Annotated in this window: 166 protein-coding genes and 5 tRNA genes; 118 read left to right on the forward strand and 53 right to left on the reverse strand. The window is 37.8% G+C overall.

The features are described from left to right. On the forward strand, nucleotides 1-1,730 hold a 1,730-nt coding region (locus tag RE431_RS13690), incomplete at its 5' end, for a T9SS type A sorting domain-containing protein (protein ID WP_309562556.1). 67 nt (nucleotides 1,731-1,797) lie between these two features. Here RE431_RS13690 and RE431_RS13695 read toward each other — a convergent pair. Beyond that, complete coding sequence (locus RE431_RS13695) at nucleotides 1,798-2,940, reverse strand: acyl-CoA dehydrogenase (RefSeq protein ID WP_309562557.1); 1,143 nt, start codon at nucleotides 2,938-2,940, stop codon at nucleotides 1,798-1,800. 92 nt (nucleotides 2,941-3,032) lie between these two features. Here RE431_RS13695 and RE431_RS13700 point away from each other — a divergent pair, with 92 nt between their 5' ends. The 10 genes from RE431_RS13700 (at nucleotide 3,033) to RE431_RS13745 (ending at nucleotide 9,843) form a co-directional block, all read left to right on the forward strand. Beyond that, complete coding sequence (locus tag RE431_RS13700; RefSeq protein ID WP_309562558.1) at nucleotides 3,033-4,094, forward strand: anhydro-N-acetylmuramic acid kinase; 1,062 nt, start codon at nucleotides 3,033-3,035, stop codon at nucleotides 4,092-4,094. Nucleotides 4,095-4,159: 65 nt separating this feature from the next. After that, nucleotides 4,160-5,386 carry a Glu/Leu/Phe/Val dehydrogenase dimerization domain-containing protein gene (locus RE431_RS13705; RefSeq protein WP_309562559.1) on the forward strand — a complete coding sequence of 409 codons (1,227 nt, stop codon included), beginning with the start codon at nucleotides 4,160-4,162 and terminating at the stop codon, nucleotides 5,384-5,386. Nucleotides 5,387-5,499: 113 nt separating this feature from the next. Beyond that, nucleotides 5,500-6,201, forward strand: a complete 702-nt coding sequence (locus RE431_RS13710) for a MotA/TolQ/ExbB proton channel family protein (protein WP_309562560.1) — start codon at nucleotides 5,500-5,502, stop codon at nucleotides 6,199-6,201. Between the two features lies 1 nt (nucleotide 6,202). Next, the gene (locus RE431_RS13715) at nucleotides 6,203-6,595 is read left to right on the forward strand and encodes an ExbD/TolR family protein (RefSeq protein ID WP_011710754.1); all 393 of its coding nucleotides are present in this window, start codon (nucleotides 6,203-6,205) and stop codon (nucleotides 6,593-6,595) included. A gap of 1 nt (nucleotide 6,596) precedes the next feature. Further along, nucleotides 6,597-7,421, forward strand: a complete 825-nt coding sequence (locus RE431_RS13720) for an energy transducer TonB (RefSeq protein ID WP_309562561.1) — start codon at nucleotides 6,597-6,599, stop codon at nucleotides 7,419-7,421. Further along, nucleotides 7,422-8,642: a bifunctional folylpolyglutamate synthase/dihydrofolate synthase gene (locus tag RE431_RS13725; protein ID WP_309562562.1), complete on the forward strand. Its 1,221-nt coding sequence runs from the start codon at nucleotides 7,422-7,424 to the stop codon at nucleotides 8,640-8,642. Between the two features lie 194 nt (nucleotides 8,643-8,836). Further along, nucleotides 8,837-8,911, forward strand: a tRNA-Val gene (locus RE431_RS13730). Between the two features lie 122 nt (nucleotides 8,912-9,033). Continuing rightward, nucleotides 9,034-9,108: transfer RNA gene (locus tag RE431_RS13735), tRNA-Val, on the forward strand. Nucleotides 9,109-9,231: 123 nt separating this feature from the next. Then, a tRNA-Val gene (locus RE431_RS13740) sits at nucleotides 9,232-9,306 on the forward strand. Nucleotides 9,307-9,387: 81 nt separating this feature from the next. After that, nucleotides 9,388-9,843, forward strand: coding sequence for a nuclear transport factor 2 family protein (locus RE431_RS13745; RefSeq protein WP_309562563.1), 456 nt, complete (start codon nucleotides 9,388-9,390; stop codon nucleotides 9,841-9,843). Here RE431_RS13745 and RE431_RS13750 read toward each other — a convergent pair whose 3' ends face one another. Next, nucleotides 9,844-11,136: a UDP-N-acetylmuramoyl-tripeptide--D-alanyl-D-alanine ligase gene (locus tag RE431_RS13750; RefSeq protein ID WP_309562564.1), complete on the reverse strand. Its 1,293-nt coding sequence runs from the start codon at nucleotides 11,134-11,136 to the stop codon at nucleotides 9,844-9,846. A gap of 67 nt (nucleotides 11,137-11,203) precedes the next feature. Then, nucleotides 11,204-12,898, reverse strand: a complete 1,695-nt coding sequence (gene gldJ / locus RE431_RS13755) for a gliding motility lipoprotein GldJ (protein WP_309562565.1) — start codon at nucleotides 12,896-12,898, stop codon at nucleotides 11,204-11,206. A 419-nt stretch (nucleotides 12,899-13,317) separates the two neighbouring features. Here gldJ and porV point away from each other — a divergent pair, with 419 nt between their 5' ends. The 9 genes from porV (at nucleotide 13,318) to RE431_RS13800 (ending at nucleotide 22,693) form a co-directional block, all read left to right on the forward strand. Next, complete coding sequence (gene porV, locus RE431_RS13760; RefSeq protein WP_309562566.1) at nucleotides 13,318-14,472, forward strand: type IX secretion system outer membrane channel protein PorV; 1,155 nt, start codon at nucleotides 13,318-13,320, stop codon at nucleotides 14,470-14,472. An 80-nt stretch (nucleotides 14,473-14,552) separates the two neighbouring features. After that, nucleotides 14,553-15,035, forward strand: a complete 483-nt coding sequence (gene cdd / locus RE431_RS13765; RefSeq protein WP_309562567.1) for a cytidine deaminase — start codon at nucleotides 14,553-14,555, stop codon at nucleotides 15,033-15,035. A 108-nt stretch (nucleotides 15,036-15,143) separates the two neighbouring features. Continuing rightward, nucleotides 15,144-16,145 carry a pyruvate dehydrogenase (acetyl-transferring) E1 component subunit alpha gene (pdhA, locus tag RE431_RS13770; RefSeq protein WP_309562568.1) on the forward strand — a complete coding sequence of 334 codons (1,002 nt, stop codon included), beginning with the start codon at nucleotides 15,144-15,146 and terminating at the stop codon, nucleotides 16,143-16,145. A 3-nt stretch (nucleotides 16,146-16,148) separates the two neighbouring features. Then, nucleotides 16,149-17,828, forward strand: coding sequence for a pyruvate dehydrogenase complex dihydrolipoamide acetyltransferase (locus RE431_RS13775; RefSeq protein WP_309562569.1), 1,680 nt, complete (start codon nucleotides 16,149-16,151; stop codon nucleotides 17,826-17,828). A gap of 63 nt (nucleotides 17,829-17,891) precedes the next feature. Next, complete coding sequence (locus RE431_RS13780) at nucleotides 17,892-18,875, forward strand: M20/M25/M40 family metallo-hydrolase (protein WP_309562570.1); 984 nt, start codon at nucleotides 17,892-17,894, stop codon at nucleotides 18,873-18,875. Continuing rightward, nucleotides 18,875-19,558 carry an SDR family NAD(P)-dependent oxidoreductase gene (locus tag RE431_RS13785; RefSeq protein WP_309562571.1) on the forward strand — a complete coding sequence of 228 codons (684 nt, stop codon included), beginning with the start codon at nucleotides 18,875-18,877 and terminating at the stop codon, nucleotides 19,556-19,558. The genes RE431_RS13780 and RE431_RS13785 overlap by 1 nt, the downstream gene beginning before the upstream one ends. A gap of 3 nt (nucleotides 19,559-19,561) precedes the next feature. Then, on the forward strand, nucleotides 19,562-20,161 hold the full coding sequence (locus RE431_RS13790) for a SprT-like domain-containing protein (protein WP_309562572.1): 600 nt from the start codon (nucleotides 19,562-19,564) through the stop codon (nucleotides 20,159-20,161). A 4-nt stretch (nucleotides 20,162-20,165) separates the two neighbouring features. Further along, nucleotides 20,166-21,257, forward strand: coding sequence for a mannose-1-phosphate guanylyltransferase (locus RE431_RS13795; protein WP_309562573.1), 1,092 nt, complete (start codon nucleotides 20,166-20,168; stop codon nucleotides 21,255-21,257). Nucleotides 21,258-21,259: 2 nt separating this feature from the next. Beyond that, nucleotides 21,260-22,693 (forward strand): DUF389 domain-containing protein, encoded by a 1,434-nt coding sequence (locus RE431_RS13800; RefSeq protein ID WP_309562574.1) that lies wholly within the window; start codon nucleotides 21,260-21,262, stop codon nucleotides 22,691-22,693. Between the two features lies 1 nt (nucleotide 22,694). Here RE431_RS13800 and RE431_RS13805 read toward each other — a convergent pair whose 3' ends face one another. Next, nucleotides 22,695-23,459, reverse strand: a complete 765-nt coding sequence (locus RE431_RS13805; protein WP_309562575.1) for an ABC transporter ATP-binding protein — start codon at nucleotides 23,457-23,459, stop codon at nucleotides 22,695-22,697. A 3-nt stretch (nucleotides 23,460-23,462) separates the two neighbouring features. Continuing rightward, nucleotides 23,463-24,200: an MlaE family ABC transporter permease gene (locus RE431_RS13810; RefSeq protein ID WP_309562576.1), complete on the reverse strand. Its 738-nt coding sequence runs from the start codon at nucleotides 24,198-24,200 to the stop codon at nucleotides 23,463-23,465. 116 nt (nucleotides 24,201-24,316) lie between these two features. Between RE431_RS13810 and pafA the strand changes: the two genes are divergently transcribed. Continuing rightward, nucleotides 24,317-25,948 carry an alkaline phosphatase PafA gene (pafA, locus tag RE431_RS13815; RefSeq protein WP_309562577.1) on the forward strand — a complete coding sequence of 544 codons (1,632 nt, stop codon included), beginning with the start codon at nucleotides 24,317-24,319 and terminating at the stop codon, nucleotides 25,946-25,948. On the opposite strand, the gene RE431_RS13820 is transcribed toward pafA, so the two are convergent. The 4 genes from RE431_RS13820 to gcvP form a co-directional block, all read right to left on the reverse strand. Further along, on the reverse strand, nucleotides 25,945-26,793 hold the full coding sequence (locus tag RE431_RS13820; RefSeq protein ID WP_309562578.1) for a glycosyltransferase family 2 protein: 849 nt from the start codon (nucleotides 26,791-26,793) through the stop codon (nucleotides 25,945-25,947). The two genes, pafA and RE431_RS13820, sit on opposite strands and share 4 nt — an antisense overlap. Before the next feature lie 49 nt (nucleotides 26,794-26,842). Next, complete coding sequence (locus RE431_RS13825) at nucleotides 26,843-27,364, reverse strand: methyltransferase domain-containing protein (RefSeq protein WP_309562700.1); 522 nt, start codon at nucleotides 27,362-27,364, stop codon at nucleotides 26,843-26,845. Between the two features lies 1 nt (nucleotide 27,365). Continuing rightward, nucleotides 27,366-28,424, reverse strand: a complete 1,059-nt coding sequence (locus RE431_RS13830) for a 3-oxoacyl-ACP synthase III family protein (RefSeq protein ID WP_309562579.1) — start codon at nucleotides 28,422-28,424, stop codon at nucleotides 27,366-27,368. A gap of 129 nt (nucleotides 28,425-28,553) precedes the next feature. Further along, nucleotides 28,554-31,403, reverse strand: coding sequence for an aminomethyl-transferring glycine dehydrogenase (gene gcvP / locus RE431_RS13835; RefSeq protein WP_309562580.1), 2,850 nt, complete (start codon nucleotides 31,401-31,403; stop codon nucleotides 28,554-28,556). A 135-nt stretch (nucleotides 31,404-31,538) separates the two neighbouring features. On the opposite strand from gcvP, the gene RE431_RS13840 reads away from it, so the two are divergent. After that, nucleotides 31,539-32,378, forward strand: coding sequence for a UbiA prenyltransferase family protein (locus tag RE431_RS13840; protein WP_309562581.1), 840 nt, complete (start codon nucleotides 31,539-31,541; stop codon nucleotides 32,376-32,378). Here RE431_RS13840 and RE431_RS13845 read toward each other — a convergent pair. The 5 genes from RE431_RS13845 to RE431_RS13865 all read right to left on the reverse strand — a co-directional run bounded on the left by RE431_RS13845 (nucleotide 32,347) and on the right by RE431_RS13865 (nucleotide 37,158). Then, nucleotides 32,347-32,613, reverse strand: a complete 267-nt coding sequence (locus RE431_RS13845) for a hypothetical protein (RefSeq protein WP_309562582.1) — start codon at nucleotides 32,611-32,613, stop codon at nucleotides 32,347-32,349. The genes RE431_RS13840 and RE431_RS13845 overlap by 32 nt on opposite strands. Before the next feature lie 2 nt (nucleotides 32,614-32,615). Next, on the reverse strand, nucleotides 32,616-33,167 hold the full coding sequence (locus RE431_RS13850) for a sigma-70 family RNA polymerase sigma factor (protein WP_309562583.1): 552 nt from the start codon (nucleotides 33,165-33,167) through the stop codon (nucleotides 32,616-32,618). Nucleotides 33,168-33,264: 97 nt separating this feature from the next. Next, nucleotides 33,265-35,295 (reverse strand): M3 family metallopeptidase, encoded by a 2,031-nt coding sequence (locus RE431_RS13855; RefSeq protein WP_309562584.1) that lies wholly within the window; start codon nucleotides 35,293-35,295, stop codon nucleotides 33,265-33,267. A gap of 216 nt (nucleotides 35,296-35,511) precedes the next feature. Further along, nucleotides 35,512-35,997, reverse strand: coding sequence for a 5-(carboxyamino)imidazole ribonucleotide mutase (purE, locus tag RE431_RS13860; RefSeq protein WP_309562585.1), 486 nt, complete (start codon nucleotides 35,995-35,997; stop codon nucleotides 35,512-35,514). A gap of 3 nt (nucleotides 35,998-36,000) precedes the next feature. Next, entirely contained in the window at nucleotides 36,001-37,158 is a 1,158-nt protein-coding gene (locus RE431_RS13865) for a 5-(carboxyamino)imidazole ribonucleotide synthase (protein ID WP_309562586.1), read from the reverse strand. Between the two features lie 123 nt (nucleotides 37,159-37,281). Between RE431_RS13865 and hpt the strand changes: the two genes are divergently transcribed. Genes hpt through RE431_RS13885 form a run of 4 tightly spaced genes read left to right on the forward strand, consistent with a single transcriptional unit; the run spans nucleotide 37,282 to nucleotide 39,989 of the window. Next, nucleotides 37,282-37,809, forward strand: coding sequence for a hypoxanthine phosphoribosyltransferase (gene hpt, locus RE431_RS13870; protein WP_309562587.1), 528 nt, complete (start codon nucleotides 37,282-37,284; stop codon nucleotides 37,807-37,809). Between the two features lie 5 nt (nucleotides 37,810-37,814). Beyond that, a complete protein-coding gene (locus tag RE431_RS13875; protein WP_309562588.1) occupies nucleotides 37,815-38,393 on the forward strand; it encodes an adenylate kinase in 579 nt (192 codons plus the stop codon). A gap of 6 nt (nucleotides 38,394-38,399) precedes the next feature. Continuing rightward, nucleotides 38,400-39,407, forward strand: coding sequence for a GTPase ObgE (gene obgE / locus RE431_RS13880; RefSeq protein ID WP_309562589.1), 1,008 nt, complete (start codon nucleotides 38,400-38,402; stop codon nucleotides 39,405-39,407). Nucleotides 39,408-39,467: 60 nt separating this feature from the next. Further along, nucleotides 39,468-39,989: a DUF4136 domain-containing protein gene (locus RE431_RS13885; protein WP_309562590.1), complete on the forward strand. Its 522-nt coding sequence runs from the start codon at nucleotides 39,468-39,470 to the stop codon at nucleotides 39,987-39,989. An 86-nt stretch (nucleotides 39,990-40,075) separates the two neighbouring features. Here the strand turns inward: RE431_RS13885 and RE431_RS13890 are convergent, their stop codons facing one another. Genes RE431_RS13890 through RE431_RS13900 form a run of 3 tightly spaced genes read right to left on the reverse strand, consistent with a single transcriptional unit; the run spans nucleotide 40,076 to nucleotide 47,795 of the window. Beyond that, on the reverse strand, nucleotides 40,076-41,770 hold the full coding sequence (locus tag RE431_RS13890; protein WP_309562591.1) for an OmpA family protein: 1,695 nt from the start codon (nucleotides 41,768-41,770) through the stop codon (nucleotides 40,076-40,078). Between the two features lie 12 nt (nucleotides 41,771-41,782). Then, a complete protein-coding gene (locus RE431_RS13895) occupies nucleotides 41,783-42,715 on the reverse strand; it encodes a PorP/SprF family type IX secretion system membrane protein (RefSeq protein ID WP_309562592.1) in 933 nt (310 codons plus the stop codon). A 22-nt stretch (nucleotides 42,716-42,737) separates the two neighbouring features. Beyond that, a complete protein-coding gene (locus tag RE431_RS13900; protein WP_309562593.1) occupies nucleotides 42,738-47,795 on the reverse strand; it encodes a T9SS type B sorting domain-containing protein in 5,058 nt (1,685 codons plus the stop codon). Nucleotides 47,796-48,034: 239 nt separating this feature from the next. Here RE431_RS13900 and RE431_RS13905 point away from each other — a divergent pair, with 239 nt between their 5' ends. Genes RE431_RS13905 through RE431_RS13940 form a run of 8 tightly spaced genes read left to right on the forward strand, consistent with a single transcriptional unit; the run spans nucleotide 48,035 to nucleotide 55,881 of the window. Further along, nucleotides 48,035-48,856 carry a tetratricopeptide repeat protein gene (locus tag RE431_RS13905; RefSeq protein ID WP_309562594.1) on the forward strand — a complete coding sequence of 274 codons (822 nt, stop codon included), beginning with the start codon at nucleotides 48,035-48,037 and terminating at the stop codon, nucleotides 48,854-48,856. A gap of 48 nt (nucleotides 48,857-48,904) precedes the next feature. After that, on the forward strand, nucleotides 48,905-50,257 hold the full coding sequence (locus RE431_RS13910) for a UDP-N-acetylmuramate--L-alanine ligase (protein ID WP_309562595.1): 1,353 nt from the start codon (nucleotides 48,905-48,907) through the stop codon (nucleotides 50,255-50,257). Nucleotides 50,258-50,316: 59 nt separating this feature from the next. Beyond that, entirely contained in the window at nucleotides 50,317-51,015 is a 699-nt protein-coding gene (radC, locus tag RE431_RS13915) for a RadC family protein (RefSeq protein WP_309562596.1), read from the forward strand. A gap of 11 nt (nucleotides 51,016-51,026) precedes the next feature. Further along, on the forward strand, nucleotides 51,027-52,316 hold the full coding sequence (locus tag RE431_RS13920; RefSeq protein ID WP_309562597.1) for a polysaccharide deacetylase family protein: 1,290 nt from the start codon (nucleotides 51,027-51,029) through the stop codon (nucleotides 52,314-52,316). Next, nucleotides 52,303-52,992, forward strand: a complete 690-nt coding sequence (locus tag RE431_RS13925; protein ID WP_309562598.1) for a YjjG family noncanonical pyrimidine nucleotidase — start codon at nucleotides 52,303-52,305, stop codon at nucleotides 52,990-52,992. The genes RE431_RS13920 and RE431_RS13925 overlap by 14 nt, the downstream gene beginning before the upstream one ends. Before the next feature lie 42 nt (nucleotides 52,993-53,034). Further along, nucleotides 53,035-53,586: a hypothetical protein gene (locus RE431_RS13930; protein ID WP_309562599.1), complete on the forward strand. Its 552-nt coding sequence runs from the start codon at nucleotides 53,035-53,037 to the stop codon at nucleotides 53,584-53,586. 1 nt (nucleotide 53,587) lies between these two features. After that, complete coding sequence (locus RE431_RS13935; RefSeq protein ID WP_309562600.1) at nucleotides 53,588-54,997, forward strand: DUF5723 family protein; 1,410 nt, start codon at nucleotides 53,588-53,590, stop codon at nucleotides 54,995-54,997. After that, a complete protein-coding gene (locus RE431_RS13940) occupies nucleotides 54,994-55,881 on the forward strand; it encodes a hypothetical protein (protein WP_309562601.1) in 888 nt (295 codons plus the stop codon). Before RE431_RS13935 ends, RE431_RS13940 begins: the two co-directional genes overlap by 4 nt. On the opposite strand, the gene RE431_RS13945 is transcribed toward RE431_RS13940, so the two are convergent. Beyond that, on the reverse strand, nucleotides 55,878-57,152 hold the full coding sequence (locus RE431_RS13945) for a replication-associated recombination protein A (RefSeq protein ID WP_309562602.1): 1,275 nt from the start codon (nucleotides 57,150-57,152) through the stop codon (nucleotides 55,878-55,880). The genes RE431_RS13940 and RE431_RS13945 overlap by 4 nt on opposite strands. A gap of 78 nt (nucleotides 57,153-57,230) precedes the next feature. Here RE431_RS13945 and RE431_RS13950 point away from each other — a divergent pair, with 78 nt between their 5' ends. Next, nucleotides 57,231-57,959 carry a rhomboid family intramembrane serine protease gene (locus RE431_RS13950; RefSeq protein WP_309562603.1) on the forward strand — a complete coding sequence of 243 codons (729 nt, stop codon included), beginning with the start codon at nucleotides 57,231-57,233 and terminating at the stop codon, nucleotides 57,957-57,959. On the opposite strand, the gene rlmB is transcribed toward RE431_RS13950, so the two are convergent. The 3 genes from rlmB to RE431_RS13965 all read right to left on the reverse strand — a co-directional run bounded on the left by rlmB (nucleotide 57,956) and on the right by RE431_RS13965 (nucleotide 63,465). Next, nucleotides 57,956-58,690, reverse strand: a complete 735-nt coding sequence (gene rlmB / locus RE431_RS13955; protein WP_309562604.1) for a 23S rRNA (guanosine(2251)-2'-O)-methyltransferase RlmB — start codon at nucleotides 58,688-58,690, stop codon at nucleotides 57,956-57,958. The genes RE431_RS13950 and rlmB overlap by 4 nt on opposite strands. Before the next feature lie 102 nt (nucleotides 58,691-58,792). After that, nucleotides 58,793-60,229, reverse strand: a complete 1,437-nt coding sequence (locus tag RE431_RS13960) for a SusD/RagB family nutrient-binding outer membrane lipoprotein (RefSeq protein WP_309562605.1) — start codon at nucleotides 60,227-60,229, stop codon at nucleotides 58,793-58,795. A gap of 14 nt (nucleotides 60,230-60,243) precedes the next feature. Next, complete coding sequence (locus tag RE431_RS13965; protein ID WP_309562606.1) at nucleotides 60,244-63,465, reverse strand: SusC/RagA family TonB-linked outer membrane protein; 3,222 nt, start codon at nucleotides 63,463-63,465, stop codon at nucleotides 60,244-60,246. Between the two features lie 334 nt (nucleotides 63,466-63,799). Between RE431_RS13965 and rpsL the strand changes: the two genes are divergently transcribed. The 40 genes from rpsL (at nucleotide 63,800) to ctlX (ending at nucleotide 90,890) form a co-directional block, all read left to right on the forward strand. Next, nucleotides 63,800-64,174: a 30S ribosomal protein S12 gene (gene rpsL, locus RE431_RS13970; protein WP_010230128.1), complete on the forward strand. Its 375-nt coding sequence runs from the start codon at nucleotides 63,800-63,802 to the stop codon at nucleotides 64,172-64,174. Nucleotides 64,175-64,197: 23 nt separating this feature from the next. Further along, nucleotides 64,198-64,674 (forward strand): 30S ribosomal protein S7, encoded by a 477-nt coding sequence (rpsG, locus tag RE431_RS13975; RefSeq protein ID WP_108172297.1) that lies wholly within the window; start codon nucleotides 64,198-64,200, stop codon nucleotides 64,672-64,674. Between the two features lie 6 nt (nucleotides 64,675-64,680). Further along, entirely contained in the window at nucleotides 64,681-66,792 is a 2,112-nt protein-coding gene (gene fusA / locus RE431_RS13980; protein WP_309562607.1) for an elongation factor G, read from the forward strand. Between the two features lie 10 nt (nucleotides 66,793-66,802). Then, on the forward strand, nucleotides 66,803-67,108 hold the full coding sequence (rpsJ, locus tag RE431_RS13985; RefSeq protein WP_010519396.1) for a 30S ribosomal protein S10: 306 nt from the start codon (nucleotides 66,803-66,805) through the stop codon (nucleotides 67,106-67,108). Nucleotides 67,109-67,255: 147 nt separating this feature from the next. Then, nucleotides 67,256-67,867, forward strand: coding sequence for a 50S ribosomal protein L3 (gene rplC / locus RE431_RS13990; protein WP_298248029.1), 612 nt, complete (start codon nucleotides 67,256-67,258; stop codon nucleotides 67,865-67,867). After that, nucleotides 67,867-68,493, forward strand: coding sequence for a 50S ribosomal protein L4 (gene rplD / locus RE431_RS13995; RefSeq protein WP_309562608.1), 627 nt, complete (start codon nucleotides 67,867-67,869; stop codon nucleotides 68,491-68,493). Before rplC ends, rplD begins: the two co-directional genes overlap by 1 nt. Nucleotides 68,494-68,502: 9 nt before the next feature. Then, a complete protein-coding gene (gene rplW / locus RE431_RS14000) occupies nucleotides 68,503-68,793 on the forward strand; it encodes a 50S ribosomal protein L23 (protein WP_309562609.1) in 291 nt (96 codons plus the stop codon). 9 nt (nucleotides 68,794-68,802) lie between these two features. Further along, nucleotides 68,803-69,639 (forward strand): 50S ribosomal protein L2, encoded by an 837-nt coding sequence (rplB, locus tag RE431_RS14005; RefSeq protein ID WP_309562610.1) that lies wholly within the window; start codon nucleotides 68,803-68,805, stop codon nucleotides 69,637-69,639. Nucleotides 69,640-69,645: 6 nt separating this feature from the next. Further along, nucleotides 69,646-69,924, forward strand: coding sequence for a 30S ribosomal protein S19 (rpsS, locus tag RE431_RS14010; protein ID WP_011710692.1), 279 nt, complete (start codon nucleotides 69,646-69,648; stop codon nucleotides 69,922-69,924). Nucleotides 69,925-69,932: 8 nt separating this feature from the next. Further along, entirely contained in the window at nucleotides 69,933-70,340 is a 408-nt protein-coding gene (gene rplV, locus RE431_RS14015) for a 50S ribosomal protein L22 (protein ID WP_309562611.1), read from the forward strand. An 8-nt stretch (nucleotides 70,341-70,348) separates the two neighbouring features. After that, the gene (gene rpsC / locus RE431_RS14020) at nucleotides 70,349-71,068 is read left to right on the forward strand and encodes a 30S ribosomal protein S3 (RefSeq protein ID WP_011710690.1); all 720 of its coding nucleotides are present in this window, start codon (nucleotides 70,349-70,351) and stop codon (nucleotides 71,066-71,068) included. Nucleotides 71,069-71,088: 20 nt separating this feature from the next. After that, complete coding sequence (gene rplP, locus RE431_RS14025; RefSeq protein WP_309562612.1) at nucleotides 71,089-71,508, forward strand: 50S ribosomal protein L16; 420 nt, start codon at nucleotides 71,089-71,091, stop codon at nucleotides 71,506-71,508. A gap of 10 nt (nucleotides 71,509-71,518) precedes the next feature. Continuing rightward, a complete protein-coding gene (gene rpmC, locus RE431_RS14030; protein WP_011710688.1) occupies nucleotides 71,519-71,710 on the forward strand; it encodes a 50S ribosomal protein L29 in 192 nt (63 codons plus the stop codon). 18 nt (nucleotides 71,711-71,728) lie between these two features. After that, nucleotides 71,729-71,986, forward strand: a complete 258-nt coding sequence (rpsQ, locus tag RE431_RS14035) for a 30S ribosomal protein S17 (RefSeq protein WP_026915154.1) — start codon at nucleotides 71,729-71,731, stop codon at nucleotides 71,984-71,986. A gap of 2 nt (nucleotides 71,987-71,988) precedes the next feature. Beyond that, nucleotides 71,989-72,357 (forward strand): 50S ribosomal protein L14, encoded by a 369-nt coding sequence (gene rplN / locus RE431_RS14040; RefSeq protein WP_026933550.1) that lies wholly within the window; start codon nucleotides 71,989-71,991, stop codon nucleotides 72,355-72,357. Nucleotides 72,358-72,369: 12 nt separating this feature from the next. Further along, on the forward strand, nucleotides 72,370-72,681 hold the full coding sequence (gene rplX / locus RE431_RS14045; RefSeq protein WP_026933551.1) for a 50S ribosomal protein L24: 312 nt from the start codon (nucleotides 72,370-72,372) through the stop codon (nucleotides 72,679-72,681). Nucleotides 72,682-72,683: 2 nt separating this feature from the next. After that, the gene (rplE, locus tag RE431_RS14050; RefSeq protein ID WP_309562613.1) at nucleotides 72,684-73,235 is read left to right on the forward strand and encodes a 50S ribosomal protein L5; all 552 of its coding nucleotides are present in this window, start codon (nucleotides 72,684-72,686) and stop codon (nucleotides 73,233-73,235) included. Between the two features lie 2 nt (nucleotides 73,236-73,237). After that, nucleotides 73,238-73,507, forward strand: coding sequence for a 30S ribosomal protein S14 (gene rpsN / locus RE431_RS14055; RefSeq protein ID WP_240095282.1), 270 nt, complete (start codon nucleotides 73,238-73,240; stop codon nucleotides 73,505-73,507). 59 nt (nucleotides 73,508-73,566) lie between these two features. Continuing rightward, the gene (rpsH, locus tag RE431_RS14060; protein WP_309562614.1) at nucleotides 73,567-73,965 is read left to right on the forward strand and encodes a 30S ribosomal protein S8; all 399 of its coding nucleotides are present in this window, start codon (nucleotides 73,567-73,569) and stop codon (nucleotides 73,963-73,965) included. A gap of 19 nt (nucleotides 73,966-73,984) precedes the next feature. Further along, nucleotides 73,985-74,527: a 50S ribosomal protein L6 gene (gene rplF, locus RE431_RS14065; RefSeq protein WP_309562615.1), complete on the forward strand. Its 543-nt coding sequence runs from the start codon at nucleotides 73,985-73,987 to the stop codon at nucleotides 74,525-74,527. Between the two features lie 12 nt (nucleotides 74,528-74,539). Further along, nucleotides 74,540-74,896, forward strand: a complete 357-nt coding sequence (rplR, locus tag RE431_RS14070; RefSeq protein ID WP_309562616.1) for a 50S ribosomal protein L18 — start codon at nucleotides 74,540-74,542, stop codon at nucleotides 74,894-74,896. A 5-nt stretch (nucleotides 74,897-74,901) separates the two neighbouring features. Then, nucleotides 74,902-75,426 (forward strand): 30S ribosomal protein S5, encoded by a 525-nt coding sequence (gene rpsE / locus RE431_RS14075; protein ID WP_011710679.1) that lies wholly within the window; start codon nucleotides 74,902-74,904, stop codon nucleotides 75,424-75,426. 13 nt (nucleotides 75,427-75,439) lie between these two features. After that, nucleotides 75,440-75,622 (forward strand): 50S ribosomal protein L30, encoded by a 183-nt coding sequence (gene rpmD, locus RE431_RS14080; RefSeq protein WP_026933557.1) that lies wholly within the window; start codon nucleotides 75,440-75,442, stop codon nucleotides 75,620-75,622. A gap of 9 nt (nucleotides 75,623-75,631) precedes the next feature. Further along, a complete protein-coding gene (rplO, locus tag RE431_RS14085) occupies nucleotides 75,632-76,084 on the forward strand; it encodes a 50S ribosomal protein L15 (RefSeq protein WP_011710677.1) in 453 nt (150 codons plus the stop codon). An 11-nt stretch (nucleotides 76,085-76,095) separates the two neighbouring features. Continuing rightward, on the forward strand, nucleotides 76,096-77,433 hold the full coding sequence (gene secY / locus RE431_RS14090) for a preprotein translocase subunit SecY (RefSeq protein ID WP_309562617.1): 1,338 nt from the start codon (nucleotides 76,096-76,098) through the stop codon (nucleotides 77,431-77,433). A gap of 2 nt (nucleotides 77,434-77,435) precedes the next feature. After that, nucleotides 77,436-77,651: a translation initiation factor IF-1 gene (gene infA, locus RE431_RS14095; protein WP_072553873.1), complete on the forward strand. Its 216-nt coding sequence runs from the start codon at nucleotides 77,436-77,438 to the stop codon at nucleotides 77,649-77,651. 116 nt (nucleotides 77,652-77,767) lie between these two features. Next, nucleotides 77,768-77,884, forward strand: a complete 117-nt coding sequence (gene ykgO, locus RE431_RS14100; RefSeq protein WP_010519235.1) for a type B 50S ribosomal protein L36 — start codon at nucleotides 77,768-77,770, stop codon at nucleotides 77,882-77,884. Between the two features lie 2 nt (nucleotides 77,885-77,886). Next, on the forward strand, nucleotides 77,887-78,261 hold the full coding sequence (rpsM, locus tag RE431_RS14105; protein ID WP_309562618.1) for a 30S ribosomal protein S13: 375 nt from the start codon (nucleotides 77,887-77,889) through the stop codon (nucleotides 78,259-78,261). A gap of 8 nt (nucleotides 78,262-78,269) precedes the next feature. Continuing rightward, nucleotides 78,270-78,671: a 30S ribosomal protein S11 gene (rpsK, locus tag RE431_RS14110; protein ID WP_300434111.1), complete on the forward strand. Its 402-nt coding sequence runs from the start codon at nucleotides 78,270-78,272 to the stop codon at nucleotides 78,669-78,671. Between the two features lie 83 nt (nucleotides 78,672-78,754). Next, nucleotides 78,755-79,360 (forward strand): 30S ribosomal protein S4, encoded by a 606-nt coding sequence (gene rpsD, locus RE431_RS14115; protein ID WP_309562619.1) that lies wholly within the window; start codon nucleotides 78,755-78,757, stop codon nucleotides 79,358-79,360. A 22-nt stretch (nucleotides 79,361-79,382) separates the two neighbouring features. Continuing rightward, nucleotides 79,383-80,375, forward strand: a complete 993-nt coding sequence (locus RE431_RS14120; RefSeq protein ID WP_309562620.1) for a DNA-directed RNA polymerase subunit alpha — start codon at nucleotides 79,383-79,385, stop codon at nucleotides 80,373-80,375. Nucleotides 80,376-80,474: 99 nt separating this feature from the next. Beyond that, nucleotides 80,475-81,017 (forward strand): 50S ribosomal protein L17, encoded by a 543-nt coding sequence (gene rplQ / locus RE431_RS14125; RefSeq protein WP_309562621.1) that lies wholly within the window; start codon nucleotides 80,475-80,477, stop codon nucleotides 81,015-81,017. A gap of 115 nt (nucleotides 81,018-81,132) precedes the next feature. Continuing rightward, on the forward strand, nucleotides 81,133-82,245 hold the full coding sequence (carA, locus tag RE431_RS14130) for a glutamine-hydrolyzing carbamoyl-phosphate synthase small subunit (RefSeq protein WP_309562622.1): 1,113 nt from the start codon (nucleotides 81,133-81,135) through the stop codon (nucleotides 82,243-82,245). Nucleotides 82,246-82,372: 127 nt separating this feature from the next. Further along, nucleotides 82,373-83,590 carry a hypothetical protein gene (locus RE431_RS14135; protein WP_309562623.1) on the forward strand — a complete coding sequence of 406 codons (1,218 nt, stop codon included), beginning with the start codon at nucleotides 82,373-82,375 and terminating at the stop codon, nucleotides 83,588-83,590. A 76-nt stretch (nucleotides 83,591-83,666) separates the two neighbouring features. After that, complete coding sequence (locus RE431_RS14140) at nucleotides 83,667-84,194, forward strand: hypothetical protein (protein WP_309562624.1); 528 nt, start codon at nucleotides 83,667-83,669, stop codon at nucleotides 84,192-84,194. 229 nt (nucleotides 84,195-84,423) lie between these two features. Continuing rightward, nucleotides 84,424-85,713: a phosphopyruvate hydratase gene (gene eno / locus RE431_RS14145; protein WP_309562625.1), complete on the forward strand. Its 1,290-nt coding sequence runs from the start codon at nucleotides 84,424-84,426 to the stop codon at nucleotides 85,711-85,713. 155 nt (nucleotides 85,714-85,868) lie between these two features. Then, nucleotides 85,869-87,413, forward strand: a complete 1,545-nt coding sequence (locus tag RE431_RS14150) for a glycogen synthase (RefSeq protein WP_309562626.1) — start codon at nucleotides 85,869-85,871, stop codon at nucleotides 87,411-87,413. Nucleotides 87,414-87,673: 260 nt separating this feature from the next. Further along, nucleotides 87,674-88,957, forward strand: coding sequence for a citrate synthase (locus tag RE431_RS14155; RefSeq protein ID WP_309562627.1), 1,284 nt, complete (start codon nucleotides 87,674-87,676; stop codon nucleotides 88,955-88,957). A gap of 84 nt (nucleotides 88,958-89,041) precedes the next feature. Next, the gene (locus tag RE431_RS14160) at nucleotides 89,042-89,953 is read left to right on the forward strand and encodes a dimethylarginine dimethylaminohydrolase family protein (protein ID WP_309562628.1); all 912 of its coding nucleotides are present in this window, start codon (nucleotides 89,042-89,044) and stop codon (nucleotides 89,951-89,953) included. Nucleotides 89,954-89,963: 10 nt separating this feature from the next. After that, nucleotides 89,964-90,890: a citrulline utilization hydrolase CtlX gene (gene ctlX / locus RE431_RS14165; RefSeq protein ID WP_309562701.1), complete on the forward strand. Its 927-nt coding sequence runs from the start codon at nucleotides 89,964-89,966 to the stop codon at nucleotides 90,888-90,890. Here ctlX and RE431_RS14170 read toward each other — a convergent pair. Next, nucleotides 90,887-92,389 carry a BCCT family transporter gene (locus tag RE431_RS14170; RefSeq protein WP_309562629.1) on the reverse strand — a complete coding sequence of 501 codons (1,503 nt, stop codon included), beginning with the start codon at nucleotides 92,387-92,389 and terminating at the stop codon, nucleotides 90,887-90,889. The genes ctlX and RE431_RS14170 overlap by 4 nt on opposite strands. Nucleotides 92,390-92,413: 24 nt before the next feature. Beyond that, the gene (locus tag RE431_RS14175; RefSeq protein ID WP_309562630.1) at nucleotides 92,414-93,850 is read right to left on the reverse strand and encodes an SDR family oxidoreductase; all 1,437 of its coding nucleotides are present in this window, start codon (nucleotides 93,848-93,850) and stop codon (nucleotides 92,414-92,416) included. 70 nt (nucleotides 93,851-93,920) lie between these two features. Between RE431_RS14175 and RE431_RS14180 the strand changes: the two genes are divergently transcribed. Beyond that, on the forward strand, nucleotides 93,921-94,124 hold the full coding sequence (locus RE431_RS14180) for a hypothetical protein (RefSeq protein WP_309562631.1): 204 nt from the start codon (nucleotides 93,921-93,923) through the stop codon (nucleotides 94,122-94,124). A gap of 122 nt (nucleotides 94,125-94,246) precedes the next feature. Here the strand turns inward: RE431_RS14180 and RE431_RS14185 are convergent, their stop codons facing one another. Then, nucleotides 94,247-94,672, reverse strand: coding sequence for a hypothetical protein (locus tag RE431_RS14185; RefSeq protein ID WP_309562632.1), 426 nt, complete (start codon nucleotides 94,670-94,672; stop codon nucleotides 94,247-94,249). 111 nt (nucleotides 94,673-94,783) lie between these two features. Between RE431_RS14185 and argS the strand changes: the two genes are divergently transcribed. From argS to RE431_RS14200, 3 genes are all read left to right on the forward strand, one after another. Continuing rightward, nucleotides 94,784-96,562 (forward strand): arginine--tRNA ligase, encoded by a 1,779-nt coding sequence (gene argS, locus RE431_RS14190; RefSeq protein WP_309562633.1) that lies wholly within the window; start codon nucleotides 94,784-94,786, stop codon nucleotides 96,560-96,562. 115 nt (nucleotides 96,563-96,677) lie between these two features. Then, complete coding sequence (gene ffh / locus RE431_RS14195) at nucleotides 96,678-98,006, forward strand: signal recognition particle protein (RefSeq protein WP_309562634.1); 1,329 nt, start codon at nucleotides 96,678-96,680, stop codon at nucleotides 98,004-98,006. 46 nt (nucleotides 98,007-98,052) lie between these two features. Continuing rightward, entirely contained in the window at nucleotides 98,053-98,955 is a 903-nt protein-coding gene (locus tag RE431_RS14200; RefSeq protein ID WP_309562635.1) for a bifunctional 5,10-methylenetetrahydrofolate dehydrogenase/5,10-methenyltetrahydrofolate cyclohydrolase, read from the forward strand. A gap of 32 nt (nucleotides 98,956-98,987) precedes the next feature. On the opposite strand, the gene RE431_RS14205 is transcribed toward RE431_RS14200, so the two are convergent. The 4 genes from RE431_RS14205 to rluF form a co-directional block, all read right to left on the reverse strand. Continuing rightward, entirely contained in the window at nucleotides 98,988-99,398 is a 411-nt protein-coding gene (locus RE431_RS14205) for a YkvA family protein (RefSeq protein WP_309562636.1), read from the reverse strand. 19 nt (nucleotides 99,399-99,417) lie between these two features. Continuing rightward, the gene (locus RE431_RS14210; RefSeq protein ID WP_309562637.1) at nucleotides 99,418-100,437 is read right to left on the reverse strand and encodes an AI-2E family transporter; all 1,020 of its coding nucleotides are present in this window, start codon (nucleotides 100,435-100,437) and stop codon (nucleotides 99,418-99,420) included. A gap of 27 nt (nucleotides 100,438-100,464) precedes the next feature. After that, nucleotides 100,465-100,887, reverse strand: coding sequence for a VOC family protein (locus RE431_RS14215; protein ID WP_309562638.1), 423 nt, complete (start codon nucleotides 100,885-100,887; stop codon nucleotides 100,465-100,467). Nucleotides 100,888-100,999: 112 nt separating this feature from the next. Continuing rightward, on the reverse strand, nucleotides 101,000-101,800 hold the full coding sequence (gene rluF, locus RE431_RS14220; protein WP_309562639.1) for a 23S rRNA pseudouridine(2604) synthase RluF: 801 nt from the start codon (nucleotides 101,798-101,800) through the stop codon (nucleotides 101,000-101,002). 133 nt (nucleotides 101,801-101,933) lie between these two features. On the opposite strand from rluF, the gene RE431_RS14225 reads away from it, so the two are divergent. The 4 genes from RE431_RS14225 to dnaG all read left to right on the forward strand — a co-directional run bounded on the left by RE431_RS14225 (nucleotide 101,934) and on the right by dnaG (nucleotide 106,379). Beyond that, nucleotides 101,934-102,497 carry an RNA polymerase sigma factor gene (locus RE431_RS14225; protein WP_309562702.1) on the forward strand — a complete coding sequence of 188 codons (564 nt, stop codon included), beginning with the start codon at nucleotides 101,934-101,936 and terminating at the stop codon, nucleotides 102,495-102,497. Continuing rightward, a complete protein-coding gene (locus RE431_RS14230) occupies nucleotides 102,484-103,257 on the forward strand; it encodes a hypothetical protein (RefSeq protein WP_309562640.1) in 774 nt (257 codons plus the stop codon). The genes RE431_RS14225 and RE431_RS14230 overlap by 14 nt, the downstream gene beginning before the upstream one ends. 52 nt (nucleotides 103,258-103,309) lie before the next feature. Then, complete coding sequence (locus RE431_RS14235) at nucleotides 103,310-104,338, forward strand: hypothetical protein (protein WP_309562641.1); 1,029 nt, start codon at nucleotides 103,310-103,312, stop codon at nucleotides 104,336-104,338. A gap of 85 nt (nucleotides 104,339-104,423) precedes the next feature. Further along, complete coding sequence (gene dnaG, locus RE431_RS14240) at nucleotides 104,424-106,379, forward strand: DNA primase (protein ID WP_309562642.1); 1,956 nt, start codon at nucleotides 104,424-104,426, stop codon at nucleotides 106,377-106,379. Here dnaG and RE431_RS14245 read toward each other — a convergent pair. Together RE431_RS14245 and nadE are read right to left on the reverse strand one after the other, a co-directional pair. Then, nucleotides 106,372-107,010 (reverse strand): response regulator transcription factor, encoded by a 639-nt coding sequence (locus RE431_RS14245; protein ID WP_309562643.1) that lies wholly within the window; start codon nucleotides 107,008-107,010, stop codon nucleotides 106,372-106,374. The two genes, dnaG and RE431_RS14245, sit on opposite strands and share 8 nt — an antisense overlap. Nucleotides 107,011-107,124: 114 nt before the next feature. Further along, a complete protein-coding gene (nadE, locus tag RE431_RS14250) occupies nucleotides 107,125-107,916 on the reverse strand; it encodes an NAD(+) synthase (RefSeq protein WP_309562644.1) in 792 nt (263 codons plus the stop codon). Nucleotides 107,917-108,022: 106 nt separating this feature from the next. On the opposite strand from nadE, the gene gldB reads away from it, so the two are divergent. Genes gldB through RE431_RS14265 form a run of 3 tightly spaced genes read left to right on the forward strand, consistent with a single transcriptional unit; the run spans nucleotide 108,023 to nucleotide 109,680 of the window. Further along, nucleotides 108,023-108,982, forward strand: coding sequence for a gliding motility lipoprotein GldB (gene gldB, locus RE431_RS14255; RefSeq protein ID WP_309562645.1), 960 nt, complete (start codon nucleotides 108,023-108,025; stop codon nucleotides 108,980-108,982). Further along, a complete protein-coding gene (gldC, locus tag RE431_RS14260; protein WP_309562646.1) occupies nucleotides 108,982-109,320 on the forward strand; it encodes a gliding motility protein GldC in 339 nt (112 codons plus the stop codon). The genes gldB and gldC overlap by 1 nt, the downstream gene beginning before the upstream one ends. Then, on the forward strand, nucleotides 109,321-109,680 hold the full coding sequence (locus RE431_RS14265) for a GTPase (RefSeq protein WP_309562647.1): 360 nt from the start codon (nucleotides 109,321-109,323) through the stop codon (nucleotides 109,678-109,680). Here the strand turns inward: RE431_RS14265 and RE431_RS14270 are convergent. Genes RE431_RS14270 through RE431_RS14280 form a run of 3 tightly spaced genes read right to left on the reverse strand, consistent with a single transcriptional unit; the run spans nucleotide 109,677 to nucleotide 111,765 of the window. Continuing rightward, nucleotides 109,677-110,372: a hypothetical protein gene (locus tag RE431_RS14270; protein WP_309562648.1), complete on the reverse strand. Its 696-nt coding sequence runs from the start codon at nucleotides 110,370-110,372 to the stop codon at nucleotides 109,677-109,679. The genes RE431_RS14265 and RE431_RS14270 overlap by 4 nt on opposite strands. Nucleotides 110,373-110,387: 15 nt before the next feature. Continuing rightward, nucleotides 110,388-110,990 carry a ribosome biogenesis GTP-binding protein YihA/YsxC gene (yihA, locus tag RE431_RS14275; RefSeq protein ID WP_309562649.1) on the reverse strand — a complete coding sequence of 201 codons (603 nt, stop codon included), beginning with the start codon at nucleotides 110,988-110,990 and terminating at the stop codon, nucleotides 110,388-110,390. A 10-nt stretch (nucleotides 110,991-111,000) separates the two neighbouring features. Beyond that, nucleotides 111,001-111,765, reverse strand: coding sequence for an alpha/beta fold hydrolase (locus tag RE431_RS14280; RefSeq protein ID WP_309562650.1), 765 nt, complete (start codon nucleotides 111,763-111,765; stop codon nucleotides 111,001-111,003). Nucleotides 111,766-112,055: 290 nt separating this feature from the next. Between RE431_RS14280 and mraZ the strand changes: the two genes are divergently transcribed. The 13 genes from mraZ to ftsZ all read left to right on the forward strand — a co-directional run bounded on the left by mraZ (nucleotide 112,056) and on the right by ftsZ (nucleotide 127,604). Beyond that, nucleotides 112,056-112,523, forward strand: a complete 468-nt coding sequence (gene mraZ, locus RE431_RS14285) for a division/cell wall cluster transcriptional repressor MraZ (RefSeq protein WP_309562651.1) — start codon at nucleotides 112,056-112,058, stop codon at nucleotides 112,521-112,523. After that, the gene (rsmH, locus tag RE431_RS14290) at nucleotides 112,510-113,406 is read left to right on the forward strand and encodes a 16S rRNA (cytosine(1402)-N(4))-methyltransferase RsmH (RefSeq protein ID WP_309562652.1); all 897 of its coding nucleotides are present in this window, start codon (nucleotides 112,510-112,512) and stop codon (nucleotides 113,404-113,406) included. The genes mraZ and rsmH overlap by 14 nt, the downstream gene beginning before the upstream one ends. Before the next feature lie 6 nt (nucleotides 113,407-113,412). Beyond that, nucleotides 113,413-113,730: an FtsL-like putative cell division protein gene (locus RE431_RS14295; RefSeq protein WP_309562653.1), complete on the forward strand. Its 318-nt coding sequence runs from the start codon at nucleotides 113,413-113,415 to the stop codon at nucleotides 113,728-113,730. A gap of 6 nt (nucleotides 113,731-113,736) precedes the next feature. Further along, nucleotides 113,737-115,728 (forward strand): penicillin-binding protein, encoded by a 1,992-nt coding sequence (locus tag RE431_RS14300; protein ID WP_309562654.1) that lies wholly within the window; start codon nucleotides 113,737-113,739, stop codon nucleotides 115,726-115,728. Beyond that, complete coding sequence (locus RE431_RS14305; protein WP_309562655.1) at nucleotides 115,728-117,194, forward strand: UDP-N-acetylmuramoyl-L-alanyl-D-glutamate--2,6-diaminopimelate ligase; 1,467 nt, start codon at nucleotides 115,728-115,730, stop codon at nucleotides 117,192-117,194. The genes RE431_RS14300 and RE431_RS14305 overlap by 1 nt, the downstream gene beginning before the upstream one ends. Continuing rightward, a complete protein-coding gene (gene mraY, locus RE431_RS14310) occupies nucleotides 117,194-118,426 on the forward strand; it encodes a phospho-N-acetylmuramoyl-pentapeptide-transferase (protein WP_309562656.1) in 1,233 nt (410 codons plus the stop codon). Before RE431_RS14305 ends, mraY begins: the two co-directional genes overlap by 1 nt. Before the next feature lie 10 nt (nucleotides 118,427-118,436). Next, a complete protein-coding gene (gene murD, locus RE431_RS14315; protein ID WP_309562657.1) occupies nucleotides 118,437-119,774 on the forward strand; it encodes a UDP-N-acetylmuramoyl-L-alanine--D-glutamate ligase in 1,338 nt (445 codons plus the stop codon). Nucleotides 119,775-119,866: 92 nt separating this feature from the next. After that, nucleotides 119,867-121,075 carry an FtsW/RodA/SpoVE family cell cycle protein gene (locus RE431_RS14320; protein WP_309562658.1) on the forward strand — a complete coding sequence of 403 codons (1,209 nt, stop codon included), beginning with the start codon at nucleotides 119,867-119,869 and terminating at the stop codon, nucleotides 121,073-121,075. Continuing rightward, entirely contained in the window at nucleotides 121,072-122,175 is a 1,104-nt protein-coding gene (murG, locus tag RE431_RS14325) for an undecaprenyldiphospho-muramoylpentapeptide beta-N-acetylglucosaminyltransferase (RefSeq protein ID WP_309562659.1), read from the forward strand. Before RE431_RS14320 ends, murG begins: the two co-directional genes overlap by 4 nt. Continuing rightward, nucleotides 122,176-123,534, forward strand: coding sequence for a UDP-N-acetylmuramate--L-alanine ligase (gene murC / locus RE431_RS14330; RefSeq protein ID WP_309562660.1), 1,359 nt, complete (start codon nucleotides 122,176-122,178; stop codon nucleotides 123,532-123,534). Then, nucleotides 123,524-124,240 carry a cell division protein FtsQ/DivIB gene (locus RE431_RS14335; protein WP_309562661.1) on the forward strand — a complete coding sequence of 239 codons (717 nt, stop codon included), beginning with the start codon at nucleotides 123,524-123,526 and terminating at the stop codon, nucleotides 124,238-124,240. The genes murC and RE431_RS14335 overlap by 11 nt, the downstream gene beginning before the upstream one ends. 3 nt (nucleotides 124,241-124,243) lie before the next feature. Beyond that, the gene (gene ftsA, locus RE431_RS14340; protein ID WP_309562662.1) at nucleotides 124,244-125,593 is read left to right on the forward strand and encodes a cell division protein FtsA; all 1,350 of its coding nucleotides are present in this window, start codon (nucleotides 124,244-124,246) and stop codon (nucleotides 125,591-125,593) included. A 28-nt stretch (nucleotides 125,594-125,621) separates the two neighbouring features. Beyond that, nucleotides 125,622-127,604, forward strand: coding sequence for a cell division protein FtsZ (ftsZ, locus tag RE431_RS14345; protein ID WP_309562663.1), 1,983 nt, complete (start codon nucleotides 125,622-125,624; stop codon nucleotides 127,602-127,604). A 67-nt stretch (nucleotides 127,605-127,671) separates the two neighbouring features. On the opposite strand, the gene RE431_RS14350 is transcribed toward ftsZ, so the two are convergent. The 6 genes from RE431_RS14350 to RE431_RS14375 form a co-directional block, all read right to left on the reverse strand. Next, complete coding sequence (locus RE431_RS14350; RefSeq protein ID WP_309562664.1) at nucleotides 127,672-127,875, reverse strand: hypothetical protein; 204 nt, start codon at nucleotides 127,873-127,875, stop codon at nucleotides 127,672-127,674. A 68-nt stretch (nucleotides 127,876-127,943) separates the two neighbouring features. Continuing rightward, nucleotides 127,944-128,540, reverse strand: coding sequence for an inorganic diphosphatase (locus RE431_RS14355; protein ID WP_309562665.1), 597 nt, complete (start codon nucleotides 128,538-128,540; stop codon nucleotides 127,944-127,946). 2 nt (nucleotides 128,541-128,542) lie between these two features. After that, complete coding sequence (locus tag RE431_RS14360) at nucleotides 128,543-129,100, reverse strand: hypothetical protein (protein WP_309562666.1); 558 nt, start codon at nucleotides 129,098-129,100, stop codon at nucleotides 128,543-128,545. A gap of 18 nt (nucleotides 129,101-129,118) precedes the next feature. Next, complete coding sequence (locus RE431_RS14365; RefSeq protein ID WP_309562667.1) at nucleotides 129,119-130,639, reverse strand: helicase HerA-like domain-containing protein; 1,521 nt, start codon at nucleotides 130,637-130,639, stop codon at nucleotides 129,119-129,121. A gap of 7 nt (nucleotides 130,640-130,646) precedes the next feature. Further along, nucleotides 130,647-131,696, reverse strand: a complete 1,050-nt coding sequence (locus RE431_RS14370) for a S66 peptidase family protein (RefSeq protein WP_309562668.1) — start codon at nucleotides 131,694-131,696, stop codon at nucleotides 130,647-130,649. Nucleotides 131,697-131,747: 51 nt separating this feature from the next. Then, nucleotides 131,748-133,025 (reverse strand): D-alanyl-D-alanine carboxypeptidase/D-alanyl-D-alanine-endopeptidase, encoded by a 1,278-nt coding sequence (locus tag RE431_RS14375; RefSeq protein WP_309562669.1) that lies wholly within the window; start codon nucleotides 133,023-133,025, stop codon nucleotides 131,748-131,750. A gap of 124 nt (nucleotides 133,026-133,149) precedes the next feature. On the opposite strand from RE431_RS14375, the gene RE431_RS14380 reads away from it, so the two are divergent. Further along, on the forward strand, nucleotides 133,150-133,782 hold the full coding sequence (locus RE431_RS14380; protein ID WP_309562670.1) for a 7-carboxy-7-deazaguanine synthase QueE: 633 nt from the start codon (nucleotides 133,150-133,152) through the stop codon (nucleotides 133,780-133,782). 52 nt (nucleotides 133,783-133,834) lie between these two features. On the opposite strand, the gene RE431_RS14385 is transcribed toward RE431_RS14380, so the two are convergent. Then, complete coding sequence (locus RE431_RS14385) at nucleotides 133,835-134,413, reverse strand: DUF2911 domain-containing protein (RefSeq protein WP_309562671.1); 579 nt, start codon at nucleotides 134,411-134,413, stop codon at nucleotides 133,835-133,837. A 256-nt stretch (nucleotides 134,414-134,669) separates the two neighbouring features. Here RE431_RS14385 and asnB point away from each other — a divergent pair, with 256 nt between their 5' ends. The 5 genes from asnB (at nucleotide 134,670) to secDF (ending at nucleotide 143,700) form a co-directional block, all read left to right on the forward strand. Next, entirely contained in the window at nucleotides 134,670-136,280 is a 1,611-nt protein-coding gene (gene asnB / locus RE431_RS14390) for an asparagine synthase B (protein WP_309562672.1), read from the forward strand. 178 nt (nucleotides 136,281-136,458) lie between these two features. Continuing rightward, nucleotides 136,459-138,399, forward strand: coding sequence for a DNA topoisomerase (ATP-hydrolyzing) subunit B (gene gyrB / locus RE431_RS14395; RefSeq protein ID WP_309562673.1), 1,941 nt, complete (start codon nucleotides 136,459-136,461; stop codon nucleotides 138,397-138,399). 118 nt (nucleotides 138,400-138,517) lie between these two features. Further along, nucleotides 138,518-139,507, forward strand: a complete 990-nt coding sequence (locus tag RE431_RS14400) for a DUF6588 family protein (RefSeq protein WP_309562674.1) — start codon at nucleotides 138,518-138,520, stop codon at nucleotides 139,505-139,507. 94 nt (nucleotides 139,508-139,601) lie between these two features. Next, nucleotides 139,602-140,528, forward strand: coding sequence for a malate dehydrogenase (locus RE431_RS14405; RefSeq protein ID WP_309562675.1), 927 nt, complete (start codon nucleotides 139,602-139,604; stop codon nucleotides 140,526-140,528). A 169-nt stretch (nucleotides 140,529-140,697) separates the two neighbouring features. Beyond that, nucleotides 140,698-143,700, forward strand: a complete 3,003-nt coding sequence (secDF, locus tag RE431_RS14410; protein ID WP_309562676.1) for a protein translocase subunit SecDF — start codon at nucleotides 140,698-140,700, stop codon at nucleotides 143,698-143,700. A gap of 77 nt (nucleotides 143,701-143,777) precedes the next feature. On the opposite strand, the gene RE431_RS14415 is transcribed toward secDF, so the two are convergent. From RE431_RS14415 to folE, 5 genes are read right to left on the reverse strand one after another with little or no spacing between them, the layout of a single operon-like run. Next, the gene (locus RE431_RS14415) at nucleotides 143,778-144,278 is read right to left on the reverse strand and encodes a DUF192 domain-containing protein (protein ID WP_309562677.1); all 501 of its coding nucleotides are present in this window, start codon (nucleotides 144,276-144,278) and stop codon (nucleotides 143,778-143,780) included. Beyond that, entirely contained in the window at nucleotides 144,275-145,099 is an 825-nt protein-coding gene (lgt, locus tag RE431_RS14420) for a prolipoprotein diacylglyceryl transferase (RefSeq protein WP_309562678.1), read from the reverse strand. Before lgt ends, RE431_RS14415 begins: the two co-directional genes overlap by 4 nt. A 45-nt stretch (nucleotides 145,100-145,144) precedes the next feature. Beyond that, the gene (gene yidD, locus RE431_RS14425) at nucleotides 145,145-145,393 is read right to left on the reverse strand and encodes a membrane protein insertion efficiency factor YidD (RefSeq protein ID WP_309562679.1); all 249 of its coding nucleotides are present in this window, start codon (nucleotides 145,391-145,393) and stop codon (nucleotides 145,145-145,147) included. Between the two features lie 7 nt (nucleotides 145,394-145,400). Then, complete coding sequence (cysS, locus tag RE431_RS14430) at nucleotides 145,401-146,885, reverse strand: cysteine--tRNA ligase (protein ID WP_309562680.1); 1,485 nt, start codon at nucleotides 146,883-146,885, stop codon at nucleotides 145,401-145,403. Nucleotides 146,886-146,907: 22 nt separating this feature from the next. Then, nucleotides 146,908-147,585 (reverse strand): GTP cyclohydrolase I FolE, encoded by a 678-nt coding sequence (gene folE, locus RE431_RS14435; protein WP_309562681.1) that lies wholly within the window; start codon nucleotides 147,583-147,585, stop codon nucleotides 146,908-146,910. 147 nt (nucleotides 147,586-147,732) lie between these two features. Here folE and RE431_RS14440 point away from each other — a divergent pair, with 147 nt between their 5' ends. Further along, on the forward strand, nucleotides 147,733-149,571 hold the full coding sequence (locus RE431_RS14440) for a T9SS type B sorting domain-containing protein (protein ID WP_309562682.1): 1,839 nt from the start codon (nucleotides 147,733-147,735) through the stop codon (nucleotides 149,569-149,571). 46 nt (nucleotides 149,572-149,617) lie between these two features. Here the strand turns inward: RE431_RS14440 and RE431_RS14445 are convergent, their stop codons facing one another. Then, nucleotides 149,618-151,123, reverse strand: coding sequence for an OmpP1/FadL family transporter (locus RE431_RS14445; protein WP_309562683.1), 1,506 nt, complete (start codon nucleotides 151,121-151,123; stop codon nucleotides 149,618-149,620). A 69-nt stretch (nucleotides 151,124-151,192) separates the two neighbouring features. Further along, nucleotides 151,193-152,290, reverse strand: a complete 1,098-nt coding sequence (locus RE431_RS14450) for a hypothetical protein (RefSeq protein ID WP_309562684.1) — start codon at nucleotides 152,288-152,290, stop codon at nucleotides 151,193-151,195. A gap of 106 nt (nucleotides 152,291-152,396) precedes the next feature. Here RE431_RS14450 and proS point away from each other — a divergent pair, with 106 nt between their 5' ends. The 4 genes from proS (at nucleotide 152,397) to rpsT (ending at nucleotide 154,445) form a co-directional block, all read left to right on the forward strand. Next, nucleotides 152,397-153,875: a proline--tRNA ligase gene (gene proS, locus RE431_RS14455; RefSeq protein ID WP_309562685.1), complete on the forward strand. Its 1,479-nt coding sequence runs from the start codon at nucleotides 152,397-152,399 to the stop codon at nucleotides 153,873-153,875. A gap of 78 nt (nucleotides 153,876-153,953) precedes the next feature. Further along, nucleotides 153,954-154,025 (forward strand) — tRNA-Glu (locus RE431_RS14460). A gap of 69 nt (nucleotides 154,026-154,094) precedes the next feature. After that, nucleotides 154,095-154,166 (forward strand) — tRNA-Glu (locus RE431_RS14465). A gap of 30 nt (nucleotides 154,167-154,196) precedes the next feature. Further along, complete coding sequence (gene rpsT / locus RE431_RS14470) at nucleotides 154,197-154,445, forward strand: 30S ribosomal protein S20 (protein ID WP_309562686.1); 249 nt, start codon at nucleotides 154,197-154,199, stop codon at nucleotides 154,443-154,445. Nucleotides 154,446-154,514: 69 nt separating this feature from the next. On the opposite strand, the gene RE431_RS14475 is transcribed toward rpsT, so the two are convergent. Both RE431_RS14475 and pepE read right to left on the reverse strand, forming a co-directional pair. Next, nucleotides 154,515-155,429, reverse strand: a complete 915-nt coding sequence (locus tag RE431_RS14475; RefSeq protein WP_309562687.1) for a glutaminase — start codon at nucleotides 155,427-155,429, stop codon at nucleotides 154,515-154,517. A gap of 1 nt (nucleotide 155,430) precedes the next feature. Continuing rightward, nucleotides 155,431-156,135: a dipeptidase PepE gene (pepE, locus tag RE431_RS14480; RefSeq protein ID WP_309562688.1), complete on the reverse strand. Its 705-nt coding sequence runs from the start codon at nucleotides 156,133-156,135 to the stop codon at nucleotides 155,431-155,433. Nucleotides 156,136-156,252: 117 nt separating this feature from the next. On the opposite strand from pepE, the gene RE431_RS14485 reads away from it, so the two are divergent. From RE431_RS14485 to RE431_RS14515, 7 genes are all read left to right on the forward strand, one after another. Next, nucleotides 156,253-157,080: a carboxypeptidase-like regulatory domain-containing protein gene (locus RE431_RS14485; protein ID WP_309562689.1), complete on the forward strand. Its 828-nt coding sequence runs from the start codon at nucleotides 156,253-156,255 to the stop codon at nucleotides 157,078-157,080. Continuing rightward, nucleotides 157,061-157,831, forward strand: coding sequence for a hypothetical protein (locus tag RE431_RS14490; protein ID WP_309562690.1), 771 nt, complete (start codon nucleotides 157,061-157,063; stop codon nucleotides 157,829-157,831). The genes RE431_RS14485 and RE431_RS14490 overlap by 20 nt, the downstream gene beginning before the upstream one ends. 46 nt (nucleotides 157,832-157,877) lie before the next feature. Beyond that, complete coding sequence (locus RE431_RS14495; protein WP_309562691.1) at nucleotides 157,878-158,705, forward strand: carboxypeptidase-like regulatory domain-containing protein; 828 nt, start codon at nucleotides 157,878-157,880, stop codon at nucleotides 158,703-158,705. Nucleotides 158,706-158,810: 105 nt separating this feature from the next. Then, entirely contained in the window at nucleotides 158,811-159,311 is a 501-nt protein-coding gene (locus RE431_RS14500; protein WP_309562692.1) for a DUF6702 family protein, read from the forward strand. A gap of 63 nt (nucleotides 159,312-159,374) precedes the next feature. Then, nucleotides 159,375-161,678, forward strand: coding sequence for a M1 family metallopeptidase (locus RE431_RS14505; protein ID WP_309562693.1), 2,304 nt, complete (start codon nucleotides 159,375-159,377; stop codon nucleotides 161,676-161,678). A gap of 82 nt (nucleotides 161,679-161,760) precedes the next feature. Continuing rightward, nucleotides 161,761-162,042: a Sec-independent protein translocase subunit TatA/TatB gene (locus RE431_RS14510; RefSeq protein ID WP_309562694.1), complete on the forward strand. Its 282-nt coding sequence runs from the start codon at nucleotides 161,761-161,763 to the stop codon at nucleotides 162,040-162,042. 11 nt (nucleotides 162,043-162,053) lie between these two features. Further along, nucleotides 162,054-162,611: a phosphatase PAP2 family protein gene (locus RE431_RS14515; RefSeq protein ID WP_309562695.1), complete on the forward strand. Its 558-nt coding sequence runs from the start codon at nucleotides 162,054-162,056 to the stop codon at nucleotides 162,609-162,611. Here RE431_RS14515 and RE431_RS14520 read toward each other — a convergent pair whose 3' ends face one another. Further along, nucleotides 162,612-163,253 carry an O-methyltransferase gene (locus tag RE431_RS14520; protein WP_309562696.1) on the reverse strand — a complete coding sequence of 214 codons (642 nt, stop codon included), beginning with the start codon at nucleotides 163,251-163,253 and terminating at the stop codon, nucleotides 162,612-162,614. Nucleotides 163,254-163,346: 93 nt separating this feature from the next. Here RE431_RS14520 and kynU point away from each other — a divergent pair, with 93 nt between their 5' ends. Further along, complete coding sequence (kynU, locus tag RE431_RS14525) at nucleotides 163,347-164,633, forward strand: kynureninase (RefSeq protein WP_309562697.1); 1,287 nt, start codon at nucleotides 163,347-163,349, stop codon at nucleotides 164,631-164,633. Nucleotides 164,634-164,681: 48 nt separating this feature from the next. On the opposite strand, the gene RE431_RS14530 is transcribed toward kynU, so the two are convergent. The 3 genes from RE431_RS14530 to RE431_RS14540 form a co-directional block, all read right to left on the reverse strand. Next, on the reverse strand, nucleotides 164,682-165,353 hold the full coding sequence (locus RE431_RS14530; protein ID WP_309562698.1) for a hypothetical protein: 672 nt from the start codon (nucleotides 165,351-165,353) through the stop codon (nucleotides 164,682-164,684). 37 nt (nucleotides 165,354-165,390) lie between these two features. Continuing rightward, entirely contained in the window at nucleotides 165,391-166,149 is a 759-nt protein-coding gene (locus RE431_RS14535; protein WP_309562699.1) for an SDR family oxidoreductase, read from the reverse strand. A 78-nt stretch (nucleotides 166,150-166,227) separates the two neighbouring features. Continuing rightward, nucleotides 166,228-166,383 (reverse strand): lmo0937 family membrane protein, encoded by a 156-nt coding sequence (locus tag RE431_RS14540; protein ID WP_011710576.1) that lies wholly within the window; start codon nucleotides 166,381-166,383, stop codon nucleotides 166,228-166,230. Nucleotides 166,384-166,684: the final 301 nt, after the last annotated feature.

Genomic DNA, 166,684 nt, shown 5'->3' on the forward strand with positions numbered 1-166,684 from the left:
GCGATGATTCAGTCTTTACGGCAACACCATCTGATGGCGACAACTACTTGTTCTTTGAAGATGTAAATGATGATGGTGCGTATGATGCAGCAGATGATGGAGCAGCTTTACAGGATGGAGCTTCAGCTACTTATACTGCCGCTCATTCTGATGGTGATAAAATAGGTGTTGTAGTAACTTATAACAATACCGATGCAAACTGTAGTGATACAGCTGTGACCACGGCAGAGGTTTATGACAATCCAACGGCCACCCTCAATATTCCAACGCTTGATTGTTTTTCAGATTCTCCTGGTGTAGCTGTTTTGGAACCAGTTGATAAAACTAACTATGAATTCAGATTAGTTGTAAAAGGGCAATCAGGTAGTTTTGCAGACTATGTTGGTCCATATACTGGTTTATTAGAGGAAACTGATTATGTTATTACCATAAGAGATAAAACTACCCTTTGTGAGAAAGATTATGAATTTAAAACAGGTAAATTATTTGATGTACCACTAAATCCAGTAGTGGATGAAACTCCACCAACGTGTGATAGTTATGATGGATCAACTTATTACGGTAGTATCGAGGTAACTAACCATATTGCAGGATATAGTTATGCAGTAATTTCATTGGCAGATTTTAATAACCTTTATAGTAGTAATATTGAAAATATACCACTAAATCAGTTCACCCAATATCCTAATGCAACAGCAATTATTACGAACATTCCGGTGGGAGAATATGTAGTTGTTGGTAGAAGCTCTGATGGATGTCTGTCTGGGTTAACTCCGGCGGAGTTAATTCAGCCTGAATGTATGACCTGCGAAACAGCCTTTGCAAAAAGGAGTGATACAGATGCTGCAAATAGATCATATTGCTTTATCAATGAAACTCCAGACGACACCAATGCATCATACGATCTAGAAATTGATGCTAACCGATGGGGATGGACGAATTTTATAAGTATTTCAGAGTTTACTGATGAGAATAACAATACGTTCACGATGGAATTATGGGCAGCAGCTGGACAATGCGACATCAATAAAGGTACGTTGGTTGGTCAGGTAAAAGTTGTTTACGAAAATGGTGAAGTATCAGTTTCCTATGAAATGCTAACAGGTTACTGGCTTGGTGGAATGCATACTTACGTTGGTCAGGAGCCATATATGTGGAAACAAAAAGGTAAAAATGTAGAATATACCCTTGCGCCCGGCCAATATCCATTTAATTCTGATGGTGGTGAATACACTTATTCCACAACGATAGAACCGATAACTGTTCAAGGTGTAGAAGGTTTCTATGTGATCGCTCACGCAGATGTTTGTACAACAAATACTGAGGAGTATAATGATAGATTGTTAGCTGAGTCAGAGCCAATTAATATTACGCTCAATAAAAGAATTGGAACTATGGTCTATTCTCCAGATTCAGGAGGTGGAAAACCACAAAAGTCCACTGCTAGTACTTCATTAGCTGAAACATCAGATCCACTATTTAGTGTGGCTCCGGTACCATTCTATAACGTATTGAATATTGGTTATCTGTTTGATTACACTTCAGATGTTACCATCCAGGTGTTTGATTTGAATGGTAGATTATTAGCTACATATTATGATACGGCCGTGAATGCTGATAGTATCTCTAGCTTTAGCGTAGATTTCAGAACGAAGTCAAATCAGATCTATATTTTGAGAATGACGACCGATAGGGAAGTTTATTCCGCAAAAATAATAGCAGGAAAATAATAGAATAATTTAAAAACAGAAAGAGCAGCCAGTTGGCTGCTCTTTTACTTTATAATTATATCAAGAATTAATCCTTAAGAATACTTCTGGAAATCACGATCTTCTGAATTTCGGAGGTTCCTTCGTAGATCTGAGTGATTTTGGCATCTCTCATTAGTCTTTCTACATGATATTCCTTTACATATCCGTTACCACCATGTACCTGTACTGCTTCTACAGTCACGTCCATTGCAGTTTTAGATGCGTAAAGTTTAGCCATTGCACCTGAAAGATCATAATTCTGTCCCTGGTCTTTATCCCATGCAGCTTTCATTACTAAATGTCTTGACGCCTCAATAGAAGTGTGCATATCTGCCAATTTAAAAGCAATTGCCTGGTGATTGCAGATTTCGGTTCCAAATGCTTTTCTCTGCTTAGAGTAATCTTTTGCAAGTTCATAAGCACCGGAAGCAATTCCCAATGCCTGCGCAGCGATCCCAATTCTACCACCTGAAAGTGTTTTCATGGCAAATTTGAATCCGAATCCATCTTCTCCAATTCTATTTTCCTTAGGAACTTTTACATCATTAAAGTTCAAGGAGTGCGTATCACTTCCTCTAATTCCTAGTTTTTGCTCCTTTGGTCCAATTTCAAAACCTTCCCAGTCTTTCTCCACAATAAAAGCATTAATACCTTTATGCTTCTTCTCTTTATCTGTCTGTGCGATCACTAAATAGTAATCTGCAGAACTTCCGTTGGTGATCCAGTTCTTGGTTCCGTTAAGAATATAATGATCTCCTTTATCTATTGCAGTGGTTCTTTGAGAAGTTGCGTCGCTTCCTGCTTCTGGTTCAGATAAACAAAAAGCTCCAAGTTTTTCTCCCGTAGTAAGTTTTGATAGATATTTCTTCTTTTGCTCTTCATTTCCAAAAGTATCAAGTCCCCAACATACTAGTGAGTTGTTTACAGATACCATTACAGAAGCTGAAGCATCAACTTTTGAAAGTTCTTCCATGGCCAGAACATAAGATATAGTATCCATTCCGCCTCCACCATATTCCGGTGATGCCATCATTCCAAGAAAACCAAGATCACCCATCTTTTTAATAAGTTCCTTCGGAAATTCCTGCTTCTCATCTCTCTCGATAACCCCTGGAAGTAATTCTGTTTTCGCAAAATCACGAGCGGCATCGCGTATCATTATATGTTCTTCGGTAAGTTTAAAATCCATTTAAAAAGAAATTTATAAAAAACTGATTTTTGGAGGCCAAAGATAGCTTTTTGATACCTATTTTTCAATTGATATTAAGTATTTTTACGAATATGGAAAAAACGGATTATAGGTTGATCGGTGTGATGTCTGGCACTTCTCTTGACGGAATTGACCTGGTTTTTACCGAAATAAGCTTCAAAAACTCTGTAGATTTCTCCATAATTGCTTCTGAAACTTTTCCATATTCTGAGGATTGGCGTAATAGACTGGAAACTGCTGTAGACCTGCCACCAGAGGAATTAACCAGGTTAGATGAAGAATATACAACCTATCTGTCTAAGGTTATAAGTCAATTTATTCAGAAATATGATATAGATCTTCTGGATGCCGTTTGCAGTCACGGACATACGGTTAAGCATAGGCCAAAGCAAGGATTTACTTTTCAGATAGGGAATATGCCGCGTCTGACTAATCTTATTAAAGCTCCGGTGGTTTGTGATTTCAGGGTTCAGGATGTTAAACTTGGCGGTCAGGGAGCTCCATTGGTGCCGATTGGCGACGGACTTCTATTCAATGAATATAAATATTGCATTAACCTGGGTGGTTTTGCCAATATTTCAACTGAAACGGATTCTCAAAGAATCGCTTATGATATTTGTCCAGTAAACACTGTGCTTAATTACTTCATGCGGAAATTGAATAAGGAGTTTGACGAAGATGGAAAATTATCGAATTCGGGAAAGTTGAATGAAGAATTGCTTCAAAAATTGAATTCGCTACGTTATTATTCAAAGCAGCCACCTAAATCTTTGGGAATAGAATGGGTAAATTCTGAGATTATTCCGCTACTTGAAAATTACGATGATATACCTGAGATTTTAAAAACATTTTCGGTTCATGCGGCTACCCAGATTGCAAATTCTCTGGATAATGATCCTGATTCTAAAGTTCTTCTTACCGGAGGTGGAACTTTCAATTCTTATCTGATTCAAGAAATAAGATCTAGATCAAAATGCGATTTTGTAATTCCAGACAAGGAGCTCATCAATTTTAAAGAAGCCTTGATATTTGCTCTTCTTGGTGTTTTGAAATTGAGGGAGGAAGTGAATGTTTTAAGCTCTGTTACAGGTGCAAAAATGGACCATTCTTCAGGTCGGGTTTATGAACCCTGAAAATTTTGCCAAATTCGGAATTGAGCCTGCTTAGTTTTTTATATTTGCTTCAAAATATTTCAAAAATGAAAGAATTACTCAAAGTATACGAAAATAAAGAGCCCGAAATAGTATTTAACTGGAAAGATTCTGAAACCGAAGCTGAAGGCTGGACGGTGATCAATTCACTTCGTGGTGGAGCTGCCGGTGGAGGAACCAGGATGAGAAAAGGATTAGATCAAAACGAAGTTCTTTCTTTAGCTAAAACTATGGAGGTGAAATTTACCGTTTCTGGCCCTCCAATTGGTGGTGCAAAATCGGGTATTAACTTTGATCCTGCAGATCCTCGTAAAAAAGGAGTTTTAGAGCGTTGGTACAAAGCTGTATCTCCATTGCTTAAAAGTTATTACGGTACAGGAGGAGATCTTAACGTTGATGAGATCAATGAAGTAATTCCAATTACAGAGAATTGTGGTGTCTGGCATCCGCAGGAAGGGGTTTTTAGTGGACACTTTCAGCCGACAGAATCAGATAAGATCAATAGAATTGGTCAGCTTAGACAGGGAGTAATTAAAGTTCTAGAGAACACTAATTTTTCTCCTGATGTGAGCAGAAAATATACTGTTGCAGATATGATCACCGGTTACGGTGTTGCTGAAGCTGTTCATCATTATTACACCATTTACGGCGGTGATATTAAAGGAAAGAGAGCTATTGTGCAGGGATTCGGAAATGTTGGATCTGCTGCGGCTTACTATCTTTCTCAAATGGGAGCTAAGATTGTTGGAATTATAGACCGCGCTGGTGGATTGATCAACGAAGAAGGATTCAGTTTTGAAGAGATAAAGCAAATGTTCCTTGATAAGGACGGAAATGCTTTAAGACATAAAGATGTAATGCCATTTGAAGAGATCAATGATAAAGTATGGAAGTTAGATGCTGAGATCTTCGCGCCATGTGCTGCATCCCGTTTAATTTCAAAAGATCAGATCACTAATCTTATAGACCGTAAGCTCGAAGTTATTTCTTGCGGAGCGAATGTTCCTTTTGCAGATAAAGAAATTTTCTTCGGACCTATTATGGAATATACTGATGAAAGAGTAAGTCTAATTCCAGATTTCATTTCAAATTGTGGTATGGCCAGAGTTTTTGCTTATTTCATGGAAAGAAGAGTCCAGATGACAGATGAAGCTATTTTCAATGATACTTCCATGACCATCAAAAATGCTATTCAAAATACTTTTGATAACAATAGCAGTAAAACCAATATTAGTAAGACAGCTTTTGAAGTTGCTCTAAAACAGCTTGTTTAAAAGATTGTTTATACATTTTTAAGCTGCGGGTCAAACCCCACTGCTGATTAATTAAATTTGGTTTACAATTAAAATCATATTAGCACGTTACATTAAAAAACCCATTTATACATATGCTTAATTTTATTCAGCAGGACGAGGTGGTAGATGCTGCTCAGGCAGCAGAACCAGTCGTAGAAGAGAAGACATTATCGTTATTCGATCTTATGTTTAGCGGAGGTCTTGGTGGTCAGATCATCATTATCATTCTCTTTATTTTATTATTTGCTGCGGTTTATATCTATTTTGAAAGACTGTTTGCCGTTAAAGCAGCCAGTAGAGTAGATAAGAACTTCATGCATCAAATCAAGGACAGCGTTCAAAGTGGAAATATCGAATCTGCAAAGATTAGATGTGCACAGAGCGATTCTCCTGTTGCAAGGTTAACTGAAAAAGGTATTTCCAGAATTGGAAGTCCGTTGGAAGATATAAACACGGCTATCGAGAATGCTGGTAGGTTAGAGGTTTATAAACTGGAAAAGAACGTAAGTATTCTCGCGACAATCGCCGGTGCAGCTCCTATGATCGGTTTCCTGGGAACTGTTATTGGTATGGTGCTTGCTTTCCATGAACTGGCTACAAGTAGTGGGCAGGCTCAAATGGGTGCTCTGGCAGAAGGTATTTATACTGCCATGACTACTACGGTTGCAGGTCTTATAGTAGGTATTATCGCTTATATAGGTTATAACCACCTTGTTGTAAAGACAGATAAAGTGGTTCACCAGATGGAAGCTACCGCAGTAGATTTCCTTGACCTTTTAAACGAACCTGCTTAATATGAATTTAAGAGGAAGAAATAAAATAAGTCCGGAGTTTAGCATGAGTTCGATGACAGATGTAGTTTTTCTGCTGCTCATCTTTTTCATGCTAACCTCACCGGTGATCACTCCGGAAGCTTTAGATCTTATACTTCCGAAGGCGAAAGGAAAAACTACCAACAAGCAAACGCTTTCTGTTAGTATTACCAAAGACCTTCAGGTGTATATCAATAGTGAAAGAATTAGTAATAGTGCGTTGGAATCTACTCTGAAAAGCAAATTAGCTGGGGAAGAGAATCCAACCATTATTCTAAGAGCTGAAGAAGGAGTGCCAATTGAAAAGGCGGTAAATGTTATGGATATCGCCAATAGAAATAGTTACAAGATAGTTTTAGCGGTTAAACCTGAATAGAATGTCGATGCTGGAAACAAAACACGAGAAGAAATCCTTTACCATTACGGTAGCAATACACGTAGTGCTAATTCTTCTTTTGATATTTTTCGGCCTTACCTATTTAGACCCGCCGCCGGAAAGTGGAATTGCCATAAATTTTGGAACTTCTGAAGTTGGTTCTGGAGATAAGCAACCAACAGAACCGGTTAAATCTGCACCTAAACAATCAACTGCACAGCCTGTTAAATCTGAACCGGTTATTGAAAAGGAAGTAGTAACTCAGGATATTGAGGAAGCTCCAGTAATTGAGAAGAAAAAGAAGAAACCAACTCCGGTAGAAACCAAGCAGCCGGAGCCACCTAAGGAAGATCCAAAACCGGTTAAAAAACCGGAGCCAAAACCAGATAAATCTACTAACGATGCTTTAAGCAGTATTTTAAATGGTCCTGAAAGATCTGGAACGACGACGGGCGGCGAAGGAAACGATAATGTAGCTGGAGATAAGGGGAGTCCAGATGGAGATCCTAATGCCAGTTCATATTACGGTCAGGGAGCCGGACTTGATGGTGACGGTAATTATAGACTTGGTGGTAGAAAAGCCCTGAATAAAGAAAAATTTGTCCAGGATTGTAATGAATCTGGGATCGTTGTGGTAAAGATTGTAGTGAACCAGTCTGGTCAGGTTGTAAGTGCTCAGCCGGGAATGAAGGGAACTACCAATAGTGCTGCATGTTTAACTGGCCCTGCAAAGAGAGCTGCTCTTGCCACCAGATTCAATAGTGATTCTAATGCGCCATCAAAACAGGTGGGAACAATTATCTATAATTTTAAACTTTCCGAATAAGTGAAAACTTATCACGAAACTGTTGAGTGGATGTTTCAGCAGTTACCTATGTATCAAAGAGTAGGGAAACAGGCATTTAAAAAAGACTTATCCAATACCTTAAAGCTTGCAGAACACTTAGGGAATCCTGAAAATAAATTTAAGAGCATACATGTGGCTGGAACCAATGGAAAAGGTTCAGTGAGCCATATGATCGCTTCAGTTTTGCAATCTGCGGGATATAAAACGGGATTATATACTTCACCTCATTTAAAAGATTTCAGAGAACGTATCCGAATTAACGGAAAAGTAATACCTCAGGAAAATGTCATTGCATTTATCGAGGAGAATCAAACATTTCTTGGCTATAATCATTTGAGTTTTTTTGAAATGACTGTAGGTATGGCCTTTGATCATTTCGCAAAAGAAAAGGTTGATATCGCCATTATTGAAACTGGAATGGGAGGTAGGCTGGACTCCACAAATATCATTATTCCAGAATTATCGGTAATCACCAATATCGGTTTAGATCATACAGCTTTCCTTGGAGACAATCTTACAGCTATTGCTGGAGAAAAGGCCGGTATAATTAAGAAAGAAATTCCTTTGGTTATAGGTGAAAGGCATAAAGAAACCAAAGATGTATTTATTCAAACTGCAAAGGAGAAAGATTCCAGGATCGAGTTTGCTGAAGATCATAATTTCGAAAAATACAATACCGATCTTAAAGGAGATTATCAGAAAAAGAATATCAGGACAGTTCTTACATCATTACAGTTACTCCGGGACCAGGGATGGGAAATTTCTAAAGAATCTATCGTTAATGGTCTTAATAACGTTAAACTTCATACTGGACTTCAGGGAAGATGGGATGTGATTAGAGAGAAACCAAAAGTGATTTGCGATACTGCACACAACGCTGAAGGTCTGAAGATCGTGCTCAAGCAACTTCAAAAGTTGAAATTTGAAAATTTACACATAGTACTGGGAGTTGTGAATGATAAAGATCTTTCCAAGGTATTGCCGCTATTTCCCAAAACAGCCAAATATTATTTTTCTAAACCTAATGTCCCTCGTGGACTTGATGCAGCCATATTGCAATCTGAGGCTGTTAAATTTGATCTAGATGGACGTGCTTACGAATCGGTTCATGATGCCTTCCTGGCTGCTGAGGAGGAGGCATTGGATGAGGACCTGATATTTATTGGTGGAAGTAATTTTACGGTTGCAGAAGTATTGTAGTTCTTGAATATCTTCGCAATGTTTGGCTTAAAATGAATGCAAATTAGCTTTTACAAACAGCAATATGCTGATGCTTAACAGCTTACTTTTTGCTGGGAAATCGATAATTGGAATTATAAAAAATTATTTCATTTTTCGCTCAAATTGTTTTGTGTAATTCAAAATCTGGTCTATATTTGCATCCGCAATCGCAAGGGCGCGTAGCTCAGTTGGTTCAGAGCACTTGGTTTACACCCAAGGGGTCAGGGGTTCGAATCCCTTCGCGCCCACAGATTTTAAAAGGCTTCCAATTTTGGAAGCCTTTTTTTATGCCCTAAAAATAATTTCAATTTCTTTAAATAAATATATCGGGTATTTCTGATTTTTGATATATTTGCATCCGCAATCGCAAGGGCGCGTAGCTCAGTTGGTTCAGAGCACTTGGTTTACACCCAAGGGGTCAGGGGTTCGAATCCCTTCGCGCCCACAGAATTCAAAAGGCTTCCAATCTGGAAGCCTTTTTTTATTCGAAAATTTCTTCAATTTTTCTCTTTATAAATAATAGGTCATTGCATTTTATAATGCGCAAATTTATACATTTGACAAGCTTGGGTGATTAGCTCAGTTGGTTCAGAGCATTACCTTGACAGGGTAGGGGTCACTGGTTCGAATCCAGTATCACTCACAAATTTTCAGACCTCACATAGTGAGGTTTTTCAATTTTATTAAATACCTATCTTTAATAGTCTAATCAAAAAAATAGATCATGAAAAAATTATTATTCTCTGTACTGATATTTCTAATTTCTATTCACTTCTCATTCGGTCAGAATGCATCAGATGAAGAGCAATTAAAAGAACTTGTGCAGCTCTCATTTGATGAGGTATTTTCAGATCGAAATATGGAAATTATTCCGGAATACTTTACAGATGATTTTATTCTTTTGGAGCACGGAGAGATCTGGGACATGGATAAGTTGAAAAATGTGCTTAGCAATGGATCTATGGAAGGAGTGGAACGTCTAAATGAGTTTGAATTTACTCAATTTAAGGTTTCAGGTAGTACAGCATGGATTGCTTATCATAATAAAGCTGTTTTTATGAAAAGCGGTGAGAAAGTTGGAGAAATGAACTGGCTTGAAAGTGCTACCGCTGTTAAAACGAAAGATGGCTGGAAGATGGATATGCTGCATTCCACACGTAAGCCAAAGACTGCCGAGTAATTAAGCCTTTATGGAATCCAGAACTCTTTCTAGTGCCATACCTCTGGAACCTTTGATAAGGAAATAGCAATTTTGAAAGTCTGACTCATTCAAATGCTCTTTCAGGCTCTCCATAGACTTGAATTTGAATATGAAGTTGCTGCTGGTATCTGTATTTTTAAAGTTGTCTCCTAATAAATAGGTTTCAGTAAAATCGCTATTCTGAACGTAATTAGCGATCACCTGGTGTTCTGTAGCTGCGGAACTTCCTAATTCAAACATATCACCTAGAATCGCAATTTTCTGTTTGCTTGTTTTTAGCTGACTGAAGTTTTCCAGTGCTGCGTGCATGCTGGTTGGATTTGCATTATATGCATCCATAATAATGGTATTACTTCCTGCTTCAATTACTTGTGAGCGATTATTATCTGGACTGTAATTTTTTATAGCTTCCTGAATCTCATTGAAATCAACCTTAAAATATAACCCGATGCATAAGGCCGCGGCCATATTTTTTGCGTTATACGAACCGGTTAACTGGCTTGAGAAGTCTGTTTTATTATAATTTAATTCGGCGTTAGGAAGACCAGTCTTGTAATTAACTGAAACATCAGCATTCTTATCTTCTCCAAAGGTAAAAGTGTGGCTGTAGTTCTCGTGTCTTTTCTGAACTTCGTCATCTATGTTTAAAAAGATCAATTTATGTCTTTCCTGAATGTCTTTATATAGTTCTGTTTTGGCTTTAACAACTCCTTCCAGGCTTCCAAAACCTTCGAGGTGTGCTTTACCGAAATTGGTGATATATCCATGGTCCGGGTTTGCAATACTGCAAAGAAACTCGATCTCATGTGGATGATTGGCGCCCATTTCAACGATTCCAAATTCTGTCTGGTCGTCCATAGACAATAAAGTAAGTGGGACGCCGATATGGTTGTTCAAATTGCCTTTGGTAGCTATCGTTTTAAATCTTCTGGATAGAACTGAATTTACCAGTTCTTTAGTTGTGGTTTTCCCGTTACTACCGGTAATGGCAAGAATGGGGATGTCTAGATATTTCCTATGAAACTCTGCCAGTTTTTGTAAGGTCTGGAGAACATTTTTTACAACTATATAGTTTTCTTTATTTTTCGCGAATTTTTTATCGTCTACTACAGCATATCGTGCTCCTTTTTCCAGTGCACTCTCCGCAAATTGATTGCCATTGAATTTTTCGCCTTTCAAGGCGAAGAACATACTGTCTTTTCTAATATTACGTGTATCTGTATCAACACCTGCACAAAGCAGGAAGCGTTGGTGTAGTCGAGCTGTATTCATAAAATAAAACTATAAAAAAAGCCCTAAACAAGTTAGGGCTTTAAGTTTATTTTATGGTAGTAGCTAATTAATTGCTTCTAGCCGATTTGTTGTTGTCAAGTGATTTTGATCCTACTCTGGACATTGCATTTCTAAATCCAATATAGTCTGTAGCCATATCCTGTGGGAAGTAGCGACGTTGAGCAGGGTCTAACCAGTAAGCTCTGTCTCTCCAGCTTCCACCTTTGTAAACTCTAACTTCGTCACTAACAAGAGTAGTTCTTTTTTCTTTATCGTAACCTCTTTCAGTAATTCCACCTTCAGCGCTACTGTCTGCATAAGTGAAATTGTCATAAGTTGGAGAGTTGTACATTCTCTTAGATGGATCTTCTTCAACTTCCTGGAAAGGTTGGTAGTATCTACTTGAGCTCTTATCTCCATCTCGGTAATCTCTTTGATCACTCTCGTTGAAGTTAGTTCTCATATAGGTGTCTTCTTCTGTAACAGGCACCTGAGCAATCTCACCTGGAAGGTTTCTGGCTACAAGTTTTCCGTTACTTAAAGTATCATATACTATATCATCGGTTCCAACAACTTTTACAGTTCCGTCTTCAGTAATTTCATGTTTTGTATAAACGTTACCACGGTAATAGTTGAAATCGTTAAATTCATCATCTACGATTGGTCTGTATACATCTGCAACCCATTCTGCGACGTTACCAGCCATATCATAAAGACCGTAGTCATTTGGCTCGTAAGTTTTAACTTCAGCAGTAATATCCGCTCCGTCATCACTCCATCCGGCAATTCCACCGTAATCACCATCTCCTTGTTTAAAGTTGGCTAGCTGATCCCCCATTTTCTTAACATCACCATTTCTGGTATACTGTCCATCCCATGGATATTTCTTTCTACCACGGTAAGTGTTATAGTTTCTGATTCCAACAAGTCCTAAAGCAGCATATTCCCACTCAGCTTCGGTTGGTAGTCTATATTCAGGATAGATAAGTCCGCTTTCACGTCCTGGGTAAACTTTCTTAACAGGATTTCCTGCTTCATTAGTTTCGCTTAATCTGTCTTGAGATTCATCTCCGCCCTGGCTAATTTCGGTATTTCCACCGTAAGCCTTGCTTGGAGTGTGAATATAAGTTTCGGTATTGAAAGTTGAAGAAGCGTCTACATCAGTAAGGTGTGCACCTTCTTTAATAAAACCTTCATCTTCTAGACGGTGTTCGTTTACACGGTCTGTTCTCCATTTACTGAATTCAACAGCCTGTATCCAGCTAACTCCTACTACCGGATACTCAGCATAAGCTGGGTGACGCAGGTAGTTGGTAACCATTGTTTCGTTGTATCCTAAACGGTTTCTCCAAACTAAAGTATCTGGAAGTGCACCGTTATAAATATTCTTATAATTCTCTTCGCTTGGAGGGAAAACTCTTCTTAACCAGTCCAGATATTCTAGATACATCTTATTGGTTACTTCGGTCTCGTCCATATAAAAAGACTGTACGTGCTGTTGAGTTGGGGTGTTGTTCCAATCGTGCATCGGGTCATCCTGAACACGTCCCATAGTGTAAGTTCCTCCTTCTACAAATACCAATCCCGGAGCAGCTTCCTGCTCTTTATAATCAGTATTATACTGGAATCCGCCTTCGTCCGAATTAATATCCCATCCGGTAGCGCGTGATGTATTTTTGTAATTGTTGGATTTATTACAGCTTAGTAAGCTAACGCCACAAACTACAGCAATAACGGCTTTTAAAGCTACATTCAATTTCATAGTATTCCCTTCTTTATGATAGAAATTTAGGCTTTGCAATATACTAATTAACGATAAATGTACAAGATTATTTTGTTAATTCTAAAAGAGTCAAAATTCTCATAACTCTCTGATATGCTACAACCTAAGTTCGTTTTATATTCGGTTTATTATTAGGCTTTTATGATTTAAATCTCACGAGTGATTGTAAACGGCTAAATAACCGAAAAATTATGTCTGATTATAATTTTTATCGAATTTAATGACCTCTTGTCTGTAGAGTGCAATAAATTCCATTAATTTGAGTTATATTCAATAACCCCTAATGTAATCACTATCTTAGATTTATTGAGTTTATAATGCTTAAGAAAGCTTTTTCCTGAAGAGGTTCTTTCTTAACAGGAATATTACTATATATTTGTTTATCATTAACTACTATAATGAAAAAAATTACATTCTTTTTGATCGCGGCGGTTTTGTTTGCCGATCTTTCATTGTTTGCACAGGAAAATGATAGGGATAGGGTAATTACTACAGCTGTTCCTTTTTTATTGGTTGCTGCTGATGCACGTGCAGCCGGAATGGGAGACCAGGGTGTTGCAACTTCACCCGATGTTTTTTCTCAACAATGGAACCCGGCAAAATATGCTTTTGCCAGTAGAGAAAATGGAGTGTCGGTTTCTTATACCCCTTATTTAAGTGAAATCGTAAATGATATATTCCTGGGTAGTTTGAATTACTTCCATAAGCTTGATGATCGTAGCGCTGTTGCCGCTAGTTTGAGATACTTTAGTCTAGGTTCTATTGAAACCCGCCAGGGTTTTGAAGACCTTCCTCTATTAGTAAGTCCTAACGAACTTACATTTGATGTTTCTTATTCTTTGAAGTTAAGTGAAACTTTTTCTATGGCTGTTGCCGGTAGATATTTAAGGTCTGATCTTGGTTTGCAGGATAGTGAAGATCTAGGTGCTGCTTCTACTTTTGGAGTTGATGTCGCTGCTTATTATGAAAGCGAGCAGTTAACCCTTAGCAATTTTGATGGAAGATGGAGATTAGGTGCAGCGATTTCGAATATTGGGCCTAAGATGAAATATGATGATGCAGGACAGGAGAATTTTATTCCAACCAACCTTAAATTAGGAGCTGGTTTCGATTTTATTTTTGACGCTGATAATCGTTTGGGAACTTATGTAGAGTTTAATAAATTACTGGTTCCAACACCGCAGGATTTTGATAATGATGGAGATATAGATGCTGAAGATGACGAGGAGTATAATTCTGTTGGATCTATAGAAGGAATATTTAAATCTTTTGGTGATGCACCAGATGGTTTTTCCGAAGAATTAAAAGAGCTTACCATTGCTTTAGGAGCAGAATACTGGTATAGAGAGAAATTCGCCTTGAGAGCGGGTTACTTCAATGAAAGTGAAGATAAAGGATTTAGAAGATTCTTTTCTTTAGGTGCCGGATTCGCTTATGAAAACATCATTATAGATGCTTCCTATTTATTCTCTACATCGTCTGTGCCGAGTCCATTAGAAGGAACTCTTAGATTTGGACTTAGTTTTAACTTCGGAGAGAACTATAATAACTAAAAGCTCGAAATCTTAAAACTATCTTATTACTACTTGAAACCTTTACGGTTTCTATTACCTTGTTCTTCCAATAATAATATATGAAGCCACTTACCATTACTTCGCGTTTAGAAGTTTATGAAACTATAGAAGAAATACCTCAGGATGTTCAGGATTTAATGCATCAGGCTATAGAAGTGCGGGATAATGCCTATGCGCCTTATTCAAATTTTAAAGTAGGAGCCGCCATTCTTTTAGATAATCAAGAAGTTGTTGTTGGTAGCAATCAGGAAAACGCTTCCTATCCTTCAGGACTATGTGCTGAAAGAACAGCTGTTTATGCTGCAGGTGCGAGATTTCCAAATTCAAAAATTCTAAAAATTGCTATTTCAGCTAAATCTTTAAGACATAAAGTAGTTTCTCCAGTTCCGCCATGTGGTGCTTGTAGGCAGGCTTTAGTTGAATATGAAGTGAAACAGGAAGAAGCGATCGAACTATATTTTATGGGAGAAACAGGGAAAGTTGTGAAGGCTGAATCTATAAAGGATTTACTGCCTTTGGTATTCGATAATTCCTGCCTATAAGGTTTTCGTGATTTTTGCTAGAAAACTGTTTTCGTTTCTTATCGAAAATAGTATTTTTGTTATCCGCTTGGCAAAACCAATCTGTCTGGCCTTTAAATATAAATTTTAATGAAGAAAATTACAAAAGCCACATACTTAAAGTGGTACGAGGATATGTTGTTTTGGCGCAAATTCGAGGATAAGCTTGCGCAGGTTTATATTCAACAGAAAGTTAGAGGTTTTTTACATTTATATAATGGGCAGGAGGCTATTTTGGCCGGAGCACTTCACGCAATGGACCTGGAGAAGGATCGAATGATCACTGCATACAGGAACCATGTTCAGCCTATCGGGATGGGAGTTGATCCTAAAAAGGTAATGGCAGAACTTTATGGTAAAAAGACCGGTACCTCCATGGGACTTGGTGGATCAATGCACATTTTCGCTAAAGAACAGAGGTTTTATGGAGGTCACGGGATCGTTGGAGGACAGATTCCTCTAGGAGCCGGACTTGCATTTGCAGATAAGTATCACAAAAGAGATAATGTAACTTTAACTTTCATGGGAGATGGTGCTGTAAGACAGGGATCTCTTCATGAAACACTTAACATGGCAGTGAACTGGAATCTTCCAGTTGTTTTCTGTGTTGAGAATAATGGTTACGCAATGGGAACTTCTGTTGCTCGTACTTCTAAAGATACAGAGATCTGGAAACTTGGTAATGGTTATGAAATGCCATGTGGACCGGTTGATGCGATGGATCCTGTGAAAGTTGCAGAAGCACTTGATGAAGCGATCACCAGAGCTAGAAAAGGAAACGGACCAACTTTCCTTGAGCTTAAAACTTACCGATACAGAGGTCACTCTATGAGTGATGCTCAAAAGTATCGTACTAAAGATGAGGTAGCTGAATATCAGAAACTAGATCCTATAACGAAGGTTAAGAAAGTTATTAAGGACAAGAAATACGCTACAGAAAAAGAAATAAAAGAGATCGATAAACGCGTGAAGGAAAGAGTTTCAGAATGTGAGAAATTCGCAGACGAATCTGATTTCCCAGATACAAATATCATGTACGACGTTGTTTACGAACAGGAGAACTATCCTTTCCTGGCACATAAATTAGACTAGATTATGGCAGAAGTTATCAAAATGCCACGCTTGAGCGATACCATGGAAGAAGGTACCGTTGCGAAGTGGCTGAAACAAAAAGGAGATAAAGTAGAAGAAGGAGATATTCTTGCCGAGATCGAAACCGATAAGGCTACCATGGAATTCGAATCTTTTTATGAAGGTACTTTGCTTCATATTGGAGTAAAAGAAGGAGATGGTGCGCCGGTTGATGAATTACTTGCCATAATTGGAGAAGAAGGAGAAGATATTTCTGATCTTATCAATGGAGGAGGAAGTGATGACTCTTCAGATAAGAAAGACGAGAAAAAAGATGATAAATCTGAAGAAAAGGATTCAAATGATGAATCTGATTCTGACGAAGAAAATGATGATGACGATTCAGGTTCAGATGTGCCTGAAGGAGTAGAGATCATTAAAATGCCTCGTTTAAGTGATACCATGGAAGAAGGAACCGTGGCTGCATGGCTTAAACAGGAAGGTGATAAAGTAGAAGAAGGAGATATTCTTGCCGAGATCGAAACCGATAAAGCGACTATGGAATTCGAATCATTCTACGAAGGAACTTTATTAAAGATCGGTATTCAGGAAGGTGAGTCTGCGAAAGTAGATAGCCTTTTAGCTATTATTGGTCCTGAAGGTACAGACGTTTCTAAAATCGATACTTCCGGAGGCGCTAAGAAAAAGGCTAAAAAGTCTGAATCTAAATCTGAAGATTCTAAAGAAGAGGAAAAAGAAGAATCGAAAGATTCAAAAGAATCTAAATCTCAATCTGAAACTAAAGATGTAGGAAGAATCTTTGCTTCACCTTTAGCTAAGAAAATGGCTGAAGATAAAGGCATCGATCTTTCTAATGTCAAAGGTTCAGGTGAGAATGGAAGAATTGTAAAGAAAGATATAGAGAACTTCAAGGAATCTGACAAACCTGCTAAAGCAGAAGCTAAGAAGGAGTCTGCAGAGCAAACTACAGCTGCAGCACAGCCTTACGTTCCAGCGGGGGAAGAAAGCTTTGAAGATCGCAAGAATTCTCAAATGCGTAAAGTAATTGCTAAGCGTCTTGGGGAATCTAAATTTACTGCTCCTCACTACTATTTAACTATAGAAGTAAATATGGAGAATGCGATGAATTCCAGAAAACATATCAACGAAATGCCAGATGTGAAGGTATCATTCAATGACATGGTGATCAAAGCATCTGCGATGGCTCTAAGAAAACATCCACAGGTAAATAGCCAGTGGACAGGGGATACTACTAAAATCGCCAAGCATATTCATATGGGTGTTGCGGTTGCCGTAGATGAAGGTCTTGTAGTGCCGGTACTTAAGTTTGCAGATCAGATGTCGCTAACTCAAATTGGCGGTAATGTGAAAGATCTTGCAGGAAAGGCAAGAAATAAAAAAATACAGCCTGCTGAAATGGAAGGAAGTACTTTTACAGTTTCAAACCTTGGAATGTTTGGAATTGTTGAATTTACGAGTATCATCAACCAGCCAAATTCAGCGATCCTTTCAGTAGGAACTATCGTAGAGAAACCGGTAGTTAAAAATGGAGAGATTGTAGTTGGAAATACTATGAAACTGACCCTCGCTTGTGACCACCGTACTGTAGATGGCGCAACTGGAGCCGCTTTCCTTCAAACATTGAAAACATATCTTGAAAATCCAGTAACGATGCTGGCTTAATTTCAGATTGTAATAAATTTTAAGAATCCCGCCTAATCGCGGGATTTTTTTATCTTTAGCGGTATGAGAAAAATTAAAATATTCAATAGAATCAACGGAATGCTCCTAGTGATGTTTTCCGTTCTTGCTTGTTCCGGTCAGAACTCTAGTACTACTGAATCGGAATCAGTTAAAATAGTTGTATCAAAAGAAGAAGTTCGCGAGGACCTTACCTATCTTTCTTCAGATGAATTGATGGGTAGAAAAACAGGTACTGAAGGTATCGAAGATGCTGCGAAATTCATTGAAGAGAAATTCAAGGAATTTGGTGTGAAGCCTTATTTTGAAACTTACCGTGATAACTTCATGGTGAACGATGTCCAGGGTTTTAATATTCTTGGTGTAGTAGAAGGATCAGATCCGGAATTAAAAAATGAATATATCATTATTGGGGCTCATTACGATCATATAGGGACCGCGAAAGAAGTTGAGGGCGATACGATTGCCAACGGAGCGAATGATAATGCCGCCGGAACTGTAGGAGTAATCCATCTGGCAAAACATTTTTCAAAAAATTCAGATAATAAAAGAAGTATCATTTTTGCTCTGTTTTCAGGAGAGGAGATGGGATTGAGAGGTTCTAAACATTTAGCTGAAAAATTAAAAGCTGATGGTCTTGATCTTTATGTGATGTTTAACCTGGAGATGATTGGAGTGCCAATGAAGGCTAAGGATTATCAGGCATATTTAACCGGTTTTGAAAAATCAAACCTTGCTGAAAAGTTCAATACGTATTCCGAAGGTGATAAAGTTCTTGGATTTTTACCTCAGGCACAGCAAATGAGTCTTTTCCAGAGAAGCGATAATTATCCTTTTTTCCAGGAGTTCAATGTGCCTTCTCAAACAGTAAGTACTTTCGATTTTTCTAATTATCCATATTATCACCATGTAGATGATGAATCTCAGTTTTTGGATCCGGATTTCATGGCTTCCTTAATTGAAGACCTGATACCTGGATTGTCTAAAATGGCAAATACGGCTGAGAAAGAAATAAAAATGAAAGATTAATGAAGAGAATTGTAATTACGGGAACTAGTCGTGGAATTGGTTTTGAACTGGTGAAAACCCTTTCTAAAATGGGTCATCAGATTCTGGCACTTTCAAGGAATGAAAAGCCTGTAAAGGAATTAAAATTAGAGAACGTTCACACGTTCTCTTTTGATATAACAAGTGATGATAGTCTTAATGAGGCTGTCAATTATATTTCTGAAAACTGGGATTCTAAGGTAGATGTTCTTATTAATAATGCTGGTGCACTTTTGAATAAGCCATTTAAAGATTCAGGTTACGAGGATTTTTTAAAAGTTTACCAGGTTAACGTTTTTGGTGTTGCTGAGGTGACCAGAAAATTGCTTCCATTTATGGAAGATACATCGCATGTCCTAAATATTAGCAGTATGGGTGGAATTCAGGGAAGCATGAAGTTTCCGGGACTAGCTGCATACAGTTCAAGCAAAGGAGCTCTTTTAACTCTAACAGAGCTGCTTGCTGAAGAGTATAAGGAAAACGGGCCATCTTTTAATGCGCTTGCTCTTGGTGCTGTACAAACCGAAATGTTGGAAGAAGCATTCCCGGGATATAAAGCGCCGGTGACAGCTGAAGATATGGCGGCCTACATCGCAGATTTTAGTCTGAACGGACAGAAATTCTATAATGGTAAAATAATGCAGGTGTCTAACAGTACACCATAATTCATGAAGGAAATCCTTGCTAAATATTTGCCGGCAAATGCGGTAGAACCTGTTTCAGAACTCATCAAAATGAATAGTGTTCATTTAAAGATCGTTAATGAAAGAGTAACAAGGCATGGAGATTACAGAAGAAGGCCAAACGGAACACAGCAAATTACTATTAATGCAAACCTAAATAAATACAGGTTTTTGATAACGAGTGTTCATGAAATTGCACATTTAATCGCATTTGAAAAATATGGCAGGGAGATCAAACCTCACGGCAATGAATGGAAGCATTGTTTTAGAAGCCTGATGTTACCATTTATAAGACCTGAGATCTTTCCAAACGCATTGCTTCCGGTAATCGCCAATCATTTTAGAAATCCGAAAGCTAGTAGTGACACAGATGCAGCTTTATCTGTTGCGTTAAAAAGTTTTGATCCGGAAAATGATAAAAGCTATATTTTTGAAATTCCATCGGGAAGTATATTCAAGATCCATAACGGTAAAACTTTTAAAAAAGGTCCCAGGAAAGTGAAAAGATATGAATGCCTGGAAATGGATACAGGAAAAATTTATTTATTTCAACCAAATGCAGAAGTGCATTTAATCAAGGTTTAATATTATGACGGGGAGTAAGAAAGATAATTATTACGCTATTTTGATGGCTGGTGGAGTTGGATCAAGATTCTGGCCAGCAAGCAAAGCGTCAAATCCCAAGCAATTCATAGATATTCTTGGAGCAGGCGAAACCTTGTTTCAAACAACTTTCAAGCGTTTGTCTAAGATTATTCCTTCGGAAAATATTTACGTGCTTACCAACGCGAGATATGTAGATATGGTCAAGGAGCAGGTTCCTCAGATAAAGGAAGATCAAATAGTTCCTGAACCGGAAATGAGAAATACAGCGCCAAGTATTCTGCTTGGAGCTTTAAAGATCTATAAGAAGAATCCAAAAGCATTGACCGTGGTTGCGCCAAGTGATCACTGGATCAAGGAAGAAGATGAATTCATAAGTGCGCTTCAGCAAGCTTTTGATAGTGTTGAGAATGAAGATAGGTTAGTGACTTTAGGAATTGAACCAACGGAGCCAAATACTGGTTATGGTTATATAAAATATGATAAGGAGAATAAGGAGGACCTGAAAAAGGTTGACGCATTCACCGAAAAGCCTGGAAAGAAAAAAGCCGAGCAGTTTATTGAGGCCGGTAATTATGCCTGGAATGCAGGAATCTTTATATGGAGTGCAAAATTCATTATCGAGAATTTCAAAGAACACCTGCCAGATTCCTATAAGGTTTTGAATAAAGGAGAATCTATTTGGAATACCAAGGATGAAAAACAATTCCTTGAAGAGAACTATAAACTAGCCGCTAATATTTCCATTGACTACGGAATCATGGAAAAGTCAGATTCTGTTTATGTGATCCCGGTGAGCTTTGACTGGAGTGATCTTGGAACCTGGTCATCGGTGAAGACAGAATTACCTTCAGATGATGAAGAAAATACGGCTATTAACTGCAGGTTGCTCTCGGAAGATTCAGAAAATAATATCGTGTCTACAATTGATAAAAAGATTGTAGTTTTAAAGGGACTTTCAGATTATATCGTAGTGGAAGATAAGGATATTCTTATGATCGTTCCCAAATCTGAAGAACAGGAAATAAAACAATTACGGGAGAAGGTGATGAAGGATTTTGGAGAAGATCTAGGATAAAAATGGAAAATTCAGAAAATAAGCAACATAGCTTAAAAAATTCCGGGAAAGAAAATCTTCGGGAAGATGCAAAGGAGATACAAAAAAAGGCGAGGAACTTTCTTAGCCGACTTCTAGACATTCGCGAAGATACCGATAGAGAATCTACCGTTGAAGCAGTTCAAAAAGATATCTCATTCAAGGGGCATAATGCGTGGATCCTTATATTTTCCATTTTCGTAGCTTCTATCGGGCTTAATGTGAGTAGTACGGCTGTTGTTATTGGTGCCATGCTTATTTCTCCTCTTATGGGACCTATTGTTGGAATTGGGATGGCTGTAGCTATTAATGATGTTGATACCCTTAAGCGATCTTTCGTAAACCTGGGAATAATGGTAGGACTTAGCGTGTTAACTGCTACTATTTACTTTTTTATTTCGCCTGTTAAAAATGAAACTCCTGAACTAGTCGCCAGAACTTATCCAACAATTCTTGATGTTTTAGTTGCGATATTTGGTGGGCTTGCCCTTATTGTAGCAAAAACTAAAAAGGGAACAATTGCCAGTGTGATCCTGGGGGTTGCCATCGCCACTGCTCTTATGCCGCCATTATGTACTGTAGGTTATGGTATTGCGAATGCACGATGGGAATTTTCTCTTGGTGCTCTCTATTTATTTTCGATCAACGCTGTTTTTATTGCTCTTTCCACTTTTGTGGTTTCAAAACTTTTAGGCTTTCCATTGGTGAAATATGCCAATAGTAAAAGGAGAAAGCGTATTGCTCAAATTGCCTCAACTGTGGCAATCATTGTAATGATCCCAAGTGTGATCTTATTTGTAAAATTGCTAAGACAGCAGGTTTTTGAAAGTAAATCAGTAGAGTTTATCGAAAACACTGTGAGATACACTGGGGCTGAAACGTTAAAATCTACCAGTGATTATAAAGAGAAGAGAATAGACGTTTATATGATTGGTAATACAATTCCAATGGCTACAATTTCAACCTGGCAAGAGAGCCTTGGTGATATCGAGGCTTTAAAGGAAGCCGAATTAGTCGTACACCAGGGGAATGATCAAAGTCAGGATTTGAATCAATTATCTACTGAAGTAAGAAGTGGTATTCTGGAAGATCTGTATGTGAAAAACCAGGAAGCTTTACAGAATAAGGATAGACGAATTGAATTACTGGAAACAGAATTATCCAAATATCGTGGCGATAATTTTTCTTTCGCTAACTTGAGTAAGGAAGCGAAGATCAATTATGAGGGTATTGAAGAAATTGGCTATTCAAATCTTATAACAACCAACTTTCAAAAGACTGATACCATTCCAACTTTTACTGTGATCTGGAATGATAAGATCAGGAATAGTGAATTGACCTCGCAGCAGGAGAAATTTGCGAACTGGATGCGAGTAAGATTAGATCTTGATACGCTCGCGATAAAAAACGTTAGGTAGTTTACAGTCCTTTGAGTTGAGCTTCTCTAACTTTCTGGAATAGGTTTGAAGAATAAACAAAATCGGTTACTGTCTTTTCATCAGTTTTAAAGATCTCGTCTTTGGTTCCTTTCCAGGCTAGTTTACCATCTTTCAAGAAGGCAATTCGTTCTCCAATTTCCAGAACCGAGTTCATATCATGTGTGATCAATACTGTAGTAATATCGTTCTCGTGGGTGATCTCCTGAATTAAATTATCAATTACGGTAGCAGTTTGAGGATCCAGCCCCGAATTAGGTTCATCACAAAAAAGATATTTAGGCTTGTTCACGATCGCACGGGCGATTGCCACCCTTTTCTGCATTCCACCACTAATTTCAGAAGGCATTTTATCTTCAGAACCCTCAAGATTTACCCTTTTCAGAACCTCATGAACACGTTCAAGCATTTCCTTCCTACGCTGCTTAGTGAACATTCTTAACGGGAACATTACGTTTTCCTCGACGGTCATGGAATCAAATAATGCTCCTCCCTGGAAAAGCATCCCCATTTCGGTTCTTAGCTCTCTTTGTTCTTCATCTGAAAAACTAGAATAAGGCTTTCCGTCATATTCAATGGTACCTTTATCGGCTTTGAAAAGACCAAGCATACATTTCAAAAATACACTCTTACCAGAACCAGACTGACCAATAATTAGGTTTGTCTTTCCTCTCTCAAAAGTATAATCGATGCCTTTAAGTACTTCCTGATTATTAAATCCTTTATGTAAGTTTTTTACCTGTATCATTCGTTAGCTTAATAGAAGTTGAGTAACAAAATAGTTGGTGATAATTAGAACCACACTAGTCCACACGAAGGAAGTGGTAGATGCTTCACCAACTTCCAGGGCACCACCTTTCATGTAATAACCATGGTAGGCGGGAACCGTTGCTAATATGAATGAGAAAAGAAATGTCTTTATAAAAGCGTACGTCAAATGAAATCCATTGAAATCATCCTGAAGACCGGTTAAAAACTGGTCAGAAGTTACGAAACCACCAAAAACAGCTGCGCAATATGCTCCGGCAATTCCAAGGAACATTGAAATTGCTATCACGAAGGGATACGTAAGCATGGCAGTGATCTTCGGAAAGATCAAATAATTTTTAGAATTTATTCCCATTACTTCCAGTGCGTCAATCTGTTCAGTAACCCTCATAGAACCAATACTGGAGGTGATAAAAGATCCAACTTTACCTGCCATAATTATAGAAATAAAGGTTGGAGCGAATTCAAGGATCACAGATTGTCTCGCAGCATAGGCTACAAGCGATTTTGGAATAAGTGGATTGTTAAGGTTTAGTGCCGTTTGAATTGCAACTACCGCCCCGATGAAGAACGAAAGAAATGCAACAATTCCCAGTGAGCCCATGATAAGCTCATTAATCTCTTTAAAAATAAGATTTCTGAGAACCGAACCCTTGGTCATTCGGCCAAAAACTCCTTTAAGCATTAAAAAATATTCCCCAATGGAGTGCAGGTAGGTCATTAATTGAATTTTGAAAAGCTAAAATACTAAAATTATGCTCTAAAGTATTTAACGCTTAATTAAACTTTAGCGTTTCAAGTTTAGTATTTTTGAGGCCTATTTAAAAACTTAACTTAATGAGACGGTATTTATTAGCATTCATTATGCTACTTGGTTTGTCACCATTAAAGGCTCAGATCACTAATGAGAAGCCAAAACTGGTTGTTGGAATTGTTGTAGACCAGATGAGGTATGATTATCTAACTCGTTTCTGGGATCAGTTTGGGGAAGACGGATTCAAGAGAATGGTGAATAAAGGATATAATTTTAAAAATAACCATTTTAATTACGTTCCAACCTATACCGGTCCTGGCCATGCTTCAGTTTTTACTGGTACAACTCCGGAATATCATGGGATTATAAGCAATAGTTGGTTCGATAAGTTCGAAAACGATACGGTTTACTGTGCTTCAGATAATACAGTCACTCCTGTTGGGACCGAAGATAGGGCAGGGAAGATGTCTCCTTGGAGAATGAAATCTACCACTTTTGGAGATGAGAATCGTTTACATACTCAAATGAGAGGTAAGACCATCGGTATAGCTTTGAAAGACAGAGGAGCTATTTTACCTGCCGGACATACTGCCAATGCGGCTTACTGGTTTCATGGTAGAGATGAAGCAAAATGGATCACTAGTTCTTTCTACATGAAAGAATTACCAGAATGGGTCAAAGAATTCAATAATTCCGGGAAAGCTAAAAGTTATTTGAAAACCTGGAATACGCTAAGAGATATAAAAACTTATACTGAAAGTGGTGTAGACGAAAATGAATTTGAATTCGGATATCAGGGTAAAGAAAAAGCGACTTTTCCCTATGATTTAAAATCTCTTGCTGCTGAAAATGGAAATTTCGAGTTAATTAAAGCAACTCCCTATGGAAATGATCTCACTGCTGAATTTGCCAAGGCTGCAATTGAAGGAGAATCTTTGGGTCAGGATGAGGTAACCGATGTTTTGACGCTTAGTTTTTCAAGTACAGATTATGTTGGTCATAACTTCGGAGTTAATTCAAAGGAAGTAGAGGATACCTATATAAGGCTTGATATCGCTATTGGAGATTTTCTGAAATATCTGGATGAAACCGTTGGTGCTGGTGAATACACTGTTTTTCTTACTGCAGATCATGGTGGTGTTGATGTTCCTTCTTATTTAAAAACCAGAAAAATTCCTTCTGGATATTTCAATGATGTAGATGAAAATGAAAAGATCGAAAAGTTCGTAGCTGATGAGTTTGAAGTTGAAAACCTGATCAAGAATATATCAAATACACAGATCTTTTTCGATTATGATGTACTAAAGGAAGAAAAGCTTAATGCGCAAGAGGTGGGGCAAAAATTAGCTCATTACCTTCTTCAGCAAAAGAATATTTCAAGAGTTTATACCAGATCTCAATTGCAATCGGGAACATTTACTAAAGGAATAAGTTCACTTATTCAGAATGGTTTCAATCAGGAGCGCAGCGGAGATGTAGTATTTGTATTGGATCCCGGTTATATTATCTATCCAGATAAGGGGACAACCCACGGTTCAGGATTTATTTACGATACTCATGTACCCTTGATCTTCTTCGGAAAAGGAATAAAACATGGAAGTACTGTGGAGAAGTCTGTAATTCCTGATATCGCACCTACAATTTCTGCTATGTTAGGGAATTCTTTTCCTGACGCTTCAACAGGACGACCTCTAAAAGAAGTGCTGGAAGATTAAGCGATCTTCTTTCGAATATTCGCCCAGCGTAATTTTCTTATAAAACGACCTTCTTCTTCTGAAACGAGAAAAGGTCGTTTTTTGTTTTGTGCCTGAAAATATCCGGATACGTAATGAAGAAAGGCGAAAGGGTTCATCTTCATTGCGGCAAGCTTAGCAGAAGCGATAAGGCTCAAAAATATCCCATAACGCAGCCTGTAGAATGCTTCTCCTTGCTTCCTGCCGGAATGCTCGAAGTAATTCATTCCTGTAGGTCTTAAATGCTTTACTAGCAATGATTCATCTGTAACCACTTTCCAGCCATGAAAACGAGCCAGTAATTCATCTGCGGTATCCCAACCCATAGCGGGTTTTAGTTCTCCAATCTGTATAAAACAATGTTTTCTATAGGCTTTCAAAGCGCCTCGAATGTGATCTTTCCCGGTAAGATTTTCAGGAATCCATTTATCTTTTCGTTGGACGCTACAAAATCCGCCGGCCATTCCTGCAAGGGAATCGTTTTCGAAATGTTGAACTATTTTTTCCAGATAATTTTCAGGAAAAATAAGATCGGCATCAAATTTACAAATAACGTCAAAGCTGTCATCCAGCTCATAAAAACCTTTATAAAAGGCGTTGATCACTTTGCTTCCCGGAGCATGTTCAGTGGAAGAATTGTTCCTGATCAATTTTATAAAGGAATGCTCAACGGCGAATTTTTCAACAATCGAAGCGGTATCATCAGTAGAACTATCGTCTACAACTATGAGCTTATCAGGCTTCAGACTTTGATCTGCCAGTGATTGCAGGGTTTTGCCTATAAAGTTAGCTTCATTATGTGCGGGTATAACAATATAGATCTTCAAGGACTGGAAATTACTGTGAATTGCTAAGATAGAATTTTAGGATAGAAGCCTACTTTTTTTCAGCATAAACCGCATAATAGCGAGGAGTGAATTTTCTTAAGATAGGTCTTATTCCAATCTTTTTGACGGGATTTGTCCATTTGAGAGTTTTCTTGATCTCCCATCCACTCTTTTCAAAAATCCAGTCGAATTGCCAGTCTTCAAATTCATGATAATGCCTGTCCCATTTATCGGTTTTGCTTCTATAAGCAGGAGAAAACCATAATTTAAGAGGAACACTTGCGATGATCTTATCTGCCTTAATTTCCTTCATTATATTATAAGGAGCAAGCAGATGTTCAAAGATTTCAAATGCTGTCACCAGATCGTAATGATCATTTTTTACAGCTTCAAAATTATCGTCTAGATCTTCGCCTGTAGTATTGGTTACTTCGTATCCATTCTGGATCATGATCTCAGAAAATGGATTTTTTACTCCTAGATCCAGAACTCTGGCGGGAGGAGGAACCTGTTCTTTTAAAAATTCAAGGGTTTTTTGGTAGCGCTTTTCGGGAAAAGTATTCTCGTACATTTTAGATCTGGTAAGTGATCGCATTAATGTTCATCCCAGCGCCAACACTGGCGAAAAGAACAATATCTCCTTTTTCGAGTTTTTGATTATCAATTTTTCCTCGCTGAACCAGGTCAAAAAGAGTAGGCACGGTAGCAACACTACTATTCCCTAATTCGTGAATGGTCATTGGCATAACATCCTCTGGCGGAGTCATCCCGTGGAGCTTGTAAAATCTTTGAATGATCGCATGATCCATCTTTTCATTAGCCTGATGAATAAAAATCTTCTTCAGGTCTGTAATGGTTTTACCACTATTTTCAAGACATTCTTTCATTGCTCTAGGCACATTTACTAAGGCAAATTCGTAGATCTTTCTACCGTGCATCTTGATGTACCTTATATCTTCAGGAGCTGTATTGTGATTTGACTTTCCGAAGTAGATATAATCTGACTCCTGAAAGGAATACGTGGCAGATTCATGAGATAAAATTCCTGAATCCTCATCAGAAGCTTCGAGAATAACTGCTCCGGCACCATCTGAAAAGATCATGGAGTCACGGTCATGTTTATCAACTACCCTTGAAAGCGCTTCCGCACCAATAATAAGACATTTCTTAGCGATACCGGCATTGATAAAAGCTTTCGCCTGGATCATACCTTCTATCCATCCCGGACATCCAAAAAGAAGATCGTATCCCACACACTTAGGATTTTTAATTCTAAGATGAGATTTTACTCTGGTCGCTAAACTCGGTACCGTATCACTCTGAATGGAATTAGATTTTACATCACCATAATTATGAGCTACAATAATGTAATCCAGAGTTTCAGGATCTATGCCTGAACTTTCTATAGCTTTCTGGCTGGCAATAACAGCAATATCTGAAGTATTAAGATTTTCATCTAAATAGCGTCTTTCTTCAATTCCTGTAATAGCCTTGAATTTCCTGATGGTAGTTTCATTATCATGAGGAAATGTTGAGCCGTCAAGATTATAAAATTCATGTTGGTCAAAGTCAGCATTTTTTGTTACAACATTTGGTATATAGCTTCCCGTTCCGGTGATTTTGCAGTTCATCTGACTTTCTTATTGTTAATTTTACAATTTAAATAAATAGTATTAATACCCGCTCAAAATAGATATTTTTTTGGTCAAAAAAAACCTGCCATCAGACAGGTTTTTCTTTATAACGAAGACTTTACAGTCTTAAGCTTCAGCGTATTCTTCTGTTGGGGGACAGGTACACATCAGGTTTCTATCTCCAAAGGCTTCGTCAACTCTTCTAACGCTCGGCCAGAATTTATTATCATGAAGATGGGCCAGTGGATATGCCGCTTTCTCTCTCGAATATGGCAGTTTCCATTCATCTGATGTTAACATATGAATTGTATGCGGAGCATTTTTCAATACATTATTCGTGTCTTCAGCGGTAAGCTCATCAATTTCCTGTCTAATTGAAATCAAAGCATCGCAAAAACGGTCTAATTCCGGTTTACTTTCACTTTCTGTAGGCTCTATCATCATTGTTCCGGCTACAGGAAAAGATACCGTAGGAGCGTGGAAACCGTAATCTATCAGTCTCTTCGCAATATCTGTAACCTCGATACCCTGTTCTTTAAATGGACGGCAGTCAATGATCATTTCGTGAGCAGCTCTTCCTCTTTCCCCGGAATAAAGCGTTTTATAGTGACCGTCAAGTCTTGCCTTGACATAATTTGCGTTCAAAATAGCATATTCAGTAGCCTTTTGAAGACCTCCAGTTCCTAGCATTTTGATATATCCGTAAGAGATAAGACAAACCAAAGATGATCCCCATGGAGCAGATGAAATCGCTCCGATTGCCTGATCACCTCCTGTTTTTATTACAGGGTTGCCTGGTAAAAATGGCTTCAATTGCTTTGCAACACAAATTGGTCCAACACCTGGCCCTCCACCACCGTGCGGAATGGCAAATGTTTTATGCAGGTTGAGGTGACAAACGTCTGCGCCAATTCTTCCAGGATTAGTTAATCCTACCTGGGCATTCATATTAGCACCATCCATATAAACCTGACCTCCATTTTCATGGATAATATTTGTGATCTCCCGAATAGCAGATTCAAATACACCATGAGTAGATGGATAAGTAACCATTAAAGCAGCAAGATTGTCTTTATGCTTTAATGCTTTTTCACGTAGATCATCAACATCAATGTTTCCGTTTTCAGAAGCCTTGGTAACAACCACTTTCATTCCAGCCATCACAGCAGAAGCAGGGTTTGTTCCATGAGCAGATGAAGGTATTAGGCAAACATTTCTGTGACCTTCTTCATTTGCTTCGTGATAAGCTCTGATTACCATCAATCCAGCATATTCACCCTGTGCACCAGAGTTTGGTTGAAGAGAGGTAGCTGAAAAGCCTGTGATCTCAGTTAGCTGATCTTCCAGTTCTTTTAAAACGGTTTGATAACCTTCTGCCTGATCTACCGGTACGAATGGGTGTAAATTACCCCATTGCGGATTGCTTAGTGGTAGCATTTCTGAAGCAGCATTTAACTTCATTGTACATGATCCTAAAGAGATCATAGAATGGTTCAAGGAAAGATCCTTGCGTTCTAATTTTTTGATATAACGCATTAGTTCAGTCTCTGAATGGTAGAGATTGAAAACTTCGTGTGTTAAGAATTCTGTTTTTCTTTCAAGACTTTTAGGGATCGCAGTTCTATCGGTAAGTTCTTCGATCTCTTTATTCTCTTTTTCTGCTATTTCAGCAAAAACAGCAAGGATCGCATTAAGATCATCTAAAGTGGTAGTTTCGTTGATAGAAATACATGCACTCTCATTGTCTGGATAGAAGAAATTTATCTCATGTTTTTCAGCAATTTCCTTCAGTTTTGAAGCATCTGCTTTTACATGAATGGTGTCGAAATATGCTGAGTTCAATTGCTCAAATCCAAGCTCCTTCAGACTGTCTTCTAAAGAAACCGTTGTGGCATGTACTGTATTAGCAATATATTCAAGTCCTTTCGGTCCGTGATACACTGCATACATCCCGGCCATCACTGCCAACAATACCTGAGCGGTACAAATATTGGAAGTGGCCTTATCTCTTTTTATATGTTGCTCTCTTGTTTGAAGAGCCATTCTCAATGCGTTATTTCCGTCAAGATCTTTGGTGAGACCGATGATCCTTCCCGGAAGGTTACGCTTATATTCTTCTTTGGTCGCGAAATAAGCGGCATGAGGTCCTCCATAACCCAACGGAATTCCAAATCTTTGCGTAGTACCAACAACAACATCAACTCCTAACTCACCAGGAGCCTGTAATTTAACCAGACTAAGAATATCTGCAGCAAAAGCTGTTTTGATACCTGCATTCTGACAATTTTCAACAAATTCAGAATAGTCAAATACCTGACCGAATTTTCCTGGGTATTGAACCAAAGCTCCAAAATACTCATCAGAAAAATCAAATTCTTCGTGATCTCCAACTACCATATCAATTCCTAAGAAATTGGCTCTGGTTTCCATTAGAGAAATCGTCTGAGGTAAAGTTTGCTGAGAAACAAAGAACTTATTTACATCGTTTTTCTTTTGCTTTCTATCGCGAACAGCATGTAGCAATGCCATTGCTTCGGCTGCAGCCGTTGATTCGTCAAGCAATGATGCGTTGGCGATTTCCATCCCTGTAAGGTCGCTTACCATAGTCTGGAAATTTAATAACGCTTCTAAACGTCCCTGAGCGATCTCTGCCTGGTAAGGAGTATAGGCTGTATACCAACCCGGATTTTCCAGAATATTTCTCTGGATAACCGCTGGCAGAATAGTCTGATGATATCCTAGGCCGATGTAGGTTTTAAAAACCTTATTCTTTTCTGAAAGCTTTTTAATATGCTCTGCATATTGATTTTCACTCATCGCTTTCGGAAGGTTCAGAGGTTCACTTAACCTGATATCGTCCGGGATCGTTTCGTAGATCAATTGCTCTATAGACTCAGCGCCTATAGTGTCCAGCATTTCCTGTAGATTTTCTGCTTTAGGACCTATATGACGTAACGCGAAAGAATCTGTTCTCATTAAAATAAAATAGTTGTGTTTTTCGTGCTGCGAAAATACATAATTTCATGCTAATTTTTTAAAGTTTAGGGGTATACAGTTGTTAAGATTTTTTGTGAGGAATTATCTATTTGAATTTATATGTAATTTCGTAAAATGAAGTATTTGAAAAATGCTTTCGAACTTTACATAAATAGTAGCATCCATGTTTCTTTAGCGGTTGTTGCCTTTACCCTGATCACTATTTTTCAACACGATTTGCAATTAGAAAAGAATCTGATTTTCTTCATATTCTTTTCATCGATCACCGGGTATAATTTTGTAAAGTATGCAGGAATTGCCAAACTGCATCATTTAAGTCTGGCTCAAAACCTGAGGATCATCCAGATATTTTCAGGAATTTGTTTCCTGGCTCTTATTTATTTCTGCTTGCAATTAGAGGTTGATGTTTTAATCGCAACCGGGATACTTGGGGTTTTTACTCTTTTTTATGCGATACCCATCTTTGGAGCTGGAAAAAATCTTCGGAGTCTTCCCGGGCTTAAGATATTTATCATAGCGATCGTATGGGCCGGATCTACAGAAATATTGCCTCTTATTAATGCAGAAAAATATCTTGGAACTGAACTAATTGTCGATTTTCTCCAACGTTTAATGTTGGTAGTCGTGCTAACCTTACCCTTTGAAATAAGAGATCTTAATTTTGATAATGAAGAATTAGGTACGATCCCTCAACTCCTTGGGAGTTTTAAAACGAAGGTTTTTGGAAGTGTTTTGATCGTATTGATCTTTCTGATAGAATTATTTCAGAATTCTTTTAATTCGAATGAATTTCTAGCTTTGATAATAGTATTATTGATAAGTGGGATAATGTTGTGGAAGGCAAAAGAATTTCAAAACAAGTATTATTCTTCTTTCTGGGTAGAGGCGGTGCCGATCTTCTATCTGGGAATTTATTTAACTTTTAAGTTCGCTCTTCCGCAAATTCCTTTTTGATCTGCTCTTTCCATTGCTTTTTCTTCTCCTCGGGACAGGTCTCTAATTTAGACTCCTTCATAAGATGGGTGAGTTTAGAATTCCTGTTAGAGAATTTCCTGCAGGTTTTGCAAAAAAACAGATGAAGCATCAATTTTGCTTTTTCGAATAAATTAGCTTCTTCGTACTGAGCCTTATCGCAGCAAGTAGCCGCTTCAGAACAATCAACAAAAGAAAACTTACTTTTTTTACTCATAATTAAAACCAGTTTTTTTCTAAACAAGCAGCCAAGGCAGTTCTGGCTCTGTGAATTATAACCCAGAGGTTAGACGGCGTGATATTAAATTCATTACAAATTGCTTCTGTATCAGCACCATCTATTGTTTTTCGCTTAAAGATCTCAGCATGTTTTTCATTAATAGAATCTAGACAGTCAAGGATCGCTAGACCGAGTTCATTATTTTCCATTTCATCTTCAGCGGTCCGGTCAAACTGATCTGCTACCTGTTCTTCCAGCCATTCTCCTTCATTGTAATCATCAGAATAATTGATCTTTACTTCGGCCTTACCTTTTCGAGAATTGATTTTGCGGTAGTAATCTATAATTTTTCTTTTTAAGATCGAAATCAGCCAGGTTCTTTCACTTGCTTCACCTTTAAAATTCTTTGCTGATTTCAATGCAGCTAAAAAGGTTTCTGAAATCAGATCGTTCGCTACCTCACGATTGTTCACGCGAACGATCGTATAGTTGAAAAGGTAGTCTGAATATTTATCAACCCATTTATTTGGGTCGAGCGTGTTAGCTGACATGATCTAGATTAAATCGGTTCTAATCAAAAATAGCAAAAGAAAGGCTATCTAAAGTTATAGAAAAGATAAGATTTATAGATGCAGCAACTGTTTTCAGCTATTTCGAAATCAATCCGGCTCTTCTTAATAGAGCATCAGGTTTAGGTTCTTTCCCGCGGAAACGCTTATATAATTCCATTGGATGCTCTGTACCACCTTTAGAAAGAATATTTTCCCTGAATTTATCTGCGATATCCTTGCTGAAGATCCCATTTTCAGTAAAATATTCGAATGTATCTGCATCCAGTACTTCAGCCCATTTATATGAATAATAGCCGGCAGAATATCCTCCCTGGAAAATATGAGAGAATGCCGTGCTCATACAATTTGTTGGAACATCGGGATAGAGCTTGGTTTTTTCAAAAGCTTCTACTTCATGTTTTTTCACATCGGTTACCTTAGATGGGTCAATTGCGTGCCAGCTAAGATCAAGCATTCCGAAACTCAATTGTCTCAAAGTTGCCATTCCTTCCAGAAAGTTAGCCGATTCCTTAATTTTCTCGATGTATTGCTGAGGTATAGCTTCTCCTGTTTTATAATGCTTCGCAAACAACTGCAAAGATTCTTTCTCGTAACACCAGTTTTCTAGAACCTGACTAGGTAACTCTACAAAATCCCAATATACATTAGGACCGGATAGGCTTGGATAGGTAGTATTTGCAAGCATCCCGTGTAATGCATGTCCAAATTCGTGGAAAAGTGTGGTAACCTCATTAAAAGTCAATAGAGAAGGATCTTTTTCTGTAGGTTTTGTAAAATTACATACTATCGAGATATGCGGGCGCTCATTCTTATTATCCTGAACGTATTGATCTTTATAAATCGTCATCCATGCACCATCTCTTTTCCCTGGTCTTGGATGAAAATCTGCATAGAATAAAGCGATCTCTTCTCCAGATTCGTTGGTTACCTCGTAAGTTTTTACGTCTGGGTGATATTTGTCAATATTGGTTACTTCTTTAAATTGAAGTCCGTAAAGTTTCTGAGCTACGGTAAATACGCCATGTATTACATTTTCAAGTTTAAAATATGGCTTAAGCTTCTCATCGTCCAGATCGAATAATTTCTGTTTCAATTTTTCCCCGTAATAAGCTGAATCCCATTTTTGCAATTCGTCTATACCATCAAGTTCCTGGGCAAAATTCTCCAGTTCCTTAAATTCTCTCTCAGCAGCTGGTTTAGCTTTCTCGAGCATTTCTTCTAGAAAGGAGTCCACCTTTTCAGGAGTTTCCGCCATACGTTCTTCCAGTATGAAGTGTGCATGAGAGTCAAATCCTAAAAGTTTAGCTCGCTTATATCTTAATTTCGAAATTTTCAACACGTTTTTCTGGTTGTCCAGTTCATCGTTATGAAAAGCTCTTGAGCCAAACGCCAGGGCGAGTTCCTTACGCAATTCCCTGTCTGCAGCATATTTCATGAATGGAATATAGCTTGGGTATTCTAAAGTAAAAATCCAGCCTTCCTTATTTTTTGATTTGGCTATAGATTTAGCTTCATCTTTAAAACCTTCAGGAAGTCCACCCAATCTGGATTCATCTGTAACTAACAGCTCATACTTATTAGTTTCGGCAAGCACATTTTCGCCAAATTGCAATTTCAATTTAGATAATTCCTTATCTATGTCTCTTAGATCATTTTGTTTTTCGTCCGGCAGGTTCGCTCCGTTTCGGGTAAAAGCTTTATACTTTTTATCCAATAAGGTTTTTTGCTCAACATTAAGGTCTAGAGAGGTTCTATTATCATATACCTCTTTGACTCTTTTAAAAAGTTCTTTGTTCAGGATCACATCATTTTTAAATTCAGATAAAACTGGAGAAACTTCCTGAGCAATTTTTTGAATTTGCTCATTAGTCTCTGCTGAATTGATATTGAAAAAGATACTAGTGACCCTATCCAGTTTTTTTCCTGAAAATTCAAGAGCTTCTATGGTATTTTCAAAAGTTGGGGTTGCATCAGATTTTACAATGTCATTAATATCTTTCTTCGCAAGCTCCACCGCCTCAAGAATCGCAGGTTTATAATCTTCGGTCTTGATTTTAGAGAATGGAGCATATTCAAAATCGGTTAGTAAAATATTCTGAGTACTCATTTATATATTTATTTTGTTTAACGCTAATGCTTAAATTAATTAACGCTAATGATGATTTTTAATATTTTTTTAATATTTTAGCCGATTCATATTAGAAACGAACTAATTAAAATACAGTAGTTTACAAAGTTCTGGTTTTATATTTAGAATGGTTAATAAATAATAATTACAGATTTATAATGTTTGCTACTTAAAAGGCCGCGAAAGCGGCCTTTTCTATTTTTTTAGTGATTTTGCTCCTTCTATAACTTTCTGTTTCAAACCTTCTTTGTAAACGAGAATCTTATCCAGTACACATTTATCAGATGTTCCAATGATCTGCGCTGCAAGAATACCTGCATTTTTTGCTCCGTCTAATGCAACGGTAGCTACCGGAACACCTCCTGGCATTTGAAGAATTGAAAGAACCGAATCCCACCCATCTATAGAATTTCTTGATTTTACAGGAACTCCAATAACAGGTAGAGGAGACATTGAAGCTACCATTCCTGGTAAATGTGCAGCTCCACCAGCTCCGGCAATGATTACCTTAATACCTTTTTCATGAGCTGTTTTGCTAAATTCAAAAAGTTTTTCAGGGGTTCTGTGAGCAGAAACGATATCTACTTCTACTTCTAAATCAAAACCTTCTAAAATGTCTATAGCTTCCTGCATTACCGGCATATCGCTGGTACTGCCCATGATAATTGCTACTTTTCCCATTTCTTATTTGCTTATCACTTTAATACTATTCTTTACTTTTTCAGCCACCTTTCTGGCTTTGTCAAGATCTTTATCCACAATGGTTACATGCCCCATCTTTCTAAATGGTCTGGTCGCCTTTTTTCCGTAGATATGAGGAGTTACACCATCCATTTTCATGATCTCGTCAATATTTTTATAAACTACATCACCCTCATGATCTTTATCACCTACCAAGTTAACCATAATTCCACCTACTTTGCTATCTGTATTTCCTAAAGGAAGATCCAGTATAGCTCTTATGTGCTGTTCAAATTGGTTCGTATAAGATGCTTCAATACTGTAATGTCCACTATTGTGCGGTCTTGGAGCGACTTCATTTATCAATATTCGATCATCTTCGGTTTGAAACATTTCTACTGCAAGTAACCCAACATGTTCAAAAGCTTCTGAAACTTTTTCGGCAGTTTTCCTGGCTAGTTCAGCAACTTTTTCATCTATTCTTGCCGGACAAATCACATATTCAACCTGGTTCACAGTGGGATGAAATTCCATTTCAACTACCGGATAGGTTTTCATTTCTCCGGAAGGATTTCTGGCAACGATCACTGCCAGTTCATTTTTTAAAGGAATCAATTTTTCAGCAACACATTCGCCCTCAGGTAAGGAATTTAGATCTTCAGTTTTTTTGATTACTGAAACTCCTTTACCATCATAACCACCAGTGGCTCCTTTCCATACAAATGGAATTTCAATTTTTCCATTCTCTATAGCCTGATTCAGTTCTTTTAGCGTATCGAAAACTTCAAAATCTGCGGTTGGAATATTCTTCTCTTCGTAGAATTTTTTCTGAACTGCTTTATTCTGAATTTTCTCCAGGGTATTGGCAGATGGATATGTTTTAATTCCTTCAGATTCCAGTTTTTTCAGTGCATCGACATTTACACCTTCAATTTCAAAAGTCACCACGTCTGCCTTTCTTCCAAAGTTCAGAACAGTATCGTAATCCATCAGGTCTCCCTGTTCAAAATAATTACAAGAGATTTTACAGGGTGCTTCATTACTAGGATCAAGAACAAGCGTCTGGATGTCATATTTTCGAGTTTCATATAACATCATTTTACCCAGTTGGCCACCGCCCAGAATACCGAGTTTAAAGTCTGAAGAAAAATAATTTACCATAAATTAAAATAGGCTTTTCGCAAAAATAACCTATTCGTAATTCCTGCCATAGATATTCGGTAAGAAATCAAGGGGTAAGGCTTATTGAGATTCCTTATCTTTGCCACTTAAAATTTGACAATTTTGGTAAAACTGCATGATCTTGAATTTGAACCTTATATTTCTGAAGAAGAAATAATGCAGGTGATAGATCAGATTTCAGAAACCCTGAACAAAGATTTTGGTAATAAGAATCCGGTTTTCCTGGGAGTTTTGAATGGATCGTTCATGTTTGCTTCCGAAATAATCAAGCGGTTTAATAGTGATTGCGAGATCAGTTTTGTGAAAATGGGGTCTTATGAAGGGACTGAAACTACCGGAAATGTGAAAACCTTATTAGGTTTGAATCAGGATTTAAAAGGTAGGCAGGTAATCCTTCTTGAAGATATTGTGGATACAGGAAATACTCTTGTGGAAATTGATCAGATTTTAAAACAGGCAGAAGTTGAAGATTATAAAGTAGTGACTTTATTTTTTAAACCAGATGCTTATAAAAAAGACATTCCCGTTCAGTATAAAGGAATGGATATACCTAATGAATTTATTGTTGGTTTTGGTCTGGATTATGATGGTTTAGGCCGTAACCTTACTCAAGTATATAAACGCAAATAATCAAAATGACAAATTTAGTGCTTTTTGGCCCTCCAGGTGCCGGCAAAGGAACACAGGCAACTATTCTAAAAGATAAATATGAACTCATCCATATTTCTACAGGAGATGTTTTCAGATTTAATATTAAAAATAAAACTGAATTAGGCTTAAGCGCAAAATCTTTCATTGATAAAGGACAGTTAGTGCCAGATGAGGTAACCATCAATATGCTAAACGCTGAGGTTGAAAAAAATGAAGGTGCAAACGGATTTATTTTCGATGGTTTTCCTAGAACAGAAGCTCAGGCCCAGGCGTTGAGTAATTACCTGGAATCTAGAGGAACTGAAGTACATGCAATGATCGCTCTGGAAGTGGAAGATGAGATTCTGGTAGAGCGTTTATTAGAAAGAGGAAAAACTTCGGGAAGACCTGATGACGCAGATGAAGCGGTGATTAGAAATCGTATAAAAGTTTATTACGATGAAACTGCTATTCTGAAAAATTACTATCAGCAGCAGGATAAATATTTTGGAGTTGATGGTGTAGGAAGTATAGAAGAGATCACCGATCGCCTAAGCGTGGTGATAGACGATTTAATGAAATAGAAGAGAATGACTGAAGGGAATTTTGTTGACTATGTAAAGATCCATGTTTTTTCCGGAAAAGGAGGAAAGGGGTCTGCTCACCTGCACAGGGAGAAATATATTACCAAAGGTGGACCAGATGGAGGAGATGGTGGTCGTGGAGGACACGTAATTGTAAAAGGAAACAAAAATCTCTGGACACTTTTTCATTTGAAATTCAAGCGTCATGTGAAAGCTGAACATGGCGGTAACGGAAGCAAGCAAAGAAGTTCTGGTGCTCAGGGCGCAGATGAATATATTGAAGTTCCATTAGGAACCGTAATTAGAGATACAGATACTAACGAGATAATTAAAGAGATCACTGAAGACGGTCAGGAATTGATATTGGCTGAAGGTGGAATGGGTGGTCGTGGTAACTGGCATTTCAAAAGCTCCACGAACCAGACACCAAGATACGCACAGCCGGGAATCGATGGTCAGCAGGTTGATATTACCTTAGAATTAAAGGTTCTTGCTGATGTTGGTTTAGTTGGTTTTCCTAATGCAGGAAAATCCACCTTGCTTTCAGTAATTACAGCAGCGAAACCTAAGATTGCTGATTATGAATTCACGACATTAAAACCAAATCTTGGGATTGTTGAATATCGTGATTTTAAAACTTTTGTGATTGCTGATATTCCTGGAATAATCGAAGGTGCAGCGGAAGGAAAAGGTCTTGGGCATAGATTCCTGAGACATATTGAAAGAAATTCTACTTTGCTGTTCTTAATTCCAGCCGATGCCAAGAATATAAAGGAGCAATATGATATTCTTCTTGATGAGCTTAAACGTTATAACCCTGAATTAATGGATAAAGATCGATTGGTCGCTATTTCAAAAAGCGACTTGTTAGATCAGGAATTAAAACAGGAAATGGCAAAGGAACTCGACAAAGAATTAAAACTTCCATACATTTTTATTTCCTCAGTGGCTCAGTCTGGACTTACCGAATTGAAAGATAGGCTATGGGAAATGCTTAATAAAGAGCCTGTTTAAATCCTGTTAAACAGCTGAAGTTCCCATCTGATTTTGCTTATTTTTAGTAAAAATCAGATTATGAGACGATTAAAATATTCTTTCTTATTACTATTTATAGCTGCCTGTAATTCTCCACAGGCAGTCTATGATTATGATCAACAGGTAGATTTTAGCCAGTATAAGGTCTATTCAATTTATCCCGATCTTCAAACCGGGCTTAGTCAATTAGATGAATCTAGGTTGCTGGAAAGTCTTAACAGTAAATTGCAGGAAAAAGGTTTCTCCAATACTGGGGATGCTGGTATTTATGTAAATGTTTACACCAAAAGATTTGAGCAGGATAATCGCAGCCGGGTTGGTCTTGGTGTTGGAGGTGGCGGCGGAAACGTTGGAGTAGGGGTTTCAGGAGGGATTCCTATTGGCCAAATGGACACTTATTTTGAACTTACTTTTGACTTTATTGATGTAAAAAATGATGCACTCGTATGGCAGGCTGTAGTTGAAGCTCCCTTTGATGTAAATGCAGAGCCACAAAAGAGACAGGAGCAGTTTAATAAGATCGTTTCAAAAGCTTTGGATGGTTATCCGCCTAATAGATAATTTATTCAATTAATGAAATAAAAAAGCCCCGCAATTTGCGGGGCTTTTCACTTTTTGATTGGTTAGTTAGTATCAGTTAGAAAAATTTAGTTTTCTTCTTGATCTTTCATTTCCTGATCGTCCATTTCTGGCTCTTCCATATCAGTGTCTTCATTCATAGATCCATTTCGGTTAGATACTACGAATACACTTCTACGGTTCTTAGCATACTGCTCTTCAGAACATCCAGTTGGCTCAGTACAATCATTAGTTGGTCTGCTTTCTCCATATCCTTCAGAGATCAGTCTACCTTTATCAATACCATTTTCAACCAGGTAATTTACAGTAGAAGCTGCTCTTCTCTTAGAAAGCTCCATGTTATATTTATCAGATCCTCTTGCGTCAGCATGAGATTCTACCTTCACTTTAATGTTAGGGTATTCGTTCATATAAGTAACAACAGAGTCAAGTACGGGCTTAGATTCTGGTTTGATAGTCGCTTTGTCAAAATCGAAGTAGATCTTGCTTCCATCAACTGGAATTACATCTTGTCCACTTGTCTCATCAGTCTCTGTTGGAGCTTCGATGATCTCATTCTCTTCTCTAGTGAACTGGTAAAGATTGTCAGTTCCTCTTCTGTTAGAAGCGAAATAACCTGTTTCTTCACTTTCCTTTATGACGAATGCGAAGTCATCACTTCCACTATTGATAGATTTTCCAAGGTTTTCAACTTCAGAAAAATCTCCTTCAGCTCTGTAGATGTCAAGATTTCCAAATCCCTGGTGTCCATCAGAAGTAAAGTAAAGTACATCCTCGTCACTTATATATGGGAATTGCTCTCTTTGTGCTGTATTTACTCCAGCTCCAAGATTCTGAGGAGTTCCGTAGGTTCCATCTTCATTTACGTCTACAACGTAAATATCGAAAGATCCACTTCCACCTGGCATATCACTTGAGAAGTAAAGTTTACTTCCGTCAGCGCTCAAGCTTGGGTGTTCTACTGAATATTCTTCACTGCTAAATGGTAGTTTTTCAACATTTGTCCATTCACCATCAACATTTTCAGCACGGTAAAGACTAATATGAGCTACACGAACATCATTTTCGTTTTTCACTCTGTCTTCGTTAGTTCTATCAAAGAACATTACAGTACCATCCTGGCTGAAGGTTGCAGAACTCTCATGCTCATCAGTATTAATGGCGTCAGAGAAAAGAACGATATCGGTCATTTCACCTTCGTCACTCATTTCAGCACTATAAAGATCAAGTGTTGGAAGTTTGTTCCATGGGTAAACCGGACGCTCTTGATTTCTAGTTGAAGCAAAAGCAACACGGTCTCCGTAAAATCCAATACCAAAATCTGAAGATGAGGCATTGTTCATTACCTGATCATAGTTGAATTTGTGAGGAACCATAGTATCCAATTCGCTTGCAAATTCTTCATGATCCCAGTTTTCACCAGTTAACTCATTCATTAACTCATCAGCTTTCACATAGTTTCCAGCTGCCATTAAAGTATGAGCATATCTAAATTGATACTCAGGCTCAACTGCTCCTTCATGTCTTAGGAAAAGTAGTTCATATACTTCAGCCGCATTTTGCATTTGATTAGTATAGAAATACGAATCTCCCAGATTCTGAAGAACCTCCTGAGATTTATCATTTACGTTCTCGTAAGCATCAGCAGCATCAATATACGCTGCCTGTGCAAAAAACTTGTCTCCATCCCTTATATCAGACTTCTGTCCGAAAGCGGTGATGCTTACAAAGATTATTAAAAGTGTACTATATATATTTTTCATGTTATTCGGGTTTTAGAAGAATCTAGGTGATTTGTCATATCCTTTTTTAAGTCCGAATAGATCAAGATCAAATAATAACATGATCTCGTGTGATCCATCGTTGCTCAAATCGTAGGTTGGATAATCATATGCATATCCAATTCTTAGGCCTGGTGTCACTTTAAAGTTTACCAATCCTGTTACAGTTTCATCGAATCTGTAACCTACACCTGCTTCTAGCCTGTCGTATAATAATACGTTGGCATTTACATCAACAGATAGCGGAGCTCCTTTTACGCCTCTTACCATTGTAGAAGGCTTTAATTTGAAGTTTTCGCTAATGTCGAATACATATCCACCAGTTAAATAGTAGTGGATCTCTTCTGTACCACGGTCGCGAAGTAACTGACTTTCGTCTAAGTGATCTGCAGTTAACAGGTTAGGAGCTGAAACACCTAAATAGTGATTGTCTCCAAACCAGAATGCACCAACTCCAAAAACAGGGAAAATCTCACTGATGTTTTCGAATGCCGGATCATTAGGATCATTAACTGTCAATCCTGAAAGATTTGCATCGAAAGTTGTAAGTCCCGCTTTAGCTCCAAAAGATAAGTTAGTATTCTCACCAGTAGGAATTACATAAGCGAAATCTGCAGTAATGTTGTTCGTTTTTTCAACATTTCCAATTTCGTCATGAACTACGGTAAGACCTAATTCAACTCTTTCGCTAATAGGAGTGTGGGCGAAGAAGTTGAGGGTGCGTGGTGCACCGTCAACATCTGTCCATTGCATTCTATAGATCGCTCCCAGATCCAGCATTCCTGGATCGTCTGTCGCGTAAGCAGGATTCACCATACTCATGTTATACATGTACTGAGTGAATAGTGGATCTTGCTGGGCTAATCCTTTTATAGAGAAAAGGATAATACCTGCGAATAATAAATATTTTGTGATTATTTTTTTCATTTCGTTCTCTTGTTTATCCTAATTATCTACTTAAGTATACAGTTCCTCTTACAGGCTCGGTGCTACCATCGTTCCAATTCAGATAGTAGAAGTAAGCCCCTACAGGTAGAATGTCGCTACCGAAAGAACCTTCGGTGCTAAATCCATCCCAGTCAGGAGTATTGGCATTTCCTTTGTAAACTACGTCACCGAATCTGTTACGGATCTCCATAGTGAAATTAGGATATTTATCTCTGATGTTTCTGATCTCAAATGTGTCATTCAATCCATCTCCGTTTGGTGAGAAACCTTCTGGGATAATTATTGGACAATCATCATCGATTGATACAGTTACAGCTAATCTAACTGAACTTTCACATCCAGTATCAACATTAAATATAGTTGCGTAATATGTTACACCATCCTGTAGTGAAGTACCGCTACTTAGTGCGTTATCTCCATCTGCAGAATCATACCATGTAATTGTTCCAGCTTCGTTAATCATATCTGTAAGATCTGCTATTGTAGCATCATCAAATTCACAGAAGCTCGGGTTCATTTCAGAAATTGTTGGAGTATCTGCATCATTGATAGTTACTGAAATTTCAGCAGCTTCGGATTCGCAAGCACCATCATCATTTCTTTGAGTTACATAGTACGTACCAGATTCTAATGCATCTTCGGCAGCAACCATCATTGTTAGGTCTTCATCTGTATAAAAAGTTAGATTAGTACCTGTTGCTGAAAGGTCAGCTACAGTTGCGTCATCAGTTGCACAGAATGTGAACGGGTTTCCATCTACTGTTGGAGCATCTGGTGCTTCCTCAACAGTGATTGTGAACTCAGCAGTGTCTTCACCACAGTCATTTTCAGCAGGAACAGTGTAAATTACTGTATAAGTTCCAGCTACAAAATCTGAAGGGTTCATCATGCCGTCTGTAATAACATCACCATTATATGTGAATTCTCCGTTGTCATCAGCATCAACTGAAAGGAATGAGAATAAATCCTGAGTGTCATCATCCATACAAACACTTAAGTCCATATCCATACCCGCGAAAGCAGATTCCAGAACAGTTAATGTGAATGTAGCAGAAGCTTCTCCCTCAGTACATGGTGAATCATCTGTTAGGGTGTAGGTAATATCGAAAGTGCCTGCTCCAGACATCATTGGGCTAAATACTCCGTCTTCGTAACCTTCAAATGTTCCGTTAGGATTAGCATCTGCAGGTAAGAATGAGAATAAATCTACATCTTCCGCATTTCTACAAATTGGATCTGGATCTGCGATATCACCGATTATAGCTGGTAAAGCGTCATAAACATTTATTGTTAATTCAACGCTATCTGAACATGATCCATTATCGATAGTATATGTTGTAGTAAATTCATCCTGATCTGGATTAGAATTATAAACGTTAATTAGCTGCTGTATAGTTGGAGCGAAAGTACCTGTTCTGCTAACTCCAGAATCTAATAAATCTAAATAGAAGGCTCTAACCGAAGAATTGCTCGGGAAAAGCTCATCTACATCAACTCTACAAACATCTGCACTATTAGAATTTCCTGCATCAACAGAATCTACTATAAAAATTGTGAATGTGGTGGAATCGCTTGTGCCTTCAGTAACACAATCTGCAGAATCATCAACAGAATAAGTTATTTCATAACCGTCTTCAGTTAAATCCAATGAAGTGTCAAACATATTCCCGTCAACACCCGGTCCTGAGAAAGTACCTCCTGGAACAGTTTCGTCAGTGAAAAAGTCTGTTAAGTCAATCATTTCCCCAGTTCCACAAACTGTTTGATTTTCTATATTTCCAGCTTCAGCATCACGAAGATCATTAATAGTTATTGAAATTGTAATTAAACCATCATCACAAATTGAATCTGAAGTATCTGTATATTCAAAATTGAATGTTTCAGATTCACTTGATGGTGTATCAATAAATCCTGCAAGTCTTGCAGCTTCGGCTTCAAATCCATCATTGAAATTATCAGCATCAAAAGCATCCACGCCAGCTTCCTCAACTAAATCTTGTAAATATGCTAAGCCTGCAGCAGGATTAGAAATTATATCTCTTGCTTCTGAAATGCACAGATTTCTAGAAATTGAAGAACTAATAGGGGCGTCTACAACAGTTATATCAAAAGAAGTTGAATCACTGCCAGTTATACATGGAGTAGATTCGTCTACATTATAAGTGATAGTGTAGGTGCCAGCTCCTATTGAAGGGTCGAACATATTATCTGTAACACTTTCACCCGTAAATGTTCCGCCCATTATTGCATCAGCATCGTTATTGGTAAGTTCATTTAAGTTAATCATATCATCATCTGAACATACGTCGAAAATATCATCAAAATCACCAGCATTTGCAGGCTCTTCTTCCAATACACTAATTGTTAACTGTACAGAATCTGTGCAACTACCTGACTCTATCGTATAAGTAGTTGTGAAGTCTCCAAACCCATCTTCATCAGCTAAATAAGAATTTACGATCTGATTAATTGTTGGATTGAAAGTTCCTGTTTCTGAAACCCCTTCGCTAAGAAGGTCTAAGTAAAATGCTCTAACTGCTTCTCTATTAGGGAAGGTGTCATCGATTTCACTTTCACAAATAATTCCTGTGTTATCTTCACCAGCACCTGTTCCTTCTGCAACTGTAATAGTAAAAGAAGTTGAGTCACTTCCTGTATTACAAGAAGAAGATGAGTCATCTACAGAGTATGTTATAGTGTAAGATCCAGTTCCAATGGAAGGATCAAATATGTTATCGGAAACTCCATCTCCGGTAAATGTTCCACCTGTAGTTGCTTCAGGATCATTATTATCTAATGCTGCTAAATCGATCGAGTCTTCGAAAGAACAAACGTCTACAATATTATCAAAATTACCGGCATTTGCTGGCACTTCTTCTAGTACACTAATGGTTAATTCAGCAGAATCTGTACAACTACCTGTTCCTACTGTGTAAGTTGTTGTGAAATCTCCAAATCCATCGTCATCAGCTAAATAGTCATTTACGATCTGATTGATTGTTGGATTAAAGGTTCCAGTATCTGCAACCCCGTCACTAAGAAGGCTTAAATAGTAAGCTCTAACAGCTTCTCTGTTTGGGAATGTTTCTTCAACTTCGCTTTCACAGATAATCCCTGTGTTATCTTCACCAGCTCCTGTACCATCTGAAACTGTTATTGTAAAAGTTGTGGACTCGCTACCAGTAATACAAGATGATGACGATTCATCAACCGTATATGTTATAGTGTAAGTTCCAGGTCCTACAGATGCGTCAAATGTATTGTCAGTAACACCTTCGCCTGTAAATGTTCCACCTGATGTTGCTTCAGGATCATTATTATCAAGCGTAGTTAAATCAATTGACGCTTCATCAGAACAGATACTATCAATATCGTCAAAGCTGCCAGCATTAGCATCACTCACTTCAATAATGCTAGCCGTTAATTCTACAGAATCTTCACAATCTCCATTGCTAACTGTATAAGTCGTGGTAAAATCACCTAGTCCATCCTCATCAGCTAAATAAGAATCTACAATCTCATTAATAGTTGGATTAAATGATCCAGTTTCAGAAACCCCATCATTTAATAAGCTTAAATAAAATGCTCTAACTGCATTAATATTAGGGAAAGTTGCAGATACTTCATCTTCACAAATAATTCCTGCGTTATCATCACCTGCATCTGCACCTTCATTAATTGTAACACTGTAGGTTGCACTATCTGAACATGCGCCATTAGTTACAGTGTAAGTTGTTGAGTAAGTACCAGTAGGATTGGTAGGATCAACTGTAGCAAGAATTTCAGTAAATGTCGGGTCAAAAGTACCACCTGTATCGGCAGTAGGGTCTATGTTGTCTGCAATTAATGCTGCAAGCTCAGCAGGAGATAAGCCTACTAACTCATCAGCACAAAATTCTGCCGATGAATCTTCACCAGCATTAGGCAGTTCATCAACTGTAAGAGATATTACTACAACGTCTTCACACCCATCTTCAGTAATAAATGTTGCCGCAGTAGTGAATGTTTGATATGGGTCAATACTGTATTCACTTACTATACTAGAAATAGAAGGGTTAAATGTTACATCACTTGGAAGGTCTCTACCTTCTAATAAACTTAAAAACACTTCAGTTGGTGTCTCTGAAGCTAATCTTGATTCAAGTTCATCTTCACATATGTTCTCGGCTACATCAGGACCTGCATCAAAGTTGATGATTTCAACAACGACTCTGGTTCTTTCTGCCATCGGAGTTTCACATGGAGGGAATGGACTGTTTCTGTCATTTACAACCTGTCCGGCAAAATAATCTTCTCCATTTACAAGTTCAACATCATCAGCCAATGGCGAATTAGAAGTCTCGCTTCTATACCATCTGATAGCTTGAGTGTTTGTTTCAGTACCAGAAGCCATTAAGTCAGCTACAGTAGCACCTTCACAATAAGTTTGATTTGCTTCTGCTGTAGGCCCAGGAGTTTCTATAGGATCAAATCCTACTGCTGCTCTTGTGGATGGACATCTAGAACCTGATCCATCGTCAACCTGGCCAACAAAATAACTATCTCCCGCATTAAGAGTGAAAGTCGGATCTAAGGCCGTTTCTCCAAATTCAGTACCATATACCTCTAATTCATAACCTGCATCTGCGGTAAATAAGTCCTCAAGATCTTGGGCAGTAAAACCAGAATTATCACATGGCGAAATAGTGAAATTATCTCTACCGTTGGTAATTTCATTTTCTGGTCTTGGTCCCGCAGCTACAGTTACTGTAACAGGCACTCTCGCACAATCATCGGTAGAACTACCGATAAAATATTCCGTCCCATCAGTAAGAAGTTCATCTCGGTCAATGGGATCTGTGTCGTTCACACTGTCTCCTGTTTCAAATATTTCGGTATTTGCATCACTATCGGTAACCCCATCGTTGATAAGGTCTTGAATAGTTTCCAGATAACAGTAGTTTTGATCGGCGGCAGGTGTGCCACAATCCTGTCCATAAGAGGACAAGGTTCCGATAATTAAAAATAAGGTTAAGAGGTAAAATAGTTTCCCCTTTAACCTCAAAGTAAAATTTTGCATAGGCTAGGTGTTAAATTCAAAATTGGTATTCGGTTAAAACTCATTTAAAGTTGCACAAATATTAAAATAAATTTTAATATGCCGAGTTAAATTAAGAAACATCTTAACATTTACGAATAAGATGACTTAAGTTTGCTGTTACACAACTCTTTGGGCGCACTAAATTTATAAAAATTTTACTTATGTTAACAATTTTCAGGTACTTCATCGGACTTTTTTATCTTTTTGGCATTCAATCAATGGCTCAGAGCAACTTAAAAAGTGCTGAAATTTTACTCAGGAATGGGGAAATTGAGAAAGCAAAAAAGATTTTTCTTCAATATGATGATTCACCTAAATCTATCGAATATTTAGGGGATATAGCGAGTTTTGAAAAAGATTGGGACGAAGCTATAGATTATTACGAAGATCTTATAGAAATAGATCCGAATAAAGCTATGTATAACTTCAAGTTAGGCGGCGCCATGGGGATGAAGGCGTATTATGGTTCTAAATTTCAGGCTGCTTTAATGCTGGGTGATATCAAGGAGTACTTGCGGAAGGCTGCCGAATTAGATCCTAATCACATAGAGGCTAGAAGAGCATTAGTCGAATTATATATGCAGATTCCAAGTGTGATTGGAGGTAGTAAAACCATTGCTGAAAGCTATGCTTCAGATCTTGACAGATTAAATGAAGTTGATGCATTAATGGCTGACGCTTACATCTACAAAATTCAGGAGTATAAAGATCTGGCGAAAAATAAATACAACGAAGCTTTAAGATTGGCTCAGAAAAAGCCTGAACTAATAACCAGAAATTATCTGAAATATGAATTAGGTGAAGCTGCTGCTATATATGGAATTCAGCTCGGTGCAGGTAAAAATTTGCTAGAAGAATATATTGCATATTATGGATATAAAGACATAAAAACACCGGCATGGGCTTATTTAAGATTAGCTCAGATCGAAAGAATTCAGAAAAATCAAAAAGCTGCTTTAGGTCACATTGAGAAATCTCTGGAAATTGACCCAAATTTTGATAAGGCCTTAATTGAAAAGCAGAAAATTCAGAGACTTTAAGAGGGGTTAAAGCTTAATCAAACTCTTATATTTGCACAAAATCATTCTATGAAAATTCATTTTATCGCCATTGGTGGTAGTGCTATGCATAGCCTTGCCATTGCTCTTAAACAGAAATCTTACGAAATTTCCGGAAGTGATGACGCTATTTTTGAACCTTCAAAAACCAGGTTGCAAGAGCATGATATCTATCCTGAAAATATTGGCTGGGATGAATCTAATATCACTGAAGATCTTGATGCAGTGATTTTAGGAATGCACGCAAAAGACGATAATCCGGAACTTATCAGAGCACGAGAACTTGATTTAAAGATATATTCCTATCCTGAATTTCTATACGAGCAATCCAAGAATAAAACGAGGGTGGTAATTGGTGGTTCTCATGGCAAGACAAGTATTACTTCTATGATTCTGCATGTAATGAATTACCATGAAAAGGAAATTGATTATATGGTTGGAGCTGCTCTGGACGGTCTGGATAATCCTGTTCATTTAACTGAAGAGAATGATTTTATCGTAATTGAAGGAGACGAGTATCTTTCTTCAGCTTTGGATAGAAGGCCTAAGTTTCATCTATATCAACCAAACATTGCTTTGCTGAGCGGAATTGCATGGGATCATATTAATGTTTTTCCAACCTATGATAATTATGTAGAACAATTCAAGATTTTCATAGATTCTATCGTAAATGGAGGAATTCTGGTATACAATGAAGAAGATAAGGAAGTGAAAAGACTGGCTGAAGAAACCGAAAATCCTATTAGAAAACATCCATATTCAACTCCGGAATATCACACTGAAGGTGATCATACCATTCTGGATGTGCCAGAAGGTGAATTACCTTTAGAGATTTTCGGAAAGCATAATCTGAATAATTTAGCGGGAGCTAAGTGGATCTGTCAGCATATGGGAGTAGATGAAGATGATTTTTATGAAGCCATTGCTACATTTAAAGGTGCTTCCAAACGACTCGAGAAAATAGCTGAGTCTAATTCTTCTCTAATATTTAAGGATTTTGCCCATAGTCCCTCAAAAGTTTCAGCAACTACAGCGGCGGTAAAAGAACAATTTCCAAATAAAAAAGTTATTGCCTGCCTGGAGCTGCATACTTACAGTAGTTTGAACGCCGAGTTTCTTCAGGAATATAAAAATAGCCTTGATAAAGCAGATGAAGCTTTAGTGTTTTATTCACCAGATGCCGTAGCGATCAAAAAACTGGAAGCAGTTAGTGAGGAGCAGATCAGAGAAGCATTTCAGAAAAGTGGCTTGAAAATTTTCACCACTTCAGAAGATTTTAAGTCTGAATTAAAAAATATCGATCTAAATAACTCTGTGTTGCTTATGATGAGTAGCGGGAATTATGGCGGTTTGGATATGGAGGAGTTAAAAGGAATGATCTAACTTTTCCTACTAATAATATTTTCTTTAGATCTTAATTCATTGTTTATCTTTAACTTAAGATGAATGATGAAAAAACTAATTTTGGTATTAAGAGCTGGGCAGAAGATGATCGTCCCAGAGAAAAACTTTTACAAAAAGGAAAACTCAGTTTATCAGATTCAGAACTAATTGCTATTCTGATTGGTTCCGGAAGTAAGAATGAAACGGCTGTTGAGCTATCCAAAAGAATTCTTTCTTCTTCTAAGAATAATCTTTCCGAACTTGGTAAGCTTTCTATAAATCAGTTATGCAATTTTAAGGGAATTGGCCCGGCAAAAGCGGTTTCAATCGTAGCCGCTTTGGAACTGGGCAGAAGAAGACGGTTGGAAGAGGCCCTGGAATTGAAAAATATAGGTTCAAGTCAATCTGTATATGAGATTATGCAGCCGATTATTGGTGAGCTTCCACATGAAGAATTCTGGATCTTGTATCTTAATAATAGCAATAAGGTGATCGAGAAATTTCAAATAAGCAAAGGTGGAATTACCGGTACTTTAGTAGATGTGAGGATCACTTTAAAGAAAGCACTGGAAGTTGGAGCTGTTTCGATAATTCTGGTGCATAATCATCCTTCCGGTAATCTAAAAGCAAGTGAAGCTGATAAACAACTCACGCGTAAGCTGAAAGTAGCTTCTGAAAGTCTTGACATCAAAGTGCTGGATCATATTATTGTTACTGAAAAATCATACCTTAGCTTTGCCGACGAAGGTATGCTCTAAGACAGCTGTTAATGTTATTGATTTATACTCAGAAAGTTACTCCAAGGATCATTTATGTTTTTAAGCATATTTGTACACACTTACTTGGAATCCCTATTAAATTTACTTCCAAAATCGAAGAATTTATTGCTCACGATGGAGCAAAGCTTTCTTACGGGAGACAGGCTCTTGGGAATGAATTTTTTATTCAAAAAGTAGATCTTTTAATGGAACAGGGGTTTTCTGAGCTTGAGATCAAAGTTCAGCCCTGGGACGATACGGTCTGTTTCTTTCCGCTACCTGAAGCTAGCGACCTTCCTTTCGATATTTTCGCGGCATCATTTTATTTGCTAAGCCGTTATGAAGAATATCTGCCACATGTAAAAGATGAAGATGGAAGATTTCCTGCTGGGGAAAGCCTGGCTTACCAGGAAAGTTTTTTACATAAACCTGTTGTAGATATTTGGGCGATAAAATTCAGGGATATTCTTATAGATAGATTTCCTAATCTGGAATTTGCCGACAGAAAGTACAAAGTAGGGACGATTATTGAATCAAATCACACATTCATTTTCAAGAATAAAGGTTTTTTGAGAAGTTTCATCGGACTTTGGTTTGATCTTTTCAAATTGAATTTCGGTAAAGTTATAGACAGACTTCAGGTCTGGATCAGGGTCAAACAGGATCCTAATGATATTTTCGAAGATCTCATTAGTCTAATAAAAGAACATAAAATGTATATGCTTTTTATGTTTCAATTGAGTGATTTCTCCATACATGATCGTAATATAAGCCATAATAGAATTCCGCATCGCGCAGTAATCAAGTCAGTGGCAGATTATGCTAAAGTAGGTTTGCTTATGGGTTATTATGCGATGGAAGAGGTTAGAAGTTTGCGAAAGGAAAAGCTTAGACTCGAAGAGATAATTCATAGTCCGGTGGAACATGCCATGAATTCCCAGTATAATCTGAGATTGCCAGATCAATATAATAATCTTACAGAATTAGAGATCAATAACGATCATTCTATGGGATATCCTGATAATCCTGGTTTTCGGGCAGGAACCTGCACACCATATCTATTTTATGACATAAATATGGAAGTCACCACACCTTTGAAAATTCATCCGTATGCCTTTCATTCTAATGTGGTGGAGAATATGACCAAAACCAAAATTCGAGAAGATATTTCTAGAATGTTGCTGGAAGTAAAAGAAGTTGGAGGAATGTTTCGTGCAGTTTTCAGTAATCATGATTTTTCATATTACGCTGATAATAAATTATATTACTCTCTCTTAATGCAGATCCATGAAATTGAATAATATAGAACATGTTTTTTTTGATCTCGACCATACATTATGGGATTTTGATAGAAATTCGGCGCTGGCTTTCAAAGAGGTATTTGAAAAACAGAAAATAGAACTGGATATAGAAAAATTCCTTGAAGTCTATATTCCGATCAATTTTAAATACTGGGAATTATACCGAAATGATTCTGTTACAAAAGAAGCTTTGCGTTATGGAAGATTGAAAGAGAGTTTTGACACCTTAAAATTTGAAACTCAGGATACCACCATCAATCTAATTGCCGATGATTATATTGAATACCTTCCGAATAACAATCACTTACTGGAAGGAAGCATTGAAATTCTGGATAAACTGAAACAGGATTATAAACTTCATATTATCACCAATGGTTTTGAAGAAGTTCAGCATAAGAAAATGCGAAATTCCTCTATTCTCGATTATTTTGAAACAGTTACAACTTCTGAAGAAGCCGGGGTAAAAAAACCGCATCCCTTAATATTTGAAAAGGCGATTGCAAAAAGCGGTGCCAATAAGTCAAATTCGGTCATGATCGGAGACAACCTTGAAGCTGATATTATTGGAGCGCATCAATTTGGATTACATGTGATTTATCTTGATTATAACGGGCAATCAGTTCAAAATCAGTATCCTCAAATTCAAAAGTTAAAAGAACTTCTAAATTATTTATAATAATAAAGATTAGGTATTTTCGTTCGCAAAGAAAGCCTTAACGTGTCCTATCCCAACTTTTTAAAAATACCGGTTATTCTAGGTGTCTTTAGCCTGATGCTGGTTTCCTGTTTTAAGGAAGTTGATTTTGAGCAATCTCAAGATATAAAGTTGGCTCCAGACCTGGAAACAGATCTTTTATATTACACCTTAGATCAAAACGATTTTCTTGATTCTGAAACTAACGCTTATACGCCTGTTATTAGAGATACCGTAAGGCTCGAATTTCTGGACGATGATTATATTCAGGATGGTTTGATGCATGCAGAATTCACTTTTATGCATGAAAATAAATTTCCATTTCTAATTAAAAGTAGTATTCGTTTTCTGTCTGAAAATGACCGGACTCAGTTTGTGGTGAATTACGATATTCCTCCCGGTTCATTTGAATCGCCTTCTATTATAGATACTATGCATATCATACCGGTTAATGATATCAGAAAGGTGAGGAGGTCTATAAAGATGCTTGTTGAACTAGAAATGATTGGTGGTGGAAAAGACCTGAATGGAGAATTGGATTTTCAGTCTAAAGGGCTTTTCGAGTTTGAATTTTAATATGCGAAAGATTGTCCTGGTCTTATTCCTGTTATGTGCAATGTTAAGTTCTGGTCAAAACAGGCCTTTACTTTACAGCGTGGATGATCTACCCCAGTCTTTGCTTCAAAATCCCGGTACCAGAATAGATTTTATAAGGCATTTCGGAGTTCCGTTTTTTTCTCAGATTCATTTATCTGCTGGTTCTACCGGTGTAACAGCTTATGATATTTTATCTGAATCTGATCCTGATGTAAATCAAAAGGTGCGTAATGTAATGGATAGAATTACCGCCGGAGATTACTTCTCGGTGAACGAACAAATCGAGGTGTTGTCATTGGGCTGGAAAATGGGTGATAAAATGTATTTCTCCGGAGGTATATATCAGGAGTTAGATATTTTCGCCTATTTCCCAAAAGATCCCGCTGTGCTAGCCTTCGAAGGGAATGCAGATTATATAAATCAGGATTTTGACTTTTCAGATGTGAGTTTTACAGGAGAGGTATTAACGGTCTATCATGCGGGACTTAATTATAAAGTCGATAATCAGCTTACCGTTGGAGGAAGGTTTAAATTATATTCCGGAATTTTTAACGCGAGCAGTACTGGGAATAAAGGTGTTTTCAGAACTGTTGAAACGCCAGGTGGTCCAAATTTTTATAGACATGAAGTGATCGGACTAAATGTTCGGGTAAATACCTCAGGATACGCATCCTTGAAAGAGGAGGAGGGAATGACCGTAGATGAGGCAGTAGCAGAACTTTTAAGCAGATCGTTCTTTGGGCAAAACGTAGGATTAGGTATAGATCTGGGTTTCAACTATAGAGTTACCGATCAATTTTCAATAAATGGTTCTATTCAGGATCTTGGTTTAATGTTCCATCAAAGGGATCTTGAAAATTATACATATTACGGGACCTCTCAAACTAATGGAATTCAACCTTTATTTCCAGAATTGGATCAGAATGAAAAGGCAATTCCCTACTGGGATGTTTTTGAAGAGAGGATAGACAGGGATCTTAACGAGCAAACTAGCGAAGAGGCTTACACAACCTGGCGTCCTTTAAAATTTAATGCTTCATTTCAATTCGGAACTGGTAAATCTATTTTACCATGTGATTATCTCATCAGCAAGAAGCCAAGGTTCATGAATCTCTTTGGAATGTTGATTTCAGGAGTTAACAGGCCTAAAGGTCCTACCTATGGCGTGACTGCGTACTGGGATAGAAAGGTGACAGATAATTTAAGGTTCAGACTTGCTTACGGTGCAGATGAATATACGATCACCAAGTTTGGTGCAATGGTATCTTCACGTTTTAAAAATTTTAATGTCTATCTTGCTGCAAACGATATTATAGGATACACCAACCTTGCTAAGGCTAACAGCGCGTCTTTGCAGCTTGGGTTTCAATTTATATTTAAAGAATTATGAAAAAAGCAATCACAATATTATTCTTTTTCAGCTTTATCCTGATCTCCTCAGCTCAGGAGTTAGATGCTTATAAATACATTATCATTCCTGAGACCTATGAATTCACCGGGGAAACTGATAAATACAGGCTAAATTCATTAACCAAGTACTTATTTGAGCAAAATGGATTCAATACGCTTATGAATTCTGAGAATATGCCGAAAGATATTCAGAATGATCGATGTCTTGGTTTGAAAACCAAACTTGAAAATAATTCGAGCCTGTTTGTTACGAAGCTGACCTTTAAACTAATTGATTGTAATGATAACGTGATATACACTTCTAAGGAGGGTAGAAGTAGAGAAAAGCAATTTCAATCTGCTTACCAGGAAGCTTTGAGGGATGCTTTTACATCTTTTCAGGAAATGAACTATAATTATACTCCTTTAGCTCCGGTTGTGGCTGAAGTTGAAAAGGAAGTAGTTCCGGCACCTGCCGAAAAACCTGAAAAAGAAGAAAAACCTAAAAAGGAGGAAAAAGTTATTGAATTTGATAAACCTGCAAAAATAGAGAAGACTAAAAAAGAGGAAGAAGTCATAGTGATGCCTTCTGAAGAAAAAACAACTAAACCTAAAAAGCTGGAAAAAGAGAGTGAGCGTATTTTTGAATATTCCGGAAAAAATTACCAGTTAAAGAAGGTTGATCAGGGTCTCGGCTTATTTCAGGAAAATGCTCAGGAACCAATAGCAATTCTAATCGAAACAAATTCGGGAGAAAGCTATATCTATAATTCACTTACTAACCAGGGTGTCGCTTATTTTGATGATGCTGGCAACCTTATCGTGGAATATTTTAGCAGAAGTGAGAATAAGAAAGTGAGTATCCTTTATAATTTAGCTGACTAATAACCATATTTTTTCTGCCACCTCTTTCTTAAAAATTCTCTCTGGGCATTTTCACGCTGGTTATTTCCGGGATAATACAAAGTGGTATTACTTATTTCTTCAGGCATAAATTCTGCAGCTACAAAATTGCCTTCGTGGTTATGGGCGTATTTATATTCCTTTCCATAGCCAATATCTTTCATAAGCTTTGTAGGAGCATTTCGAATAGATAGCGGAACAGAAAGGTTACCGGTCTTCTTAACCAGGCTCTGAGCTTCGTTAATAGCCATGTATGATGCATTGCTTTTAGGCGAAGTAGCCAGATAGGTCACACATTGACTTAGGATGATCCTGGCTTCAGGATAGCCAATGGTGTTTACCGCCTGAAATGAATTGTTTGCGATCACCAGGGCAGTGGGATTAGCATTTCCAATATCTTCACTTGCAAGAATCAATAATCTTCTCGCAATGAACTTCACATCTTCACCACCTTCGATCATCCTGGCCAGCCAGTAAACTGCTGCATTTGGATCACTACCTCGAATAGATTTTATAAAGGCTGAGATAATATCATAATGCTGTTCACCTGTCTTGTCATACAAAACTGTGTTTTGCTGAACTTTGGATAAAACCAGTTCATTAGTTATTTCAACATTCTGTTTTTCTGAAGTCACTAGAAGCTCGAAAATGTTGAGCAATTTCCTGGCATCTCCACCGCTAAGCCTTAATAGAGCTTCTGTTTCCTTTAGCTTTACCTTTTTGGAAGCAATGATTTTATCTTCTTTTATTGCTCTGTTTAAAAGAGCTACAAGATCATCTTTTGAAAATGGTTTAAGAATATATACCTGACATCGGGATAATAAAGCTGAAATAACCTCAAAGCTTGGGTTCTCTGTAGTCGCTCCAATAAGTGTTACCCAGCCTTTTTCTACAGCGCCAAGCAGTGAATCTTGCTGAGATTTACTAAATCTGTGAATTTCATCGATAAACAGGATAGGACTTTTTGTCGTAAAAAGGCCATCACTTTTTTTTGCCTTTTCTATGACTTCCCGAACATCTTTAACTCCGCTACTAATTGCACTGAGTGTAAAGAAGGGTCTTCCAGATTCTGTAGCAATGATATTTGCCAGGGTTGTTTTTCCCACACCGGGAGGGCCCCAGAAAATCATTGAGGGAATGATGCCTTGTTTAATCTGTTGTTTAAGAGCTCCATCCTTGCCAATAAGATGCTGCTGACTCAAATAATCATCAAGGCTTTTTGGTCTTAATCTCTCGGCCAGTGGTTGATTCATAGCTATATAAATGTGACAGATTTACATCCAGATTAGTTTGGATGGTTTTTTGTAATATTAATTAAAATTGAAGAAAACTTGAAAGCATCTACGCCTTTTGTTTTTACTAGTGGAACTATTGGTTACCCGTTATTATTTCTTCTTTTGATCTGGATCGTGTTCTGGATCGAGATCAGATTTGGGGTTAGCTTGAATTCCTATGGTGTTAGGCCGGGTGAAATGATTGGTTTGCGGGGAATTGTATTTTCTCCATTTATCCATTCAGATATTAAACATCTTTTCAATAATACGATTCCTTTATTTATACTTTCCCTTGCCTTGTTCTATTTCTATAGACCAATCAGCTGGAAAGTTCTGTTGATAGGATTGGTTTCTACCGGAATTTTAACATGGTTAATTGGAAGACCGGCAAATCATATAGGTGCCAGTGGTATTATCTATTTATTGGCATCATTCCTTTTCTTTAAAGGGGTTTTCTCTAAGCATTATCGTTTGGTTGCACTTTCACTGATCGTAGTCTTTGTATATGGAGGATTAGTCTGGTATGTTACACCAATAGATCCAGATATTTCCTGGGAAGGACATTTATCTGGGCTTTTAAGTGGCTTCGGACTATCTTTGATATTTAGAAGAAGTATACCAGAGCCTCCGAAATATCAATGGGAAAGGCCGGGATATTCTGATGAAAACGACCTTTTTATGCAGCACTTTGATGAAAATGGTAATTTCGTAGACAATCTACCTATTGAATTAGAAGAGCCGGAAGAGGGAGATTATAATTATATCTACAAGGAGAAAGAAGATTAAAGCCTCTGTCTAACTGCTTCATATAAAAAGGCTCCACAAGCTACAGAAACATTCAAGGAAGCGATCGTACCTAACATTGGTAATTTAGCTCTATAATCTACAGATTTCAAAATGGAATTAGATACACCTTTGGCTTCATCACCCATAATAATGGCAATAGGTTGTTTCAGATCAAGGTCATAAATAACATCGTCGGTTTTTTCTGTGGCAGCGACCAATTTTACATTATAGGTCTGTAGATGAAAAACTGCATCTTTAATATGATTCACTTTACAGATAGGGATATTAAACACAGCTCCAGCAGACGTTTTTACCGTGTCAGCATTAATTGGTGCTGAACCTTTTTCCTGAATTATTATTCCGGTTACTCCGCAGCATTCTGCAGTTCTTATGATGGCTCCAAAATTTCGAACATCGGTTAGTCCATCCAAAAGAATAAATAGGGGAGTTCTATCTGATTTTTGAGAATCTTCTACTAGTTTTTCAAGGCTGATAAAACTAATGGGAGAAATATTAGCTACTACTCCCTGGTGGTTGCCTTTACTCAGTTTGTTAAGTTTTTCAACCGGCACATAAGATACATTTATGTTCGCCTGTTTGAGGTGTCTGTTCAATTCCTGAAATAAGTGGCCGGAAAGACCCTTTTGGATAAATACCTTCTCTATGTCCTTTCCGCTTTCAATGGCTTCTATAACGGTTCTAATGCCGAAAATACGAGTAGTTTCTTCCATGGCGCAAAGTTAATATTAATAATACTTATGAAGTTTAATTTTTAGGAATAAAAAAACCACCCTGAAAAGGGTGGTTTATATATTAAAACTGATTAGTTGAGATTACTCAACATCCCAGAATATTGGAGTGTAAAGATCATCTGTACCACCAATGTTCTGTACAGCAGCTCTGTAGTTAGTTTCGTTCAACGCGATTTCATTCGTTGGGTAGAAAATTCTAAGTGGCACTGGTTGATCGGTTTGTACAGAGTTCACAAGGAAATCTGGGTAATCTAATCTTCTCCACTCAGTCCATCCTTCGAATCCACGGTTGAAAAGAGCGATCCACTTTTGAGTTCCAATTAGCTCTTCCCAGTTTGCAGAGTCATAAGCAACACCTGATTGTCCTAGGTAAGTTGCTGCTTCATCTTCAGTACCGTTATAGTAAAGGATGTTTGCAGTTACTGCAGCCTCATAATGCTCTTGAGCATCTCCAGCGATAAAACCTCTTTCCACAGCTTCAGCTAAGAAAAATTCAACTTCGAAATATTGCATGATAGCACCTTCGTATGCTGGTTCAAAAACTATATCCTCAGAAATGTGCGAGAAATTAGCGTAAGAGTTGTTACCTCCAATTGGTCCACCTACATATTCTCCATCAGTAGTTGTAGTGTAGAAATCATCGATACGTGGGTCATTAACAGACTTAAGGTATTCTACAGATGTTACTCCAGCTACATAATCACCAAATCTATTCTGTAAAATAAATAGATCGTAGATAGGGTTAGTATTAGGAGCAGAGCTTTCATACATAATAATAGCGCTATCATCAGAAGATGTCATAACACCAGCGTCAAACGCTTCGCTTACTGTAGTTGCAGCTAAAGACTCGTCAAAATCAGCTAAACGCATACCTAAACGTAATTTAAGAGATGCAGCAAACTTTGCCCATTTAGCAGTGTCTCCACCGTAGTAAATATCAGCTGCTCCCCATGATGCTCCACCATTAGATAGTGTAGCGATATCTGAAGAAACTCTTGAAATTAGATCCTGGTAGATAGTAAATGCATCGTCATAAGCTGGAGCGAAAGTTTCGTTCACCATATTAGCTTCAGTGTAAGGTACATCTCCATTAAGGTCTACCAATGTCTGGTATGAATAAACTTCGATAAGATCTATAATCGCTAATTGATTAGCTCTTACATCATCTGCAAGGAATTCATCAGCCGCGATTGCATCACGGGAAGATTGAAGATCCTGTAGAATGTTTGTATATACTCTTACCCAGAAGCCCTGAGAAGGATCACGACCAATAATCTGGTAGTTCGCTTCATCAGTATAAGTAGTTTCTGTCCAGTGTTGAGTCCAAAGTTTTAAAAGGTTTCTTCCTGAACTTACTTCTGTCATCAAGTCGCCAAGGTTTTTCTCAGCATTTGAGAAAGTTGTGGCTGCCGGTACTTCTGCCGGACTTTTTGGATCCTGGTTATAATCGGTGATATCGTCTGTACAGCTTGTGACAGCGAATCCGATAAACAGGCTAAAAATTAATAACTTTTTCATTATTCTGTTTTGTTTTAGAATTGTAATTGAACGTTTAATCCATACTCTCTAACTGCAGGGTATGCACCAATCTGGAAACCTTGTACGTTACCAGCTCCAAAAGAATCTTCTGGATCTGCGTAAGGTAGATCTTTGTCGATTATCCAAAGGTTTCTTCCTGTTGCAGTGAATTTAACACCTGTGAAAGGAAGGTTATCTAGAGTTTTAGATGGTAATGAGTAAGAAAGAGTTGCCTCTCTTAATTTTACGTAAGATGCGTCGTAAACGAATTGTGCATCTGGCGCATTACCGTATCTACCAAGTGGGTTAAGGTATGTAGACATATCTGCTCTAACATCATTAACAGAACCGTCTGCCTGTACACCATCAAGAATGATACCACCACTATCTGGACCGTCAGTTACAGGATTTCTCTTAGGATTTCCTAGCTCGTTAAGTCCTGCAGTTTCTGGATATAGTCCAGTTGCCATACCGAAGTAAAGGTCACCAGTGAAAATACTTCCACCTTCCTGGATGTCAATTAAGAAACTGAAATCCCAGTTCTTATAAGAGAATACGTTCTGGATACCAGCTTTGAAGTCTGGGTTAATATCTCCAATTACATTATCTCTGTTTGCAGTTTTTGCATAAAGACCATCTTCACGAACTAGTCTTTCACCATTTACATACTGGTAGTCTGTACCTTTGATAACACCGTAAGGCTCACCAAGGGCAGCGTTCAATGTAACTCCAAAGAAAGAGTTTACAAGTAAGTTTTGAGAATCCTGGTATAACTTAGTTACTTCACTTTCGTAAGTTGCGAAGTTACCGTTGATCTTCCATTCGAAGTTCTCAGTTTTAACTGGAGAACCGAAAATATTTAATTCAAGACCTTTTTGTTCAACTACACCTGAGTTTACAACACTACTAGTAAATCCAGCAGCTGGAGAAATAGTTACAGGGATGATCTGGTTTTCAGTTTCTTTCTTGTAGATAGAAGCATCAAATCCAAAACGACCACTGAACCAGCTAGTCTCAAGACCAATCTCCAATTCATTTGTACGCTCTTCAGTTAAGTTAGGGTTTTTAGAACTAGCAGGATTAGAATACAATGCTGCTCCATTAAATCCTGTAACTGCGTTGAAAGTATTCTGTAACTGGTAAGCTTGTGCACCGTTACCTACTTCACCGTAACCAGCACGGATCTTACCATAAGTTAATGCTTCACTATCAAATAAGTTAGAGAAGATAATACTTGTAGATACCGCTGGGTAGTTAAAAGAGTTATCACCGTCAGGTAGAGTAGAGAATGTATCTCTTCTCAAAGATCCTTCAAGGTAGAATGTATCATTATAATCAATACTAGCAGTTCCAAATAAACCTAGAACTCTAATGTCCTGTTCAGATTCAGCTGGGAACTGGATTGGAGATACAGAGTTACTTAAAGTATAAAGACCTTCAAGTACAATACCTCCGTTTGTAGAAGCACCAATAGTATTCAATTTAGTTTGACGGTAGTTAGCACCTAAAGTACTGTTCACACCAAAATCTCCGAAATCCTCATCAAAGTTTAAGAAAAGGTCGTAGTTGAATTCAGTAAAGTTGATATTTCTTCTAGTATAGTTAGAAAGGTCAACACTACCAACGTTATTTCTTTCTTCACGAATTTGATCGTAAGTATCTACAGATACACGTCCTTGAACATCAAACCAATCAGTAAACTCATAACCTAGAGTTGCGTAACCGAATAATCTGTTTCTAGTATCGTTATTGAAGTTTTCATAACGAGTAAAGTATGGGTTATCCCAGTAAATTGGATTTGTGTTACTTGATCCAAATGGGTTCCATGTAATATTTCTTCCAGTTTGCTCGTAAGCTCTTCTTTGAGCAGCAAGGTCTGTGTTAACAGCCCACCACTGACGGAAGTTAGTCATTAAGTTTTCTGCATCATAACCAGTACCGTAACGTCCAAGACCATCAGTCTTAGTGTAGATGGCTTTAGCAGAAGCAGTTAACTTGTCTGTAAGATTTAAAGATCCAGAGAAATCAAGAGTGTTTCTGTTGATCTCAGAGTTTGGCATGATACCAGTCTGGTTAAATCTTGTGTAACTAAGTCTTGTAGAACCTTTTTCACCACCAACAGATAGTGCAACGTTCTCGATGTCTGTATAAGACGTCTGGAAAATGTAAGATGGATCGTTAGCTCCAGCTACATAAGGCTGAGATTGTTGGTAAGAATCTAATTCTGGGTAGAAAGACTCCCATCCGTAAACCATTAGGTTTGGATCAAAAGCACTACCATAAGATGCATCTTCAGTAGTTGGTACTACTAGGTCTGCATCACCATCTCCGTTAATGTCTCCTGAAAGGAAACCACCACCAGGACCAGATCCATAATAAGGACCGTATCCCTGACCGTATTCTTTCTGGTACTTAGCGAAAGTATCTGGATCGTAGTTACCTACAGTTACAGTTGTATTTACTGTAACACCAATACCTTTAGATTTAGAACCATCTTTAGTTGTAATGATTACCGCACCGTTGGCTGCACGAGAACCGTAAAGAGCGGTTGCTGCTGCACCTTTTAGTACGTTAACACTTTTAATGTCATCTGGGTTAATGTCAGACGCGGCGTTACCGTAGTCATATCCATTTCCACCACCTGATTGAGAACTAGTGTTGAAAGTAGAGTTGTTAACCGGCACTCCGTCAATAACGAATAAAGCCTGGTTGTTACCAGTAATAGAAGAGTAACCACGAATAACAACATTAGAAGAACCACCAATAGATGAACTCTTTTTAACGTCAAGACCAGAGATCTTACCAGAAAGTGAGTTCACAAAGTTTCCTTCTTTTGCAGTGTTTACTTCATCACCAGCTACTTCCTGAGTTGCGTAACCAAGGGATTTCTTCTCACGAGAAATACCTAGTGCAGTTACAACAACTTCATCAAGGGTTGCAGCGTCAGCTTCCATAACAACATCAATAGTGTTGCTGCTTCCAACAGTCATTTCTGCAGATTTAAGACCTACGAAAGAGAATACTAAAACATCCCCTTGCGCAGCGTCGATGGAGTAATTTCCATCAAAATCAGTTTGTACACCAGTAGATGTACCTTTTACAACGATGTTTACACCGGGTAGTGGAAGACCGTCAGAGTCTGTCACCGTACCGGATACCGTTTGTTCTTGCGCAAAGGTTATTTGCACAACAAACGCCAGTAATAGCGTTAAAATACTACTAAATTTTGCTTTCATTTTTAAATTTGTTTGAATTAGCCAGTGCCAAATGTGCTAATAAATGGTTAATTAAGCAAGCTTTTATTTTTAAAATATGCGAAAAGACTTAATCTTTTTTTAATCAAACCTTGTAATTGAATCCTATACCTTATATGTATATAAAAGGATTTGAAAGAATTATTTAAGATTATTCAGGTTTGTTAAAATTACTTGGATGGCTTTTTTAAAATAATTAACCTGTTCGAAATTAAATAAATGAGATAATATTTGAATTATATTTTTTTATTTCTACCTTTGCAGACCCTAAAAAACAGGGGAGTAAATTTTATTAATAATTAGTGTATAGGAAATTATGCCAACAATTTCACAATTAGTACGAAAAGGAAGAGCCAAAATAACCAAGAAGAGTAAATCGGCTGCTTTGGATTCGTGCCCTCAAAGGAGAGGTGTTTGTACACGTGTGTACACGACAACTCCTAAGAAACCAAACTCTGCTATGAGAAAAGTAGCTAGGGTAAGGTTGACTAACGGAAAAGAGGTGAACGCCTACATTCCGGGAGAAGGACACAATCTACAAGAGCACTCGATAGTATTGGTTAGAGGTGGAAGGGTAAAGGATTTGCCTGGTGTTAGATACCACATTGTTCGTGGAGCGCTAGATACTGCCGGTGTTGAAGGTAGAACTCAGCGTAGATCTAAATATGGAGCAAAACGCCCTAAGAAGTAATTAAAAACTTTTAATGTAAAGAAATGAGAAAAAGACAGGCGAAAAAACGACCTCTTTTACCGGATCCTAAATTTAACGATCAGCTGGTTACACGTTTTGTAAACATGATGATGTGGGATGGTAAGAAATCGGTTGCCTTTAAAATTTTCTATGATGCAATTGCAATCGTAGAAGAAAAGAAACAAGACGAAGAGAAATCTGGATTAGAGATCTGGAAAGATGCTCTTTCAAACGTTATGCCTCACGTTGAAGTGAGAAGTAGGCGTGTTGGGGGTGCTACTTTTCAAATCCCAATGCAGATAAGACCAGATCGTAAAGTATCTACAGCTATGAAGTGGCTTATTAGCTTCGCGCGTAAGAGAAATGAGAAATCTATGGCTGCTAAATTAGCTGCTGAAGTTCTTGCTGCTGCGAAAGAAGAAGGAGCTGCTGTTAAGAAAAGAGTAGATACTCATAAAATGGCTGAAGCTAACAAAGCATTCTCTCACTTTAGATTCTAAAACAACATGGCACAAAGAGATTTAAAATTTACTAGAAATATCGGAATTGCAGCTCATATTGATGCGGGTAAAACCACAACTACTGAGCGTATCCTATATTATACAGGTATAAGTCACAAGATTGGTGAAGTTCATGATGGTGCAGCTACTATGGACTGGATGGAGCAAGAGCAGGAGCGTGGTATCACAATTACTTCTGCAGCAACTCACTGTACCTGGCCTTATAGAGATCAGGAATATACCGTAAATATTATTGATACACCTGGTCACGTTGACTTTACTGTAGAGGTAGAGCGTTCATTACGTGTGCTTGATGGTGTTGTTGCACTGTTTTCTGCAGTAGACGGGGTTGAGCCTCAGTCTGAAACTGTTTGGAGACAAGCTGATAAATATAGAGTTCCACGTCTAGGGTTTGTTAACAAAATGGACCGTCAGGGAGCTGATTTCTTCAATGTATGTCGTCAGGTAAGAGAAATGCTTGGTGGTAACCCGGTGCCTCTTCAGGTTCCGATCGGTGATGAAATCGACTTTAAAGGTGTGGTTGATCTAATTTCTAAGAAAGCGATTATCTGGAACGATGAGGATCATGGGATGACTTATGAGACTATTGATATTCCTGCTGAATTAGAAGCTGATGTAAATAAATACCGTGCAGAATTAGTAGAAGCGGTTGCAGAATATGATGAGGCTTTGATGGAGAAATTCTTCGAAGATGAGTCTTCTATTACTGAAGACGAAATTATCGCTGCATTAAGAGCTGCTACTATAGATATGAGCATCATCCCTATGATGTGTGGTTCTGCATTTAAAAATAAAGGTGTACAAGCGATGCTGGACGCAGTAATGCGTTACCTTCCGTCTCCGGTAGATGTAGAGGCGATCGTAGGTACAAATCCTGATACAGGTGAAGAAGAAAGCCGTAAGCCAAATGTGGATTCTCCATTTTCTGCGCTTGCATTTAAAATTGCTACCGATCCTTTCGTAGGTCGTTTAGCATTCTTCCGTGCTTATTCAGGTACTCTTGATGCTGGTTCTTATGTGTTGAACGTAAGATCTGGTAAAAAAGAGCGTATCTCTAGAATTTACCAAATGCACTCTAATAAACAAGAGCCTATTGATAGTATCGAGGCTGGAGATATTGGAGCGGCAGTAGGTTTTAAAGATATTAAAACTGGTGATACTCTTACAGATCTTAAGAGCCCAATTATTCTTGAATCAATGTCTTTCCCTGCACCGGTAATCGGTATAGCGGTGGAGCCCAAAACTAAGGCTGACGTTGAGAAAATGGGTATGGCTCTTGGTAAACTAGCTGAAGAGGATCCAACATTTACTGTTAAAACTGATGAGAACTCAGGTCAGACTATTATTTCTGGTATGGGTGAGCTTCACTTAGAGATCATTATTGATCGTATGAAGCGTGAGTTTAAAGTAGAAGTGAACGTTGGTGAGCCTCAGGTAGAATATAAAGAAGCAGTAAGAAGACCAGCAGATCACAGAGAGGTTTACAAAAAGCAATCTGGTGGTCGTGGTAAGTTTGCTGATATCGTATTCGAATTAGGACCTGTAGACGAAGATTTCGAAGGAAATGGTCTTCAATTTATAGATTCTATTAAGGGTGGACGTATTCCTAAAGAATTTGTTCCTTCTGTACAGAAAGGATTCGAAGAGGCTATGAAGAATGGTCCTCTTGCAGGATTTACTATGGATTCATTAAAAGTTGAACTTAAGGATGGATCTTTCCATCCGGTGGATTCAGATCAACTTTCTTTTGAATTGGCTGCTAAAATGGGATACAAAGAATCTGCTAAGAAAGCAGGAGCTGTTATCCTTGAGCCAATCATGAAGGTAGAAGTTGTTACTCCAGAAGAAAACATGGGTGATATCGTTGGTGACCTTAACAGAAGAAGAGGTCAGGTAAACAACATGTCAGACAGATCTGGAGCGAAAGTAATCAAAGCTGAAGTGCCGCTTTCTGAAATGTTCGGTTATGTAACTACATTAAGAACGCTTTCATCAGGTAGAGCAACTTCAACTATGGAATTCTCTCACTATGCTGAAACTCCTTCTAATATTTCTGAAGAAGTGATCAAAGCAGCTAAAGGAGCAGCAAACGAATAATCTTAAGGAAATGAGTCAAAAAATCAGAATAAAACTAAAATCTTACGATCATAACCTGGTAGACAAGTCTGCTGAGAAAATCGTAAAAACCGTAAAGACTACGGGAGCTGTTGTTACCGGACCAATTCCGTTGCCAACAAACAAAAAAATCTTTACTGTTCTTCGTTCACCTCACGTGAACAAGAAATCTAGAGAGCAGTTCGAGTTAAGCTCTTATAAGAGACTACTTGATATCTATAGCTCTTCTTCAAAAACGATTGATGCGTTGATGAAGCTGGAACTTCCAAGTGGAGTAGAGGTAGAGATCAAAGTGTGATAAAACAGTTCCGCACACTTCGGTGTGCGGTTAACATGTCCGGCGCGTTTCGCAAAGGAAAAACGGTGAAAGATACAATTCAGGGCTGAAATGTATTTTTCAGCCCTAAGTTTTTTAAATAAGTAAACAATTAATAATTAATTAAATATGTCTGGGTTAATAGGAAAAAAGATCGGCATGACCAGCATTTTCGACGAGAATGGGAAAAACATCCCATGTACCGTGATTCAAGCTGGACCATGCGTGGTTACCCAAGTCAGAACCAAAGAGGTTGACGGGTATGAAGCACTTCAACTTGGTTTCGATGACAAAAAGACTGTTGGTAAAGCTGCTGAAGGGCACGCTAAAAAAGCAGGAACCGTTGCAAAACGTAAAGTCGTTGAATTCCAGGGTTATAATGAAGATTACAAATTAGGTGACTCTGTTACCGTGGAGCATTTCAAAGAAGGTGAATTTGTGGATATCGCAGGTACATCTAAAGGTAAGGGTTTCCAGGGTGTTGTTAAGAGACACGGATTTGGAGGAGTTGGACAGGCCACTCATGGTCAGCACAACAGATTAAGAGCTCCTGGTTCTATTGGTGCAGCATCTTATCCTGCGAGAGTTTTCAAAGGAATGAAGATGGCCGGTAGAATGGGAGGTGAAAGAGTTAAAGTTGAAAACCTGAGAGTTTTAAAGGTTGTTGCAGACAAGAATCTTTTAGTAGTAAAAGGATGTGTGCCAGGATCTAAAAACTCATACGTAATCATTAGTAAGTAATGGAAATAGCAGTTTTAGATATAAAAGGAAAAGAAACAGGCAGAAAAGCAAAGCTTTCTGATTCTGTTTTCGCTATAGAGCCTAATGACCACGCTGTTTATCTAGATGTTAAACAATACTTGGCTAACCAGCGTCAGGGAACTCATAAAGCTAAAGAGAGAGCTGAGATTGCGGGATCTACTCGTAAGATCAAGAAACAAAAAGGTACTGGTACTGCGAGAGCAGGTAGTATCAAGTCTCCTATCTTTAAAGGTGGTGGACGTGTTTTTGGACCAAGACCAAGAAATTACGGTTTTAAATTGAATAAAAACCTTAAGCGTCTTGCAAGAAAATCTGCCCTTTCTATCAAAGCAAATGATAAGGCAATTATGGTAGTAGAAGATTTTTCATTTGATACGCCAAAGACAAAGAATTTCATGGAAGTTCTTAAGGCTCTGGGTATTGAAAGTAAAAAATCTTTAATAGTGTTGGGTGACACAAATAAAAATGTATATTTGTCGTCGCGCAATTTAAAGACCTCTGAGGTGATAAGTAGCTCAGAATTAAGTACTTATAAAATACTTAATGCTAAGAATATTGTCTTTTTAGAAGGTTCTTTAGAAGGAATTGAGTCGAAATTAAGTTAATAAACCGTTATGAGCATCTTGATAAAACCTGTTATTACAGAAAAAGCTACCGCAGATAGCGAGATGAATAATCGCTTCACTTTTGTGGTAAGTAACAAGGCAAATAAGATTCAGATCAAAGACGCGATCGAATCTGCTTATGGCGTGTCTGTTACTAAAGTTCAAACTATGAATGTCCGCCCGGATCGTAATACCAAATTCACAAAGTCTGGTATGATCACTGGTAAAACTAATGCTTACAAAAAAGCAGTAGTACAGGTGGCGGAAGGTGAAACTATTGATTTATATAGTAATCTTTAAGATTAAAGAATGTCAGTTAGAAAATTAAAACCAATTACACCTGGTCAGCGTTTTAGAGTAGTTAATGGGTATGACGCCATTACTACTGATAAGCCGGAGAAAAGCCTATTGGCGCCGATAAAAAAATCAGGTGGTAGAAACAGTCAAGGTAAGATGACCATTCGCTACAAAGGTGGTGGTCACAAAAAACGTTACCGAATTATCGATTTTAAACGTGACAAGCAGGGAATTCCTGCCACTGTTGCTAGTATAGAATACGATCCAAACAGAACGGCCTTTATCGCGTTATTGAATTATCAGGACGGTGAGAAAAGGTATGTTATTGCTCAAAATGGGCTTCAGGTAGGTCAGAACCTAGTTTCAAGTAATGAAGCTGCGACTCCTGAAATTGGGAATGCTATGCCATTGGCAAACATTCCTCTTGGTACTGTAATTTCTTGTATCGAGCTAAGACCAGGTCAAGGTGCTGTTATGGCACGTAGTGCTGGTGCTTTTGCTCAGTTATTGGCAAGAGAAGGAAAGTATGCAACTATTAAATTGCCATCTGGTGAGATTCGTAGAGTTCTTGCTTTATGCATGGCTACAATAGGAGCTGTTTCTAACAGTGACCATCAGTTAATGATCGGTGGTAAAGCCGGTAGAAGCAGATGGTTAGGTATCAGACCAAGAACTAGACCAGTAGCGATGAACCCTGTAGATCACCCAATGGGTGGTGGTGAAGGTAGAGCTTCAGGTGGTCACCCACGTTCTAGAAAAGGTCTTCCTGCTAAAGGATTCAAGACCCGCTCAAGAACTAAAGCGAGTAATAGATATATTGTAGAACGTAGAAAGACTAGAAAGAAATAATAAGATATGGCACGTTCATTAAAAAAAGGACCTTTCGTTCATTACAAACTGGAACAAAAAGTGGCTCAGAATGTTGAGTCAGGAAAGAAAGCCGTGATCAAAACCTGGTCTAGAGCTTCTATGATTACTCCAGATTTCGTAGGACAAACTATCGCAGTACACAACGGGAAACAATTTGTTCCTGTTTATGTTACTGAGAACATGGTAGGTCATAAACTAGGAGAATTTTCACCAACTCGTTCTTTCAGAGGACACGCTGGTGCAAAAAATAAAGGTAGAAAATAATTGAAGCTATGGGAGTTCGTAAAAGAGAAAGAGCAGAGCAAATAAAAGAAGCCAAGAAACAGGTAGCTTTTGCAAAGTTAAATAACTGCCCTACTTCGCCTAGAAAAATGCGTCTTATGGCGGATTTAGTAAGAGGTGAGAAAGTAGAAAAAGCGCTTCATATTCTAAAATTCAGCAAGAAAGAGTCTTCTATTCGTCTGGAGAAGCTTTTGCTTTCAGCAATCGCTAACTGGCAGGCTAAGAATGAAGATGCAAGTCTTGAAGATGCTGAATTATTTGTGAAAGAGATTCGTGTAGACGGAGGAAGTATGTTGAAAAGACTTCGTCCAGCTCCACAGGGTCGTGCACACCGAATTAGAAAGAGATCCAACCACGTTACATTAGTGCTTGGAGCAAACAATAATACACAAAGCTAAGAGATAGTATGGGACAAAAAACAAATCCAATCGGGAATCGCCTTGGTATCATTAGAGGTTGGGAATCCAACTGGTACGGAGGTAATGACTACGGCGACAAATTAGCCGAAGACGATAAGATTAGAAAGTACATCCATGCTCGTCTTTCTAAAGCAAGTGTATCGCGTGTAATCATCGAGCGCACGCTTAAGCTTGTAACCGTTACTATTACTACTGCTAGACCTGGTATCATTATCGGGAAAGGTGGTCAGGAAGTAGACAAGCTTAAGGAAGAGCTAAAAAAGATTACCGACAAGGAAGTTCAAATCAACATCTTTGAGATTAAGAGGCCAGAACTTGATGCTCACCTAGTGGGTGCAAGTGTTGCTAGACAAATTGAGAATCGTATCTCTTACCGTCGTGCAATTAAGATGGCTATCGCGGCTGCAATGAGAATGAACGCTGAAGGAATCAAAATTGAGATCTCCGGACGTCTAAACGGTGCTGAAATGGCACGTTCAGAATCATACAAAGATGGTAGAATTCCATTGTCTACTTTTAGGGCTGATATTGATTATGCTTTAGTTGAAGCACACACTACTTATGGTAGATTGGGTGTTAAAGTATGGATCATGAAAGGTGAGGTGTACGGAAAAAGAGAGCTTTCGCCTCTTGTTGGCCTTGCAAAGAATCAAGGTAAGAAATCCGGAGCCGGACGAGGTGGAAACAAATCACGTCGTAGAAAGTAATTTTTTAAAGGAAAGAAAAAATGTTACAACCTAAAAGAACAAAATACCGTAAGCAACAAAAAGGCCGCATGAAAGGTTTGGCTCAAAGAGGTCACAGACTTTCTAACGGAACCTTTGGAATCAAATCTATGGATTCCAGCTTCGTTACTGCACGCCAGATTGAAGCAGCGCGTATTGCCGCTACTCGATATATGAAAAGAGAAGGATCTATCTGGATCAAGATTTTCCCAGATAAGCCTATTACAAAGAAACCTCTTGAAGTACGTATGGGTAAAGGTAAAGGTGCCGTTGAATATTGGGCAGCTGTAGTGAAACCAGGAAGAATTATGTTTGAAATTGGTGGTGTACCAATGGATGTGGCTAAAGAGGCATTACGTCTTGCAGCTCAAAAACTTCCTGTGAGAACTAAATTTGTTGTAGCTAGAGATTATCAAGAATAATATTGGAATTATGAAACAATCAGAAGTAAAAGAATTGTCTGTTGCAGAATTGCAAGAAGAGCTTGGTAAATCTAGAAAAGCTTATTCAGATTTAAAAATGGCTCACGCTGTTTCGCCTTTGGAAAATCCAATACAGTTAAGAACTGTAAGAAGAGATGTGGCGAGACTTGCTACAGAGTTAACTAAAAGAGAACAACAATAATTGTTATTCTGCTGAAAGATGGAAAAAAGAAACTTAAGAAAAGAGCGTGTAGGAGTTGTTACAAGTAACAAAATGCAGAAATCCATAGTGGTTGCTGAAGTGAAAAAAGTAAAACATCCTATGTATGGAAAATTCGTTTTGAAAACGAAAAAATACGTAGCACACGACGAAAATAATGACTGCAACGAAGGTGATACTGTAAAGATCATGGAAACAAGACCTTTAAGTAAATCCAAGACTTGGAGACTAGTAGAAATAATTGAAAGAGCTAAATAACCATGGTACAACAAGAGTCCAGACTAAAAGTAGCAGATAATACCGGAGCTAAAGAAGTTTTAGCTATCCGTGTATTAGGAGGTACAAAGAAAAGATACGCATCTGTTGGAGACAAAATAGTTGTCAGTGTAAAAGAAGCTACACCTAACGGAAATATCAAAAAGGGTGCAGTTTCAACAGCAGTTGTTGTTCGTACCAGGAAAGAAGTTCGTAGACCAGACGGATCTTATATTCGTTTTGATGATAACGCTTGTGTGTTATTAGGCCCACAGGGAGAAATGCGCGGAACTCGTGTATTTGGACCTGTAGCTCGTGAACTTCGTGATAAGCAATTCATGAAAATTGTATCATTGGCACCAGAGGTGCTTTAATACATTAAGAAAATGACAAAGCTTAAAATAAAATCAGGAGATACCGTTCGAGTAATTGCTGGAGACCATAAAGGTCAGGAAGGTAAAGTACAGAAGGTACTTATTGAAAAGAATAAAGCCATTGTGGAAGGGGTTAATATGATCTCTAAACATGAGAAGCCTAGTGCTTCAAATCCACAGGGTGGAATTAAGGAGAAAGAAGCTCCTATCCACATTTCTAATCTTTCACTAATCGACAAGAATGGTGAAACAACGAGAGTTGGTTACAGAGAAGAAGATGGAAAGAAAGTGAGATTTTCCAAGAAATCTAATGAAGTAATATAGTTATGGCATACGTACCAAGACTTAGACAGGAATATAACGAGAGAGTTAAAAATACTCTTAAGGAAGAATTCAGCTACTCCAATGTTATGGAGGTGCCAAAACTTACGAAAATAGTAATTAGCCGTGGAGTTGGTGGAGCAGTGGCAGATAAGAAACTTATCGATCATGCTTTAGACGAACTTACAGCTATTAGCGGTCAAAAGGCTGTTTCTACTATTTCGAAGAAGGATGTTGCATCATTTAAACTTCGTAAAGGAATGCCAATTGGTGCAAAAGTTACTTTACGTGGATACAGAATGTACGAATTCTTAGATAGACTTATTACTACCGCTTTACCGCGTGTACGTGATTTTAACGGTATCAAATCTAACGGATTTGATGGTAGAGGTAATTACAACCTTGGGGTGACTGAGCAGATCATTTTCCCTGAGATCGATATTGATGCAGTAAATAGAATTGCTGGTATGGATATCACTTTTGTTACAACTGCAAATACCGATAAGGAAGCAAAAGCATTGTTAACTGAACTAGGATTACCTTTTAAAAAGAACTAATTATGGCTAAAGAATCAATGAAAGCCCGTGAGGTAAAAAGACAGAAATTGGTAAAGAAGTACGCTGAGAAAAGAGCCGCTTTAAAAGAAGCAGGTGATTGGGAAGCGCTACAGAAGTTACCAAAGAACTCTTCTCCAGTTCGTTTACATAACAGATGTAAATTAACAGGTAGACCTAAAGGGTATATGAGACAATTTGGTCTTTCTCGTGTAATGTTCAGAGAAATGGCTAATCAAGGTCTTATCCCAGGAGTTAAGAAAGCAAGCTGGTAAAATTATAAATTGGATGAAGGTTCATAAAAATTGAAAACCACATCCGCAAAAGAAGATAAATGAATACAGATCCTATTGCAGATTACTTAACAAGAATCAGGAATGCAAATGCAGCTAACCACAGAGTAGTGGAAATTCCTGCTTCTAATGTTAAAAGAGAGATCACAAAGATATTATTCGATCAAGGATATATTCTTAGTTACAAATTCGAAGATAACACCGCTCAAGGTACTATCAAGATAGCTCTTAAGTATGATAAACTTACTAAAGAGCCAGTAATTAAGAAAATTCAAAGAATAAGTAAACCTGGTTTACGTAAATACGCTGGTTCAACGGAGATCCCAAGAATCCTTAATGGTCTTGGTATTGCTATTGTTTCTACTTCTCACGGAGTGATGACAGGAAAACAAGCTAAAGCGAACAAAGTTGGTGGCGAAGTTTTATGCTACGTATACTAATACTTAAAAGACTAAAGAAATGTCAAGAATAGGTAAAAGCCCGGTTACAATTCCAGAAGGAGTGACAGTAGAGCACAAAGATGGTGTTGTAACGGTAAAAGGAAAATTGGGAGAGCTTAAACAGGAAATTAAAGATATCGACGTAAAAATCGAAGATAACGTAATTACTTTTGAGCGATCTTCAGAAAAAAGTGATCAGAAAGCAAAACACGGTCTTTACCGTGCTTTGGTTAACAATATGATTGAAGGTGTTACTAATGGTTACACTAAAGAACTTGAACTTGTAGGTGTTGGTTACAGAGCTAGCAACCAGGGAAACAAGCTTGATCTTGCCGTTGGTTATTCTCATAATATTGTGATAGATTTGGCTCCAGAAGTAAAAGTGGAGACTGTCTCAGAAAAAGGTAAGAACCCTATCGTAAAGCTTACTTCTCATGATAAACAACTTGTTGGTCAAGTTGCAGCAAAGATCCGTTCATTCAGAGCACCTGAACCATATAAAGGAAAAGGTATCAAGTTTGTAGGAGAGCAATTGAGAAGAAAAGCAGGTAAATCAGCTTAATAAAGTTTAGTTATGGCAGTGTCAAAACAAGATAGAAGAAATAAAATCAGAAAACGTATCCGTAAGGATATCGTTGGAACTGAAAGCCGTCCAAGATTATCTGTTTTTAGAAGCAACAAAGAAATTTATGCTCAGATTATCGACGACGTAGAAGGTAAGACTTTAGCATCAGCTTCTTCAAGAGATAAAGAGATCGCTTCAGCTTCTGCAGATAGAAAAGAGCAGGCTGTTATGGTTGGAAAAGCCATCGCAGAGAAAGCGAAAAAGGCCGGAATAGATACTATTTCTTTCGATAGAGGTGGTTATTTATATCACGGTAGAGTTAAATCATTAGCAGAAGGTGCTCGCGAAGGAGGACTAAAATTCTAGAAAATATGTATCAAGATTATAAAAACGTAGAACATGTAAAACCAGGAGGTCTTGAATTAAAAGATCGTTTGGTTGGAGTACAACGTGTTACTAAGGTTACAAAAGGTGGTAGAGCATTTGGATTCTCTGCTATTGTTGTAGTTGGAGATGAGAATGGTGTTGTTGGGCAAGGACTTGGAAAATCTAAGGAAGTTGCAGACGCTATCTCTAAGGCGGTAGAAGACGCTAAGAAAAATCTGGTACGCATTCCTTTACATAAAGGAACTTTACCTCACGAACAAAAAGGTAAGTATGGTGGAGCAAGAGTTATGTTGCTTCCAGCTGCTGCCGGTACCGGTATTATTGCTGGTGGTGCGATTCGTGCGGTATTGGAATCTGTAGGAGTGCATGATGTACTTTCTAAGAACCAGGGATCTTCAAACCCTCACAACGTTGTTAAAGCTACTTTTGATGCCTTACTTCAATTAAGAAGTGCTGAAACTGTTGCAAAACAGAGAGGTGTTTCATTGGAAAAGGTTTTTAAAGGATAAATCAAGGAATAAGATGGGAAAGATAAAAGTCACAAAAGTAAAAAGTGCAATCAACCGCACTAAGAATCAAAAGCTTGTTCTTGAGTCACTAGGACTTAAGAAAATCGGGCAGACGGTTGAGCATGACGATACGCCAAACATCCTTGGTATGGTAAATAAAGTTAAACACTTAGTTTCTGTTGAAGAAACAAAATAATAATCTCTCATGGATTTAAGTAACTTAAAACCTGCAGAAGGTTCAGTTAGAAAAAATAGCAAGCGTATTGGGCGTGGTGAAGGATCTGGTAAAGGTGGAACCGCTACCAGAGGTCACAAAGGTGCCAAGTCACGTTCTGGTTATTCTAAAAAGATTGGTTTTGAAGGTGGGCAGATGCCACTTCAAAGACGTGTTCCTAAATTTGGATTCACTAACAGAAACCGTAAAGTATATCAGGGAATCAACCTTGATACGCTACAGAATCTGGTAGACGAAGGAAGAATTAAGGATACAGTGGATATGGACGTGCTAGTTGAAAACGGTCTTGCCGGAAGAAACGAGCTTGTTAAGATATTAGGTAGAGGTGAATTAAAGGCTAAGTTGAAAATATCTGTTCATAAATTTACGGCCTCAGCGAAAGAAGCTATTGAAGCTGCCGGAGGTGAAGTTGTTACTTTATAATAGATAATCAAATGAAAATCATCAATACGATTAAAAATATTTGGAAAATCGAGGAGCTAAAAAATAGAATTTTAGTTACCCTCGGTTTGCTTTTGGTATATCGTTTCGGGGCGCAGGTAGTGCTTCCCGGAATTGATGCCGCTCAGCTTTCTAATCTGGCTACCCAGACAGATAGCGGATTATTAGGTCTTCTTAATGCCTTTACCGGAGGTGCGTTCTCTAACGCATCTGTATTTGCATTAGGGATTATGCCTTATATCTCTGCTTCTATTGTGGTGCAATTGATGGGAATCGCGATTCCTTATCTTCAGAAACTTCAGAAAGAAGGAGAAAGCGGGCGTAAGAAGATAAATCAGATCACTAGATGGTTAACGATCGCAATTACCCTTGTACAGGGACCTGGTTATATTTATAACCTTTTTGCAACCTTACCTGGAGAGGCTTTCTTATTAGGAGATAACCTAACCTTCGTAATTTCATCGGTAATCATTCTTACTACAGGTACCATCTTCGCGATGTGGCTTGGTGAGAAGATCACAGATAAAGGTATTGGTAACGGTATTTCATTATTGATTATGGTTGGTATTATTGCCACTTTACCACTTGCCTTTATTCAGGAATTCGCTTCAAGAGTATTTGAATCGAATGGTGGTCTGGTAATGATCCTAATCGAATTAGTTATCTGGTTTGCTATTATCATGGCATCAGTTATGCTGGTTATGGCGGTTCGTCAGATACCGGTTCAGTATGCCAGAAGATCTGCCTCAGGTGGATATGAAAAGAATGTTTTCGGATCAAGACAATATATTCCGTTAAAGCTGAATGCATCAGGAGTTATGCCTATCATTTTTGCTCAGGCAATTATGTTTATTCCTGTAGCTGTTGCGGGTCTTTCAGACTCAGACGCTGCTCAGGGTGTAACTGCAGCATTTCAGAACATATTCGGATTTTGGTATAATCTAGTGTTCGCATTATTGATCATTGTATTTACATATTTCTATACTGCGATCACAGTTCCAACAAATAAAATGGCTGACGATCTTAAGAGAAGTGGTGGATTTATTCCTGGTATTCGTCCAGGAAGTGAAACTTCTGAATATCTAGATCGCATTATGTCTCAAATAACCCTTCCAGGATCTATATTCCTGGCTCTTATTGCGGTGTTCCCTGCAATAGTTGTTCAACTGTTGGGTGTACAACAGAACTGGGCGTTATTTTTCGGAGGTACCTCGCTTTTAATTATGGTTGGAGTTGCGATAGATACTATGCAACAAGTGAATTCTTACTTGCTGAATAGACACTATGACGGATTAATGAAAACAGGTAAAAACAGAAAAGCAGTAGCTTAATTATGGCAAAACAACCACCAATTGAACAAGACGGAACTATCATTGAAGCATTGTCTAATGCGATGTTTCGTGTAGAATTGGAGAATGGTCACGTAGTGACTGCTCACATCTCCGGGAAAATGCGTATGCACTATATAAAATTACTTCCTGGCGATAAGGTAAAACTGGAAATGAGTCCTTATGATTTAACTAAGGCTCGAATAACTTACAGATACTAAAAAGTAATTTTCAGCCTTTTATAAATTTTTTATACTTTTGCACTCTGAAAAATTTATGACGGCTAAAATTTCACTGAATGAGTTAATACTCTGCCGGTGAATAAAAAAGAGATAAGATGAAAGTTAGAGCATCAATAAAAAAGAGAAGTGCCGACTGCAAAATTGTACGCAGAAAAGGGCGCCTTTACGTAATTAACAAAAAGAATCCTAGATTTAAACAAAGACAAGGCTAATTATGGCAAGAATTGCAGGGGTAGATATACCTAAACAAAAGCGAGGGGTTATAGCATTGACCTATATCTTCGGAATTGGCAAAAGCAGGGCTCAGGAGATACTTGCACAGGCTAAAGTAGACGAGAACAAGAAAGTTTCAGATTGGGACGATGACGAGATCGGTAAGATTCGTGAGGCTGTTGGTCAATTTACAATCGAAGGAGAATTACGTACTGAGGTTCAAATGAGTATTAAGCGTCTTATGGACATTGGTTGTTATAGAGGAATTCGCCACAGAGCTGGTCTTCCTTTAAGAGGCCAAAGAACTAAGAATAACTCCAGAACCAGAAAAGGAAGAAGAAAAACAGTTGCTAACAAGAAAAAAGCAACTAAATAGTAAGTAGTATGGCAAAGAAAGCAAATCCAAAAGCTAAAACTCAGAAGAAACGTAAAGTAATCGTTGAATCCAACGGTGAAGCACACGTAACTGCTTCTTTCAACAACATCATTATTTCTCTTACAAACAAAAAGGGAGATGTTGTAGCATGGTCGTCTGCAGGTAAGATGGGCTTTAGAGGATCTAAGAAAAATACTCCTTACGCTGCGCAATTAGCTGCTGAAGATGCTTCGAAAGTTGCACATGAAGCTGGAATGCGTAAAGTAAAGGTTTATGTAAAAGGTCCTGGAAACGGTAGAGAATCTGCAATCAGATCTATCCACAACAATGGTATAGAAGTGACCGAGATCATCGATATTACACCGCTTCCACACAACGGTTGTCGTCCACCAAAGAGACGTAGAGTTTAATAAATTTAATTAATAGGAGAGGATTTAGATTATCGAAGGACTAATGCCTTAATTCATAATCCCTTTCTAAAACTATAATAGTAATGGCAAGATATACAGGTCCAAAAACTAAAATAGCCCGTAAATTCGGTGAAGCTATTTTTGGAGACGACAAATCTTTCGAAAAAAGAAATTATCCTCCAGGACAGCACGGTAATAACCGTCGTCGTGGAAAGAAATCAGAATATGCAATCCAGTTAATGGAGAAGCAAAAAGCCAAGTATACTTATGGTATCCTTGAGCGTCAATTCCGCAACATGTTCGAAAAAGCAACCCGTGCCCAGGGAATTACTGGTGAGGTGCTTCTTCAACTTTGTGAGTCTCGTTTAGATAACGTAGTGTACCGTATGGGTGTTGCTCCATCAAGAAGAGCTGCTCGTCAGTTAGTTGGTCACCGTCACATCACAGTAAACGGAGAACTTGTAAATATCCCTTCTTACCACTTGAAAGCTGGTGATGTTGTTGGAGTAAGAGAAAAATCTAAATCACTTGCTGTGGTTCAGGAATCATTATCAAATAGCAGCAGTGTTTATGAATGGATTTCATGGAACTCAGAGAAGAAAGAAGGTACTTTCGTATCTGTTCCTGGAAGAGTTCAGATTCCTGAAAACATTAACGAGCAATTTATAGTCGAATTATATTCGAAATAATAATTCACACAGAAGTCGAAATATGGCAATACTAAATTTTCAGAAGCCCGATAAAGTTATAATGATTGATTCAACAGATTTCGAAGGGAAATTTGAATTTCGCCCTTTGGAGCCTGGTTATGGATTAACTGTTGGTAACGCTTTAAGACGAGTGCTTTTATCTTCTTTGGAAGGTTTCGCGATCACTTCAGTAAGAATTGAAGGTGTAGATCACGAGTTCTCTACCATCGCAGGTGTAGTGGAAGATGTAACCGAAATAATCCTTAACTTGAAACAGGTAAGGTTTAAAAGGCAAATCGATGAGATCGATAACGAATCGGTTACTATTTCAGTTTCCGGAGAAGAACAGTTAACTGCCGGTCACTTCCAGAAATTCATTTCAGGATTCCAAATTCTTAATCCAGACCAGGTAATCTGTCATATGGATAAGAAAGTAAGCTTGAACATGGAGGTTACTATCGAGAAAGGTAGAGGTTATGTTCCGGCTGAAGAAAACAAGAAAGCCAATGCTCCTCTAGGTACGATTTTCGTTGATTCTATTTACACTCCTATTAAGAATGTAAAATATAGCATCGAGAACTTTCGTGTGGAGCAGAAGACTGACTATGAAAAACTGGTATTTGAAATTATCAGTGACGGTTCAATTCATCCAAAAGATGCATTAACTGAAGCAGCTAAGACGCTTATTCACCACTTCATGTTATTCTCTGATGAGAGAATCACTTTAGAGGCTGATGAGATCGCTCAAACTGAAACTTATGATGAAGAATCTCTTCACATGAGACAACTTCTTAAAACGAAGTTGGTAGATCTTGATCTTTCAGTTAGAGCTCTAAACTGTCTTAAAGCAGCCGAGGTTGATACATTAGGAGACCTTGTATCTTACAATAAGAATGATCTTATGAAATTCAGAAACTTCGGTAAAAAATCACTTACTGAATTGGAAGAACTTGTAAGCAATAAAGGTTTAAACTTTGGAATGGACCTTTCAAAATATAAATTAGATAAAGACTAGTTAGAGCTGAAATAATTCAGCTTAATAGTAAATATATAAATCCCGTCATAGTTTGCTCCCCAAAAAGGGTCGTAGCAAGATGATGAAACAAAAAATGTCATGAGACACGGAAAGAAAACAAATCATTTAGGAAGAAAAACTGCACACCGTAAGGCAATGCTTGCGAACATGGCTTGTTCCCTAATTGAACACAAACGAATCAACACTACTGTTGCTAAGGCGAAAGCTCTAAAAGTATTTGTTGAGCCGTTAGTAACAAAATGTAAAGAAGATACTACTCACAATCGTAGAATTGTATTTAGTAAACTTCGTAGCAAAGAAGCGGTAAGCGAATTGTTTCGTGAAGTAGCTCCTAAAGTAGGAGATCGTCCAGGAGGATATACCAGAGTTATCAAACTTGGTAGTCGTTTAGGTGATGCTGCTGAAATGGCGCTAGTAGAACTTGTAGATTTCAATGAAACTTACAACGTAGGTGAGAAGCCTAAGAAGAAAAAGTCTACTCGTCGTGCTGGTAAGAAAAAAGCTGATGATACAGCTAACACTGCTCAGCCAAAAGAAGCTTCTGCTAAAGAAACTAAAAAAGAAGAGCCTAAAGCTGAAGAAGCTAAGGCCGAAAAAAAAGACGATAAAAAAGAGGAATAGAAATGATTCTTTTTACAATCTAAATTTTAAAAGGATAAGCTTTAAGAGTTTATCCTTTTTTTATACCCTATCGATAAATTATTAAATTTGCCACAACAGCAACACAAACACAACTATGAAATATCAGGCTAAACGAAAGGCAATCATTTTACTGGAAGACGGAACCATATTTTATGGAAAATCTGTTGGAAATAAAGAAGGAAGTGCCGTTGGAGAAGTTTGTTTTAACACGGGAATGACCGGTTATCAGGAGATCTTTACAGATCCGTCTTATTTTGGGCAATTAATGGTTACCACCAACGCTCATATTGGTAATTACGGAACTAATGAAAACGAAAATGAGTCTGATGGTGCGAAAATCGCAGGACTTATTTGCAAGAACTTTAGTTATGTAGAATCCAGGCCGGCCTCAGACAAATCTCTTGAGCAGTTTCTCGATGACAATAATATATTCGCTATTTCTGATGTGGATACCCGTGCTTTGGTAACCTACATTCGTGAAAACGGTGCGATGAATGCGATAATTTCTACGGAAGTTGCTAATATCGATGATCTTAAGAAGCAATTAGCCGAAGTTCCTAACATGAACGGTTTAGAACTGGCTTCGAAGGTTTCAACCAAAGAGCCATATTTCTACGGAAATGAAGATGCTACTTATAAGATCGCGGCACTGGATGTTGGAATAAAAACAAACATACTTCGTAATCTTTCTGAAAGAGATGCATATATTAAAGTATTTCCATATGATGCGACTTACGAAGAGATGAAAGAGTGGAATCCTGATGGATATTTTCTTTCAAATGGACCAGGAGATCCACAGCCACTTGAAAGCGCTATCAATGTAACCAAAACGATTATAGAGAAAGATCATCCTTTATTCGGGATATGTCTCGGGCATCAGATCATTGCCATCGCAAATGGAATTGAAACCTATAAAATGCACCATGGGCATAGAGGAATAAATCATCCGGTTAAGAATCTAATAACTGGGAAAGGAGAGATCACCTCACAAAACCATGGTTTCTCCGTAGATAAAGATCAAACTGAGGCCAATCCTGAAGTAGAGGTTACTCATATTTGTCTTAACGACGGAACTGTTGGTGGCTTAGCGATGAAGAATAAAAATGTTTTCTCTGTACAGTATCACCCAGAGGCAAGTCCGGGACCACATGATGCCAGTTACTTATTTGATGAGTTCATAGACAGAATTAAATCGGTAAAAGCTTAGGATCAATAGTTTATAATAAATAAAAAAAGGTCGGATTAAATTTCCGACCTTTTTTTATTACCCTTAGGGGTAAAATAAATTTGGTTTTACCGAGTTTAGTTCTAGTTTTGATGATCAAATCTAAATAATGAAAAAATTTATTGCGCTATTTGCCTTTCTCGTAAGTGCAACAGCATCTTCCCAAATTCAATTTGAAAAAGGTTATTTCGTAACCAATACAGGTGAAAAAGTTGAATGCTTAATTAAAAATTCAGATTGGATTTACAATCCGGACAGTTTTGATTATAAACTTAGTGAGGACGCAGAGATTAAAACTGCAGAGCTGGCAGAAATTCAGGAATTCAAAGTAGACGAATTTTATTTTATCAAAAAGTCTGCAGAAATTGAAATGTCTTCCGAGAAAACTAGTGAGCTCAGTACTGAAAGAAAACCAAACTTCTCTACCAAAGATGTTTTTCTAAGATTGCTGATAGACGGTGAAATTGATTTCTATGAATATGTATCCAGAAACAAAGCTAATTTCTTTTTTAGTCAAAATGGAGAACAAGTAGAGCCTTTAATTCAAAAGAAATATCAGGTAAACGGCAAAATAAATGAGAATGTAAGGTATCGACAGCAATTGGCGTCCGACCTTAAATGCAACGATAGAAATTTTGATGTAAGTGCTATTGATTACAATCGTAGAGATTTAATGGGGTATATTCAAAATTTGAATAAATGCCTTGGATCAGATTCAGAAATATTTTTCAATAGAGATAAAAATTCAAAATTGGTGCTGTATCCGGTAGTGGGTATAGGATATGGGAATATGGAAGTTAACAGGGGACTTGGCGCAGAGGGAACAAGTTTAAGTGGACTGGAATATAGTGTTGGATTAGAATTGGAGTATATTTTTAATTTTAATAAGTATAAATGGTCTACAGCTATCGAATTGACCTATAGAGGATTTCAGGACGAACAGTCGATTGAAAACGCAGGTTACCAATCAGATTTAAAAGTGCAATACAATTCAGTTTCTACATTTTTAGCTTTAAGACACTATTTTTATCTGAGTGAAAAATCGAAGCTCTTCGCGCATGTGGGGCCTATTGTAGATGTTCCAGTTGGTTCTGAAATTTTATATGCTAATACTGGCAGAGCAATAGATCCCGTGCTAAATGATCTAAATACTAATTTTGGTCTTGGAATAGGAATTGGTTACGCTGTAGCTGATAAACTTAGGCTGGGGATCGATTATACTTCAAAAAATGTTGCCGGCGAAAAGTTTGTAGAAGCTAATTATGATCTTGATTGGAAAAGTTCATATTCAAGTTTTAGTCTAAAACTTGAATATGCTATCTTTTAATTTTAGAAGAAGTTTCAATTAAACAGACATTAGATTTAGGTGCTGTTGGTTTACATCAAATAATCCATTACCAATTATGAGAATAGTTTTTATAGCATTTGGATTGTTTTTTAGCAGTTTGTGCTTTTCACAAGAAACCACTAACAGCCAGTTTTCTTTAAATTTTCTTGTTCCTTCAGCTGAGTACGAATTGGCAGTTTCCGATAATTCTACCATAGATCTGAATGCGGGCATTGGTTTTGCTTATCATAAATCTTCCTATAGTGGAGAGGCTTTTGGGATTTATCCCGGAGGTGAAGTGCAATATCGATATTACTATAACTTCAATAAACGCGCAGATAAAGATAAAAAGACTTCTGAAAACAGTGGGAACTATGTTGCTGTGGTAGGATCAATAACTGGTGGAGATCCAATTATAGGCGATTTGAAATATAGTAATAATTATGGCGGATTTGTTGGGCCAACCTGGGGATTGCAGAGAGTTTATAATAGCGGATTTAAATTAAATCTAAATCTAGGTCTCGGGATGGGATTTAATGATTCTGGAGATACTTACCTAACACCACTTTTCGGACTGCAATTAGGCTGGCTTGTAGCGCAATAAGCCAGATTTTTGAACGATTTTCCGATGATCTGAAAATTTCAGACCTATTCTAATTAAGAATTAGTATTCAAAACCTTCATTTTTTCCTTTATCTATAAAAACTTCTCAAACCGAAAACGTTTTAGTTTGTTTTAATGTTATAAATGCTTTAAAACTAAAGGTCTCAGTCGATTTTTTGAGCTTGTATTTGTATCTTGCAGATTGTTCAACTAACTAATAAAATAAGAAAATGAGCGCTATTTTAGATATTCACGCACGTCAGATATTCGATTCAAGAGGAAATCCTACTGTAGAAGTAGATGTATATACGGAAAATGGAATAATGGGTCGTGCAGCAGTTCCTTCCGGAGCTTCAACTGGAGAGCATGAAGCTGTAGAACTTCGTGACGGTGGTGAAGATTTCATGGGTAAAGGAGTTAAGAAAGCTGTAGAAAATGTAAATGGAGAGATCGCAGAGAAATTAATAGGTTACTCAGTATTCGAACAAAACCTGATCGACCAGACGATGAGAGATCTTGACGGAACTCCAAATAAATCTAAACTTGGAGCTAATGCAATTCTAGGAGTTTCTTTAGCAGTAGCTAAAGCAGCAGCGAATGAATTGAATATGCCTCTTTACAGATATGTTGGTGGAGTTAGCGCGAATACGCTTCCTGTACCAATGATGAATATCATCAATGGAGGTTCTCATAGTGATGCACCTATTGCATTTCAGGAATTCATGATCATGCCGGTAATGGCAGATAGCTTTTCTCACGCATTAAAAATTGGAACGGAAATTTTCCATAATCTGAAAAAAGTGCTTCACGATCGTGGTTTAAGTACTGCTGTTGGAGATGAAGGTGGTTTTGCGCCAACTCTTGACGGAACTGAAGATGCTTTAGATACCATTCTGAAATCTATTGAAAAAGCTGGTTATACTCCAGGGAAGGATGTAATGATCGCATTAGATTGCGCTGCGGCAGAATTCTTTGTAGATGGAAAATATGACTACACAAAATTTGAAGGTGATAAAGGAAAAGTAAGAACTAGCGAAGAGCAGGCGGAATATCTTGCTGAACTTGCCGGTAAATATCCAATTATCTCGATTGAGGATGGAATGGACGAGAACGACTGGGAAGGCTGGAAAGCAGTAACCGATAAGATCGGCGATAAAGTTCAGTTAGTAGGGGATGACCTTTTCGTAACTAACGTAGAACGTCTTGGTAGAGGTATTAAAGAAAATATTGCAAACTCTATCCTTATTAAAGTAAACCAGATTGGTACTTTAACTGAAACTATTGCAGCGGTAAATATGGCACATAACGCTGGTTATACTTCTGTAATGTCTCACCGTTCTGGAGAAACTGAAGATAACACGATTGCAGATCTTGCTGTAGCATTGAATACCGGTCAGATTAAAACCGGTTCTGCTTCTCGTAGTGACCGTATGGCGAAATACAATCAGTTGCTTAGAATTGAGGAAGAGTTAGGACATGTTGCTTACTATCCGCAAGACAAAGCATTCAAGATTAAATAATTTTGAAGTAAATTATATGAAAAGCCTCTTCGAAAGAAGAGGCTTTTTTGTTTATTCGTTATTTATTTATATGTTATATTAACAATCATTTAATTACGGAAACTATGAGAGCTGTCGCTTAATTAGTAAATTCAAGCAATTAACCAACCACCACATTGAGTACCAATTTTTTATTCGTTGCTGCAGAAAATGACGGTATCCCACGCTGTAAAGCTGGCGGGATGGGAGATGTTGTTCGCGATGTTCCCAGACAGATAGCTGCTAAAGGAGACAATGTTCATGTAATTACTCCTTCCTATTCCAGATTGCATACTTCAGAAAGTACAAAAATAGCTGAAATCAATTTTGTATTTCGTGGAGTTCCGCATAATGCCGAAATATATGAAGTGCAGGGTAAAAAAGATTTTCCGGGAATTAAACATTATGTGTTACATCATCCGGATATAAAAGCGGGCGATATCGCACACATTTATTTCAATGATCCCGATCAGCCGTTTTTCACAGATGCGAATGTTTTCGCACTTTTCTGTACCGGAGTGGCTGCAGCGATTAGAGAAAATGTATTTCAAACTATAGATATTATTCATTTGCATGACTGGCATACCAGCATGCTATTGTTCTTAAGAGAATTCAATCCAAGGTTTGAGGTGCTTAAGAAAATTAGATTTGTTTATTCAATTCATAACCTGGCGATACAGGGAATAAGGCCTTTCAGTAATAACTATTCATCGGTGGATGCATTTTTCCCGGACATCGAATATGATCGTGAAGTTCTTTTGGATAGAAGATATCAGGATTGTATCAATTTAATGGCGGTAGGTATTAGGCTATCAGATGCTGTACATACAGTTTCACCATCTTATAAGGATGATATTCAGAAGCCAAGCGATCCTCCACATTTTATTGGAGGGGAAGGCCTGGAAGAAGATCTTAAAAAAGCTGAAAAAGAGAACAGGCTTTTTGGAATCTTGAATGGAGCGAATTATGCGAATATCGAAGTTGTTGAAAAAGGAATTCTGCTTAGACAGTGTGTACGACGATTATTCAGATGGCTGCAGGAAGAAAAGAAAGATTATAAGGCACATTATATGGCGCATACGGGTGAAAAGATCACTCGCTGGCAGGAAAGAAATCCTGATTTCATCTGTTCTAGTGTAGCTAGGCTAACCGAACAGAAATTTTTCTTTTTTCGGGAAAACCCTGAATTGCTATCCGGCTTAATGGATAAGCTCGCGGAAGTGAATGGAATTTATATCCTGCTTGGAACCGGCGCTCCAGAATACGAAGTGATGTTTAGAGAAGCCAGTTACAAATACAAGAATTTCATATTTATCAACGCGCAGTCTGATAGTATTATTGATATGCTTTACCAGGATTCAAATTTATATTTGATGCCAAGTCAGTTTGAGCCTTGCGGAATCAGTCAGATGCTTGCTATGAGAAATGGACAACCTTGTCTTGTTCATCATACAGGAGGTTTAAAAGATACTGTGGTGCACGGAAAGACTGGTTTCAGTTTTGATGGAAAAACTACCACTGAGAAAACCGAAAATTTCGTGAAAGTCTTTTCAGAAGCAGTAGATCTATTTTTCAATGAAAAGAAAGAATGGAAGAAGATCTGTGCGAATGCAAAGAAACAAAGATTTACCTGGGAGAAATCTGTTGATGAATATTACGAGCAGCTTTACAAAAATTCGTGATCTAAAATCAATGAATTTGTTGTTAATGACATAACTTATTACCCCATAGATACTAAATATTGAAAGCTATATTTTTTCGATATTCAAGCCATTCTTATTAAAACTGACCTAAGTTTTTGGTTACCTATAGTTAAAATTCACGAAAACTGAATAAAATAGGGGTATTTGTGAAATTTCGTTACTAAGCTTAAAATTATTTTAACACTAAATTTCGTAATTTAGCAATCCTTAAAAATTAATCTAAAAGAACTAAATATAATATGTCTAAAACAGCGACACTCGAATTTGACGGAAAGAAATATGAGTTTCCCGTTACTGTGGGAACAGAAGATGAAATAGGTATAGATATTAAAAAGCTGCGTGGAGAAGCGGGGCTAATTACTCTTGATCCTGGATTTAAGAATACTGGAAGCTGCGAGAGTGCCATCACTTTTTTGGACGGTGAACAGGGAATCTTGAGATACCGTGGCTACGCAATTGAAGATCTTGCTGAAAAAGCCGATTTTCTTGAGGTAGCTTATCTATTGATCTTCGGAGAATTACCGAACAAAGAGCAATTAGAAAAGTTCACAAACGATATTAAAGAACAATCTCACGTAGATGAGGAGATGAAAAAGATCCTTGACGGATTTCCAAAGTCTGCTCACCCAATGGGAGTATTGTCATCATTAACAAGTGCCTTAATCGCTTTCAACCCTTCTTCTGTAGATGTTCAGTCTGAAGAAGATATGTATAAGGCAATTGTAAAGATCTTAGGTAAATTCCCGGTTCTTGCAGCATGGACTCTAAGAAAGAAGAATAGCCTTCCGCTTAACTATGGAGATGAATCTTTGGGTTATGTAGAGAATCTTCATAAAATGATGTTCGAAAAACCGAACAAAACTTATAGTGTAGATAAAGCAGTGATCGATGCACTGGATAAATTATTGATACTTCATGCAGATCATGAGCAAAACTGCTCTACGTCTACTGTAAGAATGGTAGGTTCTTCTCACGCAGGACTTTTCGCATCTCTATCAGCCGGTATTTCTGCACTTTGGGGACCACTTCATGGTGGGGCAAACCAGGCAGTAATTGAAATGCTTGAAGGTATTAAAGAAGATGGAGGAGATACTCACAAATTCATGCAGAAAGCGAAAGATAAAGAAGATCCTTTCCGTTTGATGGGATTCGGACACCGTGTTTACAAGAACTTTGATCCGCGTGCTAAGATCATCAAAAAATCTGCAGATGAGGTATTAGGACAATTAGGAGTTGAAGATCCAGTGTTGGATATTGCTAAAGGTCTTGAAAAAGAAGCACTTGAAGACGATTATTTCGTAAAAAGGAAACTATATCCAAACGTAGATTTCTATTCAGGAATTATCTACCGTGCACTGGGCATCCCAGTTGAAATGTTTACAGTAATGTTCGCATTGGGTAGACTTCCAGGTTGGATCGCACAATGGAGAGAAATGAGATTGAAGAAAGAACCAATTGGTCGTCCGCGTCAGATCTATACCGGAGAAAATCACAGAGATTTTAAACCACTTGGAAGCAGATAATTTTTAAATTTTTATCTGAAACTAATTAATTGAAAAAGCTTCATCATCGGATGGAGCTTTTTTATATTTGTCAAAATCTTAGCAATGAAATTGCATATAACTAACGAAACTTCAAGACTTAGAGCAGTTGTTTTAGGAACTGCTAAAAGCAACGGTCCAATTCCAACACTGGAAGAAGCATACGATCCAAAATCACAGGAGCATATAAAGGCCGGAACCTATCCAAAAGAAGAGGATATGGTCAAAGAAATGGAAGCTGTCGCGGCTGTTCTTGAAAAATATGATGTTAAGGTTTTTAGACCCAAAATAATTGAAGATTATAACCAGATCTTCACTCGTGATATTGCGTTTGTAATAGGTGATAAATTCGTGAAATCGAATATACTCCCAGATCGTGATCAGGAGATCGATGCGATAGAACATGTGATGAAGCAGATAGATCCTTCAAAGGTTGTTACGTTACCTGAGGAGGCTCATATTGAAGGTGGGGACGTTATGCCTATGGGAGACTATATCTTCGTTGGAACTTATAAAGGCAAAGATTATAAAGATTTCATTACTGCAAGAACAAACTGGCAGGCGGTAGAGGCTTTGGAGAAAGCATTTCCAGATAAAAAGGTGATTTCTTTTAGCCTTAAAAAGTCAAATACGATCGCTAAGGATAATGCCTTGCATCTTGATTGTTGCTTTCAGCCGGTTGGGAAAGATAAAGCTATCCTCTACAAGGATGGGTTTTTGATCGACGAAGAATATGAATGGCTGGTTAATTTCTTCGGAAAGGATAATATTTACGAGATCACCCGTGATGAAATGTATAATATGAACTCTAACATCTTTTCTATTTCAGAAGACGTGGTGATTTCAGAGAAAGGATTTACCAGGCTTAATAACTGGCTTAGAGAACAGGGGATCACGGTAGAAGAAGTGCCTTATGCTGAAATCGCCAAGCAGGAAGGTTTGTTGCGTTGTTCAACTTTACCTTTAATAAGGGATTAAAAGAATTATGATGAAGCAGATTACAGATACAATATTGATGGTAAGACCGGTTGGTTTCAGAATGAACGAACAAACCGCGGTAAATAACTATTTCCAGACAAAAATGGAAGGAGATGATATTAATGAACTTGCCACAAAGGAATTTGACATTTTTGTTGAAAAACTAAGAGCAGTTGGAGTAAATGTAGTGGTGGTAGATGATGTTCCTGAAGATGATACGCCAGATTCTATTTTTCCAAACAACTGGGTTTCTTTTCATGAAGATGGGCAGATCGCTCTTTATCCCATGTTTGCTGAAAACAGGAGAAAAGAACGCAGATTACATTATTTCGCCAAACTTGAAGAAGCGGGACTTAAGATCACCGATATTGTAGATTATACAGTTGCTGAAGAGGATGATGTTTTTCTTGAAGGAACGGGAAGTTTAATCCTGGACAGGGTACATCAAAAAGCATATTGTGCCATTTCTCCAAGAGCAGATGAAGATCTTTTAATAGAATTCTGTGAGGATTTTGAATTTACTCCGGTTATTTTTAATGCCTATCAAAGTGTGGGCAGCAAAAGACTTCCAATTTATCACACCAATGTGATGATGTGTATAGCTGATGAATTCGCTGTGATCTGTCTTGATACCATAGATGATAAGAAAGAACGAAAGAATGTAGTAAAGCATCTTAAAATGGACGAGAAGGAGATTATTTCCATTACTGAAGAGCAGATGCATGAATTTGCTGGGAATATGCTACAGGTTCAGGGAGCTGAAGGGAAAAAATATCTTGTGATGAGTGCGAGAGCACATAGAAGCCTTACTGATGAGCAGGTTTTAAGAATCGAGAAACACTGTGAGATTTTAAGTTCTGAAATTCAGACGATAGAAACCTGTGGAGGAGGAAGCGCCAGATGTATGATGGCCGAGGTTTTTTTACCTCAGGCTTAGATTTGTTCAGATCTTCTTTTAAACAATTTAAAACTGAAAAGAAGAATGATCAGAACACTTAGGATTGCGAAAGGAAGAGAGCTAATTATAAGAAACTTTTGCATGGCGGTTAAAACATTGGAGTCAGGCTTAACCTGCCCCAGAACTATGATCGCTTCACAAAATATAAGGATCAATACCGCCCATAGAAGGCGGTATTTCTTTTTTGGTTCAGGATTGCCATTATCAGTGAACATGCTTAAGACAAAAATCGCTGAATCTACCGATGTTACCAGGAAACTGATTAGAAGCAAAATCACAATAAGGCTTGTAATTATTGGTAGAGGATAGGCTTCAAAGAATACGAACATCGAAGTGAATACATTTCCGAATTCATTGTTGTAACTATTCCAGCTTTCTATGATCTCGAAGGCCGAAGTTCCAAATACGCTGAACCAGAAAAAACTTCCTAGCGAAGGGATCAATAATACACCTAAAATCATCTCTCGAATCGTTCTTCCCTTAGATATTCTGGCAATAAAAATCCCTGTAAAGGGAGCCCATGCTAGCCAGAATGCCCAGTAATAATAGGTCCAGTCGGTTAAAAATTGCTGCCCGGGATCGTAATCACCTATAGACAGGCTTAAAGGAATGAAATCAATAATATAATGATATAGAGAGTTGAAAAAATTAGATAAAATTTCTGCAACATTTCCCGTAAAGAATACGAATAGCATCAATAATAGAGCGATATAAATATTCCAGTTTGAGATCCGTTTAATTCCTTTATTAACTCCGGCCCATGCTGACATAAATGCCAGAGAACAGATAAGAAACACCAATCCCATATTTTGATATAATGATCCGGGTTCTCTTGATTCTAAATGACTTAATCCTCCTTCTATTTGTGTGGTTCCTAGGCCAATTGCAGCTACCAGACCAATTACCGTAGTAAGAATGGTAAGAATATCAATTGAGGTTGGCAGGAAACGGTTTTTTCGGAAAATAGAAAATCCGGAACTTAATCTTACATCGGTTTTATCTACAAAAATTGCATAACCTATTACTAATGCGAAAAGCCCGTAGAATGCCCAGGCAGTAAAACCCCATTGATAAAATGTATATTCCAATGAAACAATTTCTGCAGTTTCTCCGGTTTCAATAGGCGGATTTATTAGCATATAAACCGGTTCCTGCACGGCTCGCAATAAAATTCCGGCACCCATTCCGGCAGAATATAGCATCGCGATCCAGGATAGCATGTCAAATTCAGGTGGAGAACTTCCAAGTCTTATCTTTCCGAATTTTGTGAATGCAATTATTAGAAGGAACAGCACACAAGCCAGCCCGAGCCACAAATAGAATGTTCCAAAATACTCTCTCACCCAGAGAGAAGCAATTTCGATGCTATCATAAAACTGATCTGTAAATAGAAAAATTAGAACTGAGCTAAAAATCAGGATCGCTGCGGAGACTGAAAATTCCTTGTTTTTGAGAAGTGACTGGAATACTGGTTTCAAGCTGATTAGTTCTTAAACATAAAACTAATCCTTTTTTATTCCCTTCGCAATTTTGTTGATCATGCCTTCAAAGATGAAGAAATGGAAAGGATACATCGCATACCAGTACGCCCGGCCCAGCAAACCCTTTGGTCTGAAAGTCGCATTTTGATGCAGGACATCATCTTCATCAATTTTAAATTCCAGCCAGGCTTCCCCCGGCACCTTCATTTCAGCAAAAAGTAGCAATCGTCTTTCTTCCTTATCTGCCAGAAGAACGCGCCAGAAATCTAAAGAATCTCCTGCATTGATCTTGGTAGGATGGGTTCTGCCTCTTCTTAGTCCAACTCCTCCAAATACTTTATCCAAATAACCTCTTACTTTCCACAGCCAGTTACCATAATACCATCCATTGAGTCCGCCAATTGCCCATACTCGTTCCAGAGCTTCTTCAGGATCTTCAACTTTAATCGATTTCTTATCCTGGAGGCACCCGTATTTAGGGATCTGTACATATTTATTCAATTCCTTTCTAAATCGACCGCTGCTTAGAGAATCCTTCCAGCTGGAAAGAACTTCATTCTGTTCAATTTTATAAAATGCAAGTTTGATCGCTTCCTTGTAAGGAATAAGCTCAATATTCAGAATTTCCTTAAGTCTGGTGTCTCGTGTTATTACTTCTACAGACATGCTATCCACAAGATTTTGAGCCAGCCTGTAAGAAGTTGAGGTTACAAAATAAAGCCAGTAAGAACTCAATTTTGGTGACATAAATGGTACTCCAACAATCCAGATCTTCAAATCCCGAACTTCGGCGTATTGTTCCATCATTTCCTGATAGGTCAACACATCTGGCCCGCCAACATCAAAAGATTCATTATAACATTCCTCACATCCAATTACACCGGTCAAATACTGTATAATATTCCTTATCGCGATAGGCTGGGATTTGGTTTTGACCCATTTTGGTGTGACCATCACCGGTAACTTTTCACACAAATCACGAATAATCTCAAAAGAAGAACTTCCGGATCCAACAATAATAGCAGCCCTTAAAACAGTGACATTATAATCGCCTTTATAAAGGATTTCTTCAACGGCTTTTCGTGACTTTAAATGTTTGGAAAGCTTTTCTTCATTGATGATTCCGCTTAGATAAATGACCTGATTCACCGAGGTTTCGGTCATCATCTTATTGAAATTCTCTGCTGCCTGTGCTTCCTGCTTATCAAAATCTTTAGTAGATGCGGTCATCGAGTGAATAAGATAATAGGCGACATCTATATTTTTTATCTTATCCGGAGCTGTTGAATTTTCAAGAAAATCGATCTCAACAATTTCAACTTTCTCTTTGAGCTCTTCGTTAGAAGTAAAGCGGTTTTTATTACGGACTGCACAAATAACTTCATGCCCCTGCTCAAGTAGTTGAGGTAGAAGTCTCATTCCAATATAACCATTGGCACCGGTAAGTAATATGCGCATTTGAAGAATTTGAACTTCAAATTAGAAATTTAATTATTACTTTCACTTCAGATTAGTAAAACTTTATTAAATGAATAACGTGCTGAAATTCGTCCTACTAATAATTGGGATAGGACTAATTGGATATGGTATTTATAATCTTGTTACACCTGAATTTTCTATTGATGCAGGTCCATTACAGGTTGAAGCACACGGAGACAATACGCAGTCTTATGCGATGATCGTTTTCGGGATTCTTTCTCTTGTGGGAGGCCTTGCCTTTGGAAAGAGATAATGAGCTTAAACAAGCGAGCCTAAAAGGCTGAGCAAAAATGAATTGATTTAATTCACCCTTTTCTATTTATAAAGAATCTGGAGACCTTGTAGCATCCTACACAACTCAAGGTTAATTAAATTTTAAAGATCTTCTATCTGCGTGGGTGCATTATCGTTCTTGTAATCGATGATCTTTTTAAAGAATTTATGAATACCAGGCGTATTCGCCTTCACCTTAATAAAATGATGGTCCTTGTAAATGCTATATTCTTCAGCTTTTCCTTTGTAGAGATTAAGTTTGTAATATGGGATTACCAGCGCGTAAGTTTCCAGAATTGACCTGAACATCACGATGATCCCGTTGTTTCTCATTTCAACATTGCAAACATTGGCGTTATTGTCCAGAATAAGTAAATTATGTATATCAATACTGGTAGAGGTGATCTGTAATTTTGGAGAACCGGTGCCTTTGAGTTTTACCCTTTCAAAAAGCGTAAAAGGCTTCCCGACTTCCTTATTTATTTTATCTGAAATCGCCGGACGATTATAGGAAATATTCAGTAGCATTTCTTTTTTCCTAAATATAAGGATTTGAGTACAAAGCCTGACGCCTGAAACTTCAATTCTTTTTATCTTTGCGCACTTAATAATTGGAAATACGCTAAAAAGTATAGGAAAATGAATATCGAACAAATTCTTGCATCAAAAGTTAAAGAAGCCGTCAAGAAGCATTATGAAGTAGAACCTGAAAATATTGAATTTCAGCCTACGCGTAAAGATTTTGAAGGCGATATCACTTTGGTGGTTTTCCCTATGCTGAAGCAGGTAAGAACCAATCCAGCTCAATTGGCTGAGAACATTGGGAAATTTCTAGAAGATGAAGTAGAGGAAGTTGCGGCGTATAACGTGATCCAGGGATTCCTGAATATCGTGATTAGCGATAAATATTATATCAACTTTTTCAATGATGTAAGAGAAAGAGAAGATTTCGGAATTCTGCTTCCGAAAAGTGATGCAAGCGGGATCATGGTAGAATATTCTTCACCGAATACCAATAAGCCGTTGCACTTAGGACATATTAGAAATAACTTATTAGGCTATTCAGTTTCTGAAATCTTAAAAGCTGCCGGAAATGAGGTTTATAAAGTGCAGGTGATCAACGACCGTGGAATACATATTTGTAAATCTATGGTTGCCTGGCAGAGATTTGGAAACAGTGAAACCCCAGAATCTACAGGATTAAAAGGGGATAAGCTGGTTGGGAATTACTATGTGAAGTTTGACCAGGAATATAAAAAGGAGATCGCTCAGCTTAAAGAAGAAGGAAAGAGTGAAGATGAAGCAAAAGCGCAGGCTCCAATTTTCGTTGAGGCTCAGGAAATGTTGAGAAAATGGGAAAAGAACGATCCCGATGTGGTAAAACTTTGGTCCACCATGAATCAATGGGTTTACGACGGATTTGAGAAGACCTATGATGCCCTTGGAGTAGATTTCGATAAGAATTACTACGAAAGTGAAACCTATCTTTTAGGAAAGGATAATGTTCAGAAAGGTCTTGAAGAAGGCGTTTTTTATAAGAAAGAAGATGGAAGTGTCTGGATAGATCTAAGTGAAGAAGGTCTGGATGAAAAGATAGTTCTCAGGAGCGACGGGACTGCTGTTTATATGACTCAGGATATTGGAACTGCGATACAGAGATTTGCTGATTTTGATATCAACCAGATGGTTTATACGGTTGGTAACGAACAGGAATATCACTTTAAAGTACTTTTTCTAATTCTGAAAAAACTTGGCTATGACTGGGCAGATGCGCTTTATCATTTAAGTTATGGAATGGTGGATCTTCCAAGCGGGAAAATGAAAAGCCGGGAAGGAACGGTGGTAGATGCTGATGACCTTATCAAGGAAATGGCAGATACGGCCAGAAGTATTTCCGAGGAATTAGGAAAACTTGACGGTTATTCTAAAACTGAAAAAGAAGAGCTTTATAGAATTATCGGGCTTGGTGCCTTGAAATATTATATTCTGAAGGTAGATCCTAGAAAGAGAATTCTTTTTGATCCGGAAGAATCTGTAGATTTCCAGGGGAATACAGGACCTTTCATTCAGTATACCTATGCGAGGATACAGTCGATCTTAAGAAAAGCCGATTTTGATACTTCAGCAGATCTTTCTAAAGAATTTAGTTTTCACGAGAAAGAAAAGGAATTGATCAAGCAGGTGCAGTTGTTTCCAGAAACGGTAGCACTGGCAGCAGAGAATCATTCTCCAGCATTGATCGCTAATTATACTTATGAGCTGGTAAAATCTTTTAATTCATTCTATCAGAATGTTCAGATACTGGGCATTGATGATGAAGCGGAAAAAGTTTTCAGGGTACAGCTTTCAAACCTGGTAGCAAACGTGATCAAGTCGGCATTCAAGCTGCTTGGGATCGAAGTTCCGGAAAGAATGTAATTTCAACAAAACTGAAATTTTGAATTTTGAAGGTTGGACTTTATACTTCAGCTTCAAATCATTAAATTTGCAATTCGCTGCATTGCAGCAATAGAATAAAATCACAGGAAAAATTATGTTTGATAATTTAAGCGATAAGTTAGATAGTGCCTTTCACGTCTTAAAAGGGCATGGACAGATTACAGAGATTAATGTTGCGGAAAGTCTTAAAGAGGTAAGACGTGCGTTGGTAGATGCCGATGTGAACTATAAGATTGCCAAGGAATTCACTAATACCGTTAAAGAAAAAGCGCTGGGGCAAAATGTATTAAATACATTGAAACCAGGACAGTTAATGGTAAAGCTTGTAAAAGATGAGCTTACCGAATTAATGGGTGGTGAAGCTGAAGGGATCAATCTTTCAGGAAATCCTTCTGTGATTTTAATGTCTGGTCTGCAGGGTAGTGGTAAAACCACTTTCTCTGGTAAACTGGCAAATTTCCTTAAGAATAAAAAGACTAAAAAGCCTCTTTTAGTAGCCTGTGATGTTTACCGTCCGGCTGCGATCAACCAGCTTCATGTAGTTGGGGAACAGGTTGGTGTTGAGGTATATTCAGATGAAGGTAATCAGGATCCGGTTGCGATCTCTAAAGATGCTATCGCTTATGCTAAAGAAAATGGGCATAATGTAGTGATCATCGATACCGCGGGACGTCTTGCGGTTGATGAAGCGATGATGACCGAAATCTCCAATATTCACCAGGCGATCGAGCCACAGGAAACACTTTTCGTAGTAGATTCCATGACGGGTCAGGATGCGGTGAATACTGCAAAGACCTTCAACGAAAGGTTGAATTTTGACGGGGTGATTTTAACCAAACTGGATGGTGATACTCGTGGTGGTGCAGCAATCTCTATTAAATCGGTTGTAAATAAACCTATCAAATTCATCGGTACTGGTGAAAAGATGGATGCGATTGATATTTTCTATCCTTCACGTATGGCCGACAGGATCCTGGGGATGGGGGATGTTGTGTCTCTTGTGGAAAGAGCTCAGGAACAGTACGATGAGGAAGAAGCAAGAAAGCTTCAAAAGAAGATCGCGAAAAATGCGTTCGGATTTGATGATTTCCTGAATCAACTTCAACAGATCAAGAAAATGGGATCTATGAAAGATCTTATGGGAATGATTCCGGGAGCAGGAAAAATGCTTAAGGATGTTGATATTGATGATGATGCTTTTAAAGGAATTGAAGCGATCATACATTCCATGACTCCGGGAGAAAGAAGTGAGCCGAAGATCATCAACGCCAGCAGAAAGAAAAGAATTGCTAAAGGTTCAGGAACATCTGTACAGGAAGTGAATCAGCTATTGAAGCAATTTAACCAGATGGGTAAAATGATGAAGATGATGCAAGGTGGCGGTGGCCGAAAAATGATGCAAATGATGAAAGGAATGCAGTAATTCCTTTCCACTTCAATACACAACAACAACTAACACACAACAATTAATGACAATTCTCGACGGTAAAAAGATCAGTAATGACATCAAGGATGAAATTGCTGGCGAAGTTGCCAAAATCAAGAAGCGTGGAGAAAAAGTCCCTCACCTGGCTGCAATTATTGTAGGTAAGGATGGGGCGAGTATGACTTACGTGAACAGCAAGGTAAAAGCCTGCGAAAGAGTGGGGTTTGAATCCTCACTTTACAGACTTCCAAATACGGTAAGTGAACTGGAATTGCTGGACAAGATCGAAGAGCTTAATCAGAATGATGAGATAGACGGTTTTATTGTGCAGTTACCTTTGCCTCCGCAAATCGATACCCAGAAAGTACTGAATGCTGTAGATCCAGATAAGGACGTAGATGGTTTCCATCCTACCAACTTCGGAAAGATGGCTTTGGATATGACCAGTTTTATTCCGGCTACACCATTCGGAATTCTTGAGCTTTTAGAGCGTTATGATATTCCGACTAAAGGGAAACATACTGTGGTAATTGGTAGAAGTTATATCGTTGGAAGACCGATGAGCATCCTGATGGGACGTAGTGGTTTTCCTGGAAATTCTACTGTTACCTTGACTCATGAGTTTACTAAAAATATCACACAGGTAACTTCACAGGCAGATATTATTATTATCGCTGTTGGAATTCCAGATTTTCTTAAAGGTGAAATGATCAAGGACGACGCGGTGATCATAGATGTTGGTATTACCAGAGTTCCTGATGATAATGCCGAAAAAGGTTATATCATTAAAGGAGACGTAGACTTTGAGAATGTGAGTAAAAGAGCCTCTTATATAACACCCGTTCCTGGAGGAGTAGGACCAATGACGGTCTCTATGTTATTGAAAAATACTTTGCTGGCAAGGGAAAGACATAGATACAGAGCAATAGAAGCTAAGAAAAAATAAAAAAGAGGGAGTTTAACTCCCTCTTTTTTATTTTATAAAGTTCCGCTTGTATCGCCATGTTCCAATTTCCAGTCCAGGTAATTATGAATGTCAGACTGGATAAACCTTAAACCAAAGGTGATAATTGCCATATCATCTATATAACCTAAGCCCGGAACAAAATCAGGGATGATATCCAGGGGATTCAGAATATATAAAAATGAAAAAGCAATGGTCGCAATAGTGAACCAGGGTACTTTGTTGTATACACCTCTACGGTAATCCTTAAGCATACCGTACATGACCTTTGCAAGTTCGCTGTACTTCTGAAGTAATCCCGAATTATTGATCTTGGCGTCAACTTCTTCCTGACTGTCCATGGCAATAGTTACATCATCTTCATCAATCTTAGCGACTTCGGTTTTTACAAGATCTTCATTTATTTTTTTCTTTTTTCCGAACATAATTCAAGTTGGTTTAATTTTATAATCTGTGATGCGAATTTCCATATTCCTTCTTGTAGATTCTCAGGATAAGCAAGAAAAGAGAGATCAATAAGGGACCGAATATCAATCCGATAAATCCGAATAACGGAACACCTACGATAACGCCAAAAAGCGTGATTAATGGATGCACGCTGGCTAGTTTCTCCAGTACATAAAGTCTTATGATATTATCTGTAGAACCTACCACGACGAATCCGTAGATCAAAAGTGCGATAGCCTGCCAGTCATGTCCCTGGGCAAATAACAAGATAGTTGCCGGGATAATTCCAATTGCTGTTCCTATGAACGGGATCATAGAACCTATGGCGGTGATCACGAACCAGAAAAACGGATCTGGAACTCCAAATATCAGAAATCCAATTAATGCAATAATTCCCTGAACTAAAGCAACTAAAGGAATTCCAAGAGCATTCGATTTTACAAGTTGGTTGCTTTCTTCTCCAATTATCCTGAGGTTGTCCTTCCCGAGTGGAATATATGTAATCATAGATTCTCTCAAGGATTCACGATTTATCAGCATATAATATAGCATGAAATACATGATCCCTATGGCGATAAAGGCATTGAAAGTTCCCCCTGCCAGGTTCTGTAAATTAGAAGAGACCCAATTCGTAACCGAAGCTGTATCTATACTGGAACTAATACTGAATCCTATTTCGGCTTCTATATGGTTTAATTGATCTTTTAAGGCTTTGAGAACTCTTTCAGAATTTGAAACCGCTTTGCCTATTTTCGAGGTAAGCATGATAGCAATAAGGGTTACCGGAATTAGGATTCCAATAAAAGATCCGGCCATTAATAAGGAAGCGGCTAGAGGTGGTCTCCAACCTCGACCTATCAATTTCTTCATCCAGCCTTTAAGGATAACGTATAAAGTTACCGCTCCCAGAACTCCCGAAAGGTAAGGAAGGGTTTCTTTTACTATTAAAACCGTTAAGAAAAGTATTAGCAGCAGAACAAATACCTGTCGTACTAAGGACGGTTTAAGTCTATCCATATTTTGGTTGGTTGTTGGTTAAATGTCTTATTTGGCAAAAAGCTGTCCCATATCCTTGAATGCCTTAAACTCTAAAGCATTTCCACAAGGATCTTTAAAAAACATCGTTGCCTGCTCGCCGGGCTTACCTTCAAATCTTATATAAGGTTCGATAACGAAATCGACATTCTTACTTTTCAGCAATTTTGCGAATTCATGAAAAACTTCCCATTGTAACACAACTCCAAAATGTGGTACAGGAACATCTTTCCCGTCTACAGGGTTTGAAGTTGAAGCCTTGGTTTCCTGAGGATCCTGATAATGGATCACCAGCTGATGGCCGAAAAAGTTGAAATCTACCCAGTGGTCGCTACTTCTGCCTTCCCCACAACCCAGGATTTCCTTGTAAAACTTTCTACATTTCTGAAGGTCTGATACCGGAATCGCAAGGTGGAATGGTTGTACTTTCATTCTATAAATATTAATCTGATGCTAATAAAGATAAGACAAATGCTCTTATTTTAAGAATCTAAAATTAACAAGAACTACATACAATGCGCTTAAAGAGCGCGCTAATTCTCTGTTAAGATTTGGGTTTGCGCGGCCTTTTGCCTCTTCTTGGATTCGGTTTTAAAGTTGGTTCTACAATAGAACCTTCTTCCGTTTTAGTTGAATCCCCTGTGAGATTATTGATGGTTTTCAATTCTTCTTCTGTTAAGTCACGCCATTCTCCAACAGGAACATCTAGGGAAACATTCATAATTCGTACCCTTTTCAGAGAGGTAACCTCATAGTCTAAAAATTCGCACATTCTTCTAATCTGCCTGTTTAGCCCTTGTGTAAGTATAATTCTGAAAGTGTGCTTTCCTAATTTTTCAACTTCACATTCTCTAGTTACGGTATCCAGGATAGGGACGCCTGAAGACATTTTTTTGATAAAATCTGGAGTGATGGGTTTGTTCACAGAAACAACATATTCCTTCTCGTGATTGTTTCGGGCACGAAGAATTTTATTTACGATATCACCATCATTGGTAAGAAATATTAAACCTTCACTAGGTTTATCCAATCTACCGATGGGAAATATCCTTTTAGGATAATTGATATAATCGATGATATTATCCTTTTCAACTCGTATATCAGTAGTGCAAACAATGCCAACCGGCTTATTAAAAGCGATATAAACATTCGGCTCCTTGAGTTCTTCTTTTGAAACAGGTTTCCCATCAACCTTTACGATATCACCTGGAGTGACCTTTGTTCCCATTTCTGGAACTTTATCGTTAATAGTAATTCTTCCCTGGTCTATAAGCTTGTCTGCCTCACGGCGGGAGCAATATCCTAACTGACTCAAATATTTGTTTATACGTACTTCTTCTGCCATAAAATCTATTCTGAAGCAAAGATACGAGATATGAATTTGAGGGGCTAAGAGGAAAAAAATAAAATTTTCTGAACCTCAGGCAACCTTTTGTAACTTTCGTACGTCTATATAAATAGAAGGCCTTGTGAAAATGGTGAAAGTTATACAACTATTTAAAAATGAATCCTCTTTGATAAAAAGAGCCTCTTCGGGAAACCGGGATGCTCAACAAAGACTGTATGAGATTCATTCACCTAAAATGCTAAGTGTTTGCAGGCAGTATATAAAAGATATACATCACGCTGAAGATACTATGCTTAAAGGATTTTTTAAGGTCTTTACACATTTGAATGATTTTAAGGAAGAGGGGAGTTTTGAGGGTTGGATTAGAAAGATCATGATTAGAGAATCAATTTCCTTTTTAAGACAACATAAAAAATTAGAATTCCAGGAAGATATGAGCAATGAAACCAATGAGGTTTTCAATAATATCAAATCTGAAATGGATGTGGCCGATATACAAAGTTTAATAGATGCCTTACCGGAAGGTTATAAAATGGTATTTGTGATGTATGCGGTAGAAGGTTACAAGCATTCTGAAATTGCGAAGATGCTTGATATAACAGAAGGGACCTCAAAATCCCAGTTGTTTAAAGCACGAAAGATGCTTCAGGAAAAATTAAAAACACTTAATTCATCAGTTTATGGCACCAATTAAATTTGAAGAGCATGTAAAGGAGAAGCTTGATGAAAGGGAAATTCAGCCTTCAGCGGGAAGTTGGGATCAATTGAATTCCAGGTTGAATAATTCAAAAAAGAGCTCAGGAAATAGATGGTGGTTGTCTGCTGTTGCGGCAGTTGCCGTTGTGATCGTTGCCAGTCTATTATTTGTAAATCAACAAGAGCAAACATCTATGCCGATCGTTGAAAAACCGGCAGAAATCAATACTGATAATAATGCTGATAAAGTTCAGTTTGAGCAGCCTGCAGAAATTGCTTCAGAAGAAAGTATCGAAAACGAAGAGGTAGAAAGCAAACCTTCAATTCAGGAATATTCCGAAGAAAGTCAAAATATTGAGAATGGTGAAAATTCAGGTATAGCTTCTAATGATATTCAGAAAAGGGAAATTATTACACCGATATCCATAGAATCTGAGGTGCCTAAAACAGTTTCCCAACCTAAGTTATCTGAAAAAATGCAGGAATTACTGGCTACAATCTCTCAAAAGAATAGTAATTCCGGTAGTGAAATCACAGAGGCTGAGGTAGATGCATTACTGGCTGAAGCTGTCAAGGAAATTAGTAATAAAAGGGAACCCTATAGTCAATCTGAAATTAATGCGAGCGAGTTGCTTGCAGAAGCGGAAGATGAACTTTATCAATCATTCAAAGAAAAAGTATTTGAAATAGTTAAATCTGGTTATCAAAAAGCGGCAGTAGCGGTTTCAAATAAACTCGATAACAATCAAAATCAATAATCATCACCTTGAAAAGGGTCAATCATCAATCATTTAAAAACAAATCATCATTATGAAAACAATTATTCTCTACATCGCATTTTCGATCTTAAGTCTAGGCCTTTGTATGGCGCAAACCGTAGAAATTACACGAGGAAATAAAATCGAAGTACTACAAAAACAAAAAAAGGACATTGTTGCTCAGGAAAAGGAGGAGCTAAGAAAAGAAGTGGAAGAAATCAATGAAAGACTGGATAATAAGGAGATCACACTTGAAAAAGCCAACGAATTAAAGGAGGCCGTGGCAAATAAACATGCGCTTAATATTGAAAATAGGGTGGCCATCATAGATAACAAAATTGCTCTGTTAGAAAGAGACGAAGAAGCTAAAGTTGAGAACGATCAGACCTTCGTTTTTTCATGGGGAGAGGATGATAAAAAGGAAAAAGGTAATTACAGGGATAAAAGGACCACTTCCACAATCATGGTCGCTGCAGGTTTGAATAATGCACTTGCAGATGGACAGTCGCTGAACGATTCAGATTTTGAAATAGGAGGTAGTAGGTTCTTTGAAATAGGATGGGTATGGAATACAAGGGTTTTTGAAGATTCTAACTGGCTTCGTTTAAAATATGGAGTGTCGTTTCAATTCAATGGGCTTAAACCGACTGATAATAGATATTTTGTTGAAGATGGAAGTTTGACTTACCTGGAAGAGTTCCCGCTAAACTTGAAGAAATCTAAATTCAGAATGGATAATCTCGTAGTGCCGCTACACTTTGAATTTGGACCATCTAAGAGAATTCAGAATGATTATGGAGATACGTTTTCTACTTATAGAAAGTTCAAGATCGGTCTTGGAGGTTACGGAGGTTTAAGCCTTGGAGAACGTCAGAAACTGAAATATGAAGAAGACGGTAAAAATGTAAAGGAGAAATTGAAATCAGATTACAACACCAATGACTTTATTTACGGATTAAGCGGTTATGTAGGTTGGGGAAATACATCGCTTTATGCCAAATATGATCTTAACCCGATTTTTGACGGTTCAAATACTGAAATGAATAATTTTTCATTGGGAGTTCGCTTCGATCTGGATTAAATTTTTGAATTAGCAATTTTATATAGATTATCTAAGCTTCCTTCGGGAAGCTTTTTTATTTTTACATTCATAAATCAGTTTCGTATTGATCTCAAAGACAACTATAGATAATGTATTTGAAACCGCTCGTGTAGAGGAGGTTATTGGTGATTTTGTTCAGTTAAAAAGATCAGGAAGTAACCTTAAAGGATTAAGTCCGTTTACAGATGAACGCAGTCCCAGTTTTATGGTTTCTCCGGTAAAGCAGATCTGGAAGGATTTTAGTAGCGGAAAAGGAGGGAATGTAGTCGCTTTTTTAATGGAGCATGAACATTTTAATTATCCTGAAGCCATTAAATATCTGGCAAAAAAATACGGAATTGAAATTGAGGAAACTCAGCAAAGTGACGAACAAAAAGAGCAGGCAAATGAAAGGGAAAGCATGTATTTGGTTTCAGAATATGCTAACGAGTTCTTTCAAAAACGCATGCATGAGACCGACGAAGGTCAGGCGATAGGTCTAAGCTATTTCAAAGAAAGAGGTTTTACTTCTGAAACTATTAAAAAATTTGATCTTGGTTATTCACCAGATGATTGGGAAGTATTTACCAAAGCAGCCTTAGAAGACGGGTATAAGCTTGAATTCCTTGAGAAAACTGGCCTTACTATCGTAAAAGAAAATAAACGATTTGACAGGTTTAAGGGCAGGGTGATGTTCCCGATCCATTCCATGTCTGGTCGTGTTTTAGGTTTTGGAGGGAGAATTCTTTCAAATACTAAGAAAGCTGCAAAGTATCTCAACTCTCCCGAAAGTGATATTTACCATAAAAGCAAAGTGCTTTACGGGATCTACTATGCGAAACAAGCCATCGCCAAAGAGGATAATTGTTATTTAGTAGAAGGTTATACCGATGTGATTCAATTCCACCAAAGTGGTATTGAGAATACGGTGTCTTCATCAGGTACTGCTTTAACTCCGGAGCAGATTAGGTTGATCAATAGGCTGACCAAAAATATTACCGTTCTTTTTGACGGTGATGCCGCAGGAACCAGGGCTTCACTCAGAGGTATAGATTTGATCTTGGAGCAGGGAATGAACGTAAAAGTATGTCCTTTCCCGGAAGGAGAAGATCCTGATAGTTTCGCTCGTGCAAACTCAGAAGATGAGCTTCGTGAATTCCTTGAAGAGAATTCTTATGACTTTATCACCTATAAGGCATCATTATTAATGGATGAGGCGAAGAATGATCCGGTTAAAAAGGCCGGCCTTATTCGCGATATGGTGAATAGTATATCTAAAATCCCAGACAATATTCAGCGGGAAGTATACCTGCAGGAATGCTCGCGTATAATGGATATCAACGAGGATGTACTTTATGCTACTCTTGCTCAGATTGAGAATAAAGATGCCAAATCTTCTGGAAAACCTCAGAAGAAAAAAATGGAGGTGGTTAAAGAAGAGGCCGCTCCCAAAGTGAAGATAGATCCATTATACGAGCTGGAGCGAAAGATTATTAGTCTTCTGGTATTATATGGTAGAGAAGAAGGTGAATTTCATGATATGCTTCTTAAGCAGAACGATCAGGGTGAAATGATCTACGAATCTGAGATACAGGAGGCAAAAGTATTTGAAAAGATTTTTCTTGATCTCCAGGAGGATGAAATCGAATTCACGAATGAAGATTTCAAGAAATTATTCCTATTGCTTATCGAAAAACTGAATAGTGAAGATGAGTTTGGAGTTGAGATGATCATCAATGATATTGAAGAATCTCAGGCGATGAAACTTACTGATATTTTGATGGAAGAGGAGCAATATGAATTGCATGACTGGGATAGACATGATATTCCAGTGAAAACCAAAGATCAGGGTATTTCTCAATATGTAACACAAACCATATTATCTCTAAGAAGGCATCTCGTTGGTAAAAAGATCAACGAACTTCTAGAGGAAATGAAAGAGGTTGAATCTGAATCTGATAGAACTGATAAGATCCAGGAAATAATGAGCTATACCAGCTTGAGTACTATAATTTCAGACAGGCTCGGCCGGGTTATGTAGTATTTAATTGAAGTAATCTTGACTGCGTAATAAGATCTGCAACGTTATCTACCTTCAACTTTTTCAACAATCTCGTTTTATAAGTGCTTACAGTTTTCTCATTTATATCGAGAGCTTCAGCGATATCTTTATTCCTTTTACCGGAAGATAGCAAGTTTAAAACTTCAGTTTCTCTCGTAGATAATTTTTTAAATTTTGTAATCAAACTCTTACCTCTTGATATTCCAGAATTTAGCTTCTCTGTGATCTTACGATTCAGGTAAATTCCTCCACGAGCAACCTGGTAAATTGCCTTTTCAAGAGTTTCATTATCAGTGTGTTTTGAAATGTATCCGGCAGCTCCTGCTTTAATGGCACTTAGCGCATACATCTCTTCCGGGTGAGAACTGAATATAAGGGTTTTTACTTCAGGAAATTCCTGCTTAATACGTCTAATAGCGTTGATCCCGTTAATTTGGGGAAGATCTAATTCTACGATCAAAACATCTGGTGCATCCTTTTCCAACTGATTAAAAAGTTGGGTTCCGCTTCCTACTCTGCCTACAACTTGTAGCGCCGGATTGTTTTGAAGTACACATTTTACACCGTCCAAAATAATGGGGTGGTGGTCTGCAATTAATACTCGATACATGATTTTAAGTTAAAAACAAGTCCGGGGGTAACTCGTTGAGTTTGGTTTTGTTAACCTAAAATAATGCTTTGAGCTTTTATAGAGTGAAAGTGAGCGATATATTCGATAAGATGTTTACTTCTTCAGATGAACGGGTATGTCGCACACAGGAATCGGTATCATCTTATGTCTATTTGCATTATTCAGTCGGCTGTAAATTTCAAAAACTTCCTTCTGTCTGCCATCAAAATCTGCCGCAGTTTTGCCTTCATCCTTACTCTTCATCGCCCATTCAAGTTCGTCATAAGATGCGCCTAGCTGGTCTTCATCACTTCGGCTATCACCAAATAGGCCATCGGTTGGTGCAGCGATCATGATATCTTCAATTATGTTCAGGTATTTTCCTAATTCGTAAACTTCACTTTTAAGAAGATCTGCTATTGGACTTAGGTCTACACCGCCATCACCGTATTTAGTGTAAAATCCTACACCAAAATCTTCTACTTTATTACCTGTCCCGGCCACTAGATATTTATGCAATCCGGCAAAATAATATAGAGTTGTCATTCTTAACCTTGCGCGGGAATTAGCAAGCGCCAGGTCTAAGGAAGAAGTTTCTCTATGCTGGGGCATTCCGTTTTTAAATTCTTCAAATACGGGAGTAAGATTTACTTCAAGGTCACTTACATTGGCAAAATTATGCTGTAGCTCTTCAATATGTTTTCTTGCTCGGCTAATTTGATTCTTGTCCTGGTGAATAGGCATCTCCAGGCATAAAGTTGGTAAACCTGTCTTAGCACATAAAGTAGAAGTAACTGCAGAATCAATTCCGCCGCTTACACCAACTACAAAACCATTCATATTGGCTTTGGTAGCATAATCTTTTAGCCAGTTTATAATATGGTCCGCAACTTTTTCGATCTGCATAATATTGGGTGATTAAGTTTGTAAGTAATACCTTTGCCACACAAATCTAATACATAAAGCCAATTTTTAAAAGGGGAGGGCGTTAAAGCCTTCATAATAGAGAGCTATGCTGAAGAGATTCTGGTTTTTACTACTTTTTGTTAGTTTTATTTCCTGTGATAAAAAATCTGAAACCGAGGCCAAGATCGAGAAGATCAATGCCGATTTTGAGCTTATTAGATTTGATGAAAAATTTGCCAGTGCTTCAGAAGAAGATCTTCCACAATTAAAATCTGAATACCCTTTTTTATTTCCGCAGCAATATCCAGATAGCGTTTGGATTCAGAAAATGAATGAAAGCATTCAGCTAGAGATCAATACGGAAGTTGGTCGGGTTTTTCCTGAATTTTCAGAAGAAGAGGACGAGCTGCATTCACTTTTTCAGCATGTGGTTTATTATTATCCTGACTTCCAGGTGCCAGATGTGATTACGGTAACTTCTGAAGTTGATTATAAAAATAAGATCATCTATACTGAAGACTATTTATTTGTATCTCTCGATACATACCTGGGTAAGGATCATAAATTTTACGTGGGAATGCAGGAATACCTGAAAAAGAACTTTACGAAAGATCAAATATCAGTTGATGCTGCTGCTGAAATTGCAAAAAAATACGTTCCGAAGGCAGATTCCAGAACCTTCCTTTCGCATATGCTCTATTATGGAAAACTTCTTTATTTAAAAGATCGATTTATTCCATTTAAAAGTGATGCAGAGAAGATTGGCTACTCAGAAGAGGAAATGAAATGGGCTAAAAATAATGAAGACCAGATCTGGAGGTATTTTATCGAGAATGAATTGATCTACGATACAGATTCTCAATTATATTCCAGGTTCTTATATCCTGCACCTTTTTCTAAGTTTTACCTTCAACTGGATGCTGAATCTCCAGCCAGATTAGGGCAGTATATTGGATGGAATATCATTCGTGCTTACATGGAGAAGAATGATGTTTCTATTAATAAGATGCTCAATACATCTTCAGAAGAAATTTTTAATAAAGCTAAATACAAACCCAAGAAATAATGTCTCAATACAAGAAGTCTGAAATAAATATAGAGGTTGTTACCGATGAAAATCATGTTCCGGAAAATATCACCTGGAGTGCCCAGGACGGAAATGTGTATAAGGAAGATGCTAAAGCGTTGATGCTTTCGGTATGGGATAGCAAAGATCAGGAAACTTTGAGAATAGATCTATGGACCAAAGAGATGCCCGTAGATGAAATGAAAAAATTCTTCCATCAAACCCTGGTTTCTATGAGCGATACTTATTTTAGAGCAACTCAGGATGATAAAATGCGTGATACCATGAAGGATTTTTGTGACTATTTCGCTGAAAAGACTGAAATAAAGAAGTCCTAATTGGAAAAACTGGTATTTGTTTATAACGCAGATTCTGGTAAGCTGAATGCTTTGATGGATTCGCTGCAAAAAGTGGTGAATCCTTCTTCTTATTCCTGCAAGTTATGTGAATTGACCTATGGAACCTTTGAAGAGAAAAAAGCATGGAGGCAATTTCGCGAAGAGCTGGATCTAAAATCTGAATTTCTTCATAAAGATGAATTCAGAAAAAAATATGCTTCTAAATTCGGTCATAAATTTGAATTTCCGATAGTGCTTGCTCAAACCGGTAAAGGCCTGGAGGTAATTATATCAAATAATGAATTTGAAGAGATTAATAACCTGGAAGTTCTTATTGATAAAATTAAGAATAGAATTTAATTCTTTGCTGCATCTGGAAAGAATAACTCCCAGTTTTCAGGTTTTAAATGTTCAGCCATTCCTGAAATCCCGTATTCTCCATTTCTTACCAGCATTTCACCATTAGGTTTTATAATAGCAAAAGAGCCGCATAAACTTGGATTCTTAAAAACCTTTTTTCTGAAAAAGCCTGATCTGTCTACAAAGAATATTTCCTGTTGCTTTTTTGAAAACGTGGGAAGCTTTATACCCTTTTCAAACAATTTTGCATAAACCAGATTTTCATACTCTTTTTTGACAATTTTTCTTTGTGCCTTTATATATTGATATCGGTGGTCTAGTCTTAAATTGTTCCAGTTATTTGGCGGTGCCGAATCGCAATAATCATCCTTAAATGTATAATCAAGCATGAAAATGGTAGAGTCAGAAAATTTTTGACCCTTAAGTTGCTCCATTGTTTCATGGAAAGGTTTATAGGCTATTTTGTATTTCTCATAAGTTGGATGGCTTAGTTTAAAAACCATTCCGCTATCCTTTGCGATATATTTTACACCTGCATATTTCGGAGTAAAATTTCTCCATTTTAGATCAAACTCCTTTTCACTAATTTCTTTTCCATCTACGTCTATATAATATTTTGTAGGTGGCAATTTGTAACTGTTGCATGAAATTAGAATGGAGGCTAAAGTCAGGTAAAATAAATATCTAATCATATCCTAGCAAATCGGTTAGCCTTTTAGATCCTCATTGATGCCTTCAATATATCCCAAAACCTCTTCTTGTCCTAAACCTGCAGATGCTGAGGTGATAAAATACTCGGGCATTTCTTCCCAGGTTTCCAGCATCTCATTTTTATAATTCTCGATATTCTTATCCAGGACCTTTGGTTTCAATTTATCGGCCTTAGTAAAAATGATGCAGAAAGGAATAGCGTTTTCTCCCAGCCATTGCATGAATTCCATGTCAATGGGCTGCGGTTTATGTCTGGAATCTATTAAAACGAATGCGCAGATCATTTGCTTGCGCTTTTCGAAATATGCGGTAATGAACTTCTGAAATACGCGCTTGGTAGATTTTGAAACCTGGGCATAACCATAACCCGGAAGATCTACTAAATGCCAGTTCTTATTGATCAGGAAATGATTGATCAATTGCGTCTTTCCTGGCTTTGCTGAAGTTTTTGCCAGAGATTTTCTACCGGTTAGCATATTGATAAGAGAAGACTTGCCAACATTACTCCTACCAATAAAGGCATATTCTGGCAAGGTGCTGTTGGGGCACTGATCAACCTTGGAGTTGCTCACTACAAATTCAGCGGTCTTGATTTTCATAAAAGCTATTTTAGATCTCGCGTTCTTTCAGCCATTGGTGGAAAACCTGGTTGAATTCTTCAGGATGTTCCATCATGGCGGCATGACCGCATTTGTCTATCCAGTATAAATCTGAATCTGGTAACAAGCGCTGAAAGTCTTCAGCTACTTCAGGTGGTGTAACCGTATCATTCTTTCCCCAGATGATGCAGGTTGGTGTTTGCATCTTAGGAAGATCTTTCGCCATATTATGACGAATGGCACTTTTTGCAATGGCCAGGGTTTTTACCAGTTTATTTCTATCGCTTACAGTTTCATAAACTTCATCTACGATCTCTTTAGTGGCAACTTCAGGATCATAAAAAACTGCTTCAGCTTTTTTCTTGATAAAATCGTAATCGCCGCGTCTGGGATAACTTTCACCCATGGCATTTTCATAAAGACCAGAACTACCGGTTATCACCAATGCCTGCACAGATTCAGGAAACATTTTGGTAGCTAAAAGTGCAATGTGGCCGCCAAGTGAATTACCAAGCAAGATCACATTTTCAAAATTCTTGAACTCAATAAATTCCTTTAAATATTTAGCAAATGTCCCTACACTGGTTTTTAAAAGCGACATGGAGTAAAGTGGTAATTCCGGAATAACTACTTTATAGCCATGCTCCGGGAAGTAATCCACTACGCCATCAAAATTACTGAGGCCTCCCATAAGTCCGTGAAGAATAACAATTGGTGTTCCTTCGCCTTTCTCAAGATATGTGAATTTCCCCTCTTGCCTTAAGTGATCTTTCATTGATAGCCTTTGCGGTTAGCAATCGCAAATATAGCGATTTCGATACAAGTATAATCATTTTTGAGCAACTGCAAAGGCTTTTCTGCCAAGTGGGAAATTTATAATCAACAACTTTTTTCAAGCGTATTTGACACTTTTTCCCACCGTTTTTCAAATTCCTGAATCCTAAGTAAATACGCCTATTTAAAAGGTTTTCAAATACATACAGTGGTAAAACTTATCAACATTGTGGTAAAAAGTGGTAAATTGTGGTAATATTTTCAATATATTTGGCTCTATAATATCTAACCGTGATAAATCTAATTGGGACATACGAATGCAAAGTCGATGCAAAAGGCCGTTTAATGGTGCCTTCAGCATTGAAGAAGCAATTAGCTCCCATGATGCAGGATGGTTTTGTAATTAAACGTGCGGTTTTTCAGAACTGCCTTGAGCTTTACCCGATGGAAGAGTGGAATGTGTTAATGAAGAAAATGAACGGGTTAAACAGGTTCAAGAAAAAGAACAATGATTTTATCAGAAGGTTTACTGCCGGGGTGAAAACTGTTGAGGTTGATACCAATGGCAGGTTGTTAATTCCAAAGGATCTTGTTGGTTTTGCAGGTATAGAGAAAGAGATCGTTCTTTCTTCTGCTATCAATATTGTTGAGATCTGGGATAAGGATAAATACGAACAAACCCTTGACGATTCTTCAGGTGATTTTGCAGATCTGGCTGAAGAGGTGATGGGAAATGATGATTTTGATGGAATATCATAATCCGGTTCTATTACAAGAAACTGTAGATGGTCTAGATATTAAGCTAGACGGGGTTTACGTAGATGTTACCTTTGGAGGCGGCGGGCATTCTCGCGAGATCCTTAACAGACTTGGTCCAGAAGGTAAACTTTATGCTTTTGATCAGGATAAAGACGCTCTTGAAAATAAGATTGACGATCCAAGATTTACGCTGATCAATGAAAATTTCAGATTTCTAAAACGCTTCCTGAGATTTTATGGAGTTAAGAAGGTAGATGGAGTTCTGGGGGATTTTGGTGTTTCTTCTCATCAGTTCAACGAAGCTGAAAGAGGTTTTTCAACCAGGTTTGATGCTAAGCTGGATATGAGGATGAATCAGGGTGATAAGTTGAGTGCTTATGAAGTGATCAACGAGTATGACGAAGAGCGGCTTAAAAAACTTTTTTATGCATACGCTGATCTAAAAAATGCACCGAAGCTGGCAAGAACTATCGTTTCGGAAAGAAAGAATAATCCAATTGAAACTAGTGAACAGCTGAATGAATTATTAAAGCCATTGCTGTTCAAAGGAAAAGAGAATAAGATCCTGGCGCAGATCTATCAGGCAATAAGGATAGAGGTGAACCAAGAAATTGAAGTTCTAAAAGAGTTCTTATTACAGACTGAAGATATTTTAAAACCAGATGGAAGATTGAGTTTGATCTCGTACCATTCGCTTGAAGACAGGCTGGTGAAAAGATATATAAGAAGTGGTCTTTTTGAAGGTGAACCAGAGAAAGACATGTTTGGAAATGTGTCAGTTCCTTTTAAAAAAGTAAACGGTTTAATTGTTCCTTCAAAAGAGGAAATTCAGCAAAATAACAGAGCAAGAAGTGCCAAGCTAAGAGTGGCGCGAAAGTTATAAAGAAAAATGAAGAAAGGTTTTTACAACATACTGAAAGCTAATTTCCTTATCAGTGAAGATGCTGTAAAAAACTGGCGCTTTATCGTTTTCTGTACAGTACTGGCAATCGTAATGATCGCAAGTTCTCATAGCGCAGAAAAGAAGGTGCATCTAATTGCAAAATTGAATAACGAAGTGTTGGAGTTGAGGAGTGAATTTTTGGAGAGGAGATCCAAACTGATGAGAGTAAAGATGGAATCTACCATTACCGAAAAAATGGTGGAAAAAGGGATTGGGCCTTCAGAGACCCCTCCTAATAAGATTAGAGTGATAATAAAAGACTAACCTGCAATGGCTACAACCGAAAAAAGCATCCTGAATCGAATGTATTTCGTGGCTGGCTGTCTGCTTGTTTTTGCGATAGCTGTAGGCTTTAAGTTGCTGGATATTCAATTCGCTCACGGAGAACATTATAAAGAACTTGCTGAAGAGCGTACGCTCAAAAATTTCAAGATTCCTGCAAACCGTGGGAATTTGTACGATGTGAATGGAAATCTTCTCGCTACATCGGTTCCTAAATATGATATTCGTTTTGATGCTGTAACAGTTTCAGATAAAAATTTTGAAGAAAATATAGGACCTCTTTCTGAGAAACTTTCCGGAATGCTAGGTCAACCAGCTTCTTACTATTCTCAAAAGTTAAGAGCGGCCAGGGCTAATAAGCAGCGCTATGTTCTTATTGCTCGAAACCTTGGATATTCAGATTACATGAAGATCAAGAGTTTCCCAATGTTCAATCTTGGAGCATATAAAGGAGGAATGATCACTGAACAAACCACTGTTCGTGAACATCCGCTAGGGAAAATGGGTGAAAGAACAGTTGGTTACGAAAGAAGAGATGAAAATGGGTATTTCACCCGGGTTGGTCTTGAGGGAGCTTTCAGTAATTATTTACGTGGGACAGACGGAAGGCGTTTAAAGCAAAAGATCGCCAAAGGTCAGTGGAAACCGATAAGCGATAATAACGAAATGGAGCCAAAGGATGGTTACGATGTGGTTTCTACCATAGATGTGAATATCCAGGATATTGCGCATCACTCCTTACTTAGGCAACTGGAAAATTTTGAAGCTGAACACGGGACCGTGGTAGTTATGGAAACTGCAACCGGTGAGATAAAAGCGATGTCTAACCTTGGGCGCACTGAGGATGGTACATATTTCGAAAAAAGAAATTATGCGGTTTATGAAGCTCATGAACCAGGTTCAACGTTTAAATTAATGGCAATGGTTGCTGCTTTAGAAGATAAAGTGGTAGACACAAGCCAGATAATTGATACTGAAAATGGAGTGGTGAGATTCTACGGAAGACCGGTTCGTGATTCACATCACGGAGGTTACGGAGAGATCTCTGCGGCAAAAGCTTTTGAGGTTTCATCAAATACAGCATTTACAAAAATGATCACAGAAGGGTATAAAAACAATCCTTCAAAATTTGTTGATCGATTGTACTCAATGGGACTTAACCAGAAAATTGGTCTTGAAATCAAAGGTGAGGGATCCCCCCGAATTCCTCACCCTCAAGACAAAAACTGGAATGGCTTGAGCTTGCCATGGATGGCTTTTGGTTATGGTGTTTCCATTACTCCATTACAAACACTTACTTTTTATAATGCCATCGCTAATGATGGTGAAATGATCAAGCCTAGATTTATCAAGGAAGTGAAGGATCGTGATAAACCAATTATCACTATGGAAAAGCAGGTGATGAATCCATCGATTTGTTCCGTGGAAACTGCCAAAAAAGTTCGTTCTATGATGAAGAATACCGTCGAGCGAGGAACTGCGGCAAATATTCATACAGAAAACTTTTCAATGGCAGGTAAAACTGGTACCTGCCAGACAGAATACTGGATAGAGCCTGGAAGATATATCGCATCTTTTGCAGGGTATTTCCCGGCAGAGAATCCAAAATACTCCTGTATCGTGGTAATACACAAGCCGAACAGGAGAAAAGGTTATTACGGTAATATAGTGGCGGCTCCGGTTTTCAAGGATATCGCCAGGAAGATCTACACAGATACTCCTGTAATGGATGAACTTGAATCTTTAGAAGTTCAGGATAAAAAAGTAAAAACCGATTTCGAACAATACTATACTAAAATTCAGAATGAAAAATTGTTGATGCCAGATGTAACCGGAATGCCGGCTATGGATGCAATCTCAATTCTGGAAAACCTTGGTCTAGAAGTGAAGTTCAATGGGAAAGGTGTGGTAAGAAGACAATCGGTATCTGCAGGACAGAAATTGAAGAATAAGCAAACAGTAAAATTGGAATTGAGTTAATGAGCGTTTTAAAGGACATACTCTATAAGGTGAATATGAAGGCGGTGAACGGTGATACCGGTGTGACCATTAACGACATTCATTTTGATTCCAGGAAAGTAAAGCTGAATGATGTTTTTATCGCTATTAGAGGAACTGTTTCAGATGGGCATGATTTCATCAAAAATGCTGAAAATCAAGGTGCCTTAGCTATTGTTTGTGAAGAGATTCCGGAAGATAAGATCAATGGTGTCACTTATATTGAAGTAGAAGATACTAAAAAAGCCCTGGCATATATATCAGCTAATTATTACGATAATCCTTCTGAAAAACTTCGCTTGGTTGGAGTAACAGGAACTAATGGGAAAACTACCATAGCTACGCTGCTTTTTGATCTTTTCACCAAAGCAGGATTTAAATGCGGATTGCTATCAACAGTAAAAGTGATGGTGGGCACTGAAGAGCATACGGCAATTAGAACAACACCAGATTCTATTACGATTAATTCGTATCTAAAAGATATGAATGATGCTGGGGTGGAATATTGCTTTATGGAAGTGAGCTCTCATGGGATTGATCAACACAGAACTACTGCGCTGAAATTTGCCGGAGGAATTTTCACTAACCTTTCTCATGATCATCTAGATTATCATAAAAATTTCGCGGAATATCGTGATGTAAAAAAGCGCTTTTTTGACGAATTACCCTCATCAGCATTTGCTCTTACCAATATCGATGATAAGAATGGTGCGGTGATGCTTCAAAATACTAAAGCTAAAAAACATTCATATGCTTTAAAATCTTATGCAGATTATAAAGCCCAGATCCTGGAGAACAATTTTACAGGATTGCTTTTAAAGATCGATGAGCAGGAATTATGGACGAAACTTATCGGGAATTTCAATGCCTATAATGTTTTAGCGATTTATGCGACCGCAGATCTTTTGGGGCTAGAAACCATTGAGATTCTTCGAATCATAAGCGAATTGAATTCTGTAAATGGAAGATTTCAATACGTGATCTCAGAAAAAGAGAAAATCACAGCTATTGTAGATTATGCCCATACGCCAGATGCGTTGAAAAATGTGCTGGAAACTATCAATAGTATCCGTACAAAAAATGAAGAATTGATCACGGTTGTTGGATGTGGTGGAGATAGAGACACTACTAAAAGACCAAAAATGGGACATATTGCTTCAGCCTTGAGTACAAAAGTGGTTTTTACTAGTGACAATCCAAGAACGGAAGATCCGGAAAAGATCATTGTAGATGTCGAAGCTGGTGTGGAGCCGCAGAACTTTAAAAAAACAATGAGTGTTACCAATAGAAAACAGGCGATTAAAACAGCCTGTCAGATGGCGGGACCAAACGATATCATATTAATTGCCGGAAAAGGGCACGAGACTTACCAGGAAGTTAATGGTAAAAGAGTTGATTTTGATGATCTGAAGATCGTTAGCGAATTTTTAAAACAACTGGAAAAATAATGCTGTATTACTTATTTCAATTTCTAGAAGATCAGTATCAGTTGCCAGGAGCGCAGTTGTTCGAATTCCTATCGTTTAGATCGGCAATGGCGATCATTTTATCACTGGGAATTTCAACGATCTATGGTAAGAGAATTATTAATTATTTGCGCGCTAAACAAATTGGAGAAAGTGTTCGTGATCTTGGATTAAAAGGTCAGACTGAGAAAGCTGGAACTCCAACGATGGGTGGTGTGATAATTATAGTTGCTACTCTTATCCCGGTTCTGCTTTTTGCAAAACTGGAGAATATTTATGTCATCCTTTTAATTGTCACTACTCTTTGGATGGGTGCAATCGGGTTTCTGGATGATTATATCAAGACATTCAAAAAAGATAAGGAAGGTTTAAAAGGCATCTTCAAAATTATTGGTCAGATAGGTCTTGGGTTGATCGTAGGTTGTACTATGTATTTTCATCCGCAAATCACTACCAAGGAAGTGGTTACTGAAACCAATCCTACAGAAAATGTGATCGCTCGTGCTGAGGTGGTAGATATGGGGCCTGAAGTAAAAGATACTAGCACAACAATTCCATTTGTAAAGAACAACGAATTTGAATATTCAAAACTTATAAGCTGGATTAATCCTGAACTTGTGAATTATGCATGGTTGATCTTCATACCTATTGTGATCTTCATCGTAACGGCTGTTTCCAATGGAGCAAATCTTACTGATGGTATCGATGGGCTGGCTGCGGGATCTTCGGCAATAATAGTTTTAACGCTGGGGATATTCGCCTGGGTTTCGGGTAACATTATTTTTTCAGATTACCTGAATATCATGTATATCCCACGTTCAGGGGAAATGACCATTTTCATTACCGCTTTTGCGGGAGCTCTTGTAGGATTTCTTTGGTATAACACTTTCCCTGCCCAGGTTTTTATGGGAGACACAGGAAGTTTAACCATTGGTGGGATCATTGCGGTTCTGGCAATTGCCACAAGAAAAGAACTACTCATCCCTCTTTTATGCGGAATCTTTTTAGTAGAGAACTTATCTGTGGTAATGCAGGTGGGCTGGTTCAAGATCACTAAAAGAAAATATGGTGAAGGAAGAAGGATATTCCTTATGTCACCATTACATCATCACTATCAAAAGAAAGGTCATCACGAGAGTAAGATCGTAGTGAGATTCTGGATTATCGGGATTTTCCTGGCGATCCTAACTATTGTGACATTGAAGGTAAGATAAACTTAAGATCGTGAGTAAGAAGATTGCCATACTGGGAGGAGGAGAAAGCGGAATTGGAACTGCGATCCTGGCGAAGAAGAATGGGTATGAAGTTTTTCTTTCAGATAAAGGAAAGATAAAGGAGAAATACAAAGAAGTTCTTAAACATATTGAGATCGAATGGGAAGATGAACAACACACTGAGTCGAGAATATTTGATGCAGATGTGGTGATGAAAAGCCCTGGAATTCCAGATACGGCTCCAATGATTGTAGCACTGAAAAAGAAAAATATTCCGGTAGTATCTGAAATAGAATTCGCGTCATGGTTTTCTGAAACTCCTGTGATAGGAATTACGGGAAGCAATGGAAAAACCACGGTTACCAATCTTGTTCAACATCTACTGAATGAAGGTGGCATTGATTCAGGAATGGGAGGCAATATTGGAAATTCCTACGCGAAAATGGTTGCTGAAGAAAATCATGACTGGTTAGTGTTGGAATTGAGCAGTTTTCAGTTAGATGGAATTGAAAAATTTCGTCCACATATCGCGGTTTTAACCAATATCACTCCAGATCATCTGGATAGATATGATTATAAACTGGAAAATTATATCGCGTCAAAATTTCGAATTGCAGAAAATCAGACCGAGGATGATTATTTCATCTACGATGCAGATGATAAGAATATTACCGACTGGCTTGCGAAAAGCCCGGTGAGATCTCAAAAATTGCCGTTTTCAATTGAAAGAAAGATTGAAAACGGAGCTTATATAGAAAACGAAAATATTGTTGTAAACATTAATAACACAGAATTTACTATGCCAACATCAGAGCTTGCCCTTCAAGGCAAACATAATGCTAAAAATGCCATGGCCGCTTCCATGGTTTCACAGTTACTCCGTATTAGAAAGCAAACCATACGTGAGAGTATGGCGAATTTCCAGGGAGTGGAACACCGCCTTGAAAAAGTGCTGAAGATTAATAATGTGCTTTATATCAATGACTCTAAAGCAACAAACGTGAATGCAACATTTTATGCTTTAGAAAGCATGGAATCTGAAACTGTATGGATCATTGGCGGTGTAGATAAAGGGAATGTTTATGATGACCTTCTTCCGCTTGTGAATGAAAAAGTGAAAGCTATCATTTGCCTTGGTGTAGATAACGATAAAATAAAAGCCTCATTCGGAAATATAGTGGAAACAATGGTGGAAACAACTTCTATGAGTGAAGCGGTACAGCTGGCCTATAGGCTGGCAGATAAAGGTGATAACGTTTTGTTATCTCCGGCCTGTGCAAGTTTCGATCTTTTCGAGAACTATGAAGACAGAGGAAGACAATTTAAAGACGCGGTTAGAAACTTATAGACATTATACAATCCTGAACTTGTTTCAGGAACTCAATTTATAAGCTGAAACAATTTCAGCTTTATCAAATAGGAAGAGATAGAAAAGAATAAATGAGCAACGTTTTTGCAAATCTTAAAGGAGACAAGGTGATCTGGGCAGTAGCCGGCCTGTTGGCAATATTTTCATTTTTGCCGGTATACAGTGCCAGTAGTAACCTTGCTTATCTTCACGGAGACGGGAGCACTTCCGGGTATCTCGTGATGCATTTCTTCCATTTGCTTTTAGGATTTTGCGTTTTGTTCGCTGTGCATAAAATACCGTATCACTATTTCCGCGGAATTTCCATTCTGCTGTTGCCGGTGATCATTGTTTTACTCCTATTCACTATAGCTCAGGGTACAACAATAGACGGGGCTTACGCTAGTAGGTGGATACAAATCCCAATACTTAACGTATCCTTTCAATCTTCTACACTGGCCGCGGTGGTACTTATGGTTTACGTAGCCAGATACTTATCTAAGATCACTGAAAAAACAGTCACATTTAAAGAAACAATTCTGCCGCTATGGTTGCCGGTATTCGTGGTATTAGTATTAATTTTGCCGGCCAATTTTTCCACAACCGCGATCATTTTCTGTATGACGCTGGTGTTGATGTTCTTAGGAGGTTATCCGTTGAAATATTTGGGAGCGATAGTAGGCGTAGGTATTGTAATGTTGAGCATTTTCATACTCACGGCAAAAGCATTTCCGGGATTAATGCCTAACAGAGTAGATACCTGGACCAGCAGAATAGAAACTTTTTTTGATGATGAAGAAGGTACTGAACAATACCAGGTTGAGCGAGCTAAGATCGCTATTGCACAGGGTGGAGTGACCGGTACCGGAATTGGGAAAAGTGTTCAAAGGAACTTTTTACCGCAATCGTCTTCAGATTTTATCTACGCGATTATCGTTGAAGAAATGGGATTGATAGGTGCTTTTGGAGTGATGCTTGCATATCTTTTGTTGCTCTTCAGGATCGTAATTGTGGCTACTAAAGCCAATACGATCTTTGGTAAACTCGTTGTAATGGGTGTGGGATTGCCAGTAGTTTTCCAGGCGCTTATTAATATGGGAGTTGCCGTAGAACTTTTTCCGGTTACGGGACAAACCTTACCGCTTGTTAGTAGCGGGGGAACATCCATCTGGATGACATGTATTGCACTTGGGATTATTTTAAGCGTAAGTGCAAAAAGAGAAGAAATTAAGGAATTTGAAAATAGGGAATTAGAAGACGAAGGGGAAAATCCTCTTGACATTTTAAGCGAAGCGATATGAAAGAAGGTTTACGCGTCATATTATCTGGTGGAGGAACAGGAGGACACATCTATCCTGCAATTGCTATCGCCGATGAGATAAAAAGAAGGCATCCTGATGCTGAAATTCTTTTTGTGGGCGCAAAAGACCGAATGGAGATGGAAAAAGTACCACAGGCTGGGTATGAAATTGAAGGCTTATGGATAAGTGGTGTAGACAGGTCTTTCAGTCTTAAGAATTTTATTTTCCCGTTTAAATTGATGAGTAGTCTTTCCAAATCGAGAAAGATCATAAAAAAATTCAAGCCGGATATTGTGATCGGTACTGGCGGATTTGCCAGTGGACCATTACTTCGTGTGGCTATTTCCAAAGGAATTCCAACCCTTATACAGGAGCAGAATTCATTACCTGGAGTTACAAACAGGATCCTGGCGAAACACGCTGATACGATCTGCGCAGCCTATGATAAGGTGAAGAATGTATTTCCTGCTGAGAAAACAATCATTACCGGTAACCCTGTGAGACAGGATCTTCTGAATGTTGATAAACTGCGTGACGAAGCTAGAGAACATTTCGGGTTAACTAGAGATAAAAAAACAGTTCTTGTTCTGGGAGGAAGTCTGGGGGCAAGAAGAATTAATAAGCTTATAGAAAATGATCTGAAGAAATTCAGAGATGAAGGTGTCCAGTTGATCTGGCAGATAGGTAAGCTTTATTTTGAAGAATATAAAAAATATGACTCGGCAAATGTTAGGGCGAAAGAATTCATCAATAGAATGGATTATGCTTATGCTGCTGCCGATGTGATCATTTCCAGGGCAGGTGCGGGAAGTGTTTCTGAACTCTGTATAGTTGGAAAACCGGTTCTTTTCATTCCGTCACCAAATGTCGCTGAAAACCACCAGGCTAAGAATGCTATGGCGGTTACAGAACATGATGCTGCTTTAATGATCACAGAGGATGAATTAACCGAGCGTTTCGAGCCTTGTTTTTTCAGCCTTTTAGAAGATGAAAGAAGATTGAACAGATTTGCTGTGAATATTAAAAAACTGGCTCTGCCTAATGCAACTTCAGACATTGTTGATGAAGTTGAGAAACTGGTAGATGAGTATAAAAAGTAAATGATACATCTTAACCACATAAAGCAATTGTATTTCATCGGGATAGGTGGAATTGGAATGAGCGCTTTAGCCAGGTATTTCAAGGCTAAAGGAGTTTATGTGGCTGGCTATGATCGTACTTCTACAGACTTGACCAAAACTCTCGAAAAAGAGGGAATTCAGGTTAACTATAAAGATGAGGAAAGTTTGATTCCGGAAACAATTTTAAGCAACCGGGAAGATTCACTGGTTGTTTATACTCCAGCAGTTCCTCAAGATCATAAGCAATTTAATTTGCTTAAGCAGAAAAGTTTTGAAGTAATAAAACGAGCTATACTTCTTGGTCTTGTTACTGAAAATAAAAAGTGCCTTGCCGTTGCGGGTACTCACGGTAAGACTACTACTACTGCGATACTTGGTCATCTTCTAAAAGAAACTGGTGCGAAAGTAACCGCGTTTTTAGGAGGTATCAGCGAAGATATTCAATCAAATTTGATCATGCAGGGTGATGATGTGATTGTAGTCGAGGCTGATGAATTTGATAGATCATTTCTGAATCTTTCTCCTAATATCGCCGCGATCACTTCTATGGACGCCGATCATTTGGACATATATGGAGATAAGTCTGAACTTGAAAAGTCCTTTAAAGAATTTGCAGCAAAAGTTCCTGGAGATGGGAAGTTGTTTGTTAAGAATGGTTTACCATTAGAAGCTGAACGTATTGGTATAAATGACGATAGTGATTATTCAGCACAGAATATTGAAATAAGAGATGGCAGTTATGTTTTTGACTTGCAAACTCCATCAGGCATAATAAAAGAATTAAAATTTAATCTGCCCGGCAAACACAACTTGCTAAATGCTATAACAGCCCTGGCGATGGCGATCGAGTACGGCTCCCCAACCGACGGTCTGGCCAGGGCTTTATATAGTTTTAGAGGAGTTAAACGCAGATTTAGTTATAAAATTAAAACCGACAAGCTTGTGTTGATAGATGATTATGCTCATCATCCTACTGAAATTTCAGCAGTACATCAGGCAGTTCGGGAAATGTACCCCAACAAAAAAGTTTTAGCGGTTTTTCAGCCCCACCTGTTTAGCCGTACCCGTGACTTTGCTGAAGATTTTGCCTCAAGCCTTTCAGATTTTGATAAGGTTTTTCTGCTGGATATTTATCCAGCCAGAGAATTACCAATTGAAGGGATTTCTTCAGCCTGGTTGCTGGATAAGATTTCAAATACTGAAAAATCTCTTGTAGAAAAGTCAGATTTGATCGAAAAAGTAAAAGCTGAAAACGCTCAAGTCATTGTAATGATGGGCGCTGGTGATATTGGTGAAGAAGTTGAAAAAGTAAAAAAAGCATTATTGCATGAAGCGTAGTTTAGGTTACATAAAAGCTTTTGTTTTAGTGGTAATAATCTGCCTTTTATACGGTTTTGCCGAAAAACGACATAAATCACGGGGAATCAGCGAAGTAAGAGTTCAATTTACTGACAGTGAAAATCTCTATGTTACTGAGGAAGTGGTTAATAAATTGTTAATACAAAATAAAGCGGCTGTCTCGAGCATAGATAAAGAAACTTTAGATTTGAATAGGGTGGAATCCCTTTTAAATCAGCATCAAATGATTGAAAATGCGGAAGTTTACCTAACACTTGATGGAAAACTGGAAGCGATAGTAAGTCAGAGAAAACCAATTGGGAGAGTTGTTGGTAATTCTTCCTTTTACCTGGATAAAAATGGAGAGATCATGCCATTGTCTCAGTTTTATTCAGCTAGAGTGCCTTTAATGTTTGGTTTTGATGGTTCAAATGTGTCAAAAGCATATGCGATCATCAGCCATATTAAAAAGGATGATTTTTTAAACAGGCATGTTACCGGTATAAATCGGTTAAAAGGAGATAAATATACGCTGGAACTAAGAGAGCAGGATTTTGAACTGTATTTTGGAGATTCCAGCAATGTGGCTTTAAAATTCAACAATTTCAAGGCCTTTTATAAGAAAGCACAGAAAGAAAATAAATTAGAGACCTACAAAAAAGTGAACTTACAATTTGGTGACCAGGTTGTGTGCACGAAAAAATAGTTTATGGAACAAAACGATATTGCAGTAGGATTAGATATTGGAACAACAAAGATTGTGGCTATGATTGGCCGCAAAAATGAGTATGGCAAGGTTGAGATCATTGGTATTGGAAAATCAAAATCTCTTGGCGTACACAGGGGAGTGGTGAATAATATCACTCAAACCATCCAGTCTATCCAGCAGGCAATACAGGAAGCGGAAGCCGATAGCGGTTTAAAGATTAGTGAAGTTGTAGTTGGAATTGCCGGGCAGCATATTAGAAGCCTTCAGCATAGTGATTATATAACCCGTCAGAATCCTGATGAAGTGATAGATGCAGATGATATCCATACGCTTTGTAACCAGGTTCACAAATTAGTGATGCTTCCGGGAGAGGAGATCATTCATGTGCTTCCTCAGGAATTTAAAGTAGATGGTCAGGCTGAAATAAAAGAGCCTATCGGAATGTACGGAGGAAGACTGGAGGCCAATTTTCATGTAGTAGTTGGGCAGGTTTCTTCGATTAGAAATATTGGAAGATGTGTAAAGAGCGCAGGATTGGAACTTTCTGCCGTGACTTTAGAACCTTTGGCTTCAGCTAATGCTGTTTTGAGTCAGGAAGAAAAAGAAGCCGGAGTTGCTCTTATTGATATAGGTGGTGGTACTACCGATTTGGCAATTTTCAAAGATGGAATTATTCGTCATACGGCGGTGATTCCTTTTGGAGGTAATGTAATTACTGAAGATATCAAAGAAGGTTGCTCGATCATTGAAAAGCAGGCTGAATTGCTGAAGATCAAATTTGGTTCAGCATGGCCGGGTGAAAATAAGGATAATGAGATCGTTTCAATTCCTGGATTAAGAGGAAGAGAACCGAAGGAAATTACACTTAAAAACCTTTCAAAAATTATTCATGCTAGAGTAGTAGAGATCATCGAGCAGGTTTACCTGGAGATCAAGAACTATGGGCATGATGAGCAAAAGAAGAAATTGATCGCCGGTTTAGTATTAACCGGAGGTGGAGCGCAATTAAAGCATATCAAACAACTGGCTGAATATATTACCGGGATGGACACCAGAATTGGTTATCCTAACGAGCATTTAGCCGGAACAAATGATTCAGAAACTACCAGCCCTGTATATGCTACAGCAGTTGGATTAGTGATGAATAGCCTTGAAAAAGGAAATAGTAGATTTCAGGAGGAAGCAGTTTTATCAGACAACAGTCCGGTAGAAGATTCCGAAGAATATGATGATGATCAGGTAGTAGATGAAGCTGATCACGAGGAGGAATCCTCGAAAAAGGTTGCCCGCAAAAGCATTTTTGATAAGTGGGCAGAGAAATTCAAAGATTTTTTAGACAACGCAGAGTAATAAAGATACAACCAGTAAAACAGAGTTTATGAGCAGTACAGAATTTGGAGACATCTCATTCGATTTACCTAAGAATCAATCGAACGTCATCAAAGTGATAGGAGTAGGCGGTGGAGGAAGCAATGCCATCAACCACATGTTCCAGTTAGGAATAAAAGGAGTTGATTTCGTTGTTTGTAATACCGATTCCCAGGCACTAGAGAATAGTTCGGTTCCTAACAAGATTCAATTAGGTGTGACGCTTACTGAAGGACTAGGAGCAGGAGCAAATCCCGAAATTGGGGAAAAAGCAGCAGTTGAAAGTTTTGAAGAAATCAAACAAATGCTGGATTCTAATACCAAAATGGTATTTATCACTGCCGGAATGGGTGGTGGTACCGGTACCGGAGCTGCGCCAATCATTGCCAAGCAGGCGAAGGAGCTTGATATCCTTACGGTTGGTATTGTAACTATTCCTTTTCAGTTTGAGGGAAGAAACCGAAATGAACAGGCACAGTTAGGAGTTGAAAGACTTAGAAGTCATGTAGATTCTTTAATTGTGATCAACAATAATAAACTTCGTGAAGTTTACGGAAATCTTGGATTTAAAGCAGGATTCTCTAAGGCTGATGAAGTGCTGGCAACTGCCTCCAGGGGTATTGCTGAAGTAATTACGCATCACTACACGCAAAACATTGACTTGCGAGATGCAAAAACAGTATTGAGTAATTCAGGTACCGCGATCATGGGTTCTGCGCAGGCTTCAGGAGCCAGTAGAGCTACAGACGCGATCATGAAAGCTCTAGATTCTCCATTATTGAACGATAATAAGATCACCGGTGCCAAAAATGTTTTACTGCTAATTGTATCTGGTAACGAGGAGATCACTATTGATGAAATTGGAGAAATAAACGATCACATTCAGGCTGAAGCCGGTCACAGTGCAAATATCATTATGGGTGTTGGCGAAGATGAGGCTTTAGAAGATGCAATTGCTGTAACTATTATCGCTACTGGTTTCGATTTAGAACAGCAAAATGAGATCACTAATACTGAAACTAAGAAGATCATCCATACATTGGAAGATGAGCAAAAAGCTGAACAGGACCTAACTACTAAAAAATCTGCTCCAATTAATCAGGTTACAAATGCGCCGGTTGATGAGTTGCAATTTGAGGAGCCTGAAGAAGAAAAGAAAATAGTTCATACCCTTGATGAAACTGAAGAGGAAGTAGACGAAGTGGGGAATATTCAAAAAAAGGTAGATGATGTTTTCAAGACACCTGATTTCGCTAGGAAACTGGATGTGATCTATGACGAGGTTGATCCAAATGAATTCATCATAAATGATACTACTAGTGAAGAGGTAAAGGCCATGGAAGTAAATGAGCCTGAAGAAGTGAAAAATGATAACGAGGAGCAATTCATGTTCACTTTTGATATGCCTATGAATAAAGAAGAGGACAAACCAAAATCTACTCCAAAGTATGAAGAGGTAACAAGACATAGTCTTGAGGAAGAAGAAGTAGAGGAAGAGGCTAAAAACATAAAAGTGAACGAAGCCGTTGAAATCGTTCCGGTTACTGAAAGTTCAGCCCAGGGAATCAAGAGATATAGTCTTGATGATTATATGGAAATAGAGCAAAAACTTGAAAATTCTAAAGCACCTAAAAAAGAGGAGCCAAAAGATGAAACCATTGCTTTTGAAAAAAGAACTGTAGCGCCTACTCCTGAAAGAGAAAATACTGGAGATGGTCATGATCCTTTTGATAATCCTATTTCTTCAGAAGTTGTGAGACAGCGTACAGCAGAGAGAAAGGCAAAAATGAAAGAATTCAATTATAAGTTTAGAACAGGTTCTGCTCAGATCGACGAGATCGAAAAGCAACCTGCTTACAAAAGAGCAGGAATAGAACTTGATAATTCTAAACCTGGAGAAGGAAAGTTATCTCGTACCAGTATAGATCAGGATGAGAATAATGATCTTCATTTCAGAAAGAACAACTCTTTTCTACATGACAATGTAGACTAATTTCAGCCTAGCCAAGAAAAAAGGCAGCCATTTGGCTGCCTTTTTTTATTCCATAAAGTTGATAAAATTAGTTCTGGGCTTTTGCCTGAACTTCATCTGTATCTTTTCTGTACTTCAACATTGAAATTCCTGCGACGAAAAATACGAAGCCAAGGATAGTGAGTGCCCAGGGGCTAAGCATTAATGCTACACTACCAAAAATTCCTAATACTCCCATTACAAGTGCGATTGCACCTCCAACGGTCATAATCATTGCTAAGACTTTAATCATAACTTTTAATATTGGTTATAAAATAAAAGTAATTAAACAATTGAAACGAGCGTGAATATTAACAAATTTTACAATTCCCCATGAAGTCTTAAAATCTCCTGTTCGGTTTCCTTTTCATCTGCCCAGCCTTGTATTTTCGTATCGTCAGCCGGATCATAATTTAAAAACCAGCTTTCAAGAATATTCTTCGCAGGTTCATATTTTTTAACGAAATCTTTAAAATTTTCAGCAGAAATGGTTCTGAGACCTTTATCTGCAGGAATTGCTATTACTTTGAAATCCTGCTCACCAGCATCCATTAGTTTGATCATTCCTATTGGTATGATCTCAACGATCTTACCAGATGGAATGGTGGAGCTTAGGACCATTACATCTAATGCATCACCATCTCCTCCTTTTTCCGGGTTTGAAAAAGTAGAAGGTATGAATCCATAATTTGCCGGATAGGCAAGAAAATCTATCGTACGCTCTTTACCATCTCTCAGAGAAGGTTTAAAAATCCGGTCAACTTTATCATATTCAATCTTTGAATTGGTTCCGGCAGGAATTTCTATTACCGCCTGAAAATAACCATTTTCAGACCTCAGCTCTGATTTTAAATAATCAACTTTGGACTTACAGCTGCTAAATAAACAAAGAAGTAAAACCGTCAGGAAGTAACGCATACCTAGTTCCAGTAGATCATAAAGTATTTGATCTTAGCATCATCAGGGATTTGAGATGCCATGATCTTACTGTCTGTATCGTATCTAAGATTTGTAGGTAACTGACTTTTGTCTATTGTGATATATGCATTAATCTCATCAAGAAAAACAACTGCCGAATTGATCGTATTTTCAATTCTTGAAATAGTATAATTCTCCACAACATCTTTAAATGTACTCTGAATATTAATGCCTTGTTTTGTCTCGTACCTCGGGTCAAGAATTCTTATATAACCAATAGTGCTGGTAGAATCGAATTCCTGAAGCGGTTCAAGGCTCATTAATGCCTGCCCGTCTTCTCCAAATATTTTGATCTCATCTGTAGAGCGAAATTCCTGTGGTCCGCTTGTTTGTCTTACGATGCTGTCTCCCTCGAAAATTGAATCTAGCTGGTTAATTCGTATTTCTTTCTTTAAAGGTCCTACTTGTGTTGGGGTAATTAAAAATGGATTTTCTTCATCGCTTGTACATGATGAAACACTAACACATAAACCAATAATTAATAAAGCTCTTTTGTACATTGTAGATTAAGTAGTTTTTTATTTTAAAAATTTATTCAGTATTCCCATAACTCCTCTAATAAAGGTAGCACTGGTCAATACTTTTATGATTGCTCCCTCGGTACTTTTAGTTCGACGGCGGGAACTGGTATTCGTTACTTCTTTTCTTTCTTTTTCAGCCTTCTTCTTAGCTTCTTCCTGCTCTGCAATTTCGATTTTTTTATTCAGGATCTCGTAGGCACTTTCCCTGTCGATCTCTTCATTGTATTTTGAAATAAGATCAGAGGATTTAAGAATGTCTCTAAGTTCTTTTTCAGTAAGAATATCCATTCTACTCATAGGTGCCCTAAGCATAGTAGCTACCAAAGGTGAAGGCCTTCCTTTTTCGTCTAATGCAGAAACTAATGCTTCTCCTATACCTAACGAAGTAAGCATGTTTTTGGTATCGTAAAAATCTGATTCAGGATAATTTTCAGCGGCAAGTTTTATTGCTTTTCGATCTTTGGCTGTAAAAGCTCGTAAAGCATGCTGAACCTTTAATCCCAGTTGTCCTAAAACTTCTTCCGGAACATCTGCCGGGTTCTGAGTCACGAAATAAATTCCAACTCCTTTAGAACGTATCAATTTTACGATACTTTCAATCTGGTCCAGTAATGCATCTGAAGCTTCTTCGAAAATAAGATGTGCTTCGTCAATGAACATCACAAGTTCTGGTTTATCCATGTCTCCTTTTTCCGGGAAAGTTGAATAGATTTCAGCAAGTAAACTCAACATGAAGGTTGAGAATAACTTTGGTCTGTCCTGGATATCGGTTAATCTTAGAATGTTTATATAACCCTTACCATCGCTTGTTTTACGAATTAGATCGTTTACTTCAAAAGATCTTTCTCCGAAGAATAGATCTGCTCCCTGTTGCTCTAAAGACACGATCTTTCGCAGGATCGCTCCCGTAGATGCCTTGGAAATCCTGCCATAATTTTTTTCGAATTCCTCTTTACCTTCTTCTGTAGAATATTGAATGATCTTTTTAAGGTCTTTTAAATCTAACAGAGGTAATTGATTGTCATCACAATATTTGAAGATAATGGCCAGAATACCGGTTTGCGTGGAAGTCAGGTCAAGTATACGAGAAAGTAATACCGGACCAAATTCACTTACTGTAGCTCTTAGTCTGATTCCGTCCTGATCTGAGAGGGTTAAGATCTCTACCGGAGAATCCTTCGGAGTAAAGGGGAAATCTAATTTTTTATGACGCTCATCTATGAAATCTGCTCCATCTGAAGCTTTAGCAACACCGCTTAGATCTCCTTTAACATCCATCAGCATTACTGGAACTCCTTTATCTGAAAGATTTTCTGCGATGATCTGGAGTGTTTTAGACTTTCCTGTTCCGGTTGCACCGGCAATAAGCCCATGTCGGTTCATGGTTTTTAAAGGAATCTTTACGGCGGCTTCAGAATGAACTTCATTATCCAGCATTCCTGCACCTAGATATATATAGTCTCCTTTGGTAGTGTATCCTTTAGAGACCTGAGCTATAAAATCTTTATTCTTTCCCATGTCAAATTTATTTTACGGCTGAGCTTAGAAGTTTTATAGTTCCTTCGTCCGCATCTATTTCAGCTTCAATTCCATTAGGAATTGTAACATTATCGTCTATATGACCAATCATTGCTCCGGAAAATGCCGGAATTTCAAGTGGTTTTAAATAGTGGTCTACAACTTCTTCCATGGTTAGAGATCCGTATCCACTTCCTCCTGGATCGCAACCGTTGCATTTTCCGAAGACAAATCCAGCGATATTCTTAAGAACTCCGCCTAAATGCAATTGAGACATCATTCTGTCTACCGCGTAAATTCTTTCACCGATATCTTCAATATATAGGATCTTACCTTTCCAGTCTTCAGGAAAATAAGGTGTTCCCATTATTGAAGTTAAAACGGAAAGATTTCCACCTAATAAATGGCCTTTGGTTTTACCTGAATTGATGGTCCTTATACGATTACTTGTCTGGGTGAGTCCGCTTCCTTTTGAATCTGGATTTGAATAGGTGAGCACTTCACCTTCAAACAGTAATTTTCTAAAATAATCATAACTGAAATTATTCCAGGTTGAAACGGCTACCGGTCCATGAAAAGTCACCAGGCCTGTATTTTTATAAATAGCCAAGTGTAAAGCGGTAATATCGCTGTAGCCAATAAATATCTTCGGATTCTTTTTAATAAGCTCGTAATCTAATTTGTCTAGAATTCTGGCCGAGCCCGATCCGCCTCTTAATGCAATGATCGCTTTAATTCCTGGATCTCCGAACATCTTGTTCAATTCATCAGCCCGTTCTTCATCGGTTCCGGCGAGATGACCATATCTGCTATGCGTAAATTCACCGAATTTCACTTTTAGTCCCATGGCCTCGAAAGATTCCCTGGCGATCTCATAAGGTTCTGTTTCAAAAATAGCTCCTGCCGGGCTCACAATCCCAATGGTGTCACCTTCCTGTAACCGATTTGGAATCATCATATCAGAATTGGAAAAATCCAGATCGTTTTTACTGAAGGATGCAAGTGGATAGGCAATACTGGCAAGACCCAGGTTTAAAACAAAATTTCTTCTTTTCATATTTCCATGTTGCTATTCCGAAATTAGGGAATATTTATTAGTTAGAGAATTTCAATATCTATTTCTGATGCTCACCAGGATCTTCTCCATTTCAGCTTTAAGCTCGCCAGACGTTATGGTGTAATTAGAATTCATAAAACTAAATAATAAGGTCTTTCCTTTATTAGAAACCAGAATTCCACTTAGACTGTAATTGTTTCTTAAGCTGCCAGATTTAGCGAAAACAAATGGATCTTCATTTGCCAGGAAGCTCTTTAACGTTCCTTCTTTGCCAGTTGTGGGTAATAATGATTTTAATTTTTCGGTGCCGGTTGTTTTTATAATCTTTTTGAGAACTTGAACCAAAGATCTTGGTGTGATAAGGTTATACCGTGAAAGTCCCGAACCGTCAACCCAGAAAATTTTGTCTGGCAAATCTTTAAAATCTTTTTCTGTTACTTCTGAAATCGCAATATCTGTATTTAAAGTATCTGAAATTTTAAGAGCCGACATTAGTAAAATCTGCTCTGCTATTAAATTGTCACTTTCATGAAGCATCACCTTATAAAGAGAGTCTGAAGAAATGGAATTAACTGTTTGGTACAATTCTGAAAGCAATACACGATCGTACTTTACATAAACTCTTTTCTGAAGAATATCGCTCAATATTGCTATGCTATTTTTTTCTGAAGTTCTAAAAGGAACAGATCTGGAATAATTCTCCTTTGTGGTATTCAGGCTGAATTGATTTGCGTCTAATTTTCTGGTTAATCCGCTTCCCGATTGAGCTATTTTTATCGAATCCTGAAAATACTCAGGAATTACCTTTAATGATGAATTATTATAATTCAGCGTTACTAAATTTCCGAAAATAGGAAAAGCAGACCGCTCTGCAGAGAAAGAATATTCATAATCATCCCATGCCCATCCGGATCCCTGGGCTGTGCCTTGCCAGTTAGATTGAACATAAACCAATTCCTTTTTGGTTTCAGATAAAAATTTCAGGCTGTTGTTATTTTCAAATTTATCGTTTAGAAAAGATGGGTCTCCAGTTGTAGTAAAATATAAGGTATCGGCCGAGGAATTATATTTGAATGCCGTAATCGAATCTTCAAGGTATTTTAATCCTGTATAAAAAGTCAGAATTTTTGTATTGGAAGCCGGCGTGAAATATTTATCTGAATTGTATTCATAAACCATTTCATCTTTCTCCAGATCGTAAACGGCAATACCTGTAAAACCTTTCTCGAAACTCGAAGAGGATTTTATTTGCCTGGTTATCGATGGGCCGCAGGAAATGCAGGAGATAAATAATATGATCAGGATAGATCTGGCGATGAATGAGTTCAAAAGAATATGGTTTTCGATTTAAAGATAACAGGAAAAATTATTTAAATCCAAGGCTTTTTAGCGCATTGCATAAGTTCTGGTTTCTGTTATTTAAGCTGAAAGATATTGGTTATCTTTGCAGGCTATGATTTCAGAAGAGACAAGAGAGCTGGTAGACAGGGGAGTGATGCTTCCATTAATGGAAGAATTCTATACTATACAGGGCGAAGGTTTTCATAAAGGAACCGCGGCATATTTTATTAGAATTGGTGGTTGCGATGTAGGTTGCCACTGGTGTGATGTCAAGGAAAGCTGGGATGCAGAAGTTCATCCACCTACGCATATTGGTCAGATAGTTGAGAATGCTACAAAATACAGTAAGACTATTGTGATTACTGGTGGAGAGCCTCTAACCTGGGATATGACCGAGCTTACCGGAAACCTGAAAAAGAAAGGTTGTGATATTCATATTGAAACTTCAGGAGCTTATGATCTTACAGGAACCTGGGACTGGATCTGTCTATCTCCAAAGAAAATCAAACTTCCAAAAGAAGAAATTTATCCAAAGGCCAATGAGCTGAAAGTTATCGTCTTTAATAAACATGATCTTAAATTTGCTGAAGAGCAGGCAGCCAAGGTAAGTGAAGATTGTATTCTTTATTTGCAACCAGAATGGAGTAACCGGGATAAGGTGATACCGATGATCGTTGATTATGTGATGGAAAATCCAAAATGGAAGGTTTCTTTACAAACGCATAAATATTTGAACATACCTTAAAATAAAAAAGACGCCAACCGGCGTCTTTTTTTTATCTATATCAAATCAATAATTATTTTACTGATTCAAAAGGTACTTTTACATAGCTATTATCCCATCCAATTAGAAGATCTGCTCCTTTGTTAGATTCCTGAAATGCCATTGAAAGAGATTCAATAGTATTTGGAGCTTTTCTTACAGGAACATTAATTCTTACTTTATCTTCCTTATCAGTATACTCATAAGCTCCCCAAGTATTGGTTTTTCCGTTAAGAATAACGGTCCATTCTGTTTCACCAGGTATAGAGTAAAGGGAATAAGTTCCAGCTTTAACAACTGCATCAGCTACTTTCATGTCTTTGTATAAAGTAATCTCAGTTGCTTCATTAGCCCCAGTTCTCCATACTTCTCCATAAGGAATAAGTTTTCCAAAGATCTCACGATCTCTTTTTTGAGGTCTACTGTAAATTACTCTAGCTACAGCCTGGTCGTTTTGATCTCTGTATAATGCAAGATCCATTGGGCTGGCATCCATTTTAGAAAACTTCAGTTCTTCTTTTGAGAAATTTACTTTATCATCTTCCTGTGCGTTCACAGGATTTGCTATTAATAAACAAATGGCGCTGAGGCCTCCTATTATAAGCTTTTTCATGTTATTCTGTTTAGTTTATAATTTTAATAAAGATAATTCAAGCTTGCTGTCATGATTGTTAAAGAATAACAAAGGTGCTGTTAAAATTTGTAATGTTTACATATGAAAGAATTTATCATGCTATTCTAATAATTCACTTTTATATTATATCTAATTACTCGATATATGTTTTCATAAATAACTTAAATAGGTATTAGTGTTTTCTAAAAGTAAGTTTAAACTAATATTTGTATTGTAATTATAAATAATATTAGTCATGTGTGGAATTTTAGCAGTTATCGGAAAAGACGTTGAAGCGGCAAAAATTAGTAGCCTTTCAAAAAAAATGTCTCATAGAGGACCCGATGAAAGCGGATTAAAAATTACAGAGAAAGGTCATGTGTTATCACACGAACGACTTTCTATTGTAGATCTTACAACAGGGATTCAGCCAATCCAGGGAACCAGCTCAGCGTGGATGGTTCACAATGGTGAGATCTACAACCACATGGAACTACGAAATAATGAACTAAAAGATCATTCTTTTAGAACAACTGGAGATTCAGAAGTTATAGTTCATATGTATGAAAAGTATGGCAATGACTTCGTTGATAAACTGGATGGTGTTTTCTCATTTGTGATCATTGATGGCGATGATTTTATAGTTGGAAGAGATCCAATTGGTGTAAAACCATTGTATTATGGTACAGATGAAACTGGAGCTATGTGGTTTGCTAGTGAAATGAAAGCTTTAGCAGAATCTTGCATTGAATTTTCTGCGTTCCCTCCGGGACATTTTTATACTCCGCAGTCTGGTTTTGTAAGATATTATACACCAGAATGGTTTGATTCTGACAAAGCGATTGAACCAGCAGATCTGGCGAAACTAAGAGAAAGCCTTATAGATGCGACCAGGAAAAGATTAATGGCAGATGTCCCGTTAGGAGTACTTTTAAGTGGAGGCTTAGATTCTTCTTTAACATCGTCTATTGCGGCAAGACTTATAGAAGGCTCAGGGCAGAAGCTCCACTCATTTTCTATAGGATTAGATGCTGAAGCTCCAGATCTTATCGCTGCTAGAAAGGTTGCTGACTTCCTGGGAACTGAGCATCACGAAATACATTTTACGGTTGAGCAGGGAATTGAAATTCTAAGTCAGTTAGTGTGGCATTTGGAGACTTATGATGTCACTTCTATAAGAGCAAGCACGCCAATGTATTTCTTATCTAAAGCGATCGCTGAAAAGGGAATTAAAGTAGTTCTTTCTGGAGAAGGTTCAGATGAGATCTTTGGAGGTTACCTGTACTTTAAGAATGCGCCTTCAGCTGGAGAATTTCAAAAAGAGACTATTAGAAGAGTTCAAAGGCTTGCGACTGCAGACTGTTTAAGAGCTGATAAATCAACTATGGCTCATGGGTTGGAAGCAAGGGTGCCATTTCTGGACAAAGCCTTTTTAAAGACGGCTATGGAAATTGTTCCTGAAGAGAAAATGCCTGTAACCTATGATGGCGTTGAGAAATTTATTCTTCGTAAAGCATTTGATACTCCAGAAAGACCATTTCTTCCAGATGAGGTTCTTTGGAGGCAAAAGGAGCAGTTTAGCGATGGAGTTGGTTACAACTGGATAGATGAGCTTATTGATTATGCTTCAAAACAAGTAACTGATGTGCAAATGGAGACAGCAGCCTTGAAATATCCAATAAATACTCCGGCAACGAAAGAGGCTTATTTTTACAGAGAATTATTCAGTAAACATTTCCCTCAGGATTCAGCAGCTAAAACTGTAAAAAGATGGGTTCCGAAATGGCAAAAAGACCTGGATCCAAGTGGTCGTGCCAACGAAACTCATGTTGCACCCGGAATGAAAAAAGAAATGATCAAAGTTTAATTTTCATCACTATCTGAAAATGGAACCCGAAACCTGAAAGTAATCTTGAAGGCTTCGGGTTTTTCCACATAATTTGTTGATAACTTAAGGTCTTATGAGCCTGCTTCAACCTGTTAAAAATATGCGAATTGTTATATTTGTTCGTTATCCAAGAAGACAAAATTAATTAGCATATTATATGAGCGAAGAAGCTAAGAAACATAATTATTCCGCCGACAGTATTCAGGCGTTGGAGGGAATGGAGCATGTTCGTATGCGGCCTTCAATGTATATTGGGGATACCGGCGTTAGAGGTTTGCACCATTTGGTATATGAAGTTGTTGATAACTCTATCGATGAGGCCCTTGCCGGACACTGTGACAATATAAAAGTTATTATCAATGAGGATAATTCCATTACCGTAGAAGATAACGGTAGGGGTATCCCGATTGACATGCATAAAAAAGAAGGCGTTTCTGCACTACAGGTTGTAATGACCAAAATTGGTGCTGGAGGGAAATTTGATAAGGATTCTTACAAGGTTTCCGGTGGTCTTCACGGAGTTGGGGTTAGTTGTGTAAACGCACTTTCAACTCATCTTAAAGCTACAGTTTACAGAGATAACCAGATCTGGGAACAGGAATATGAAATTGGAAAACCAATGTATCCTGTTAAGCCGGTTGGTGAAACAGAATTAAGCGGTACTCTGGTGACGTTTAAGCCAGATCCCAGCATCTTTACGCAGACTCTGGAGTATAATTATGATACTCTGGCTAGTCGTATGCGTGAGCTGGCTTACCTGAATAAGGGTATTCGAATCAGTCTTACCGATAAAAGAAATAAGGAGGATAATGGTGAATTTGTTCATGATGACTTCCATTCTGAAGAAGGACTGAAGGAATTTATAAAGTTCCTTGATGGTAACCGTGAACCTATTATTGGGGATGTGATTTCCATGGAAGGTGAAAAGAATGATATTCCGGTAGAAGTTGCAATGGTGTACAATACCTCATTCAATGAAAACCTGCATTCTTATGTAAATAACATCAATACTCACGAAGGAGGAACGCATTTATCAGGATTTAGAAGAGGTCTTACTACTACTCTGAAAAAATATGCCGATGCTTCAGGTCTTCTGGACAAAGTGAAATTTGAAATTACCGGAGATGATTTCCGTGAAGGATTAACTGCGATCATTTCGGTAAAGGTTGCTGAACCTCAATTTGAAGGTCAGACGAAAACAAAACTTGGTAACCGTGAGGTTACTTCAGCAGTGTCTCAGGCGGTTTCAGAAATGCTTGAGAATTATCTTGAAGAAAATCCGAATGATGCAAAAACCATCGTTCAGAAAGTAATACTTGCTGCGCAGGCTAGAAATGCCGCGAAAAAAGCCCGTGAAATGGTTCAGCGTAAAACTGCCATGAGTGTTGGTGGTTTGCCTGGGAAATTATCTGACTGCTCTGAGCAGGATCCAGAACAATGTGAAGTATTCCTTGTCGAGGGAGACTCGGCGGGTGGTACGGCCAAGCAGGGTAGAGATCGTAGATTTCAGGCGATACTTCCATTAAGAGGTAAGATCCTGAACGTTGAAAAAGCTATGTCTCACAGGGTTTTTGATAACGAAGAGATCAAGAATATCTATACAGCTCTGGGAGTAACCATTGGGACTGAAGAAGATAGCAAGGCCTTGAACTTATCAAAGTTGAGGTATCATAAGATCGTGATCATGTGTGATGCCGACGTTGATGGTAGCCACATTGAAACACTTATTCTTACGTTCTTTTTCCGTTATATGAAAGAATTGATCGAGAATGGTCATATCTATATAGCCACGCCACCTCTTTACCTTGTGAAAAAAGGTCAGAGAAAGCGTTATGCCTGGAATGAAAAGGAACGTGATGAGATCGCCGCGGAATATAGTGGAGGTGTTCAAATCCAGAGATATAAGGGTCTTGGGGAGATGAACGCTGAACAACTTTGGGATACTACAATGGATCCTGAATTCAGAATTTTAAGACAGGTGAACATCGATAATGGTGGGGAAGCCGATAGGATCTTCTCTATGCTAATGGGAGATGAGGTTCCACCACGAAGAGAGTTCATTGAAAAGAATGCGAAGTATGCAAATATTGATGCATAATCATTGCTGATATACATTTTAAAAGACCCACACCTTACTAATAAGTGTGGGTTTTTTACGTTCTGGTATGGAGCGAAACTAATATTTACTATTTTTAAACACCTAAACCCAAATTGTCGTGAAAAATATCACCAAAATTATGTTCCTGGGAATTTTTGCATTTTCCCTGAACACTTCAGCTCAGGAAGCGCAAACCGATTTAGATTTATTCGTAAATGATATGCTTTTTCTAGCCAACGGATTTGCTAGTCCGGCTTCTGAAAGTGCAGCTTACCAGGCAACTGCCGGGTGGTTTACTTCAGCTAGAGCATTAGATAAATGGCAGGTAGATGTTTCTTTGCATGCTAACGCGATATTCGTGCCTACGAGTAAAAAGGAATTTACTATTAATAATAATGATTTCAATATTCTCCAGATAACTGGTGATGAACGCGCTGTTTTGCCTACTGCTTTTGGAGGCGATACCGATATTCAATTTGAAGGAGAGGTAGATTATGCAGGGCAAACCATCCCAATTTCAGAATTTGATGCCATAGATGGTATCGATAAAGGGGCGCTGGCATATCCTTTCGCTCAGGTTTCTGTTGGGTTGCCATATGGAACTGAAATAGCCGTACGTGCTTTGCCTTCATTGGAAATTGACGGTTCAGAATTCAGTACTTACGGGGTTGGGTTGAAGCATAATTTCGGTCAGTATTTTAGATTTAATGACGAAGAAGATTTGCAGGTTGCTGCGGTTGTTTCTTATAATATCTTTGATGTAAAATATGATTTTGATCCGATTTCAGTAGACCAGGTAGTTCAGTTAAACCAGATAGATGTTTCTGCAGATGTATGGATGGCTGAAGCATTGGCTTCCAAGAAATATGAAAATTTTGAAATTTTTGGTGCATTGGGCGTGGCTATGTCAGATTTTGAATATGAATTTGGAGGAAGTGGATTGGCTTTACCGTTGATCAACAGTGAGATCACTAGATTGAATGATAAATCGGCTCAATTTAAAGGTGATATTGGTTTCAACCTATATTTTGATAGATTTAAAATCAGTACAATGGCTACGGCAGGTAAATTTGTAAACCTAAATCTCGGCTTGCACTTCATCCTGTAGATCTTCAATGATTTAACCATTCCTTATTATTAATACTGCCTCATTATTCGTAATTTCGCAGTCATTATTAATAGAAATTAAATAATATTTTAACATGAAAGTTACCATAGTAGGAGCAGGTGCCGTAGGTGCCAGCTGTGCCGAATACGTTGCCATTAAAAATTTTGCTTCAGAAGTTGTATTGCTTGATATCAAAGAAGGTTATGCTGAAGGTAAAGCAATGGACCTTATGCAAACAGCAACTCTTAATGGCTTCGATACAAAAATAACAGGAAGTACTAACGATTATTCTAAAACTGCAGATAGTGATATCGCGGTAATTACCAGTGGTATTCCACGTAAACCGGGAATGACCAGAGAAGAATTGATAGGTATTAATGCCGGGATCGTGAAGGAAGTTTCTTCAAATCTTATCAAGCATTCTCCAAATGTTACTTTGATCGTAGTTAGTAACCCAATGGACACGATGACTTACCTGGTACATAAAACTACGGGTCTTCCAAAAAATAAAATTATAGGAATGGGTGGTGCATTAGACAGCGCTCGTTTTAAATATAGATTAAGTGAAGCTTTAGAGTGCCCTCCATCCGATGTTGACGGAATGGTGATTGGTGGTCACAGTGACACTGGAATGGTGCCGCTTACGAGATTAGCGACCAGAAATTCAGTACCTGTAACAGCTTTCTTATCTGAAGATAGATTGAACCAGGTTTCAGAAGATACTAAAGTTGGTGGTGCAACCTTAACAAAACTTCTTGGAACAAGCGCGTGGTACGCTCCGGGAGCAGCCGTTTCAGGTCTTGTTCAGGCTATTGCATGTGATCAAAAGAAAATGTTCCCTTGTTCAGCATTGTTGGACGGTGAGTATGGGCTAAGCGACCTTTGTATTGGTGTGCCGGCTATTCTTGGAAAAGATGGTCTAGAGAAAATTGTGGAATTACAACTGGATGATGCTGAAAAAGCTAAAATGAAGGAAAGTGCTGAAGGTGTTAAAAAAACCAACGGATTACTTGACGTATAATTTTTTAGTAAAATCCATTCAAAATACTCTTGAAAGCCACAGTTTCTGTGGCTTTTTTGATGGATTAAAAAGTTAAAATTATCCAAAAAAAAATATTGGGATTTGACAATTGAAGTCCTATATTTGTCCGTTTTTAAAATAGACCTAATAATCAATAATTTGAGGAATAATGCAGAATAAAGGACTGATAAAAGTTTTTGCAATTTTGTTTGGGCTGGTATGTCTTTATCAGCTGTCTTTTACGTTTATAACAAATAATGTTGAGACTGATGCTGAGGAGTTTGCCATTCAGGGAATTGGAGAAGATGTAGAAAATTACTCAGAACTACGTGACCAGGCTGAAGCAAGGTATTTAGATTCTATCGGTAATAATGATGTGATCGCTGGGATTACCTACAACGACGCCAAAGACAAAGAGCTTAATAAAGGGCTTGACCTAAAAGGAGGGATCAACGTGATCCTTCAGATTTCGGTTAAAGACATCTTAAGCGGTTTGGCTAACGATACCAGAGATCCTGCTTTTAGAAAAGCAATCGCTGAAGCTGACGAAGCACAAACAGATAGCCAGGAGAACTATGTAGATCTATTCTTCGAATCTTTCAACAATATTCCAGATGCAAAACTTGCATCTCCAGATGTTTTTGCAAATAAGACTTTAAGTGATGAGGTGAACTTCAACATGAGTAATGAAGAAGTTGAGCCAATCATTAGAAAGAAAATTGATGAGTCTATTACTTCTGCTTTTGAAGTTCTTAGAAAACGTATCGATAAGTTTGGTGTAACTCAACCAAATATTCAGCGTTTAGGGAATTCAGGAAGAATTCTTGTTGAATTACCTGGAGCTAAAGATATCAGCAGGGTTAAGAATCTACTTCAAAGTACGGCACAGTTAGAATTCTGGCACGTATATAAGAATAATGAAATTGGAAACTTCCTAATTCAGGCAAACAATATGCTTGCAGGAATGAAGCGTTCTGAAGAAGCTGCAGCTGAAAAGCCTGCAGATACTACTGAAACTTCTGGCGACAGCGAGATAGATGATCTTTTAGCAGATGCTGAAGACAGTACTGAAGTTGAGACTGGAAATAATCCGTTGATCGATCTTGTCGTATCTCCAGGATTCCAGGGAGGACCTGTTCTTGCAACTTTCAACGTTCAGGATACCGCAAAGGTGATGGATATGATCCAGAAGCCTCAGGTTAGATCGTTACTTCCTTCAGAAATGAGATATGCGAAATTCGTATGGGGAGTTCCAGATGAAGAAACTGAAACTACAGGATTATACGCTTTAAAAGGAAATCGTAACATGGAGCCACCATTAAGTGGTAGTGTTATTACCGATGCTCAGCAAACTTATGATCAGTTAGGTCGTATTGCAGTAAGCATGCAAATGGATGGAACTGGAGCTAAGATCTGGGAAGATATGACTGGAAAAGCTTCTAACGAGCAAAGCCAGATCGCCATTGTTCTTGATAATATCGTTTATTCTGCACCTGGAGTTTCAACAGGAGCTATTTCAGGAGGAAGAAGTGAGATCACAGGTGATTTCACGATCACTGAAGGTCAGGATTTAGCAAACGTTCTACGTGCGGGTAAACTTCCTGCTTCTGCAGATATCATTCAAAGTGAGGTTGTAGGACCATCACTTGGTCAGGAAGCAATTGATAGTGGTATCATGTCTTTCGTGATCGCTTTAATTCTTGTTTTGATCTGGATGATTCTTTACTACGGTAAGGCAGGAATTTTTGCAGATGTTGCTCTTGTAGTAAACATTCTTTTCATCTTCGGAATCCTTGCAGGATTAGGAGCTGTACTTACATTACCTGGTATTGCCGGTATCGTATTAACGATAGGTATGTCTGTAGATGCGAACGTACTTATTTTTGAAAGGATTAAAGAGGAACTTGCTAAAGGAAAGGCTCAGAAGGATGCGATTAAAGATGGTTTCAACAATGCATTATCTTCTATTCTTGATGCGAACATTACAACAGGTCTTACCGGTTTGATCTTATTCCTACTTGGAACAGGACCAATTAAAGGTTTCGCAACAACATTATTAATAGGTATTGCTACTTCTTTATTTACTGCAATTTTCATCACCAGATTATTTATTGATGGATATGGTAAAAAAGGAAAATCTATAGACTTTACAACGTCTCTAACAAAGAACCTGTTTACAAACATGAATATCGACTTCCTTGGTAAAAGGAAAGTTGCGTATATCGTTTCAGGATTATTCATCGTGATTAGTCTTGGATCTTTATTAACTCAGGGTCTTAACGAAGGTGTAGATTTTGTCGGAGGTAGAACTTATACAGTGAGATTCGCTGATGATGTGAGTCCTACTGAAGTACAAAATGATCTTGTTGCTACTTTTGGTAGTGCTGAGGCTAAAACATTTGGTCCAGATAACCAGTTGAAGATTACTACAAAATATAAGGTTGATGAAGAAGGAGCTGAAGTAGATGAAGAGATCCAGAGATCGCTTTACGAATCTTTAGGTTCTTATCTTCCTGCCGACCTTACTTATGAGGATTTCGTTGATGGTGCAGATGATAAAGATGTTGGTGTGATGAAATCCATGAAAGTTGGAGCTACTATCGCCGATGATATTAAAAATGCTTCATTCTGGGCAGTACTTGGATCGTTGATCGTTGTATTCCTTTACATCTTATTACGTTTCCGTAAATGGCAGTTTAGTTTAGGTGCGGTTGCTGCAGTATTCCATGATGTTCTTGTGGTACTTGGTATCTTCTCTTTACTATACAAAGTGATGCCTTTCAACATGGAGATCGATCAGGCATTTATCGCAGCGATACTTACAGTAATTGGTTACTCTCTGAATGATACGGTGGTTGTATTTGACCGTATTAGAGAATATGTGAACGAACACACAAGCTGGCCATTAGGTAAAACTGTGAACGCTGCATTAAACAGTACATTAAGTAGAACATTGAATACCTCGCTTACTACCTTGGTAGTACTTCTTGCGATCTTCATCTTTGGAGGAGAGAGCATCAGAGGGTTTATGTTCGCCCTAATCGTTGGTGTGATTGTAGGTACTTATTCTTCGTTATTCATTGCAACTCCTGTAATGTTCGATAGCGTTAAGAAGAAGTCTTCAATACAGAAGAAAGAAAAACCGAAAACTGAGGAAGCTACTACAGCTTAATCTCAGATTAAGAATAACAAAAAAGGCTTTCCAATCGGAAAGCCTTTTTTTATGCTCATTATAAAGTTTGTTCTAAATTATTCTGTTTTTATAAAACTGAATCTATCATCTTTTTCCAATCCCCATTCATCAGATAAACCTCCGTTGATCTCTAGAATAAATTGAGTAGGCCCTTCAGATGGAAGTGAGGTCTCATCTCTTGGTGTTGCATTTTTCTGAATACTTACCAATGTACTGTCTGCCTCATAATAGATAATGTCTAAAGGGATGTAAGTGTTCTTCATGTAAAAGCTTCTTATCCTTTCAGAATCATAAATAAATAGCATTCCCTGGTCATCTTTCATGCTATCGCGATACATAAGACCTGTTTGATGCTCGTAATCAGATTCGGCAAGCTCTATATCCAGCTTCTTAATGGTATCACCAGAATTGGCTTTTATCAGGTAAAGTTCAGCTTCTTTTTTGAACGCAATAGGTTCAGTTTCTATACTCTCAGGCTGTTTCTTTTCATCCTCACATGACAAAGTAGAAGATAGGATCAAACTAAGAGCAGCAAGACTTAAAATTCGTTTTCTCATGCCACTGTTTTTTGTTTTGTTGGTCTGTACATGAAGTATAATCCTGCAATTACGAATGGAATACTAAGCCATTGCCCTGTATTCAATAACCAATTTGCACGTTCGCCTACCTGTGGTTCTTTAATGAATTCCACAAAGAATCTAACGGTCCATAGTAATACAAGGAATAAACCGAAAATATAACCTGTTTTAAAGCGTTTTTCCGTTTTCCAATATATGAACCATAGAATAAGGAAAATTCCAAGATAGCAAGCCGATTCGTATAGCTGAGCAGGATGTCTTGCAAAGTCTTCTCCTAGTTTTTCAAAAACAACTCCATAATCTGAGTTCGTTGGTTTTCCGATAATTTCAGAATTGATGAAATTTCCAATTCTCACAAAAATGGCACCACTGGCAACCGGAATTACAATTCTGTCTAATATCCATAATACCGGTTTCTGAAGTATTCTTTTAGCGTAAAGATACATGGCCACTATAATACCAATAGCAGCACCATGACTTGCCAATCCTCTGAATCCTGTAAATTCGAAATTAGGTTCAAATCTTACCGGAAGGAAAATTTCAAGTAAATGATTTTGAAAATATTCCCAGTCGTAAAAAATAACATGTCCTAATCTTGCTCCAATTAAAGTTGCAAGAACGGTGTATATGAATAAGGAATCTAATTTTTCTATAGCGATGCCTTCACGAGTGTAAATACTTTTCATAATGTACCAGCCAAGAGTAAAGGCGATTATAAACATTACGCTATAGTAGTGGAGTGTAAGAATTCCCAGATCCAGTCCTTCAGACGGATTCCAGTGAATGGCATTGATCAGCATATAAATTTATTTGATAAGCCGTAAATATACGTATTTGCGAATTCTTTAGCTGTTTTTAGACTTGGATTTTCCCGGCACTGGATCATAACCGCAGCCTCCCCATGGGTGGCACCTCGAAATTCTTTTAAGTCCAAGCCAGAATCCCTTAACTCCCCCATGAATTTCTATCGCCTGCAGCATATAAGTAGAGCATGACGGCTCATACCTACAAGTGGCAGGAGTTAGTGGCGAAATAAATTTCTTGTAGAACTGAACCAGTGCGGTCAAAATATAACTTAACCCTCGGTTCAGCATGATTGAATTATTTTAGGGAGAAAGAAGTGCCTTCTTTTCCGTCTTTTAATTGAATGCCTAATTCTAATAATTGATCTCTAATCTGATCACTTAAAGCAAAATTCTTGTTACTTCTTGCTTCAGCTCTCAATTTGATCAAAAGTTCAACTGTTCCGGCAAGTTTATCTTCGTCATTTTCTTTTTCTGAAGCTCCATCAAGCAAGCCAAGAATATCAAACATAAAAGCCTTCATGGTATCCTTCAATTCTGTTTTATCCTCTTCAGAAATTTGAACAGTACCATCCTTGATACCATTGATAGTTTTAACAGCATCAAATAATTTGGCAATCACTATCGGACTGTTGAAATCGTCATTCATCGCATCATAGCAGGACTGCTTCCATGCATTCAGATCGAAATCAGTTTTACCTGAAAATGGAAGATCATCAATAGAATGATATGCCTCCATTAGTCGATTAAACCCTTTCTCGCTTCCCAGTAGCGCCTCACTAGAAAAATCCAGAATACTTCTATAATGTGCCTGAAGAATAAAAAATCTTACCACATTTGGTGAGAAAGCCTTAGTGAGAATATCATTCTCGCCTGTAAAAATTTGCTCTGGAAGAATGAAATTACCGGTACTTTTGGCCATTTTCTTACCATTAAGGGTAAGCATATTTGCGTGTAGCCAGTAATTTACCGGTGATTTTCCAGTAGCTGCTTCTCCCTGTGCGATCTCACATTCGTGGTGAGGGAATTTAAGATCCATTCCGCCCCCATGAATATCGAATTCTTCACCAAGATATTTGGTACTCATTACGGTACATTCAAGATGCCATCCTGGAAAACCATCACTCCATGGTGAAGGCCATCTCATGATATGCTGTGGTTCCGCTTTTTTCCATAAAGCAAAATCCTGAGGATTTCGTTTATCACTTTGTGCGGCAAGCTCACGGGTATTCGCGATCATATCTTCAATCGCTCTTCCACTAAGTCTGCCGTAAGCATGTTCTTTATTGAATTTTATAACATCAAAATATACTGAACCATTAGCTTCATAAGCGAAGCCATTTTCAAGAATTGTTTTAATGATCTCAATCTGTTCAACAATGTGCCCTGTAGCAGTTGGTTCGATGCTGGGAGGGAAGTTGTTGAACTTATTCAGAATATTATGAAAGTCTACAGTGTATTTCTGTACAACTTCCATAGGCTCAATTTGTTCCAGGCGAGCTTTCTTAGAGATCCTGTCCTCACCACTATCAGCATCATTTTCGAGATGCCCGGCATCGGTTATATTTCTTACATAGCGAACTTTATATCCAAGATGTTTTAGATACCTGAAAACAAGATCAAAAGAAATGAATGTACGGCAGTTTCCTAAGTGCACATTGCTGTAAACCGTTGGTCCGCAAACATACATACCTACATTTCCTTCGTTGATGGGGGTGAAAATTTCCTTTTCACCGCTCATTGAATTGTAAAGTTTCAGGCTTTGTTCCTGGTAAAGCGCCATGTAATAAATGTATTTTGAATTATTAGAACGATGTGTCTAATTTAATATAATCCAGAAATTCTCTTCTAACTTCTTTCTTTTTAAATGCTCCTCCAAATTCGCTGGTTACAGTACTGCTCTCAATGTCGCGAATACCTCTACTGTTAACACATAAATGTTTTGCATCAACCACACAGGCAACATCTGGAGTTCCAAGAACATTCTGAAGTTCATGCACGATCTGCATAGTCATACGTTCCTGTACTTGTGGTCTTTTTGCGAAATAATCAACTATCCTGTTCATTTTAGAAAGACCTACAACTGTTCCGTTAGAAATGTAGGCAACATGTGCTTTTCCAACTATAGGAAGTAAATGGTGCTCGCAGGTAGAGTAAACCGTAATGTTCTTCTCAACCAGCATCTCACCATATTTGTATTTATTTTCGAAAGTGGAAGCCTTCGGTTTTCTTTTTGGATGTAATCCAGAAAAGATCTCATTCACAAACATTTTGGCAACTCTCTGTGGAGTGCCCTTAAGGCTGTCGTCTGTAAGATCCAGACCCAACGTGTCAAGGATATTCTTCACATCCTTTTTGATAAGGTCTATTTTTTCTTCATCACTAAGATCGAACGCATTCTCTCTCAAAGGAGTGTTTGCGCTGCTACCCGCATGGGCATCGCCCATTTCTTCAATTTCATTCAATATTTTATCTACTTTCATGCTTTTTGCAATAATAGTCGGCTAAAACCGTATTGGCTTGCAAAGATACATATTTATAAGGTTTTAGCCGTATTCAAAATTAGATAAGCCTTAACTGACAATGTATGCTTTATTTCATATTTTGCAAGTATTAAGAGCTTACTGGGAATGAGATTGTTAATTAAAACTTTATTGTTTTTCTTACCTGTGCTTTTTTCGATTAATTCGATGAACGCCCAGGGTACCAGATGTGCTGATATTGAACCTTTTTGTGCGGGTGATGAGCGCTTGACTTTTCCCAATGCTAATTTTCAAAATAGTAATCAGATCACCGGTGAATTTGGTCCTGATTATGGTTGCCTCGATGATCAGCCGTTTCCTGCCTGGTTCTTTTTACAAATCGAGGATTCAGGTGATTTAAGTTTTCGAATATCTCAATATGAAAATGAAAATGGATCTGGAGCACCTCTGGATGTAGATTTTGTGGTTTGGGGGCCTTTTGAAAGAGGAGCTGATTACTGTTCAGGATCTTCCCTGAATGAAGAAAAGATCGTGGATTGTAGTTATTTACCTGATGCGATAGAGTTTATGTCAATTCCAAACGCACAGGCAAATGAGATTTACGTAGTGGTGATCACAAATTTTGAACAGGTACCAGGTTTTATCAGTCTGGAACAAACGAATTCCGGAGAAGGTTCAACAGATTGTTCTATTCTTGATTTGAATTTAGGTGGAATTATTTCTGTATGTGATGAAGATGAATACCTGCTTGATGGAACTACAGATGAGGATGCGGAATATGAATGGTTTGTATTCAATGAAAATACTTCACAATACGAATCTATTTCAGGAGCCAATGGTCCAACTTACACAGTTACAGAATCTGGCGATTACCGTTTGATTGCAACAGATCCTATTGAAAATAAGTCTGAACAGGATGACGTGACTGTAACCTTTTATGATTCACCAGTTATAGGTGACGTAGATGAATTGCCAGTTTGTGTTGAAAATATTGAAACCATAGATCTTAATGAGGCGAGCTTTGAGCTTATTGAACCAAATGCAGGTGGATCAAATTACGAGGTTCTTTATTATGAAAGCTTGGCCGATGTAGAAAATGCGAATCCTATATCTAATACTCAAACCTATCCCTTTGAAAATGGAAAAACGATTTATGCGCAAGTGGAAGACCAGTTAAGTGGATGTGTTTCGGGAACAGATAGTTTTACCTTATCCACTTTTGATTTTCCTGATTATGAACTTTCTGAAAACACCATATTTTGCGTAGATCTGGAAGGTAATGTAATTAGTTCTGTAAATCTTGGAGAAGCCCTGGGCGACGGTTATGATTATGAATGGTATGATGGAAACGAATTAATTGGAAATTCGGCTATCCAGACGTTTCAAGACTTTCCAGAGAATGATATTACAGTAAGGATTAGTCATGCAGATTCCGGTTGTCAACTGGATTTTACGACTGTTCCTGTAATGGTTTCAAGGCCGGAAACTATTAGTGTTGAAATTTCAGGCTCAGATTTTGGAGATGGATATACTGTGACCGGTATACCTGAAAATGTTATCGGAGCAGAATTTGCAGAATTTGAATTCAGAATTGATAATGGAAACTGGCAGGCAAGTCCAGATTTTACTGAAGTGCCTCCAGGAAGTCACGTATTAACTGCAAGAGAAATTAATGGTTGTGGCGAGACGACCAGTGAAAGTTTCTTTCTGGTTGGGTATCCTAGATTTTTCAGTCCTAATGGAGATAACTTCAATGATAATTGGAACCTTGTTACAGATAATTACATCACTATAAAGAAATTATATATTTTCGATCGCTATGGAAAACTGATCATTGAATTAAATCCCAATCAGAGTAAAGGTTGGGACGGGACCTATAACGGCAATCCGTTGCCCTCAGATGATTATTGGTTTAGGGTAGAATTCATTGATGAAAAAACCGGTGAGCATCGGCAGTATATGTCTAATTTCACTTTAATGAGATAAAAAAAGCGCCAAAAATGGCGCTTTTTTTATTTATATCATTTAGTATTTATAATCCGAAGGTTAGAGATAATACTACTTTTGATAGATCTCTGTCTATGTAAACCGGCTCTGTCAAACCAACATTATAAACAGGGTTACCTTCTTTATAAGTAGAATTACTATAAGCCAGGTCCAGATTAATACTTCCGAAGGAATAACCGACACCGGCGCTGTATCCGGTTAGGTCTCCTACGATATCTGTATTTTGATACGGGCTTTCTTCAAGTCTATATCCGCCTCTCAGACTAAAGTTTGCTATTCTGTATTCTCCACCAATCCTAAGATCATAAGCAGTTTTCATGTTATCTTCAATTCTGCTGTTCAGATCCTGAAATGCGACATCATTTTCAGGTTTGAATTTGATGTTCGAATAATCTTTAGCTCCAAAATCTAAACTGATCAAACCTTGCTTTCCAAAAAGATACGCAGCGCTGGCAGATAATTTTGAAGGTATCTGGAATCTATATTCAGGATAAACATTTACAGTTCTTGGATTTACGCTAACAAATTCATCTAAAGGACTGTTAGTCTCAAGATATTGTGTTGTTTCTTCTCTAATGTAAAACCAGGTAGGAGAGTCGTAAGTTAGACCCACACGAATATTTTCACCAAGTTTTGCGATACCTCCCAACTGAAAAGAGAAACCGTCACCATTTGTTCTTAGAGTATTTCCGAAATAAACTTCAGAAGTGGCACTTTCCGGGTTATTGTTGAATTCACTTAATTCAGAAGAATTCTCATAATTGATGAAATGGGAGTTCAGGTTCAATCCTAAATAAAGAAAATCCTTGAATTGTGTTCCCATGTTGAAAGTGAATTTTCCGTTTAAACCACTTGAAACATATGAATATTGCTGATCGAAATTGGCAGCGTCTATTAAGGAAAAGTAACTTGTATTTTCTGGATTATCAGCGTCTGCTTCTATGACATATCCCTGATATCCTAAAAATGCCTGCTGAGCCCCGAAACCATAGTTCTCTCCCAAGAATGCGTAAAGATCAGAGATCCTTTCAGATCCCTGTAACTGTAGTAATTCTAACGGAACACCATCTGCGTATCCAAGGAAATATTGATCTATACTATTGTTTGAGGTGCCGCGTACGGTATAGGAATCATCGAAGTTTCTATCTGTGGTATAATTTAATCCAAGTGAGATTTTTCTCCAGTCACTGTTATCACTGGTAGTAAAAACAAAAACACCACCAATATTATCTAATTCCACGTCGCTTTCATCGGCTGTACTTCTGCCATTATTAAACATGATATCGTTGCTTTTACTTCGATAAGATAAACTAGCTGTTGCTGTGCTTGAAATAAAAACTGCGGAAGAGGCTGGGTTTATTGACATTGCTGAAATATCTCCACCTAATGCTCCAAAAGCTCCGCTCATTCCTATATATCTTGCAGTACCTGAAAGTTCAGATGATGAATATCTGTAAGCATCCTGCAATGTTTGACCTTTGACTGATGATATAATAGCAAACAATGCTATTACTGATAGTAATCTTTTCATTAATTGAATTTTTATAAAAAAAACCTTACAGGTTCTAACCTGTAAGGCTAATTAGGTATGATTTATTTTCTATTGACCTCCACCGCGGCCACCTCTAGATGATGAGGATCTTCCGCCAGAACTTCTAGTTGTTCCTGAACTTCTGCTTGAGCTACTAGAGCTTCTGGTAGTGGTAGATCTTGAACTGCTTGTGCTTCTTCTTGAACTTGAAGAACGATATGTACCATTGCTACTACTTCTTGAAGATCTGCTATAAACTGGAGAACTACTTCTGGATCTACTATTATCGTAAGATCTTACAGGTTCAGATCTTCTACTAGTTCTTGTATATACTCTGGAATCTGAGTTTCTTACGCTATTTCGAACTCTGCTGGTTCCGTAATCAGAGTTTCTAATGCTTCTGATTCTGTCAGAATAAGAATTTCTTCTACTCGGTCCTTCACCATAAGCTCGGGAATTTCTTCTTCCAGTATTATATGCGTATCTGTTATTGTAATAGTTATTATGGTAGTAATTATTGTAAAAATATGGGTAATAAGGATTGTAGTAACCGCCATAACCGTATCCAAAGTTATAACCGAAATTGATTCCAAAGCCAATGTTCCATCCTGGTGCTCCATAAGCATATGGACCAAATCCGCCCCAGTTTCCTGGCCAGTAAGGATCAAACCATCCTCCACCGTAAAATGGATATCTGTATCCGTAACCGAATCTCCATGGTGAATAATAAGCTCCGTAGAATCCGTCATAGAATCCACCGTAGAAGCCACCACGGTTAATAATGTTTACTGTATAGGTATCTGGATCTTCTCCCCATGGTGCATTACCACCAACATAAGCTACATCTCCACCAACTTCAGAATAATTGTCATAACCATTATTGGAGCTGTAACTATCCACGTCAGTAAAAATATCGCTTTCTAATACTTCACCAACCATTTGAGATTGCTGAGCGAATAGATCTTTATAATATGAGTTTTCGTTATTAGGTCTTACTTCGTTGACCTGTTGGTCTTGTTGCTCCCAGATTCCCGGTCTGGATTCTCCATAAATCCCATCTGCTTCATAACCGGAATATTGATAAGAACCACAGGAAACCATAGCTAAAACAGCCACCGGTACGAACAGAAGGCCGAGTTTATTTCTTAGAGTGTAGTAAAGTTTCATTGGTAATTCTTTTTATTGTTGGGCATGCTAAAAATGGTTAGTTTTGCCCGAACGGTTAGTATTATACACCTAGAAAAGATACAAGTTTTATGCCAAATAACAAGAGATGGGAAAGAATCTAACGAAGAGAAGCGAAGACTATTCAAAATGGTATAACGAATTGGTCGTGAAGGCCGATTTAGCTGAAAATTCAGCAGTGCGTGGTTGTATGGTGATCAAGCCTTACGGATATGCAATCTGGGAAAAAATGCAGGCAGAGCTGGATAGAATGTTCAAGGAAACAGGCCATCAGAATGCCTATTTTCCGCTTTTCGTTCCTAAAAGTCTTTTTGAAGCAGAAGAAAAGAACGCTGAAGGATTTGCTAAAGAATGTGCAGTTGTCACTCACTATAGATTAAGGAATGATCCTAATAAGCCAGGGAAGCTAATGGTAGATCCGGAAGCCAGGCTGGAAGAAGAGCTGGTGGTTAGACCAACATCTGAAGCTATTATCTGGAATACTTACAAAAACTGGATACAGTCTTATAGAGATCTGCCAATTAAGGTTAACCAATGGGCAAACGTGGTAAGATGGGAAATGAGAACGAGATTGTTTCTTAGAACTGCCGAATTTTTGTGGCAGGAAGGTCATACCGCACACGCAACAAAGGAAGAAGCACTTCAGGAAACTGAATTGATGAATAATATTTATGCCGAATTTGCTGAGAATTTTATGGCAATACCGGTAGTAAAAGGAAGTAAAACTGAGAGTGAGCGTTTTGCTGGAGCTTTAGAAACTTATTGTATTGAAGCCCTAATGCAGGACGGAAAAGCTTTGCAGGCTGGAACTTCTCATTTTCTAGGTCAGAACTTTGCGAAAGCCTTTGATGTAAAATTTGCAACTAAAGAGGGCGGGCTCGAGCATGTATGGGCCACCTCATGGGGTGTTTCAACGAGGTTAATGGGAGCACTTATTATGACTCATAGTGATGATAACGGCTTGGTATTGCCTCCAAATCTTGCACCAATCCAGGTAGTAATTGTTCCAATATATAGAAGTGAAGAGCAATTAGAGCAAATTTCTGAAGTAGCTAATGAACTGGTCAAAGATCTGCGTGCAGTTGGAGTTTCTGTGAAGTTTGATGATAACGATAATCAGAAACCGGGATGGAAGTTCGCACAGTATGAATTACAAGGTGTTCCATTAAGAATTGCTATTGGACCGAAAGATCTTGAAAAAGGAACGGTTGAGCTTGCAAGAAGAGATACACTGTCTAAAGAGTTTGTAAATAGGAGCGAGGTAGTTGAAAAGATCAAAGCTTTAATGACCGAGATTCAGGATACATTATTTGCCAAAGCTAAAAGCTATAGAGACGATCATATTTCTGAAGTAGAGTCATTTGATGAATTTAAAAAAGTATTGAAGGAAAAGGGTGGATTTATTTCTGCTCACTGGGATGGTTCTTCAGAGACCGAAAATAAGATCAAGGAACTTACGAAGGCAACTATAAGATGTATTCCTTTTGATAGAAAAGAGGAGGCTGGAAACTGTGTTCTCACTGGAAATCCGTCGGTTGGAAGGGTCTTGTTCGCGAAGGCCTATTAAAAATTTTAAAAATTTTTGTTGAACATTTGTGACATTGGAAAATAGTTGTATTTTTGCATCCGCATTTGAAACAAAAATGGTCCGTTCGTCTAGGGGTTAGGACGCCAGGTTTTCATCCTGGTAACAGGGGTTCGATTCCCCTACGGACTACGAAGAGTAACACTGAAAGATTGTGTTCGTTTAAAGCAACATTTTAAGTTGCATTTTGAAATAGATTATGGTCCGTTCGTCTAGGGGTTAGGACGCCAGGTTTTCATCCTGGTAACAGGGGTTCGATTCCCCTACGGACTACTTTTAAAAAACATTTAAATAACAATTGTAATGGCAAATCATAAGTCAGCGTTGAAGAGGATTCGTAGCAATGAGACTAAGCGTCTTAGAAATCGCTACCAGCATAAAACTACAAGAAACGCGATCAAAAAATTGCGTGATGCCGATAAGAAAGAAGCTGAAGGAATGTTGCCTTCTGTTATTTCTATGGTAGATAAATTGGCTAAGAAGAACATTATTCACAGTAATAAAGCTGCTAACCTAAAGTCAAACTTGACTAAGCACGTCGCAGCACTTTAATTTTAGCAGTGTTCAATTTATAAAAGGATGCTTTCCGATTTTCGGAAGGCATTTTTTTGTTGGTGAAAATTAAAATACAGATACTCCGGTTAAGGTGGTGAATCTTTCAAGAGCTTTCATGCCTAACTCGGAGTTTCCTTTTTCATTAAGAATAGGACTCCAAACTGCCACTGAATAGTTATCTGGATGTATGGCGACAATTCCACCGCCTACGCCACTTTTTCCAGGAAGTCCTACCTGGAAACTAAATTCTCCCGCTTCATCATAGAATCCACAGGTTTGCATTAATGCATTGATCCTTTTTACCGTTTTAGGTTTCAGGATCTTTTCATTGGTTTCTAATATTCTGCCTTTATTGGCGAAAATCATAAATGCCTTGGAAAGCTGTTCGCAGGTCATTGCTAGGGAACATTGATGGAAGTAAAAATCTACAATAGGCTCTACGTCGCATTTTATATTTCCCAGTGCTTTTATATAATTAACTAAAGCAATATTCCTGTAGCCGGTAGATTTTTCAGAATTCGCTACAGTTTCATCGTATTGAATGCTTGAATCACCAGTGATCTTTCTTACAAAATCAAGGAGCTCCTGTTTTGGATCTTCAAGTTGATCTACCAGGATATCAGAAATCACCAGCGCTCCGGCATTAATAAAAGGGTTTCTGGGAATTCCACTTTCATATTCCAGCTGAGTTAAACTATTAAATGGATCTCCTGATGGTTCAACCGCAAGTCTGTCCCAAAGATCTTCGCCAAGCAATTTCATTGCCATTGCCAGGGTAAATACTTTTGAGATACTTTGTATTGAGAATAATTCCTTACTATCTCCAAAGCAAAAATGCTGTTGGTCTCCACAGTACACATGCATTCCAAACTTTTTCCGATCAATTTTGGCGAGTTCCGGAATATAAGATGCAACCTTACCGGTTACATCGCGGTAACTCATCTCATCGTGAATTGTATCTAGAATATGCTGGTAATCCATGTTAGTTCAAATCGGTTAAATCTGTTCCTGTCTCTATTTCGAAAGGTAATTTATCCTTCTTGAATAGCCTTGCCTTCAGCTCGCCTTTTAACGTAACTTTATTATCATCAAGTTCCAGCCAGCTACCTTCTCTTAGACCGATCACCGGTTGAGAATTGAGCCCATGAAATTCCTTAATCCTGGTTTCCCTGGTTTCCCCTTTATGCTCAGAATTTGGATCTGGATCAAGATAATGTGGGTTGATATTGAAAGGTACTAAACCAAGTGTTTGAAATGAAGGAGGATATACAATTGGCATATCGTTGGTTGTCTTCATGCTTAAACCTCCAATATTGGTTCCTGCACTAGTTCCCATATAAGGAGTACCATTTTTTACAACCTCCTTTATAACATTCATAACCTTGTTTCTATATAATTCTGAGACAAGTAAGAATGTATTACCACCTCCAGTAAAAATACCTTTAGCGTCCTGGATCGCTTTAACTGGGGTCTCAAATTCATGAATTCCTTTCACTCTAATTCCAGCTTTGCCAAATGCTTCGGCTGCTTTGGAGGTATATTCATCGTGAGAAATTCCTCCAGGCCTTGCATAAGGCACGAATACGATCTCCTCAATATTTTTATATAAAACCGGTAAATGCGGAATTAGATATTCGAGGTAGTCTTGATTATGTAGAGTAGATGTACTTGCAAGTATCGCTTTCATGATATTTTTTACAGTAAATTTATAGAAATGCCTGCATTAACAAAAGTTTACAGCTCCTAATAGGCGAAATCAAAAAATTCCACGTTAGAATAAAATACGAATACTAACCAATTCGTCTTGACCCGAAAAATCACTTTAGGCTATCTGCCTTTCTTCTTTATGCTGTTTTTTACGGCATCAAATTTATTTGCTCAGGAGTCCAGAGTTCTTGAGGGACAGATTCTTGCAGATAGTATTCAGCCCGCAAATGTTCACGTTGTAAATCTCGACCTGGAGAAAGGAACTACTAGCGATGAAAATGGAAAATTCATGATCATCGCAGAGCAGGGGGACAGAATATTATTTTCTTCTGTTCAATTTCAAAATCGTGAAATCGTTATAAAACAGGAAGATATAGAATCAGGAAAAATAGGAGTGACCTTATTCCCTGCAAGAAATGAATTGGACGAAGTAAAGATCACCGATCTAAAATTAAGCGGACACCTGGATCTTGATGTGCCTAAGATCAAATATTTTGAGCGCGAAAAATATGGCATACCCTACGCTGAAAAAAAACTTACCCAGACAGAAAGACGACTCTATACAGCAAATGCCGGCGTGAAAAGCAGGTGGAGCTATTTTGGAATTTTACTAGGAGGACTTCCACTAGATGTATTGATGAATGATATAAACGGCAAAACGAAATATCTAAAGGCTTTGCAAAAACAGGAACAGCTTCAATTAGAAGTTCAGAGCGGAATTGATGTTTTAGGGAAAAGTTTTTTTATAGAAGATCTTGATCTTCCTGAAACAGAAATTGAGAATTTCGTGTACTATTGTGCTAGAGATCCCAAATTTCAGGATTTTCTTTCATCAAATAACAGATTAGAACTCATCGAATTTTATAATAACAAGAGGCAGGATTTCATCAATCTTAGACAAATAAATGACGGAGAACAAAACTAAATCATCAATCATATTAATTCTTTTGTTGATCGCAATTATTCCGAAAATAGAAGCGCAGGAAAGAGGAATAGTCCAGGGAAAGATCATCGTGGATAGTATTCAAATGGCTTCTGGTGTGCATGTGATCAATATGAATGCAGAAATAGGTACTACAACCAATGAAAATGGTGAATTCAGGATTTTGGCGAAAGCCGGAGACAGCATTTATTTTTCTTCAGTTCAGTTTGAAAATATCAATCATATCGTGAAAAGCTCAGAAATCGATACAGGAATAAATGTTCAGCTGATTCAGAAATTTAATGAATTAGCTGAGGTACAGATCGACGATATTAGGCTTTCCGGCGTTTTATCTGAAGACGTTACCAGAATGCCTAAGTCTATATATGAAAAATTAGGAATGCCTTTTCCGAAACCAAGAAGATCAAGTCTAGAATTAGCAATACAATCAGCCAGCGGGAATGGTCCATTGATCTCCGCTTTAAACACTCTGAACGGAAAAAAGGAAATGCTGGAAAAAGCTGAGGAAAACAATAAAACCCGAATTGTAGTAAATAAAGGATTGAATCTTGTAAGAAAAAGTTTCTTTACCGAGCAACTTCTTCTAAACGAGAAAGAAGTACTAAATTTTCTCTATTACTGTGCTGAAAAGGAGGAATATAGGGAATTGGTAAATTCTAAACAGGTGCTGGAACTAGTGGAATTTTTTAAAAGTGAGTTAGATTCTTTCAAAGAATTACGTGAACTGGATTAAAATTACTTTTTTTGTGAAATCAACATCAATCTTAAAAAAATCAAGTTTGAAAATATTCAATTTAAATAAATGCAAAAGCATTTTTTGCCTTGTCATCGTGACGCTAATTGGATTTAATTCCATGGCGCAGTCGCAGGAGGTAAGCGTGCTGGATGGAAAGATTACGGCATCAAATCCAGATGTTGAAAAAATTCATGTGATCAATCTTGATCTTGAAAAAGGAGCTGTTACAGATGCTCAGGGAAATTTTCAAATCCTGGCGAAGCTTAACGATAGTCTGTATATTTCTTCAGTTCAATATCAAAACAGAAGCATTGTGGTTACAGAGGAAATGATCGCTTCTAAAACCATCAATATTGAGTTGCAAGATAAATTGAATGAGCTGGCAGAGGTGGTTATAGACGATATAAAATTATCGGGACATCTGGCCAGCGATATAAATAAGATCTCCATCACAAAAGTGGAAACCAAGAATAGACTTCAAAATAGTCTGAATGATTTTATAGAAAAGGATAAGAAATTGAATCCTTATGGAGAGGCAAATCCGGTTGGAGGAATTAGAATTGATAAGATCGCAGGGGCGGTAATTGATAAACTTTCAAAGGATTCTGAAACACCAAGATCTTATACTTCTAAGGAATTGGCCAATAAGAGTATTCAGATCGTAGGCCTTGAATTTTTTAGAGAAGATCTTCGATTAAATGAAAACGAGATTTGTAATTTCTTATTCTATTGTACAGAAGACACCAGGTTCAAACATCTGGTGATCAATAAAAGTGCGTTCGTTCTTATCGAATATTTCCAAACTAAAATAGAAGATTTCAGAGATCTGAGAGGTTCAGCCTTAAACACAAAAAGGCAAATTCCCGGATAAGCTGAAATATAACTTAAACCTTTTAACTATTTTAAAGTCTTATGATCGTGAGGCCTGAATTGCTGCTTTGGTTTGGTATTTGCTTCAGATAAGTTAAAGTTGAATATGAAGAAGACATTTGCTCTTTTACTTACGCTTATTTTTCTAACGTCTTTTTCCACAAAAGATCATGAAACTTACCTGAGCGTAACCGAAATAGAATACAACCAGGAACAAAAGAGTATTCAGGTGATTTCCAGAGTTTTTATCGATGATTTTGAAGATGTTCTGAGTAAGAGGTATCAAAAGGATATTAGCCTTTCCTATAAAGAAGACTTAAATACGATTAAACTTTTGATGGAGAAATACCTGGACAAGAAACTGGTTTTGAGGGTAGATGATAAAGAAGTAGAACTAAAACTTTTGGGTAGTAAATTCGATGCAGATCAGATCGTTCTATTCCTTGAAGCAAAAAATATTAATGCATTTAAAAAAGTACAGGTGGAAAATCTGATCTTAACCGACCTTTTTGATGCTCAGAAAAATATCACTCACGTTAAAAAAGGCGACGATATTGAAAGTATGCTTTTAACAAAAGCAAATAGTAGTAATACAGTTATTTTTTAGAAAGAATTCCTTAATGGAATTAAAAATACTTATTTTTAGCAACCTTAAATTAAAACAAAGTAAATGAAGAGATTAAACATGTTATGCTCCGTGTTTTTAATGTTCGTTTTCGCAGGTGTTTCTGCACAGGACACTGAACAAAAGGAACCACGACAGGAGGGACACACAAATCAGAACAAATTCAGGCAAATGTACCAGGAGTTAGCCACTCCTAACCAATATAGAACTGCTTCTGGAGCTCCGGGACCAGCTTACTACCAGAATGAAGCCGATTACAAAATGGATATCGTTCTGGATGATAAAAATTCTGTGCTTACAGGAGAAGAAACGATTACTTACCATAACAATTCTCCAGAGAACCTTGAGTACCTATGGGTTCAATTAGATCAGAATATCCGTAAAAAAGACGCTCCGGCACTTCAAAAAGATGGTGACGGCATGTCTCCAGCTAATACTGCCGCAAGATTTGCAAGTACTTATCTTGAAGAGCCTTTTGATGGTGGTTTCAATATTAAGGAAGTTTCAAAGGATGGTTCAGCTTTAAAATACAAGATCCATCAAACAATGATGCGTGTAGATATGGCTCAGCCACTAAAATCTGGTGAGAGCTATACATTTAAGATCAAATGGTCTTATAATGTAAATAATCACGTAACCAACCGTGCACGTTCAGGATACGAATTCTTCGATAAGGACGGTAACAAGGCTTATGTAATTGCTCAATTTTTCCCAAGAATGGCAGTTTACAATGATGTTGAAGGATGGCAAAACTATCAGTTCTGGGGTAATGGTGAATTCGCTCTTCCGTTTGGAGATTACGAAGTGAATATTACAGTTCCTGCAGATCATGTAATGGAGGCTACTGGTGAACTTCAGAATAGAAAAGAGGTGTACTCTAAAGATATGATGAAGCGTTACGAGGAAGCTAAGAAAAGTTATGAAAAGCCTGTAATGATCGTTACTCAGGAAGAAGCTGAAGAAGCGGAAAAAGGTTTCTCTAATAAAACAAAGACCTGGACTTATAAAGCAGATATGGTTCGTGACTTCGCATTCTCTACATCAAGAAAGTTCATCCTTGATATGATGGCTGTAGATGTTATGGGAAAAGATGTAATGGCTGTTTCTCTTTATCCTAAAGAAGGTAATCCACTTTGGGAAGAATGGTCTACAAAAGTTGTAGCAAGCACTCTTAAAAGTTATTCAGATCATACCTTCCAGTACCCTTATCATAAAGCAGTTTCTGTACATGCTAAGAATCAGGGAATGGAATATCCAATGATTTGCTGGAACTATGGGCGTCCAGATGAAAATGGAGATTATAGTGACCGTACAAAATTCGGAATGATGAGTGTTATTATTCACGAAGTTGGTCACAACTTTTTCCCAATGATCGTAAATTCAGATGAGCGTCAGTGGGGATGGATGGATGAAGGTATCAATACTTTTGTTCAGTACGTGGCAGAACAGGAATTTGCAGAAGCTTATCCTGAAGCTGTTGCACCGAACAGTAAATATCCATCAAGAAGAGGAGAGCCGAGTAAGATCGTTCCTTATATGAAAGGTAATCAGGATTACATTTCTCCAATCATGTCTAACCCAGAACAGGTGCATCAGTTAGGTAATAACGCCTACGGAAAGCCTGCAACAGCATTGAATATTCTTCGTGAAACGGTAATGGGACGTGAATTGTTCGATTATGCTTTCGCTACTTATTCAAACAGATGGATGTTTAAACATCCAACTCCTGAAGATTTCTTCCGTACCATGGAAGATGCTTCAAGTATCGATCTAGACTGGTTCTGGAGAGGATGGTTCTATACTACAGATAATGTTGATATAGGGATCAAAGAAGTAAATAAATACTATGTAACTGATACTCCAACCAAAGCAGGAAGAGAAATGTTACAGAGATATGGAACTACACCAGAAGAAACTAAAGCACTTTATGTAGTTACTGAAGATGATGAGGAATTCAATGAAGACATGAAGAACAAATCATTGATGGAAAGCTCTGAAACACTTCAGGCTTATGTAATGGATAACTTTAGTGAAGAGGAAAGAAAGAATCTTCAAACTCCAAAGTATTTCTACCAGGTGGTATTCGAAAAACCAGGAGGCCTGGTAATGCCATTGATCGTGGAAGTATCTTATGCTGATGGTTCTTCAGAAAAGATCACTTATCCGGTACAGATCTGGAGAAAGAACGATAAGGTGATTAGTAAAGTAATTCCATCTAATAAAGAGATCACTTCCATCACTATAGATCCAGATCTTGAAACTGCAGATGTAGATACAAGTAATAATAGCTGGCCTAAGAATGAGAACAAGAATGAATTTGATGAATTCAAAGAATCTTCTCAAGACTAGTAATTATCAGCAATAATATTTAAGCCGACTTTAACGAGTCGGCTTTTTTTATGCTTAGATTTGTATTTATATTTGTCACACTATGCATACGTTACCTTTATTTATTAGTGGAGCTGAAATTGCCTTTATCATGTTCATTCTTGTAATGGTTTTTGGAGCTGATAAGATCCCTGACATCGCTAGAGGATTAGGGAAAGGCATGAAAGCTGTTAAAAATGCCTCTAATGATATTAAGAGTGAAATTCAGAAAAGTGCCGACAAGCAAGGCATAAATACAGATTTCACTAAAGATGTTAGAGGAGAGATAGATAAGGTTAAAGAAGATATAGACGAGATCACAGGTTCTATAAGTCGAAAGCCCTAATTTTATTTTGAATGTGGGAGAAGATTGAGCATTGGGACAGGGAACTGTTTATTTACCTCAATAGCCTCGGCATTGAAAGATATGATGGTTTTTGGATATTTGTTACAGATCCAAGACACTGGATTCCCCTTTATCTCGCTTTTTTCGGATTTTTCTTTCTCGCTTTTCATTGGAGAAAAGCTTCCTTTTCAACCTTATTTTTATTAGCAACAGTATTTTCTACCTGGGGATTTACAAACCTTGTCAAGGGAATTGCATTAAGATTAAGGCCAAATAATACGCCTGAACTTTCTGATGTTATTCGAATACTTCAGGAACCAACTAATTATAGTTTTTTCTCGGGGCATTCATCAACTTCATTTGCCGCAACAACCTTCATTGTACTTGTATTATCACAAAAGACCAGATGGATCTACCTAGCCTATATTTGGCCAATAATTTTTGTAATGAGTCGTATCTACGTGGGAGTTCATTATCCCGGTGACATCATTGTTGGGATGATCGTAGGGATCATTTTTGCTGTGGTATTCTACAATCTTTACCTTAAATCTGGAAGGAGACTTTACTAATTATTTTACCCTTGTAAGTGTTAGGCCATCTCTTATTGGTAAGATCACCGTTTCCACCCTTTCATCTTCGGCCAGCATCTTATTGTATTTCAATAAAGCCTGAGTAGACTCATCATCCTTTTTAATTTTCTCTACGATCTTACCAGACCATAAAACATTATCTGACAGAATTATTCCACCGGAATTCATCATATCAATGATTAATTCAAAGTACTTCGGATAATTGGGTTTGTCTGCATCGATAAAAACCAGGTCGAATTTGGTATCTATTTGTGGAATGATTTCTGTCGCATCACCAAGATATTGTTTGATTTGAGACGCATATTCAGACTTATCAAAATGTTTCTTTTGAAAATCGTAAAGTTCTTCATTTACATCTATTGTATGAAGTATGCCGTTTGCTTGCAATCCTTCTGCCAGGCAAATTGCTGAATATCCGGTATAAGTTCCAATCTCAAGGATAGATTCAGGATTTTTCATTTTAGAAAGAAGACTGAGAACCCTCCCCTGGTAATGCCCGCTAAGCATTCTCGGTTGCAGGATTTTTTGATTGGTTTCGCGGTTTAACCGGTAGAGATTTTCCGGTTCTTTCTGTGAATGTGCAACAATATATTCGTCTATGTCTTCTGGTAAAAAGTGCATGGCTTAGATTTTAAGCAAAATTAAAGATTTTATGCGGGGTTTCCGTCCTGTGTCATTTAAAACGAAATTGTATTTTTACGAAAAATTCAAAATATGCAATTCGAGAATTCCAGGAAATTTGCCAGACAATTAGATAAAGAAGATAAACTTTCTAAATACCGGGACGAATTTATTTTTCCTAGAGTGAATGGGAAAGAGGTTATTTATTTCGTTGGAAATTCTCTTGGACTTCAGCCTAGATCAGCTAAAAAATATGTTGACGAGATCATGAAAGACTGGGCAGAACTTGCTGTTGAAGGACATTTTTATGCTGAAAAATCCTGGTGGGATTATCATGAGCGATTTTCTGAAAAGCTAGCAAAGGTAGTAGGTGCAAATCCATCTGAAGTTACGGTTATGAATACACTTACTGTAAATCTTCATTTATTGATGGTTTCATTTTACAGGCCGTCAGGCAAAAGGTATAAGATCATTTGTGAGGAAAAAGCCTTTCCAAGCGACCAATATATGATCTCCAGCCAGGTAAGATTTCATGGCTACGATCCTGATGATGCTATCGTGGAGATCAAGAAAAGAGATGGTGAGAATAATTTTAGAACCGAGGATGTTCTGGAAAAGATAAAAGAGGTGGGAGAGGAGTGTGCTCTGGTACTTATTGGAGGAGTGAATTATTACACAGGCCAGGTGTTTGACATGGAGACTATCACTAAAGCCGGCCATGATGTTGGAGCTTTCGTTGGCTGGGACCTTGCCCATGGAGCTGGAAATATAGAATTGAAATTAAGCGAATGGAATGTAGATTTCGCTGCCTGGTGTAGTTATAAGTATATGAATTCCGGACCTGGAAATGCATCCGGATGTTTTATCAATCAGAAATACCATAATAAAAAAGATATTCCAAGATTTGAAGGTTGGTGGGGACATAATAAAGAAAGACGTTTCCTGATGGAACCGGAATTTCAACCGGAACCAACTGCAGATGCATGGCAGATTAGTAATGCTCCAATTCTTGCGATGGCACCATATCTAGCTTCATTAGAAATGTTTGATGAGGTTGGAATGCCTGCACTCATCGAAAAGCGCAATAAGATAGTTGCGTACCTGGAGTTCGTGCTTCACGAGATCGATAAGGACGTGGATAGCACATTTGAAATAATAACTCCAGCAGAACAGGAAAACAGGGGAACTCAATTATCAGTATTTCTTCACGGTGAAGGAAAAGAGTTGTTCAGATACCTTATGGATAAAGGAGTTATTACCGACTGGAGAGAGCCTAATGTTATAAGATTAGCACCAGCGCCATTCTATTGTTCGTTCGAGGATATGTATAATTTTGGGCAAATTTTGAAAGAAGGAATTCTAAGTAAACAAAAAACATAAAATAAAAAAGGGAGGCTCAGCCTCCCTTTTTTATTTTATCAATAACTTTTATTCAACAGTAATATCTGTAAAGAATAATTCAAAACTTCCATCCTGGGATTTATGCATTTTTGAGATCTTCACACCGTCAAAATCTTCATAATCTTCCCATGTAGTTGCCATTTCTCTTCCACCACCAGCTGCTTTGTAAACCCATTCCTGGATCATAAATTCATCATCAAAATAAATGTCATAGCTATCTCCGGGAGTATATCCCCCTTCTGACGGAAAACTTACCGTAAGCATTTGCATTTCATCACCACTAATTGGAGCATTTGCAGTTTTTGCCTCGCTAAAATCAGCATCAGACCATTTTAGCTGGTAAGGGAATAATAGCCAGTAAGAATCGTTCACAAAACGCTGATCTATATATTCTTTATCTTTTGCCAAACTATCCTTTTTAGTATAGCTCATGGTAGAATCTTTTTCAGTCAGGCTAATGGTATTTCCATTTTTATTCCATGTCCATCTTCTTTCAGATCGTAAACTGTCATTTACCTTAACATTGAAGGTGAATTTAATTTTGCTGACGCTGTCAAATTTTTCAAAGCCATTCGCCATGGCAATCTTTTCATGTATTTCAAGATTTGGATCCTTTTCGATCTTTTCCTGTTCCTTTTTCTTTTCGTTGCAAGAGATCATAAGAACACTCATGACCGCTAGAAATAGTAATTTTTTCATTGAGTTAGTTTTTAATAAAGATACTAATTATTGTGACCTACAATGCATTAATGCTCATTCCGCCATCGGCAACTATATTCTGGCCAGTTATGAAAGAAGATTTATCCATAGCCAAGAAGCTTATGATTGCTGAAATTTCTTCTGCTTCAGCCACCCTGTTTAACGGAGTTCTTTTTAAAATTGAATTCATTTTCTTATCGTTGTGCAGATAGCCTTCAGTCAATGGCGTTTTTGTGAACCATGGAGAAACCGAATTCACTCGAATTCCGTCCTGAGCCCATTCTACAGCCAGACTTCTTGATTGCTGTAATAAACCAGATTTAGACATGGCATATGGAGTACCGGTTCCTACATCCTGGATAGCAGCCGAAGAGGCTACGTTAATGATCGATGCATTTCCAGATTCTTTTAAAAATGGATGAAGAATACGGCTTATTTCAAATGGTGCAATAAGATTGATCTCCAGTACTTTTCTAAATTCTTCTTCGGAATAATCACTGGCTTGTTTCCTGATATTGATTCCGGCATTATTCACCAGAATATCAAGCTTTCCCCAATTAGAACTAACCCAATCCACCATATTTTGATTATCTTCTTTTTTTGAAGAATCTGCAGTTAATCCGTGTACTTTATATCCTTTTTTCTTCAATTCATTTTCTAGAGATCGTACTTCAGTTTCATTTCTGGCAGTGAATAATACTTCAGCACCAAGCTTCAGAAATTCAATTACTGCTGCTTTACCAATTCCCTTTGTTCCGCCAGTGACTATCGCTTTTTTATTTTCCAGATTCCACATAATTTTAATTCTTCAGTAAATATTTTAAATAAAAAAACCCTTTGATCGCTCAAAGGGTTATATAAAACTTTCAACTTTTTATAGTCGTCTTCCTGTAAGTAATTTATACAAAATAAGGATAACGGCCAATACTATTAAAATGTGGATAATACTTCCAAGGTCTGGGAAAGCGAAATATCCTACAAGCCATCCAATTACCAGTAAAACGATAATAAGCCAAATTAAATCTCTCATGTCAGGTTGATTTTTAGGCATGCACAAAGGCTTGCCGTTGGTTAATAATAATTATTAGTTAGTTAAAATGTTGATTAATTCTAGTACTAATTTAGATAAATGCCTAAGTCGCTATCTTTCATTTAACCTTGATTTAACTTTAGTTGCTAAAAATCAGTAGGATGGCTAATTATCTTTTCTGATTCTCCGCAAACACACCTAATATTTTTAGTATATTAGCGCTCAAAAAGCAGGGATTATGAACATATTCAGTTTTACGGCTCATTTCGGTTCGGAGGAAGATTGTCGTTTGCATTTCAAG

This window comes from Christiangramia sediminicola, from assembly GCF_031344135.1.
Classification (GTDB): Bacteria; Bacteroidota; Bacteroidia; order Flavobacteriales; family Flavobacteriaceae; genus Christiangramia; species Christiangramia sediminicola.

Bases quoted from the DNA above. Each gene is read 5' to 3' on its own strand.
- RE431_RS13695 (WP_309562557.1), bottom strand. From the start codon at position 2,940: ATGGATTTTAAACTTACCGAAGAACATATAATGATACGCGATGCCGCT.
- RE431_RS13700 (WP_309562558.1), top strand. From the start codon at position 3,033: ATGGAAAAAACGGATTATAGGTTGATCGGTGTGATGTCTGGCACTTCT.
- RE431_RS13705 (WP_309562559.1), top strand. From the start codon at position 4,160: ATGAAAGAATTACTCAAAGTATACGAAAATAAAGAGCCCGAAATAGTA.
- RE431_RS13710 (WP_309562560.1), top strand. From the start codon at position 5,500: ATGCTTAATTTTATTCAGCAGGACGAGGTGGTAGATGCTGCTCAGGCA.
- RE431_RS13715 (WP_011710754.1), top strand. From the start codon at position 6,203: ATGAATTTAAGAGGAAGAAATAAAATAAGTCCGGAGTTTAGCATGAGT.
- RE431_RS13720 (WP_309562561.1), top strand. From the start codon at position 6,597: ATGTCGATGCTGGAAACAAAACACGAGAAGAAATCCTTTACCATTACG.
- RE431_RS13745 (WP_309562563.1), top strand. From the start codon at position 9,388: ATGAAAAAATTATTATTCTCTGTACTGATATTTCTAATTTCTATTCAC.
- RE431_RS13750 (WP_309562564.1), bottom strand. From the start codon at position 11,136: ATGAATACAGCTCGACTACACCAACGCTTCCTGCTTTGTGCAGGTGTT.
- gldJ (WP_309562565.1), bottom strand. From the start codon at position 12,898: ATGAAATTGAATGTAGCTTTAAAAGCCGTTATTGCTGTAGTTTGTGGC.
- porV (WP_309562566.1), top strand. From the start codon at position 13,318: ATGAAAAAAATTACATTCTTTTTGATCGCGGCGGTTTTGTTTGCCGAT.
- cdd (WP_309562567.1), top strand. From the start codon at position 14,553: ATGAAGCCACTTACCATTACTTCGCGTTTAGAAGTTTATGAAACTATA.
- pdhA (WP_309562568.1), top strand. From the start codon at position 15,144: ATGAAGAAAATTACAAAAGCCACATACTTAAAGTGGTACGAGGATATG.
- RE431_RS13775 (WP_309562569.1), top strand. From the start codon at position 16,149: ATGGCAGAAGTTATCAAAATGCCACGCTTGAGCGATACCATGGAAGAA.
- RE431_RS13780 (WP_309562570.1), top strand. From the start codon at position 17,892: ATGAGAAAAATTAAAATATTCAATAGAATCAACGGAATGCTCCTAGTG.
- RE431_RS13785 (WP_309562571.1), top strand. From the start codon at position 18,875: ATGAAGAGAATTGTAATTACGGGAACTAGTCGTGGAATTGGTTTTGAA.
- RE431_RS13790 (WP_309562572.1), top strand. From the start codon at position 19,562: ATGAAGGAAATCCTTGCTAAATATTTGCCGGCAAATGCGGTAGAACCT.
- RE431_RS13795 (WP_309562573.1), top strand. From the start codon at position 20,166: ATGACGGGGAGTAAGAAAGATAATTATTACGCTATTTTGATGGCTGGT.
- RE431_RS13800 (WP_309562574.1), top strand. From the start codon at position 21,260: ATGGAAAATTCAGAAAATAAGCAACATAGCTTAAAAAATTCCGGGAAA.
- RE431_RS13805 (WP_309562575.1), bottom strand. From the start codon at position 23,459: ATGATACAGGTAAAAAACTTACATAAAGGATTTAATAATCAGGAAGTA.
- RE431_RS13810 (WP_309562576.1), bottom strand. From the start codon at position 24,200: ATGACCTACCTGCACTCCATTGGGGAATATTTTTTAATGCTTAAAGGA.
- pafA (WP_309562577.1), top strand. From the start codon at position 24,317: ATGAGACGGTATTTATTAGCATTCATTATGCTACTTGGTTTGTCACCA.
- RE431_RS13825 (WP_309562700.1), bottom strand. From the start codon at position 27,364: ATGTACGAGAATACTTTTCCCGAAAAGCGCTACCAAAAAACCCTTGAA.
- RE431_RS13830 (WP_309562579.1), bottom strand. From the start codon at position 28,424: ATGAACTGCAAAATCACCGGAACGGGAAGCTATATACCAAATGTTGTA.
- gcvP (WP_309562580.1), bottom strand. From the start codon at position 31,403: ATGAGAACAGATTCTTTCGCGTTACGTCATATAGGTCCTAAAGCAGAA.
- RE431_RS13840 (WP_309562581.1), top strand. From the start codon at position 31,539: ATGAAGTATTTGAAAAATGCTTTCGAACTTTACATAAATAGTAGCATC.
- RE431_RS13845 (WP_309562582.1), bottom strand. From the start codon at position 32,613: ATGAGTAAAAAAAGTAAGTTTTCTTTTGTTGATTGTTCTGAAGCGGCT.
- RE431_RS13850 (WP_309562583.1), bottom strand. From the start codon at position 33,167: ATGTCAGCTAACACGCTCGACCCAAATAAATGGGTTGATAAATATTCA.
- RE431_RS13855 (WP_309562584.1), bottom strand. From the start codon at position 35,295: ATGAGTACTCAGAATATTTTACTAACCGATTTTGAATATGCTCCATTC.
- purE (WP_309562585.1), bottom strand. From the start codon at position 35,997: ATGGGAAAAGTAGCAATTATCATGGGCAGTACCAGCGATATGCCGGTA.
- RE431_RS13865 (WP_309562586.1), bottom strand. From the start codon at position 37,158: ATGGTAAATTATTTTTCTTCAGACTTTAAACTCGGTATTCTGGGCGGT.
- RE431_RS13875 (WP_309562588.1), top strand. From the start codon at position 37,815: ATGACAAATTTAGTGCTTTTTGGCCCTCCAGGTGCCGGCAAAGGAACA.
- obgE (WP_309562589.1), top strand. From the start codon at position 38,400: ATGACTGAAGGGAATTTTGTTGACTATGTAAAGATCCATGTTTTTTCC.
- RE431_RS13885 (WP_309562590.1), top strand. From the start codon at position 39,468: ATGAGACGATTAAAATATTCTTTCTTATTACTATTTATAGCTGCCTGT.
- RE431_RS13890 (WP_309562591.1), bottom strand. From the start codon at position 41,770: ATGAAAAATATATATAGTACACTTTTAATAATCTTTGTAAGCATCACC.
- RE431_RS13895 (WP_309562592.1), bottom strand. From the start codon at position 42,715: ATGAAAAAAATAATCACAAAATATTTATTATTCGCAGGTATTATCCTT.
- RE431_RS13900 (WP_309562593.1), bottom strand. From the start codon at position 47,795: ATGCAAAATTTTACTTTGAGGTTAAAGGGGAAACTATTTTACCTCTTA.
- RE431_RS13905 (WP_309562594.1), top strand. From the start codon at position 48,035: ATGGCTCAGAGCAACTTAAAAAGTGCTGAAATTTTACTCAGGAATGGG.
- RE431_RS13910 (WP_309562595.1), top strand. From the start codon at position 48,905: ATGAAAATTCATTTTATCGCCATTGGTGGTAGTGCTATGCATAGCCTT.
- radC (WP_309562596.1), top strand. From the start codon at position 50,317: ATGAATGATGAAAAAACTAATTTTGGTATTAAGAGCTGGGCAGAAGAT.
- RE431_RS13920 (WP_309562597.1), top strand. From the start codon at position 51,027: ATGTTATTGATTTATACTCAGAAAGTTACTCCAAGGATCATTTATGTT.
- RE431_RS13925 (WP_309562598.1), top strand. From the start codon at position 52,303: ATGAAATTGAATAATATAGAACATGTTTTTTTTGATCTCGACCATACA.
- RE431_RS13935 (WP_309562600.1), top strand. From the start codon at position 53,588: ATGCGAAAGATTGTCCTGGTCTTATTCCTGTTATGTGCAATGTTAAGT.
- RE431_RS13940 (WP_309562601.1), top strand. From the start codon at position 54,994: ATGAAAAAAGCAATCACAATATTATTCTTTTTCAGCTTTATCCTGATC.
- RE431_RS13945 (WP_309562602.1), bottom strand. From the start codon at position 57,152: ATGAATCAACCACTGGCCGAGAGATTAAGACCAAAAAGCCTTGATGAT.
- rlmB (WP_309562604.1), bottom strand. From the start codon at position 58,690: ATGGAAGAAACTACTCGTATTTTCGGCATTAGAACCGTTATAGAAGCC.
- RE431_RS13960 (WP_309562605.1), bottom strand. From the start codon at position 60,229: ATGAAAAAGTTATTAATTTTTAGCCTGTTTATCGGATTCGCTGTCACA.
- RE431_RS13965 (WP_309562606.1), bottom strand. From the start codon at position 63,465: ATGAAAGCAAAATTTAGTAGTATTTTAACGCTATTACTGGCGTTTGTT.
- rpsL (WP_010230128.1), top strand. From the start codon at position 63,800: ATGCCAACAATTTCACAATTAGTACGAAAAGGAAGAGCCAAAATAACC.
- rpsG (WP_108172297.1), top strand. From the start codon at position 64,198: ATGAGAAAAAGACAGGCGAAAAAACGACCTCTTTTACCGGATCCTAAA.
- fusA (WP_309562607.1), top strand. From the start codon at position 64,681: ATGGCACAAAGAGATTTAAAATTTACTAGAAATATCGGAATTGCAGCT.
- rpsJ (WP_010519396.1), top strand. From the start codon at position 66,803: ATGAGTCAAAAAATCAGAATAAAACTAAAATCTTACGATCATAACCTG.
- rplC (WP_298248029.1), top strand. From the start codon at position 67,256: ATGTCTGGGTTAATAGGAAAAAAGATCGGCATGACCAGCATTTTCGAC.
- rplD (WP_309562608.1), top strand. From the start codon at position 67,867: ATGGAAATAGCAGTTTTAGATATAAAAGGAAAAGAAACAGGCAGAAAA.
- rplW (WP_309562609.1), top strand. From the start codon at position 68,503: ATGAGCATCTTGATAAAACCTGTTATTACAGAAAAAGCTACCGCAGAT.
- rplB (WP_309562610.1), top strand. From the start codon at position 68,803: ATGTCAGTTAGAAAATTAAAACCAATTACACCTGGTCAGCGTTTTAGA.
- rpsS (WP_011710692.1), top strand. From the start codon at position 69,646: ATGGCACGTTCATTAAAAAAAGGACCTTTCGTTCATTACAAACTGGAA.
- rplV (WP_309562611.1), top strand. From the start codon at position 69,933: ATGGGAGTTCGTAAAAGAGAAAGAGCAGAGCAAATAAAAGAAGCCAAG.
- rpsC (WP_011710690.1), top strand. From the start codon at position 70,349: ATGGGACAAAAAACAAATCCAATCGGGAATCGCCTTGGTATCATTAGA.
- rplP (WP_309562612.1), top strand. From the start codon at position 71,089: ATGTTACAACCTAAAAGAACAAAATACCGTAAGCAACAAAAAGGCCGC.
- rpmC (WP_011710688.1), top strand. From the start codon at position 71,519: ATGAAACAATCAGAAGTAAAAGAATTGTCTGTTGCAGAATTGCAAGAA.
- rpsQ (WP_026915154.1), top strand. From the start codon at position 71,729: ATGGAAAAAAGAAACTTAAGAAAAGAGCGTGTAGGAGTTGTTACAAGT.
- rplN (WP_026933550.1), top strand. From the start codon at position 71,989: ATGGTACAACAAGAGTCCAGACTAAAAGTAGCAGATAATACCGGAGCT.
- rplX (WP_026933551.1), top strand. From the start codon at position 72,370: ATGACAAAGCTTAAAATAAAATCAGGAGATACCGTTCGAGTAATTGCT.
- rplE (WP_309562613.1), top strand. From the start codon at position 72,684: ATGGCATACGTACCAAGACTTAGACAGGAATATAACGAGAGAGTTAAA.
- rpsN (WP_240095282.1), top strand. From the start codon at position 73,238: ATGGCTAAAGAATCAATGAAAGCCCGTGAGGTAAAAAGACAGAAATTG.
- rpsH (WP_309562614.1), top strand. From the start codon at position 73,567: ATGAATACAGATCCTATTGCAGATTACTTAACAAGAATCAGGAATGCA.
- rplF (WP_309562615.1), top strand. From the start codon at position 73,985: ATGTCAAGAATAGGTAAAAGCCCGGTTACAATTCCAGAAGGAGTGACA.
- rplR (WP_309562616.1), top strand. From the start codon at position 74,540: ATGGCAGTGTCAAAACAAGATAGAAGAAATAAAATCAGAAAACGTATC.
- rpsE (WP_011710679.1), top strand. From the start codon at position 74,902: ATGTATCAAGATTATAAAAACGTAGAACATGTAAAACCAGGAGGTCTT.
- rpmD (WP_026933557.1), top strand. From the start codon at position 75,440: ATGGGAAAGATAAAAGTCACAAAAGTAAAAAGTGCAATCAACCGCACT.
- rplO (WP_011710677.1), top strand. From the start codon at position 75,632: ATGGATTTAAGTAACTTAAAACCTGCAGAAGGTTCAGTTAGAAAAAAT.
- secY (WP_309562617.1), top strand. From the start codon at position 76,096: ATGAAAATCATCAATACGATTAAAAATATTTGGAAAATCGAGGAGCTA.
- infA (WP_072553873.1), top strand. From the start codon at position 77,436: ATGGCAAAACAACCACCAATTGAACAAGACGGAACTATCATTGAAGCA.
- ykgO (WP_010519235.1), top strand. From the start codon at position 77,768: ATGAAAGTTAGAGCATCAATAAAAAAGAGAAGTGCCGACTGCAAAATT.
- rpsM (WP_309562618.1), top strand. From the start codon at position 77,887: ATGGCAAGAATTGCAGGGGTAGATATACCTAAACAAAAGCGAGGGGTT.
- rpsK (WP_300434111.1), top strand. From the start codon at position 78,270: ATGGCAAAGAAAGCAAATCCAAAAGCTAAAACTCAGAAGAAACGTAAA.
- rpsD (WP_309562619.1), top strand. From the start codon at position 78,755: ATGGCAAGATATACAGGTCCAAAAACTAAAATAGCCCGTAAATTCGGT.
- RE431_RS14120 (WP_309562620.1), top strand. From the start codon at position 79,383: ATGGCAATACTAAATTTTCAGAAGCCCGATAAAGTTATAATGATTGAT.
- rplQ (WP_309562621.1), top strand. From the start codon at position 80,475: ATGAGACACGGAAAGAAAACAAATCATTTAGGAAGAAAAACTGCACAC.
- carA (WP_309562622.1), top strand. From the start codon at position 81,133: ATGAAATATCAGGCTAAACGAAAGGCAATCATTTTACTGGAAGACGGA.
- RE431_RS14135 (WP_309562623.1), top strand. From the start codon at position 82,373: ATGAAAAAATTTATTGCGCTATTTGCCTTTCTCGTAAGTGCAACAGCA.
- RE431_RS14140 (WP_309562624.1), top strand. From the start codon at position 83,667: ATGAGAATAGTTTTTATAGCATTTGGATTGTTTTTTAGCAGTTTGTGC.
- eno (WP_309562625.1), top strand. From the start codon at position 84,424: ATGAGCGCTATTTTAGATATTCACGCACGTCAGATATTCGATTCAAGA.
- RE431_RS14155 (WP_309562627.1), top strand. From the start codon at position 87,674: ATGTCTAAAACAGCGACACTCGAATTTGACGGAAAGAAATATGAGTTT.
- RE431_RS14160 (WP_309562628.1), top strand. From the start codon at position 89,042: ATGAAATTGCATATAACTAACGAAACTTCAAGACTTAGAGCAGTTGTT.
- ctlX (WP_309562701.1), top strand. From the start codon at position 89,964: ATGAAGCAGATTACAGATACAATATTGATGGTAAGACCGGTTGGTTTC.
- RE431_RS14175 (WP_309562630.1), bottom strand. From the start codon at position 93,850: ATGCGCATATTACTTACCGGTGCCAATGGTTATATTGGAATGAGACTT.
- RE431_RS14180 (WP_309562631.1), top strand. From the start codon at position 93,921: ATGAATAACGTGCTGAAATTCGTCCTACTAATAATTGGGATAGGACTA.
- RE431_RS14185 (WP_309562632.1), bottom strand. From the start codon at position 94,672: ATGCTACTGAATATTTCCTATAATCGTCCGGCGATTTCAGATAAAATA.
- argS (WP_309562633.1), top strand. From the start codon at position 94,784: ATGAATATCGAACAAATTCTTGCATCAAAAGTTAAAGAAGCCGTCAAG.
- ffh (WP_309562634.1), top strand. From the start codon at position 96,678: ATGTTTGATAATTTAAGCGATAAGTTAGATAGTGCCTTTCACGTCTTA.
- RE431_RS14200 (WP_309562635.1), top strand. From the start codon at position 98,053: ATGACAATTCTCGACGGTAAAAAGATCAGTAATGACATCAAGGATGAA.
- RE431_RS14205 (WP_309562636.1), bottom strand. From the start codon at position 99,398: ATGTTCGGAAAAAAGAAAAAAATAAATGAAGATCTTGTAAAAACCGAA.
- RE431_RS14210 (WP_309562637.1), bottom strand. From the start codon at position 100,437: ATGGATAGACTTAAACCGTCCTTAGTACGACAGGTATTTGTTCTGCTG.
- RE431_RS14215 (WP_309562638.1), bottom strand. From the start codon at position 100,887: ATGAAAGTACAACCATTCCACCTTGCGATTCCGGTATCAGACCTTCAG.
- rluF (WP_309562639.1), bottom strand. From the start codon at position 101,800: ATGGCAGAAGAAGTACGTATAAACAAATATTTGAGTCAGTTAGGATAT.
- RE431_RS14230 (WP_309562640.1), top strand. From the start codon at position 102,484: ATGGCACCAATTAAATTTGAAGAGCATGTAAAGGAGAAGCTTGATGAA.
- RE431_RS14235 (WP_309562641.1), top strand. From the start codon at position 103,310: ATGAAAACAATTATTCTCTACATCGCATTTTCGATCTTAAGTCTAGGC.
- RE431_RS14245 (WP_309562643.1), bottom strand. From the start codon at position 107,010: ATGTATCGAGTATTAATTGCAGACCACCACCCCATTATTTTGGACGGT.
- nadE (WP_309562644.1), bottom strand. From the start codon at position 107,916: ATGCAGATCGAAAAAGTTGCGGACCATATTATAAACTGGCTAAAAGAT.
- gldB (WP_309562645.1), top strand. From the start codon at position 108,023: ATGCTGAAGAGATTCTGGTTTTTACTACTTTTTGTTAGTTTTATTTCC.
- gldC (WP_309562646.1), top strand. From the start codon at position 108,982: ATGTCTCAATACAAGAAGTCTGAAATAAATATAGAGGTTGTTACCGAT.
- RE431_RS14270 (WP_309562648.1), bottom strand. From the start codon at position 110,372: ATGATTAGATATTTATTTTACCTGACTTTAGCCTCCATTCTAATTTCA.
- yihA (WP_309562649.1), bottom strand. From the start codon at position 110,990: ATGAAAATCAAGACCGCTGAATTTGTAGTGAGCAACTCCAAGGTTGAT.
- RE431_RS14280 (WP_309562650.1), bottom strand. From the start codon at position 111,765: ATGAAAGATCACTTAAGGCAAGAGGGGAAATTCACATATCTTGAGAAA.
- rsmH (WP_309562652.1), top strand. From the start codon at position 112,510: ATGGAATATCATAATCCGGTTCTATTACAAGAAACTGTAGATGGTCTA.
- RE431_RS14295 (WP_309562653.1), top strand. From the start codon at position 113,413: ATGAAGAAAGGTTTTTACAACATACTGAAAGCTAATTTCCTTATCAGT.
- RE431_RS14300 (WP_309562654.1), top strand. From the start codon at position 113,737: ATGGCTACAACCGAAAAAAGCATCCTGAATCGAATGTATTTCGTGGCT.
- RE431_RS14305 (WP_309562655.1), top strand. From the start codon at position 115,728: ATGAGCGTTTTAAAGGACATACTCTATAAGGTGAATATGAAGGCGGTG.
- mraY (WP_309562656.1), top strand. From the start codon at position 117,194: ATGCTGTATTACTTATTTCAATTTCTAGAAGATCAGTATCAGTTGCCA.
- RE431_RS14320 (WP_309562658.1), top strand. From the start codon at position 119,867: ATGAGCAACGTTTTTGCAAATCTTAAAGGAGACAAGGTGATCTGGGCA.
- murG (WP_309562659.1), top strand. From the start codon at position 121,072: ATGAAAGAAGGTTTACGCGTCATATTATCTGGTGGAGGAACAGGAGGA.
- murC (WP_309562660.1), top strand. From the start codon at position 122,176: ATGATACATCTTAACCACATAAAGCAATTGTATTTCATCGGGATAGGT.
- RE431_RS14335 (WP_309562661.1), top strand. From the start codon at position 123,524: ATGAAGCGTAGTTTAGGTTACATAAAAGCTTTTGTTTTAGTGGTAATA.
- ftsA (WP_309562662.1), top strand. From the start codon at position 124,244: ATGGAACAAAACGATATTGCAGTAGGATTAGATATTGGAACAACAAAG.
- ftsZ (WP_309562663.1), top strand. From the start codon at position 125,622: ATGAGCAGTACAGAATTTGGAGACATCTCATTCGATTTACCTAAGAAT.
- RE431_RS14350 (WP_309562664.1), bottom strand. From the start codon at position 127,875: ATGATTAAAGTCTTAGCAATGATTATGACCGTTGGAGGTGCAATCGCA.
- RE431_RS14355 (WP_309562665.1), bottom strand. From the start codon at position 128,540: ATGCGTTACTTCCTGACGGTTTTACTTCTTTGTTTATTTAGCAGCTGT.
- RE431_RS14360 (WP_309562666.1), bottom strand. From the start codon at position 129,100: ATGTACAAAAGAGCTTTATTAATTATTGGTTTATGTGTTAGTGTTTCA.
- RE431_RS14365 (WP_309562667.1), bottom strand. From the start codon at position 130,639: ATGGGAAAGAATAAAGATTTTATAGCTCAGGTCTCTAAAGGATACACT.
- RE431_RS14370 (WP_309562668.1), bottom strand. From the start codon at position 131,696: ATGAAAAGAAGAAATTTTGTTTTAAACCTGGGTCTTGCCAGTATTGCC.
- RE431_RS14380 (WP_309562670.1), top strand. From the start codon at position 133,150: ATGATTTCAGAAGAGACAAGAGAGCTGGTAGACAGGGGAGTGATGCTT.
- RE431_RS14385 (WP_309562671.1), bottom strand. From the start codon at position 134,413: ATGAAAAAGCTTATAATAGGAGGCCTCAGCGCCATTTGTTTATTAATA.
- asnB (WP_309562672.1), top strand. From the start codon at position 134,670: ATGTGTGGAATTTTAGCAGTTATCGGAAAAGACGTTGAAGCGGCAAAA.
- gyrB (WP_309562673.1), top strand. From the start codon at position 136,459: ATGAGCGAAGAAGCTAAGAAACATAATTATTCCGCCGACAGTATTCAG.
- RE431_RS14405 (WP_309562675.1), top strand. From the start codon at position 139,602: ATGAAAGTTACCATAGTAGGAGCAGGTGCCGTAGGTGCCAGCTGTGCC.
- secDF (WP_309562676.1), top strand. From the start codon at position 140,698: ATGCAGAATAAAGGACTGATAAAAGTTTTTGCAATTTTGTTTGGGCTG.
- RE431_RS14415 (WP_309562677.1), bottom strand. From the start codon at position 144,278: ATGAGAAAACGAATTTTAAGTCTTGCTGCTCTTAGTTTGATCCTATCT.
- lgt (WP_309562678.1), bottom strand. From the start codon at position 145,099: ATGCTGATCAATGCCATTCACTGGAATCCGTCTGAAGGACTGGATCTG.
- yidD (WP_309562679.1), bottom strand. From the start codon at position 145,393: ATGCTGAACCGAGGGTTAAGTTATATTTTGACCGCACTGGTTCAGTTC.
- cysS (WP_309562680.1), bottom strand. From the start codon at position 146,885: ATGGCGCTTTACCAGGAACAAAGCCTGAAACTTTACAATTCAATGAGC.
- folE (WP_309562681.1), bottom strand. From the start codon at position 147,585: ATGAAAGTAGATAAAATATTGAATGAAATTGAAGAAATGGGCGATGCC.
- RE431_RS14440 (WP_309562682.1), top strand. From the start codon at position 147,733: ATGAGATTGTTAATTAAAACTTTATTGTTTTTCTTACCTGTGCTTTTT.
- RE431_RS14445 (WP_309562683.1), bottom strand. From the start codon at position 151,123: ATGAAAAGATTACTATCAGTAATAGCATTGTTTGCTATTATATCATCA.
- RE431_RS14450 (WP_309562684.1), bottom strand. From the start codon at position 152,290: ATGAAACTTTACTACACTCTAAGAAATAAACTCGGCCTTCTGTTCGTA.
- proS (WP_309562685.1), top strand. From the start codon at position 152,397: ATGGGAAAGAATCTAACGAAGAGAAGCGAAGACTATTCAAAATGGTAT.
- rpsT (WP_309562686.1), top strand. From the start codon at position 154,197: ATGGCAAATCATAAGTCAGCGTTGAAGAGGATTCGTAGCAATGAGACT.
- RE431_RS14475 (WP_309562687.1), bottom strand. From the start codon at position 155,429: ATGGATTACCAGCATATTCTAGATACAATTCACGATGAGATGAGTTAC.
- pepE (WP_309562688.1), bottom strand. From the start codon at position 156,135: ATGAAAGCGATACTTGCAAGTACATCTACTCTACATAATCAAGACTAC.
- RE431_RS14490 (WP_309562690.1), top strand. From the start codon at position 157,061: ATGACGGAGAACAAAACTAAATCATCAATCATATTAATTCTTTTGTTG.
- RE431_RS14500 (WP_309562692.1), top strand. From the start codon at position 158,811: ATGAAGAAGACATTTGCTCTTTTACTTACGCTTATTTTTCTAACGTCT.
- RE431_RS14505 (WP_309562693.1), top strand. From the start codon at position 159,375: ATGAAGAGATTAAACATGTTATGCTCCGTGTTTTTAATGTTCGTTTTC.
- RE431_RS14510 (WP_309562694.1), top strand. From the start codon at position 161,761: ATGCATACGTTACCTTTATTTATTAGTGGAGCTGAAATTGCCTTTATC.
- RE431_RS14515 (WP_309562695.1), top strand. From the start codon at position 162,054: ATGTGGGAGAAGATTGAGCATTGGGACAGGGAACTGTTTATTTACCTC.
- RE431_RS14520 (WP_309562696.1), bottom strand. From the start codon at position 163,253: ATGCACTTTTTACCAGAAGACATAGACGAATATATTGTTGCACATTCA.
- kynU (WP_309562697.1), top strand. From the start codon at position 163,347: ATGCAATTCGAGAATTCCAGGAAATTTGCCAGACAATTAGATAAAGAA.
- RE431_RS14530 (WP_309562698.1), bottom strand. From the start codon at position 165,353: ATGAAAAAATTACTATTTCTAGCGGTCATGAGTGTTCTTATGATCTCT.
- RE431_RS14535 (WP_309562699.1), bottom strand. From the start codon at position 166,149: ATGTGGAATCTGGAAAATAAAAAAGCGATAGTCACTGGCGGAACAAAG.
- RE431_RS14540 (WP_011710576.1), bottom strand. From the start codon at position 166,383: ATGAGAGATTTAATTTGGCTTATTATCGTTTTACTGGTAATTGGATGG.